This is a genomic window from Ensifer sp. ENS08 (assembly GCF_014852195.1).
GTDB classification, from domain to species: domain Bacteria; phylum Pseudomonadota; class Alphaproteobacteria; order Rhizobiales; family Rhizobiaceae; genus Ensifer; species Ensifer adhaerens.
This window is the reverse complement of record NZ_JACVBF010000005.1, coordinates 1-230,686: the sequence shown is the minus strand read 5'-3', so window position 1 is coordinate 230,686 and position 230,686 is coordinate 1. Positions and strand designations below refer to the sequence as shown.

190 protein-coding genes and 8 pseudogenes (1 of these 198 cut by a window edge) are annotated in these 230,686 nt (G+C 61.1%); 125 read left to right on the top strand and 73 right to left on the bottom strand.

Going from position 1 to position 230,686, the window contains the following annotated elements; genetic code table 11:
* Together IB272_RS14705 and IB272_RS14700 are read right to left on the bottom strand one after the other, a co-directional pair.
* A protein-coding gene (locus IB272_RS14705) for an isochorismatase family cysteine hydrolase (protein WP_082566430.1) crosses the window boundary here: on the bottom strand, positions 1-61 show its 5' end (the start). Its footprint begins 602 nt before the window's first position; only the first 61 of its 663 coding nucleotides appear in the window; it begins with the start codon at positions 59-61; its stop codon lies off the left edge, out of view.
* Positions 62-108: 47 nt separating this feature from the next.
* A complete protein-coding gene (locus IB272_RS14700; protein WP_034798710.1) occupies positions 109-990 on the bottom strand; it encodes a MurR/RpiR family transcriptional regulator in 882 nt (293 codons plus the stop codon).
* A 180-nt stretch (positions 991-1,170) separates the two neighbouring features.
* Here IB272_RS14700 and IB272_RS14695 point away from each other — a divergent pair, with 180 nt between their 5' ends.
* The 5 genes from IB272_RS14695 to IB272_RS14675 all read left to right on the top strand — a co-directional run bounded on the left by IB272_RS14695 (position 1,171) and on the right by IB272_RS14675 (position 6,392).
* Complete coding sequence (locus tag IB272_RS14695; protein WP_063894975.1) at positions 1,171-3,051, top strand: branched-chain amino acid ABC transporter ATP-binding protein/permease; 1,881 nt, start codon at positions 1,171-1,173, stop codon at positions 3,049-3,051.
* Positions 3,052-3,073: 22 nt separating this feature from the next.
* Positions 3,074-4,333, top strand: a complete 1,260-nt coding sequence (locus IB272_RS14690) for an ABC transporter substrate-binding protein (RefSeq protein WP_192444516.1) — start codon at positions 3,074-3,076, stop codon at positions 4,331-4,333.
* Complete coding sequence (locus IB272_RS14685; RefSeq protein ID WP_210339455.1) at positions 4,323-5,057, top strand: ABC transporter ATP-binding protein; 735 nt, start codon at positions 4,323-4,325, stop codon at positions 5,055-5,057. Before IB272_RS14690 ends, IB272_RS14685 begins: the two co-directional genes overlap by 11 nt.
* Before the next feature lie 24 nt (positions 5,058-5,081).
* Positions 5,082-5,969, top strand: coding sequence for a branched-chain amino acid ABC transporter permease (locus IB272_RS14680; RefSeq protein ID WP_192444515.1), 888 nt, complete (start codon positions 5,082-5,084; stop codon positions 5,967-5,969).
* A 183-nt stretch (positions 5,970-6,152) separates the two neighbouring features.
* Positions 6,153-6,392, top strand: coding sequence for a tautomerase family protein (locus tag IB272_RS14675; RefSeq protein ID WP_060609394.1), 240 nt, complete (start codon positions 6,153-6,155; stop codon positions 6,390-6,392).
* Between the two features lie 240 nt (positions 6,393-6,632).
* On the opposite strand, the gene IB272_RS14670 is transcribed toward IB272_RS14675, so the two are convergent.
* From IB272_RS14670 to IB272_RS14635, 7 genes and pseudogenes are all read right to left on the bottom strand, one after another.
* Positions 6,633-7,034, bottom strand: a complete 402-nt coding sequence (locus tag IB272_RS14670; protein WP_060516733.1) for a hypothetical protein — start codon at positions 7,032-7,034, stop codon at positions 6,633-6,635.
* 318 nt (positions 7,035-7,352) lie between these two features.
* The gene (locus tag IB272_RS14665) at positions 7,353-8,414 is read right to left on the bottom strand and encodes an ABC transporter ATP-binding protein (protein ID WP_090301584.1); all 1,062 of its coding nucleotides are present in this window, start codon (positions 8,412-8,414) and stop codon (positions 7,353-7,355) included.
* A 17-nt stretch (positions 8,415-8,431) separates the two neighbouring features.
* Complete coding sequence (locus IB272_RS14660; protein ID WP_192444514.1) at positions 8,432-9,253, bottom strand: carbohydrate ABC transporter permease; 822 nt, start codon at positions 9,251-9,253, stop codon at positions 8,432-8,434.
* Entirely contained in the window at positions 9,250-10,137 is an 888-nt protein-coding gene (locus IB272_RS14655; RefSeq protein ID WP_051659465.1) for a sugar ABC transporter permease, read from the bottom strand. The genes IB272_RS14660 and IB272_RS14655 overlap by 4 nt, the downstream gene beginning before the upstream one ends.
* Positions 10,138-10,384: 247 nt before the next feature.
* On the bottom strand, positions 10,385-11,719 hold the full coding sequence (locus tag IB272_RS14650) for an extracellular solute-binding protein (RefSeq protein WP_192444513.1): 1,335 nt from the start codon (positions 11,717-11,719) through the stop codon (positions 10,385-10,387).
* A pseudogene (locus IB272_RS35585) lies at positions 11,716-13,277 on the bottom strand (putative N-acetylmannosamine-6-phosphate 2-epimerase). Before IB272_RS35585 ends, IB272_RS14650 begins: the two are co-directional and overlap by 4 nt.
* Before the next feature lie 69 nt (positions 13,278-13,346).
* Complete coding sequence (locus IB272_RS14635) at positions 13,347-14,093, bottom strand: GntR family transcriptional regulator (RefSeq protein ID WP_034798725.1); 747 nt, start codon at positions 14,091-14,093, stop codon at positions 13,347-13,349.
* 472 nt (positions 14,094-14,565) lie between these two features.
* Here IB272_RS14635 and IB272_RS14630 point away from each other — a divergent pair, with 472 nt between their 5' ends.
* A complete protein-coding gene (locus tag IB272_RS14630) occupies positions 14,566-14,712 on the top strand; it encodes a DUF1127 domain-containing protein (RefSeq protein WP_064817045.1) in 147 nt (48 codons plus the stop codon).
* 286 nt (positions 14,713-14,998) lie between these two features.
* Here IB272_RS14630 and IB272_RS14625 read toward each other — a convergent pair whose 3' ends face one another.
* Entirely contained in the window at positions 14,999-16,000 is a 1,002-nt protein-coding gene (locus tag IB272_RS14625) for a DUF4105 domain-containing protein (RefSeq protein WP_034798802.1), read from the bottom strand.
* 529 nt (positions 16,001-16,529) lie between these two features.
* Here IB272_RS14625 and IB272_RS14620 point away from each other — a divergent pair.
* Entirely contained in the window at positions 16,530-17,597 is a 1,068-nt protein-coding gene (locus IB272_RS14620; protein WP_192444512.1) for an ABC transporter substrate-binding protein, read from the top strand.
* A complete protein-coding gene (locus tag IB272_RS14615) occupies positions 17,578-17,781 on the top strand; it encodes a hypothetical protein (RefSeq protein ID WP_192444511.1) in 204 nt (67 codons plus the stop codon). Before IB272_RS14620 ends, IB272_RS14615 begins: the two co-directional genes overlap by 20 nt.
* A gap of 51 nt (positions 17,782-17,832) precedes the next feature.
* On the opposite strand, the gene IB272_RS14610 is transcribed toward IB272_RS14615, so the two are convergent.
* Entirely contained in the window at positions 17,833-18,024 is a 192-nt protein-coding gene (locus IB272_RS14610; RefSeq protein ID WP_192444510.1) for a hypothetical protein, read from the bottom strand.
* A 147-nt stretch (positions 18,025-18,171) separates the two neighbouring features.
* Between IB272_RS14610 and IB272_RS14605 the strand changes: the two genes are divergently transcribed.
* From IB272_RS14605 to IB272_RS14580, 6 genes are all read left to right on the top strand, one after another.
* The gene (locus IB272_RS14605; protein WP_034798730.1) at positions 18,172-18,624 is read left to right on the top strand and encodes a DUF2721 domain-containing protein; all 453 of its coding nucleotides are present in this window, start codon (positions 18,172-18,174) and stop codon (positions 18,622-18,624) included.
* Positions 18,625-19,014: 390 nt separating this feature from the next.
* The gene (gene aspT / locus IB272_RS14600) at positions 19,015-20,706 is read left to right on the top strand and encodes an aspartate-alanine antiporter (RefSeq protein WP_034798732.1); all 1,692 of its coding nucleotides are present in this window, start codon (positions 19,015-19,017) and stop codon (positions 20,704-20,706) included.
* 260 nt (positions 20,707-20,966) lie between these two features.
* Entirely contained in the window at positions 20,967-23,693 is a 2,727-nt protein-coding gene (locus tag IB272_RS14595; RefSeq protein ID WP_034798734.1) for a decarboxylase, read from the top strand.
* Positions 23,694-23,841: 148 nt separating this feature from the next.
* Positions 23,842-25,533, top strand: a complete 1,692-nt coding sequence (gene aspT, locus IB272_RS14590; RefSeq protein WP_090428436.1) for an aspartate-alanine antiporter — start codon at positions 23,842-23,844, stop codon at positions 25,531-25,533.
* Between the two features lie 133 nt (positions 25,534-25,666).
* Positions 25,667-26,836, top strand: a complete 1,170-nt coding sequence (locus IB272_RS14585; protein ID WP_192444509.1) for a porin — start codon at positions 25,667-25,669, stop codon at positions 26,834-26,836.
* Between the two features lie 257 nt (positions 26,837-27,093).
* Complete coding sequence (locus IB272_RS14580) at positions 27,094-27,813, top strand: hypothetical protein (protein WP_090302440.1); 720 nt, start codon at positions 27,094-27,096, stop codon at positions 27,811-27,813.
* 219 nt (positions 27,814-28,032) lie between these two features.
* Here the strand turns inward: IB272_RS14580 and IB272_RS14575 are convergent, their stop codons facing one another.
* From IB272_RS14575 to IB272_RS14565, 3 genes are all read right to left on the bottom strand, one after another.
* The gene (locus IB272_RS14575; RefSeq protein WP_090302442.1) at positions 28,033-29,829 is read right to left on the bottom strand and encodes an adenylate/guanylate cyclase domain-containing protein; all 1,797 of its coding nucleotides are present in this window, start codon (positions 29,827-29,829) and stop codon (positions 28,033-28,035) included.
* A gap of 389 nt (positions 29,830-30,218) precedes the next feature.
* Positions 30,219-30,479, bottom strand: a complete 261-nt coding sequence (locus IB272_RS14570; protein ID WP_082936617.1) for a DUF982 domain-containing protein — start codon at positions 30,477-30,479, stop codon at positions 30,219-30,221.
* 120 nt (positions 30,480-30,599) lie between these two features.
* Positions 30,600-32,546, bottom strand: a complete 1,947-nt coding sequence (locus IB272_RS14565) for an ATP-binding cassette domain-containing protein (protein WP_246810363.1) — start codon at positions 32,544-32,546, stop codon at positions 30,600-30,602.
* 490 nt (positions 32,547-33,036) lie between these two features.
* Between IB272_RS14565 and IB272_RS34925 the strand changes: the two are divergent.
* Positions 33,037-33,227 (top strand): annotated as a pseudogene (locus tag IB272_RS34925) (hypothetical protein).
* Between the two features lie 243 nt (positions 33,228-33,470).
* On the opposite strand, the gene IB272_RS14560 reads toward IB272_RS34925, so the two are convergent.
* Positions 33,471-33,644: a DUF1328 domain-containing protein gene (locus IB272_RS14560; RefSeq protein ID WP_034798746.1), complete on the bottom strand. Its 174-nt coding sequence runs from the start codon at positions 33,642-33,644 to the stop codon at positions 33,471-33,473.
* Positions 33,645-34,228: 584 nt separating this feature from the next.
* Here IB272_RS14560 and IB272_RS14555 point away from each other — a divergent pair.
* Positions 34,229-34,720 carry a ferritin-like domain-containing protein gene (locus IB272_RS14555; RefSeq protein WP_034798750.1) on the top strand — a complete coding sequence of 164 codons (492 nt, stop codon included), beginning with the start codon at positions 34,229-34,231 and terminating at the stop codon, positions 34,718-34,720.
* 242 nt (positions 34,721-34,962) lie between these two features.
* Here IB272_RS14555 and IB272_RS14550 read toward each other — a convergent pair whose 3' ends face one another.
* The 4 genes from IB272_RS14550 to IB272_RS14535 form a co-directional block, all read right to left on the bottom strand.
* Positions 34,963-35,175 carry a hypothetical protein gene (locus IB272_RS14550; RefSeq protein WP_146243022.1) on the bottom strand — a complete coding sequence of 71 codons (213 nt, stop codon included), beginning with the start codon at positions 35,173-35,175 and terminating at the stop codon, positions 34,963-34,965.
* Positions 35,176-36,070: 895 nt separating this feature from the next.
* Entirely contained in the window at positions 36,071-37,105 is a 1,035-nt protein-coding gene (locus IB272_RS14545) for a DNA topoisomerase IB (RefSeq protein ID WP_060609823.1), read from the bottom strand.
* Positions 37,106-37,261, bottom strand: coding sequence for a DUF3309 family protein (locus tag IB272_RS14540; RefSeq protein ID WP_034798754.1), 156 nt, complete (start codon positions 37,259-37,261; stop codon positions 37,106-37,108).
* Positions 37,262-37,401: 140 nt separating this feature from the next.
* On the bottom strand, positions 37,402-37,644 hold the full coding sequence (locus IB272_RS14535; RefSeq protein ID WP_246810362.1) for a DUF1236 domain-containing protein: 243 nt from the start codon (positions 37,642-37,644) through the stop codon (positions 37,402-37,404).
* 265 nt (positions 37,645-37,909) lie between these two features.
* Between IB272_RS14535 and IB272_RS14530 the strand changes: the two genes are divergently transcribed.
* Together IB272_RS14530 and IB272_RS14525 are read left to right on the top strand one after the other, a co-directional pair.
* Entirely contained in the window at positions 37,910-38,131 is a 222-nt protein-coding gene (locus IB272_RS14530) for a BON domain-containing protein (RefSeq protein ID WP_082566427.1), read from the top strand.
* 429 nt (positions 38,132-38,560) lie between these two features.
* Entirely contained in the window at positions 38,561-39,178 is a 618-nt protein-coding gene (locus tag IB272_RS14525) for a response regulator (protein ID WP_051659462.1), read from the top strand.
* A gap of 471 nt (positions 39,179-39,649) precedes the next feature.
* Here the strand turns inward: IB272_RS14525 and IB272_RS14520 are convergent, their stop codons facing one another.
* Positions 39,650-39,991, bottom strand: a complete 342-nt coding sequence (locus tag IB272_RS14520; RefSeq protein ID WP_192444508.1) for a hypothetical protein — start codon at positions 39,989-39,991, stop codon at positions 39,650-39,652.
* A 1,076-nt stretch (positions 39,992-41,067) separates the two neighbouring features.
* On the opposite strand from IB272_RS14520, the pseudogene IB272_RS34920 reads away from it, so the two are divergent.
* The 5 genes and pseudogenes from IB272_RS34920 to IB272_RS35575 form a co-directional block, all read left to right on the top strand.
* Positions 41,068-41,178, top strand: a pseudogene (locus IB272_RS34920) (DUF2934 domain-containing protein); the annotation flags it as partial.
* Positions 41,179-41,752: 574 nt separating this feature from the next.
* Positions 41,753-42,343 (top strand): DNA-3-methyladenine glycosylase, encoded by a 591-nt coding sequence (locus IB272_RS14510; protein ID WP_060609820.1) that lies wholly within the window; start codon positions 41,753-41,755, stop codon positions 42,341-42,343.
* Between the two features lie 1,298 nt (positions 42,344-43,641).
* Positions 43,642-43,774, top strand: a pseudogene (locus IB272_RS35580) (DUF2934 domain-containing protein); the annotation flags it as partial.
* 23 nt (positions 43,775-43,797) lie between these two features.
* Positions 43,798-44,223, top strand: a complete 426-nt coding sequence (locus IB272_RS14500) for a CBS domain-containing protein (protein WP_192444545.1) — start codon at positions 43,798-43,800, stop codon at positions 44,221-44,223.
* Positions 44,224-44,225: 2 nt separating this feature from the next.
* The gene (locus tag IB272_RS35575; RefSeq protein WP_063894978.1) at positions 44,226-44,864 is read left to right on the top strand and encodes an HD domain-containing protein; all 639 of its coding nucleotides are present in this window, start codon (positions 44,226-44,228) and stop codon (positions 44,862-44,864) included.
* Positions 44,865-44,895: 31 nt separating this feature from the next.
* Here IB272_RS35575 and IB272_RS34910 read toward each other — a convergent pair whose 3' ends face one another.
* The 4 genes and pseudogenes from IB272_RS34910 to IB272_RS14475 form a co-directional block, all read right to left on the bottom strand.
* A complete protein-coding gene (locus tag IB272_RS34910) occupies positions 44,896-45,735 on the bottom strand; it encodes a sigma-70 family RNA polymerase sigma factor (RefSeq protein ID WP_234824498.1) in 840 nt (279 codons plus the stop codon).
* Between the two features lie 596 nt (positions 45,736-46,331).
* The gene (locus IB272_RS14485; RefSeq protein ID WP_060609818.1) at positions 46,332-47,204 is read right to left on the bottom strand and encodes an alpha/beta hydrolase; all 873 of its coding nucleotides are present in this window, start codon (positions 47,202-47,204) and stop codon (positions 46,332-46,334) included.
* A gap of 297 nt (positions 47,205-47,501) precedes the next feature.
* The gene (locus IB272_RS14480) at positions 47,502-48,728 is read right to left on the bottom strand and encodes a low temperature requirement protein A (RefSeq protein WP_192444507.1); all 1,227 of its coding nucleotides are present in this window, start codon (positions 48,726-48,728) and stop codon (positions 47,502-47,504) included.
* 993 nt (positions 48,729-49,721) lie between these two features.
* Positions 49,722-50,269: pseudogene (locus tag IB272_RS14475) on the bottom strand (NADPH-dependent FMN reductase).
* A 153-nt stretch (positions 50,270-50,422) separates the two neighbouring features.
* Between IB272_RS14475 and IB272_RS14470 the strand changes: the two are divergent.
* The 6 genes from IB272_RS14470 to IB272_RS14450 all read left to right on the top strand — a co-directional run bounded on the left by IB272_RS14470 (position 50,423) and on the right by IB272_RS14450 (position 58,739).
* A complete protein-coding gene (locus IB272_RS14470; RefSeq protein ID WP_090299791.1) occupies positions 50,423-50,731 on the top strand; it encodes a hypothetical protein in 309 nt (102 codons plus the stop codon).
* Positions 50,732-51,096: 365 nt separating this feature from the next.
* Positions 51,097-51,651 (top strand): biliverdin-producing heme oxygenase, encoded by a 555-nt coding sequence (locus IB272_RS34905; RefSeq protein WP_244546832.1) that lies wholly within the window; start codon positions 51,097-51,099, stop codon positions 51,649-51,651.
* Positions 51,638-54,238 (top strand): HWE histidine kinase domain-containing protein, encoded by a 2,601-nt coding sequence (locus IB272_RS14465; protein ID WP_234824499.1) that lies wholly within the window; start codon positions 51,638-51,640, stop codon positions 54,236-54,238. Before IB272_RS34905 ends, IB272_RS14465 begins: the two co-directional genes overlap by 14 nt.
* Positions 54,231-56,375 (top strand): response regulator, encoded by a 2,145-nt coding sequence (locus IB272_RS14460; protein ID WP_192444506.1) that lies wholly within the window; start codon positions 54,231-54,233, stop codon positions 56,373-56,375. Before IB272_RS14465 ends, IB272_RS14460 begins: the two co-directional genes overlap by 8 nt.
* A 327-nt stretch (positions 56,376-56,702) precedes the next feature.
* Positions 56,703-57,338: a BA14K family protein gene (locus IB272_RS14455; protein ID WP_113554079.1), complete on the top strand. Its 636-nt coding sequence runs from the start codon at positions 56,703-56,705 to the stop codon at positions 57,336-57,338.
* A gap of 180 nt (positions 57,339-57,518) precedes the next feature.
* Positions 57,519-58,739, top strand: coding sequence for an FAD-binding oxidoreductase (locus IB272_RS14450; RefSeq protein WP_192444505.1), 1,221 nt, complete (start codon positions 57,519-57,521; stop codon positions 58,737-58,739).
* A gap of 77 nt (positions 58,740-58,816) precedes the next feature.
* Here the strand turns inward: IB272_RS14450 and IB272_RS14445 are convergent, their stop codons facing one another.
* The 7 genes from IB272_RS14445 to IB272_RS14415 form a co-directional block, all read right to left on the bottom strand.
* Positions 58,817-59,023: a CsbD family protein gene (locus tag IB272_RS14445; protein ID WP_034803410.1), complete on the bottom strand. Its 207-nt coding sequence runs from the start codon at positions 59,021-59,023 to the stop codon at positions 58,817-58,819.
* 246 nt (positions 59,024-59,269) lie between these two features.
* Entirely contained in the window at positions 59,270-59,869 is a 600-nt protein-coding gene (locus IB272_RS14440) for a general stress protein (RefSeq protein WP_060530547.1), read from the bottom strand.
* 21 nt (positions 59,870-59,890) lie between these two features.
* Positions 59,891-60,211 carry a PepSY domain-containing protein gene (locus IB272_RS14435; protein WP_060530546.1) on the bottom strand — a complete coding sequence of 107 codons (321 nt, stop codon included), beginning with the start codon at positions 60,209-60,211 and terminating at the stop codon, positions 59,891-59,893.
* A gap of 169 nt (positions 60,212-60,380) precedes the next feature.
* Positions 60,381-60,632, bottom strand: a complete 252-nt coding sequence (locus tag IB272_RS14430) for a hypothetical protein (protein ID WP_034794901.1) — start codon at positions 60,630-60,632, stop codon at positions 60,381-60,383.
* A 245-nt stretch (positions 60,633-60,877) separates the two neighbouring features.
* Entirely contained in the window at positions 60,878-61,330 is a 453-nt protein-coding gene (locus IB272_RS14425; RefSeq protein ID WP_034794899.1) for a pyridoxamine 5'-phosphate oxidase family protein, read from the bottom strand.
* An 81-nt stretch (positions 61,331-61,411) separates the two neighbouring features.
* Positions 61,412-61,819, bottom strand: a complete 408-nt coding sequence (locus tag IB272_RS14420) for a TIGR02588 family protein (protein ID WP_034794896.1) — start codon at positions 61,817-61,819, stop codon at positions 61,412-61,414.
* Positions 61,820-61,827: 8 nt separating this feature from the next.
* Positions 61,828-62,685, bottom strand: a complete 858-nt coding sequence (locus IB272_RS14415) for a TIGR02587 family membrane protein (protein ID WP_060608044.1) — start codon at positions 62,683-62,685, stop codon at positions 61,828-61,830.
* Between the two features lie 315 nt (positions 62,686-63,000).
* On the opposite strand from IB272_RS14415, the gene IB272_RS14410 reads away from it, so the two are divergent.
* From IB272_RS14410 to IB272_RS14380, 7 genes are all read left to right on the top strand, one after another.
* Entirely contained in the window at positions 63,001-64,026 is a 1,026-nt protein-coding gene (locus IB272_RS14410) for a PAS domain S-box protein (protein WP_082573053.1), read from the top strand.
* 377 nt (positions 64,027-64,403) lie between these two features.
* Entirely contained in the window at positions 64,404-67,850 is a 3,447-nt protein-coding gene (locus tag IB272_RS14405) for a response regulator (RefSeq protein ID WP_051659320.1), read from the top strand.
* A complete protein-coding gene (locus IB272_RS14400; RefSeq protein WP_034794888.1) occupies positions 67,847-68,686 on the top strand; it encodes a CheR family methyltransferase in 840 nt (279 codons plus the stop codon). Before IB272_RS14405 ends, IB272_RS14400 begins: the two co-directional genes overlap by 4 nt.
* The gene (locus IB272_RS14395; protein ID WP_034794885.1) at positions 68,683-69,249 is read left to right on the top strand and encodes a chemotaxis protein CheB; all 567 of its coding nucleotides are present in this window, start codon (positions 68,683-68,685) and stop codon (positions 69,247-69,249) included. The genes IB272_RS14400 and IB272_RS14395 overlap by 4 nt, the downstream gene beginning before the upstream one ends.
* Before the next feature lie 8 nt (positions 69,250-69,257).
* Positions 69,258-70,316 carry a response regulator gene (locus tag IB272_RS14390; RefSeq protein WP_192358061.1) on the top strand — a complete coding sequence of 353 codons (1,059 nt, stop codon included), beginning with the start codon at positions 69,258-69,260 and terminating at the stop codon, positions 70,314-70,316.
* 334 nt (positions 70,317-70,650) lie between these two features.
* The gene (locus IB272_RS14385; RefSeq protein WP_113135565.1) at positions 70,651-72,165 is read left to right on the top strand and encodes an HWE histidine kinase domain-containing protein; all 1,515 of its coding nucleotides are present in this window, start codon (positions 70,651-70,653) and stop codon (positions 72,163-72,165) included.
* Between the two features lie 2 nt (positions 72,166-72,167).
* Positions 72,168-72,569, top strand: coding sequence for a response regulator (locus tag IB272_RS14380; protein WP_200954142.1), 402 nt, complete (start codon positions 72,168-72,170; stop codon positions 72,567-72,569).
* A gap of 314 nt (positions 72,570-72,883) precedes the next feature.
* Here IB272_RS14380 and IB272_RS14375 read toward each other — a convergent pair whose 3' ends face one another.
* The 5 genes from IB272_RS14375 to IB272_RS14355 all read right to left on the bottom strand — a co-directional run bounded on the left by IB272_RS14375 (position 72,884) and on the right by IB272_RS14355 (position 77,852).
* Positions 72,884-73,456, bottom strand: a complete 573-nt coding sequence (locus tag IB272_RS14375; protein WP_063891210.1) for a hypothetical protein — start codon at positions 73,454-73,456, stop codon at positions 72,884-72,886.
* A 133-nt stretch (positions 73,457-73,589) separates the two neighbouring features.
* Positions 73,590-74,054, bottom strand: a complete 465-nt coding sequence (locus IB272_RS14370; RefSeq protein ID WP_060516660.1) for a transposase — start codon at positions 74,052-74,054, stop codon at positions 73,590-73,592.
* A 274-nt stretch (positions 74,055-74,328) separates the two neighbouring features.
* Positions 74,329-75,717, bottom strand: a complete 1,389-nt coding sequence (locus IB272_RS14365) for an aspartate aminotransferase family protein (protein ID WP_192358059.1) — start codon at positions 75,715-75,717, stop codon at positions 74,329-74,331.
* Positions 75,718-75,754: 37 nt separating this feature from the next.
* On the bottom strand, positions 75,755-77,251 hold the full coding sequence (locus tag IB272_RS14360; protein ID WP_089045758.1) for an NAD-dependent succinate-semialdehyde dehydrogenase: 1,497 nt from the start codon (positions 77,249-77,251) through the stop codon (positions 75,755-75,757).
* Between the two features lie 118 nt (positions 77,252-77,369).
* A complete protein-coding gene (locus IB272_RS14355; RefSeq protein ID WP_192444504.1) occupies positions 77,370-77,852 on the bottom strand; it encodes an Lrp/AsnC family transcriptional regulator in 483 nt (160 codons plus the stop codon).
* 67 nt (positions 77,853-77,919) lie between these two features.
* On the opposite strand from IB272_RS14355, the gene IB272_RS14350 reads away from it, so the two are divergent.
* From IB272_RS14350 to doeB, 10 genes are all read left to right on the top strand, one after another.
* The gene (locus IB272_RS14350) at positions 77,920-79,341 is read left to right on the top strand and encodes a PLP-dependent aminotransferase family protein (RefSeq protein ID WP_226020914.1); all 1,422 of its coding nucleotides are present in this window, start codon (positions 77,920-77,922) and stop codon (positions 79,339-79,341) included.
* A gap of 122 nt (positions 79,342-79,463) precedes the next feature.
* Entirely contained in the window at positions 79,464-80,249 is a 786-nt protein-coding gene (gene ehuA / locus IB272_RS14345; protein WP_034794806.1) for an ectoine/hydroxyectoine ABC transporter ATP-binding protein EhuA, read from the top strand.
* 66 nt (positions 80,250-80,315) lie between these two features.
* A complete protein-coding gene (gene ehuB, locus IB272_RS14340) occupies positions 80,316-81,164 on the top strand; it encodes an ectoine/hydroxyectoine ABC transporter substrate-binding protein EhuB (protein WP_089045759.1) in 849 nt (282 codons plus the stop codon).
* A gap of 68 nt (positions 81,165-81,232) precedes the next feature.
* Positions 81,233-81,892: an ectoine/hydroxyectoine ABC transporter permease subunit EhuC gene (gene ehuC, locus IB272_RS14335; protein WP_034794803.1), complete on the top strand. Its 660-nt coding sequence runs from the start codon at positions 81,233-81,235 to the stop codon at positions 81,890-81,892.
* A gap of 2 nt (positions 81,893-81,894) precedes the next feature.
* Complete coding sequence (gene ehuD, locus IB272_RS14330) at positions 81,895-82,557, top strand: ectoine/hydroxyectoine ABC transporter permease subunit EhuD (RefSeq protein WP_034794801.1); 663 nt, start codon at positions 81,895-81,897, stop codon at positions 82,555-82,557.
* Entirely contained in the window at positions 82,554-83,333 is a 780-nt protein-coding gene (gene eutA, locus IB272_RS14325) for an ectoine utilization protein EutA (RefSeq protein ID WP_089045782.1), read from the top strand. Before ehuD ends, eutA begins: the two co-directional genes overlap by 4 nt.
* 2 nt (positions 83,334-83,335) lie before the next feature.
* Positions 83,336-84,337: a hydroxyectoine utilization dehydratase EutB gene (eutB, locus tag IB272_RS14320; RefSeq protein WP_192444503.1), complete on the top strand. Its 1,002-nt coding sequence runs from the start codon at positions 83,336-83,338 to the stop codon at positions 84,335-84,337.
* A complete protein-coding gene (gene eutC, locus IB272_RS14315; RefSeq protein ID WP_192444502.1) occupies positions 84,334-85,326 on the top strand; it encodes an ectoine utilization protein EutC in 993 nt (330 codons plus the stop codon). Before eutB ends, eutC begins: the two co-directional genes overlap by 4 nt.
* Positions 85,327-85,360: 34 nt before the next feature.
* The gene (doeA, locus tag IB272_RS14310; protein WP_034794791.1) at positions 85,361-86,542 is read left to right on the top strand and encodes an ectoine hydrolase DoeA; all 1,182 of its coding nucleotides are present in this window, start codon (positions 85,361-85,363) and stop codon (positions 86,540-86,542) included.
* 3 nt (positions 86,543-86,545) lie between these two features.
* The gene (gene doeB, locus IB272_RS14305) at positions 86,546-87,556 is read left to right on the top strand and encodes a N(2)-acetyl-L-2,4-diaminobutanoate deacetylase DoeB (protein ID WP_192444501.1); all 1,011 of its coding nucleotides are present in this window, start codon (positions 86,546-86,548) and stop codon (positions 87,554-87,556) included.
* 643 nt (positions 87,557-88,199) lie between these two features.
* On the opposite strand, the gene IB272_RS14300 is transcribed toward doeB, so the two are convergent.
* Positions 88,200-89,264, bottom strand: a complete 1,065-nt coding sequence (locus IB272_RS14300) for a LacI family DNA-binding transcriptional regulator (protein ID WP_127890390.1) — start codon at positions 89,262-89,264, stop codon at positions 88,200-88,202.
* A gap of 68 nt (positions 89,265-89,332) precedes the next feature.
* Positions 89,333-90,523, bottom strand: a complete 1,191-nt coding sequence (locus IB272_RS14295; protein WP_060643679.1) for a glycoside hydrolase family 88 protein — start codon at positions 90,521-90,523, stop codon at positions 89,333-89,335.
* Between the two features lie 143 nt (positions 90,524-90,666).
* Here IB272_RS14295 and IB272_RS14290 point away from each other — a divergent pair, with 143 nt between their 5' ends.
* The 7 genes from IB272_RS14290 to kduD all read left to right on the top strand — a co-directional run bounded on the left by IB272_RS14290 (position 90,667) and on the right by kduD (position 98,500).
* Complete coding sequence (locus IB272_RS14290) at positions 90,667-91,593, top strand: sugar ABC transporter permease (RefSeq protein ID WP_034794779.1); 927 nt, start codon at positions 90,667-90,669, stop codon at positions 91,591-91,593.
* A 112-nt stretch (positions 91,594-91,705) separates the two neighbouring features.
* A complete protein-coding gene (locus IB272_RS14285; RefSeq protein ID WP_226020913.1) occupies positions 91,706-92,479 on the top strand; it encodes a carbohydrate ABC transporter permease in 774 nt (257 codons plus the stop codon).
* Between the two features lie 34 nt (positions 92,480-92,513).
* Positions 92,514-93,596, top strand: a complete 1,083-nt coding sequence (ugpC, locus tag IB272_RS14280) for a sn-glycerol-3-phosphate ABC transporter ATP-binding protein UgpC (protein WP_034794772.1) — start codon at positions 92,514-92,516, stop codon at positions 93,594-93,596.
* A gap of 44 nt (positions 93,597-93,640) precedes the next feature.
* Complete coding sequence (locus IB272_RS14275) at positions 93,641-94,924, top strand: ABC transporter substrate-binding protein (RefSeq protein ID WP_192444500.1); 1,284 nt, start codon at positions 93,641-93,643, stop codon at positions 94,922-94,924.
* Between the two features lie 75 nt (positions 94,925-94,999).
* Positions 95,000-96,865, top strand: a complete 1,866-nt coding sequence (locus tag IB272_RS14270; protein ID WP_192444499.1) for a DUF2264 domain-containing protein — start codon at positions 95,000-95,002, stop codon at positions 96,863-96,865.
* Between the two features lie 37 nt (positions 96,866-96,902).
* Positions 96,903-97,739 (top strand): 5-dehydro-4-deoxy-D-glucuronate isomerase, encoded by an 837-nt coding sequence (gene kduI / locus IB272_RS14265; RefSeq protein ID WP_060581367.1) that lies wholly within the window; start codon positions 96,903-96,905, stop codon positions 97,737-97,739.
* Entirely contained in the window at positions 97,736-98,500 is a 765-nt protein-coding gene (kduD, locus tag IB272_RS14260; RefSeq protein WP_034794766.1) for a 2-dehydro-3-deoxy-D-gluconate 5-dehydrogenase KduD, read from the top strand. Before kduI ends, kduD begins: the two co-directional genes overlap by 4 nt.
* Positions 98,501-98,527: 27 nt before the next feature.
* On the opposite strand, the gene IB272_RS14255 is transcribed toward kduD, so the two are convergent.
* Entirely contained in the window at positions 98,528-99,403 is an 876-nt protein-coding gene (locus tag IB272_RS14255; protein ID WP_034794762.1) for a LysR substrate-binding domain-containing protein, read from the bottom strand.
* Between the two features lie 117 nt (positions 99,404-99,520).
* Between IB272_RS14255 and IB272_RS14250 the strand changes: the two genes are divergently transcribed.
* From IB272_RS14250 to IB272_RS14220, 7 genes are all read left to right on the top strand, one after another.
* Positions 99,521-101,173, top strand: coding sequence for a Na/Pi cotransporter family protein (locus IB272_RS14250; RefSeq protein ID WP_192444498.1), 1,653 nt, complete (start codon positions 99,521-99,523; stop codon positions 101,171-101,173).
* 102 nt (positions 101,174-101,275) lie between these two features.
* On the top strand, positions 101,276-102,478 hold the full coding sequence (locus IB272_RS14245) for a 2-aminoethylphosphonate--pyruvate transaminase (protein ID WP_192444497.1): 1,203 nt from the start codon (positions 101,276-101,278) through the stop codon (positions 102,476-102,478).
* A 15-nt stretch (positions 102,479-102,493) separates the two neighbouring features.
* Positions 102,494-103,756 (top strand): phosphonoacetate hydrolase, encoded by a 1,263-nt coding sequence (gene phnA, locus IB272_RS14240; RefSeq protein WP_192444496.1) that lies wholly within the window; start codon positions 102,494-102,496, stop codon positions 103,754-103,756.
* A 10-nt stretch (positions 103,757-103,766) separates the two neighbouring features.
* Positions 103,767-105,221 carry a phosphonoacetaldehyde dehydrogenase gene (phnY, locus tag IB272_RS14235; protein WP_034794751.1) on the top strand — a complete coding sequence of 485 codons (1,455 nt, stop codon included), beginning with the start codon at positions 103,767-103,769 and terminating at the stop codon, positions 105,219-105,221.
* Between the two features lie 374 nt (positions 105,222-105,595).
* Complete coding sequence (locus IB272_RS14230; RefSeq protein ID WP_246810365.1) at positions 105,596-106,606, top strand: putative 2-aminoethylphosphonate ABC transporter substrate-binding protein; 1,011 nt, start codon at positions 105,596-105,598, stop codon at positions 106,604-106,606.
* A gap of 86 nt (positions 106,607-106,692) precedes the next feature.
* Complete coding sequence (locus IB272_RS14225) at positions 106,693-107,874, top strand: putative 2-aminoethylphosphonate ABC transporter ATP-binding protein (RefSeq protein ID WP_034794744.1); 1,182 nt, start codon at positions 106,693-106,695, stop codon at positions 107,872-107,874.
* Between the two features lie 2 nt (positions 107,875-107,876).
* Positions 107,877-109,886 carry a putative 2-aminoethylphosphonate ABC transporter permease subunit gene (locus IB272_RS14220; protein WP_192444543.1) on the top strand — a complete coding sequence of 670 codons (2,010 nt, stop codon included), beginning with the start codon at positions 107,877-107,879 and terminating at the stop codon, positions 109,884-109,886.
* A gap of 74 nt (positions 109,887-109,960) precedes the next feature.
* Here IB272_RS14220 and IB272_RS14215 read toward each other — a convergent pair whose 3' ends face one another.
* On the bottom strand, positions 109,961-110,998 hold the full coding sequence (locus IB272_RS14215) for a GlxA family transcriptional regulator (RefSeq protein WP_034794738.1): 1,038 nt from the start codon (positions 110,996-110,998) through the stop codon (positions 109,961-109,963).
* Between the two features lie 204 nt (positions 110,999-111,202).
* Here IB272_RS14215 and IB272_RS14210 point away from each other — a divergent pair, with 204 nt between their 5' ends.
* Both IB272_RS14210 and IB272_RS14205 read left to right on the top strand, forming a co-directional pair.
* Positions 111,203-111,994, top strand: a complete 792-nt coding sequence (locus IB272_RS14210; protein WP_034794735.1) for a DeoR/GlpR family DNA-binding transcription regulator — start codon at positions 111,203-111,205, stop codon at positions 111,992-111,994.
* Positions 111,995-112,072: 78 nt separating this feature from the next.
* Positions 112,073-114,523: an FAD-dependent oxidoreductase gene (locus IB272_RS14205; protein ID WP_034794731.1), complete on the top strand. Its 2,451-nt coding sequence runs from the start codon at positions 112,073-112,075 to the stop codon at positions 114,521-114,523.
* 54 nt (positions 114,524-114,577) lie between these two features.
* On the opposite strand, the gene IB272_RS14200 is transcribed toward IB272_RS14205, so the two are convergent.
* Entirely contained in the window at positions 114,578-115,519 is a 942-nt protein-coding gene (locus IB272_RS14200; protein ID WP_192444494.1) for a LysR family transcriptional regulator, read from the bottom strand.
* A 204-nt stretch (positions 115,520-115,723) separates the two neighbouring features.
* On the opposite strand from IB272_RS14200, the gene IB272_RS14195 reads away from it, so the two are divergent.
* From IB272_RS14195 to IB272_RS14160, 8 genes are all read left to right on the top strand, one after another.
* Positions 115,724-117,349 (top strand): amidohydrolase, encoded by a 1,626-nt coding sequence (locus IB272_RS14195; protein WP_192444493.1) that lies wholly within the window; start codon positions 115,724-115,726, stop codon positions 117,347-117,349.
* Positions 117,350-117,404: 55 nt separating this feature from the next.
* Positions 117,405-118,997: an ABC transporter substrate-binding protein gene (locus IB272_RS14190; protein ID WP_060516616.1), complete on the top strand. Its 1,593-nt coding sequence runs from the start codon at positions 117,405-117,407 to the stop codon at positions 118,995-118,997.
* An 81-nt stretch (positions 118,998-119,078) separates the two neighbouring features.
* On the top strand, positions 119,079-120,014 hold the full coding sequence (locus IB272_RS14185; protein ID WP_060517351.1) for an ABC transporter permease: 936 nt from the start codon (positions 119,079-119,081) through the stop codon (positions 120,012-120,014).
* 5 nt (positions 120,015-120,019) lie between these two features.
* Positions 120,020-120,841: an ABC transporter permease gene (locus IB272_RS14180; protein WP_034794912.1), complete on the top strand. Its 822-nt coding sequence runs from the start codon at positions 120,020-120,022 to the stop codon at positions 120,839-120,841.
* Positions 120,838-121,749, top strand: coding sequence for an ABC transporter ATP-binding protein (locus IB272_RS14175; RefSeq protein ID WP_034794704.1), 912 nt, complete (start codon positions 120,838-120,840; stop codon positions 121,747-121,749). The genes IB272_RS14180 and IB272_RS14175 overlap by 4 nt, the downstream gene beginning before the upstream one ends.
* The gene (locus IB272_RS14170) at positions 121,746-122,708 is read left to right on the top strand and encodes an ATP-binding cassette domain-containing protein (RefSeq protein WP_034794701.1); all 963 of its coding nucleotides are present in this window, start codon (positions 121,746-121,748) and stop codon (positions 122,706-122,708) included. Before IB272_RS14175 ends, IB272_RS14170 begins: the two co-directional genes overlap by 4 nt.
* A gap of 103 nt (positions 122,709-122,811) precedes the next feature.
* Positions 122,812-123,516 (top strand): gamma-glutamyl-gamma-aminobutyrate hydrolase family protein, encoded by a 705-nt coding sequence (locus IB272_RS14165; RefSeq protein ID WP_192373025.1) that lies wholly within the window; start codon positions 122,812-122,814, stop codon positions 123,514-123,516.
* A 130-nt stretch (positions 123,517-123,646) separates the two neighbouring features.
* On the top strand, positions 123,647-123,880 hold the full coding sequence (locus IB272_RS14160) for a hypothetical protein (RefSeq protein ID WP_034794697.1): 234 nt from the start codon (positions 123,647-123,649) through the stop codon (positions 123,878-123,880).
* Positions 123,881-124,108: 228 nt separating this feature from the next.
* Here IB272_RS14160 and IB272_RS14155 read toward each other — a convergent pair whose 3' ends face one another.
* From IB272_RS14155 to IB272_RS14135, 5 genes are all read right to left on the bottom strand, one after another.
* A complete protein-coding gene (locus tag IB272_RS14155) occupies positions 124,109-124,717 on the bottom strand; it encodes a DsbA family protein (protein WP_192444492.1) in 609 nt (202 codons plus the stop codon).
* 109 nt (positions 124,718-124,826) lie between these two features.
* A complete protein-coding gene (locus IB272_RS14150) occupies positions 124,827-125,651 on the bottom strand; it encodes a TlpA disulfide reductase family protein (RefSeq protein WP_060530530.1) in 825 nt (274 codons plus the stop codon).
* On the bottom strand, positions 125,648-127,456 hold the full coding sequence (gene dsbD, locus IB272_RS14145; RefSeq protein ID WP_192444491.1) for a protein-disulfide reductase DsbD: 1,809 nt from the start codon (positions 127,454-127,456) through the stop codon (positions 125,648-125,650). Before dsbD ends, IB272_RS14150 begins: the two co-directional genes overlap by 4 nt.
* 252 nt (positions 127,457-127,708) lie before the next feature.
* Positions 127,709-128,941 carry a zinc metallochaperone AztD gene (aztD, locus tag IB272_RS14140; RefSeq protein ID WP_060516603.1) on the bottom strand — a complete coding sequence of 411 codons (1,233 nt, stop codon included), beginning with the start codon at positions 128,939-128,941 and terminating at the stop codon, positions 127,709-127,711.
* 378 nt (positions 128,942-129,319) lie between these two features.
* On the bottom strand, positions 129,320-130,552 hold the full coding sequence (locus IB272_RS14135) for a benzoate/H(+) symporter BenE family transporter (RefSeq protein ID WP_192444490.1): 1,233 nt from the start codon (positions 130,550-130,552) through the stop codon (positions 129,320-129,322).
* Positions 130,553-130,661: 109 nt separating this feature from the next.
* Here IB272_RS14135 and IB272_RS14130 point away from each other — a divergent pair, with 109 nt between their 5' ends.
* The 6 genes from IB272_RS14130 (at position 130,662) to IB272_RS14105 (ending at position 139,171) form a co-directional block, all read left to right on the top strand.
* Positions 130,662-132,152: a PLP-dependent aminotransferase family protein gene (locus tag IB272_RS14130; RefSeq protein WP_192444489.1), complete on the top strand. Its 1,491-nt coding sequence runs from the start codon at positions 130,662-130,664 to the stop codon at positions 132,150-132,152.
* Between the two features lie 281 nt (positions 132,153-132,433).
* A complete protein-coding gene (locus IB272_RS14125; protein WP_034794682.1) occupies positions 132,434-133,195 on the top strand; it encodes a GGDEF domain-containing protein in 762 nt (253 codons plus the stop codon).
* A 448-nt stretch (positions 133,196-133,643) separates the two neighbouring features.
* Positions 133,644-135,005, top strand: coding sequence for a TolC family outer membrane protein (locus IB272_RS14120; protein ID WP_082566420.1), 1,362 nt, complete (start codon positions 133,644-133,646; stop codon positions 135,003-135,005).
* A gap of 34 nt (positions 135,006-135,039) precedes the next feature.
* Positions 135,040-137,217, top strand: coding sequence for a type I secretion system permease/ATPase (locus tag IB272_RS14115; protein WP_051659312.1), 2,178 nt, complete (start codon positions 135,040-135,042; stop codon positions 137,215-137,217).
* 61 nt (positions 137,218-137,278) lie between these two features.
* Entirely contained in the window at positions 137,279-138,559 is a 1,281-nt protein-coding gene (locus IB272_RS14110) for an HlyD family type I secretion periplasmic adaptor subunit (RefSeq protein WP_192444488.1), read from the top strand.
* Positions 138,560-138,562: 3 nt separating this feature from the next.
* A complete protein-coding gene (locus IB272_RS14105) occupies positions 138,563-139,171 on the top strand; it encodes a ribbon-helix-helix domain-containing protein (RefSeq protein WP_034794673.1) in 609 nt (202 codons plus the stop codon).
* A 60-nt stretch (positions 139,172-139,231) separates the two neighbouring features.
* On the opposite strand, the gene IB272_RS14100 is transcribed toward IB272_RS14105, so the two are convergent.
* Positions 139,232-140,158, bottom strand: coding sequence for a transglutaminase-like cysteine peptidase (locus tag IB272_RS14100; protein WP_234798822.1), 927 nt, complete (start codon positions 140,156-140,158; stop codon positions 139,232-139,234).
* Between the two features lie 489 nt (positions 140,159-140,647).
* On the opposite strand from IB272_RS14100, the gene IB272_RS14095 reads away from it, so the two are divergent.
* The 3 genes from IB272_RS14095 (at position 140,648) to IB272_RS14085 (ending at position 150,529) form a co-directional block, all read left to right on the top strand.
* The gene (locus tag IB272_RS14095) at positions 140,648-148,864 is read left to right on the top strand and encodes a VCBS domain-containing protein (RefSeq protein ID WP_192444487.1); all 8,217 of its coding nucleotides are present in this window, start codon (positions 140,648-140,650) and stop codon (positions 148,862-148,864) included.
* A gap of 71 nt (positions 148,865-148,935) precedes the next feature.
* Entirely contained in the window at positions 148,936-149,301 is a 366-nt protein-coding gene (locus IB272_RS14090; protein WP_060607741.1) for a hypothetical protein, read from the top strand.
* A gap of 10 nt (positions 149,302-149,311) precedes the next feature.
* A complete protein-coding gene (locus IB272_RS14085) occupies positions 149,312-150,529 on the top strand; it encodes an ABC transporter substrate-binding protein (RefSeq protein WP_192444486.1) in 1,218 nt (405 codons plus the stop codon).
* Between the two features lie 87 nt (positions 150,530-150,616).
* Here the strand turns inward: IB272_RS14085 and IB272_RS34900 are convergent, their stop codons facing one another.
* Positions 150,617-151,024 carry a GNAT family N-acetyltransferase gene (locus IB272_RS34900; protein ID WP_234798823.1) on the bottom strand — a complete coding sequence of 136 codons (408 nt, stop codon included), beginning with the start codon at positions 151,022-151,024 and terminating at the stop codon, positions 150,617-150,619.
* Here IB272_RS34900 and IB272_RS34895 point away from each other — a divergent pair.
* From IB272_RS34895 to IB272_RS14030, 11 genes are all read left to right on the top strand, one after another.
* Positions 151,005-151,319, top strand: a complete 315-nt coding sequence (locus IB272_RS34895) for a hypothetical protein (RefSeq protein ID WP_234798824.1) — start codon at positions 151,005-151,007, stop codon at positions 151,317-151,319. The two genes, IB272_RS34900 and IB272_RS34895, sit on opposite strands and share 20 nt — an antisense overlap.
* 202 nt (positions 151,320-151,521) lie before the next feature.
* Complete coding sequence (locus IB272_RS14075; protein WP_192444485.1) at positions 151,522-152,571, top strand: LacI family DNA-binding transcriptional regulator; 1,050 nt, start codon at positions 151,522-151,524, stop codon at positions 152,569-152,571.
* A gap of 38 nt (positions 152,572-152,609) precedes the next feature.
* On the top strand, positions 152,610-153,539 hold the full coding sequence (locus IB272_RS14070; protein ID WP_051659403.1) for an ABC transporter permease subunit: 930 nt from the start codon (positions 152,610-152,612) through the stop codon (positions 153,537-153,539).
* The gene (locus IB272_RS14065) at positions 153,539-154,441 is read left to right on the top strand and encodes a carbohydrate ABC transporter permease (protein WP_034798191.1); all 903 of its coding nucleotides are present in this window, start codon (positions 153,539-153,541) and stop codon (positions 154,439-154,441) included. The genes IB272_RS14070 and IB272_RS14065 overlap by 1 nt, the downstream gene beginning before the upstream one ends.
* A 49-nt stretch (positions 154,442-154,490) precedes the next feature.
* Positions 154,491-155,912: an extracellular solute-binding protein gene (locus IB272_RS14060; RefSeq protein ID WP_113554204.1), complete on the top strand. Its 1,422-nt coding sequence runs from the start codon at positions 154,491-154,493 to the stop codon at positions 155,910-155,912.
* On the top strand, positions 155,902-157,107 hold the full coding sequence (locus IB272_RS14055; RefSeq protein WP_060520311.1) for an ADP-ribosylglycohydrolase family protein: 1,206 nt from the start codon (positions 155,902-155,904) through the stop codon (positions 157,105-157,107). Before IB272_RS14060 ends, IB272_RS14055 begins: the two co-directional genes overlap by 11 nt.
* A gap of 16 nt (positions 157,108-157,123) precedes the next feature.
* Positions 157,124-159,223 carry an ADP-ribosylglycohydrolase family protein gene (locus IB272_RS14050; RefSeq protein ID WP_060530524.1) on the top strand — a complete coding sequence of 700 codons (2,100 nt, stop codon included), beginning with the start codon at positions 157,124-157,126 and terminating at the stop codon, positions 159,221-159,223.
* A 30-nt stretch (positions 159,224-159,253) separates the two neighbouring features.
* Positions 159,254-160,303, top strand: a complete 1,050-nt coding sequence (gene ugpC, locus IB272_RS14045; protein ID WP_034798094.1) for a sn-glycerol-3-phosphate ABC transporter ATP-binding protein UgpC — start codon at positions 159,254-159,256, stop codon at positions 160,301-160,303.
* Entirely contained in the window at positions 160,300-161,517 is a 1,218-nt protein-coding gene (locus tag IB272_RS14040) for a CoA transferase (protein ID WP_113189166.1), read from the top strand. The genes ugpC (IB272_RS14045) and IB272_RS14040 overlap by 4 nt, the downstream gene beginning before the upstream one ends.
* The gene (locus tag IB272_RS14035) at positions 161,514-162,365 is read left to right on the top strand and encodes a CoA ester lyase (RefSeq protein ID WP_192444484.1); all 852 of its coding nucleotides are present in this window, start codon (positions 161,514-161,516) and stop codon (positions 162,363-162,365) included. Before IB272_RS14040 ends, IB272_RS14035 begins: the two co-directional genes overlap by 4 nt.
* Before the next feature lie 235 nt (positions 162,366-162,600).
* Positions 162,601-165,171: an SH3 domain-containing protein gene (locus IB272_RS14030; RefSeq protein WP_034798195.1), complete on the top strand. Its 2,571-nt coding sequence runs from the start codon at positions 162,601-162,603 to the stop codon at positions 165,169-165,171.
* Positions 165,172-165,369: 198 nt separating this feature from the next.
* Here the strand turns inward: IB272_RS14030 and IB272_RS14025 are convergent, their stop codons facing one another.
* Positions 165,370-166,560 (bottom strand): DUF882 domain-containing protein, encoded by a 1,191-nt coding sequence (locus tag IB272_RS14025; RefSeq protein WP_060520306.1) that lies wholly within the window; start codon positions 166,558-166,560, stop codon positions 165,370-165,372.
* 397 nt (positions 166,561-166,957) lie between these two features.
* Here IB272_RS14025 and IB272_RS14020 point away from each other — a divergent pair, with 397 nt between their 5' ends.
* Positions 166,958-167,290, top strand: a complete 333-nt coding sequence (locus IB272_RS14020) for a hypothetical protein (RefSeq protein ID WP_034798100.1) — start codon at positions 166,958-166,960, stop codon at positions 167,288-167,290.
* 110 nt (positions 167,291-167,400) lie between these two features.
* Here the strand turns inward: IB272_RS14020 and IB272_RS35380 are convergent, their stop codons facing one another.
* Positions 167,401-167,523 (bottom strand): hypothetical protein, encoded by a 123-nt coding sequence (locus IB272_RS35380; protein ID WP_255382254.1) that lies wholly within the window; start codon positions 167,521-167,523, stop codon positions 167,401-167,403.
* 262 nt (positions 167,524-167,785) lie between these two features.
* Between IB272_RS35380 and IB272_RS14015 the strand changes: the two genes are divergently transcribed.
* Positions 167,786-168,457, top strand: coding sequence for a response regulator transcription factor (locus IB272_RS14015; RefSeq protein ID WP_034798107.1), 672 nt, complete (start codon positions 167,786-167,788; stop codon positions 168,455-168,457).
* A 4-nt stretch (positions 168,458-168,461) separates the two neighbouring features.
* Here the strand turns inward: IB272_RS14015 and IB272_RS34890 are convergent, their stop codons facing one another.
* Positions 168,462-168,599, bottom strand: coding sequence for a hypothetical protein (locus tag IB272_RS34890; RefSeq protein ID WP_244496901.1), 138 nt, complete (start codon positions 168,597-168,599; stop codon positions 168,462-168,464).
* Between IB272_RS34890 and IB272_RS14010 the strand changes: the two genes are divergently transcribed.
* Positions 168,598-169,794 carry a HAMP domain-containing sensor histidine kinase gene (locus IB272_RS14010; RefSeq protein WP_246810360.1) on the top strand — a complete coding sequence of 399 codons (1,197 nt, stop codon included), beginning with the start codon at positions 168,598-168,600 and terminating at the stop codon, positions 169,792-169,794. The genes IB272_RS34890 and IB272_RS14010 overlap by 2 nt on opposite strands.
* Positions 169,795-170,019: 225 nt before the next feature.
* Positions 170,020-170,859 carry a DUF3313 domain-containing protein gene (locus tag IB272_RS14005; protein ID WP_348646788.1) on the top strand — a complete coding sequence of 280 codons (840 nt, stop codon included), beginning with the start codon at positions 170,020-170,022 and terminating at the stop codon, positions 170,857-170,859.
* Between the two features lie 17 nt (positions 170,860-170,876).
* On the opposite strand, the gene IB272_RS14000 is transcribed toward IB272_RS14005, so the two are convergent.
* The 5 genes from IB272_RS14000 to IB272_RS13980 all read right to left on the bottom strand — a co-directional run bounded on the left by IB272_RS14000 (position 170,877) and on the right by IB272_RS13980 (position 176,568).
* Positions 170,877-171,692, bottom strand: coding sequence for a carbohydrate ABC transporter permease (locus IB272_RS14000; protein ID WP_192444482.1), 816 nt, complete (start codon positions 171,690-171,692; stop codon positions 170,877-170,879).
* Complete coding sequence (locus IB272_RS13995; protein WP_192444481.1) at positions 171,689-172,633, bottom strand: sugar ABC transporter permease; 945 nt, start codon at positions 172,631-172,633, stop codon at positions 171,689-171,691. Before IB272_RS13995 ends, IB272_RS14000 begins: the two co-directional genes overlap by 4 nt.
* Positions 172,630-173,661, bottom strand: coding sequence for an aldo/keto reductase (locus IB272_RS13990; protein ID WP_060643668.1), 1,032 nt, complete (start codon positions 173,659-173,661; stop codon positions 172,630-172,632). Before IB272_RS13990 ends, IB272_RS13995 begins: the two co-directional genes overlap by 4 nt.
* 67 nt (positions 173,662-173,728) lie before the next feature.
* Positions 173,729-175,069 carry a sugar ABC transporter substrate-binding protein gene (locus IB272_RS13985; RefSeq protein ID WP_192444480.1) on the bottom strand — a complete coding sequence of 447 codons (1,341 nt, stop codon included), beginning with the start codon at positions 175,067-175,069 and terminating at the stop codon, positions 173,729-173,731.
* Between the two features lie 293 nt (positions 175,070-175,362).
* Entirely contained in the window at positions 175,363-176,568 is a 1,206-nt protein-coding gene (locus tag IB272_RS13980) for an MFS transporter (RefSeq protein ID WP_112975607.1), read from the bottom strand.
* 166 nt (positions 176,569-176,734) lie between these two features.
* Between IB272_RS13980 and IB272_RS13975 the strand changes: the two genes are divergently transcribed.
* Positions 176,735-177,637, top strand: coding sequence for a LysR family transcriptional regulator (locus IB272_RS13975; RefSeq protein ID WP_060520301.1), 903 nt, complete (start codon positions 176,735-176,737; stop codon positions 177,635-177,637).
* 116 nt (positions 177,638-177,753) lie between these two features.
* Positions 177,754-178,188, top strand: coding sequence for a helix-turn-helix domain-containing protein (locus tag IB272_RS13970; RefSeq protein ID WP_051659405.1), 435 nt, complete (start codon positions 177,754-177,756; stop codon positions 178,186-178,188).
* A 30-nt stretch (positions 178,189-178,218) separates the two neighbouring features.
* Here the strand turns inward: IB272_RS13970 and IB272_RS13965 are convergent, their stop codons facing one another.
* Entirely contained in the window at positions 178,219-178,848 is a 630-nt protein-coding gene (locus tag IB272_RS13965) for a flavodoxin family protein (protein WP_060643666.1), read from the bottom strand.
* Between the two features lie 665 nt (positions 178,849-179,513).
* On the opposite strand from IB272_RS13965, the gene IB272_RS13960 reads away from it, so the two are divergent.
* The gene (locus IB272_RS13960) at positions 179,514-180,014 is read left to right on the top strand and encodes a DUF1801 domain-containing protein (protein ID WP_060643687.1); all 501 of its coding nucleotides are present in this window, start codon (positions 179,514-179,516) and stop codon (positions 180,012-180,014) included.
* Positions 180,015-180,116: 102 nt separating this feature from the next.
* Here IB272_RS13960 and IB272_RS13955 read toward each other — a convergent pair whose 3' ends face one another.
* Positions 180,117-180,950 (bottom strand): S41 family peptidase, encoded by an 834-nt coding sequence (locus IB272_RS13955; protein ID WP_192444479.1) that lies wholly within the window; start codon positions 180,948-180,950, stop codon positions 180,117-180,119.
* 833 nt (positions 180,951-181,783) lie between these two features.
* Entirely contained in the window at positions 181,784-182,485 is a 702-nt protein-coding gene (locus tag IB272_RS13950; protein ID WP_060520299.1) for a DUF899 domain-containing protein, read from the bottom strand.
* Positions 182,486-182,661: 176 nt separating this feature from the next.
* On the opposite strand from IB272_RS13950, the pseudogene IB272_RS34885 reads away from it, so the two are divergent.
* The 6 genes and pseudogenes from IB272_RS34885 to IB272_RS13925 form a co-directional block, all read left to right on the top strand.
* Positions 182,662-182,965: pseudogene (locus tag IB272_RS34885) on the top strand (helix-turn-helix domain-containing protein); the annotation flags it as partial.
* Positions 182,957-183,325, top strand: a pseudogene (locus IB272_RS13945) (helix-turn-helix transcriptional regulator); the annotation flags it as partial. The pseudogenes IB272_RS34885 and IB272_RS13945, both read left to right, overlap by 9 nt.
* A gap of 129 nt (positions 183,326-183,454) precedes the next feature.
* Positions 183,455-185,572, top strand: a complete 2,118-nt coding sequence (locus tag IB272_RS13940) for a carboxy terminal-processing peptidase (RefSeq protein WP_192444477.1) — start codon at positions 183,455-183,457, stop codon at positions 185,570-185,572.
* A gap of 476 nt (positions 185,573-186,048) precedes the next feature.
* Positions 186,049-186,894, top strand: coding sequence for a DUF3313 domain-containing protein (locus IB272_RS13935; RefSeq protein ID WP_246810364.1), 846 nt, complete (start codon positions 186,049-186,051; stop codon positions 186,892-186,894).
* Between the two features lie 436 nt (positions 186,895-187,330).
* Entirely contained in the window at positions 187,331-188,002 is a 672-nt protein-coding gene (locus IB272_RS13930) for a response regulator transcription factor (RefSeq protein WP_060530510.1), read from the top strand.
* Positions 188,002-189,387 carry a HAMP domain-containing sensor histidine kinase gene (locus IB272_RS13925; RefSeq protein WP_192444475.1) on the top strand — a complete coding sequence of 462 codons (1,386 nt, stop codon included), beginning with the start codon at positions 188,002-188,004 and terminating at the stop codon, positions 189,385-189,387. The genes IB272_RS13930 and IB272_RS13925 overlap by 1 nt, the downstream gene beginning before the upstream one ends.
* 52 nt (positions 189,388-189,439) lie before the next feature.
* Here IB272_RS13925 and IB272_RS13920 read toward each other — a convergent pair whose 3' ends face one another.
* Together IB272_RS13920 and IB272_RS13915 are read right to left on the bottom strand one after the other, a co-directional pair.
* Complete coding sequence (locus tag IB272_RS13920; RefSeq protein ID WP_192444474.1) at positions 189,440-189,958, bottom strand: sigma-70 family RNA polymerase sigma factor; 519 nt, start codon at positions 189,956-189,958, stop codon at positions 189,440-189,442.
* On the bottom strand, positions 189,955-190,164 hold the full coding sequence (locus tag IB272_RS13915) for a DUF2892 domain-containing protein (protein WP_060520293.1): 210 nt from the start codon (positions 190,162-190,164) through the stop codon (positions 189,955-189,957). The genes IB272_RS13920 and IB272_RS13915 overlap by 4 nt, the downstream gene beginning before the upstream one ends.
* 227 nt (positions 190,165-190,391) lie before the next feature.
* Here IB272_RS13915 and IB272_RS13910 point away from each other — a divergent pair, with 227 nt between their 5' ends.
* A complete protein-coding gene (locus IB272_RS13910; protein ID WP_192444473.1) occupies positions 190,392-191,729 on the top strand; it encodes a TolC family outer membrane protein in 1,338 nt (445 codons plus the stop codon).
* A gap of 79 nt (positions 191,730-191,808) precedes the next feature.
* On the opposite strand, the gene IB272_RS13905 is transcribed toward IB272_RS13910, so the two are convergent.
* Positions 191,809-192,159 carry a GFA family protein gene (locus IB272_RS13905; protein WP_034798240.1) on the bottom strand — a complete coding sequence of 117 codons (351 nt, stop codon included), beginning with the start codon at positions 192,157-192,159 and terminating at the stop codon, positions 191,809-191,811.
* Between the two features lie 337 nt (positions 192,160-192,496).
* Here IB272_RS13905 and IB272_RS13900 point away from each other — a divergent pair, with 337 nt between their 5' ends.
* Complete coding sequence (locus tag IB272_RS13900) at positions 192,497-192,859, top strand: helix-turn-helix domain-containing protein (protein WP_192444472.1); 363 nt, start codon at positions 192,497-192,499, stop codon at positions 192,857-192,859.
* A gap of 167 nt (positions 192,860-193,026) precedes the next feature.
* On the opposite strand, the gene IB272_RS13895 is transcribed toward IB272_RS13900, so the two are convergent.
* A complete protein-coding gene (locus tag IB272_RS13895) occupies positions 193,027-193,326 on the bottom strand; it encodes a PRC-barrel domain-containing protein (protein WP_034798138.1) in 300 nt (99 codons plus the stop codon).
* 116 nt (positions 193,327-193,442) lie between these two features.
* Positions 193,443-194,465 carry a LacI family DNA-binding transcriptional regulator gene (locus tag IB272_RS13890; RefSeq protein WP_060530505.1) on the bottom strand — a complete coding sequence of 341 codons (1,023 nt, stop codon included), beginning with the start codon at positions 194,463-194,465 and terminating at the stop codon, positions 193,443-193,445.
* A gap of 162 nt (positions 194,466-194,627) precedes the next feature.
* Here IB272_RS13890 and IB272_RS13885 point away from each other — a divergent pair, with 162 nt between their 5' ends.
* The 4 genes from IB272_RS13885 to IB272_RS13870 all read left to right on the top strand — a co-directional run bounded on the left by IB272_RS13885 (position 194,628) and on the right by IB272_RS13870 (position 198,958).
* Positions 194,628-196,154 carry a sugar ABC transporter ATP-binding protein gene (locus IB272_RS13885; protein WP_034798142.1) on the top strand — a complete coding sequence of 509 codons (1,527 nt, stop codon included), beginning with the start codon at positions 194,628-194,630 and terminating at the stop codon, positions 196,152-196,154.
* 70 nt (positions 196,155-196,224) lie between these two features.
* Complete coding sequence (locus IB272_RS13880; protein ID WP_034798144.1) at positions 196,225-197,235, top strand: ABC transporter permease; 1,011 nt, start codon at positions 196,225-196,227, stop codon at positions 197,233-197,235.
* Positions 197,236-197,298: 63 nt separating this feature from the next.
* Entirely contained in the window at positions 197,299-198,252 is a 954-nt protein-coding gene (locus IB272_RS13875) for a substrate-binding domain-containing protein (RefSeq protein ID WP_034798145.1), read from the top strand.
* 205 nt (positions 198,253-198,457) lie between these two features.
* Positions 198,458-198,958 (top strand): NUDIX hydrolase, encoded by a 501-nt coding sequence (locus IB272_RS13870; protein WP_060530503.1) that lies wholly within the window; start codon positions 198,458-198,460, stop codon positions 198,956-198,958.
* Positions 198,959-198,966: 8 nt separating this feature from the next.
* Here the strand turns inward: IB272_RS13870 and IB272_RS13865 are convergent, their stop codons facing one another.
* Positions 198,967-202,980, bottom strand: coding sequence for an adenylate/guanylate cyclase domain-containing protein (locus tag IB272_RS13865; RefSeq protein ID WP_192444471.1), 4,014 nt, complete (start codon positions 202,978-202,980; stop codon positions 198,967-198,969).
* Between the two features lie 346 nt (positions 202,981-203,326).
* Here IB272_RS13865 and IB272_RS13860 point away from each other — a divergent pair, with 346 nt between their 5' ends.
* The 4 genes from IB272_RS13860 (at position 203,327) to IB272_RS13845 (ending at position 212,414) form a co-directional block, all read left to right on the top strand.
* On the top strand, positions 203,327-209,029 hold the full coding sequence (locus IB272_RS13860; protein WP_192444470.1) for an alpha/beta fold hydrolase: 5,703 nt from the start codon (positions 203,327-203,329) through the stop codon (positions 209,027-209,029).
* 299 nt (positions 209,030-209,328) lie between these two features.
* Positions 209,329-210,384 (top strand): TRAP transporter substrate-binding protein, encoded by a 1,056-nt coding sequence (locus IB272_RS13855; RefSeq protein WP_060530500.1) that lies wholly within the window; start codon positions 209,329-209,331, stop codon positions 210,382-210,384.
* Positions 210,385-210,462: 78 nt separating this feature from the next.
* On the top strand, positions 210,463-210,975 hold the full coding sequence (locus tag IB272_RS13850; protein WP_162253370.1) for a TRAP transporter small permease: 513 nt from the start codon (positions 210,463-210,465) through the stop codon (positions 210,973-210,975).
* Positions 210,972-212,414, top strand: a complete 1,443-nt coding sequence (locus IB272_RS13845; protein WP_060581410.1) for a TRAP transporter large permease — start codon at positions 210,972-210,974, stop codon at positions 212,412-212,414. Before IB272_RS13850 ends, IB272_RS13845 begins: the two co-directional genes overlap by 4 nt.
* A 43-nt stretch (positions 212,415-212,457) precedes the next feature.
* On the opposite strand, the gene IB272_RS13840 is transcribed toward IB272_RS13845, so the two are convergent.
* Both IB272_RS13840 and IB272_RS13835 read right to left on the bottom strand, forming a co-directional pair.
* Positions 212,458-212,904, bottom strand: coding sequence for an MEKHLA domain-containing protein (locus tag IB272_RS13840; RefSeq protein ID WP_192444469.1), 447 nt, complete (start codon positions 212,902-212,904; stop codon positions 212,458-212,460).
* A gap of 33 nt (positions 212,905-212,937) precedes the next feature.
* Positions 212,938-213,390, bottom strand: coding sequence for a hypothetical protein (locus IB272_RS13835; RefSeq protein ID WP_034798155.1), 453 nt, complete (start codon positions 213,388-213,390; stop codon positions 212,938-212,940).
* A 135-nt stretch (positions 213,391-213,525) separates the two neighbouring features.
* Here IB272_RS13835 and IB272_RS13830 point away from each other — a divergent pair, with 135 nt between their 5' ends.
* The 6 genes and pseudogenes from IB272_RS13830 to IB272_RS13805 all read left to right on the top strand — a co-directional run bounded on the left by IB272_RS13830 (position 213,526) and on the right by IB272_RS13805 (position 218,042).
* Positions 213,526-213,801 (top strand): type II toxin-antitoxin system ParD family antitoxin, encoded by a 276-nt coding sequence (locus tag IB272_RS13830; protein ID WP_192444468.1) that lies wholly within the window; start codon positions 213,526-213,528, stop codon positions 213,799-213,801.
* A pseudogene (locus IB272_RS34880) lies at positions 213,798-214,088 on the top strand (type II toxin-antitoxin system RelE/ParE family toxin). The gene IB272_RS13830 and the pseudogene IB272_RS34880 overlap by 4 nt, the downstream one beginning before the upstream one ends.
* A 165-nt stretch (positions 214,089-214,253) precedes the next feature.
* Positions 214,254-215,240: a thiosulfate ABC transporter substrate-binding protein CysP gene (gene cysP / locus IB272_RS13820; RefSeq protein ID WP_060530496.1), complete on the top strand. Its 987-nt coding sequence runs from the start codon at positions 214,254-214,256 to the stop codon at positions 215,238-215,240.
* Between the two features lie 83 nt (positions 215,241-215,323).
* Entirely contained in the window at positions 215,324-216,145 is an 822-nt protein-coding gene (gene cysT / locus IB272_RS13815) for a sulfate ABC transporter permease subunit CysT (protein ID WP_060607811.1), read from the top strand.
* Positions 216,146-216,147: 2 nt separating this feature from the next.
* Positions 216,148-217,026, top strand: a complete 879-nt coding sequence (cysW, locus tag IB272_RS13810; RefSeq protein ID WP_060607813.1) for a sulfate ABC transporter permease subunit CysW — start codon at positions 216,148-216,150, stop codon at positions 217,024-217,026.
* The gene (locus IB272_RS13805; protein ID WP_192444467.1) at positions 217,023-218,042 is read left to right on the top strand and encodes a sulfate/molybdate ABC transporter ATP-binding protein; all 1,020 of its coding nucleotides are present in this window, start codon (positions 217,023-217,025) and stop codon (positions 218,040-218,042) included. Before cysW ends, IB272_RS13805 begins: the two co-directional genes overlap by 4 nt.
* Before the next feature lie 30 nt (positions 218,043-218,072).
* Here the strand turns inward: IB272_RS13805 and IB272_RS13800 are convergent, their stop codons facing one another.
* The 4 genes from IB272_RS13800 to IB272_RS13785 form a co-directional block, all read right to left on the bottom strand.
* Positions 218,073-218,339 (bottom strand): DUF2277 domain-containing protein, encoded by a 267-nt coding sequence (locus tag IB272_RS13800; protein ID WP_090300725.1) that lies wholly within the window; start codon positions 218,337-218,339, stop codon positions 218,073-218,075.
* Positions 218,340-218,460: 121 nt separating this feature from the next.
* Positions 218,461-219,813, bottom strand: coding sequence for a DUF2778 domain-containing protein (locus tag IB272_RS13795; RefSeq protein ID WP_234824504.1), 1,353 nt, complete (start codon positions 219,811-219,813; stop codon positions 218,461-218,463).
* Between the two features lie 260 nt (positions 219,814-220,073).
* On the bottom strand, positions 220,074-221,372 hold the full coding sequence (locus tag IB272_RS13790) for a HAMP domain-containing sensor histidine kinase (protein WP_246810359.1): 1,299 nt from the start codon (positions 221,370-221,372) through the stop codon (positions 220,074-220,076).
* 226 nt (positions 221,373-221,598) lie between these two features.
* Entirely contained in the window at positions 221,599-222,501 is a 903-nt protein-coding gene (locus tag IB272_RS13785) for a LysR family transcriptional regulator (RefSeq protein ID WP_192444465.1), read from the bottom strand.
* A 116-nt stretch (positions 222,502-222,617) separates the two neighbouring features.
* On the opposite strand from IB272_RS13785, the gene IB272_RS13780 reads away from it, so the two are divergent.
* The 4 genes from IB272_RS13780 (at position 222,618) to IB272_RS13765 (ending at position 228,047) form a co-directional block, all read left to right on the top strand.
* Positions 222,618-223,454: an oxidoreductase gene (locus IB272_RS13780; protein WP_192444464.1), complete on the top strand. Its 837-nt coding sequence runs from the start codon at positions 222,618-222,620 to the stop codon at positions 223,452-223,454.
* A 265-nt stretch (positions 223,455-223,719) separates the two neighbouring features.
* Positions 223,720-224,232, top strand: a complete 513-nt coding sequence (locus tag IB272_RS13775; protein ID WP_060530493.1) for a sigma-70 family RNA polymerase sigma factor — start codon at positions 223,720-223,722, stop codon at positions 224,230-224,232.
* Between the two features lie 12 nt (positions 224,233-224,244).
* The gene (locus tag IB272_RS13770) at positions 224,245-225,228 is read left to right on the top strand and encodes a FecR domain-containing protein (protein WP_192444463.1); all 984 of its coding nucleotides are present in this window, start codon (positions 224,245-224,247) and stop codon (positions 225,226-225,228) included.
* Positions 225,229-225,353: 125 nt separating this feature from the next.
* On the top strand, positions 225,354-228,047 hold the full coding sequence (locus IB272_RS13765; RefSeq protein ID WP_192444462.1) for a TonB-dependent receptor: 2,694 nt from the start codon (positions 225,354-225,356) through the stop codon (positions 228,045-228,047).
* 50 nt (positions 228,048-228,097) lie between these two features.
* On the opposite strand, the gene IB272_RS13760 is transcribed toward IB272_RS13765, so the two are convergent.
* Entirely contained in the window at positions 228,098-229,555 is a 1,458-nt protein-coding gene (locus IB272_RS13760; RefSeq protein ID WP_246810358.1) for an MDR family MFS transporter, read from the bottom strand.
* Positions 229,556-229,825: 270 nt separating this feature from the next.
* On the opposite strand from IB272_RS13760, the gene IB272_RS13755 reads away from it, so the two are divergent.
* Together IB272_RS13755 and IB272_RS13750 are read left to right on the top strand one after the other, a co-directional pair.
* On the top strand, positions 229,826-230,074 hold the full coding sequence (locus IB272_RS13755; protein WP_034798187.1) for a type II toxin-antitoxin system ParD family antitoxin: 249 nt from the start codon (positions 229,826-229,828) through the stop codon (positions 230,072-230,074).
* Complete coding sequence (locus tag IB272_RS13750; RefSeq protein ID WP_034798189.1) at positions 230,074-230,367, top strand: type II toxin-antitoxin system RelE/ParE family toxin; 294 nt, start codon at positions 230,074-230,076, stop codon at positions 230,365-230,367. Before IB272_RS13755 ends, IB272_RS13750 begins: the two co-directional genes overlap by 1 nt.
* 71 nt (positions 230,368-230,438) lie before the next feature.
* On the opposite strand, the gene IB272_RS13745 is transcribed toward IB272_RS13750, so the two are convergent.
* Positions 230,439-230,686 (bottom strand): aldehyde dehydrogenase family protein (locus tag IB272_RS13745; RefSeq protein ID WP_192444460.1); only part of this gene is annotated, 248 nt, incomplete at its 5' end.

The window sequence follows — 230,686 nt, the reverse complement described above, 5'->3', positions numbered from 1 at the left end:
CCTCATAGGCGCTGTCGCGCCTCAAGCGATCGTCGCCAACCTTGACAGTGACTGCACTCATTCGAATTCTCCTCGGTTTATTTTGGTTCGCCGGGACGGCGGAAAGGGTCAGCGGTCGTCTTCAACGGCTGGATTGAAGGCGTCCTCCGTGATGGCGTATCCGCGGCGCAGGTCCTCCATGCGCTCGATGCGACCACGTGACTGCGTGGCAAGGCGGGCGGTAAGTGCCGCAATCACCGCCTCCGTCTGGGCAATCGCCGGCACCATCGTGTCGTAGGGCGAGACCGTGTCGACGGGTGCCGTCAGCGTCACTGTCGCGAAATCGGCGATCGGCGAGAGCCAGCGGTCAGTAAAGAGCACGATGCGCGATCCTTGCTCGGCCGCCTGACGAGCAAAGCGGATCGTGTCGTTCTGGTAGCGGCGATAGTCATAGACGAAAAGCACGTCGCGCTTGCCGAGGTCGACAAGCTGATCGACCTGGTCGGCCTGACTGCCGTTGATCCAGCGCGTGTCGCCCCTGAGCTGCTTCATGTGCGACCAGAGGAGGCCCGCGAGAAAGCCGCTGAAGCGGCCGCCGAGGCAATGGATGCGAGCGCTCATGTCGGCCGCCGCATCCACGGCTGCCTCGAAGTCTTCCGAAGGCAGCATTTGCATCGAAGACTCCAGCGCATGGATGCTGGCGCGAAGGAAGTACTGGTAGAAGTTCTCTTGTTCCAGCGACGGGCGGCGCGCGTCGAGCATGGAGAGCGGCGAGCTCATGCGCTCTTGGACTTCACTGAGCAGCGCCTTCTGGAACTCCGGATAACCCTCAAAGCCCAGTGTGTTGGCAAAGCGCACGACGGTCGGATTGCTGACGCCCGCAGCGGCCGCGAGATGCGCGACCGTGTTCAGCCCTGCTGCCGGATAATTCGACAGAAGCTGCCTGACGATCTTCAGTTCCGAGCGCGTGAAGGTAATTGCGCCGTCTGTCAGTCGGTCCCGGATTGCCACGATTTCTGCCTCCCAAAAACGATGGCGTGAATTCCGATTTCTAATTTTTGTTACATAATTGCTAGCAGATAATGTTTTTTGAAACAAGATTGACATTTGGCCGATCTGCGATAACGTTCATGTCGGGAACGGGCCCGAGCCAAAAAATACGCGGCCGGGCCAAAATCTGGGGGAATGCGGATGGTGCGCGTCAGGCGAGAAACCGTCGTTGGTATCCTTGTAGCGTCGCTGCCGCTTTTGGCCGCTGCCGCCATCGCCTCGTTGTTCTTTCCGGGCAGCGGCGAGCGCCTGGTGACGCTTTACATGATCAACGTCATCGCCGTGCTCGGCATCGGCATCTATGCCGGCAATTCCGGTATCGTTTCCTTCGGCCATGTCGGCTTCATGGCGATCGGTGCCTATGCGTCGGGTCTGTTGACGCTAAATCCGATCATCCAAAAGACAGCGTTGCCACATCTGCCGGAATGGCTGGCCGGGATGGGCATGCCCTTCCTTCCGGCACTTGCGATTGCGCTTGTCGTGGTTGCGCTCGTCGCGGTGCTGATCGGCATTCCCGTGGCGCGCCTTGGCGGCTCATCGGCTTCGATCGCGACCCTTGGTTTCCTCGTCATCGTGCATGTTGTGCTCGTCGCCTCGACCGATTTCACCCGCGGCAGCCAGACCTTTTTTGGTATTCCCCGCGCGGTCAATCTCTGGGTGGCGGTGCCCTTTGCTATCGCTGCCGTGGTGGTTGCGCGTCTCTATCGGGATTCGAGTGCTGGCTTGAAGCTTCGGGCGTCGCGCGAAGACGAGATCGCCTCGAGCGCCGTCGGCGTCAATGTCAAACTGCAGCGCTTCTTCGCCTGGGTTCTCGGTGCGGTGCTTGCAGGCGCTGCTGGCGCCTTGCTGGCCCATTTCCTCGGCGCGTTTTCGCCGAAAGACTTCTACTTCAACCTCACCTTCATGCTTTTGGCGATGCTGATCCTCGGCGGTATCACCACCGTCTCGGGTGCCGTCGGCGGCGCTGCCGTAATCATGCTGATTGTCGAACTCCTGCGCAAGCTCGAGGGTGGCGTCGATCTCGGCTTCCTCAAGCTGCCGACCGTCTTCGGCCTCACCGACATCGGGATCGGCGTGGCAATCCTCGTCGTGATGTACCGCCTGCAGGATGGCCTCTTCGGTGTGCGCGAACTTGACGAGCGCTTCGGCTGGTTCAAGCGCTCCACAGAGAAGGACGTTGTGTCGGTGAAAAGCGTGCCAGCGTCCGAGGCCGCTTCAGCCGGTCACGGCTCTCTCCGGGTCGAAAATCTCGGCAAGAAATTTGCCGGCCTCGTGGCGCTCGAGAACGCCAATTTCGAGATCAAGCCCGGTATCGTCACTGGCCTTATCGGCCCGAACGGTGCGGGCAAGTCCACGCTGATCAACAGTGTGTCCGGCGTCGTGCCGCCGTCGACGGGCCGCGTACTGATCGATGGCCAGGATGTGGCGTCGCTTGCCGTTCACGCGGTTCCCGGCGCGGGCCTTGCCCGCACCTTCCAGAACATCCGTCTCTTCAAGAACCTAACGGTCATCGAGAACGTCACGGTCGCGGCGAGCGCCTTGAAGGCGGGCGGTGAGGATCCCGCTGCCCGTGCCTTGACGGTGCTTTCGGAAGTGGGCCTCGCGGAATTTGCCGACCGGCTGGCCGGCACGCTTTCCTACGGTGCGCAGAGGCGGCTAGAAATCGCCCGCGCGCTGGCGCTGAAACCGCGTTACCTGCTGCTCGACGAGCCGGCGGCCGGCATGAACCCGGCCGAGACCGAGGAATTGATGCATGTGCTCGACCGCATCCGCACGAAATACCGCCTCGGCCTGCTCGTCGTCGAGCATGACCTGAAGCTGATCATGCGGCTCTGCGATGTTGTCGTCGTGCTCAACAAGGGCCAGCAGATCGCCATCGGCACACCGGCGGAAATCCAGGCTAACCCTGATGTCATCGAGGCCTACATCGGCCGCCGCCGCTCAACGGCGCAGGCGCGCAACGCGCCCGTCGGGACCCCCGTTCTGCCGTCCGGCGCGCCGGGCCTGCATAAACCAGCATAAAACAAAAGAGGGAGCTTTTCGGATGAAGAAGAACGTCACGGCCCTGTGCCTCACAACCATGCTTGGCGGTATCGCGTTGTCGCCGCTACCCGCATTTGCAGACGATCTGGTTATCGGTCTTGCGACCGCACAGACCGGCGGTCTTGCACCCTATGACCAGCCGTCGCTGAAGGGTCTGGAAATGGCGGTCGAGGAGATCAATGCGGCCGGTGGTGCTGCCGGCAAATTCCCGATCAAGCTCGTCGCCAAGGATACGCGCTCGGATGCGGCGCAGACGGCGCTGGTGGCGCAGGAGCTGGTTGACGAAGGCGTCAAGATCGTGATCACGCCTTGCGATGCCGATCCGTCGATTGCTGCCGGCCAGGTGACGCAGGCAGCCCAGATCCCCGCCTTCTCCTTCTGCGCCACGACGCCGACCATGCCGCTTGCGGTGGGCGACTACATGTTTGGCAATTATCCGGCCGACAACGTCCAGGCCTCTGTTCTTGCGACCTACGCGTTCGAGAAGGGTTACAAGAAGGCCTACATCCTGAAGTCGCCGGATAGCGCCTATACTCTGAAGCTGCCGGAGTATTTCGCCGTTGCGTTCAAAGCCAAGGGCGGCGAACTGCTCGGTGAGGGCACCTACAGCATGGGCCAGCAGGACTTCGGCGCCGAGGTCACCAAGATCAAGGCGATGAACCCGGCGCCCGACGTCATCATGACGGCGGCCTACGAGCCGGATTTCCCAGCCTTCATCCGTCAGCTGCGCGGTGCAGGGGTGGCCACGCCGATCCTCGGCAGCGACGGCATCGATTCGCCCACGACCTTCGGCCTTGGTGCCACCGTCGACGGGGTTGTCTTTACAACCGCAGGCTTTGCCAGCGAAGGCAGCCCGCTTGCTGACTTCAATGTGAAGTACAAGGAAAAATACGGTCAGGTGCCGGATACGGTCTACATCGCCAACGGCTACGACCTTGGCAAGGTGATCGACGCGGCGGTGACGGAGGCAAACAGTATCGATCCGGTTGCCATACGCAACGCGATCGCCTCGCTCGAAAACGTCCAGGGTGTGACCGGCCCGATCAGCTATGCCGGCACGCAAGGGATGCCGATGCGCTCGGTATCGCTGGTGCAGATCGAAAGCGGCAATCGCCAGCTGATCAGTCAGGGCGTTCCGGCGGCCGCCGACGTTCCAGCCCCCACCTGTGGTGGTCCCCGGATTTCCCCGGGGATCGTGCCTGTCTGCGCCGGCGGCGCTTTGCAATCCACGGCAAGGACTTTGCCCGATGATGATGAGTGAAATTCCCGTTCTGAAGCCGCTTCTGGAAGTGAGCGGCCTTAAGGTCGCCTATGGTGCGGTCGAAGCCCTGAAGGGTGTTGATCTCGCCGTCGGCAAAGGGCAGATCGTGACGTTGCTCGGCGGCAACGGCGCTGGCAAGAGCTCGACGCTGAACGCGCTTGTCGGTCTGGCGGGAAAGAAGGCCGGACGTGTGTCTTTCAACGGCCGGGATGTTTCCGGCCTCGCGCCGGAACAGATTGTCCGGCTCGGAATGACCTTGACGCCCGAGGGACGGCGCATCTTCCCGAGCCTCACCGTCGACGAACACCTGCTGCTCGGCGGTGCCATGCACAAGGCGCGCGGCGCGATATCAGAGGTGCGCGAAGACATGCTCTCGCGATTCCCGATCCTGAAAGAACGCCTCACCCAGAAGGCCGGCTCGCTCTCAGGGGGAGAACAGCAGATGCTCGCGATCGCCCGCTCGATGATGTCGTCGCCTGACTTGTTGCTGCTCGACGAGCCCTCGCTCGGCCTGGCGCCGCAGGTGGTGGATCTGATCTTCGACCTGATCGCCGGGCTGAGACAAAAGGGCCTGACGATCCTCCTGGTCGAGCAGAACGTCTCTCTGTCGCTCGAGATTGCTGACGCGGGCTACGTCATGGCCAATGGCCGGGTCGTGCTTTCGGGCACGGCCGCCGAACTGCGCAATTCAACCGAAATCCAGGGCGCCTATCTCGGCGCCTGAGCCGAGCGCGTGGAGGGTCAATTCATGGATATGTTCCTGCAGCAACTCGTCAATGCGCTCAGCCTCGGCGGCACTTATGCGCTTCTGGCGCTTGGCCTTGCGGTCGTCTTTTCGATCATGGGGCTCATCAATTTCGCCCATGGCGAACTGATGACGGCTGCCGGCTACGGCCTCTGCTTTGCCCTGTTGCTGGACCTGCCGTTTCCGCTCGCTGTCTGTGCGGCTCTTTTGATCGCCATCGTGCTTGCCATGCTGATGGAGCGCATCGCCTTTCGGCCGGTGCGCGGCGCCAGTGGCACGACGCTGCTTCTAACGAGCTTTGCCGTTAGCGCGATCCTGCGCGTGATCTTCCAGAATTTCATTTCCGCCCGTCCGAAGCCGGTGCCGATGCCCGAGAGCTTTTCTGGCACGATCGAGATCGGCGGCCTGCATCTGGGCCTCATTCAGGGAACCTCGATCCTCGTCACGATCATCATGCTGGTCGGCCTGAACCTCTTCCTTCGCACGACCGTGCTCGGTCGTGCTATGCGTGCTGCATCCGAAGATTTCGCTATCGTTCGGCTGATGGGTATCCGCGCCAATGCGGTGGTCGCTACCGCCTTTGCGATCTCCGGCCTGCTTGCCGGCGTCGCCGGCATCCTCTGGGTGGCCCAGCGCGGCAGTGTCGATCCGTTGATGGGCTTCCTGCCAGTGCTCAAAGCCTTTATCGCCGCAATTATCGGTGGGCTCGGCAGCCTCTCCGGCGCTGTCGCCGGCGGCTTTCTGCTCGGCTTCATCGAAGTGTTCTTGCAAGCCTATCTGCCGGAAAGCCTGCTCAGCTACCGCGACGCCTTCACCATCCTGCTCGTCATCGGGGTTCTGCTCTTTGCTCCGCAGGGGTTGCTTGCAAAGAAGACCGTCATCAAGCTTTGATGTTCGCGAAAGCACCTGGTATCGGGATGATAGGGTCAGTGCAGACGCAAGCAATGGCAATGAGTTGGCATTGATCGTCCGCAATCACCTTGTGGACTCGTCGAGGTCGGCAGGATTTGCGGCTTGCCCTTGGGCCCTGTCGTCTTCCCGTCATGGCACTTGGTATCAACGAATGGAATGGAAATGCCGCACATAGTCGTAAAGATGTTCCCTGGCCGCACCGAGGAGCAGAAACAGGAATTCGCCGCGAAAGTGGTCGAAGCTGCGAAAACCATCCTAGGCTCAAGCGACGCTTCGCTTTCCGTTTCCATCTTAGAAGTGGATCCGGCGGAGTGGGATGCGAGTGTCTACGACCCGGAAATAGTGGCGAACGAAAGCACGCTCTATAAACGGCCGGGTTACGGGGCTCTCTCACAGTCGTAGGGGGTGATCGCCGAGGGCGTTTTTGAATGAAGCGGGGGTGCCATGCAAACCCCGCTCGCCTCGGCCACACGGCCACTTTGCCCGGCATGCTGACAGGATTGGAGTGTCCAATGTTCATTCATCTGCTGGCGCTGCCAGCGGAAGAGCGCGCTATTCAGGATGGGGTGGCGCACCAGGCACCTGCGCTAGCTCCGTAGGCGCCAACCCCGCGACCCGGATCTACGTCTGCACTTGTGATCGTCAGGCTGAGCTCGGATCCCACGTCGGTTTGTCAACCGTGGTGCAAGGTACAGCCCGCCAATTGGAATGACGAGCATTGAGCAGCGTTGAATTCCCGTCCACCACGAGCCACAGCCCGTTGCCAAGGGCGTGTACAGTGAGGGGTTTTCGCTTCTCCTGCTTGCCGCGCGCCGACGCAAGCATATAGCGGTTCGCGCTGATGATGCCTCGTTCGCGCATTCGCGCGTTAACAAGCTGCTCGAGCGGAATAAGCAGATGTGCTTCTCCAAGATCGAAGTAGAGCGAAGGATCATCCGGCAACCTTTCGAGCGCGGCCGCGATCTCTTGGTTCAACTCCATCTTTCCAACGGCGCCGTCGGCCTGGAGTGCTAGATACTTTCGCGACATTTCATCGGCTTTCATTCAGCGCTACAGCGACGAGCACTTCGCTGGGCCATCCCGGCCAGGACGACCCTGTTGCTCGTCGGCATTCGGTACCATTATCGCTCATGATTGCTGGGTATCTATGTGAAATCGCACTGTCGGCTGTCCGACCGACAAATTTCAACTGTTCCCCAATGTGCATGCTTGCTGTTGGGTCAATCGAAGGCTTTTCTTTCGTCTGCCAGGGTCCGCAGCGTTTGATGTGAAATCGGCCAATGAACCGATTTTTGCCATCTGAACGCTGCCGATCGCTTGAGCGCCTGCCTAGCTCAAAGGCCTTCGAGGGATCCCCCAGTGTCAGGCACCAATTGCTGCGCCCGTACCATCGAACAGCGAGGACCGGCTCTCGTCGATCCGGATCCCGACGGCTTCGCCAACGCGAAAAGGTGTGTCGGCCGGTGCGCTGACATTGATCAGGCCGAGCCGGCCGGCGCGAACGAAGACGCTCATATTGCCGCCGAGATACTCGCTCGCCTCGATGACGCCGCGGCAATGCCCAGTTTCCGGAGCAACCAGCGCCAAGTGCTCGGGCCTTGCGCCCAGTTTCTCGGGTTCGACCGTCCCTGGCATGGGAAGCGCTAGATCGCCTTCGCCGCTCAGGTCGAGGCGGCCGCCCTGGTCGCGCCGGCATGGCAGGAGGTTCATCTTTGGGCTGCCGATGAACTGCGCGACGAAAAGGTTCGCCGGCTTTTCGTAGAGGTCTCTCGGGCTACCCTGCTGCATGATCCGCCCGTCCTTCATCACGACGATCCGGTCGGCCAGCGTCATCGCCTCCACCTGGTCATGGGTCACATAGATCATGGTGGCGCCAAGCGTGCGATGCAGCTTGGCGATCTCAAGTCGCATATCGACGCGCAGCGCCGCATCGAGGTTTGAAAGCGGCTCGTCAAAGAGAAAGCCGACCGGCTCGCGCACAATTGCCCGCCCGATTGCGACTCGCTGGCGCTGGCCGCCCGAGAGCTCCTTCGGATAGCGGTCCAGAAGGGGCGTGAGCTTCAGCGTTTCCGCCGCTGCCTCGATCTTGGCCCTTGCGGTCTCCGACGGCACCTTGGCGAGCCTCAGGCCGAAGCCCATGTTCTGCCGCACCGTCATGTGCGGATAGAGCGCATAGGACTGGAAGACCATGGCGAGCTGACGATCGACCGGCGAAGCGGACGTCGCATCCCGCCCATTGATCAAAATCTGGCCGTCGGTCGTTGCCTCGAGACCCGCGATCATGCGCAACAGCGTTGACTTGCCGCAGCCGGAGGGCCCGACGATGACGACGAATTCACCGTCGGCGATCTCAAGGTCGAGCTCCCGGATGATCTCAACTGCGCCGTAGCGCTTTCCGGCTTTCCTGAGCGAAATCGTTCCCATGCGTGTCTCCTGGAATATCAACCCTTGACCGCGCCGGCGGTCATCGATCCACTGATCTGGCGGTACATCACGAGGCCGAGCAGCATTGGCGGCAAAGCGCCGACGACCATCACTGCCGATGCTACGCCCCACTGCACACCGCCGCCGCTTGCGGCAAAAAAGAAGGATGCGCCGACCGTGACCGGAACTGCCTTGGAGGTCGTCAGCATCAGGCCGAAGAGGAATTCGTTCCACGCGGTGATGAAGCCGAAGATCAGGCTGGTGACGATCGCCGGCCGGCAGAGCGGCATCACGACCTTGATGAGGATCTGCGTGCGGTTTGCACCATCCATGAGGGCAGCCTCGTCGAGTTCCGCGGGCAGGTCACGGATGGCGTTGACGAGGATGACGAGCGCAAGCGGCAGGTTGACGATCGTCAGGATCAGCCCCAGCCCCAGGCGCGTATCAAGCAGCGCAAGCCACTGGAACATCATGTAGAGCGGGATCGCGAAGATGATCAGCGGCACGGCGCGCAGGTTGACAATAAGGGGCAGGAGTGTGCGTTCGCCAATCTTGCCGCGGGCAATCGCGTAGGCTGCGGGGAGCGCCAGCGCCACGGCAAGTACCGTTCCCATCAGCGCCACAGCAAGGCTGTTGAACAGATAGAGGAAGATGTTCAGCCGATCGGAGACCTCGAACACGGCGCGGTAGTTCTCAAATGTCGGGGCCTGGACCCAGAGACCGGGGTTGCCGGAAAGCTCGCGCGCACTCTTGAACGAGGTGGAAAGCGTCACCAGCACCGGAAAGTTCAAGCCGATGGCGGCAACAGCGAAAACGAACCAACGGAGTGCTGACATCATCGCTTGGCTCCTTTCCGCCGGCTGGCGAGAGCATTGAGGCCATAAAGCACGGCGAAGGAGGCGACGAACAGGACGACTGAGGCGGCAACCGCCTTGCCGATGGCGCCCTGCTTGAAGAAGGCCTCATAGATGTAGATCGACAGCGATGCCGTCGATCCGCCGGGACCGCTCCCGGTCAACACATAGACGTTGTCAAAGACCCGGAAGCCGTCGATGAAGCGGATAAGCAACGCGGCCGCGATCGTAGGGCCCATCATCGGCAGTTCGATGAACCACAGGCGCTGCAGGCTTCGCGCCCCGTCCATTGCGGATGCTTCGGCAATCTCGGAAGGGATCGCCTGATAGGCCATGTAGAAAAGCAGCAGCGTGAATGGTGTCCACTGCAACGTCTCAACGACGACCAGGGTCCAGAAGGCGGAGCCGGGCCCAAGGAACGAGATGCTGGCGCCGAAATAGGTCCAGAGATAATAAGGTACCGGCCCGACGAATTCGTGCAAGACAAGGCGGTACATCAGGCCGACCAGTGCCGGCGCGACCATGAGCGGCAGCATCAGGATCGCCATCAGCCAGCTCCGTTTTTCGATGAGCGGCGACAGGAAGATCGCCAGCGACAGCCCGAGCAGGCATTCGAGAATAGCGGTCAAGAGGCCGAAGCGCAGCGAGAACCAGCTCGCCTGCCAGAAAGCCGCATCGCTCCAGACCGAGAGAAAGTTCTTGAGCCCGGTAAACGTCGGCTGGCGCAGCGTCTCGAAGGAGACCTCGGAGACCGAATAGATCAGATTGACGAGGGCCGGGAAGCCCAGGAAAACGAGCAGGAAGAGGACGAGCGGCGTGGCGAGCAGCCGGAACTCAGGGGCATTGGATTGCGGTCTGGCTATCGTCATGGCACCGATCTGTGTCTGTTGTCGGTCGGGCAAGGGGACGCAAGGCGTTTCCTCGGTCCACTTCCCAGTGCCTGTTACAGGAGATCTAGCCAGCCCAAATCCTTGAGCTGGATGGCTCTTTGGCACCGCGGACGCGGCGCACCTGGATCCCGTGTGGAGCACTGGCAAGTGGGGTGGAGAAAGATTCCCCGGTACCCGCTTGTCGTTGAGGGCTGCGGCCTCCTGGAGGACGCCGCAACCCTTTCACTTACTTCAGCAGGTCTGCCATGCCCTTTTCGGTGTTAGCGAGCGCATCCTCGATCGATTGCTGGCCGGACCAGTAGCCGGTGAACTCCTTGGCCTGCAGTTCGTAGACCGACAGCGCCTTGGCTGACGTAGCACCGTTCATGACGTAACCGTACTTGCCGGCGAATTCGCCGAGCTTGACGAGATCAGGCCGGGAATCGGCGACCTCAACGACCACTTCCGGCGTCAGGGCTGGTGCGCCGTTGTTTTTGGCGTAGATCAGCGCGGCTTCCTTGGAAGACAGCCACTTCGCGAACTTGGCCGCACCCTCCTTGTTTTCGGCATTCTTGTTGAGGCCGAAACCGAGGCCGTGGATATGGGTGAAGCGCCCTTGAGGACCTGCAGGTGGTGCGACCGTTTCGGTCACGTCTGCCACAGCAGGGGATTTCTCCTTGCTCGTCAGGTCGCCGGCTGCCGCATTCCATTGCAGCATTGCGGCCACTTGGCCAGACGCAAAGGCGGCATTCGCCTCGGCAAATTCGTAAGACAGTGAGTCCTTCGGTGATGCGCCATTGTCGTAGAGCAGCTTGTAGATCTCGAGGCCCTTTCGATAGGCATCGGAGTTCACGGTGATCTTGCCGCTGTCGTCCATCCAGTTCGCACCATAGGCGCGTGGTACCGACTGCCAGACCATGATGTTGAAGAGAAGGTTCTTGAGCTGCAGCACCGTGCCGTAGCGGGTCGGGCTGTCCGGGTTGACCGCCTGAGTGAAGTAGAGCGCGGTGGCGGCGTAATCGTCCCAGATCCACTCGTCCGGGATCTTGGGCTCCAGCTTCTTGCCGAGATACTTCTCCGAGATCTCGGCATATTTCGCCTTGCCGGCGTCATCTTTCAGCAGGGCCTCGATCAGGTCCTTGCGGAAATACATGAAGTGAAGCGAGAGATCGGTTGGCACGCCATATTGCTTGCCCTGGTACTGCATGGTCGACAGTACGGAATCGCCATAGACCGCCTTGGCTTCGCCCGAAAGTTCGACCGGCTCCATGAACGGCGCGTAACGGCCGATCGAATAGGTAGCGAGCAGGTTGAGGTCGAAGGCCTTCGAGCCAGCGGCGAGATCGGCCTGCAGCTTGTCCCAGAAGCCGTCTCGGTTGAAGAACAGAAGTTCGACCTTGTCGTTCTCGGCAACGTCTGACTTGGCGTTGTAGGCGTCGGCGGCAGCCCGCAGTGCCGTTTCTTCCGGGCCGCCCGGCCAGCCGAGCACCGTTACTTCCGCAAGGGCCGGCGTGGCCGCCAGCAGGCTCGCAATACCCGCTGCGGCGAGCAGCGCACGTCTTTTCGTTGTCGCAAATGTCATTTTTGGTTCTCCCTCAAGTTTTGTTGACACTCTGCAAGATTAGCAACGCCGATCACCCCTGCATTCTCCCCAAGGGCGGCGGCGTGTAGCGATGGTCGAAGGCGTGGCGGCACCGGTTCCAGTGCGCGTTCGACGGCGGCGAGATAGCCTTCGGCCAGGCCGATGCTGCCGCCGATGACGATGCGTTTCGGGTCCAACGTGAGCTGGATGTTGCGGCAGAGCAGCGCGGTTCGCCCCGCGGATGTTTCGATGATGCGCCTGGCCCAGTCATCGGCATTTCGGGCCGCGGCAAAGACGTCGCGCGCGGTGGCGCCGGATTGGTGGGGGGATGCCTCCCTGGCGATCCAGTGGCCGGACACGCGATCTTCGAGCACATCATCAGCCCATTCGGCACTACGCGATTGGCCGAAGTGTCCGGCGAGGCCCTCGAGCAGACGCCCGTTCAGGACGATGCCGCCGCCGATGCCGGTGGAGATCGTCAGGAAGACCATGTCTTCGCGGTTGCCTGCGCCAAAGGCGTATTCACCCCAGGCGGCCGCATGGGCGTCGTTTGCAGCCAGTACCGGCACGTCAGCCAGTCTTTCGATCGTCGCTGTCAGCGGAAACCGATCAGGTATGGCGAGTGTGTTGCGGTTGAGCGCTGACCATTGGCCGTTATCGACAATGCCAGTGACCGCGGCGCCGACCGAGCCGTACGCACCGCGCCAGGACGCGATCGCACCGAAGAGTGCGGCGAGCCACTGGGTCGGGTCGCCTTGGCGGGGCGTCGGCATCCGGTGCGTGTCGACGATCTCTGTTCCCCGGATAAGGGCAGCCAGCATCTTCGTGCCGCCGACATCGATCGAAAGAACGGTCCGGGGCTCAGTCATGATCAAGCCTCGCTTCCGGCAAGCGTTTGATCGAGCGCCTGCCGGAACCACGCCGTCACATGTTCGGGACGCGTGATCGCGGAACCGACGACGACAGTGAAGGCCCCCGCCTGCAGCGCCTGAGCGGCCTGTTCGGGCGTGCGCACACAGCCTTCGGCAACCACGTGAGGGGTGAGGCCGCGCATGGCGGCGATGAGCGCGAAGTCCGGCTCCGTCGGCTCGACCGGTCCGGTGTAGCCAGCAAGGGTTGAGCCGACGATCTCGGCACCTTCGGCAAGCGCGCGCTCGGCGTCGGCGAAAACAGAGCAATCCGCCATGGCGATCTTGCCGCCGGCGTGAATGCGCTCGATCAGCGTCCTGGTCGCAACCGGCCGTTCGCGAGCAGTGGCATCATAGGCGATGATATCGGCGCCGGCTGCCGCCAGAGCATCGACGTCCTCGACAAAGGGGGTGATGCGGATCGGCGATGTCTCCAGGTCGCGTTTGACGAGGCCGATAATTGGCCGATCGGTCGCCTGGCGCACGGCGCGAACATAGTCTGCAGATTCGATGCGAAGGGCGGTTGCGCCGCCGTCGAGCGCGGCCAAGGCGAAACCGACAACCATGGCGGCATTGTCCATGACGCCGCCTTTCACCGGTTGGCAAGAAACGATCAGACCGTGCTTGAGGCTATGGATGTCGAAGGTCACGCAGGCTCTCCCAATGGAGGCCTCACGGTAACAGTGTAAGACCAGATTGCAACAGGAATTATACTGGTATTACCTCATCAGCTCGATAACGAAGTCGTAGACGTCACCCCGGTACTTGGTCTGGGTGAATTCGACAATTTGCCCATCGGCCAGGAAACAGCGCCGCTCCATGACGAGCAGGCTCGTGTCTTCGGGCGTTGCGAGCAGGCGTCGCTCTTCATCGCTTGCAGGCTTTGCCTGCATGCGCTGCAGTGCCCGGACAGGCAAAGCGCCGTGGGCTGCGAGATATTCGTACAAGGACGCGCCGATGGCGTCCGGATCCGGCACAAAGCGGGCGGGAAGCGATGCCGTTTCGATCGCGATCGGCGTGTCGTTGGCCGTCCTCAATCGTCTAAGGCGTACGATTTTTTCTCCCGCCGGAATGCCAAGCGCCATCATTTCAGCGGGTGACGGGCGGCTGATTTCACGTGAGATCCAGGTGCAACCGGGTTCCAGCCCGCGCGAGCGCATATCTTCGGAGAAGCTCGTCATCGTGGCCAGGGATTTCTCGACACGTGATGAAACAACGGTCTTTGCCCCCTGGCGGCGGTCAAGCAGGCCATCAGCGACGAGCCCTTCGATCGCCTTGCGCACCGTCACGCGCGAAATCGAAAGGCCCTCGCTCAAGTCCCGCTCGCTGGGGATGACCGAACCGCGGCGGAGTGTCGAGGCGCTGATGGCCTGTTTGATCGCCTCTTCAAGGCGGCGATAGAGCGGCTCGCCGCTGTCGCCCGACATTTGGCTGGCAAGAAACTCGAGCGTTGTCTGATCGTTCATGGGGATCACCTTTCCGGATGACCCCTTATGCAAAATTTTTGATAGGTTTTAAACTGGTATTGTCGTAATCGGCCTCAGCGACACATGCCGGGCCAATGTGTGGCGCCGATCCGTGGCGGCAAATGGCGTCCTGCACGAGCCTAAAGCAGTGCCACTATCGCTGCGATGAACAGCATTGCGAGCACCGCGAGTGCAAGATGGAGTAGGTTCGCCCGGTGGCTTTGGCTTCTAAAAGTTCGCGCCATGTTCTTTACCTCACGATCTGACATGTAACGCACAGCTCTCATGATGGTTCATGGCCATCGCAGCTGAACCGTCGGCTGGCGACCGCCTATGCATTTCCCACATGGGAGCGCTGAGTTTTGAGCGCTGCAACTTAGGGAAAGCCTGAGCTATAAGGTGTTCATCGAAGCGAAACGAGGCGCCACGGACTGGCAGCCAGGCTTCGAAAGCCCATTGAAAGGGGGATCAAATGAACATCGCACGCTCCATCAACAACTGGCGCAAGTACCGTCAGACGGTCACCGAGCTGGGCCGCATGTCGAACCGCGAACTTCGCGACCTCGGCATCGAACGCGCCGACATCGACCGCGTCGCACGTACGGCCTTCGCCCGCTAAGGCGATCTTAAAGACTGAAGAATTGCCAAGCGCCTGCATCTCCTGCGGGCGCTTTTGCTTTTGAGGTCATGGAGTTTGTTGGGGCGTAGGGAACACCATATGTTCCAGGCTGGCGCGCCGCGCAAAATCGTCCAAAAGAAAACCCCGCCGGGGAAGGCGGGGCAAGGCTCACGCCCAGTTGGCTCGGGGAAGAAACTCCATCAGAAGACTGACATGCGCACGTAGCGAAGAATGAAACAGGCTGTTGCGGATTGCTGATGAGCTCCCTGATGACCGTTCGCCGTCTTCAAGGCGAGCCCTGCGGCACTGGCGAAGGCACGCCGAGTCTTATTGCCTTTGAGAAATTTGGCGACAACCCGTCGTCCCGAGCACGTTGGCCGATATGACTGGCATTTCTGAGTTCTGCGAGCGACACTGACGTATCGACCGCCCCCCGATCATAAGCGTAGTCGGGAAGATACCCGTTGACGATGAGACGCCAGTCGAACGGGATCGAGTCTCCTACAACGCGCATCATCTTGACAACCGTCGTCGTGCAGTTGGTCGTAAGCGAGTTGTAGAAGAGCGGCGTTGTGGCAAGAGCGTTGGCGTCTGTAACATACTCGCGCAGAAGCGCACGCGCCTGGTCAGGTGACGCCTTCAGGCGATAGATTTGAACATCCTCGCTGCGGAAATTTGACCGGACGCCCACCACGTCCCGTTCGTCGGCTGCGATGATCACCAAAGGATTGCTCTTGAACAAATCTGCGAGCGGCGAGAACGCGCCGCCAACCCGCCGACGGACTTCGACCGACCACGGGAGCTGCTCGCCGCCTTCAAATCCAAAGCTGAATATTACATGGGCAATCTCTGGCCCCGCCCAATAGGACATGAACAGGTCGACTGTTCGGAGCTTCCTCATATCGTAGGTCCGCGTGGTCCACCGTTCGACGAATTCCGTGCTGCTGTGCCATTCGAAGTTGCGAACATTGGTTAGTGTCAGCAGGTCGCCGTGAAATTCGCCTGTAACCTGTCGTGCAACATCAGGTGCCCACGAACCGTCTTCGACGGGTTTGATCGTCCTCCACCAAATCAAGACAACTGCGAACGCAACTGCAAATACCAGGAGAGCTTTGAGACGCCAGCGGCCAAACAGCGCGGCGACCGTCAAAAGCCCGACAAGTGCAAAGAGTCCGGCGATAAAACCTCTTGTGAATTCGGAAACGGGAAGACGATACCACAATGCAAGCGAGGCCCATGCGGCTGCCACGGCTAGCAGAATCGCCGGCGGAACAGTCAGAACAACCAGAGCCCACCGACTCCAGCCACTCCTTTGCTTGTTCCAACCTGGATTCCTCAACACTTCAGGTCCCGCGTAGTTTGCCAGCCGCTTTGTTTGGGCTGCCGCTTGCTCATGTTTGACTCCTCTCGTCACATTCTCGATTGGCCCATTTCACGAGCCGCTTAAACCACACAGTATTTCCCCAGGTTCGCTCTTCGTCAGCATTATGTCGAATATATCGTACTACTGAAGAACTTAACGGTTACATTCCGCACGAGCGCGTTGCAGCCGCGGTGAGGAGGGAACCGTCAATTGTTGACGGGGAAGACCTCCGGAAATCGTCAACTGCCGCCAACCGTAGACTGGCTCGGCATCTTCGCGCGACCGATGCGGTTTACTAAACTGCCTTGGTGCCTGGAGGCAGACCGCGCTATTCGTCCGGTGCAGCAGCATCTTCTGGCGAATCTCCCTAAAAATTTACGGAGCGCTGGACACGGCGCGATAACTTGACTGGCAGAACTTGGTCCGAACCTACCGACCTTGCGATGGAGCGTACATGTCAAGCCGCCTCAAGACATTCACTGCACTGGTACTGTCCCTATCGGCGTTTCTGCCGGCCGCGGCGTCGACCGAAACGGCCTTCCTCGACCACCGCGGCAAGAAGGTCATGTTTGCAAAACCGCCGGAACGCGTCGTGACGACAGTTCGCTCGGCGCCCATCATCTATCGTGCCGTGGACGAAAAGGCCGATCGCATCGTCGGCATGAACAAGGATTCGCTGGTGAGGTACTTTACCAGCGACATCTATGCCGAGATGCTCCCGGAAATGGCCAAAATCAATGCCAGTGCCGCCCAGGATGGCTTCGTACCGAATGTCGAGGCGATCCTTGCGGAAAAACCCGACGCGGTGATCCAGTGGACCCATGACGAGAAGCTTATCGAACCGCTGGAGCGGGTGGGGCTCACTGTCGTCGGCTGGCAATGCTGCTCCGAGCAGGACCGGCTCGACTATGTCACGCTCAGTGGCTACATGACCGGCCGCAACGACCGCGCCCAGGCAATCCTGAAAGCACAGTCCGAAACGTTGAAGGCCCTCAATGAAAAGGTTGCCAAGCTCGACAAGTCGGCGCTTCCGTCTGTCCTTCACATCGACAAGGTCGCCGACCAGATCCAGGTCATCGCCAATGGCTCGCAGGATCTTTCCCTCAGCGGCGTCACCAACCCGGCGGCGGATAAAACCGGTGAATGGTGGCGAACCGTCGATTTTGAACAGTTGCTCGTCTGGAACCCGGACATCATCATCATTCCCGCCTATGCGACCGACCTCAACCCCAAGGATTTCTTCAACAACCCGGTCCTTGCCAGCCTGAAGGCCGTGAAGGAGAAGCGCGTATACAAGCAGCCGATCTTTGCCCGCACCCCCGATGCGCCGGAAATCTTCCTGACATCGGAATGGCTGGCGGCGGTCGCCCATGGGGCCGATTTTGCTCCCACCTTCAAGAAGCAGATCCTCGACAACTACAAGCTCATTTACGGCGCCGAACTGAAAGACGACCAGGTCGCTGCGATCCTTGAAACTGAAAGCAATGCGCCTGCGAGCAGATATGCCGAGCTCTTCCAGTAAGGGCGACCTGAAGCCTGCGGACTGGATCTGGCAGTACCCGACGACGACGGCGCGCGGCGGCTACGTCTTCATGCACAAGGACAACATGACCCGCTACCCAGACCGTGGCCCCAAAAAGGAGGCGCTTGTCGCCAATGTCTGCCTCGCGTTTCGCAGGCTCTCCATGGGTGAACAGCTGACTTAAAGGACCAAGACGCGGTCCCTATTGGCGCACGTACCCAAAAGTGCAGGTGGCTCACGGCCAGGCCGCGTGGTTCGTGTTGACGTCGTTCCTCTTCAGGGCGCCGCCGGCGCTGGCAACGAGCTTCTCAGCTGGTGCAAGATTTTCTGTCAAATGTTCTGGCAGGCCGTGCTTGCCTTTGGCCTTCTCCGCTTCTTTTGACGTAACAAAGGTCGTGCTTCCTGTTCTTTTCACGAGCACACGCAAGGGTGAATTTGCCCTGGAGTGGCTGCGGCTATTTTGGCCTTCAATCGTAAGTGACCGCCCCCCGAGCCCGCTTATAGTGATTTGCCTTTTGGGGAGGCCGCTACAGATTGCTAATGTTCTATTGCGCGAAAGTTGTTGAGAGCCCACATGCAAACACCAGCAATCGTCACGGATCTTGCCTCTATTGTCCAAACTGCTCTGGCGCCGGTATTTCTCCTCGCTGGTACGGCAGGTTTCGTCGGTGTCTACGAGATGCGTCTTGGCAGGGTTTCCGATCGGCTCAATGCGATACAGGAAAAAGGTGAGCGAGGGGGCGGGCGACGCACGCAGTTGGACTATCTGCGCCGCCGTACGCTTGCCCTGGAAATAGCTGTCGCACTCGGGACGTTTGCCGCGATCTGCACTGGATGGGCAATCCTCAATCTACTCGCCGGTGCGCTTCAGTTCGGGTTTCGTGAAGAAAATCTCTTCTGGTTCTTCGGCGGTGCGATCCTGTCGCTTATCGGATCGCTTGTCGCATTCCTTGTCGAGATGCTTATTGCTGGGCGCAGCATGTTGCGCCAGATACGGATGGACGAAACCACCCCGGAACGCGATTGATCTGACAGTCCAAAGGTTCAAAGACAGGAAGCCTTCGCAGCCAGATCTCGGGGACGCGCAGGCGACCGTTGGACCGACCTGCGGCTTCTAACCGGAGCATTTAAGGTTTCGATCGCCTCTGGTTTCTTCCGCAGAGTCGCAGACTGCTAATAGAGCGACAGGGCCGCCCCCGGATAAAGGCCATCTAACAGTTTCCTCCAGGAATGCATGAACGGGCACAAAGAGCGTAAGATGTCCTTCGTTCTGGCGGTTACCGCGGCGTTTTTCATACTAGTATTACTATAAACAAATAATGTCTTGTAACGGGTGGGCATGGGTGTATTCTCGCGTAAATAGCGATGAGCGCTTAGTCTGATTTTGTCCCGATTACCACGTTTTGGGGATGTTATTATGATCGACTGGTTCGTAAGCACGCTTCGCACATATCCTGAAATTGCAATCTTTCTCTCATTGGCGCTGGGATACTACTTCGGTTCATTCACCTACAAAGGCCTTGGCCTCGGTGCGGTGACTGCGACGCTGATCGCTGCCGTCATCATCGGTCAACTCGGGATCACCATTTCGCCGCCGCTCAAGGCCACGTTCTTTCTGATGTTCCTGTTTGCGATCGGCTACGGCGTCGGGCCGCAATTCGTTCGGGGCATCGCGAAGGATGGCCTCCCGCAAGCGTTGTTCGCGGCGGTTGTGTGTGTCTTTTGCCTGGGAGCGCCATATATCGCTGCCAAGATAGCCGGTTATGATGTGGGTTCCGCGCTGGGGCTCTATGCAGGCTCGCAGACCATCTCGGCGTCGATGGGATTGGGAACGGATGCCATCAATCGCCTTGGTTTGGCGCCGGAAGAAACCAAACGTCTTCTGGACGCCATGCCGGTCGCCTATGCCGTCACCTATATTTTCGGAACGATCGGATCGGCCATCGTGCTGGCGTTGATCGGTCCTGCGCTCATGGGTATCGACCTGGAGGCGGAATGCAAACGCTACGAGGCCGAGCAGGGTGGCAAGAAGGAAGCGGGGGGCGCTGGAACCGCTTGGCACCACTACGAGTTGCGCGCCTATCGGGTCCGCGAGGGCGGGCCGGTCGTCGGCAAGACGGCACGTGAAGCCGAATCGATGATCCCTGAGCAGCGGATTTTCATTGAACGTATTCGTCGCGGGGGAAAGATCGAGGATGCTACGGCAGACACGGTGATCCAGGCAGGCGACGTCGTTGCCGTGGCCGGGCGGCGCGAAGTGCTGGTAAGCGTGATCGGTCAAACGGCAGAGGAAGTCGACGACCGCGAGTTGCTGGCCGTGCCGGTCGAAGGGGTCGATGTTCTTGTCACAACCAAGGAGGCGAACGGCAAGACGCTGGCGGAACTGGCACAATGGCCAACGTCCCGTGGCGTGTTCCTGCGCCGGATCGCCCGTGGCGCTACGGCGACGGAAATTCCGATCCTTCCGAACACGCAAGTCCACCGCGGCGATATCCTGACGATCGTCGGGCGAACGCAGGACACCGCGGCTGCCGCCAAAGCACTGGGTGTGGCCGACCGGCCGAGTGACATTGCCGATGTCGCCTTCATCGGCGCCGCAATTGCCATCGGTGGCTTGCTCGGTGCGCTCGTCTACAAGGTCGGCGATGTGCCGTTTACCCTGTCCACGTCTGGAGGCGCATTGATATCCGGGCTTTTCTTCGGCTGGCTCCGCTCCGTGCGGCCGAAATTCGGACGAATACCGACATCGACGGTCTGGTTCATGAACTCCGTCGGTCTCAACGTTTTCATCGCGGTGGTCGGTATTTCCTCGGGTCCAGGATTTGTAGCTGGCTTGCAGCAGCTTGGCTTCAGCCTGTTCCTTTGGGGCATATTCGCAACGACCGTCCCGCTCGTGCTGGCAATGTATGTCGGAAAATATGTGTTCCGGTTCCACCCTGCTATTCTGTTGGGATGCTGTTCCGGCGCGCGCACCACGACTGCCTCGCTCGGGATGATCAACGATCGCGCCAAGAGCCAGATACCAGGCCTCGGCTATACTGTGACCTATGCCGTCGGCAACACCCTGTTGACGATCTGGGGCATGGTGCTCGTGATGATGATGACCTAGCGCATCTCCGGGTTAAATGGGGATGCGGAGGTGCCGCGTCCCTTCGACTACAGGCATGTATCTCGCATCTTTTCCAGTAGGCGGCTTCTTATCGGACCGGGATGGTTCGTCTTTCGAAGCCCTGGCCAGCGGGATCAGAGACCCTTTCTTGAGACTGCTTCGTCCCATTTATTGCGTCGATAATAATAGCCGCGACCACTGACGAAAACCGCAGATCGGTGGCCGCGGGTAGCCCATACGAGCCGAGTTGGGAGCGCGCTATGCCGAACAAGACCGCACAAGTAGATCAGTTTCTGCTCATCCATTCGGCACGCGCCGACAATTGGCGTGAGATCACGACGCTGGCAGACGCCTGGGCCGCCAATCGCGGCGCGCGGGCTGCCCTGGAAGCGGCGATTTCTGCTGTGGCACCGGCGGAGGAATACTACGCCTATCCGGGCAGACGGCTGCTTTCGGTTCTGGCAGAGCGTATTGCCACCGACGATGCCGGTGGAGCGGCAAGGCTTGCACGACGCATCTCCAATGGGCTGCTCAGCCATTCCTATCGCGGCCGCCAAAGTGAATGGGACGTGCATGACGAAATGTCAGGAGCCGAAGTGACCGATATCATGCCGCCGGGAACCGGAGAGGCTCGCGGGCGCCGGCCCTATTTCGAAGTTCTGTTCGTCAACAGTCAGCCGGCCACGCGTTGGGAGGCATTCGCCGCAGAGATTAGGAGGCTGCGCCGGCCAGAGGACGGTTTCATTTACGAGCCGGTGCTGGTCGGGTCCTTCGAGGATGCGTTCTGCGCGGCCGCCCTGAACCCCGATATTATCGCTATCGTGCTCGCTGAAGGTTTTCCTTACCGCTCACGGCACGACGCGCCTGTGCTTCGATCGGTGCTTGATCCGCTGGGAGAAACCGAGGGACCAGACATGTCGGCGCTTCGCCTGGCGCGCGGCTTGAAGCGCATCCGGCCCGAACTCGACGTCTATCTGCTTTCCGACCGGCAAGTCGAAAAGATCGCCGGAGATCCGACGGCGGATGCGGTGCGGCGCGTGTTTTACGCGGTGGAGGAGCCGCTGGAGATGCATCTCGCGATCCTCGAAGGGGTGCAGGCACGCTATGAAACGCCCTTCTTCGACAATCTTAAGAAATATGCGCGACGGCCCATCGGTACATTTCATGCGCTCCCCATCGCGCGCGGCAAATCCGTCTTCAAGTCTGACTGGATCCGCGACATGGGCGAATTCTATGGGCTCAATCTGTTCCTTGCGGAAAGCAGTGCGACGACGGGTGGTCTCGATAGCCTTTTGGAGCCCACAGGTACGATCAAACGCTCTCAGGAGCTGGCGGCACGTGCCTTTGGCGCTGACCACGTCTTCTTTGTGACGAACGGCACCTCCACCTCCAACAAGATGGCCGTGCAGGCCCTTCTGGCGCCCGGCGACATTGCGGTAGTCGATCGCAACTGCCACAAGTCGCATCACTACGGCATGGTGCTGACCGGCGCGCAGCCCTACTATGTCGAAGCGTTCCCGATGACCGAGTACTCGATGTACGGCGCCGTGCCGCTTGCGACGATCAAGCGAGCGCTTTTGACGTTAAGGGCGGAAGGGCGTCTGGACCGGCTGAAACTGCTCGACCTCACCAACTGCACCTTCGACGGGCACATGTATAACGTCAGGCGCGTGATGGAGGAGTGTCTCGCCATCAAGCCGGACCTCATCTTCCTCTGGGATGAAGCGTGGTCCGGATTTGCCCGATTTTCACCCTTCCTGCGGCCACGCACGGCCATGGGGGCAGCAGCGGATATCGAAAGCTGGTTGCAGGATCCGGCGTCGGTCAGTGCCTACGAAAAGCAGCGTGCGGACCTTGGCGATGAGCCGTCCGACGAAGCGCTGCTCGCCGCACGCCTACTTCCCGATCCGCGTCTTGTTCGCCTTCGGGTCTATCAGACCAATTCGACGCACAAATCGATGTCAGCGATCCGGCAAGGCTCAATGTTGCTCGTCAAGGATGTCGATTTTCATACCGTCGAAGCCCAGTTCCACGAGGCGGTGTTCACCCATGCCTCGACAAGTCCGAACCAGCAGCTGATCGCCAGTCTCGACGTTGCACGCCGGCAGATGGAGCTCGATGGGTATGGGTTGGTGATGAACGCGATCGAGATCGCTCTCAAGATCCGTCGGGCGATCAACGAACATCCGCTGATTTCGAAGTATTTCCGCGTTCTCGGTGCGGATGAGATGATCCCTGCGCAGTATCGCCAGTCAGGGTTCAAGGACTACCTGGCACCGGGTGCGACCTGGGCCACGGCGGTGAAAGCCATGAACGAAGACGAATTCTACCTCGATCCCACGCGTATGACGCTGGTATGTGGAACGGCTGGCTTTGACGGAACCCAATTCAAGGGGCTGCTGGCCAACGAGTACGATATCCAGCTGAACAAGACGTCGCGAAACAGCGTGCTTTTGCAGTCCAACATCAACAATACCCGCAGTGATATCGCGCATCTCGTTCGCGTCCTGGTCGAGATCTGCCGTGGTATCGAAAAACGGCTTGCCGATGGCGGCGAGGGCGAGCGGGCTGCCTTCGCTGCACGGGTAAAGTCGCTGATGACGGATGTGCCGGACCTTCCAAATTTCAGTCACTTCCACGCGTTGTATCGCGGTGACGCGGGACGCACGTCGCCCGAAGGCGACATGCGAGCCGCCTTCTTCCACGCCTATGATGCTTCGGTCTGCGAATACGTACCGCTGATCGGAGCCGAGTGCGACAAGCGGCTGAAGGAAGGTCCGGAAATGGTCTCGGCCAACTTCGTCATCCCCTATCCCCCGGGGTTCCCTATCATGGTGCCGGGTCAGGTCCTGACGCAGGAGACGATCGACTTCATGCGGAAGCTGGATGTGAAGGAGATCCATGGCTACGAGAAGGCAAGGGGTCTGAAGCTGGTCAAACCTGATGCAGTTGCGGCCAAGGCGAAACGATCGGCGAAAGCACGGTAGTGCCGGAGCTTCCACGGGTCCGCGGGCTGCTATCCGGACGAACTCGACCCCCAATGCTTTGCATGGATTGCCGGTTTGCATGAACGTTTGGGGTCGGCGGTAAAGGTGCCTTGGCCCTTGATTGAGGTGGGAGGGACTTCGTCTGGTCATGATTTGGATCGAGCAATTCCTGGTCAAGTATCCTGAGCTTGCCGTATTCCTTGCAATCAGCATCGGGTACCTGATCGGAGGCCTCAAGTTCGGAGGTTTCAGTCTGGGTCCGGTCACCGGCTCGTTGTTCGCCGGTATCCTCATCGGTCAGTTCGCCGATGTTCCGATTGCCGGGATGGCGAAGTCGCTGCTTTTTCTCCTGTTTCTTTTCGGTATCGGCTACTCGGTCGGGCCGCAGTTCTTGCAGGCCTTGAAACGGGACGGCATGAAGCCTGTCCTGCTTGCGGTGGTCGTCTGTGTGACCGGGCTGGTCACAGCCGTCGTGGTCGCGAAAATCCTTGGCTTGGACCCTGGTTTTGGAGCCGGGCTTTTGTCGGGCGCGCTCACTGAAAGTCCGGCAATGGGCACTGCCACCGAAGCGATCAACGCCTTGCCGCTGCCCGAGGCGGATCGCGCACGGTTTGTCGCCCACATCGCCGTGGCCGACGCTGTTTGCTACGTTTTCGGCGCTGTTGGCGTCATCCTGTTTTGCAGCGTTGTCGGTCCAAAATTGCTTGGCATCGACCTCGTCGCCGAGGCGCTAAAACTTGAGAAAGAATACGGGATAACCCGAAAGGCCACCGGGGTCGCGTCCGCCTGGCACAGGTTCGAAATTCGCGCCTACCGGATAGCGGAGGGCGCGCCGATCGCCGGTCGATCGGTCGTTGATGCCGAGGCAACATTTCCGGAGCATCGACTATTCATTCAACGCCTGCGACGCGGGGGCTTAATCCTTGAGGCCGCTCCCGAGCTTGTGATTGAACCTGGCGATATCGTTGCGGTGTCCGGAACACGAGAGGTGCTGGTCACCGTCCTTGGTCAGCGCTCCGAGGAAGTCGAGGATCGTGAGCTGTTGGACGTGCCGATATCGGTGACCGACGTGTTGCTGACGAGCCCTGAACTTAATGGCCGAAGCATTGCGGATGTGGCGACAGAAGGCTGGACAAGAAGCCTCTATCTGCGAACGATCAGTCGTGGCGGCCAGGACATTCCTCTTGCGCCAGGGATCACAATGCAGCGCGGGGATATCCTTCGCCTCGTCGGCCCGGAACCGGTCGTGGTGAGCGCCGCCAAGCGCATTGGTGTCGTGGTCGCGCCGGCCACTGCAACGGACTTCCTGGTCCTCGGCCTTGCGATCTTCCTGGGCGGACTTGTCGGCGTTCTCGTCACGTTTCCCATCGGAGACATGAGGATTTCGCTGAGCACCAGTGTGGGCACACTCCTCGCCGGATTGGTGGTGGGGCACCTGCGCACGCGCTTTCCACTTTTTGGTCGCATACCGGATGCTGCGGTGTCACTCATGACCGCGCTTGGTCTTGCCGCCTTCGTCGCGATGACTGGCCTTCATGCAGGTCCGGTATTTGGCCCCGCTATCGCGGAAGCGGGTGTCGGGCTCCTGGTCGGCGGCATCATCGTCACAATGGTTCCATTGATCGTAGGCCTTTACTTTGGACGCTACGTGCTTGGCATGAACCCCATACTGTTGTTGGGTGGACTAGCCGGCGCGCAGACCATGACGGCCGGCATGGCCGCCGTCCAGGACAGGTCGGGGAGCTCGGTAGCAGTCCTTGGTTACACGCCTGCAGTGCCTATCGGCCATATACTGCTCACCACATGGGGGACGGTGATCGTGGGTATCATCGCCGGATAAGAAGCCAATAATCTAATCGATCAGCGGCAAAACAAGTGCACGACGAGAATTTGCAACAGACTTCTAAAGTAAAGTGGCGAATACTGACTGCGGACCGACAAGGCGAATCGCCCGTGACTGAAAGGTGCTTTTGATGCGGCATGTATTACACGTAGTCTCACCCGCACTTTTCAGCGTGGCACTGGGGGTTGCGGCACCTGCTTCGGCCCAGGAGCCAGCAAAGCCGGCGCAGGCCAGCAAGGAAGCCGAGCATTGGATACCGAAGCTGCGGCTCGGCGACGACAATGCTTATTTCGAATTCTACGGTCAGATCAACAAGGGCCTGCTGAGCTACGATGACGGCGGGCAAACGGATAACTATTTTCCGGCCGACAATGGGAACTCGTCGTCACGCGCGGGCTTTCGCATCTACAGCCTCATGGAAAACGACTGGTCTTTCGGGGCCAATCTCGAATGGGAGTGGAACCCTTACTCGACAACCAATGTGAACCAGTTGAACGAGGATCACTTCGACTGGGGGACCGATCTGCTGCGCAAGGCGGAAATCTATCTAAATTCGAAGGACTACGGCAAATTCTGGTTCGGCCAGGGCAGCATGGCGTCGGATACGACCGCCGAGGTGGATTTGTCCGGCACGGACGTTGTTGGTTACTCGCTGGTGTCGGATATGGCCGGCGGACCGTTTTTCCGAAACTCCGACGGTACGCTGTCGACGGTCCGCGTAAAGGACGCGTTCACCAACTATGACGGCCTTAGCCGCAAGCTGCGCGTCCGCTACGACACCCCGGCCTTTGGCGGCTTCAGCTTTGCGACGTCGGTCGGAACACAAGTCGTTCCGGAGGAAACCGACGTCACCGTCTGGGACGCGGCGGTTCGATACAATGAGACCTACGACGCCTTGAAGGTCGCAGCTGCACTTGCCTTTTCAAGGCCCGGCGATGGCAACTCGATATACGATGCGTCCGTTTCGGTCCTGCATCTCGATACCGGACTCAGCCTCACCCTTGCAGCGGGCTACTCGGACAAGGAGACGGTTGATGGACGCTACGGCTACGTAAAGATCGGCTATCAGGCGGATATCTTCGATGTCGGCAAAACCGCGTTTTCGGTCGACGCCTATTTTGGCAAGGACATCGCGGGCAGGGGCAGCAAGAGCGATTCCTTCGGCGCGCAGATTGTCCAGAACCTCGACTATCTACAGACGGAACTCTACCTTGGAGCCCGGACCTATTCGCTCGACCAGGAGACCGCCGATCTTCAAGATAGCTTCGCTGTGTTGGGTGGCGCCAGAATAAAGTTTTAAGGAACAAACCGGCGAAGCAAGATCGGTCCATGATCTTTCGCGCCGCTTCCTTCTTCCGCCGCTTATTTCCAGGATCTCGTTATCTGAGCAAATGGGTGATGAATTGACCACTGCAGGGACTGGTGTCTGCACAGCATTGATTGCTGCCGCGTTCCTCGTTCCAAAAACGGTTTCGGCCGCAACCGCAGAGGCAGATATCGTCGCTCAGCTTGCGTCTTGCGCGGCTCGATTGGAAGCAGGCAGGAGCTACGAGAGCTATGTCGACGGATTTGCCGACGCGCGGGACGCTGAGTGGCGCGCTCGCGTTCATGCGCAGCAGGGTTGAAACGTCCGAAGCCGAGGAAAATGCCGAAACCCTGAAGAAGGAGTTTTCTGCCGATCTTGTGAATAGCCCGATGCAGGCCCGGTCCCGTGTCTCCGCGCTTGTCGATGAGTGTTTGGCGCAAACGGCTGCGGTTGAAGCGATATTCAATGGCGTTGAGACAAGCCGTGTCAACGAACTCGAGGCCGCAACAAATGCGCAGCGTGAAGCAACTGAACGCGCTGAAAGCGAAGCCGAAAGGGCGGAGCAGGCGGAGCGGCGGGCGATCGCTGCGGAAGCCGCGGCAGAGCGAGCCAAGGCCGAGATCGCAATCCTCAAGGAACAGCAACGCGAACGGCAGGAGGCAAAGGCACCCACGACCGAAAGGAGCGATCCGCGCGAGGAGAATGAGAACTCCGTCTCACTAAACGTGCGGGAGAACGTCCAGCGTGCACTTCAGGCAAATGGTTACACCATTTTTGAAAGCGCCGAAGAGATGGAGTGCATGTGGACCGGTTCAGCGCACCAGTGCAGGCGGCCAACGGGTGGAACCATGATCAGCGTCATGTCCAGTCCATACAGAGTCCGCATCCTGAATGCAGGCAGCTCGATCGACTGTTTGAGGTTTCGCGAAGGTGAATTGGTCGCGCAAGGCAATGGTGACGATTGCCGGTAGAGGGCCTTCGCAGCCCGGTTTCAGGCAACGCGCCCGGCTTCGCTGGCGTGTCGAATAAGGCACAGCCCGGGAGCGAGTTTCGATCGCTCGGACTGTCCGACCCAAGTGACGAGCGGAAGCTCTCGAATGGCATTGCCGCGGCCACTGAATTGCGAAGTGCTCCTTGACAGGGCGATTAGGCTCTCCTTTGGTCGGGCCAGCCATCGCCAGACTTGATACTCAAGCCGGTAAGCCGGCGAGGCGCAGGCCCTCACGCAGTCGATCTGCATCCTCGGCCCTTTGGAGATACAAAGCGTCCACGAGCCAATCTACATGTTCGCTTGGGCCGGCAGCCGGATCGCCTTGCCACAACGCGCTGACTGCTGCGATGCAAGCCTTGCCACACTGCTGCGCCTCTTCGAGACGCCCCAAGTGACCGAAGGCAGCCGCGCGCAAAGCCATGTACCGCGGGTGTCGCCGGCCTGGTGCGTCCAGTATTAGTTGTTCCAATAGACTGGCCGCCTCTTGGTAGCGCCTGAGCCGAAACATGATGTGCGAAAGATAATAATTATACCAGGGCGGGTGGCATGGGTTGAGTCGAAAAGCAATCTCGGCTGCGTGCAGAGCCAGTTCGGGCTTTCCGATGCACGATTGGACCCAGGCCCAGAAAATCTGGATCAGCGGATCGTTAGGGTTTAGGGTCCGGGCAAGGCCCAAATGCCGCTCGGCCCGCTCGAAGTCGCGCCACATCAAGCACATGTATCCGAAGGTGGAGTGCACCCGGGCATCGTTGGGGTCTTTCGCCAGTGCTTCTTTGGCCTGGTGAAACGCCTCGATCCGGTTCTCGTCCTTCTCTCGTGGTACTCCGACGCTCATCTCGACCGAACGATTGAGATAAATCCAGGCGAGGCCCGCATGGGCGCGGGCAAAGCCTGGATCGATCTGGAGTGCCTCTTCGAATTGTGCTTGCGCACGTGCTTGGGCCTCAGGCGTGAATACGTCGGAAAATCTATTCCCCTGGAGGAAGAGGTCATAGGCCCGAATGTCTTCCGGCTGACGTCGCCGGGCTGTCACCTCGCTATCTTGGATAATTCGTTGGGCCACCATTGCGACAATGCTCTGGGAGATTTCTTCCTGAAGGGCGAAGACGTCCTCCAGTGCGCGATCGTATCGTTCCGCCCAGAAATGGGCACCGCTTCCAGCATCAATGAGCTGGGCCGTGATGCGAACGCGCTCGCCTGCGCGACGGACACTGCCCTCGACGAGGTATCGAACCCCGAGCGAACGCCCTATCTCGCGAGCGTCCACATTTTTCCCCCGAAACGAGAAGGAAGAGTTTCGCGCGATGACCATGAGCTCGCGAAAGCGCGACAGCTCCGTAATTATGTCTTCGCTGATACCGTCGCTGAAATAGACCTGTTCGGGATCGCCGCTCATGTTTTCGAACGGCAAGACCGCCACCGTAGGTCTATCGCTCGACGCCCAGGCGACTTTCGCACCCTCAAGGACGTTGTCGAATACCAAGCTGTAAGTCCGCACCGGCCGTGAAATATTCTTCAGACGCTGCTCGCCCGCGAACTCGAACCGACAGTCGAGTTTCCCAGAGAGCTGGTCGTAGACTGTCCCGGAGATAAGGAGACCGCCTGGCGGGCAACACTGTTCCAATCGGGCCGCCACGTTGACACCGTCTCCCAAAAGGTCCTGATCATCCACCAGTACGTCGCCAAGATTGATGCCGATACGCAAGACAATCCGGCGCTCAGCCGGTATTCGCGCCTGCCAATCAGGCAATTGCTTTTGAACCGCAGCGGCGCAGGCTACAGCCTCGACGACGGAACCGAATTCGGCGATCAGGCCATCGCCCGTCAGCTTGAAGAGACGCCCATGATGCTGCGCCAAGAGAGGCTCGAACAGTCTCCGGCGCAGGTCCGTGACTGCCACGAGAGTTGACGCCTCGTCCAATTCGACGAGACGTGAATAGCTGACAATATCGGCAACGAAGATTGCCGCCAGTCTGCGTTCTCCGAGGATGCTCATCTCCTCGCCCCTTGCTGCCAATTGCTCTTGGCTACACAAACCGAACCCAACAACAATAGCCCAGCGACGCCTCTGCGGCCATCTCCTGATTTGGAGACTGTGCTGGTCGAAGAGATCTGGAAGCGTGTAGGACTCGAATTCGGAACGGGCGCCGTGATCGATTTTGATTCACCCTGGGTCGAATGCCCCTATCTGGCCCACCTTTGGATCTGAACGCGATTAAATCGATCAGGAAATGCAAGCCCCCTTTGCCGCCAGGCAAAGCCCATGCAATTGCTCATCGGTCTGTTCGCCGATATTCAGGTGGTCAATGATCTCAGGTCAATTTCGCGCGAGCGATGGGAAGAGCTAGCGTCGACGGCGAGGGGCAAAATCGCCGTCACTCGTGATCAGGGTTCCCGAATAGCAGGAACGTCGTCATCGAGGATCGGGAATGAACCTTCAATCGCTGCGCCAATGAAGGCTTTCCGTGACAGATCCAGCGCTTCGCCGCGCTCTAATGCGCCATGGCAGCGATTCCTTGCGCGTTCATAGAACCATCCGCCCTGGGGCAACTCACTCAGATATTGCAGGGCATCCTGTGGTCCGTGGATACACCGCTCGCCATTCACGCCAATCCTGACAGGATTATCCCAAATGATGGTTTGCATTTGCGTTGACTCCGGTTCGGCACAGAACGTCTAGCGGGAAGCATTGTTCCAAGCATCGCTTTGGTAGTTGAGAGACACGGGTTCGCCACGATGGTCACGTGCCGCCGACGCCTTGCCGCATCACCGAAGTGGGGCGTTCGTCTGCGCAGAACGCCACGCCGAAATAGACATCTTTTCAGCAATGCCTCCTTCAATCACCAGCACGCTATCGAAGAAATCAATTCCGCCCTCCGATTGGATCGAGGAGGTATCGTGCATAATGGCAATAACCGTCGCCTCCGGGCAATTCTCTTTGATCGCTTGATAAAACGCTTGCACCGCCTGCCCATCAAGAGCGCTTGTTGCCTCGTCAAGGAAGAGCAAACCCGGCTTCAGCAACAGGACTTTCGCAAGAACGAGCTTCTGCTTTTCACCCCCGGACAACAGCTTGTCCCACTGCTGCCCCTCGCGTCCCTCATCAAAGAGCTCCCCAGAAATTTCATGGAGCCCCGCTTCTTCAAGCGCCGTGGAAACCGCAGCGTCCTTATGCTCACGGGCGTCATCCGGAAGACAGACGAGATCCTTCAGGCAAACGCCCTGTAGTTTGACCTCCTGGGCCGCAAAGAGAGTTCGCAAACCGTCCGGCAACGTGATCTTGCCCCGACCGTGCGGCCAAAGACCGTTTATCGCCTTGAGAAGTGAGGTCTTTCCACTCCCCGATTCACCCATCACCAAAGTCCACTCGCCCGGAGCGAAATTGAGTTCAATGGCGGTCAAAAAGGGCTCGTCCTCACCAGTATGGAGGAGCTCGACCGAATGGATGGTCAAGCCGCCTTCTACGGCTTCCGCTATGGTATATTCAAACGCGGCGGGTCCACTTTGAGCATAGTAGTCTTGTGGTCGCTGCACCGTTTCTATCGCTTCCGCAAGCTCTGTTATGCGCCGCGCGTCCGCCCGCAGTGTCGCGATGTCAGGCATCGCATGAATAAACCATGAGCATTCGTTGATGAGGGCCGTCGCTAGTTCGGCACCGGTGACATAGTCTTGTAGGCTGATGGTCTTGTCGACATAGGGAAGCAGGCCCGGCGCGTAAGCCACGATGCGTGAGCCGATGAAATTATGCACCAGCTCAAAGCCCATATAGCCGGCGGTAATCCGATTGAGCCTCGCCCATGTGTAGTCAATATCTTGATACCGGCGCACATTGAGCGCCTTTTGCGCTGGCTCCCCTCTGATAACCGCAACGTGAAAACTGCGGCGCAAGAACTGGTTGAGTTCGCTGCGATAACTGCCTTCCGCCGATTGAATGCGGATAGACAGCCCCTGAAGGATACCTCCCAGCTTGGCCGCAATGAATGTGTTGAGGGGCACGTAGATCGCAATCGCCAGCAGCGTCAGGAAGGCGCTGCCGTAGCCCCCAAGAACGTCAAGCCCTCGGATCGGGCTCGACGTTTCGATCAGCTTACCGCCAACGAACGCGAGCGATAGCACCACCCCGGCGATGCCGATGCCCAGACCGATTGCACCGCCGGTCATGCCCTTTATTGCTTCCTGCACCCGCTGATCGATGTTGTCCGGCGATGACGTGTTCCCTTCACCCGCTCCACCAAAGCCATTTTGTTGCAAGTGGAAGTGGGTGTGACTGGAATCGAGAAGTGCCTGATTGAAGCGTTCATCCAACCACTGGCGCCATTTTCGGTGTAGGCTGGTCGAAAGGAAGTGACGGACCGCAGTAAACCCCGCGTCCCTTGTGATCGCGATCGCAGCAAGCGTCGCTGCGGTCTTTAGAAGCGACGCAGGCGTTGTCGGTACCGTAGGGTGGTGGAAATTCGCGATCCGATTGACCAATTCGCCTGAGGTCAGCGCGAACCATACGCTTGCCTGAGCCGACAATCCGGTAAGCAGCAGGATGAGAATGGTCAGGCCCCAAGCGTCTCTCCAACGATTAGAGAGCCAGTAAGCGAGCAACAGCCCCCAGAAGCTACGCATCGAGGATACGGGGCTGCTTGGGCGCCGCCGTTTCTCGCCGAAGAACCGTTTAACCCGTGCTGTTGCCCGATGCGCCTTGCCGCGCACGACTTCACTCAAGCTCATCTTCCTGAATTGGAGTAAGGATCGGACTTGTCAAATGCTGATGATCTGATGGCCGACGAAAAGCAGGGTCCTTGCAAGCGATTTGGTCGCGACAGGTGATCAGGAGGATCTTAAGGCCGGCAGCCTACTCGCCGTAGGGCCGATAGCTAAGCGGCGACGCCGGAACGTGAGTTCAACATCGGAGGCCAGACATCAAGTATCGCTACGTCGTAGTCGGCAACCGCGCGGTGCTGGACACTGGCACTCGTAGTGTCGTTCAGATTATCAACTGAGGCTGCTGGACGAGTTACACAGGCTTCCCTGCGGGAATCGGTCCTCCACTTCAGCGCAGCGGTTTTTTCGAAAGTGTCCGGCAAGCGGGCGCAGTTTCTGTTGAGGCGGGGAGACCGCGCTTCTCGTCGTGAAACCTGATTTGTCCCACGGGAGGCCGCGGCACGGAACCTGTGCGCCGCTTTCTGGTTGGGTGGGAGGAGAGGAGTTGCATATGGGCATTGACAAACCGAAAAACGGTGCACCGGGCACCACCGACCAGTCTCCTCGTTGGGAGGCCCGGAGGAGAGCAGACCTCGGGGGTATCTCCCAGCGAAAGACGGACCAGATTCCGATCGCGACGCCGTGGGCGAAAACAACCGCGAACCGGAGCGTCCATCCGATGCGTTGAAGACAAAAAAATGAAGCGAAGGGCAATGCGTTCCTTCGCGGGCGGACGGAAAAGCAGCGGCGTTGCAAGCGCAAAACCAACTGCGTGACCGGGTCTAAGGATAGGCCATCGTCAGGCGCCGGGCCATAATACTCCGAAAAATAATGGGATGTGGGCTTTGACGAAAAATAGCCGGATCGCGCCGAGTAACAGCCAAATTCACAATCTTCAGGTCTCAGGACAAGGTTCTGCGCCGTCCTCGGCGCAGAACCTTCGCGCTAGAAGGCAATGCTTCCTGCCATGAAGGCAAGGACGAGAAACAGCACGAATATCGCCAGAGCGACGTAAAAGAGGATCTTCGCTATACCAGCACTTGCTGCAGAAACACCCGAGAAGCCAAGCAAGCCTGCTACGACCGAGATTACAAAAAATATAATAGCCCACTTTAGCATATGTTTCTCCCCGACGGCCGAAACGGATCATCTGGGCATTGAACCCGCAGCCGTGAGTATTGTTCCAGGCGCCTTTAAGTTGTGACGTCACGCCGGATCGGTGCAAACTCCTGGTCCAATCCATGCCGCAAGGCCGCGGCATCCCTGCTCTCTCTTCCGCCCGCCGATTTACTGGCTCTCGCGGCGGCAGTACGGTCACTGCCGCGCGCATCGTCAGCCATTTTTCGCGGAGTGTTATGCGCTCCTCTATCGCGCGAAGAGCCATGCGAACTGCCGCGACGACTTCTCCTTCGGCTTGGTCCGTTCCGGCGGGCAGGCGTCCAAGCGGGCAAACCAAGGCGGCAGTGAATTCCGCGAGACCAAAGGATTATGATCTTGGCACGTCCGCTGAAACCGGCTCGCCACTGCCCGAGATCGATTGGTTCTTTCCCGTGATTGCCGACGTATCCTTTGTTTGGCGGATCACCCGGCTTTGAGGTTTGCGTAAACCCCTCAAAGAGCGACTCGTGCTTTTTGTTCCACTGCGGAACCTTTGAAGCCGGACGGTGTTAGAACCGCTCCCCACCAAGGCGAAGGAGGTTGCCATGCCGGAGAAGACTTTAGACATGCTGTTTCACGAAACGTTGAAGGACATTTACTACGCCGAACGGCAGATACTAAAGGCACTGCCTAAAATGGCGCGGGCTGCGCAATCCCCTGATAGCAAGGCCGCTTTCGAAAAGCATCGCGATGAAACGGAAGGCCACGTGGAGCGTTTGCAACAGGTCTTCGAGATTATCGGCAAGCGCGCACAGGGTAAAACCTGTGAAGCTATTCAAGGCCTGATTGCCGAAGGCGAAGAAATCATCGAGGAGTTCAAGGGAAGTCCGGCCCTTGACGCCGGGCTGATATCTGCGGCCCAGGCGGTCGAACACTATGAGATTGCGCGATATGGCACCCTGAAGACCTGGGCCAAGCAGCTTGGGTTGGACGCCGCCGTCGCCTTGCTCGATCAGACCCTTCAGGAAGAGGGTGCGACTGACAAGGCTTTGAGCAAGTTGGCTTTGTCCGCTGCAAATATTAAGGCTGCAGCTTAACTTACGATATTCTAGGCGGAGGGCCGATGCGCCCTTCGCCCCCAGACCCCGTAACAGCTAGTCTTTTGTGATCTGATGGTTTGCCGCGTCGACCTTCTTTGATTTGGGCGAGCCGCGATAGCGCAAGAATATCCACTGCAACACAAGCATCAGCGTCGAAACTACAATCGCCGGTTCGGAAAATACTCGAACCAGGACTGGGCGTCGCTAAGCGCGACGATACTCGGCTCGGCGCCACGAAATCAATCGATCTTTCCCGTGAGCGCGGTGCCGAGGCTGCCGAGAGCAAACGACGCCCCGAAGGCATATATCTGAAGGAAAAGAGCAACGGGCTCGATCGCACGATCATGACCGAGCGCGTGCGGGAAGCTAACGGCGATTACCAGTGCGGTGAGGGCTCCCAGTGCAAATCCAGACGACAAATGCCAGATGAGAAAACGTAATAGCATGGGCATTTTTCAACCTCCTTTATCGAAGAGGTGCCGGCGAGCCGAGCTCCCGTCTACCTTCCGTCGGCGCGGTCCGTGCATTCGGTGAACCTTGCCAGATGAGATTGTAGACGGACAAGCTTCTTGCGTTTTCCGGTTACAAGCGCTGAGCATTCGTTGGCCGACTGTGATGCCGTCGATCTAAAGCCCGAGCTCACTCAGTCATCAGCTTTGACCGAGCCAAACGGTTTCTCCGGCCAGACGACGCCGTCTGCATCGGAATCCGGTGTGTTGTGCGGGCTGACATCTCGCGCCGACGTGTCCATGCGCATCTCCGTGCACTCCTCGGCCAGCCAAACATACAAACCACAGTTTCGTTCCAGCGATTTGCGCCGCGGCTTCCCCGAATGAGGAACCATCTACGAAAGGGCGATTGGGAGCGAAGTTTCGTCGCCTCGTCGTCGTCGACGTTAGCACGCACGCAGTCCGGATATTGTCGTTGAGCGATATTGATCGAGAGCATCCTCACTGGCCTCGAAGGTCGCGACTGGGGTAGAGGAGCCTAGCCGACAAACCGGCATTGGCTGACGGCGGTCCGAAGGTGCAGCAGAAAAGGGGGAGGTACTGCCGCGGCTTGCGATATTGCTTTCCCCCGCGCGAGCCAAGAAGATGCACTCACCGGGATCGCGAACAGAGCAATCCAAAACTTGAACCACCGCGCATTGAGAGTAGGCCTGGTCATTTCAGGCTATGCGGCCCGGACTGAAACAACTCGATAAGCGGCGCCGCAGGAGTTTCGGCACGCGAGTCTTACCGCAAAATGGGCTTTCTGGTGCAGAAGCTGATCGACCAGACTCTGCGGCAAGCTTTGGAAATCTGATGAGGCTGCCATTATCCGCAGACTTAGGCACAATGGACAGCCCTAACCCTGTGCGTGCCGGGCGAGCCAATTAAGAAAGCGCAGGAACTGCATTTCGTCGGCGCGAAGTCCGGGTACGGCTTTTGCGTTTGGCCTTACCCGCGGGATTTTCTGCTCGGCTTGCGCCAGAGCGAGGACTGCCGGATGCACGTAGCTCTTACGGCAAACGGCCGGCGTGTTGTGCAGCGCCTCTGCCGCCGCGTTGCACATTTCTTTGATCGTCGGGCGTCGACCCTGAGCGAATGCTTGGCGAGCGGCAGAATATGCGGCAACGCTCCCAGCCCAAGTTCTGAACGTTTTGGCCGAAATTGGCGCCCCGCTGATCTCTGCGAGATAGCGGTTAAAGCGCCCCGACTCGATTGGCTCGGGTTTTCCGTCTTGCCCCACGGATACGAAGAGCTGGCGACCCGGGAGTTCGGCGATTCCCTCAAGTAAGCGTTGCAGTCGCGGATTTCTCAGCCGTCTTCGGATACGTTGCCCGCCCTTGCCCTTGAAGTTGAGCTCGATGCTATCGTCGGTAATCTTGAGGTGGCGCTTAAGAAGGGTTGAGGCGCCATAGCTCCCGTTCTCCTTCACGTATGTCGAGTTTCCAATGCGAAGGGGCGCGTGGTCGAGCAGCGCCGCAAGGGCAGCAAGTACGGTGAAAGGGTCGTCCACAGGCCCCTCCATATGCTTGCGGATCCGGCGTCGCAGGCGGGGGAGCGTTTTAGCAAAAGCTGGAAGCTGGCTGTATTTGGCGTTGCTTCGCATCTCCTGCCATGCTTGGTGATATCGATATTGCTTTCGACCACGCGCATCATAACCTGTCGCCTGCAGATGACCGTTTGGCTGCATGCAGATCCAGACGTTCTCGTAAGCTGGGGGCAAGCCAAGCGCTTGGATACGGGCAAGAACGCGGGAATCTTTTAGCTGTTCACCGTTCGGACGCCGATAGACAAAGCCGCTTGAGGAACGAAACCGGGTGTAACCCGGTTCAGTGTCGGAGACGTAGATGAGGTCGGCGCCATCGCCTACCTGCGGACTTTCCCGCCGGCTCAATCAGATCCGTCCCATCAGAAGGAGGATCACGAGAACGACCACCACCACACCCAGAACGCCAGACGGACCGTAACCCCAGCCGGATGAATGGGGCCAGGCCGGAAAAGCGCCGATGAGCAGCAGGATGAGAATGACTAAAAGTACGGTTCCAAGCATTTTGCGGTCTCCTTACACAGCGATAAAGTCGTTTTCGTCGGTTTGCCCCCGTACTTGCCGAGCGGGGGGCTCTAGCATCGAAACTCGGGAGGAGGGTCATTTAAGGATCGCGATCACCGCGCGTCGTTGCCGATTGATCATCACCCCTTGGTCGTTTGAACGACATATCCATAGTCCGGCTGATCAGGAAACGTTTGGATTTCGACGGTATCAGGCAGACGGGTGCCTACAGCGATGTCGCCTTGATACACGTCCGAAGGGCTGCTCTGGTCAAGTAGGTAGGTTTGAGCTTCGCCCGGTACGATGACTGTTGCAGTTTGCGCAACGGCGCCGCCGCCGAAAGACAGGCTCGCCAGCACGCTCGCCATGACGGTTCTCTTCATGATCAGCTCTCCTAGTTGTTCCCTCAAACCCGTTTTAGAGCATTTGGTTCCAATGCGCTCCCGGAGCGGCTGCATACCGCCTGACGCCAAAGGTCGGTGACGATGTCTCTTCGACGCGAGAGGTCACAGCAGCGGCTTTAAAGTCCTGGCGTCATGAGCACCTGCTTCAGCGTCTTGAAGGTGGGAGCTCTCGGAAGAGCTGCTAGACAAGGAGGATGAACGCGAGGAAGCAATTGGATGCCGCTACCGCGACCGTCGGGACTCGATGTCTTCCGACGTAGCGGTTGCTAGCGGCGAGGTGACGCTTGCGTGGGAAGTATCGAGCAGGCAGGCCAAACACCGGGCTGAAGATTGTGCCGAATTGTTCTCCGGAGTTCCCCACGTTCAGAACAACTTACGGGTCCGCTCAACGACAAAGACGGTGACCGTGCCCCTGGGCAACCCACCTGATAAGGTCGCACAGCCGCATTCGTTCGAGCGCCCCTGACCACAGCGGCGAGCGGCGTTCGGATTCATCGGATGCCCGGTACGCTCGCTGACTTTTCGTGACCCATTTGCCAGCGCAGGATGTCCTGGGGCTTGGAAGCTTGGCTTCTCGCTGTCGACAGCGTATCCTTCTTAAGCGCCGCCATAGGCGGCGAGGACGACCGAAAGAGCGGCGTTCGGATAACCAAGGTTTGAGACGATGGCACCGGGAAAAAAAGCCGAGGATGAAAACGAGGAGTTGCTGGTAGGCGGTGTGGCGTCCCGACCGGTCGAGAGCGATGCGGTGCCAGTTGATGACGTACCGGATCGATTGCTGATCCTTGCCATTAGGCTGCAACGAGCCCTGGACAAACGGCAGGCGACGAAATCGATCAGCAGGCCCTCGCGCCGGAAACACTGAGGTGGTCAGAATGCAAAAGGATGGCTTGTGATGCCGGACCTGCAGCAATTGCGGGTGCTAGTTGCTGAGGACGAATTTTTTGTCGCAAATGATATCGCACTTTGGCTCGAAAAGGCCGGTGCGACAATAATTGGCCCAACGCCCACAGTAAAAGAAACGTTGAAGAGCCTTGCTCAGGCTTTCGACGTTCAAGTTGCTGTTCTGGATATTAACCTCAATGGCGAGCTGATCTTTCCCGTGGCGGACGAACTCGCGCTCAGATCGGTACCCGTGGTCTTTTTTAGTGGTTACGACGACATGAGCGTGCCCGAACGGTTCCGGTCGGCCGCACGGTTAAGCAAGTGTGCAGGCGCGTCGGATCTCGTAAATGCTGTCTTTGAGCAACACCTCCAAAATCTGTCAAACTTGGCGCCACTATATGTCGGACTAACCGATCAATCGGTCTGTGAACTTATACCGGAGCTGCGCTACAGGGCGCGGCTCCTGATGGCCGGAGCGCCTCCCGAGGCCGCCGACCTGCTCGTTGAGCGTACGCTTGAGCGCGCTATCGCGCTAGCCGGGACAAGGCGCAGGTCTCAGGGCCTCGATGCCTGGTTGCACGATTTATTGGCGGCCATCCATGACGAGAGCCCGTATGGACTGAATTAAGACATTTGACGCGGTGCGAAAGCCGTGATGGGTGTGAATGGGCGGCCGGATTTGGCGTTCTCTTCTCATCCGGCATGTCTTCGGGGTCGAGCTCCCTGATCGGGCGCGGCCCCTCGTTCGGCGGTGGTACAGGCGGCAAACGCTCGCCCGGATCGCGGGGTTGAGGGTTCACGTCCTTGCTCCTCGTTTCATGAGGAGAACAAGGTGCACTGTGCTTGGTTCCGAGAAGTTGCGCGTTCGATCGAGCTTGACGGCGAATACCGCGTCATAGCTTCGAAGGACTTCGACCGCATCCAACGACGCGATGACCTTATCCGGCACAACGTCCGCAAGTCCTCCGCCGCAACCGCAAGATTTGCCTGGCCCCTCCCTGGCCGGGGCGCAGACCCTTCAAGGCTATGTCGGGGTCAATTCGACTATGAGCGGAACCGCGCGGCCTCGTACCCATTTACCTGTTGGTATCGTTTGGGGTTAATTCTCCCTCGGTGCGCCCGAGCCTGACTGCTGGGTGGGGGTGCGGTCTGTCGGAACCGTGCCTTGCGGGCTCTCGGTGCTCGGAAGCTGTTCAGTGCTCCGCGGCTTTTCCATCGGAGCCTGTTGCGAGGGCTGTACCGATCCTGTTTGACTGGCGTCGGGCTGGCTCCATTCTACAAATCCCCATGCGAGCAGCGCCAGGAAAAGACTTGCGGCAAGCACCAGGAAAACACGGACACCCATTCCCGCCTGACGGGTTTCCCGCGCCGAGAACCTCGTCCGGTTAGCGCCGTGGGTCGTTCTCTCGGGTTCGCCTCGTTCATCAAGCTGCTCGGCCATCGCGTTTCTCCATTGCCATTTCCGTCAATGCCGTCCTCGGCTCGAAGGTCATCATCCCTTCGACCCGCCAGGCCGGGACAACGAATATCCAATCGCTGCCGTCGCCAAAGGTTCCCAATGGCGGCAGAAACGAGCGGCCGGTTCGCTGTATGCTGGGAGCGATATGGTGCTGCGGAGGTTTGAGCGAGCAGAGCTTCATTCGGGTAATCGTGTCCTGTCCCATCGCCCGCTGCACGAGAGTGCCTGCGACGAAAAACAAGATGCAAGAGGTGCATTTCGAGCCACCAGATTCCCTTCTTTAGCGCGGGATATGGATGCTGGTTTTCCAGCCCGCTGTCCTTAACCGCCCTCGGCATAAGCACGAGATCGTCGATGAGGCGGGCACGTTCGTGCTCCGCCATCTCCGACCGCGGATCCTCAGAAGAGACGGGTGTATCGTAACCAGGACCCGGAAATGCGCGAAAAATGCCAGAGGGCGGTCAGTTTGCGCGACGGCGCCTCAGCATCGGGCCGGTAGTGACCGCCGGTTTCGCCGGTTGCGATCTTATGGATGGCGTAAGGAAAATCGTCGTTCCAACTGAATGAAAACCTGGTCGGCCTGTGCGGCAGTCGATAAGGGATCACATCACGCCTGCGCTCCTCGTCTCCAACGACGAGAGGTGTCAAGCGAAATGAAGATTTGACCCCGCCTATTGCCTCACCCGGGGATGTTACTGACGTTGGGGGCACTGCGCCGTGGTGGGAGGATACGGGCGCGCGCTTCGTCCAGTCGCCATCGAGTATGATCTCCCCGGCTACGTCCACGCCCCAAGCCTGGACGGCATCGAGCCGCAGCCATCGAAGCCGAACTCGCTCAGCCAGTATACCGCATTCTCGAAAAATTACGGCCTAGGAACTCTGGCTCTGTCAAGGTCATCGAAACCCCCTTCAGCCCCCCGATTACATATTGGATAAGGATGCCCGGGTGCCTCGTCTGAGGCGATGCCCGATGAATTCCTAGCAACCTTGTGCCTGCGCTGGAACAAACGCGACGGTATTCGGTTCAGTGATCAACGGCTGCAGGGAGGTACTTGAACATGAACGATAAAGACGAACTCATCCGGCGACGCGCTTACGAGATTTGGGAGCGAGAGGGGCGCCCCGAGGGCCAGGAGCGCCGGCATTGGGAGCAAGCAAGTAGGGAGATTGCGGAACATGAGCGTCTGCCTCCCAACAGTCAAACCGGGGATGATCAAACTGGCACCATTGTTGCTCCATCCACCGCGCCGCGCGGGGAAGCCGGGCGGCCGTCGGAGGACGCGGAGTAGTGTTCTTCCTACGACCTGACTGGGAAAGGACCTGGTATCGAAGCGGTGTCGGCGCATTGGGAAGAGCGATCGAAAGAGCAGGCGCTTGTTTCCTAGGACCCCTAGGCAATGCAGGTCTTCGTGCAGATCATTAGCATCGAAGTTTCCTGTGCGTGAGGTACACACGGGAAAGAGGCGGTGATTCCATCACCCGACGTGGCCAAATCGAATGGGCCTGGATGACGAAGCCGCTTATCGCCCATGCCAAGGCGCTGCTGTCCAAACCGCCTCTTTCGCTACGGCGCTGAATGAATCCGATGCCCGAAGCAATGGGTGCAGTCGCTCCTGCCGCTGTGGCCGGCAATGAGGGCCCCACGGCCTACGTATTCGAGTATCGAGACGGTTCTGGCACCAGCCGAACGCCGCCTTCGACAATGCCACGCCTTGAAGCAGTCCAAAAGATTAGCGAGTAAACATGCGACACGACCCCAACCAACTGGAAAGGATCACTCCAGCATTTTTTGGGCGCGATGCCGTTTCCGTCGCGGAGGCTTTGATTGGCGTCATTCTGGAAGTAAATGGGATCGGCGGCAAGATCGTGGAAACGGAAGCTTACGGGCGGGAGGATCCCGCCTCTCATAGTTACGTTGGAAAAACTGCCCGGAACAACGCGATGTTCGGCCCCGCCGGCACCGCTTACGTCTACCGGTCCTACGGTTTGCATTGGTGCCTCAACTTCGTCTGCGAGAACGCAAGCGCGGTATTGCTCCGAGCGATCGAGCCGCAAACGGGCCTTGGAACGATGCGGATCAGGCGCGGGACAGCCAGGGAAACCGTCTTGTGCGCGGGGCCGGGACGCCTTTGCCAAGCTCTCGGAGTGACCCGCCATCTTGACGGACGATCGCTCTTTGCGGCCCCTTTTTATCTCACTGTTGGGGAGGGCGAAACGGATGTCTGCCGAGGCCCTCGTATTGGGGTCACGAGGGCTGCCGACGTGCGGTGGCGGTTCGGAGCGCAAGGCTCTGCCTTTTTGAGCCACCCGTTTCCCGATCCCGTTCCAGTTTAGAACTGGCCGGGATTTTGCGGGGGCGTAGAGCTTCTCGTCATAAATGCTGGAAGATTTGTTCGATGTCTCCTTTCCAGATTTAGCCATCCCGATGATCCTCGAGAACGACTGAAGCGATTTGATATGCGCCCCAACCTGCAAATCCTGATTCCGCCCGCTCGCATTCTCGACAAGTGCACCTATTCGCCCGGGATCACGGGGAGGTTGGAAAGAACACTCGGGCTTGGAAGTGTCGGAACGGTTGTTGTTACAGGAGGCGAGCCGGACGTTTTCGTAATGGCGACGATGCTCGGCGCAATCGATCTTGGATACTAGGTGACCGTCTCGAAGGACGGCGTTTAAAGCTCGACCAAACAAACGACGCCTCTCTTCAGCTGCTTGGCAACGCTTCTGGGTCCAACTTGAGCTTGCGACCCTTAGGAGTGGCTCGGTCAATTAGGCGATATGAGAGCCGGCACGTGGGAAATGTCGGAACCATCAGACCCCCGGCCGGTTTGATCTTGATAAACGCCGCGCAGGTCGCCCCGGCAGATCGTTTTAGGCGGGTCGAAAGAGGATTTTACCAGTGATTATCGATCTCCAATCCGCACGTGCCACACGAGATGCTCCTGACCCGGACTGTGCCTCACATGATAGCCTTGGCCGGCCGATGTATCTTTACGGAGTGGAGTACTGGATGGACGACCGACTTTGGGCGTTGACGCTCGAGGCCTATTCGCTCGAGGACGCTGAAAGAAGAATGGGGGCAATCCATCAGGGGCTGATCTATGGGCAGATATACCGCAGTACCTGCTGAGCATTGCGTTCTACATAGCAATGAGCGCCTCCCGGCCGTCCCGACACCTCGCGGACGTGCCGGGTGATGCGCCGATCGTTCTGAACCAAAGTTACGCCGGACACGCTGCCGATCTCAGAGGCGTCGATCTAGGTGGCATCGGTGAGGCGGTCGCTGACAGCGTCCTGGATCTGGATGCCTCGGCGAACGAAGTCTCGCGGCCCGTTTCCTCGACTCCGGCCCCCCGCTTACCTTGGCGATGGCGTTTCCGGGAGCGAATATTTGTAATTGTCGCGTAGATCGACCTGCCGCTGGCGCAGATTGACCTCGCAGCGTCCGGATGCAATTCCAATCTTATGACTAGCAATAGCAACAGTCATCAAAACCTCCGCTCTCTTTCTTAACTGCCCAACGGGTTGCACAGCGAAACGTCGCGGCTCTGATTGTTCCGGTAACGGTCCGATAGTCCCCACCTGGAACAAATACGCGGTTGACCGGTTGGCCGTGGGTCAAAGCCTGAAGAACTCATTCGCCGGCGTGCCTATGAAATCTGGGCGAACGAGGGACGGCCGGAGGGTGATGTACCGACGAGAGAGCGCTCGCACGACCGAGCGGCGGAACAGACGGAACCAGAGGGCCGGACGGCCTATCAATGACCGTCATCGAGCGGAGTAGACCCATGCGAGTAGCTGACATTATGACCAAGGATGTGTGCGTTGCGAGCCCCGAGGATACCACCCTCGCACTGGAAGGGGCCGAGAGCGGTATCGGCCTTCTTCCCGTTGGCGACAACGATCGGTTGGTTGGGATGATAACCTATCGGGCTTTCGCAGAGCGTTGTGTGGGTGACGGGCGTGACGATCGTGCGCGCGTGGCCGAGATCATGACGGCCGGCGTCAAATACTGCTTCGATGACCAGGAGGTGTCCGATGTTGCGCCCAACATGGGCGACGCGCAGAACCGGCACCTGCCGTTCGTTGACCGCAACAAGCGGCTTGTCGGCATCGTTTCGCTGGCTGACGCAGCGCGACGGGACCCTTCCCTTGCCGGGATAGGCTTGCGGAGCGTGACGAGCCCCGATGGGCTACATAACCGGACTCAGTAGCGATGGCCGGCGTCCGCGAACAGCGCCCCTCGTGGCGCCCTCCCGTTCTCTCTGCATCCGAGGAGCGTGTGTGGGCGAGAGAAGTCGCCCTTCACGCGCACGCGGGCCAATTAGACAAGGCTGGAGAACCCTATATCCGCCACTGCCAACGGGTGGCCGAGGCCGTTGACGGCGACAAAGCCAAGAGTGTTGCCTTTCTTCATGACGTTGTCGAAAAGGCGCCTGGCTGGACATCGGAGCGACTGCTTGATTCTGGCTTTTCCCCGGAGGTGGTGGCCGCCGTTGAAAGCCTGACGCACCGCACCGGGGAAACTAAGGATGCCTTAACGATCCGCGCTGCGTCAAACGCGCTTGCAGCTGTCGTAAAACGCGCCGACCTTTTGGACAATCTCTCCCAAGTGGAAAGGCAAGGCAAGGATGGGACGCAGTATAGGCGAAGACTGGTTCTGCTCGACGCTGCGGCAGCGTACGACGGTCATCGGGCGGAAAGTGAGTCCGCCGACCGAAAGATCGCCGCGTCATCAGCTCGGGGTGAGGCTGGCGAGATCCGCCGCGAAGCCGCCGATCGCGTTGCAAAACGACTTGCTTTGCTTTTGGGAATGGCAGCGGCCGCTTTGATCTATCTTGTTCTCCGGTTCTGAAAGATGGTCGTCAGCGGGGCGCAAGGCTCGATCACTCGAGGGGAACACCATTCATGCGATAGGCAAGTTCGTCGCGCGCACGGCTGAGCCTGCTCTTGATGGTGCCGATCGCACAATCGCACATATCAGCTGCCTCCTTGTAGCTGAGGCCGTATCCGGCAACGAGTACCAGTACTTCCCTGTGGTCGGGTGCTAGCCCCTCGAGGGCGGTACGCAACTCGCCATTCAACACGCACCAATCCTGCGGGGCCGGAATGGGAATTGGAAGGTCGGCGCAGTTGACGGCACCCGGCGCCTCGCGCTTACGCAGCTTGTACTGCGTGCGAAACGCGTTGTGCATGATTGTGAAAAGCCAGGATTTGAGATTTGTTCCAGGTTGAAAACCATCGATACCGCGCAACGCGCGAAACAGCGTTTCCTGCAGGAGATCGTCAGCCTCGAAGCTTGAACTGACAAAGGTTCGCGCAAATGCGCGCAAGGCCGGGATCAGATCGACCACCTGCGTCTCAAGCGGCCGCGTCTGATCGTCGAGAACTGGAATAGAAGGCATTGTAGCTGCCTTTCGGGGTTGCCGGATTTCAATGTTAGTCAATGCGTGGCCGACAATTAAGTTCCCTTGGGTTTTAAGGCAGCGCCGGCCGGGAACCAACGCCCCCTGCGCTTGTTTTTGTTTCGTGTCGTGGATGTGCCTGCACGAAGATCTTGAAGGTTGCTCGAACGGAAAGCGAGGTTCCCGATGGAAGCGCTTGAACTGCAACTGATGGCCCACCGCAAGATCCTGACCGCGCTTATGACGATCGCGGCAGGCGATCCGGATTACTGGCACAAATTGATGGAACACCTTCGCGATGACCTTGTCATCCAAGGCCACGAGGAAGATCCAGGTGTCGTGCCGGGAATGGCGTTCGCCTCCCAAAATGCTCTTAGCGAGGCGCTGAGGACCATTGTCAGCCGTGCCGAACTACGCGCCGGCGATCGGACTAGCTCGGAATAGCCAAGCTTCATTTCTTCAACCTGTTCGCGGTCGTCGGTCCCAGAGCAGTCTGATGCGCCGGCGACCACCAAGGAGGCATTCGGAATGATGGATTTGGAGGTTGACCGGCTTTGGAACGAGCCGGTGATACTGGATCGCGAGGGGCATTTGCTCCGGGTGCAAAGCACGCGGAGCTTATCTGTGTTGGAAAACCATTGGTCCCTGCACGAAGGGCCGGCATACGATGGCTATTGCCACCTGCTAGACGGGCTTTCTAGTGTCCAGGATGCCGGACGCAGCGCGTCGGGCATTCGTCGATGCAGCTGCATCACTAACCTTAAGATTGTAGATCGATGTGGCTCCAAGGCGTTTAACTGCCAGATGACAGCTTGTTCCAGCCGACATCTGCGCAGTCGCGCAGCCTCGCATCCTTTGAGCGTTAGTTGGAACGCACGGCGCCGTAAAAAGCGCGATTGTCGAAGCTGGCCGGCAGGTTACCGCCGATTGTGAATCCGCGCGAGAAAATCACGGATAAGCAGCGCTACCTGATCGAGGTGGGTCTCTAGGAGCCAATGCCCGCCATCGATGAAATGAAGTTCGGCGTCCGGCAAGTCGCGGAGATATGCTCGGGCAGATTTCTCCGGCATGTAGTGGTCGTTGTGTCCCCAGACGATGAGGGCAGGGGGCTTATGGTCCGCCAAATATCCGCGGTGTTGCGGAAACCATGACCGGTTCTCCTTCAAACCTGCGATCAGGTTGACGGCGATTTCCTTCCGCTTTGGTGTCATGAGGGACCAATGCAGTTTCCATAGGTCGGGAGGAATGGCCTCTGCGAGACTAGGCTCCAGGTCGTTCAGGAACTCTTCCCGGAAAATCTCCTCGGTCACCGCCTCGGCCAATGCGCGTTTCATTTCCGGCAACGGAAGCGCCCAGGTCTTTTCAATGTCTGCATATTTGGGGCCCAAGGCATCTTCATAGGGGATGTCGCCGTTCTGAATGATGAGCCCGACGACGGATGCCGGCCGTAGAATGGCCATGCGAATTCCGATCGGCGATCCGAAATCATGCAGATACAGAACGAAGCGATCGATCTTAAGTGCGTCGATGAAGCTGCTCAGAAAGGCTGCGTATCCGTCGAAGCTGTAGTCGAAATCCTCCGGCGTCCCGCTGTAGCCCGCACCGGGGAAATCCGGAGCGATCAGGTGCCAGCGGTCGGAAAGCCGCGGCATTAGATTTCGAAACTCGTAGGATGAACACGGATATCCGTGTGGTAGCAAGACAACCGGAGCATCTTGTCGTCCAGCTTCCCGATAGAAGACCTCAATGCCGGCAACCATGATCCGCCGATGCCGTACCAGCGTGTCCATAGCTAATCCTCCACACGATGAGCTGACTGCTTTCGAAGGGCATCGACCGATCACCAACAAGCGCAGCCGCTCGTGACCGGGAGATAACTGGTACCATCGCCGGTTGTTCCCTTTCGGGGAACCGGCGAGCGAATATGCTGGATACCCGAAGGTTGCCGCAAGGGCGACAGCGCATTCAATTTCAATATCTTGCGCATATATCTTGAAGCGACAGATGATCCGCGCCCTAATGTTGCTGACGCCGGCGCGCCTTCCCAGTCTCGATTATCGGCTATGCCGGCCGTCTTCGCGCTCCGGTTATGCCGTCGAAGCCGAAGCACGACGCAATGCCAGATACTCCCAAATGGCAACGCCAAAGAGGGTCGCTGTCGCCAGAAACTGGAGATGATAATTGGCGGCAAGCGCAGAAAGCACTCCTGCAAGGGCAAGGATCGCGAACCCGACAATGTGCGAAATCGGGAACTGGTGCGCCGCGGCCAACTTTATCCAGATGTTGCCAGCCAAAAAAAGCGCCGGGCCTCCGAGTATCGCCAGAGCGGTTTGCATCGTGCTTTCATCTTTGGCATGGGACAGGCTGAAGTCCTCTCCGACTGCCGTCAGGATGACGCCAGAAACGATTGGCAGATGGCCGTATGTGAAGAGATTGAGCGCCAATGTCTCGGGTTTCGACGTAGCCTCCGCTTTGTTGGCGGCTTTTTCCTGGCCGTGATGGAAGTAGATCCACCACATGAAACCGGTGCTTAAAAACGCGCTGCAGAAGACAGCGAAGGTCATGTCGTCCGCCATGTGCTCTGCGGCGTTGCGGCCGGTCGTCAGGATCGTTTCACCGAGGCAGATGATTACGAACAGCGCACAACGTTCTGCCATATGCTTGCCAGAAACGTCCAACGTCTCGGGCGCTGATTTCCCCAGGCCAGGAAGATAGTACCGCAGGGCCGGAGCCAGATATTCGACGAGAAGAGCGGTACTCCAAAATGCAATTCGCGGAGTCGTCTCCATTTGAGAACCCACAAGCCAGAAGGCGCTTGCAAGGACTAGCCAGAGGGTAATCCGCAGGAACGTCAGGAAAGAGGCCGGATCGACGCGATGATAGGCGTAGAGCATGAAAAAGGAACGCCCTATCTGAATGGCGCAGTAGATCACCGCAAATGCAAATCCATGGTCTCCAAACGCGTCCGGCAAGGCGATAGCCAGCAGGATACCCCCAAACATCAGGAGAAAGAGCATCAGCCGTACTGGATCTTGCTCGGTATCGAGAAGGTTTGTAACCCAGGTCGAGTGAATCCAGATCCACCAGATCGCAAGAATGAGCAGCGCCGCCTCGACAAGGGCTGTGGGGCCGAAGTCGCTAGCAAGTGTCTTTGCGAGCTGGACCAAAGCGAACACAAAAACGAGATCGAAGAACAGTTCGGGAAAGCTTGCTCTGGTCTGGTCGGCGTCGGCCTTCCTTATCCATTGCTTTCCAGTTGCCGCCCCCTTGGCCTCTGTCGGTTCTGCCGCTCGATGTCGCGACGCTGGGTGCATTATTGTTCCTCCGCCCGAGATGGAGAAAGAGGTAGAGCGGGACGGAGTTCCAGCAATATCCCACTCGATGAGGAGAAGGCCTCTGAAGGGATTGGAGAGGAGCACGATTGCTTACAACTATTCCCCCTGTTCGAAGGGGCCGCTCGCTTGCAAAGCGGGGCGTTGATGATGCCCACTTCGACAGAAACCGCCCCTCGAGAGCCGTCCACACACTCCATTTCATGCGGGATCCGAACTAGAAGGCGCAAAGCGGTACTCTGGGTTGTCTAAGCGCTGAGCAGGGTCAACGATCTTCACGCGCCCACATTACAGTCACCGCGATACAACGCATATGCACGGAAGGCCTCGGTCTGCAGGTTAGAGCGCGTTGGATACAACCTGAGTTGCTACCGATATCAACACAGCCGCCAACGCGACCACGGTCCCAAGTCGCAAAGCCTTCATCCAACGTACCCGCGTGCCGTTCCAATCATAGCCCATTTTGCTCCCCTGTCGGGATCATGCCGCTTGGGAATGGTCGTCTCTTTTCCTGTCGAGGACGTAAAACGTTTGCGTCCTCGTGGAAACTAGCCAAAGGATCCCCAGGCGAGGCCTGTCGCTATGATTGGAGCGCCAGGCCTCTGGCCGTCTCCTCCCCGTCCGAAGACGACTGGTGCTCGCTATCACACCGCTTGCCGGAACTCTATTTGCCCATCCGGGCTAAACCCTGTGGCTAATGAGGATATCGCGATGAAATCCCTTGAGTGCAGATGAGTAGCTTGACAGGCATTAACCTGTGGGCTGAGAAATCGGCTCATCTGAATTGGTGCTTGATCGGGAAGTGGCCGCTACTGGTATGGGAGGCGGGAAGGGCGCGTTTTGCCACGTTCAGCTGCGCCGGGGAAGTGTTTGGGGCAGGATATTTCGCAGGAACAATAGCCTTTATGCGACTTTCGAAATACGGAGCCACAGCGCTCTGGGTTGTGGTCCGTCTCGCCGCTGGTCAAATAGCGATCACGTCAGGGACGTCCCGTTCTGGCTTCGGCAAAACGATGCAAAATCCTTGAGGAATTTCTCCCCCGCCGGACGATGAGCGGGGTCCATGAGCTTTTCCATGATTGCGTCTGGCGTCTCCTTCATACGGGAAGCCGGAAGAAAATCGTCTCGGAGAAATTTGAGCTTAATGTCAAAAGGACGGTGCGCAGCGCTGCGAGCATGTCGTCGCCTCGGTGCGAAGCGTGGATGAGGGCTATCGGTTTTGCGATTACGGCCTCCCCCGAGACAAGCCAGTCGATGGCGTTCTTGAGGCCTCCGGGAATGGTGCGAACATACTCGGGGCTGGAGATGATTAGCCCATCACTTGCCGAAATTTTCTCGACGAAGCGGATGACGCTTTCTGGGGCGTTTGCGCCCTCCAGATCGGGAGAAAAGATCGGCAGCTCACCAATATTATCAAAGACTTCAATGGTGATATCGGCTGGAGCGAGGGATTGGAAAGCCCTCAACAAGGCCGAATTGGTGGAAAGCCGACGCGTACTTCCTGAAATTCCTAGGATCCTCATTCCTCAAGGATAGTGAAAATTCCGCAGCCAGCAAGCCATCGTGGACGCGGCGCCGCTTTCAAAAGCACATTGTCAACGGTGAGGAAGGTAAAACGAGGGAACAACGGGCGGCCTTTCCTCGTTGAGAAAAACCGGGCGTAGGAGGACCAAACAATGAGTGACGAGCCGCGCGAACGCGATATTTTGTCGTTGAGTGACGACCCGCTGCCAAAGGCCGAGTTTGTTCTCAAGACACCACGCCTGGCGACGCAAAGAGAGCAGCTTGATGTGTTGCGGGCCGACGTGGCCCGGCTTGGCGAGCGCCTCATCGCCATAGCGGAGGGGACTTCCAGACTGGCGGCGCTCGAGGCGACCGTTGTTTTAGAAACGGTAGAAAGCGGTATCAGACGTCATCTCACGCCGGTTCTGATCACCGCGGGTGTTGCAGGTTATATCTGGAGCGCGTTCTTGAGGCGACGATAACTGTGCCCACCTGCTTTCTGCGACGGTGCAGCGCACTCGAAAAGACGTGGCTGAAAAAAGACGGTCCCCAAGGAGGGAGCCATCTTACACACGATCCGGAGAGATCCTGGATCGCTTGCGGGGTGCATCAATAGAACCGCTCGATCATAGGATTTTCCCATGCCTGCGCGGCCGTTTCGTTGAAAGCCGTTTTTCAGCCTTGGATGTTCGAGCGCCGTGCCCTTCACTCTCATCTCCAAAAACAGAACGCGATTGCCTTGTCGCAATCGTGGCCATGCCCTAGTTCTTGAAGCGATTTTAGTCTGGGGCCTGCCTCGGCCACGTGCCACAGAACGGGTCGTATTTTATGATTAGGCGGAAAATGCATGCGCGGAAGTGAACGCGTTGAATTGAGGAATAGGACGCGGGATGCACATCAGCGGGTAGACGCGGCGGTCGGCGAGCTCAGCACTATCGAGGACTATCGCCGGTACGTAGCGCGCGTGTTGCCGTTTCGTGCGACAATGGACGAAGCGCTGAGGAACGTCTCTTGGCCTGAAGGCTGGAATTGGCGACCATCAGGGGTTGCAGAGCTGCTTGCTCAGGACGCGTGCGATCTCGGCTTGGCACCGGCGCGCCGCATTCGGCCTGATTTCGATCTTTCCGACCCAAGCGCGCTGCTCGGTGCCCTCTACGTGGTGGAAGGGTCGTCTCTCGGTGCGCGGGTCTTGCGTCAGAGGGCGTTGAAGCTTGGTTTCGATGAAACCTTCGGCGCGAAGCACCTTGCTTCGATGGCGAACGACACGACCCGATGGCCGTCCTTCCTGTCGCTCCTCGAACGAACCCGCGATTTTGACGTCGTTCGGTCTGCCGTCACGGCGAACGCCGTGTTTGCTCTCGCCCAAACTTGCTTTGAAAGTACATATCTTGTCGCCAGTTGAACCCGTCACCCTCGAGACTTGCGACAGGGAGCCCATTCATATCCCCGGGAGCATCCAACCGCACGGTTGTCTTCTGGCGTGCAATGTCGGGTTCACGACGATCGAACGCATATCGGCAAACGCTGCGAAGATGCTCGCCTGGGAGGGCAGCCTCCTTGGGCGGCCTCTTGTCGACGTGCTCGGCCCAAAGTTGTTGCATGATCTGCGCAATGCGCTTGCGGCCGCGGGAGCGGCCTCACGACCGGCCCTTTTGCTCGATGTCGCTTTTGGCGACCGCGTGTTCGACATTGCCGTCCACCTTCACAAGTCGGCCGTCATCATTGAGTTCGAGCCGGCGCCGTCGATCGGTCAGCCCTTGCATATCGCGCGCGAGATGATTGGCCGTATCAAGGACATCACCGACGTCGACCGTCTCGTGCAGCGCGCGTGCCGGATCGTTGCCGGTACCATCGGCTATGACCGCGTGATGATCTACCGCTTTGAGCAGGACGGATCAGGCAAGGTCGTCAGCGAAGCGAAACGCGCCGATCTTGAGAGTTTTCTGGGCCAGTATTTTCCAGCAAGCGATATCCCCCAGCAGGCCCGCGCACTTTATCTCAAGAACACCATTCGCGTCATTTCGGACGCGAGCGGTGCGCGCGTCCCGGTCGAGCCGGTTCTGGACGGATCCGGCGAACCATTGGACCTCAGTTTCGCGCACTTGCGCAGCGTTTCGCCCATCCATTGCGAATACTTGCGCAACATGGGCGTCGCCGCGTCGATGTCGATTTCGGTTGTTCTGGACGGCCAGCTCTGGGGGTTGATCGCCTGCCACCATTATTCGCCGCGCGCCCTGCCGATGGCTCAACGCGTTGCGCTTGAAGTGTTCGGCGAATTTTTCTCGCTGCACCTGAAATCTCTGAAGGAACGTCGCCGGGTTGCGGCCGTCGCCGGCACACGCGAAGCGCTCGACCGTTTTCTCATTTTGTCCTCCCATCACGAGGATGTGGGTGAGCTGTTGCGCCAAAGCCTGCGTGAATTCTCGCAGTTGCTGGCAAACGACGGCATCGGCGTCATGGTCGATGGCAAATGGGCGGGGATCGGCACCGCTCCGCCGGACGAAGAAAGAGCCGCTCTTCTGGACTTCATCCGCACCGTCAGCGAAGGGCGCGTTTGGGCGACACATGCCCTGTCACAGAAGTTCCCGGAGGCATCGGCCTACAGCGAGCGGCTTTCGGGCGTTCTCGCCATTCCCCTTTCGCAAACCGGCTCGGATTGCCTGGTGTTTTTTCGCAAAGAACTGGTCCAGACCCTCAACTGGGCCGGCAATCCTGAAAAGACCTATGAGGCAGGTCCACTCGGCGACCGTCTCACACCACGCAAGAGCTTTGCGATCTGGAAGGAGACAGTCCAGGCGCAGGCGCAGCCCTGGTCGGAGGCCGAGCGGGAAATCGCCGAGATCGTCCGGGTCGCGATCGTCGAGGTGGTGCTGCGACACAACGAGCTGATGGCGGGCGAGCGCCGCAAGTCCGAGGTTCGGCAGCGGATGCTGAACCAGGAGCTTAGCCACCGCGTCAAGAACATCCTCGCCGTCATCAAATCTCTGGTGACAAGCCCCCAACAGCACAAGAAATCGCTCGAAGAATATGTTTCGACGCTGCAGGGTCGCATCGAGGCGCTCGCAATCGCGCATGACCAGGTCGTGCGCGGAGATGGCGGCGGGATCCTGGCGGATCTCCTGGAGGCCGAACTCCAGCCTTACCGGACAAATCTGTCGACAATTACGCTCGAAGGTCCTGCCGTCTGGCTCGACAGCCGCGCTTTTTCGGTAATGGCGCTGGTGTTTCACGAGCTCGCGACCAACGCCGCCAAATACGGAGCGCTTTCGGTGACGGCTGGCGAAGTAGAGGTGCGCTGGACGATGACCGGCTCCGATTGCGACGTCTCCTGGCGCGAGCGAAACGGTCCACTCGTCACTCTGCCGTTACGCAGGGGATTCGGTAGTGCCCTCATCGAGCGCAGCGTCCCCTACGATCTTCATGGGCGCAGCTCCGTCCGCTTCGAACCATCGGGGCTTGAGGCAGAGTTCAGCATCCCCTCCCCACACGTCAAACTCACCGCGTTAGGTCCGACAATGGAAACATATACGGTCGGTACCGCCGCTCCCGAACAAAGCGGCCTTGGCCGTGCAAACCCCAGGGTTCTGATCGTTGAGGATCAGATGCTCATAGCGCTTGATCTCGAAGCGATGCTGTCGGACGAAGGGTTCTCGGAGGTTTCGACGGCGAGCTCCGTGCAGCAGGCCATGGCACATATCGAGAGGACTGCTCCGGAACTGGCGATTCTCGATATCAATCTCGGGCAGACCAATTCGTTCGGGATCGCCGGCGAACTCATGCGCAGAGGCACTCCATTCGTTTTTGCTACAGGCTATGGCGAGGGAGCAGAACTGCCGCCGGACCTTATCGGCGTGCCGATCGTGCGCAAACCCTACAGCAGAAATGCCATCGTCGGAGCGCTTTCACTGCTGTGGGACGAGACCCTGTCCAGAGACGCGCAAAGGGCAGTGACAGGAACGACGAAGGGAAAGACCGAAATCGATGTCTGACATCAAGTCGCTGTCTCGCGAGCAACTCGAAGACGAGATCCTGAGGCTGAGGGCCCTGTCGCAGGGAGGCGCCGCGCTGAAGGTCCATAACGCCAGCGACGACGACGCGCGAGAGGCACGCTATCGAGCCCTTTTCGAGGCGATCGACGATGGTTTCTGCATTATTGGCTTCATCGACGGACCACATGGTCCGCTCAGCGATTACGTACACCTTGAAGCAAATTCCGGCTATGGCCGGCATACAGGCATCTCGGACATCGTCGGCAAACGGCTTCGGGAGATTGAACCCGGCAACGCGGATGTCTGGTTGGACGTCTATGGCAGCGTGTTGCGCACCGGCAAACCAGTGCGCTTCGAGCAGGAGTTCAAATCAGTCGCCAGGCATATCGAAGTTTCGGCCACCCGCATCGAGCCGGCAGGCCTGCGCCAGGTGGCGGTCCTATTTCGCGACGTAACCGAGAGGAAGAAGGCCGAAGCGGCGCTACGCGAGAGCGAAAGCCACGCGCGCGATAACATACAGCGTGTGCAAATGGCGATGGCCGCAGGGGCGATCATCGGCACGTGGCTGTGGGACGTGCCTACCGATCGCTTTACGGTCGACGAAGCTTTTGCGACCGCGTTTGGGTTCGATCCGCAGCAAGGGCGCTCAGGCCTGCGCCTTGCCGATATCGTCGGCGCCGTTCATCCCGACGATCAGGAACGAGTGACGGCCTCGGTCCGAGAGGCCCTGGCAAAAGGCGGAGCCTATGCCCACCAATACAGGACGCGTCGCGAGGACGGGAGGTATCGCTGGCTCGAGGCGAACGGTCGCGTGGAATGCAGCAGTGACGGTGTTGCGCTTAAATTTCCGGGTGTCCTGATCGATATCGAGGAGCGGCGCGCGGTCGAAGCCGAACGTGACCATGCCCTTGCGGCCCTCCGCACGCTCAACGAAACGCTAGAGCAACGGGTAGAGGAACGCACCGCAGCCCTTGTCCAGGCGGAAGACGCCCTGCGGCAGGCGCAGAAGATGGAGGCTGTCGGGCAACTAACCGGGGGCCTGGCGCACGACTTCAACAACATCCTCGCCGGCATCAGCGGCAGCCTTGATCTGATGAAAACTCGGCTCGCCCAGGGCCGTGTGGGTGAGATCGACCGTTATATGACGGGAGCACAAGGGGCGGTGAAGCGGGCCGCGGGCCTAACTCAGCGCCTCCTTGCCTTTTCCCGCAGGCAGACGCTCGATCCGAAGCCGTCGGACATCAATCGCATCGTCGCGGGTATGCAAGATCTGATCAGCCGAAGCGTCGGTCCTGGGGTGGCGGTCGAGACTGTCGGAGCAGGAGGGCTGTGGACGGCCTTCGTCGATGTTGGCCAGCTCGAGAACGCTCTGCTCAATCTTTGCATCAACGCTCGCGACGCGATGCCGGATGGTGGACGCTTGACGATCGAGACCGGCAATCGGTGGCTCGACGAACGCGCTGCGGCCCAACGTGGATTGCCGCCGGGGCAATATGTCTCCTTGTGCGTCAGCGACACCGGTACGGGCATGTCGCCGGATGTGGTCGCCCGCGCCTTTGATCCGTTTTTCACGACGAAGCCGATCGGACAGGGGACGGGGCTTGGCCTTTCCATGGTCTACGGTTTTGCCGGCCAATCCGGTGGTGCCGTGCGCATATACTCCGAAGTGGGCAAGGGCACGATGATCTGCATTTATTTGCCCCGCCACGCGGCCGAAGATCATAGCTCCGACATACCAGCCGACGCGGGGCCCGCGCCTGCAGCGACCGGAGTTCACACCATCCTAGTCGTGGACGACGAACCCCTGGTCAGGATGGTCGCGGTCGAAATTCTCGAAGAGCTGGGCTACGAAGTGCTGGAGGCGAGCGACGGCCCTTCCGCCCTTAAAATGCTTGATGCACGCCCCACAATCGATCTTCTGGTTACCGACGTCGGGCTGCCGAACGGCATGAACGGACGGCAGCTTGCGGATGCGGTGCGCGTCCAGCGTCCCGGTCTTAACGTACTCTTCGTCACAGGGTATGCGGAGAACGCAGTACTCAACCACGGGCACCTCGACCATGGCATGGAAGTGGTCACCAAACCCTTCACAGCTGACGTGCTGGCGCGGCGGGTCGAAAGCTTGATCCGCCAATGACAACTGGGTCTGGCGCGCCAGGCTTGCTGCATTTCGCCGATGGACAGCCAACTGCGCTCAGCTGACGGGACCACCGGGCAATCTGCAAGTCCGCGCTCTTTTCAGGAGTTTCGAAGTGCTCGATAACCCTCGTTCTGGTCAAGCTACGCCCTTGGTCTGAATTTCCGTCCGACCAAAGCCCGTAAGGGGAACAAAAAATCAACCTCCGCATTTAGCTGTCGGCGACGACGGTCGTCGCGGCAAGGCGTTTTCGTTGGAAATTCAATCGCTTTCGATTTCGCGCTGATACCAAAAGGCATTCCCAGTGACGGGCAGAGGAGCAAAACCATGAAAGCGATCGGATCGCTGGCATTTGGCATCGCATTGTCCGTTTGCGCCAGCGCCGCGGCTGCGTCCGTCGCCTCACTCGTGCTGGCCAAGCCCACCGAACCTCCTCTGCTGAAGTCGGCTTCGGCTCCAGATCTTTGGACCGCAACACCGGTCCGGATCGACCGGAGCCAGCAGAACTACCAGCGTTTGCCGCCCGTCTATTCCACTTACGTCACGAACCCGGTTTCGGCGAAGCGAACATCGGGGCGTCTGGCACTCACCGCTCCAACCTTGGTGACCTCCCATACCGGCCTCTCGACAGCCCACCGCGATTGGTGCTCAAGCCGCTACCGGTCCTATAACCCCGAAACCAACGCGTACCGCTCATACGGTGGACAAATACGAACGTGCCAGTCGCCTTACGCGGTCATGTACCCGATCCACAAAGACCGGACGGCGCAAATCGATCGGCGGTTCGTGGGCTACGCGACGGCCGAATCGCGTACCGTCTCGTGTACCGTCCGCTATCAGTCGTATCGAGCCGATGACAACACCTACCAGCCCTACAACGGCCCTCGAAGGCACTGCCTTTATCCATCCCAAGATGCGCGCCTCGAAGCGAGCAACAGCGTGCGGCCCGTGTCGGGGCGATGAGCAGCCCGCAAGTCAACTGCGGCACGAACATTCTTCGGCGGCACCGGCCTCTCCCGGGCGTGCGTTGCGACGGCTGAGGCATTCAAGGGATCGCGATCCCGATGGATAGCGAGAGTAAAGCGGAAGAATGAGCGTTCGTCCGGCTATCCAACCTCTACCGGAACATGGAGATGCAAAGAGTTGGAGAAAATCACGCGAAAGCGCAAATTGCGGTCCAATCGGCCACTGTGGTCCAACACGCGTCATATCAAGGTTGTCGCGCAAAGTCGCATCTCCGTTGACAAAGTCGATGTGTTGATCGTCGGCGCCGGCATCGGAGGGGCGCTGATGGCGTGGTCCCTTGCCAAGCGAGACATGAAAATTCTCGTCGTCGACCGACGCTGGCCGGTACAAGGCAGCACTTTGGCGAGCACTGCGATGATCCAGCACGAGATCGATGTGCCGCTCCACCAGCTCACCACGATGATTGGGCAGGACAAGGCGCGGCGCGCATGGCAACGCTCCGCAAGAGCAGTGGAAACACTGATCACGCTCATCGACAGTCTTGGAATCGACTGTGGCTTTGAACAAAAGAAGTCTCTTTATCTGTCCGGCAATGCCTATGGTGCCCGCGCGCTTCGCTTGGAAATCGACGCGCGGCAGGCCGCTGGCATTTCAGCAAGGTTTCTCAAGTCTGCTTGCTTGCGCGAAGAGTTCGGTCTCAATCGGACTGCGGCAATCGAGTCCGATATTTCTGCAGCCGCAAATCCGGCGCAATTGACAGCCGGCTTGTGGCGCAAAGCCCAGAGGGACGGTGTTTCGCTCATAGGCGACACGGAGATTACCGACGTACGCAGCGTTGAAGGATGGAACGCCGCTGCGACCTCGACAGGCGAAATCATACTGGCCAAGCACGTTGTGTTTTGCACGGGCTACGAGTTTCTCGACGTCGTGGCCCACCAAGGCCATCGGATGGTATCCACCTGGGCGCTTGCGACTAAGCCGCACCATCCACGGCCTGACTGGCTAAAGAACTATGTTCTTTGGGAGGCATCCGATCCATACCTCTATTTTCGCTCGACCAAGGATGGTCGCCTGATTGTTGGAGGGGAGGACGAAGAAAGCGCCACCGCATTTGCGGACCCTATCAAGCTTAGAGCCAAATCCCAGATCTTGCGCGCAAAGCTGTCGGCGCTCCTGGAAATACCAATCGGCGAACCGGATTATCTTTGGGCCGCGCCTTTTGGCATTACCTGTGACGGATTGCCGCTTATCGGAAACGTTCCGGGGCTGGAGAATGTCTATGCTGTGATGGGTTATGGGGGCAATGGCATTACCTACAGCCAGATCGCTGCGGAGATCGTGTCGTCAGAGATTTTGGGCTACCGCGACCCAGATAGCGAATTGTTTGCCTTTCGCTGAGCTTTGAAGCCAGGCAGCAAGCAGAAAGGCCGCCGGAACGGCGGCCTTTGAAGATAAAGAGTGGAGGTAGCTTTGGATCAATGGAAACGCTGGTTTGAATACCAGTCGTCGATATCTTTCCTCGCCTGATCCTTGGCATATCCATAACGCTCCTGGATCTTGCCTTCGAGTTGCTCGCGTTTACCGTTGATCTGGTCGAGGTCATCGTCGGTGAGTTTGCCCCACTGCTCCTTGACCTTACCCTTAATCTGCTTCCAGTTGCCTTCAACACGGTTCCAATCCATTTTGGGGACGCTCCATTGCTATTTCAGGTACATTTCTTGAACGAGTGAGCTACGCACTTGTTCCGTTATTTGTTGAGACGAATGATGGTGCTGTTTGTCGGGCCCGGCTCTATGAACCTCGAGACAGTTTAGCCGACTGCAGGCCCTGCCTCGTTGGTTTAGGCAATGCTTATCCGTTGCCAGCGGCATTATGCCGGTATGCCGGCAACGGATGAATTTAGGACCCGAGAAGACGCCTTGGGGACATCAGCGCCTGTAGCGCCGCCGCTCCTGTTCAACCTCATCGGGAGTATAGGGAGCGAGCGTCGGATCAAAGCGCCGCCAGCCCTGCTCGGAATAAGAAGCTCGACGCTGCACCGGGTCGACCCAGCTACCGCGGCGTAGGATCGCTTCGGCATCCGCCTGGAGCGCGTCGTCGACCCGTGCCGTGACGACCGCGCCACCGCGCCGTACGCCTTCCGCATAGACATGGGCATGTTCTTCCGGAACGCCCGAATCCGTCATCGCTCCGATAATCCCGCCGGCGGCACCACCTGCTACCGCGCCGGCGGCAGCACCCGCCGCGGTCGCGGCAAGCCAACCGGCTGCGACCACCGGACCGACACCCGGGATGGCCATGACCCCAAGGCCAGTCAAAAGGCCGCCAATGCCACCGACCGCAGCGCCGACACCGGCGCCTGTCCCAGCGCCTTCAGCCGCGTTGCTTTCGTTTGCAGTGCCGTACCGATCCCCAACATTGTTGGAAACGATGCTGATGTCGTCCGACGGCACGCCGCGATCTTCAAGGGCTGACACAGCGGCGCGGGCGTCCGAATAGTCGTCAAAAAGTCCACTAACGGTTTTCATGGGGATTTCCTCGTTCTGGAGTTAGTTGGCAACAATGTTGCCCTGGTAGTCGAGCGCGACCTGCATGGATTTGCCGTCCTTCGAGGCAGTTGCGCGCCAGACGCCCTTGTCGTCGAGCTTTAGACCGGTCACATCGGTGTAGCCGGCGTCAGTAAGGCGATCCTTGGCCTGTTCTTCAGTGAAACTGTTGGCGCCGGCGACGGGCGCTGTTGGATTGGTGGTGTCTGGTGTTGCCACGGCAGGCGTATCACCATCTGCCGTAGCGGGAGGTGTGGCGGTCTGCGCGAGCGCGCCCAAACTCGATACGCCGAGGAAGACCGCGGCGAGCAGGATATTTTTCATGATTTTGTTCCTCGTTTCGATCCTCGAGATGCGGGCATCCGGAGGAAAAATTTGAGATCATAAGAGCCACATCTCCGTTCGTTTCGACCCGGTGAGCAGCATGATGGATTATATGCAGCAGACTGAGGGAACACTGCGCTTCAGCATCAATGCTCCCTTCAGACGGACTCTACATGGCGTCCATGCCCTTGATGGCATTGTCGAGATGCGACGTGCATTTCTCCATGTCGTTCGCCATCATGGCATCTCTCGCCATGGTGAGTTCCTTGGTGGACTCGATCTTTTTTGCGCCGTCGGAGATTTGCGCGACTTGCTGTTCGGCCTTAGCGATTGAAGCTTCATCGCAAACGACCTTTTGCTGTGCCAGAGCGGGGCTGGCAAATGCCGCGATGAGGGCGAAAGTAGCAATCCGTTTCAGCATTTGTATGTTCTCCATTGGGCCGATACGACACCGGCGTTCACCGCGATTGAACGGCAAAACGGGTCGTTCTGTTCCGTTGATAGCGGGCCGAAAAGCGAAGTTTTTTCAAGGAACATCCAAGCGTTTGGTGCGTTAGGAGCGCGTGCAGCTGTGGGTCTAGATGTGCGCTTTTTATGGGCTTTTGGCCGCCTTGGGAGTGAACAGCGAGCGCGGGTGCCGGTGCATAGGACGGAGGGCTTTGCGCGCTAGTCTTGTGGGTGGTCGTCAGGGGCGAAGATGCTCCCCGTCTCATCGCCATCCCAGTAGGTGACTTTCGACGCGTGAACCTTGATCATTAAAAGACCGGGGGTGTCCACGCCTTGGGGAAACCATCTTTCAAGCTCGCTCATCCAATGCTCGGCAAACGTCTGCTTGTCACCCACGAGCGAAGCATTCCCTTGGATTGCAATGAAAATACCGGGTTTGCCGAGAAGGCTCGGACGAGCGGTGTAAGTCAGGGCTACCTTCGGATCTGCCTTGATCTCGGTGATTTTTTGTGACTGCTCAAAGCAAAAGAACCAGGTGTCCCCCCTATAGTCCACGTCGCCATTGTTGCTCATTGGTCGACTGGAGATGGTTCCGTCTGCCTTCTTTGTCGAAAGCATGCCGAAGTCGATATTCTTCAGTTCGTTGGAGATGTCGTTGAGCGTCAAAGTCATCGTGCACTCCCGTTGGCGTTCAGGTCCTAACCGCGAGAGCACAAACAGGTTCCTTGACACCGCCCTGGCGCACGTCGTCGGTCACGGTTCGCTGAAACCGGTCGCGGAAACACGGGAGCGACCTGCAGGATCGTTGCGAAAGATCAGTCCACCCCGCGCCTTCGATCGCGCAGGCACGTAGTCAAGCGTGATCTCCGCGGTCTCTATGACATTATCGTTGTCGGTGATTTCGCCACGTACGACGACGGCGGCCGCCGTTCGGTCGGCTGCATTGTTAACATCGAACATGACCAGATATCCGCCAGCACTCCCCGCGCTGCTGACGATCGTCACCGAGAGGTCCGGAGGCCCATCGGCCTGGGTTGCAGCCTGATAGCTGATCCAGCCAATAAGCGCCGTGATCAGGATCGTGGAAACCGCACCGGTCGTCCATTCGATCCAATGCGCTCGACGATTTTCAACGGAGCCTGGTTTCGGGGTCTTTGCCATCACGTTACCTACAGAATGAGGCGCGCTGCGGCTGCGCCGATTGCGCTCGGGAAGGCGAGGACAGCCGTGGCGACAATCGCTTGTGTTGGATCGAGGCCGTCCAGCCGATGAAACGTCCATAGGCAATAGAGGCTGATCGCGAATGCGATGACGTAACCCGGCGTTGTGAAGCGGATAAGGGCATGCCAGCCAGGTGTGTTCTCATCGAGTTCATGGCCGCCTATGAAAGACAGGGCGTAGACGAAGCCATGCATCAGCAGGATCGACGCCAAGATTGCGGCAATGGCGTGCCACAGCGACATCTTAAAGGATATCAGGATCATTTCTTCGGTTGGGGCGACGTTGAGACCGAGAAACAGAGCCCCAACGACCATCATAAAAAGTTCGCCACCGTAACCATCGCCCCGCGTCTCGCCGATCGGATCCTTCTCGTCCTCGCCGCTTTCGGTTCGTGTCCCCAGTTCGCTGCGGCCGAGCAAGGCGCCAATGCTGGCTGGGACCGCCTGAATGGCGATCATTCCAAGCACTTCCGGCAGGGCCTGGCCAATTTTTAGGACGCCAATCATGAAAAGAACAAAGACACTCGCCGCGATACCCAGGCAGTATGCAATGCTTGCGTCTCGCAGCGCTTCGCGCCACGTCGATACATTTTCAAAGCCGATCCGACGCGCAAGGAGGACAAGCAGCGGAATGTTGACCACAAGCAAAATAAGCAGCCGGTCGCGGTCGATGTAGAGGCCGAGTTCCCACATTTCCATCGTGAGGAACATAGGCAGCGCAAAAAGCAACGCGCCGGCGAAGCCGCGTGCGAGGCCCTTCGCGAAGCGGCCATGGTCAAAATCGGCCCGCGTCCCGCCCTTGGTCATCTTTCCCTCTCAAGGTTGCTGTCGGCCTCGCAAGGACGCGGCAGCATTTCTCTGACAGAGGTAACGTCGAGAGACAGCGCAAGTTCCTGATGTCCAGCCGGCCGGTCCAGCCCCTCAATGTCGGCGTTTCCTTGCTTGCATCGATCAAGTGCACATCGAACCCGTTCAGCCGTCCGCACTCCGGTGATCGCGACCGGCGCGTAGCGCTCATGCTTTCGTTGCTCAGGGCATTGGAACAATAACAACGTCCACGTCTTTCCACGGGGTTGGTAGCCCTTGGGAAAGGGAATGTTCGTGAAGTTGGAGCAGTAAGCTATGCCCTTGGGTTCTTTCGACAAGGCGGGGAGTGAAGATATCTTGCGAGCGAGGCTTGCGGCCATTGTGGAGTCGTCCTTCGACGCCATCGTCAGCAAGGATCTCGATGGTACCGTGCGAACCTGGAACGGCGCAGCCGAACGCATGTTCGGCTACTCAGCCGAGGAGATGGTCGGGCGATCAATCCTGACGATCATACCCACTCATCTTCACGACGAAGAGCGAGATCTGCTGCAGCGCCTGCGCAAAGGTGAAAGGATTGAACCGTTCGAAACCGTCAGGCAGCGCAAGGACGGCAGCTTTGTAACCGTTTCGCTGACGATCTCCCCGATCCGCAACTCCAAGGGCCGCATCATCGGAGCATCCAAGGTTGCGCGCGACATCACATCCGCAAAGGACCGTGAAAGGCGAATTCGCCTGCTGCTGCGGGAGGTCAACCACCGGGTCAAGAACCACTATGCCATCATTCTTTCGATGATCCGGCAGAGCAGGAGCGAAGAAACGGAACCTGCGGTTTTCCAGAAGGACCTTGAAAACCGCATATGGGCCCTTTCGGCATCCCACGACCTGATTGCGTCGGCAGATTGGCAAGCAACAGATCTAAGAGGCCTGGTCGAAAAGCAGATCGCAGCGTTTCATGCTGAAGCGTTCTGTCAGATTTCTGGCCCGGGCATCGCGCTTGCCCCAGCTGCAATCGAAAATCTTGGGATGGCGATCCACGAGTTAGCCCTTCATTCGTCAAAGGGCGGCGTATTGCGGTCGCGTGCCGGCACGATTTCAATTACCTGGGCGCTGGCCACTTCCCCGGCAGGCCTTGCCTTTTCGATGTCTTGGGATGAGCACCCTGGCCCTGAAGGTCGCGACTATCAGTTGCCGCGCTCGGGTTTTGGCGCGGTCGTGCTAAAGAGGACAGTGCCGCAGGCCCTAAACGCCAAGGTGGAATCCGCCCACGGAGACGGATTTGCCCGGTGGCGGTTGGTCGGGCCCGCGGACCGCTTCCTGGAGTGGCCGCGCTTCTCTCTGTGAAATCACTGCAGTGACCACTGTGCACTGTCACCAAAATGTGACAGGCGGTGCCTGGCGAGAATGAGGTGGCGGCAGGGAGATGGAAAAAGAACGAGGGAGCCATAGTTAGAGCTCGCAAATTCAGCATTCCGCGGTTTAGCGGGAAAGGTTTTGGGGGCAGACGGGTGAACAAACGGCCTGTTATTTCAAAAGTTTGTACGCTTCGGCGGGCAGGTTTGATAATGCAACATAGAATCAGCGCGAATCCGTCAGGGCTGGTCGAATTCCGACTTCGGCAGGAACCGCCGCTGAACCAGAACGTCTTCGCAATCCAGCCACGCACCGTCAGCACACGGTCGCTGTTTCCACTCAATGCTTGCTCTTTCCTCGGAGTCTGAATGTCCGCCACCGCAACCAGAAGATCGAGCTTGAGTTCGCGCTCGTTCCGCGCGCTTTTGGGCCTAGAAGCGGGCGTGGCCCTCGGCCTGGCAGGCACCCTCTTCTTTTTTGTCGCAAGCAGCGTCGTTGCCTATCTCAACCTGGAGGCCCTGCAACGGGGCAACGAGAGGATTGTACAAACCCACGTTGCCATTGTTTCTCTCGACGAACTGCTGTCGCTTGTTCAGGATGCCGAGACCGGTCAGCGTGGGTTTTTGTTGACCAATAGTGGGGGCTACCTTGCCCCCTACAACGCGGCAGTTCGCGCCATTCGGCCAAAACTCGATCAGATCGGTCAACTGACTGCGAGCAATCCGGGCCAAAGTCAGCGGCTGGTGGCTCTCAGGCAACATGTGGACGCCAAGCTCGCGGAACTCGGGGCGACCATCGATCGGAGACGGGCCGACGGTCTTGAGGCGGCGATTGCGATGGTAAACTCCGATCGCGGCAAGATCGAAATGGATGCCGTCCGCGCGCAGATTGCGGCCATGTCGGGCGCTGAGCTGGAAGTGCGCCTTGATCGATTGGCCGAAATGGAGAATGCGCAGAAGACTGCGCGGCTCAGCACTCTGCTTTCTGGTCTTCTCGGAATTGCTTTGACCGCAGCAATCGCCCTCCTCATTCGCAAGGCCACGATCGTCCGCCGAAGGGATGAATGGCTTCAGGCTGGTCAGGTCGGGTTGGCGTCGGCGATGATGGGCGATCAGTCGATCGAGCAGCTGAGCAAAAGTATTCTCGACTTCCTGGCGCCTTACGCAGGCGCCATTGCCGGTGCGATCTTCATTCGCGGTGATGGTTCGTTCCAGCGGGCTTGTAGTCGTGGCGTTCCGCCCGAGGCGAACTTGCCAATGACGGTTCGACCCCGCGAAGGCCTCTTGGGTCAAGCGGTTGCGGAAGGGGGTTCAATCGTCGTCGACGATGTCCCGGATGGTTACCTGGCCTTCGGTTCCGGGCTTGGAATGGACAAACCACGCCATCTCGCGATCCAGACCGGAAAGGTCGATGGTTCAGTGAATTCGGTGATCGAGCTCGGCTTTCTTGGGCCAATCGACGAGACGATCGTCACCTTTCTTGACCGCGCATCGGAGGCTATCGCGATTGCCGTGAAGGCAGCGACCTATCGCGGCCAGCTTCACGACCTGCTGGAGGAAACGCAACGGCAGTCCGAAGAGTTGCAAACGCAAAGCGAGGAGCTGCGCGTTTCAAACGAAGAGCTTGAAGAGCAGGGGCGGGCGCTGAAGGAATCTCAGGCGCACCTCGAGCAGCAGCAAATTGAACTTGAGCAGACCAATGCTCAGCTGGAAACACAAGCCCAGCGGCTTGAGGCTCAGCGCGACGAGCTGGAGCGCGCGAACGTATCGATATCGGCCAAGGCGAAGGAACTAGAGCAGGCAAGCCAATACAAATCCGACTTCCTTGCCAATATGTCCCACGAGTTGCGCACGCCGCTGAACTCTTCCTTGATTTTGGCCAAGCTGCTTGCGGACAATCCCGACGAAAACCTGACTGAGGAGCAGGTGAAGTTTGCCAAGACGATCCAATCCTCGGGCAATGATCTCTTGAACCTGATCAACGATATTCTCGATCTCTCCAAGATCGAGGCCGGGCATGTCGAAATCCGGCCGGAAACCGTTTCGCTCGAGCGACTGGCCGGCAACCTTCGTCAGGTGTTTCTGCCGCTGGCGACCGAGAAGAAACTCGGGTTTTCCGTTGAACTTGCTGAGGAATGTCCGCTCACTATCGAGACCGATCCGTTGCGGCTTGAACAAATTCTCAAGAACTTGCTTTCAAATGCGATCAAGTTCACCGAGACCGGCAAGGTCACCTTGGTGATTGGTTCGGTTGGCGAGGGCAAGGTTAGCTTCTCCGTCAGCGACACCGGAATCGGAATTGCACAGGAACATCAGCGGGCGATCTTCGATGCCTTCCACCAGGCCGATGGCACAATCAGCCGTAAGTATGGCGGCACCGGGCTCGGCCTTTCCATCTCTCGGCAACTGGCGCGGCTTTTGGGCGGAACGATCGTGCTTCAAAGCCAGGCGGGACGGGGTAGTACGTTTACCGTTACCATCGGGGAACGGTTCGATGTGGCCAAGCCGACAGCTCTTGCGCCAAGTCCAGGAACGCTCGCAACGACGGTCACGGCGCAAAAGGCAGGTACGGTTACGCCCAGGCCGATCCGCCGGATCGACGACGACCGAGATGTTCTGACAAATACAAAACGCGTGCTGCTGGTAATCGAAGATGATGACACTTTTGCCGGCATCGTGCGTGATCTGTCGCGGGAAATGGGCTTCCAGGCAATTGTCGCGGCAACCGCCGAAGAGGCGCTTTTGCTTGCGAAGGAATTCATGCCAAGCGCCGTCGTGCTCGATATAGGGTTGCCGGACCAATCGGGCCTCGCCGTCCTCGACCGGCTGAAGCATGATGTCTTGACCCGTCATATCCCGATCCATGTCGTGTCGGGGAGCGATCACGCCGAGAGTGCCTACTCTCTCGGGGCTGCCGGTTATGCCATCAAGCCCGTCAATCGAGAAGAACTGTTGAAGGTTCTGCAAAAGCTCGAGGCGCGGTTTACGAAACAAATGCATCGCGTCCTGGTCGTCGAGGACGATCCGGTGCAGCGCGAAGCGGTGGCAAAACTGATCGGCACGCAGGACGTCGAGACGGTGACCGCCAGCACCGCCGCCGAATGCCTTGACCTCCTGAAGCACCAGACTTTCGACTGCATGGTGCTTGACCTGTCGTTGCCTGACGCGTCGGGATATTCGTTGCTGGAGACGTTGAGCTCACAGAGCGCTTATGCCTTCCCGCCTGTCATCGTCTATACTGGACGCGAACTCTCGGCGGATGACGAGCAGAAGTTGAGGCGCTTCTCGAAGTCGATCATCATCAAGGGGGCAAAATCCCCCGAGCGACTGCTCGATGAAGTGAGCCTGTTCCTGCATCAGGTGATATCGGAACTGCCGGACGAACAGCAAAAGATGATCCGCAAGGCGCGCAACCGCGATGCGCTGTTGGAGGGGCGTCGCATTCTCGTGGTGGAAGATGATATCCGAAACGTCTACGCGCTAACCAACATTCTTGAACCGCGCGGTGCGATCGTCGAGATCGCGCGCAACGGCCGCGAGGCACTGGAGGTTCTCGAAAAAGCTTCATCTGGCCCCGGGCGCCCGATTGAGCTCGTGCTGATGGACGTCATGATGCCTGTGATGGATGGTTTGGTCGCGACCGCTGAAATCCGAAGGAACCCGACTTGGAAGAAGTTGCCGATCATTGCGCTGACCGCCAAGGCAATGCCGGACGATCAGGAGCGCTGCATTGAGGCTGGGGCGAATGATTACATGGCCAAGCCGCTGGACGTCGACAGGCTGCTGTCGCTGGTGCGTGTATGGATGCCCAAATGAGCGAAGCCACCGCCGTTGAAAAGGTAGAAGACATCGAAATCCGGTTGCTGCTGGAAGCACTGTTTCTCAAATACCACTATGACTTTCGCAACTATGCGATGGCCTCGATCAAGCGCCGCCTGAAAAAGGCGCGCGAACAACTGGGGTTCGATACTTTCTCGGCGATGCAGGAGGGACTTCTGCACGATCAGGCAATGCTGCCGCAATTGCTGCGTTTTCTGACCGTCCAAGTGAGCGAGATGTTTCGCGATCCGAGTTACTTCCAGGCGATCCGGGAAAAGGTCGTTCCCCACTTGAGGACCTACCCTTCCTTGAAGGTGTGGATTGCTGGCTGCAGCAGCGGCGAGGAGCTTTATTCGCTGGTTATCCTGTTTCGCGAAGAAGGCCTCGAAGATCGAACGATCTTCTATGCCACTGACATCAGTCATGAAGCGCTGGAGGCGGCCGAGGCCGGCGTCTATGCACTCGACAGGATACAGCTTTTCACCGAGAACCATCGCAAATCGGGTGGAAAATCATCGTTGTCGGACTACTATCAGGCGGCATACGGCAAGGCGCTGTTCGATAAGACCTTGCGCCGCCATGTCGTGTTTTCGGATCACAGCCTGGTGACCGACGCCGTTTTTGCAGAAATGCACCTCATATCGTGCCGAAACGTCATGATTTACTTCGACCGCGCGCTTCAGGACCGCGCGGTGGGTCTTTTCAAGGACTCGCTCGCTCGCAAAGGTTTCCTCGGGCTCGGCGCCAAGGAGAATTTGCGCTTTTCCCTTCATGCCGATGCGTTCACGGATTTCGTGCGTGAGGAGAAGATCTACCAAAGGCGTGTCGAATGACGCCAGCAAAAGCTCAAGCGGTGATCATTGGCGCTTCGGCGGGGGCTGTCGAAGCACTTTCGGCAATCCTGCCGGCGTTGCCGCGAAGCTTCCCGTTGCCCGTGATCGTGGTCGTTCACGTTCCATCCGACAGGCCGAGCCTTATGGTCGACCTGTTTCGTGCAAAGTGCCGGTTGCCTGTCGAGGAGGCCGAGGACAAACAGTCGCTCGAGGCCGGCACGATCTATTTTGCACCGCCGGACTATCATCTGCTCGTTGAAACGGACAGGAACCTGTCCCTTTCCTCTGATGAGCCTGTCCTCTTCTCCCGCCCGTCAATCGACATACTTTTCGAAAGTGCTGCCGATGCCTTCGGGCCGGATCTTATCGCGATTGTCCTGACCGGCGCCAACCGAGATGGGGCAGACGGCCTGGCGGCTGTCCACAATGCAGGCGGAACGGTGATCGTGCAAAACCCCGAAGGCGCTCACGCTCGCGCCATGCCGGAAGCTGCAATCCAATCATGCCCGAGCGCCCTCGTCCTGTCGCTCGATGCCATTGCCGAATACTTGAAAGAGGTCTGAGAACAACTATGGAGCCCGTCCCGTTTCTACTGGTCGATGACCTCGAGGAAAATCTCATATCGCTGGAGGCACTGCTCCGCCGAGACGATCGCCTTCTCATGAAGGCGCGGTCCGGCGATCAGGCGCTTGAGATCCTGCTTCGACAAGACGTGGCGCTCGCGCTTGTCGACGTTCAGATGCCGGGTCTGGACGGTTTCGAACTTGCCGAGTTGATGCGCGGCAACGAACGCACGCGACACATTCCCATCATCTTTGTGACGGCGGGTATTGCAGACGGCCGACGCCGTTTTCGCGGCTACGAGGCTGGCGCGGTGGACTTCATCCAAAAGCCGATTGAACCGGACGTTCTGTCAAGCAAAGTCGACGTGTTCTTCGAACTGTACCGGCAAAGGCAGCAACTCGCCGCTCAACGAGATGAACTCGCTGCCCAGGCGCAGGCGCTTAAGCAGGCAGCAGAGCACAAGGATATTCTGCTGCGGGAAATCAATCACCGCATCAAGAACCTGTTCAGCCTCACCGCCGGGTTGATCTCGGTGAGCGCCAGGCAAGCCACAACCGTTTCCGATCTAGAGGCTGATCTACGGTCGCGGCTACACGCACTGTCTCGCGCCCACGAACTTACGCTGCCCGACCTTGTCGGGGAGGACGATCGCGGAGATATTGCGACGACGGTTGTGGCTCTGTTGAAGGCGATCGTTGCGCCACACGACCACGCTCACGGCTCTCGAATCCTGATCTCCGGAACGGACGCTCCCCTCGGCGACAAGGCACTGACGTCAATGGCGCTCCTTCTGCACGAACTGACCACCAACGCTGTCAAGTATGGTGCCCTTTCCGGCCCTGCGGGGCAATTGAGCATCGACCTTTCGACTTTCGACGAAGAACTTCACGTCAAGTGGAGTGAACACGGATCACATCCGTTGTCCCAGAGCTCCGAAAGGACGGGATTTGGAACAACGTTGGAGAAAGCGGCAATCTTGGGATTGAACGGATCGCTGGCGCGAAATTGGCGGACAGATGGGCTTCGTCTGGCGCTCCGCATCCCGCTAGCTAGTTTAAAAAACTGATCGGTCCCCGCAAGGACGCTTGACGCACTTTTGTTTGTGGTGTGCTGGCATAAAGCTGCTAATCGAGCAGTTTACCGGGGTTAGTGCCCATTCCCGGTTGCTCCTAAAATCGGTACTCGCCGACGTCCCATTTAATAGGTTAATCGCTCATTCTATAAGGGCGCGCGACCAGAGATATTCATTCGCCCTGCGGACGGGACTCGACGCTGCTCGGGCTTGAATTCCGGTCTGCCTGCCACACCTAAACTTTACCCGGGCCTGCGGAAATATAAACGCTCGTTGTCGCAGTCCCTATCGAAACCGAGCCCGTACGGGCTCGTCCCAGCGGGCGCATATGAGCCAACGTGAACCTGCCGACGACACGCCCTGGATTAAGAAGGCCGACGAGTTGGAGGCGCTGTTCCAATTGACGGACGGACTATACCGCGCAGAGTCCGAGACCGATGCTTTCGATGCGACATTCGATGCGATCGAGCGGGCGCTGGGGTGTTCGCGGGCTTCGATCCTGCTTTTTGACCGCCACGGAGTGATGCGATTCGTCGCTTCCCGCGGGCTCTCGGAGGACTATCGTCGGGCAGTTGATGGACACTCGCCGTGGAAGCCGGGAGATCGAGATCCTATTCCCATTTTCGTAAGCGACATAGAGCTTTCTGACGAGCCTCAGGCGCTCAAGAACGCCATACGAGGGGAGGGTATCCGCTCCCTCGCATTCATTCCTGTGACCGTCGATGGCATCGTCGTTGGCAAATTCATGACCTACCGCGACGTCGCTCACGTCTATTCCGCTGACGAAGCCACCCTGTGCCTCACTATCGCCCGGCAACTCGGGTTCAGCATCGAGCGGAAGCAATCGGAAGAGGCGCATCAACGTGCCGAAGAGGGACTTCGCCGCACCAATGAACGGTTGCGTGTCATCCTCGACAGCGCGAGCGAATATGCCATCATAACGCTCGACGCCGACGGACGGATCGCAAGCTGGAACAGTGGCGCTGAACGCCTTTTGGGCTATCTCGACAGCGAGGTCCTTGGTCTCTCCGGCAGTATTTTCTTCAGTCCTGAGGATCGAGCCTTGGAAATCCCACAACAGGAAATGCGAACCGCGGCCGAAACGGGACGTGCCGCGAACGAGCGTTGGCACTATCGCAAGGATGGGTCACGGTTTTGGGGCTCAGGTGTCATGCTTCGTGTCGAGGAGAGCGGGCCTGATCGCTACCTCAAGATCTTCCGGGATCGAACAGAGGAAAGAAGGGCGGAGAAGAGGCAGAAGCTCTTGGTGGGAGAGCTCAATCATCGGGTGAAGAACACCCTGGCTACCGTGAATTCCCTCGCGGAGCAAACATTGAAAAGCTCCGAAACGCCCGAGGCGTTCGCCCAGGCTTTTAACACTCGTCTGCTCGTTCTTGCCAAGGCGCACGACTTGCTTACGCGGGAGGCTTGGCAGGCCGTAAACCTGAGCGATATCGCTCAAACGGTTCTTACCGCTTGGATTGAGGACGGGCGCGTCTCGATCCAAGGCGCTGCGATCCGCATCGATCCGAAAAAAGCTCTGGCGCTTTCCATGGCGTTCAACGAGTTGCTGACCAATGCGATCAAACACGGTTCACTTTCGAACCAGGTTGGTCGGGTCGCATTATCATGGCAATGCCAGGAGGTATGCAGCATTCTTTGGGAGGAGCGCGGCGGACCTCCGACGTCTGAACCGGACCGCCAAGGGTTCGGTCTACGGGTTCTAAACCGAGGTCTAGCCCACGAACTCGGATATCCGGTCGAACTGCGGTTCGAACCGGATGGCCTCAGATGCACAATGAGCATGGATTTCAGTAGCAAACAGCCCTCGGGAGCGCAGTAAAGTTGACAATTTCAACAACATTAGCGGGACGTCGAGTGCTCGTCGTTGAAGACGAAATGCTGGTGGCAATGTCAATCGAGGACACTCTGCTTGCGGCTGGAATGCAGATTGTGGGCCTTGCTCCGACTGTGGATCGGGCGCTGCAATTACTTAACGACGCGACGAAAATCGACGTCGTCGTGCTCGACATGAACCTCCAGGGACACAGCGGGCTTCCCGTGGCTGACGCGTGTTATCAGCAATCGATTCCGTTTCTTGTCCTAAGCGGATATGGGACGTCGGCCTTGCTTGGGACCAGCCACACAGCTCCAGTTCTCTCCAAGCCGTTTTCGAACTCTGTCCTGGTGGAAGCGCTGGACGCGGTACTTGAGCAGAAGAACGGGGAGGCATCTTCATCCGTGTGATCAGAATGAATGCCCTGCCCCGAGGTAGCCTGCCCGTCCTTTCGGCCTCCTCTGGTGCGATTGCCTAACGTCATTTGGCGCGATGGTGGCTCTTGGCCTGCACCGGCTTACAGATCGGCAATGTCGCCCTGCTCGCTGACGGGGGGGCGTCTGTTTCCATGACCGTCGCAGGCCACTCCAAAAGAAGGCCAGCGCAGCTCCGAGCTCCGTCGACGTCATCGAGGAAGGATCTACAATCTGTGTGCCATCGACACGAATGATCGTCACTTGGACGCGGGCCGTCGCGGAACTCAGCGTCAACGAAGGAGCGGAAACTAAAACCGTTCCAGCATCTTCTTGAGAGTTACGTTCTGCGCACGGAGTTGTTCCCCCAGCAGTTTTCGGAGGCGGCTGTTTTCCGCATCAAGTGAAACCAACTCTTCCAAGAGCATCGTTGGCGCCGATCTCGACTCCAGATCCGACTGTTGCTCTGTAGGTTGCGAAGCGGTCCTCGGGGAGGGGCGGGGAGGATGCTTCCCGCTGGCGCGTTTCGGTAAACCGCGGGTCCTGGCGACAGTGAGCGGGCCGATTGCGGTCTCGCGAGCTTCATCAGCGACATTGGAAATTAAATGCGCCGCAGCGACCTGGTCAGCCACCTCATTCGCCGGCTCGGGCGCCGTGATCACGGCCGGTTCGTCAACAAAACTCGGGACATGAGCATCAGAGGCGGGATCAATGCCGCCGTCGGCATTCAATTCTTGACGGCCGAACAGATGAGCCGCTTCGTTTTCAACCTCGCGCGCAAGGGTCTTGAGATCTGTGTTGCCCCAGATCGAACCCGCTTGCACTTTTGGCTGACGGCGGCCGGACTTGAACTCAACAACGAACCTGCGTTGTGGCGTTTTCATATAGTTTGAACCCAATGTAGATCGACGTGCTGCGGCATGATCGGCTGCACAACGTCGGGTGCAACCTCGCAAATCAGCCGCCCGCCAAAGGAGCGGTGGAGCCACAGCGCTCAGCGCGTGGCTTCTCCGGGCCTCAATCTATGCCAAGCCTCTTGCGCAGGTCGGCATTCTCAGTGCGCAGTTTTTCCGCCAGGAGTTTTCGCAGCTTCTGGTTCTCGGCGTCGAGCTTCACCAGTTCGGCGAACTCGTCGCTGGCCGACGCGGGCTTTTTGCTCGTCTTATCATCCGCCTTTAAGCTACCCTTCCAGTTATAGTAGGTCTGCTCGGATATTCCTGCGCTTTTAATCGCATCTTTGATCGTGCTCGTGCCGTCTGCGACCTGGGCCCCGATCTGCCTCAGCTTCTCGAGTTTATCTTGTTCGCTGAACTTACGGGACTTGGTGGGTTGCGTTGATGCTGTTGCCTTCGAAGTCGCCCGTGTGGTTTCCCCAGCCGCTTTCTGACGCTTCGTCGCGCTTCGCTTTGCTCGCTCGGGTGTGTGCACAGTCGTTGCGTCCTCCGCAACCAGGGTGGTTGGCGTCGTGTTTTCGTCAGGCATGAGTGATCCCTTTTTTATGGTCGCCCTTTTTTCAACCGAGTGAAGACCAGAGTCAACATTACTTGCCGGTCGATTTTTGGTGCCGATCCAATAGGGTATACGGATTGGCTAGATGTTTTCCATGCCGGAACAGCTCGACGTTAGACCCGAGGGTCGAGATCGGCGTTCGCCAATAGGGCTTCCATTGCACTGCTGGCTCAACGGTTGTCGATGGGGCGGCGTAGCACTTCCCCATCGACAACAAGGTTCAAATTGCGTGTATTGGCATCTGCACTCATCTTGCCTTTGCTTTGCCAAGGACAGATGTGACGGCCTCGACCGCCGCTTTCACCACAACATTGGCCTCATCCTTTGTGAGGCAAAGCGGTGGCGCAAAGCCGAGGATATCACCTTGCGGCATGGCCCGCCCGATGACGCCGCGCTCAAGCAGGGCAGCCGCAACTTGCGGGCCGATCTTCTTTGCCGGATCGAAAAATACCCGGTCGTCCTTATCCTCGACGAACTCAATTGCGGCCATCAGGCCATCGCCACGTATTTCGCCCACATGTCTGTGGTCAGCGAGTGCCTTCGTCAGTTCAAAGCGGAAATAAGCGCCCGTGCTGTCGGCATTTTCAACCAGGCCCAACTCGTCGATCAGTTCGAGGTTGGCGACCCCCGCGGCCGCACAGATCGGATGGGCGGAATAGGTCCAGCCATGGCCGATCGCGCCCAGTTCGTCAGATCCTTGCACCAGCACCCGCCACATCTTATCCGATACGATCGTGCCGGAAAGCGGCGCGTAGGCCGAGGTCAGACCCTTGGCAATGGTGATGAGGTCGGGCTTCATGCCGTAGTGGTCCGATCCGAACATGGTGCCGAGGCGGCCGAAGCCGGTCACCACCTCGTCTGCGACGAGCAGGATGTCGTATTTTTCGAGCACAGCCTGGACCTTCTGCCAGTAGCCCTTCGGCGGCGGCACGATGCCGCCAGTACCGAGGATCGGCTCGCCGATGAGGGCGGCGATCGTCTCCGGTCCTTCCGCAAGGATCATCTCCTCGAGCTTGTCGGCGCAATATTGCGAGAACTGCTCTTCATCCATCGAGCGATCGGGGCGTCGGAAGAAGTAGGGTGCTTCGGTGTGCAGGATCGGCGCGCGCGGCAGGTCAAAGGCGTTGTGGAATAGATGCAAGCCGGTCAGGGAGCCCGTCATGACGCCGGAGCCGTGATAGCCGCGCCAGCGGGAGATGATCTTCTTCTTTTCCGGCCGGCCAAGGATGTTGTTGTAGTACCAGATCAGCTTGATGTTGGTCTCGTTGGCATCGGAGCCTGAAAGACCGAAATAGACGCGGCTCATGCCCGCCGGCGCACGATCGATGATCATCTTGGAAAGCGTGATCGACGCTTCCGTACCGTGGCCGACATAGGCATGATAATAAGCAAGGTTCTTCGCCTGCTCGGCGATCGCGTCTGCGATCTTCTGCCGGCCGTAGCCCACATTGACGCAATAAAGGCCAGCAAAGGCATCGAGGCTCGTCCTGCCGCTGGTGTCGGTAATATACACACCTTCGCCGCCGCCGATCACCCGGGTCGGTGTTTCACCACGCGCATGCATGCCCATATGCGTGGAGGGGTGGAAGAAGTGATCACGGTCCCAGGCGCTGAGTTCGTTGCTTTTTTCGAGCATGGTCTTTCCTTTCGCGTATGAAATGTGGCGCCTGCGCTCAGGCGGCCGTGTCGATGCAGAGATATTTGAGTTCGGTGAAGGCCTCGATGCCGTGGCGGGAGCCTTCGCGGCCAAGGCCCGACTGTTTCCAGCCGCCGAAGGGGATCGGTCCACCGGTGATTTTCACCCGATTGATCGCGACCATCCCGTACTCCAAAGCCCGTGCAAGACGCATCTGGCGCGCTCCGTTTTCGGTGACGACATAGGCGACGAGGCCGTACTCGGTGTCGTTTGCCCGGGCGACTACTTCGGTCTCGCTGTCGAAGGCGGTGACCGCGGCAACCGGGCCGAAGGTCTCCTCACGCATGATCAGCGCATCGTCCGGTACATCCGTCAAAAGGGTCGGCTCGAAGAACAGAGCGCCTGTCTTGTGGCGCTTGCCGCCCGCCAGCAGCTTTGCGCCGCGCTTCAGCGCATCGGCGACCTGTTCTTCCACCTTGGCGATGGCACGCTCGTGCATCAGGGGGCCGATCTCGGCGTCTGGTTCGAGGCCCGAGGCAACCTTCAGCGCTTCGATGCGAGCCTTGAACGCCCGCGTGAAGTCCGCAAGTGCAGGGCGCTCGACATAAATGCGGTTGGCGGCGAGGCAATCCTGCCCGGATGTGGCGAACTTCGCCGCCATTGCGATGTCGGCAGCCTTCTCGATGTCGGCATCGGCAAAGACGATCAATGGTGCATGGCCACCGAGCTCCATCACCATCCGCTTCATGGTGTCAGCGCACTGGCCCGCAATCAGCTTGCCGATCTGCGTCGAGCCGGTGAAGCTCATGGCGCGAATACGCGGATCGGCATTCATGCGGCCGACGATCGTGGCGGCATCGCCGGTCACCACATTGAAGACGCCTGCGGGAAGCCCAGCCCGCTCGCCAAGTTCGGCAAGGGCGAGCGCTGAAAGCGGCGTTTCGCTGGAGGGATGCGCAACGACCGTGCAGCCGGCGGCAAGGGCAGCTGCGGCCTTCCGGGTGATCATGGCTGAGGGGAAGTTCCACGGCGTCACGATCCCGACGACACCCAGCGCCTCGCGCCGCACGATCATTTCGGCTCCGGGCAGATGGCTGGTGACGCTTTCCGCATTCAGCCGCTTTCCTTCCTCCGCGTACCATTCGACGAAGGAGGCCGCGTAGTCGATTTCACCGCGCGATTCGGCGAGTGGTTTGCCCTGTTCCAGCGTCATCAAGAGCGCAAGGTCCTCGCGCGCCTCCAGTATCAGGTCGTGCCACTTGCGAAGAATAGCGGAACGCTGCTGCGGCAGCATGCTGCGCCAGGCGGGCAGTGCGTCACTCGCCGCCGAGATGGCTTCTGCGGCCTCATCGGCACCAAGGGCTGCGACCCAGGCAAGCGTCGCCGACGAGGCAGGGTCCGTCACCTTGAAGCTTGCGCCGTCGCGGCTAGCAATCCAGCGCCCCCCGACATAGGAGAGCTCCCTTAAGAGGTGCGGATCGGCAAGGCGGGCAAGCGCGTCGTGAAAGGTCGTGCGGGCAAATACGGCGGTCATGGCAGCCTCCTCTTGGTGTCTGGAGGGAGTCTGCCAGAGGGCGAGGGACAGATTGTCCATTGCCGGGGTGGGCGTCAGAGACTTTGGCTAAAGATTGGCCCGGCCGTAGACAATCTCTCTATTCGGAAGGGGGAAGCAACGTCTCGAGTGGAAGCACGGTCTCCTCCTTCACCGTCTTGGTGACGATGTAGGTGAAGTAGCGGTCGATGCCGAGCTCACGGTCAAGCAGGCTGTCGACAAGGCGCTGGTACGCATCGATATCACGCGCCACGATCTTCAGGATGTAATCGACGCCACCGCCGACCGACCAGCAGGCCACGATTTCGGGCGTTGTCGCGACAGCCCGTTCGAAGCGTTCGAAATCCACTTGCCGATGATTGGCGAGCGTCACCTCCATCATCACGCTGGCAACAGGCGCAACGCGTCGCACCGCAACACGCGCGTGATATCCCGTGACGATGCCGGCCCTTTCCAGCTTGCGCAGGCGCAGCCAGCAGGGCGTTGGTGAGAGACCCGCCCGTTGCGCCAGCGCCAGCTTGGTGATGCGTCCGTTCTGCTGGATCGCCTCCAGGATACGCAGGTCGATGGCGTCGAGTTTCATTCGGGGCGCCCTCCGGGCGGGGATCGCGTCAAAGCGGAGGAAAAGACAATGGGAAACCATTTTGGCATTGTCAATTGAACTGATTTTGAGCACTGTCGAAATCATGACAAATTGGCGACCCGACATATCCCAGTTGCGCCGGCCGGCCTATCTCTCCCTCGCCGAGCAGATCGCCCGCGCCATCCAGGAAGGGCATCTGCCGAACGGGACGCGCCTGCTGCCACATCGCAAGCTCGCCGACGACCTGAAACTTTCCGTGCAAACCGTCAGCCGCGCCTATGACGAACTGATCCGACGAGGGCTCATTTCCGGAGAAATTGGTCGCGGTTCCTTCGTGCAGACAAGGCCGAAGGAGCCTGAGCCACCCTACCTGCCGGAGCGTCTTGGCGAGCTGGTGGATCTCTCGATCCTGAAACCTGTTTGCGAGCAACTCCATCTGGAGCGCATGCGCGCAGCCTTCGGGTGGCTGGCGGAGAACCTGCCGTCAAGTTCGGCGCTTTCCTTCCGGCCGAATATGGTTTTCCCGCGCCATCGCACCGTCGCGGCCGAGTGGCTGTCGCGGTGCGGTCTCGATGTATCGCCCCTCAATATCAGTCTGACGAATGGCGCAACCTCAGGCATGACAGTGGCGCTGATGAGCGTCGCTCCGCCGGGCTCGACCGTTGCGACCGAGGCGATCAGCCACCACACGCTCGTGCCGCTTTCCAGCTACCTTGGCCTTCATCTCGAGGGCTTGCCGATCGATCGCGAAGGCATGATCCCCGAGGCGTTGGATGAAGCTTGCCGCACCGGCGTCATCCGCGCCGTCTTTCTCCAGCCCTCGGTGATCAATCCGACCGCGGCGTTGATGGGGCCTGAGCGCCGGCAGGCGCTTGCTGAGGTCGCACGACGCCACGATATCGCGATCATCGAGAACGACATCCTGGGGCCGCTTGTGGAAGGTCGGGCGCCGCCGATTGCGGCCTATGCGCCGGAGCGCACCCTCTACGTCACCAGCTTCACAAAGATCACGGTACCGGGCCTGCGCATCGGCTATCTTGCCGCTCCGGATCGCTATGTCGCAGCGGTTGCCAACCGCCATCTCGTCTCCAACTGGATGGCGACGCCTTCAATCGCCGAGATCGCAACACTTTGGGTCAGCGACGGCACGGCGATGGAACTCGTCAATTGGCAGCGCCGGGCACTTGGCGTTCGTCACGCGATCGCCGAGGATGCGCTTGCGGGCTTGCCCTATTATAGCCATCCGCAGAGCCTGCATGTGTGGCTACCCTTACCGGAAGGGCATGCGGAGGAAGGTTTCGTATCCCAGGCGCGTCTGCGCGGTGTCGCTATTGCGCCCGGCTCTTCGTTCCGCACGGCCGACCAGGGTTGGCAGCCGGCGGTGCGCATTTCGCTCGGCTCGACCACCGAGCAGGAATTGCGCACCGGACTTGGCATTCTCGCCTCACTCGCCAGCGGAAATCCAGAAGCGCTGTTGCTCGCGATTTGAGTGAACTGCCTTGCAAATGGGCGATGTCAGAATAATTGTACTGATATTATTATTGACATTGACATGATTTTGTTTGCCGCGCATCGTTGCTCCATCACTTGTCTCAATAGGGAGAGACATGCATGGCAGCGCCGATCATCCGCATCGACAACATCACCAAACGCTACGGTCCCTTGACCGTACTCGACGGTTTGTCGATGGACGTGCTGCCGGGTGAAAAGTTGGCGCTTATCGGTCCCTCCGGATCGGGCAAGACAACGATCCTGCGCATTCTCATGACATTGGAGGCGATCAGCGGTGGCCATATCGAGGTCGACGGCGACCAGCTCTATCATATGCCGAAGAACGGCAGCCTCGCGCCGGCCGACGACCGCCATCTGCACAAGATGCGCGAGAAGATCGGCATGGTCTTCCAGCACTTCAATCTCTTCCCGCACAAATGCGTGCTCGACAATGTCACGCTCGCGCCGATGCTGACGAAAGGCATGGCGAAGGCCGCGGCGGAGAAGCGGGCGATGGAGCTTCTCGACATGGTGGGCATGGCCGACAAGGCAAAGAGCATGCCCGCGCAATTGTCCGGCGGACAGAAGCAGCGCGTTGCGATCGCCCGGGCGCTGGCTCTTTCGCCAAAGATCATGCTGTTTGACGAGGTGACCTCGGCACTCGACCCGGAACTGGTCGAAGAAGTGCTGAATGTCATGCGCAAGCTTGCGGTCGAAACAGACATGACCATGCTGCTCGTCACGCATGAGATGGGTTTCGCCCATGATTTTGCCGATCGCATTCTCTTTTTCGACCGCGGCAAGATCGTCGAGGAGGGCAAGCCGGACGAGATTTTCCGCACTCCCAAGCAGGAACGCACGCAGACCTTCCTGCGCAAGATCATCGCGGCAGGGCACCGCGTCTGAGCGGCTTTGCCGCCCGGAAACAAGGCTCCAAACAAAAACCCGGGACAGCCAGAGGAGTTCGCAACTATGAGCATGAGAACCTATTTGACCATAACCGCCAGCGCGGGCGCCCTCACGGCAATGGTTGCCGCAGCGCCAGCCTGGGCCGACGGCAAGCTTGAGGAACTGAAGGAACAGGGTTTCGCCCGTGTCGCCATCGCCAACGAACCGCCCTTCACGGCAGTTGCCGCCGACGGCAAAGTTTCTGGCGCAGCTCCGGACGTCGCGCGTGAGGTCTTCAAGCGCCTCGGTGTCGAAGACATCGTCGCCTCGATCTCGGAATATGGCGCGATGATCCCGGGTCTTCAGGCCGGCCGTCATGATGTCATCACTGCCGGCCTCTTCATGAAGCCGGAACGTTGCAACGCGGTTGCCTATTCAGAACCGATCCTTTGTGACGCCGAAGCCTTCGCGCTGAAAAAGGGCAACCCGCTGAAGCTCAAGAGCTACAAGGATATCGCCGACAACCCGGACGCCAAGATCGGCGCGCCAGGTGGCGGTACGGAAGAAAAGCTCGCGCTCGAAGCCGGCGTCCCGCGCGATCGTGTCATTGTCGTTCCGGATGGCCAGAGCGGCCTGAAGATGCTGCAGGACGGCCGTATCGACGTCTATTCGCTGCCGGTGCTTTCCATCAACGCTCTTGTCGCCAAGGCGAACGACCCCAGTGTCGAAGTCGTGGCGCCGGTTGAAGGCGCGCCGGTCTATTGCGACGGCGCGGCCTTCAAGAAGGGCGAGGAAGCCTTGCGCGATGCCTTCGACGTGGAACTCGCAAAGCTCAAGCAGTCGGGCGAGTTTGCCAAGATCATCGAACCCTATGGCTTCTCTGCCGCGGCCGCGATGTCGACGACCCGCGAAAAGCTCTGCGCCGCCAAGTAAGGCCGCAGCAATCGGGCCTCTTCCCAAACCGGGGAGAGGCAGTCCGCTCCCTCGTATATGGAAGAACGATGACCGACTGGTCCGGCTACATAGGGCTGATCCTTGAAGGCGCGCTCGTGACGCTTGAGCTTACCGTGCTCGGCTCCTTGCTCGCGCTCGTCATGGCATTCGTCGCGGGTCTTGGACGCGTCAGCCGCATTTTCGTGGTTCGCGCGCTTGCCACCACCTATATCGAGTTTTTCCGCGGCACGTCGATCTTCGTCCAGCTGTTCTGGGTCTACTTCGTGCTGCCATTCGCCGGCGTCACCTTGTCGCCGCTTCAGGCCGGCGTACTGGCGCTGGGACTGAACGTGGGAGCCTATGGGGCGGAGGTCGTGCGCGGCGCGGTCAAAGCGATCGGCCGCGAGCAACGCGAGGCCTGCATAGCGCTCAATCTCTCGCGCTATCAGTCGATGCGTTACGTTGTCCTTCCGCAGGCCCTGCCGCTGATGCTTCCGACCTTCTGCAACAACGCGATCGAGCTCTTGAAGGGTACGGCCGTCGTGTCGCTGATCTCGCTCACCGACATGACCTTTCAGGCCCAGGTGGTCCGCGCCCAGACCGGCAGCACGCTCGTTCCTTTCGCAACGATTCTCGTGCTCTACTTCCTGATGGCACTCGCCATCTCCAACGGCATGCGCTGGCTGGAACGCCGGGTAACACGTGGCCTTGATGGCGTGAGGACCTGACGATGGAATGGGACTGGAATTTCGTTTGGGAAATCATGCCGACCCTGCTTGAGGGTCTGAAGATCACCATATTGGCAACCGTTTTCGGCGCGGCACTCGCTGCCATCATCGGCCTCGTCTTTGCCATCCTGCGCATGACCGCGCCTAAGCCGATTGCGAAGGTCACGGGCTTCATCGTGGAGTTCATTCGCGGCACGCCGCTCCTGGTCCAGCTCTACTTCATCTTCTTCGTGTTGCCGGATATTGGCGTTCGCCTGCCGGCAATGCTCGCCGGCATCATCGGCCTTGGGCTCCACTATGGCACCTATGCGGCGGAGGTCTACCGCGCCGGTATCGAGAACGTGCCGCGCGGCCAATGGGAGGCGGCCAAGGCGACGAACCTCACCGGCCGCCAGACCTGGGTCCACGTCATCCTGCCACAGGCGATCCCGCCGATGATCCCGGCGCTGGCCAACTATCTGATCGCCATGTTCAAGGAGACACCGCTCCTTTCCGCCATCACAGTGCTCGAACTGATGAACCAGGCGAAAAGCGTGGCCAACAGCAGCTATCGCTACATCGAGCCGATGACGCTGGTCGGGGTCTTCTTCCTGATCATGAGCCTGATCTCCGTCGTCTTCCTGCGCTGGCTGGAAGAACGATACGCCCAAGTGGAGGAGCGCTGATGCGAGCGGTCGATCTTACACTTTCCTCGCGCATGCCGAAGCTGGATGAGCGTCCGCTCGACAAGCGCATCGGCCTGATCATCCTTGCGACCGACCACACCACGGAAGTGGACTTCCATCGCATGGTGGCAAGCGAGCAGATTGGCGTCTATGCGACGCGCATTCCCTACGCGAACCCGGTGACGCCGGAGAACTTGCGCGCCATGCAGCCCTCGCTGACATCGGCGGCCGCACTGATCCTGCCGGACGAACCTCTAGACATCGTCATGTATTCCTGCACCTCCGCGTCCGTCGTCATCGGCGACGCGCAAGTCAAGGCGGCGGTCCATGCGGCCAAGCCAAGTGCTTCCGTCGTCACGCCGACTGCGGCGGCGGCCTCTGGCCTCAAGGCGTTCGGTGCCAAGCGGATTTCCGTACTGACGCCCTACACGATCGAGACCAGCGAGCCGATGGCTAACTATTTCGTGTCGCTTGGCTTCGACATCGCCCGTTTCACTTGCCTCGGTCTTGATGACGACCGGGAGATGGCGCGCATTTCTCCGGACGAAATCGTCGCCTTTGCGAAGCAAGCGACGGCGCCAGACAGCGACGCGCTTTTCATATCGTGTACGGCGGTGCGCGCGGCAGGCGTCGCGGCCGAGATCGAGGCCGTCATCGGCAAGCCGGTCGTTACCAGCAATCTCGCCACCGCCTGGGCCTGCCTGCGCCTCTGCGGCAATGAGACGGCACGGCCGGATCTCGGGCAACTCATGACACTTGCCTATTTGGACCGCTAGCGATGTCGAACCTTCCCGTGACAGTGGCGGATATCGAACAGGCGGCGCGGCGCATAAAGGGCCGGGTCTTGAATACGCCATTCGTGCTTTCCGCTTCGCTCTGCGAACGCTTCGGTGTGCCCGTCGGCCTGAAGCTTGAGCACCACCAGACGACAGGCAGCTTCAAGCTCCGCGGCGCCACGAATGCCGTGCTCTCGCTGACGTCGGAAGAGCGGGCGAGGGGTGTCGTCGCCGCCTCGACCGGCAATCACGGCCGGGCGCTCGCCCATGCCGCCAAGGCCGAAGGATCAGTCGCGACAATCTGCGTGTCCAGGCTCGTGCCCAACAACAAGGTGTCGGACATCCGAAGGCTTGGGGCCAATGTCCTGATCGTCGGCAAATCGCAGGACGAAGCCCAGCTTGAGGTGGATCGGCTGGTGGCTGAAGAGGGTCTCGTCATGGTGCCACCCTTCGATAATCGAACGGTCGTTGCCGGGCAGGGCACACTCGGTCTGGAGATCGTCGAGGCAATGCCGGATGTGGCGACGGTTTTTGTGCCGCTTTCCGGCGGTGGGCTTGCGGCCGGTGTCGCGGCGGCCGTGAAAGGGCGGTCACCGAAGACCCGCGTCATCGGCCTTACGATGGAACGTGGCGCGGCGATGAAGGCGAGCCTTAACGCAGGGCGGCCGGTGCAAGTCGAGGAGGTGGCAAGTCTTGCCGATTCCCTCGGTGGCGGCATCGGCCTTGATAACACCGTGACCTTCGAAATGTGCCGCGCGCTGCTCGACGACGTGATCTTGTTGTCTGAAGCCGAGATCGCGGCTGGTATGCGGCATGCGTATTCCCAGGAGCGCGAGGTGATCGAGGGGGCAGGGGCCGTTGGCATCGCGGCCTTGCTTTCCCGCCGGTTTGGCCGGCTGGAGGGGCCGGTGGCGGTCATCCTCTCCGGCCGCAATGTCGACATGGACCTGCATCGACGGGTCATCAATGGCGGGGTCGATCCGCTAGCGGAGGCCGCGGCATGACGACGATGAGAATTCTTACCGAGGCGGAACTCAGGCGTATCGTTCCGCTCGATCTCGATGCCATTGCCTGCGTCGAAGGAGCGTTTCACGCGCTTGCCACCAAAGCGGTGGCGATGCCGCCGATCCTGAGGCTCGACATCCCTGAAGAGCGCGGTGAGGTCGATGTTAAGACGGCTTACGTGCCCGGTCTCGACGGTTTCGCCATCAAGATCAGCCCCGGCTTCTTCAATAATCCGAAGATCGGCCTGCAGAGCACCAGCGGCCTGATGGTGCTGCTTTCGGCGAAGACCGGCCTGGTAGAGGCCGTCCTGCTCGACAACGGTTACCTGACGGATGTGCGCACAGCGGCGGCCGGCGCGGTCGCGGCTCGACAACTTTCGCGCCCGGATGCCGCGGTTGTCGCCATCTTCGGCGCCGGCATGCAGGCAAGGTTGCAGCTTGAGGCCTTAAGTCTGGTGCGGCCGATCCGCGAAGCGCGCATCTGGGCGAGAGATGCTGCTAAAGCCGAGGCCGTCGCTGCGGACTTGACGGTGAAGCTCGGCTTTCCGGTTCGGGCGGAGGCCGACGGCCGGGCGGCTGTCGATGGTGCGGAGATCATCGTCACCACCACGCCTTCCGAAACACCGGTGCTTCGGGCCGAATGGCTCCAGCCTGGCCAGCATGTCACGGCCATGGGGTCGGACGCCGAGCACAAAAACGAGATCGAGCCCGCCATTGTCGCCACCGCCGACCTCTATGTCGCCGATAGCCTGAAGCAGACGCGCAGGCTCGGCGAATTGCATCATGCCATCGAAGCGGGCCTCGTGACGGAGGATACGATCTTCCCCGAACTCGGCGAGATCGTCGCCGGGCGCAAACCGGGCCGCAGCGGCCCCGAGCAGATCACCGTGGCGGACCTTACCGGCACGGGCATTCAGGACACCGCCATAGCTACGCTTGCCGGCGCCCGCGCGGCAATGGCGGGCGCCGGCACGATCTTCGAGAGTTGAGACCGGCTTTTCGCCGGGTATAGAGGAAAAACCGATGAAACAAGCGAACCTGAAGTTCTCGCTTCCGGAGTATGAAACGCGTCTTCAAAAAACGCGAAAAGCGATGGAAGCCAAGGGCATCGACGTGCTGATCGTCAGCGATCCGTCGAACATGAACTGGCTGACCGGCTATGACGGCTGGTCTTTCTACGTGCACCAATGCGTCGTCGTGCCGCCGACGGGCGAGCCCATCTGGTATGGCCGCGGCCAGGATGCCAACGGCGCCAAATTCACCGCCTACCTCAAACACGAGAACATCGTCGGCTATCCGGACCACTATGTGCAGTCCACCGAGCGCCACCCGATGGATTACCTCTCGGCCAAGCTCGCCGAACGGGGCCTCGACAAACTGACGATCGGCGTGGAGATGGACAATTACTGGTTCTCCGCCGCCGCCTTCGCTTCACTTGTGAAGCACCTGCCGAATGCGCGTTTCATCGATGCGACCGCACTCGTCAACTGGCAGCGCGCGGTCAAGAGCGAGGCCGAAATCCGCTACATGCGCAACGCCGCAAGGATCGTCGAAAAGATGCATGAACGCATCTTCGACAAGATCGCGGTCGGCATGCGCAAATGCGATCTGGTCGCGGAGATTTACGATGCCGGTACCCGAGGGGTCGATGGCATCGGCGGCGATTATCCAGCAATCGTCCCGCTGTTACCTTCGGGCGTGGAGGCTTCCGCGCCGCACCTGACCTGGGACGACCGGCCGATGAAGAGAGGCGAAGGTACGTTCTTCGAGATTGCCGGCTGCTACCACCGTTATCACGTGCCGCTGTCGCGCACCGTCTTTCTCGGCAAGCCGACACAGGCGTTCCTCGATGCCGAGAAGGCGACGCTGGAAGGCATGGAGGCAGGCCTCGAAAAGGCACGGCCCGGCAATACCTGCGAGGATATCGCAAACGCTTTCTTCGCCGTGCTGAAGAAGTACGGCATCGTGAAGGACAATCGCACAGGCTACGGCATCGGCGTTTCCTATCCGCCGGACTGGGGCGAGCGCACGATGAGCCTGCGTCCAGGTGACCGCAGCGAACTCAAACCCGGCATGACTTTCCACTTCATGACGGGCCTCTGGCTCGAGGACATGGGCTTTGAGACCACGGAAAGCATCCTGATCACCGAGAGCGGTGTCGAGTGCCTCGCCAACGTGCCGCGCAAACTGCTCGTGAAGGATTGAGCCATGCGGGAAATCAACCTTCGTCCTTCGCCGATCAGTTCTACGGTCGATTTTTCGGCCGAGGGCGTTCAGCATGGTTTCCTGCGTCTGCCTCACAGCCGCGACGATTCCGCCTGGGGCTCGGTGATGATCCCGGTGACAGTCGTGAAGAACGGGGAGGGCCCGACGGCCCTTCTCACCGGCGGCAACCACGGCGATGAGTATGAGGGCCCGATTGCGCTCTTCGATCTCGCCCGCACGCTGAAGGCCGATGACGTCACGGGCCGCGTCATCATCGTGCCGGCGATGAACTATCCGGCCTTTTTGGCCGGCACCCGCACCTCGCCGATCGACAAGGGCAACATGAACCGAAGCTTTCCAGGCACGCCGGACGGCACGGTCACCCAGAAGATCGCGGACTATTTCCAGCGCACGCTGTTACCGCTTGCCGAGATCGTGCTCGACTTTCATTCAGGCGGAAAGACGCTCGACTTTCTGCCTTTCTGCGCCGCCCATGTGCTGCCAGACAAGGCACAGGAGGAAAAATCCTTCGAACTCGTCAGGGCCTTCGGCGCCCCATGGTCGATGAAGATGCTGGAGATCGATGCCGTCGGCATGTACGACACGGCGGCGGAGGAGATGGGCAAGGTCTTCATCACCACCGAGCTCGGCGGTGGCGGCACGGCGACGGCCAGGAGCGCGCGTATCGCCAAGGCGGGCGTTTCCAACGTGCTGAAGGCGGCAGGTATCTTGAAAGGGGCAGTCGAAAGCGGTGAAACCACGTGGCTCGACATGCCCGACGGCAACTGCTTTTGCTTTGCCGAGGACGGCGGCCTTGTCGAACCGTTCGTCGATCTCGGCGACCAGGTGAGGAGCGGGGAAATCGTCGCCCGCATCTATCCGATCGGCCGTACAGGCGACGAACCGCTGAACATACGGGCAAAGATGGACGGCATCCTCGTCGCTCGCCATTTCCCCGGCCTCGTCAAATCCGGTGATTGCGTCAGCGTGCTCGCAACTATTGTCGCGGCATAGGGCTTAAGGACCACCGGCGACCGTCGCGTGCGAGCCATCCCCTAACCGAAAGGAGACGCCTCGCTGACGTCAATAAAACAAGGCCAGGATTTCTAACGCGCCCTGCGGAATTGGCTAACGTCAAGGTCGGACAGTTCGCTCCAAGCGTGTTCGAATTTCGAACTCGCAGATTGCCAGGGTGGCATTGCTCTCCTGGCAGTCACGCGGGCCAGAACGACGCCGCCGGCTCGTTCGACAGTCACGATGACGCTACGGTGCCTGTCGTCTTCAGCGATCTTGTCGGCGATCGACCTGCCATTGGTCACCGCCTGACTGTCATTGGCGTGAAACGCTCCATGGTCATCGCGACTGATCCTGCCGGACAGGTGAATATGAAAGAGGTATCGGGGCATGTTGCCGCTCGAGCAATGATAACTTTTCTACTTCTTAGCAGTCTCGTTGATCTATTGCGCGTGACAGTTGCGTGACATGGCTTGTGGGGCGTGACGCAGCCATCCATCGATGGCAGGTGAGGTGCGGCCACGCTTGAGAGTGGCCGTGTGGTTGACCTCATCATTTTACGGCTCCGCGCTCCCGACACACGGGTCTCGTCCGTCGAACGTGGTGCGCGCCAGGCAGAGGCGCTTTCGTATCCTGCTACCTCTTACGCTCTTTTCGCGTGAGGGCTGCTCCTTGGTACGGCGACTGTGGAGCGTTCAACCAAGCGGACGCCGAGATTGACCCGGCGCACATTGATTTCGGGGTCGTTGATCCGTTCCAGCAGGAGTTGGATGCCGGCACGGCCAAGCTCACCCCGGTCGATCCGCATCGTCGTCAGCGGCGGGCGGCTGTGCCGGGCGATCGCGATATCGTCGACCCCGATGATCGAGAAGTCTTCCGGAACCGAGTGACTACTCGCTTCGAGAGCTTGCATGACGTTGATCGCGATTAGATCGGTGCTGCAGAAGAACGCGGTTGTGTCGGTGAAACGCCCCTGCTTTATGGCCTGCCGTATCGCCGGCGTGGTGTCGGGCTCTTGCAGGCCCATGCGACCGAGATCAAAGATGTGTCTATTTTCGTCGAAGGCAATTCCGGCCTCCTCCAGCGCGATCCGGAAGCCTTCAAGGCGCCGGCGTAGCGACAGGCGGTGGGGGATTGTCACGTGCACGATCTCGCGGTGGCCGGCCGCAAGTAATCTTTGTGCAGCGAGCCAGCCGGCAGACCAGTTGTCGGGCAGCACGCATGAGAGCCGCATCGTCCGGTCCATGCCGTTGATGATGACGGCCGGGATGCCGCTATCGACGATCCTGTCGATCATGACGGGATGGTCCATGCCGAGCACGACAAGGGCGCCCGGGCGAATGTCGCGCAGAATGTCAGAGATTTCGCTGATCGCGATCTCCGCATCCAGCGAGACAAGCCTGACGTCGATCCTGAGCGAGCTTGTGCTGGCCTCTGCAAGCACGCCCTGGATCACGTCCTCGTAGAAAGCCGAACTGGCATAAAACTGTGCCGGCATCACCAGCACAGTGCTCTCGACGCCGGCGCGGATCAGCGAGCGGGCCGCCCGGACCTGGTAGCCCAGGCGCTCCGCATGATCGAGGATCTTGCGCCGGCTTTCGTCGCCGACGCCACCGCGATTGTTGAGCACCTTCGATACGGACGCGACCGAAACGCCCGCGGCGTCGGCGATGTCCTTAAGTGTCGGGGCGTTCGATTCGTCATCCATTTCGACGAAGGTTCCTATCTGGCCGGAGTGGGCGAGATTGATCGCGGCTGCATGGTCATGATCGTCCACTACCAGAAGAAGCGCGTGTGCCCAAGCGAACGCATCAGCGCCTCCATGAAATAATAGTCGCCGTAGGGCAGCATCGCATCGGAATAGCCGGCGCTGGCATGGGCTGCGCCATGGGCGAGCAGCCCTTCGGCCTTGGGATCGCCCGTCAGATCGCAAGTGTCGAGCAGGCCGCCGATCAGGCGATCGCCAAATGCGTACCAGCGTTGTGCCTCCTCCGGTTCACAAAGCCCCGCGAGGATGAAGATGCCGGCCGCCATGATCGCGCCGGCGGAACTGTCGCGGGGCGCTGACTTGGCATCGGGAACCGAATAGTCCCAGACGGGGACGCCGTCGTCGCCCATCAGAGCTTCGGCCTTGGCAGCCAGACGTCTCGCGGCGTCGGCGAAGTGAGGGTTGCCGGTGGTTGCCGCGCACTGCGCATAGCCATGGATCAGCCAGGCCTGGCCGCGTGACCAGCAGGAATCGTCCGCATATCCTTGATGGGTCTCCCCGCGCAGGGGCTTACCGCTTGAAGGGTCGAACAGGAAGGTGTGGAAGCTTGTGTCGTCAGCGCGAACCAGGTGCTTCAGGGTTGTTTCGGCGTGGCCATCGGCGGCTTCGGCAAAATCGCCGCGGCCGGTCTCGCGGTGGGCCCAGTGTAGCAGCGCGAGGTTTTGCATCGTATCGACGATGACGCGCCCATTGACGAATTCGGAGCGAATGCCACCGTGGATCGAGCGAGCATTCCAGGCCTGGATATATCGTGCATCCGGGCGATAGCGCTCAAGCAGCCTCGCCGCAGCTTCAAGAGCGAGATCGCGAGCCTCCCGATCGCCTGTCAGCAGCCACTCCGCAACGCAGCTCAAAGAAAACTGGAAGCCGAGATCGTGGTCTTGCGCATCGCGATGGCGCAAGATGTCGCGAAAAATGGCGCGGCGGGCCCGGGCGGCGTTCAGGAAGCTGGGATCGCCCGTGAGTTCCAGCGCAAGCCAGAGCTGGCCGGCGTGAAAGCTCACGACCCAGTCAAAGGGCCCGCAATAGCTCCACGTCTGATCCGGCAGGCCAATCTTCGGATTGCGCAGACCGATTGTCGGCATGGTCTGGCGCAATTTGGCAATGCAGCGTTCCAAAGCCTGCTGGTGACGTTCGCGATTGGGGCGATTGCCAACCATTTCGACCGCGTTGAAGTAGCTGTTTCGTTCGATGCGCATGATAAGCCTCACGTTGGTTTCGTGAAGTTTTCGCACAAATACGATAATTTCGTCAACTACGAAACTTTCTGTTGACGGGAAAATTTCTAACCGCTAGGAGTCGGATGCTCGGGAGGAGCCGGGCATCGCTGGAGAGAGATACAATGTCCACATTAGGGACAACTGAAAGGCCGGCTGCCGGCAGCGGGTTCAGGCTCGCAGAGAGCCTGGCCGGGTACGGCTTTATCACGCCGTGGCTTATCGGCTTTTTTCTGCTGACGCTCGGGCCTGCTGTCGCCTCGTTCTATTTGTCTCTGACCGACTACAGCGGCCTTGGCGCAGCAAACTGGGTTGGCGCGGAGAACTACGTGCGCATCGCGACCGATGATCCGCGCTTCTGGACGGCGATGAACGTGACCTTCACCTTCGTGCTGCTGTCGGTTCCCTTGAAGTTGCTTTTTGCGCTTGCCGTGGCAGTGGCGCTGAACCGGGGGCTTGAAGGCCTGTCGCTCTTTCGTGCGATCTTCTATCTGCCGTCACTGGTCGGCGGCAGCGTCGCCGTGGCGGTCCTGTGGCGACAGGTGTTTGCCGGCGACGGATTACTCAATCAGGCGCTTAACGCGTTGTTCGGTTTCGAAGGGCCAAGCTGGATCTCGAACCCTTCGACGTCGCTTTATACGCTCGTTCTCCTGGCGGTTTGGCAGTTTGGATCCTCGATGATCATCTTTCTTGCCGGTCTGCGTCAGATCCCGCAGGACATGTACGAGGCGGCAAGCATAGATGGCGCCAGCAAGGCCCGGCAGTTCTTCAAGATCACCTTGCCGCTTTTGACGCCGGTGATCTTCTTTAATGCCGTGATCCTGACGATCGATGCCTTCAAGGCCTTCACCTCGGCCTTTGTCATCAGCGACGGAACCGGCGGTCCGATCGACTCCACGCTGTTTTACACGCTCTACCTCTACCAGGAGGCCTTCACCAATTTCCGCTTCGGCTATGCCTCGGCGCTGGCCTGGGTCCTGGTGCTCATCATCGCCTTCTTCACCGCCATGTCATTCCTGACAGCCAGGTACTGGGTTCACTACGATGACTGATGCCGCTCTTTCGACGACCACCATCGCTTCGCGCGCCGACGCCGGCGTATCTGGCACATCCCCGTGGAAACGTGCTCTGCTTTATGCGCTGCTCGTCGCGGTCAGCTTTCTCATGCTCTATCCGCTGCTCTGGATGGTCGCGAGCTCGTTCAAGCCGGACAGCGAGATCTTCACCTCGACGGGGCTGATCCCGACTGACCCGACAGTCGATGCCTATCGCCGCGGCTGGACCGGCTTGAGTATCGGCTTTGGCTGGATGTTCTTCAATTCGCTGGTGATTTCGCTGCTCGTCGTCATCGGCAACCTCATTTCCTGCTCGATGGCGGCCTATGCCTTCACGCGCCTACGTTTCAAGGGGCGCGGTTTCTGGTTCACACTGATGCTCGGCACCTTGATGATGCCGCAGCATGCGGTGCTGATCCCGCAATATGTGATGTTCCTGAAGCTTGGCTGGGTGAACTCCATCCTGCCACTGGTGGTGCCGAAATTCCTGGCGATCGACGCCTTCTTCATCTTCCTGATGGTGCAGTTTTTCCGGGGCATCCCGCGCGAGCTCGACGAGGCGGCCATCATGGATGGTTGCGGCCCGCTGCGCATCTTCCTGAAGGTGATCCTGCCGCTCTCAACGCCGGTGTTGGCGACGGCAGCCGTCTTCTCGTTCATCTGGACCTGGGACGATTTCTTTGCGCCGCTCATCTACCTGAATGACATCGAAAAATACACCGCCCAGCTCGGTCTGCGCACCTTCGTCGACTCCACCGGGACGTCGGACTGGGGTTCGCTCTTTGCCATGTCGACGCTGACGGTGCTGCCAATCTTCATCCTCTTCATGCTGTTCCAGCGACTGCTGATCGAAGGCATCGCGACAACCGGCATGAAGCGCTGACACCAACTGGAATTGAGAGATAGGGACGGAAACGATGACGACGCTGGCTTTGAGCAAGATCAAGAAGAGCTTTGGCAATCTCGACATCATCCGCGGCGTCGATCTGGCGATCGGCTCCGGAGAGTTCGTGGTTTTCGTCGGCCCATCGGGGTGCGGCAAGTCGACCCTTTTGCGCATGATTGCGGGGCTCGAGCCGATCAGCGGCGGCGAACTTTCCATCGGCGGCGAGCGCATGAACGAGAAGGAGGCGAGCCAGCGCGGCATCGCCATGGTCTTCCAGTCCTATGCGCTCTACCCGCATATGAGCGTCTACAAGAACATGTCCTTCGGTCTCGAAACGGCAAAGATGCCGAAGCCGGAGATCGACAAGCGGGTCCGCAAGGCCGCCGACATCCTGCAGATTACCCATCTGCTCGACCGCAAGCCGAAGCAACTCTCTGGCGGCCAGCGGCAGCGCGTAGCGATCGGCAGGGCAATCGTGCGCGACCCGAAGATCTTCCTGTTCGACGAGCCGCTGTCCAATCTCGATGCGGAGCTTCGCGTCCAGACGCGCGTCGAGATAGCCAAGCTGCACAAGGATATCGGCGCGACGATGATCTACGTCACCCATGACCAGGTGGAGGCAATGACGCTTGCAGACCGCATCGTCGTCTTGCGCGCCGGGGTCATCGAACAGCACGGCACGCCGCTCGAGATCTATAACCGGCCCGCCAACCGCTTCGTCGCCGGCTTCATCGGCTCGCCCAAGATGAATTTCCTCGATGCCGTCGCACGCGACATCCGCGACGGCGGTATCTCGATCGATGTTGCCGGCAGAATTGCGCGGCTCCCGATCGAGGAGCGCATCGCGGTTGGCACAAAGGTCAGCCTCGGCCTGCGGCCCGAACATATCGGTATCGACGCGACCGGCGGGCTCGAACTTGGCGCGCTGACGGTCGTCCATGTCGAGCATCTCGGCGGTCAGACCATCGTTTACGGGCGGCTCACCGACGGGCAGTCGCTGACGGTTGCTCTCGATGGCCAACGCCCGATCACTGCCGGCTCAACGCTGGACGTCCGGATTGCCGCGGAAAACTGCCACCTGTTCGACGGGGCCGGCGACCGCATCGGCCATTGATCGCAAAGAGAGATCTCAACGAACAAATCATGGAGGAGGAGAACATGATCAACAGACGCCATTTTTTGCGTAACGCCGCGCTTTTCGGGGCCGGCGCCACGCTCGCGACGATGCCCGCGTTCCGCGCCTTTGCGGAGGATTCCATGCGCCTTTATTGGTGGGGTACACCCAGCCGCGCCGAGCGCACGCTTGGCGTTGCCAAGCTCTTCGAGGCGGCGCATTCCGGCGCCAAGATCGTCGGCGAAGTGGGCGGGAGCGATTACTGGGCCAAACTGACGACGATGATCGCCGGTGGGAACGCCCCGGACATTTTCCAGCTCGAGCCCAGCCGCTTTGCCGATTATAGCCGCCGGTCCACCAACCTGCCGCTCAACGACTATCTCGGCAAGGTCATCCGCACGGACAAGCTGGTGCCAGGTGTGCTCGATCTTGGAACGGTCGACGGCAAGGTGACCGGTATGCCGTTGTCGCTGAACGCCTTTGCCATGATCTACGACGCTGAAGCGGTCACGAAAGCCGGGCTTATCCCGCCTTCGGCCAAAACCACCTGGGACGACTTCGCCAAGTTCTCGATCGACCTTACCAAGGCAATAGGCAAGAAGAACGTCTGGGCGGTTGGAAACGCGTCGCGCTACACATACGCCTTCGAGGCGTTTTTGCATCAGCGCGGCAAGAAGCTCTACACGGAAGCCGGAAAGCTCGGCTATGAGGCCAGCGATGCGGCCGATTGGTTCGGCTATTGGGAGAGCCTCACCAAGAACGGCGGCTGCGTCTCCGCCGAGATACAAGCGCTCGACAAGGTGCTGGTCGACAGCAACCCGCTGGCGACCGGCAACGCGGCCATCGCGATTGCCTTCTCAAACCAGCTCCCTGCCTTCCAGAAGATCTCCAAGAGCACGCTCGATATCACGTCGCTGCCGGTCAGCAGTGCGGATGGTCCCTCCGGGCTTTTCTATCGCCCCGGCTTGCACTGGTCGATCGCAAGCACCGCGAAGAACCCGGAACTCGCAGCGCAATTCATCGACTTTTTCGTCAACGACCTGGAGGCCGGCAAGATCCTTCAGGTCGAGCGCGGCGTGCCTGTAAACACCGACGTGCAGACCGCCGTTCTTCCCTCGATCGACGCCACGGCGAAAAAGACGGTCGACTATGTCAACGGCATTGCGGATCGCGTCGGCACCTACCCGCCGGCCGTGCCGCTCGGTGCTGGTGAACTTGACGAGCGCGTCTTCCGGCCGCTCGCCGACAAGGTCGCCTTCGGCCAGCTGACGCCGGCGGAAGCAGGCAACGAACTCGTCTCATCGGCCGACCGCATTCTCAAGGCCTGAGCATCCGCTCCACTTTGCCGGGCCGCGCGGGAAGTCATCCCCCCGCGCGGCAATGTTCGAACGGAAACCTTTGGCATGACCGACATGATCTTCCCCGAAACCCTGTTTAAACCGTGGGCGGGCAATCCGCTCAAAAGCCGCGCCGATGTCGAGGCCGCGCTCAAGGCGCTGGTGGAGCCGGTTGAACAATATCGGTCTGCCGGCGGCGCTCGCATCCGGCTGGATGCGCATGCGGCACATTTCGACCAGGCGTCCGCCGACTTGGAGGGCTATTCCCGTCTGCTCTGGGGCCTGGCACCGGCCGAGGTCGGCGGCGCAACGTGGATCGATTGGACGCCGATCGCGCGCGGTCTTGCCAATGGCTGTGATCCGGCCCATCCGGAATACTGGGGCGACCCGTTCGACCGCAGCCAGCGCCTCGTGGAACTCGCAGCGATCGGATTTGCACTGAGGCTCGTTCCAGACAAGCTCTGGGCGCCCCTGTCTACGGCCGAACGGCGAAACGTTGTTGCCTATCTGCTCAAAGGCCATGCCTGCGAATATGGCGACAACAATTGGAAGTTCTTCCGGTTGCTCGTCAGCATGGGTTTGAGACATGTCGGGGTCGATTGTGATCGAGAACTCGACAACCAGTACCGGCAGGAACTCGACGCGTTCTACCTCGGCGATGGCTGGTATCACGATGGGGATACGCGCCGCGCCGACCACTACATTCCCTTCGCCTTTCACTTCTATGGCCTGATCCTGGCGGCCCTCGATGGCGGCGACTGGACGAAAAGGTATCGGGAGCGGGCCCGACTGATCGCCGGAGACATGGCGAGATGGTTTGCCGATGACGGACCGGCGCTCTGCTTCGGTCGCTCGATGACCTATCGTTTTGCCATTGCCGGCCTCTTCGGCGCCATGGCGCTCGCAGGCGACGAGGAGATCCCCTTCGGACAACAGAAGGGTTACTTCCTGCGTCATCTGCGCTGGTGGGCGAAGCGCCCCTTCGCCGCGCGCGATGGCGTGATGCCCGTCGGCTACGCCTATCCCAACCTCATCATGTCGGAACCGTACAATTCCGCGCAATCGCCCTATTGGGCGCTGAAGGCCTTCCTTCCGCTGATGCTGCCGGCGGACCATCCGTTCTGGGCGAGCGATGAGGACGCCTGCCCACAGCGATCCGCCGTCTCCACGCAGCGCCATATCGGTTTCCTGATCGCCAATCCGGCAGGGGATGCCATTGCGCTCTCCTGTGGCCAGCACACGAGCGCCGAGAACACCTTCATCCGCTTCGCGCCTGAGAAATACGCGAAGTTCGCCTATTCGGGGCGATACGGCTTCAGCATCGAGAACGATCTCTGGCGGTTCGACAATTCCGTGCTCGAATCCATGATCGGCTTCAGCGATGACGGCGTGCATTTCCGCGTGCGCGAAACCAACGAAGAGGCGCTCGTCGCCAACAACCTTCTCTATGCGCGTTGGCGGCCCTTCGCCGATGTCTTGGTCGAGACCTGGCTTTACTGGGACGGCGATTTCCAGGTTCGGCTTCACCGCATCGACACGCCGCGGACGCTCGCCACGATCGAAGGCGGCTTTGCAGTCGGGCGAGACGCCGGCGAAGTTTGCAAACAGGGTGCCGGCCGCGCTGTCGTTGCCACGGCGACGGACCTGTCAGCCATCCTCGACATCGGTTCGACGAACCCTCGGGAGGGCCGCTGCCATATCGCTGCCCCAAACACCAACCTGGTTTCCGCAAAAACCTTGGTTCCGCAATTGCGCGGTACTGTTCCAGTCGGCGTCAGCACGCTCGCCGTCGCCGTGCTTGCGCAGGCCGATGCGACAGAGGGGACAAGGAAACTATCCCGCTTGCCTGCAGCACCCGACGTCGGAGCGCTGCGACGGCGCGTGTCCGAGACGGGGACAACCGTAACGCTGATGCGCGGCGTACCGCTCTGACATCCTCGATCCTGCCACAACGACCGAAAGACTTGATATGACGATCCCCGATTTTACATCCCGCCACGCCATCGATCCGCTTGCTGCCGCAGCGATGGGAACCGACGAGCTGCGTCACAATTTCCACATTGGCGGTTTGTTTGCGAGCGATCGCGTCAACCTCACCTATACCCATTACGACCGCATGGTGATCGGTGGGGCGATGCCGGTCGAGGCGGAGCTGACGCTCGAAGCCATCAAGCCGATGGGAACGAAGACGTTTCTCGAGCGCCGCGAGCTGATTGCCGTCAACATCGGCGGGCCGGGGCGGGCCGTCGTTTCCGGAAAGAGCCATGTGCTCGGTCCCCGTGACATGATCTATGTCGGCATGGGGTCGGACGTGGTGTTCTCGTCGGACGACCGGTCGAAGCCGGCAAAGTTCTATCTGTTGTCAGCCCCCGCGCACCGTACTTACCCGACAGCGCTTTTGACGATCGCGGGCGCGAAACGTCTCGATCTCGGCAGCCTGGAAACATCGAACGAACGATCGATCTTTCAGTTCACCAATGGGATCGAGACCTGCCAGCTGGTCGTCGGAATGACGGAACTGAAGGAAGGGTCGGTGTGGAACACGATGCCGGCGCACATCCATGATCGACGCATGGAGGTCTATCTTTATTTTGACCTTCCGGAGCCGGCGCGGGTTTTCCATTTTCTCGGAGAGCCTTCCGAAACCCGCCATATCGTGATGGCGAACGAAGAGGCGGTGCTGTCGCCGGTGTGGTCTATACATTCCGGTTGCGGCACCTCCAGCTATGCCTTCATCTGGGCGATGGCGGGGGACAATGTCGACTACACCGACGCCGACCCGGTCCCGATGGAGACGTTGCGATGAGCGATCTCTCGGCCTTCAGCCTCGACGGCAAGCGCGTGCTGGTTACGGGTGCCAACACCGGGATCGGCCAAGGCATCGCGGTATCGGTCGCCCGGGCTGGCGGCGAAGTGGTCGCGGTCGGACGCTCGTCCATGGCCGAAACAGTCGAAAAGGTCGAAGCGGCGGGCGGCCGGATCCAGCCGTTTGCCTGCGATCTTAGCGATGGAGAGGCGGTCAAAACGTTGCTTGACCGCGTCTGGGGACAGTGCGGCCCATTGGATGGACTGGTCAACAATGCCGGCATCATTCGTCGGTCGGCCTCCACCGAGCTCTCGGAGGCCGACTGGGATGACGTGATCGACCTCAATCTCAAGGCGGCCTTTCTTCTTTGCCAGGCCTATGGCCGAAAACTCCTGGACGAAAAGCGAGCCGGGCGCATCGTCAATATCGCCTCGTTGTTATCCTTCCAGGGCGGCATTCGTGTCGCATCCTATACGGCCTCAAAACATGGAGTGCTGGGCATTACCCGCATCCTTGCCAACGAATGGGCAAGCAAGGGCATCAACGTCAATGCGATCGCGCCTGGCTACATCGTCTCCAACAACACCGAGGCGCTGCGCGCGGATGCGAACCGCTCAGCGGCAATCCTTGACCGCATCCCGGCCGGTCGCTGGGGCACGCCCGATGATATCGGCGAGGCTGCCGTTTTTCTCTTGGCGCCGGCATCCCGCTACATGCATGGCGCGGTCGTCCCGGTTGATGGCGGCTGGTTGGCGCGATAAATTGCGTTGCTGCCGTCCGGGTAGCGATCAGGCCGGCGCAGAGGTTAGCCTGCGGGCAATGTCGAAAAAGGCGCTGACCAGTTTCCCGTTGCTGCGCTCGCGCAAACAGATGAGTGCTTCGTCCATCAGCATCTCGGGCGCTTCGATCTCGATGGGAATGAGGCGGCTGTCTTGCCCGAACTCCGCCGACGAAACGAAGCCGACCCCGCCGCCGGCGGCGACGATCTCGCGCACCGCCTCACGACCTTCGGCTTCGATGAGCGGCGTCAGTTGCACGCCACATTGCTGCGACATCGTTTCGAGCTTTTGGCGGGTCTTGGAGCCTTGCTCGCGCATGACCAAGGGGTGCTTCACGAGTTCAGCGAAAGTCACCTTTTTCTTGCCTTGCAGCGGATAGTCACGGCTCGCAAAGGCTATGATCGGCGTGGAGTTGAGTTTCAGGATGTCGAAGTCGCTCGATTGCGGGATCTCGCCGAGAACGCCGATGTCTGCCTCATAGGCGTGCAGGCTGGTGATGACGGTTTCGGTGTTGCCGGAATCGATCGACACCTGGACGGTCGGATAGGTGCGCCGGAAAGCGGCAAGGATATGCAGCAGGTGATGGGCGGCATCGGCAACGATCCGAAGTTTTCCCGCTCTCAGCGCCCGTGATTCCGACAAAAGATCCAGGGCCTGCTGCTCGACGTCGAACATGCGGCGGGTGACTTCCAGGAGCTGTTGGCCCGCCTGGGTCAGCGTCACCTGCTTCTTGTTCCGGTTGAAGAGGAGGACATCATATTCCTCCTCGAGCTTGCGCACCTGATCCGAGACTGCCGGCTGAGTAAGGAAGAGCGCTTCGGCGGCACGCGAGAAACCGCCGTGGATGGCCACGTTATGAAAGGCGCGGAGCTGGACATAGCGCATGCGTACGACGCCTTCTTGAATAGATTTGAACGATAGTTTGATTAAAACGAACGATTTGATTTATGTAAAGCGGGCGCGGATAGTTTTCGGATTCCACCTCTATCCGGAGCGCGCCTCATGAACCTCCCGGCCGTCGTCCTCGAGCTTGCCGCCGCCACCGTCCTCTTGCTCTACGCCGTCAGCCTCGTGAAGAAAGGTGTTGAGGCGGCGGCAGGCGACATCGTCGCGCGTACCGTCGGTGGCGCCGGTGGACGACCGCGTGCGGCCATCTGCGGCTGCGCGGTTGCCATTGCGCTGCAAAGCTCGACGGCGGTCGCCATGCTTGCCGCCGGTTTTGCCGTCAGCGGCGCGCTGGCGCTTGATACCGGCCTGGCGGTGCTGCTTGGTGCCGATCTCGGCTCGGCGCTTGTCGTCAAGATCCTGTCCTTCGACTTGCATTGGCTGGCGCCGCTTCTGATCGCCGCTGGCGGTCTTGCGCATCTGAAGGCATCGACCCGCAAGTCCGTCGAGACCGGGCGTGCAGTGCTCGGCATCGGTCTGCTGCTGCTCTCGCTGCAGATGATCGGCCATGCGACGCAGCCGCTCTCTCAGAGCCCGATGCTGCCTTCCGTCGTCGCTTTCGTCGGCAAGGATGCCTTGAGCGTGATGATCCTTGCCGCCTTCTTCACTTGGGCGCTGCACTCCAGCGTGGCAGCGATCCTGCTGATCCTGACCTTTGCCGTGAAGGGCATCGTGCCCCTGGACGTCGGCATTCCCCTGGTGCTCGGCGTCAACATCGGCGGCGGGCTCATCGCGCTGTGGCTGACCCGCGGTCTGCCGGTCGAAGGCCGACGCCTGCCGCTTGGTAATCTCCTCTTCCGCGCCCTGTTCGCCGCAGCGATCTTCGGACTCTTTTCGATGCATTCCCCGTTCGACTGGCTTCCTGGGGAGACTGTGGCCGGCAAGCTGGTCAATCTGCATGTGCTCTTCAACGCTGCCCTGGTTCTCGTCGGGGTGATTTTCTGCGGCCCGATGGCGCGCCTCGTTCGGTTGCTCATGCCGGAGGCCGCCGGTGCCAATGATCGTGCGGCTCATGTCAGCGCGCTTGACCCGGCGCTGATCGACAAACCGGCGCAGGCGCTGGCGGCCGCGGCACGCGAGGTGTTGCACATGGGCAATCTTATCGCCCGGATGCTGGAGCCCGTCATGACCGTCATTCACGCGCCGACACCGCAGGCGGTCAAGGCGCTCAGAAGCATCGATGGCGACATCCACGTGGCCCATAGCGCAATCAAGCTCTACATCGCCGCCGTCAACCGCGGCATCCTGACCGAAGAGCAATCGCGGCGCGGCATCGAACTCACCGAGGCGGCGATCCATCTCGAATATGCCGGAGACGTCGTCGCAAAGAGCCTCCTGCAAATGGCCGAGGAGCGGCTTGCGGGCGCAGGGACCTTCTCGCAGGAGGGATGGCGTGAACTCACCTTGCTGCATGCGGCCGTGTCTTCCAACGTCAGGCTGGCGGCCAATCTTCTCGTCTCCCCGGACCCGGTGATCGCGCGCGAAATGGTTCGGCAGAAGGAACATGTGCGTCGCCTGGTCGAAGAAAGCAGCAAGTGCCATCTGGAGCGGCTTCGGCAGGGCATCGCGACCAGCATCCTGTCGAGCGACATGCATCTCGAGATCGTTCGGGCGCTGAAGGAGGTCAATTCGCTGGTGACGACGATGGCCTATCCGCGCCTGCGCGAGAGCGGGGACCTCCTGGAAAGCCGGCTCGTGCCTGCTGCTTAGATATATAAATTGAAACGATAGATTGATACAAAAGAACGATTTTACAGATAGATGTTTCCGCCCCATTGTCGTTCTCGAACACGCCAACCGCGAGGACGGACAATGCCAAACACCGCTTCTGAAAGAACCATCGCGCCCCTGGAAACACCGAGGCTGGGCGAGCCCTATCTCTTGACGCCCGGCCCGCTAACCACGGCCTATCGGGTTAAGGAAGCCATGCTGCGGGACTGGGGTTCCTGGGATGGCGATTTCCGGGCAATGACCGCCAAGCTTCGCCAGGAACTGCTCGAGATTGCCGGCGATGCCAAGGGCGAGTTCGATTGCGTGCCGATGCAGGGCAGCGGTTCGTTTTCGGTCGAGGCGATGCTCGGCAGCTTCGTCCCGAAGGACGGCCGTGTGCTGGTGCTGATGAACGGCGCCTATGGCAAGCGCATCGCCCAGACGCTTTCCTATCTCGGTCGTGACTATATGACGATCGACAAGGGCGACTACATGCCGCCACGCGGTCCGGAGGTTGCAGCAGCGCTCGATGCCGACCCTGGAATCACCCATGTCGTGATCGTCCATTGCGAAACGAGCTCCGGCATCCTCAACCCGTTGAAGGAGATTTCCGACACAGTCTATTCCCGCGGTCGCAAGTTGCTCGTCGACTCCATGAGCGCCTTCGGCGCAGTGCCGGCCGGTATCGGCGATTTCCGCTACGAGGCGATCGTTTCTTCCGCCAACAAGTGCATCGAGGGTGTGCCGGGCTTCGGCTTCGTTATCGCCCGCAAGAGCGAACTGGAGGCAGCCAAGGGGCGCAGCCATTCACTCAGCCTCGATGTGCATGCCCAGTGGGACTACATGAACAAGACCGGCCAGTGGCGCTTCACGCCGCCGACCCACGTTGTCGCGGCGTTCCTGGAGGCCTTGCGTCTGCATCGGGAAGAGGGCGGTGTCGCCGGTCGCGGAGCCCGTTATGCCCGCAACCGCGACGTCATGGTCGCGGGCATGCGCGAGGCCGGTTTCGAGACGTTGCTTGCCGACCAGTGGCTGTCGCCGATCATCGTCACCTTCTTCAGCCCGGCCCACCCGGCCTTCGCCTTCGACCGCTTCTACGACCTGATGAAGGACAAAGGCTTCATAATCTACCCGGGTAAGCTGACGGTGGTCGACAGTTTCCGCGTCGGCTGCATCGGTCGCATGGACGAGCATGTCATGCGCCGCGTGGTCGAGGCCGCCCGCAACTCACTCTCCGAAATGGGCGTCGACAGCGCCGCTCCCCCGGCCGTCGCCCTTGAAGAACGTCGCCGTCTCGCTGCCTGAACTGAGGAAATTACGATGAACAAGATGTCCAAGATCACCGTTACCGCCAACCGTCGCACCTATCCCTGGCCGAATGTCCCGGCCATCGCCATCTGCCTCGACGGCTGCGAGCCGGCCTATCTCGACGAAGCCATCAAGGCCGGGCTGATGCCGACGCTCGAGCGCATCCGCAAGACCGGGACGGAGCGCACCGCGCTCAGCGTTATCCCGAGCTTCACCAATCCGAACAACCTTTCCATCGCTACCGGCCGGCCGCCGGCGATCCACGGCATCTGCGGCAACTATCTCTACGAACCGCAGACGGGTAACGAAGTGATGATGAACGATCCACGCTTCCTGCGCGCCCCGACCATCTTCAAGGCTTTCTACGATGCGGGTGCGAAGGTCGCCGTGGTGACGGCGAAGGACAAGCTCAGGGCGCTGCTCGGCCACGGGCTGAAGTATGACGAGGGCAGGGCCATCTGCTTCTCGTCTGAAAAGGCGGACAAGACGACCGAGGCGGAAAACGGCCTCGACAATGCCTCGGCCTGGCTCGGTCGCGCTGTACCGGAAGTCTATTCGGCCGATCTCTCCGAATTCGTCTTTGCCGCCGGCGTCAAGCTGCTCAAGGAATTTCGGCCGGATGTCATGTACCTGACGACCACCGACTATGTGCAGCACAAATATGCGCCGGGCGTACCCCAGGCGAACGCCTTCTATGAGATGTTCGACAAGTATCTGACCGACCTCGACGCGCTCGGCGCGGCCATCATCGTCACGGCCGACCACGGTATGAAGCCGAAGCACAAGGCGGACGGTTCGCCGGATGTCATCTACGTGCAGGACCTGCTCGACCAATGGCTCGGCAAGGACGCCGCGCGCGTCATCCTGCCGATCACCGACCCCTATGTCGTGCATCACGGCGCGCTCGGCTCGTTTGCCACGGCCTATCTGCCCGAAAGTGCGGACAAGGAGGAGATCATCGAGCGGCTGCAGGCGATCGAAGGCATCGACGTCGTGCTCTCCCGCCCGGAAGCCTGCGTACGCTTCGAGCTGCCCGACGATCGGATCGGCGATCTCGTGCTGATCTCCTCGGAAAACAAGACGCTCGGCACCAGCGAACATCGCCATGATCTGGCGGCGCTGAACGAACCGCTGCGCTCGCATGGCGGCCTGACCGAACAGGCGGTGCCTTTCATCGCCAACCGCAAACTGCCCGAATTGCTGACATCCGCGTCGTTGCGCAATTTCGATGCGTTCTACTACGCGCTCGTCGCAGCCGCCCAGACAACGCACTAGGGAGGGAGCGATGACCAAGGTGGAAACAGCATTTGCAATTCGCCACGAGCCCATGCGGATCGCCGGCAAGACAGTCGATACCGAAGGGCGCATCGAGGTGCGCTACCCTTTCAACGATGCGGTGATCGGCACGGTGCCTGCGGGCAGCGCCGAGCATGCGCGCAAGGCCTTCGAGATCGCGGCCGCCTACCAGCCGAAGCTGACGCGTTACGAGCGTCAGCGCATCCTGCTCAAGGCTGCGGACCTGCTCGTTGCCCGCAAGGAGGAGATCTCTGATCTGATCACGCTGGAGCTCGGGATCTCCAAGCAGGACTCGCTCTACGAGGTCGGCCGCGCCTTCGACGTGCTGACGCTCTCGGGCCAGATGTGCATTCATGACGACGGCGAGATCTTCTCCTGCGACCTCACACCACACGGCAAGGCGCGCAAGATCTTCACCACGCGCGAACCGCTCAACGCCATTTCGGCGATCACGCCGTTCAACCATCCGCTCAACATGGTGGCACACAAGGTCGCGCCGGCGGTTGCGACGAACAATTGCGTTGTGCTCAAGCCGACAGAACTGACGCCGATGACGGCGCTTATCTTCGCCGACATTCTCTATGAGGCCGGCCTGCCGCCGGAAATGCTCTCGGTCGTGACCGGCTGGCCCGCCGATATTGGCATGGAGATGATCACCAATCCGAACTTCGACCTCATCACCTTTACCGGCAGCGTTCCAGTCGGCAAGCTGATCGCGGCCCACGCCCACTACAAGCGGCAGATCCTGGAGCTCGGCGGCAACGACCCGCTGATCATCCTCAACGATCTGTCGGACGACGATCTCGCAAGAGCCGCGGATCTGGCCGTTGCCGGCGCGACGAAGAACTCCGGCCAGCGTTGCACCGCTGTGAAACGCATCCTCTGCCAGGAGAGCGTTGCCGACCGCTTCGTGCCGCTGGTGCTCGAGCGAGCGAAAAAGCTGAGGTTCGGCGATCCGATGGACCGGGCGACGGACCTTGGCACGGTCGTCCATGCCAAGGCGGCGGAAGTCTTCGAGCGGCGGGTGCACCGGGCAGCGGAAGAAGGGGCGGAGATCCTCTACGATCCCGGCCGTAAAGGCGCCCTCTTGCCGCCAATCGTTGTCGACCGCGTTAAGCATTCGAGCGAACTGGTGATGGAAGAAACCTTCGCGCCGATCATACCGATCGTGCGCGCGCCCGATGATGACGACGCGCTGATCGCGCTCTCGAACTCAACCGCCTTCGGCCTTTCTTCCGGCGTCTGCACCAATGACTTCCGGCGAATGCAGAAATACATCGCCGGGCTGAAGGTCGGCACGGTCAACATCTGGGAAGTGCCGGGTTACCGGATCGAGATGAGCCCCTTCGGCGGCATCAAGGATTCCGGCAACGGCTACAAGGAAGGCGTCATCGAGGCGATGAAGAGCTTTACCAACGTCAAGACATTCTCCTTGCCATGGTGATTTCAAGCGTTTCCCCCGCTGATTCACCCCTCTGGGAGCCGCCATGGCGGCTCCCTTTCTATTTGCTCCCGCAGCGTCGCGGGGCTCTGCGCGACGCGCAATCTTAGATCTGCTCCTTCATCCGGCAGATTGTGCGAAATCGTATCGAAACCTGCCGCCGCCTTGGTCAAGCGCGGTTTCCATGCCCAGTTCTGCGGCAGAACATCCATAGTTTTTTTCTTCTAATCGATAAGAATAATAAATTTTACTTACAGGAAACCGCTGCGCAGAATGTTTCCCGAAGCCGATCACAACAGGGCAACGACAAGATTGTCCGCCGCGCTTCCCCGGTTTTACCAGGACCTCAGAGGAGAACTTCAATCATGAACAGACGCATGCTCTTTGTGCTTGCCGGCGCCGTTTCCGCTGTGCTTCCTGCCATCGCTGCCGCTGAAACACAGCTCACCGTCTACACCGCCGTCGAAGCCGTCGACCTCGACCGCTACAAGGCGACCTTCGAAAAGGCCCACCCGGACATCAAGATCAACTGGGTGCGCGATTCCACGGGCGTCATGACCGCCAAGCTGCTTGCAGAAAAAGACAATCCGCAGGCCGATGTCGTCTGGGGGCTCGCTGCAACCTCGCTGCTTCTCTTGAAGACCGAAGGCATGCTGGAACCTTACAAGCCCAAGGGCGTCGAGACGCTCGACCCGAAATTCGTCGACAAGGACACGCCGCCGAGCTGGGTTGGCATGGACGCCTATGTCGCGGCTCTTTGCTACAACACGGTCGAGGGCGAAAAGCTCGGCCTCAAGCCGCCGACGAGTTGGAAAGACCTGACGAACCCCGAATACAAGGGCCACGTGGTGATGCCGAACCCGGCATCCTCGGGCACCGGTTTCCTCGACGTCTCCGGCTGGATGCAGATGTGGGGCGAGGAGAAGGCCTGGGACTACATGGACAAGCTCCACGAGAACATCTCCGCCTACACCCATTCCGGCTCCAAGCCGTGCAAGATGGCAGGCGCCGGTGAAGCCGTCATCGGCGTGTCCTTCGAGTTTCCGGGCGCCAAGGCCAAGAGTGCCGGTGCACCGATCGACATCATCTTCCCCGCCGAGGGTTCGGGCTGGGAGGCCGAGGCAACCGCAATCATCGCTGGCACGGCAAACCTCGAAGCCGCAAAGACGCTCGTCGACTGGTCGGTCACCAAGGAAGCGAACGAAATGTACAATGCCGGCTATGCCGTCGTTGCCTATCCGGGCGTCGCCAAGCAGGTCGAGCACCTGCCCGACGACATCGCTTCCCGGATGATCGTCAACGACTTCGAGTGGGCCGCAAACAACCGCTCTGACATCCTCAAGGAATGGCAGAAGCGTTACGACGCCAAGTCTGAACCGAAGAGCTGAGCCTGATCGGCCGGGCGCAGCGCCTTTGCGCTGCGCCCGATCGCATTTCTCGGAAAGAAAATCCCTCAAGCCAGCGGAGCTTGCAGATGAGGCATGCCCTGTCGATCGAACCGACGCCCACCAGCCGTCAGCACTTCGCCGATGACGCGGCCGCGGAGCCGGCCCCCTACTTGCAGATCTCGGATCTCTGGAAGACCTATGGCGATTTCGTCGCGCTTCGCGACATTTCGCTGTCGATTGCCAGGGGCGAGTTCGTCTGTTTTCTCGGCCCGTCCGGCTGCGGCAAGACGACGTTGCTGCGAGCCATCGCCGGTCTCGACCTGCAGACGCAAGGCACCATCCTGCAAGACGGCCGCAATATCTCGACGCTGCCGGCTTCCCGCCGCGACTATGGCATCGTCTTCCAGTCTTATGCGCTCTTTCCCAATCTGACGATCGAGCAGAACATCGCCTTTGGCCTGGAAAACACCGGCCGATCGAAGGCGGGGGTCGCATCCCGGGTCGCCGAACTCTTGGAAACGGTCGGCCTTTCGGCGCACGGCAAGAAGTATCCGGCCCAGCTTTCCGGTGGCCAGCAACAGCGCATCGCGCTTGCCCGCGCCATCGCCATCTCGCCGGGGCTATTGTTGCTCGACGAGCCGCTGTCGGCACTCGACGCCAAGGTTCGCGTGCACCTTCGCCATGAGATCAAGGCGCTGCAGAGAAAGCTCGGTGTGACGACCATCATGGTGACGCACGACCAGGAGGAGGCCCTCGCCATGGCCGACCGGATCGTCGTCATGAACCACGGCGTCATCGAGCAGGTCGGCTCGCCGACCGAAATCTACCGTCATCCCGAAACGCTGTTCGTCGCCGACTTCATCGGCGAGACCAATCAGTTCGAAGCCCGGGTTCTTGGAGATGACGAAGTCGAGATCGGCCACTCCGCCTTTTGCTGTTCGACGGAGGATTTTTCCGCCGGCCACGCGGCAACGGCGGTCGTCCGCCCGGTCGACATCATTCCCCACGGAGCCGATGCCCATGCCGTCAACGCCAGCGACCGGCCGGCCACACCGCAGAACCTGATCGATGCCGAGGTGCGCGAGATGGAGTTCCTCGGCATGTTCTGGCGCACGCGCCTGACGGCCCCGCGTCTCGGCGAGCGCACGCTGGTTGCCGACTTCTCCGTCAACGCGGTGAGACGCCTCCGGATCGAAACCGGCGGCGCCATCCAGGTGGAGATCCCGCGCGAACGCCTGCTGCTCTATCCGAGGGGGGCTGGACGATGAACATGGTTCTGGAAGCACCCCACCTTCCCCTGATCGGCAAGCGGCTGCGCCAGGAATCCTCCAAAGACGACCGCATCAAGCTCGGCTTCATGGCAGTCATCGGGCTATATCTGGTCGTCGCGCTTGGCGCGCCGCTCTTCGTCATGCTGTCGAAGTCGCTGTCGACCTACCGGTTCGAGCTTTCGGCTTTCGAGTTCCAGGTGAGCGACGAGACGGGGGCGAACTGGGGGCCGGTCGTCACCGCCGAAGACCTGAACCGGGAACTCGGGGCGGTGACGGAAGCCGAGCTTTCCAGCAGTTCCGACGGACGGCTCGCGGCCACAAAATTATTCCCGGATTTCAAGTTCCGCAGCCCCGTTCACTACCGTATTCGCGGCACGAACGACGATGCCGCCTTCCTGGTCGGCTCCACCCTCGAAAAGGGGACTGAGTGGCGGGACTATGATTCCGGTACCTTCCGGCGCGTCGTGCTGCGACCCGCGCGCGCTCTGGGTTTTACGAACTTCACGACCTATTTCTCGACGCCGGCGCTTGCGCAGTCGATCTACAATTCCGTGCTGATGGCGGTGATCAGCACGGTGTTCACGATCTCGGTCGCCTTTGCGCTTGCCTACGGCCTGACGCGCAGCTGCATGCCGCTCAAAGGGCTTTTCCGCGGCATCCTGACGATCCCGATCCTGGTGCCGTCACTCTTGCCGGGCATTGCACTCGTCTATCTCTTCGGCAATCAGGGCATCTTCAGGGATTGGCTTTTTGGCTATTCGATCTACGGGCCGATCGGCATCGTCATAGGCTCTGTTTTCTTCACCCTGCCGCATGCCTTCCTGATCATCCTGACGGCGCTCTCGATTGCCGATGCTCGCCACTATGAGGCGGCCGCATCGCTCAAAGCCAGCAAATGGCGGACCTTCACGACCGTCACGGTGCCCGGCGCGCGCTTCGGCATCGTCTCTGCGGCCTTCGTCGTCTTCACGCTTGTCATCACCGATTTTGGCCTGCCCAAGGTGATCGGCGGACAATACGGCATGCTCGCCGTCGACATTTACAAGCAGGTGATCGGCCAGCAGAACTTCGAGATGGGCGCGGTCGTTTCCGTCATCCTGCTGGTGCCGGCGGTGCTTGCCTTTTACGTCGACCGGCACATGCAGAAGCGGCAGGTAGCGCTTCTGTCGGCGCGCGCCGTGCCCTATCAGCCGAAGCTCAATGCCCGCATGGACGGTCTGTGCTTCACCTTTGCCTGCTTCGTCAGCCTCTTCATCCTCGGCATGATCGCCATGTGCCAGATCGCAGCGGTGGTGAAGTTCTGGCCCTATGACCTGACGCTGACAGCCAAGAATTTTGCCTTCGACCTGATGGACGGTGGCGGCTGGGCCGCCTATGGCAACTCGATCCGGCTCGCGCTTTTGACGGCACTCTTCGGTTCGATCGTCGTCTTTGCCGGCGCCTACATGGTGGAGAAGGCCGATGGCTTCCGCTTCGGCCGTGGCCTCTTTCACTTCCTGGCGATGATGCCGATGGCGGTGCCCGGCATGGTGCTCGGCCTTGCCTATATCTTCTTCTTCAACAACCCGGCCAATCCGCTGCACCCGATCTACGGCACGATGACGATCCTCGTCGTCTCGACCGTGACGCACTTTTATACCGTCGCGCACCTGACCGCGCTGACGGCGCTGAAGCAGATGGACCCGGAGTTCGAATCCGTCGCCGCGTCGCTGAAACAGCCCTTCCACCGGCTGTTCTTTCGGGTCACGGTGCCGGTCTGCCTGCCGGCGATCCTCAACATCGCTATCTATCTCTTCGTCAATGCGATGACGACCGTCTCGGCGGTGGTGTTTCTCTACTCGACCGACACCAAGCTCGCGTCAGTCGCCGTGCTAAACATGGACGACGCCGGCGATATAGCGCCGGCCGCGGCCATGGGCATGATGATCTTTTACACTAATGTTGCGGCCAAACTTGTCCACGCGCTGATCGCGCGCGGTCTGCTCGCGCGCACCCAGGCTTGGCGCTAACCCGCAACCAGCCCTTCGCAAAGCGCCGCCCTTCCTTCGCTCTGAAGGACGGCGGCGCTTTTGTCCGCGTCACTCTACGCCACCCGGAGCTCCGCCATCACCACTTTGCGGTCGTTTCCTGCGCGCAGGCGCTCCATCTCGTTGAGACGCGAACGCTGCGGCGTAAGGCCGTAGCGTTCGCGGTAGGTGCGGGAAAAGTGCGAGGCGGTGGAAAAGCCGCAGGCGACCGCGATTTCGATGACCTGAAGCGACGAGGTTATGAGCAGCAGGTGAGCGCGCTCGAGCCTGAGGTCGAGATAGTAGCGCGCCGGCGTGCGCCCCATTTCTCTTCGAAACAGGCGCTCGATCTGGCGCCGGGAAAGTCCGGTCGAGGGCCACATGTCGGCGAGCTTCAATGGCTCGGCAAGATTTGCCTCCATCTTTTCGATGACACGGATCAATAGAGGGTTGTCGATGCCGAGACGTGCCTGCAACGGTAATCGCTGGCGCTCGCCGGTCTCACGCAGCCGCTCGCAGAGTGCCGCCTCGCAGATACGGGTGGCCACGTCCCGACCAAGGTCCTCTTCGATGATGTGCAGGAACATGTCGAAGGGCGCGTTGCCGCCGGCGCAGGTATAGATCCCGCCGTCGATCTCAAAGGCGGTCTGGCGCGGGTCCGCGATGAAGAACCGCTCGGAGAAGTCTGGAAAGTGTTCCCAGTGAACGGCGCAGCGACGCTCATCGAGCAGCCCCGCGCGCGCTAGGCAGTAGACGCCGCCGCCAAGCCCGGCGAGGCGCGCGTTGCTGCGAGCGCCTGATCGCAGCCAGGCCTCCAGGGCCCTGTCGGCCGATGGCTTCTTGCGGCCGCCACAGATGACGATGAAGCCCGGATCTGCATCGCGGCCAAACCGGTTGCGTTCGGCCGAGAGCGGCGCCGCTACCGGAATGCCCGTGCCGCAGGATGAAACGGCGGGTGCTCCATCCGCCGCTACAAGGTGCCACCCGTATACCGGGCGGCCGGCCACGTCATTGGCGAGGCGTAGCGCTTCGATCGCCGCGGAGAAGCCATGGAGGGTAAATCCATCGAGCAGGTAGAAGGTGAAGTGGCGAGCCTGCGTACATGGCTGTTGCATTGTCTCTTCCTGAGGGCGTCGAAGTGGTGCGCGGAAAGAATAGTTACATTATGCAACATATTGGACCGTTGCCAATCCCGTTAAAACGAGGATCCGAAGAAATCCGCTCGAAATCCGTGCGGGTGAGGGGCTACTGCGCGTGCGCTGCGGCGTGGACAGCCGTTGCAGCTTGTCAAATGGACAAAAATGGACACAGATAGTCACATGTCAGAACAACAAAACGCCCGCGCTCTTGCTCCACGCCGTCACGGCGAGATCCTCAGGCGGCTTGCAGCCGACGGTACCGTTGGTATCACCGAGCTTGCGGATTTCTTCGATGTTTCGCGTCAGACCATCAGGCGCGATCTGAAGCTTCTTGCCGATCGCGGCCAGCTCGATCTTGTCCATGGCGGCGCCACCCTGTTCGAACCGACGGAAGCGGCCTTCGTCGAGCGGCGGGAGGAGAATGCCGGGCCAAAAGCGCTGATCGGTCGTGCAGCAGCAGGTCTCGTGCGCGACGGCATGGTGATCTTCCTTGATTCCGGCACGACGACGCTTGCTGTGGCCCATGCCCTGACTGGGCGAAAAAACTTAACGATTTGCACGACTTCGCTATCGATCGCCTTGCTGATGTGCCGACAGCCCCAGGTGCGCGTTCATATGCTCGGCGGCGAAATCGATCCGGATGAAGAAGCGGCCATCGGTATCGATGCGCTCGAGGCGATCAGCCATTTCCGCGTCGACGTCGCGTTCTTAGGCGGCGGGGGCCTGTCGCCCGATGGAGAGGTGACCGACTTTACCCGCAGCGGCGCCGAGCAGCGCTCGCGCATGGTGGCAACGGCGGCCAAAGCCTATTTCGTACTCGACAGTTCCAAGTTCGGACGGCTGACGCCGCTTCGCATTCCCCGCTTCGAAGCCGCCGCCGGAGTGATTGTTGATCGACATCCGCCGGAGGCGATCCGCGAGGCGCTCGAGCGCAAAGGTCCAGCCCTGGTCGTTGCAGAACAACAAATGTAATCTTTTGTAACTTTTTGTCTTGTTCTTTGTCCGCGTTTTGTTACCGTGCGGCCTTCCATGGGTTCGGGAGGTCGTTTCATGGCGCAGGAATTTCCAACACAGGCACAGGTCGTCATCGTCGGCGGCGGTATTATAGGCTGCTCGGTCGCGTATCACTTAACCAAGCTCGGCTGGAACGACGTCGTTTTGCTGGAGCAGGGGCAGTTAAGCGGCGGCACCACCTGGCATGCGGCCGGTCTCGTCGGTCAGTTGCGCAGCCACGCCAACATGACGGGCCTCATCAAATATTCGACCAAGCTTTATAGCGAGCTTGAGTCCGAGACCGGCCTTGCCACGGGCTGGAAGAATTGCGGCTCGCTCTCGGTTGCCCGCACGCAAGACCGCATGACCGTGTTGAAGCGCACGGCGGCCTCTGCTCGCGCCCAAGGCGTCGCGATCGAGGTGATCTCGCCGAAGCAAGCGCAGGAGCTCTGGCCGGTCATGGCGATCGACGATCTCGTCGGCGCCGTCTGGCTGCCGGGCGACGGCAAGGCCAATCCAACAGACCTCACGCAGTCGCTCGCCAAAGGCGCCCGCAATCGCGGCGCCCGCGTGATCGAGCGCGTCCGGGTCACAGGCATTTCGACCAAAAACGGCGTCGTCACCGGCGTCGAAACCGATCGGGGGGCCATTGCCGCGGAGATCGTCGTCAACTGTGCCGGTCAATGGGCACGCAAGGTCGGCCAGATGTGCGGCGTCACCGTGCCGCTGCACTCGGCCGAGCACATGTATATCGTCACCGGCCGCATCGAGGGCGTACATCCTGACCTGCCGGTCATGCGCGATCCGGACGGCTACATCTATTTCAAGGAGGAAGTCGGCGGGCTCGTCATGGGTGGCTTCGAGCCGGAAGCCAAGCCCTGGGGCATGGCAGGCATTCCCGACGATTTCGAGTTCGCCCTCTTACCTGACGATTGGGATCAGTTCGAAATCCTGATGCACAATGCGCTGCAGCGCGTGCCGCAGCTTGAAACATCCGAGGTGAAGAAGTTTTACAACGGCCCGGAGAGTTTTACCCCGGACAACAATTTCATTCTCGGCGAGGCGCCCGAACTGAAGAACTTCTTTGTCGGCGCAGGCTTCAACTCCATGGGGATTGCCAGCGCCGGCGGGGCAGGTCGAGCCCTTGCCGAGTGGATCGTAAACCGCGCGCCGACCATGGATCTTTGGCCGGTCGATATCCGTCGCTTCGCGGGCTTCAACAACAATCCGCGCTGGCTTCACGATCGCGTCAAGGAAACGCTCGGTCTGCACTATGCGATGCCTTGGCCGAACCGGGAGCTGGATACGGCACGCCCCTTCCGCCGTTCGCCTCTCTACGATCGGCTTGCCGCCAAGGGCGCGTGCTTCGGTTCGAAAATGGGATGGGAACGGGCCAATTGGTTTGCTGCGGAAGGCGAGCGCCCCGTCACCGAGTATTCCTTCGGTCGGCAGAACTGGCATGAAGCGGTCAAGCGCGAGATGAAGGCAACGCGCGAGGCCGCCGGCATTTTCGACCAGACCTCCTTCGCCAAGCTGCTTGTGCAGGGGCGGGATGCGGCAGCAGCGCTTAACCGCATCTGCGCTGCCGACATCGACGGCGAGATCGGCCGTTCTGTCTATACCGGACTCTTGAACGCGCGGGGCGGCTACGAGAGCGACCTGACCGTCATGCGACTTGCGGCCGATCGCTTCATGCTGATCACAGGTTCGGCCCAAGCGGTGCATGATGCGGACTGGATCCGCAAGAACCTTGCCGCGGACGCCCACGTGACTTTGACCGACGTGACGTCGTCCTATGCAGTCCTGGCGCTGATGGGACCGAAATCGCGCGACATCCTCTCGAAGCTTACCTCGGCGGATATCTCGAACGAGGGCTTTCCCTTCGCGACTATCCGCGAGATCGATATCGGTTACGCCACGGCCTTTGCCAACCGCATGACCTATGTCGGCGAACTCGGCTGGGAACTGATCGTGCCGACAGAATTCGCTGTCGGTGTTTACGAGGCGCTGCACGAGGTCGGTCGCGCCTTCGGCCTGACGGATTGCGGCTACTATGCGCTTGAGGCTTTGCGGCTGGAGAAGGGCTACCGCGCCTGGAGCCGGGAACTGACGCCCGACATCAACCCCTACGAGGCTGGTCTTGGCTTTGCGGTTGCTCTGGGAAAACCCGGCGGCTTTGTCGGCCACGATGCGCTCGTGGCCGCAAAGACCAAGGGCCTGCCCTCGCGCCGCATCGTTCAGTTTACCCTGGACGATCCCTTGCCCATGCTTTGGGGCGGCGAACTGATCCTGCGTGCGGGAAAACCGGTCGGCGAGGTCCGCTCCGCCGCCTACGGTCACACGCTTGGGCGTTCGGTCGCACTCGGCCTGCTTGAAAACCCTGAAGGCGTGGACAAAACGTTCCTCGAGGGGGAGCGCTTCGAGATCGATCTTGCAGGCATTCGCTATGCCGCGACGGTGCATCTGGCACCGGCATATGATCCGCGTGCGCTGAGGGTCAAGATTTAGACCATCTTTTCGCGATGCGACGAATTGCGCGTGTTGATCTTCCCGCGAGCCCGTCTAGGCGGGCTCGCGTTCCAGCAAGAGCTTTGCCGTTTGCCAGAGGTCCTCGACCCTGCGCCTGCGCGTCGCGGCGTGACGGTAAAGCCGAATTTCGAGGTCGAGATTCCAGCCCTTATCCGTAGAGGCGGGTACGAGGCCACCGGCATCGATCGCGTCACGGGCAAGGCTTTCGGGCAACCAGCAGACGCCGGCACCCGACATCGCCATGTTCATCAGCCCGGCACTGATCGTGTTTTCATGCGTCGTGCGGCGCCGGAAGGGCGGGCGCCGCAGCATGAGACGCGAAAGGGCGACCCCGAAGAACGAATTGAACCCGTAGCTCAGATAGGGAATAGCGAGCCGCGGCTGCGCCACAGCCCGGTCGAGAATATTCAGCCCCGGTAGCGTACCATCGGGGATAGAGACGTTTGCGGCGGCGAGCGGGATCAGCCGATCATGGGCGATCGTCAGCGACGAGAATTGTGCGCGGTCGAGATGGAATGGCACCTCCGAATGCGCATAAGTCAGGAAGAAATCCGCCTCGTCACCGATGAGGGCGTCAAGATTGGCCTCGATGCCGCCGCGGTCGGGCATCAGCGAGGTGCTGAAAGCGCCACCTGCGTTTTCGAGCAGTTTGAGCCAGCCAGGGAAGATCGTTACCGTCAGCGTATGGAGCGCGGCAAAGCGGATGAGGCCTTCTTCGTGAGACGGGCGTAGCGATTCGCGCGCTGCATAGAAGGTTCGGATTGCCTCCTGCGCTATGGGCAGGAAATTGCGACCTGCCGGCGTCAGTTCCGCCGGCATGGTGGCGCGGTTGATCAGCGTCGCCCCGAGCCAACGCTCCAACTGTTTGATGCGGCGGCTGAACGCCGGCTGAGTCACGTTGCGCAACTCGGCAGCGCGCGAAAAACTCCACGTGTCGGCGAGGGTCACGAAGTCCTCCAGCCACTTGATCTCCATGCCCAGATCTCCCCTGCGTTGCAGCTGAGGGGATCATAAGTCGTTGGAAAGAAATCGCTATGCCGATATTGCATCAGCCTTTGCTAAAAGCGAATTAGCCAAACCCCGACAAACCTTCCACGTTGCGCCCAAGGCAAACAGTTCTGATTTCGAGGCAGCGAGGAGGCTCACGAAATCAGGCTGATAACAAAAGGGGGATTGTTAATGGCCTTCCAGCTTCACGCTGATCTTATTCTGCACAACGGCCGAATCTGGCGAGGCAGGGAGGAGGGGATCAGCGAGGCCGTTGCCATTTGGCAGGGCAAGGTTCTGGCCACCGGCAGCGATGCCGAGATGGCGAGCCTCAAGGGGCCCCATACCAAGGTGATCGATCTCGAAGGCCGTTTTGCTAGCCCCGGTCTTATCGACAATCACCTTCACCTGATCTCCACCGGCATCACCATGGGCTGGGTCGACGCGACCCCTGCCGCTGCGCCGACGCTTGCCGCCCTTATGGAGAAACTTGCCGAACGCGCGGCCGTCACGCCGAAGGGCGCATGGGTGCGGGCACGGGGCTATGACCAGGTCAAGCTCGATGTCGGCCGGCATCCGACCCGCGAGGAACTCGACCGCGCCGTACCGGATCATCCCGTGCTGCTGACGCGCGCCTGCGGCCATGTGGCCATCGCGAATTCGCTGGCGCTGAGCCTGGCGGATGTCACCGAGGCGACGCCGGTGCCGGACGGCGGCGTGATCGGCACCACGGACGGGCGCCTCAACGGGTTCCTGGCGGAAAACGCGCAGAACCTCATCAAGACGGCTATTCCCGAGGTGACGACGGAGGAGTTGATCGACGGCATCGAGCGGGCAGGGCGCTATCTTCTGTCGCTCGGCATTACGAGCTGCATGGATGCGGCGGTCGGCCAACTTGCCGGCTTTGCGGAAATCCAGGCTTATGAGATGGCCAAGCTTTCCGGCCGCCTGCCGGTGCGCGTCTGGCTGACACTGCTCGGCGATCCCGGCGTCTCGATCGTAGAGGATTCCTGGCGTGCCGGGCTCATTTCCGGTGCGGGCGACGACATGTTGCGCGTCGGGGCCGTGAAGATCTTCCTCGACGGCTCGGCCGGCGGGCGCACCGCATGGATGTCGAAGCCCTATCTTGGTGAGCCCGACAATATCGGCGTACAGATGCTGCCGGATGCCGACGTCGAGGCGATCGTCAAATCCTGCCACGACCGGGGCTATCAGATGGCTTGCCACGCCATCGGCGACAGTGCGATCGAGCAGCTGATCACGGCCTACGAAAAGGCGCTGGCCGGTAATCCCGATCCGGATCGGCGCCATCGCATCGAGCATTGCGGCTTCTCGAGCCCGGAGCAAGATCGGCGCATGAAGGCGGCAGGCATCCTGCCGGCGCCGCAGATGGCCTTCATCCACGATTTCGGCGACAGCTACGTTTCCGTGCTTGGTGAGGAACGGGGCAAGGCCTCCTACCAGATCGGCACCTGGATGCGCATGGGTCTCAAGCCCTCGACCGGCTCGGATTCGCCCGTCTGCTCGCCCGATCCCTTCCCGAACCTTCACGCCATGATCACGCGCAAGACCGGCAAGGGTACCGTGATGGTGGAGGCGGAAAAGCTGAGCCGCGAGGAAGCGTTGCAGGCCTACACGGAATACGGCGCCTATTCTCAGAAGGCCGAAGACGTGAAGGGCAGGCTTGTGCCGGGACAATGGGCCGACATCGCCGTCTTCGACAACGACCTCTTGGAGGCACCGGCCGATACCATTCTCTCAGGCACACGCTGCCTGATGACCCTGCTTGCAGGCCGCGTCGTGCACGACGCACGCTGACGACCTGAAAGACCAATCAACACAAAGCCGAAAACGGCACGAGAGGGAAAACAGCATGCTGAAAAGATTGACATTGGCCGCAATGCTCGGCCTCGGGGTGGCAACCGGAGCGCTGGCTGCCGGCGAACGCCACGGCGGAACGCTCGTCTTTACCGCACCCTATGGCTCGAGCTTCGCCACGCTCGACGTTCAGGCAAGCCCGAACACCCAGGAGGAATTCATCACCCAGGCGATCCACCGCGCGCTCTACAGCTGGGATTCGATCCAGAACAAGCCGGTCCTGGAACTCGCTAGCTCGGAAGAGGTGTCCGAGGATGGTACGGTGCACACCTATCGCCTGCGCGAAAATGCCGTCTTCCACAACGGCAAGCCACTGACGGCCGACGACATCATCTACAGCTACAAGCGCATCGCCAACCCGAAGAACGCCTTCCCGGGCGCAAGCTACATTGCCGTCATCAAGGGTGCGGATGCGTTCATCGCCGGCAAGGCTGAGGAGATTTCCGGTCTCAAGAAAATCGACGACCACACGCTGGAGATCACCTATACCGGACCGATCAACCCCGGCTTCCCGCTGATGCAGAACACGACGGTGATTTATCCGTCTGATGTCAAGGATGAATCGAGCTTCGCCAAGACCCCCGTTGGCCTCGGCGCCTTCGTCTTCAAGGAGCACGTGCCGGGATCGCAGGTCGTTGTCGAAAAGTTCGACAAGTACTACGAAGAGGGCAAGCCCTATCTCGACCGCATCAACATCGTGCTGATGGCCGAGGACGCCGCGCGCGACGTCGCGTTCCGAAACAAGGAAATCGATGTCTCGATCCTTGGCCCGACCCAATACCAGGCCTATCAGGGTGAAGACGCCTTGAAGGATCACCTGCTCGAAGTTGCCGAGGTCTATACGCGCAACATCGGCTTCAACCCGGCCTTCGAACCCTTCAAGGACAAGCGGGTCCGCCAGGCGATCAACCATGCGATCAATGCGCCGCTGATCATTGAACGGCTCGTCAAGAACAAGGCCTACCCCGCCTCCGGCTGGCTGCCGCTGTCTTCGCCGGCCTTCGACAAGGACAAGGTGCCCTACGCCTTCGATCCAGAGAAAGCGAAAGCACTCCTGGCGGAAGCAGGCTATGCCGATGGCTTCGAGTTCGAAGTCACGGCGAGCCCGAACGAAAGCTGGGGCGTGCCGATCGTTGAAGCCATCCTGCCGATGCTGAAGAAGGTCGGCGTCACCGTGAAGCCGAAGCCGGTCGAAAGCTCGGCGCTTGGCGATGCCGTGACGTCGAACAACTTCCAGGCCTTCATCTGGTCGAACCTGTCCGGTCCCGACCCGCTCAATGCACTGCGTTGCTTCTATTCCAAGACGGCGCAGTCCGCCTGCAACTACGCGAGCTATGCGAGCCCGGATTTCGACAAACTCTATGAGGCGGCCCAGCAGGAACGCGACCCTGCCAAGCAGAGCGATCTGCTGCGCCAGGCCAACAACATCGTGCAGGACGATGCGCCGGTCTGGTTCTTCAACTACAACAAGGCGGTCATGGCCTACCAGCCCTGGATCCACGGCCTTGTCCCGAACGCCACGGAACTGGCGGTCCAGCCCTATGACGAGATCTGGATCGACGACACGGCGCCGGACGCACGCAAGTAAGCCCTGAGAGGTTCGGGGCGGTTTCGGCCGCCCCACACATCAGTTGTCCCACCCATCCGGGTGGCCAAAATGGAACCGCTCATGCTTCGTTTTACCCTGCGCCGCATTCTGCAGGTCGTCCCGACGATCGTCGTGGTGGCGCTGCTGATCTTCGTTATCTTCTCCGTCGTCCCCGGTACCTTCGCGGCCAGCCTCTTTGCCGACGGAAAGCGTGCCGCCGATCCGCAAATGATCGCTCGCCTCAATGAGGAGTTCGGTCTGAACAAGCCGCTGATGGAGCGCTTCGTGACCTATGTTACGGATCTCGCCCAGTTCGATCTCGGCACCAGTTTCCGCACCCGCCAGCCGGTCATTGACCTCATCAACGACCGCATGGGCGCCTCGCTTCAGCTGGCCGTCGCCGCCATGGTCTTCGCCATCGTTGTCGGCGTGCCGCTCGGCTTTCTTGCAGCACTCAGGCCCGGTTCGATCCTCGATACGGTGACGATGATCGGGGCGGTTTCGGGCCTCTCCATGCCGCAATTCTGGCTCGGCCTTCTGATGATGTATCTCTTCGCCCTGCAACTGAACTGGCTGCCCAGTTTCGGTTACGGCGACGGCTCGTTTCGAAACCTCATCCTGCCGGCCGTGACCCTCGGCGTCACGCCGCTCGCGCTGCTGGCGCGCACCACCCGGGCCGGCGTGCTCGACGTTTTGAACGCCGACTTCATTCGCACCGCCCATTCCAAAGGCATGAGCGAGGCGAAGGTGGTGCGCTGGCACGTGGCGCGCAATGCGCTGGTGCTGATCGTCACCACGGTCGGCCTGCAGTTCGGCTCGCTGATCGGCCAGGCCGTCGTCATCGAAAAGCTGTTCGCCTGGCCGGGCATCGGCTCGCTGCTGGTCGATAGTGTGGCGATCCGCGACATTCCCGTGGTGCAGGGCACGATCCTCGTCATCGTGCTGTGGTTCCTGATCATCAACACCGCCGTCGATCTGGTCTATGCCGCGATCGATCCGCGCATCAAGCAGGAGTGACGACCGTGCGCCTCGGCTTCAACTTCTGGCTCGGTGCGACGCTGACTGCGCTCGTCATCTTCGCCGGTGTCCTTGCCCATTGGATCGCGCCCTTTGACCCCGTGCTCGATGCCGACTTGATGAACTCCGAACTGCCGCCGGACGCCACCTTCTGGTTCGGCACGGACGGGCAGGGACGGGACGTCTATACCCGCATTCTTTACGGCGCGCAGATCTCGCTGACTGTTGGCATCGTGTCGCAGGTGATCAACTCGATCATCGGCGTCACGCTCGGCATGACGGCCGGCTATTGGGGCGGCTGGTGGGACGATCTGGTCAACGGCCTGACCAACGTCATGCTCGCCATCCCCTCGTTGATCTTCGCGCTTGCCGTCATGGCGGTGCTTGGCCCCGGCCTGCCGTCGCTCTTGATCGCGCTTGGCCTCACCAACTGGAGCTGGACCTGCCGCATCGCTCGCTCCTCGACTCTCTCCTTGAAATCGCAAGGCTACGTGCAGGCGGCCCAGACGCTGGGCTATGGCGACCTGCGCATCATGTTCACGCAGATCCTGCCCAATATGATGGGGCCGATCCTCGTCATGGCAACGCTCGGCATGGGGTCGGCGGTGCTGTCTGAAGCGGCGCTCTCCTTCCTCGGCCTCGGCATCCAGCCGCCATTCCCGAGCTGGGGTTCGATGTTGACCGATGCACGCCAGCTGATCCAGCTCGCCCCCTGGGCGGCGCTCTTCCCTGGCCTTGCCATCTTCCTTTCGGTGCTTGGCTTCAACCTTCTCGGCGATGGTCTGCGTGACAGCCTCGATCCGCATATGAGGACGCGCAAGCCATGACCGCGCCGCTTCTCGACATCAAGAACCTGCAGCTTGGCGTTTCGCTCGGCCGTTCCAGCTACCATCCACTGCTCAAGGGCGTCTCGTTCCAGATCATGCCCGGCGAGGCCTATGGCCTCGTCGGCGAATCCGGGTCCGGAAAATCGGTCACATCGCTTGCCGTCATGGGCCTTTTGAAACGGCCGCTTGCCGTTACCAGTGGCGAGATATTGTTCAAGGGGCAGAACCTGCTGGCGTTGCCGAAACGCGAGATGCGGCGCCTGCGCGGCAATCGCATCGCCATGATCTTCCAGGAGCCGATGACGGCGCTGAACCCGCTTTCAACGGTCGGGCGACAGATCGCCGAGATGTTCGTGCTACATCAGGGAAAAAGCTGGGCGGAAGCCGAAAAGCTCGCCGTCGAAGCGCTCGGGAATGTGCGCGTGCCCAACCCTGATCGCCGTGCCAGGAACTATCCGCACCAGATGTCCGGCGGGCTGCGCCAGCGGGTGATGATCGCGATGGCGCTTGCCTGCAGCCCGGACCTGTTGATCGCCGATGAGCCGACGACGGCACTCGACGTAACCGTGCAGGCCGAGGTGCTGCGCCTCATCAAGGAACTCTGCGCGGCGCGCGGGACGGCCGTCCTCTTCATCAGCCACGACCTTGGCGTCATCGCCAGCATCTGCCAGCGCGTCGGCGTGATGTATTCGGGCTGCCTCGTCGAGGAGAACGAGACGCGGGCGCTCTTTGAAAGCCCGCGGCACGAATACACCCGCGGCCTGCTCGGCGCCCTGCCGCGCCTTGGCAGCCGCAGCGAACATGGGCGGCAGCGGCTCGTCGACATCGACAGCATCATCGCCGACCGCTCGAAGCTGACGGAAAGCCGCTTCATCGCGCCACGCGAACGGGAAGGGAGCCAGCCATGACCGCGCCGCTGCTTCAGGTGGACGATCTCCATGTCCGTTTCCCCATTTCCGGCGGTGGCCTGCTCGGCAAAGGACGGCGTACGCTTCACGCCGTCAACGGCATCAGCTTCGAGCTTGCCAAGGGCGAGTGCCTGTCGATCGTCGGCGAATCCGGTTGCGGGAAATCGACGACGGCGCTTTCCATTCTCGGCCTGCAGGAACCGACTGAGGGCATGATCCGCTATCGCGGTCAGCCGCTCGCGGGGCCCGGCGCGCCGCAACGGATGGACCGGGCGAAAGCGGTGCAGATGGTGTTCCAGGATCCTTATGCCTCGCTCAACCCCCGCCAGTCCGTGCGCACCTCGCTCGCAGCACCGCTGCGGCTGCACGGCATTACCGCCGCCTCGGAAATCGAAGGCCGCATCGAGGCGATGCTCAAGAATGTCGGCCTGACGCCCGAACAGGCCAAACGCTATCCGCATGAGTTCTCCGGCGGCCAGCGCCAGCGCATCGGCATCGCCCGCGCGCTGATCCTCGAGCCTGAGATCGTCGTGCTCGACGAGCCGGTCTCGGCCCTCGACGTGTCGATCCGCGCGCAGATCATCAATCTGCTGCTCGACCTTCAGGAAAAACTCGGCCTCTCCTATCTGATGATCAGCCACGATCTGAGCGTGGTGGAACATATGAGCGACCGGGTGCTGGTGATGTATTTCGGCGAAGTCGTGGAAGAGGGCGGCTGGCGCGAGATTTTCGAAGTCCCCACCCATCCCTACACGCGCCGCCTGATCGCCGCCATTCCCGATCCGGATGCTGCGCTGAATCCGGCGGAAAGGCAGGCGAGCGACGCCACCGTGCCGCAACTTGCCGGCCGCAGCTTCGTTTCCGATGGCAGCACCGCGCCGGATGTTTTTACCGCGCCTGTTCGATCCGAACTGATCGAGATCGGCGGGAACCATAGGGTTCGGATGGCTTTGGCCTAACCGATGGAATGCGCTGAGCGAAGCCCCGTTCCGCCCCGCGGCAAAGATAGGCTAGGTTGCTCAACGTCCGAACTTGGAATCATTGAAATCTAGGATGAACCCGATGAAACGCATGCCGAAGATCGCCGTGATCATGGATGAAAACACCAGTGCGGGCGGTGGACGCTATGACGTCTCGAGAAATTACTTTTCCGCCCTGCGCCGCGCCGGCGCCTTTGCCTTCGGCATCCCCTATGTTCCCGATCTCGTCGACCAGGTCGTCGAAGATTTTGATGGGTTCTTAAGCGTCGGCGGCCGCATCAACTTCCCGAAAAGCTGGTATGTCGAAGGAGACCAATCCCAGTATCCGCCCTCGGATCGGCTAGCCGTCGACATGGCATTGATGGAAAGTTTCCTTGCGCGCGACAAGCCTGTGCTCGGCATCTGCAACGGCATGCAGATGCTCGGCTGCCTCAACGCTTGCCGGATGGTTTCCGATGTCCATTCGTCGTGGCCCGACGCGCTCAATCACGACCAGGCCAATTTCTCGCATGACGTCAGCGTTGTCCCCGGCACCAGAATGGCCGACATCCTCGGCATCGAAACATTCACCGTGAACACGTTTCACCGCGAGGCGATCGTGGAGGTATCGGGCGCGGTGACCGTTACGGCCCGAGCCCCGGATGGTGTCGTTGAAGCGATCGAGATCGGCTCGCAGACCTTTGCCATGGGCCTTCAATGGCACCCCGAAATGCTGGATGCCGACAGCCATCCGGGCGCTCGCGTCTTCGACGCCTTCGTCGAGGCGTCAAGCCGACACCTTCGATAACCTGTTCCAAGGCCCTGCTGCGTTCTGTCGGAAGCACATTCTGCCCTCTCCCGATTGACGTTGGCGGCTCCAGCAAATAGGGCCAAGCCGACAAGCGTGCCAAACGCCAGCAAGACAGCAACAGGAGTGTATAGTGAGCGAACCGACCGTAGCAGAGGCAACAGATCGCATTTACGCATCGCTGCAGGCAGACAATGCCGACATCGATCTTCATATCGCGACCCTCAAGGCAGCATTGATGCGGGCAGGTTTGAAAGAGGCCGTATTCGACCCGACCAGGCTCGTGCAAAACAACCGTTCCGGACGGAAGCTGATGCAGGCGTACTTTCGGCAGCGCGGCGTAACGGTGAAATTCTCGGCCTAACAAGGTCGTTCAATGATGCCAGAAAGGCCGCAGTCGGGTGGCCGAATGGGTGCCTGCCTGGTCGGACTGCGGTGGCTCACCAGGCTGAGCGATCCCGGTTTCCGCTCGTCGGCTGGCTGCCAAGGTGAACCTCTCGGCGCGCGACCCTTTCAACCGGTCAGGTCGCGCGCAAATGGGCTCTGGCCGCCTTTCGAAGCGGCAGTCCGGTAAGCTCACCAAGTTCGTGCTTCAATTCCGCGCTTTGGCGATGGCGTCCTTCAGTCCTTTTTCATCCAGAACGCCGGGAATGATCGCCGAACCGATGACGAAGGATGGCGTGCCGGCGAAATTGAAGGCGAGTGCCTGACTGTAGTTGCGGTCGAGCAGCCCGGAAATCTTGGCATTGTGCGTGTTCACGGCTGCGGTCAGCTCCTTCATCGAAAGACCCGCCGCGGTCAGCGCCTTCTCGATGTCGTCCTGCGACAGCCTCGCCTTGGTTTTCATCAGCGCCTCCATCGCCGGCTGGTATTTGCCGATCTGGGCGGCTCCAAGCACTGCCTGTGCGGCGAAGACGGAGGCTTCGCCCAAGATCGGCCAGTCCTTCAGCACGAGCCGCACGTTGCCGTCGGCCTTGACCACCTTCTCGACCGTCGGATGCACTTTCTTGCAGTAAGGGCACTGATAGTCGAAGAACTCGACGATGGTGACATCGCCCTTCGGATTGCCAAGGACGGGCGCGTCCTTGTCGAAAAACACCTCCTCCTTGGTCAATTGCTGGGCGAAGGATGATCGGCCTCCGACAAGCACGGCGGCGGCGGTCGCGACCGTGGCCGTCAGAACGGTTCTGCGGGTGAACATCAGATTTCTCCTTGTGCGAATGGATTGGGGCCGAGAGCGACGGCGCGTGCGGCGATTTCGAGGATCATGCCGCGCAGGCAAACGACGAAAGTCGGAAAGGCCGGGGCTGTCATTCTGCCTGCTTCCTGTCCTCAGATGCAAAGGCGGCGAGCCGTTCGGCGATTGCCTCGCGGGAGATTTCGCCGAGATGGGTGGCGGCGAGCGTACCGTCCGGGTTGATGAAAAGTGTGGCAGGAAGGCCGATCGCGCCGTAGTGCCGGGATAGGCCCGAGAAAGGGTCGAGAAGGATGGTTTCCAGGTCGACGCCTGTTTGGCGCAGATAGGATTCTATCGCCGCGCGGCTTTCGCCCTGGTTGGCGAAGAGAAAGTCGACCTCAGGATTCCTTTCGGTCATCTCCGCCATCATCGGCATTTCCCGCCGGCAGGGCGGACACCAGCTTGCCCAGAGATTGAGAACCGCCGGGCGGCCCTTGCGCTCGGCGATGGCGAGGCTCTCGTTACGTGCGAGAACGGCATAGGACGTTTCCGGGGCACGGGGTGCAGCGCCGCTATCGGTGAGGGTTGTGGCGACGACCCAGACGAAGAGGCCGGCCGCAAGCGGGAGGATCGCCCAAGGAGCGGCTTTCGGTGCGTTTCGCCAGAGCATCACTGCGGCGAGGAAAACACCGAGGAATCCGCCCGTCGGGGAAAAGCCGCCCTGCCAGATGGCGAGAACTCGCAACGGCTCCTGCAGGAAGCTCTCGGCATGGATGAGCACATGCCCGGCGCGCGCGCCGACAACGCCGAAAAGTGTGGCAGCCGTCGTAAAGGTGCCAAGCCGGTTGTGGATGCGGGCGGCAAGGAGCGAGCCGACAAGCATGAAGACGATCAACCCGGCGATGACCGAAAAGCGATCGGCGGAAAAAGCGAAGGGACCTATTGCGACGGCGTTCATTGCGCGCTGCCCTTGGCCATCCGTGCCGCCTCCGCAAGCGAGCCGGCCGTGATTTCTCCGACGAGGCGCGTACCGGGGGCCTCCTCTTTGCTGCGGTTGAAGAAGATCATAGTCGGCGGGCCAACGACGGCAAGTGATCGCATCAGTGCGCCATTCTCCGCATCGAGGGTGCTGACGTCGAGGCTGACCAAGCGGATCCCGTCAAGGCTCGCCGCGACATCAGGCTTTGTCAGAACGGACCGCTCGATCGTGCGGCAGGTGACGCACCAGCCAGCGGTGACATAGACGAGGGTGGGTTGCCTCCCGGAGGCTGCGGTGTCGAGAAGGCGGGAGAGTGCGCCGGCCGAGCCGACCTTGGTAAAATCCGACATCTGGATGGCGGCTGTTTGGTCAACACTCGCCGCCCTCTTGAGCGGGCCGAGCGGAGTGAGCGGATCGCTGGCTCCAAGGCCGAAGCCCACCAGCAGCAGACTACCCCAAATGAGCGAGACGACGGCGGTCAAGCGCGTCAGTACGCCGTAGCCGCCTGTGGACCGCAGCCCGTCGGGAGCGACCGCGTAGATGCCGAAGGCAAGGGAAAACACGGCCCAGGGCAGGAGGACGAAGCGCTCCGGCACAAGCGGCGTCGCAAGCCAAATCGCCGTTCCCAGGAATGCGAAGCCGAAGACGTGCCGGACACGTTCCATCCACGCGCCGGCGCGTGGAAGCGCCTTGCCGCCGATTGTCGCCATGATGATGAGCGGGATGCCCTTGCCAAGGCCAAGGGCGAAAAGGGCGAGTGCGCCGACCGCAATGTCACCGGTCCGGGCGATGTAGAGGAGGGCGCCGGCAAGCGGCGCGGTTACGCAGGGGCCGATGAGGAAGGCGGAGGAAAGACCGAGCAGGGCGGCGGCGGCGACCGAGCCGCCCTTCTGCCGGCCGCCGCTCAGGCGGTTGCCGATCACTGCCGGCAGCTTGATGTGGAAGAGCCCGAAGCTGGAGAGCGCCAGCAGGACGAACAGTGCCGCGACCACGCCGACAGCGACGGGCGATTGCATCACGATCTGCAGGTTTTGCCCCGACCAAGCGGCCACGATGCCAAGGAGACCGAAGGCGGACGCAAGGGCCAGCACATAAGCGGAGGCGAGCATGAAACCGCGTCGTGCCGTCAGCCCCTCTCCCTCGCGCGTGAGCATGGCCGCGACGATCGGATACATCGGGAAAACGCAGGGCGTGAAGGCGAGCAGCAGTCCGAAGCCGAGGAAGCCTGCAAGAAGCAGCGCAAACCCGCCACCGGTCATGAGCCGGTCGACCGCCGTTTCTCCGCCGTCAGCTGCGATGGAAAAACCTGTGTCCGGCGCTTCCACGGGCCGTGCGTCCTTGGCAGGCGCAAAGGCAAAACCACCGACCGGTTTGCTGATGGTCATCGCGGCGGTATCGATCGTCCGCGTTGTCGGCGGATAACAAAGCCCGTCATCCTGGCAGCCCTGATAGGTGAGGCGAATGAGCGGAGGCGCATTCGCGATCCGGGCCGAAGCCTTTTGGTAATAGACCTCGGTTGTGCCGAAGCCCGGATCGTCCTTGACTGTCCCCGGTTCGGTTTGCAGGGTGATCGGCCGGTTACCCTCATCTTCTGCTGCCAGGAAGTCCCTGTAGAGATAGTAGCCGTCAGCAATCGTCCATGTGATCGCCAGCCGGCCGTCGTCTTGCCTGGCGATCCCAGGTACGAAGGCCTCGTCCATCGGCAGGGGCGCCTCGAGCGCCCGGGCTGGCAGGATGGCCGCAATCAAAACCCAAACCAGCGCCAGCAGACTTGCTTTCCGCATCGTTCTTGCGTCCTCGTCTTCAATCGAGGGCGGAGCGATCAGGCCGCTACCTTAAGGCAGCCTTAAAATGATTGTCCAAGGCGAAGGATAGAAACGGGCCGCGCAAGTTAATCCGCTAAGACCTTGGCGCTGGCTCTCGGTGTAATTCCGGAAGTAAAGGCCGAACGATGGTGGGGCAACCGGCGCTGCCGGTTCACCTGCTTATGGACACCGGCCCTTTGGCCGGCGTCCAGACTTCATTGCCTGTGTTGCCTAGTGGGTTGCGCCCGACCCACCGGCTGCGACGATTGCGAAGGGTTGTCCCTCGACCGCGATCGTGCGGGTCTCCTTCAGTGTTTCCGTGTCGATCACGCGTACCAGGCTTTGGCGCGGATCAGTGATGGCGAGGTGATTGCCGGCGACGGCGAGGCGGGGCCTTGCGTCGCGCCAGTGGCCATCTTTGCTGTAGGGCTCCGTGACGATTTCCGATTTGGTGATCACGCCATCCACGACGTCAAGGAGGTGAAGCTTGCCGTCCTCCGTCAGGATATAGGCGTTGCGTGACTTTGCTGGATCGAGGATGAAGTCCACCCGCCGCAGCGGCAGTTCGACGAGGCGGTAGGGTTCCTTCGCGTCGGCGTCGATCAGTACGACCTTGTCTTCTCCGTAGTTCCCAAGGAAGAACTGCATAGAAGTGCCGCCGAGCAGTGTGGATACCTTGCCCTCCGGCAGCTTGTCGCCATAGGCGAGCATCTCGAGCTTGGGGCCATCGAGCCCACCTGGGCGTGCGACCAGGACGCCCTCGGCGCAACCGAAGGCGGCCAGGCGGGCGGACGTCGCTTCACCGTGGAGCCCCGTGCAGGTTGCGACATCGCCGACCTGCTTGCCCTCCTTGTCGAGAACACGCAGGCCCAGGCGGGGAGGAAGCTCACCTTCCTTTACCGTCGCTTCGAGGTTCGGGACCGAAACGAGAAGATGGTTGCCGGTCGAAACCGCGACGCCATGGTGTGCGGCGGTAGTATCGTAAGCCTTGAGCTCCGCCTTGCCGTCCAGAAGCGCGCTTTCGCCAAGCAGATCGAACTTGCCACCGCGATCGTAGAAGATGGCGAGATCGTCACCATGGGCAACCACGTGGCCGGGCTTTTGTCCGCGAATGGTTGTCTCAAGCAGCCTCGGCTCCTTGACCTCGATGTCCCGGTGCTCGCCGTGATCGGAAAGCGCTATGCCGGTGTCGATGGCATGGATCAGGTTCTGTTCGCCCTGGACGGCAAAGACGGTTCGTCCGGTGTCGCTCAGGGAAAGGGCGGCGTAGCCTTCAAGGTCAAAACGGCCGATTTCCTTGTCCGTTTCCAAATCGATGGCGCGGACCACGGGCTGGGTGTGGTCGGCAATGAACAAACGCCAGGTCTCGCGCTGCTGTTCTTCCTCGGCATGAGAGGTCAACGGAAAGGCGAGGGTCGCGAGAATGGTGGTGGCGAAAAGCGCGGGCAAACCGGAGCGGGACATGAAATCTCCTATAATGTAATAACGTAACATGTGTTGTGTTATAGCGTTACATTCGCCTTGTCCAGCGGCAACAAGCTGACGTTTGCACATGCGTCAACGAAGCCGTCACAGGCGGCCCGCGACGGCGGCCTACGTGGGTCGCTGGCGTTAAGGAGTGTGAAGCTCGGTCCTGACGGACCGATTGGCATTCCGCGACTTCGCCTGGAGCGGCGGATGGCGGCATGTGTTGCCGCCACCCTTTGAAATGCTCGGTTTCTCCGTTGGTGGGCTTCGCCGATTTTCAGGGCTGGGGGGCTTTGGGCGAGATGGACCAAAACCCGCCATAGGGCCTTCATCAGCGACGAAGGCCGTCAAACGCGGCGGGACCCGGTCATCCTGCTACTTCGCTGTGCCTTCGTTCAGGGGCAGCTTGCTCCCGCGACGCTGCGGTAGGCGGCCGTTCAGAACGATGTAGGCGAGAAGGCCGATCACCAGGCCCCAGAAGGCCCCGCCGATCCCGAGCAGCTTGATGTTGGCGGCGGAGGCCAGGAACGTGATGAGCGCCGCTTCGCGGCAGGCCGGGTCGGCTGTTGCTGCAGCAAGGCTGCCACCAATGGTACCGAGAAGGGCGAGGCCGGCTAGCGTGGTGATGAAGGTCGCAGGAAACGCCATGAACACGGCCGCAAGCGTAACGCCGAACACGCCGACGAGCACGTAGAAAAAGCCCGCGGCGATACCCGCGATCCAGCGCCTGGACGGGTCTTCGTGGGCCTCCTTGCCGGTTGCGATCGCCGCCGTGATTGCCGCGATATTGAAGGCGTGCGAGCCGAAAGGCGCCATGATCAGCGAACCGAGGCCAGTCGTCGTCACGATCGGGTTGGCGCTGGTCTTGAAGCCGTCATTCCGCAGCACCAGCATTCCCGGCATGTATTGGCCGGTCAGCGTGATGAGAAACAGCGGCAGTGCGACCGAAAGCAGCGCGTTCAGCGAGAATAACGGCATGGTGAAAATGGGCGCCGCGAACTCCAACCTCAGACCCGATAGGTCGACCCGGCCCTCCGCGAGCAGGAACAGGAGCCCGAGAACGAGGATGCCGACCACGGCATAGCGGGCGGAGAAGCGCTTCAGGACGACGTAGGCGACAATCAGCAGGCCGACGAGCAACGGATCGACGCTTGCGCCGCCGAACGCGCCGATGCCGAACTGCAGCAGGATACCGGCGAGCAGGCCCGCGGCGATGCCTGGCGGGATCAGCCGGATGACCTTCTCGAAATAGCCCGAAAGCCCGAGTGCGACGAAGGCTAGAGCCGAGATCATGTAGGCGCCGATGGCCTCGGCATAGGGCGTGGTCGCAAGCGCAGTGACGAGAAAGGCTGCGGCCGGCGTCGACCAGGCGGTGATGATAGGCTCGCGATAGCGCCAGCTCAGCCAAAGCCCCGTCATTCCCACGCCGATCGAGACCGACCAGACCCAGGAAGCCGTCAACTCGGGGCTGAGCCCAGCCACTTTCGCAGCTTGAAAGACCAGGATGAAGGTGCCGCCATAGTTGACGATGACGGAGATCAGACCCGCGACAATGGGATGGGCAAGGTCGTTGAAGCGAAGGGATGACGGGAAAACATGTGATGACATGATCTATCGGGGCTCCTGAAATTTCGGGGAGGACTGGCAAGCCGCGTTGACAAATAGCCAGTCATTGGCCCGATATGCCCATCCATTTTTCTGAAGATGATCAGACCATTTGTTCAAGCATTCCCAACTCGAGTCCGTGAAGGCATGGATTGCCCAGCCCGCCCAGGCTGGGATGCCGCTTCATGCGCGCATCCAGCGGGCGATCCGGCAGTTGATCCTCGACGGTGCGCTTGGGCCGGGAAAGCCGCTTCCAGCTTCGCGCGTGCTCGCCAAATCCCTCGGCGTATCGCGCGATACGATCGAAGCGGCCTATGGCCAGCTTCATGCCGAAGGCTTCATCGACCGTCGCGTCGGGAGCGGCAGTTTCGTGGCCGAGGTGAAGGAGTTTGCACCCGGCAGGCGCCTGTCTCCAAGGCGCGCGCAGTCGCCCAACCAGGCAGCGGCTTTGAGCAGGCGGGGCAATGCCATGTTCGGCAGCGGCGGCGTCAGTGAACAGCTGTTGCCCCGCCCATTCGCCCATGGCGTGCCGGAGACGCGCACTTTTCCGCTCGCGCTGTGGGAGCGCCTCGGACGGCAGGTCTTGCGCGAAACCGGCAGAAGGGCGCTGCTTCACGGCGACCCGCAAGGGATCGAGGAGCTGCGCCGTGCCATTGCCGACTATGTGAACCTAGAACGCGGCGCCCGTACCACGGCCGAACGGGTGCTGATCCTCACCAGCTCGCAGCAGGCGCTGACATTGTGCGCAAACATGCTGCTCGATCCCGGTGACCGCATCTTCATCGAGGATCCGGCCTATTACGGCGCGCGCAAGGCGTTCGATGCGGCGGGGCTCGAATGCGTCCCCATCCGCGTCGACCGCCATGGCATCGCCGTCAACCAGATCAAGGCGGAGACGCGCAAGGTCAAGGCCGTATTCCTGACGCCCTCGCATCAGTTCCCGGCCGGCGCCACGCTGACGCTCGATCGCCGCCTTGCGCTGATCGAATGGGCGAGCCGCCATCAGGCCTGGATCCTCGAGGACGACTACGACAGCGAATTCCACTATGCCGGCAAACCAACGGCCTGCCTTCAGGGCCTCGATCCGCACGACCGGACGATCTACATCGGCACCTTCACCAAATCGCTCTTTCCAGGGCTTCGGATCGGCTATGCAGTTCTGCCGCCTGAGCTGGTCAAGCCGATGACCGTCGCGCGTACTCTGCTTGACGGGCACTCCGCTCCGATGGCGCAAATGACACTCGCGCGCTTCATGGAAGGCGGGCATTTCGGCGCCCATGTGCGCACAATGCGCAGCATCTACGCCGACCGGCTCAACCTTTTGGCGATGCTTGTCATAAAACATCTGCCGCATTTCCTTGAAGCGCGGGTGCCCGATGGCGGCCTGCAGATGCCGTGCGCGCTGACAGGTGCGATCTCGGAGGCCGCGGCCGTCGATGCGGCACGACGTGTCGGGATCGAGATCATGGGATTGTCCGCGCTTCACGCCGGCGGCAAGCCCGAGCCCGGGTTCCTCATGGGGTTTGCCGCTTATACGCCAAGCGAGATCGAGGGGGCGGTGCGGAAGCTGGCTGGTGCCTTCCGGGCCGCGGCGACGTCATAGGTCGTCCAAGCGTCGCCCGCAACGGCTCGCCATTCAGTCCTGGATGACGAGCTGGAACCAGGTGTCGAGAGATCTGCTGCGCTTGACGGCGTCGAGATAGGCGAGCAGCGATAAGCAACCGAACGTCGCACCTCGCCGGGCAGACGCCGGAAAAACGATTCCCGTTTTGGTGCATTTTTTGCGGAGAACCGGCGCACTGCATAAAGTTGTAGGTACCATCGAAATGGAAAATCCATAAACTCGCGCTAGACCGATCGTCATTCGTGAATCGGGAGCGAGGCATGCAAAGAGACGTGCAGTTCAACGGGCAGAAAGATTGGCGGATCGCGCGATATGCCATCGGCGGCATTGTTGGATTCGCCGTGCTCGCCCAGCTCCTGGTCTATCTCAGCCTGGTCGCCCTGGTCGACCAGCCTTATGCGGCTGCCATGGTCGGTGCCGCGCTAATCTCCCTGCTGATGGGCGTGCCACTGATCGTCGTGGCAGCGACGCAGTTTCGCCGGGCGCAGCGCCTGCGCAACCAGATCAATCATGTTGTCGCCCATGATGCCACGACGGGCTGCGTGACCGGTCGCGGGCTCGTACAGCAGGTCAATGGCCTCGAACGCCGCCGCCAAAGCGCCGGCGAGGAGCTGCATGGCGCGCTCATTCATCTGCGTATCAACAATCTCGATGACGTCGGCGCTGCTTTCGGCCCGGCCTGGAGCGAGGAGCTGCTGCAATTCGTCGCTTCGACGATCAGCACGTCCGTGCGTCGCGACGATATCGTCGCCCGGACGGGCCCAGCCAGTTTCGACGTCCTGCTCGTCGGCGCAACGGAGACGGATGCGGAACATGTCTCAAACCGCCTGACGACGGCGCTGTCGTCCGCCCATTTCTCTGCCGATGGCAGCAAGGTCGACCTCGAACTCAGCGTCGGCGGAGCTTTGTTCGATGGCAGTGTCGATCTGGAACGCTTGCGCCGGGCAGCTGCCTCCGAGACGGTCATAGTTGCCAGCGAGGGCACCCGGCCTGTCGATTTCGTCCGCCTGCCTTCGGCGTGAATGACTGGCGATAACGTTGCTTGTGCCGGAGTCGTATGCAACGATCGCTCGCGGCGGCTGAGGGCCAGTTCGTTTGTCGCTTTAGGGTTGTGTTGCGCTGGGCCCCACTGTTGCAAAGGGTTGCCTGTCATCTGCAGTACTGTCGTGGAGCTTATTTCAATTCAATAGGTTACTGGAATCTTTTGGCGCAACACCGTTGTTCCATTTTTGCAACATAGCCGTGCGAAAGCTTGGGCCTATCAGGGACCACCCCAAAATTGGTCCCTGCTTTATATTACCTCTGTATTATCTGTCGATAAATAAGGCAGTTGCGACGTACGTTTGGATTAACCAGCATGTCGTACTGATTGCGAGGGGGATAGAGTTGAAAGTGGGGAAATTTATTGGAGGCGGGCTGCTTTCTATTCTGCTCGCGTCGACGGTGTTTGCGGGTGGTGCTGCGGAAGCGATGACGCTGAGGGAAGCGCTTCAGATTGCGATGGAATCGAATCCGGAAATCGGTCAGTCGATCGAAAACCGTGAGGCAATCGAATTCGAACTGCGGCAGGCGCGCGGTCTCTATCTGCCGAGCGTCGACGTCGAAGCATCGACTGGTGTGCGCCACCTCGAAGACAGCAGCCGTCGCCTTGCCTCGATCGAGAACGATCCGCTCTATCCTTCCGACGTCGGGCTGACCATCACGCAGAAGCTCTTTGATGGTGGTGGCCGTCGCGCCGAACTCGAGCGTCAAGCAGCGCGCGTCGATAGCGCCTCCTTCCGGGTGCTGGAGCGTTCCGAGACGATCGGCTTGCAGATCGTTCGCGAGTATTTCGAATATATTCTCCAGCAGCAGATCGTTGCGGAAGCGCGCAAGAACGTCGGCGTGCACCAGTCGATCTTGTCGGATATCAGTTCGTTGATTTCGGGCGGCGCTCTCACCGAGGCAGACCGTCAGCAGGCAAGCGAACGGCTGCTGGCGGCCAAGGCCCGCCTGCAGGAAGCGGAAGAGGCCTTCGATACGGTCAAGATCAGCTTCAACCGCCTGGTCGGACAGCCCCTCACCAATCCATCCATGCCGAAGTCGGTCGCCGGCGCGCTGCCGAAGACACTGGAGACGGCGATCGGCATTGCGCGCACCAACAATCCGCGGATCAAGGCTGCCGACTCCGACATCAATGTCGCGGACTCGCAGGTCAAGGCGGCACGCTCGAACATGCTGCCCGAAGTCTTCGCCGAGGGCCGCGTGCGCTCAGGCAACGATATCGACGGCTCGACCGGCAACACCTGGGACGCACAGGGCCGGATCGTCGCGAAGTGGAATCTCTATCGTGGCGGCATCGATGTCGCCAACGAGCAGGAGCAGATGCGCCGCGCAAGCGAACAGCGCCTGGTCTTCCATCAGGCGCACCGCGAGGTCGAGGAAGCCGTGCGCATCTCCTGGGAGCGCCGCGGCAGCCAGTACGACATCGCCCGCACGCTGAACCAGCAGGCGCAGATGAACGTGCAACTCGTCGAATCCTATCGCGAGCAGCTCAAGGTCGGCCAGCGTTCGCTGCTCGACGTGCTCGGCGCGCAGAATTCGCGTTTCAACGTCAGCGTTCTCGCAAAGACCGCGCAGTATGCCGCGCTTTTTGCCGAGTACCGGCTGCTGGCAGCAACAGGCCAGCTGCTGCCGACCATGAAGATCAAGGCGCCGGCGCAGGCGGAAGCCTATGCGCGCAATGAGTTCAATGTCCCGGATGCGCCGGCCACGGAAACCTATCGTCGTGTGCCGTCGCGCCAGACGAACGACTTGCCGCTCGACCTGTTGGCGCCGATCCGGCAGAAATGAATAGTCCTCGTCAGGGTGGACACAACCGGTGGTAATGCAAGGCATTGACAGGCATGTGCAGATTGGCCCGTCTCTGACCGGCTTTTCCGAGGCGTTCAAGGAGATTTGCATCTTCTTGAACCGCCCCTCGTCAGATAGTGTGCTCTATTCGGACGTGCCCTTCGACCCTCGGTTGCCGAGCGCCGAGGACGTCTCCCGTATTGCCGAGCGGGTCGGCCTGGAAACGGAGCTCGTTTCCGCGCGCGCGATCGGCAATCGTGATTTCGTCTACCCTCTGCTGCTGGTCTTTCGCGATGGCAGTGCCATGGCGCTTCTGGAAGAGGCGCCCGACGGCACGCTAAGCCTCTCCAACAGACTGGCGGCGCCCCGCGAGATGCCGATCACCCTGTCCGACCTTGAGGTCGGCGGGCTCGCCTACGCCTTGTCTTTCTCGGCCACCTACCTCAACACCGCGACTGGCCGCGGCGTCGGCGAGGCGCGCAACATCGACCGCCGCCATTGGCTGACCGCCACGGTCAAGCCGTTCTGGCAGGCCTATGTGCAGGTCGCGGTCGCCGCGTTCTTCATCAACGTGCTGGCGCTTGCAGCCCCGCTCTTCACGATGAACGTTTATGATCGCATCCTGCCGAACAAGGCTATCGCGACCCTCTGGGTGCTGGCGCTCGGGATCAGCACCGCCATTCTCTTCGACTTCCTTTTGAAGACTGTGCGTGCGGCGCTGATCGACTATGCCGGCCGCAAGGCGGACCTGAAACTCTCCTACATGCTGTTCGAGAAGATCCTGCATGCGACCATGGCGTCGCGACCGCCTTCGACCGGCGAATACGCCAACCGGGCGATGCAGTACGAATTCGTTCGGGAATTCTTCACGTCGAACACGCTCAGCACGATCATCGACAGTCTTTTCGTCTTCGTCTTCATCGCAGCCGTCTATGCGGTGGCGGGCTGGATCGCCATTATCCCGGCGGTCGCCTTCATCTTCAGTCTCCTGATCGGTTATGTCGCGCAATACAAGATCGGCAACCGCGTCGCCGCCGCGTCGAATGAATCAGCCCAGCGTCAGGCGCTGCTGGTCGAAACGATCAGTGCGATCGAGACGGTGAAGACGCTGCACTCGGAAAAGCAGTTGCTTCGCCGCTGGAACGAGCTCGCCAAGCATTCCTCGAACACGTCCGAGCAGATCAAGGAGATTTCCTCCTGGGCCTCGCATGCGACGCAGTTCGTGCAGCAGCTGGTCACGGTCTGCATCGTCGTTGCCGGCGCCTATGAATTTACCGAGGGCAAGATTTCATCCGGCGCGATCATTGCTGCCAGCATGCTTTCCGGCCGCGCCGTCGCGCCGCTCGGGCAGATCGCCATGACGCTGGCGCGACTGCGCCAGGCCATTCTGTCGCTGCGGATCCTCAATGCCGTGATGGAGCAGCCGGAGGACCGACCGGACACGATCGGCTTCGTCAACCGCGAGATCCGCAACGGCAGCATCACCTTTACGAATCTCGACTTTGCTTACCCGCAAACGGACCACAAGGTGGTCAGCGGTATGAACGTCACGATCAAAGCGGGCGAGCGCGTCGGCATCATCGGCCGCATCGGTTCGGGCAAGACGACAATCGGCCGCCTTCTGGCGGGTCTCTACGCGCCGAGCGCCGGACGCATCCTGCTCGATGGTGTCGATATTCGGCAGCTACACCCCTCCGTCGTCCGTTCGGCCGTCTCGTTCGTGTCGCAGAATTCCGACCTCTTTTCCGGGACCATCAAGGAAAACCTGCTGATGGCGAACCCGACCGCCAGCGACGAAGAGGTGGTTGCGGCAGCGAGACTGGCCGGCGTCGATGAGTTCGTCTCGCATCATCCGCGTGGTTATGACATGCCGGTCGGCGAACGCGGTTCCCAGCTTTCGGGTGGACAGCGCCAGGCGGTCGCCATTGCCCGGCTGCTACTGCGCAAGCCGAAGGTGGTGTTTCTGGACGAGCCATCCGGTGCGATGGACCTCGCCAGCGAGCGCGAGTTGATCAACAAGCTTTCCAATGTCTTCAGCGGCGACGTCACGCTTTTGATCTCAACGCACCGCCATAGCATGCTGAGCCTTGTCGACCGGCTGCTGGTTCTCGACCGAGGGCGCATCGTCGCCGACGGACCGAAGGCTGCCGTTATCGAGCAGTTGCAGCGACGTTCCGGTCCCGCCGGGCCGGCAGAAGGGGCGGGGCTATGATCCACCCTTATCTAAATGACGATGAAGCAATGCCGGTCCCCGCGTTTCGGAGGGCGCCGAGATGACTGAGAAACCGCCGCTGGCCGCGCGCGCTGGAGTGTTGGTGATCGGCCTTTTGATCAGTTCCTTCGTCGCCTGGGCGGCGATCGCCGAGGTCGACGAGATCGCCCGCGGCGAAGGCAAGGTCATTCCCGTCTCGAAAACGCAGATCATTCAATCGAGCGAGCCCGGTATCGTGCGCGAGATCGCCGTGCAGCCCGGCCAGGTCGTGCGCCGCGGCGACCTGATCCTGCGCCTCGATGATACGGCAAGCGGCTCGTCGCTCGGCGAGCTCGAAGCCAAGGCCCGCTCGCTGCGGGCGCAGATCGCACGGCTGGAACTCGAGGAGACCGGGGCCTACGACAGCAAGTACATCTGCCCCGAGGATATCGCCAAGGTTGCCCCGGCAATCTGCGCCAACGAGGAACAGTTGCTTCAGGCCAAGGCCGGAAACTTCAACAACAAGCTGTCGGTGATGCAGGCCCGTGAGGGACAGCGCCAGCAGGAATTGGCGGAAGCGGAGGCCAACATCACCCGGCTGAGCGAGAGCATGCAGGTGACCGAGCGCGAGCAGGAGCTGCTCGCGCCGATGGGCAAGCGCAAGCTCGTCGCGCAAACCGAACTGCTTCGGGTCGAGAAGGAACTGACCGACACCAGAGGACAGCTCGCACTCTGGAAAGAATCGGTCGGCAAACTCGAGGCGGCGCTCAGGGAGGCGTCGCTGCAGGTGACGGAGCTCTCGCTGCAACTGAAGCAGGAGGCGCTGGCCGAAAAAACCGAGGCGCTTTCGCAGCTTTCGGTGATTGATGAGACCATTCGCGGCGCCACAAGCCGGGTTGCCAATACCGACATTCGCTCGCCGGTCGATGGCATCATCAATACGCTCGATGTCAACACCGTCGGCGCCTATGTGACGCCCGGAGCGGTGATCGGCGGCGTCGTTCCGACGTCGGAGACGCTGCTTGTCGAGGCGCGGCTTTCTCCGCGGGATGTCGCCTTCGTTCGCACCGGACAGGCGGCGCTGATCAAGATTTCTGCCTATGATTTCTCGATCTATGGGGGGCTCGGCGGAATTGTCGAGACCGTCAGCGCTGACAGCCTCGTCGACCAGAACAGCGGTGAGACCTACTATCTCGTGCGCGTCAAAACCGACATGGCCGCCCTCGTGAAGGACGGGCGCGAATACGCGATCATGCCGGGCATGATTGCCTCGGTCGACATCATGACCGGCAAGAAGACGATTCTTGCCTACCTGATGAAGCCGATCAACAAGGCCCGCGAGGAAGCGCTGCGGGAGCGCTGACCGATGAACGAGACGCCGCCTCTGGCAGATGAAGAGGACATGAGTGCGCTTCGGTTCCGCGTCGTTACCGTCGGCGGTCAACGCCGCGGCATCAAGCTCGAGGAAATCTACTGGCACTGTCTGGGCGAGCTTGCCGCACGGAATGGCTGTCGGCTTGCCGATATCGTTGCGTCCTGCGAAAGGGAACTCGAAGGCGACGGCAATCTGACCGCACGTCTGCGCTATGTCGCGACCCGCCACCTTCGTGATCAGCTTGAGACGGCCAGAAAGCGCGGCAGCCTGGCGGCCGTCGCCAGCCAGGTACGCGCCAGCCCGTCGCCAGCTTTTGCGCTCACGGGCAGCAAGCACATCGTCGCCTACAACGCGGCCTTCCTCTCCTTCGTTCAGACGCGCGTATTGCGCTCCCAGCAGCCGCAGGCGGCGCGTGGCTTGAGGCTTTCGTTCGACGTTCAGTTCGTCGATCTGGTCCAGCGCTTGAAAGCGGCTCCGGGCGAGCCGCAGCCGGCGGGCTTCACCATCGGGGTGCAGGGGCAGGTTACGCGCGGCAAGCTCAATGCTGCACTCGCCCCGCTCGTGGATCAGGACGTGATCATCGGCTTCATTCTCGGTTGACTGAGTAGTGGTCGCTGCTAACCACAAGGCCGTCAGCCAAGTCGAGCCTGGCGGGCACAGTCAGCGAACGGCGATGCCTTCTCCGGGCATGACGTCGGCAAGCGGTGCGGCGGAGGCGACCTTGTCGCCGGTGCTCTTGATGCCGTGGATCCAGGAACGCTCGGCGCTGACCGAAAACAGCGGCTGATAGCTCGGCAAGGCGGTATCGAGCTTCACCTCGTCGCTGAGGTTATCGAGGATGAAGTGGCCCTGGCTCGTCGTGATCGCGAGGACCGCGTGATATAGGTTGCGCCTGACGTCACGCAGAACCACGATCGACATCGCCTCCGACGGCAGTCCCGCCGCCTTCAACGCGGCCATCTTCAAAATGGCATAGTCTTCGCAGTCGCCCTTGCCTCGGGCAAGAATTTCGTCCGGCGTCGCCCAATAATCCTTGGCCCCGTAGTTTTCCGCGTCCGGCTGGTAGCGAACGATCCGGTTCACAGTCCGGTTGATGCCGCTGATCTTCTGGCGAAAGGCAAGACCATCAGCGTTTTCGATCGCCTGGCCGAGAATGTCGCGGGCGGCGCAACCGCTCTTTTGTGCGCAATCGTTGAAGTCCGCAGCCACCACTGCCGGGTAGACGGTCTTCCACTTGCGGGCGACCGGGATCGCTGACACCCGGAACGCAACCGAGTGGAAAACGGCGGATGGTTCCGACTGTGCGGACGACTGGGGCCGGAGATCAGGGCGGGTCGCCAGCGCCACTTGCTGCACGTTCTGGCGCCGGAGGGCTTCGGAAGCCTGCTTTGACCAGGTGTCGATGGTCTGCGTTGCGATGGCGGCGAGCGGGCTTGCCAGGCTCACCATCTGATGCAACAGGCCGGGGCCGAGCACGGCCGGTTGGCCAGCCTGCGTAGGTGTCGTTGCGAAAAGCGACGCAAGGCCGATCGCGAAGACCGAAGTCTTCAGGTATTTCCTGCCGTGCTTCCAATGCGTCTTATTCATCGCCGTGTCTCTCGGTTTCTTGAGGACACTGTACGAACGAAAAGAAAAATGCCGGTAAAGCGGTATGTATTATTTAGAGTGTTTCGAAGAGATACGTTTTATCTAAAATTTTATTCAAATTTTATACTTGTGTATTCTTTCGGCTCAAGCCACTTCTATATCGGGGACGCCGTGGACTTGCTGACCTTGCTGATGAGGACGGTGGCCGATCACATTCGCCTGTCTCGGAAAAGGCTTGCGCTGGCACCTGGCGATATAGACGTCCACGTCATTGAATGACGCACGTTTTGCCGTGGCAGCATCGCGGCGCTGATCCAAAAGCAGGGTTGGTTTCCGAACGATGACCAGAAATACTAAATTTGTACTAACGTCACCAATTTTGGGTATTAGCATAATATAGTATGCTGTTTTAGGTGAGGCTCTTCAGTGCCGATTGCGCTCTCGCAGGGTTGATGTTTTCGTCGCCCGCAAAGGTCGAGGGGTATTTCCATGGCAACCGAAGGCACCGCAATTTCCAACGACGCCGCAGCTCTGTCGGCAGAGGCAATCGAATTCCGCAACGCGCCCGACGGCAAGGCTGACCGCCTGGTTGCGCAGGCCGCTCCCGCAGGCGAGCCGGAACTCATCGACCCCGCGACGGGCGCTCCCGTGAAAGGCGCCGAAACCGTGCCCCAGACAGCGCCCATGCCTGCGGAAATCAGCGCCGATGCTTCGAATATCGTGCATTTGCCTGTGGGCGCGTCGATCGAAAAGATCAAGGTCGTTGGCAGCGATATCGTTTTGGAACAGCCTGACGGCTCCACGATCACCATTCACAACGCGGCATTGAAGGTCCCGACCTTCCTGATCGGTGACGCCGAAATCCCGCGCGAAACCCTCGTGGCGGTGCTCGGAGAAAACGGCATCAACGTCGCGGCCGGCCCGGACGGCAGCATCAGCGTCGTTTCGAACCAGAGCAGCGGCGGCGACTTCGCAGGGGCTAATGGCGATATCGGCGAGGCCGGACCGGTCATCAACTTGCTGGCGCCGACCGCGCTGCAGTTTCCGACGCTTGAGACGACCGAGCTTCTGCCGCCGACCCTCGATCCCAACGACGCACCGTCGATCATTCCCGACGGCAGCAGCGGCCCCGGCGGCATCTTTGTCAGCGACCGGCAGGTCGATGAAGCGGGCCTCGCCAGCGGTTCGCGCGCCGGTGACGGCAGCGCGTCGGTCAAGGGCATCTTCACCATTTCCGATCCGGATGGTGCCGGCGATATCGCCAGCCTGACGATCAACGGCCGGACCTTTCCCATCGGCGGCCTGGTCGGCCAGCCGGTTGCGGGCCAGTTCGGCGTGCTCACCATCACGGCCTACGATCCCGCGACCGGTGTCGCGCAGTATACCTATGAACTGACGAGCGCCATCACCAGTTCGGGCGTCAACCCTGGTGCCAATGTCGAGCAGGACCGGGATATCTTCACCCTTACGGTCACCGACGGTGACGGCGCGACCGGCACGGCCACGCTGCGCGTGGATGTCGTTGACGACATTCCTGTAATCGGCATCACGAATCCCGAGACGGCTCAAGTTGCCGAAGGGCAGACACTTTCCGGCAACTGGACGCTGACGGGAGGTGCCGACGGCGTCGGCACGGTGGACGTGACGGTTGGCGACACCACGCAGACGCTGACGTTGACCGCAGGCCAGAAGGTGGACTTCACGCTCGCCGAGGGTACGCTGACGGTCAATGCGGACAAGACCTGGTCGTTCACGGCAGCAAGCAATCTTAACAATGCCGGCGGTCTCGACGTGACGTTCTCGCTGTCGGCCAGGGACGGCGACAACGATGCAACGAGCGACATCCAGACGATCAAGGTGGTGGACGGCGCAGGTCCGTCGGTTGATCCGCTTGCCGCGTCCGCAGCGCTGACGCTCGATGACCAGAACCTTGCCAATGGCTCGACGCCGGTCGGTGGCGCCGAGACGAGCAGCGGCACGATTGGCTTTGTCGCGGGTTCGGATGCGATCGCGACGATTGCGTTCGGTGACACCAGCGGGCTGACTGGCGTGCTGGTCTGGGACCGTGTTTCCGATACGCAGATCGTTGGCCGGGCCGGCGGTGCGACGCTTGTCACGCTCGACCTGGTTCGCGCAGGCGACAGCGCCACGGTAACGGCGACTTTGAACGGCAACTACGCCAGCCATCCCGGCATCAATTCCGACGACCTTGCGAATCTTGGCCAGGTCAAGGTGGTTGCGACCGATATCGACGGCGACAGGGCCGAAGGCACGGTGACGGTCGCGGTCTCTGACGACATGCCGGTCGCTGCCGCCGACACGGACAGCGTGTCCGAAGATGGCGCCGTCTTTGCAGATGGCAACGTGCTGACCGGTTCGGGAGGTGCGGATGAGAACGGCACGGACGGTGTCAAGGATATCGCAGGGGCAGACGGCGTATCGGTGACGTCCGTTTCATTCGGGAGCACAACAGGTCTGGTCGGCGGTTCGACGGCAGGTCAGTTCGGCACGTTGGTGCTGAATTCCGATGGCAGCTATACCTACACGCTCAACAACACGACGGCCGGTGTGCAAAGTCTCGCCGCGGGCCAGATGGTGACGGATACGTTCACCTACGAGATCACTGACGGAGATGGTGATAGGTCGTCGACGACCGTCACAATCACAATCACCGGCACGAACGATGCCCCGGTCATCACGACGGGCCCGCAGAGCGGCAAGGTCGCGGAGATTGGCGACAATGCCGCTGGCGAGAACACGGTTACGCACACGCAGGGCGGCGCGGTCGGCTTTTCCGACGTCGATACGCTGGATCAGCACAGCGCCAGCTTCACGGCAGGTGGCGACGGCTATCTCGGCACCTTCTCGCTCGGGACGGTCGATCAGGCCGGTGACAAGGTTGGCTGGAATTTCGAGATTGCCGACAGCGTTCTCGACTCGCTTCAGGCCGGCCAGATCCTGACGCAGACCTATGATGTGACCATCAGTGACGGTCATGGCGGCACGGCGATCCAGACCGTGACGATCGTGATCACCGGCACCAACGACGCACCGGTCATCACCTCGGGCGTGCAGAGCGGTGCGGTCACGGAGATCACCGACAAGGCGACGGGTGAGAACACGGTCACACACACGCAGGGCGGTGCGGTTGGCTTTAGCGATGTCGATACGCTCGACACGCACACCGCCAGCTTCAAGGCGAACGGCAACGGCTATCTCGGCACCTTCGCGCTCGACCCGCTGAACCAGGCAACCGATCAGGTCGGCTGGAGCTTCAAGGTTGCCGACAGCGTGCTCGACTCGCTGCAGGCTGGCCAAAAGCTGACGCAGACCTATGACGTCACCGTCGACGACGGCAAGGGCGGTACGGCGACGCAGACCGTGACGATCACGATCACCGGCACCAACGATGCTCCGGTGATCACGTCCGGTTGGCAGCTCGGCGGCGTGGTGGAGCGCTTTGACGGCTTTCCGGGCGAGAACACGGTCACGCACACGCAGGACGGCACGATCGGCTTTCGCGACGTCGATACGCTCGACACGCACACGGCGAGCTTCACGGCGGGCGGTAACGGCTATCTCGGTACCTTCTCGCTCGATCCTCTGAACCAGGCAACCGACAAGCTTGGCTGGAACTTCCAGGTTGCCGACAGCGTGCTCGACTCGCTGCAGGCCGGCCAGATCCTGGTGCAGACCTACGACGTCACCGCCGATGACGGCCACGGCGGCACGGCGACGCAGACGGTCACGATCGTGATCGCCGGCACCAACGACGCCCCGGTGATCACCTCGGGTGTGCAGAGCGGTGCGGTGACGGAGATCGCCGACAAGGCGACGGGCGAGAATACGGTGACGCACACGCAGGACGGCGCGGTGACGTTTACCGACGTCGATACGCTCGACACCCACAGCGCCAGCTTCTTGCCGCAGGGCCGTGGTTATCTCGGTACCTTCTCGCTGGATGCGGTCGATCAGGCAGCTGACAGGATCGGCTGGAACTTCAAGGTCGCCGACGGCGTGCTGGACTCGCTGCAGGCCGGCCAGACGCTGACGCAGAAGTACACCGTGTTCGTCAATGACGGCCATGGCGGGATCGTGGCGCAGACCGTTACGATCGCGATCACCGGGACGAACGATGCACCGGTGATCACCTCGGGTGCGCAGAGCGCCACGGTCACGGAGCGCGGCGACGGTGCGGCCGGCGAGAACTCAGTGGTGCACGTCAACGCCGGCAAGGTGGCTTTTGCCGATGTCGACACGCTGGACACCCACAGCGCCAGCTTCAAGGCGAACGGCGAAGGCTATCTCGGCAAGTTCGCGCTCGACCCGGTCAGCCAGTCGGGCAACTCGGTCGGCTGGACATTCAAGGTTGCTGACGGTGTCATCGACTCGCTGCAGGCCGGCCAGTCGCTGACGCAGACCTATGATGTGACCATCAGTGACGGTCATGGCGGCACGGCGATCCAGACCGTGACGATCGTGATCACCGGCACCAACGACGCACCGGTCATCACCTCGGGCGTGCAGAGCGGTGCGGTCACGGAGATCACCGACAAGGCGACGGGTGAGAACACGGTCACACACACGCAGGGCGGTGCGGTTGGCTTTAGCGATGTCGATACGCTCGACACGCACACCGCCAGCTTCAAGGCGAACGGCAACGGCTATCTCGGCACCTTCGCGCTCGACCCGCTGAACCAGGCAACCGATCAGGTCGGCTGGAGCTTCAAGGTTGCCGACAGCGTGCTCGACTCGCTGCAGGCTGGCCAAAAGCTGACGCAGACCTATGACGTCACCGTCGATGACGGCCACGGCGGCACGGCGACCCAGACGGTGACGATCACGATCACCGGTACCAACGATGCCCCGGTCATCACCTCGGACGCCCAAGGCGGTGTGGTAACGGAGATCGCCGACAAGGCGACGGGCGAGAACACGGCCACGCACACGCAGGGCGGCACGATCGGCTTTTCCGACGTCGATACGCTGGATGAGCACAGCGCTAGCTTCACGGCGAACGGCAACGGCTATCTCGGTACCTTTGCGCTCGATCCGCTGAACCAGGCAACCGACAAGGTCGGCTGGAGCTTCAACGTCGCCGACAGCGTGCTCGACTCGCTGCAGGCTGGTCAGACCCTGACGCAGGCCTATGACGTCACCGTCGATGACGGCAAGGGCGGCACGGCAACCCAGACGGTCACGATCACGATCACCGGTACCAACGATGCGCCCATCATTACCTCGGGTACTCAGAGCGGCTCTGTGACGGAGATCGCCGACAAGGCGACGGGCGAGACCACGGCCACGCACACCCAGGGCGGCACGATCGGCTTTTCCGACGTCGATACGCTGGATGAGCACAACGTTAGCTTCACGGCGAACGGCAACGGCTATCTCGGTACCTTCGCGCTCGATCCCGTCGATCAGGCGGGCGACAAGGTCGGCTGGACCTTCAAGGTTGCTGACGGTGTCATCGACTCGTTGCAGGCCGGCCAGTCGCTGACGCAGACCTATGATGTGACCATCGACGACGGTCATGGCGGCACGGCGACGCAAACTGTGACGATTACGATCACCGGTACCAACGATGCGCCCATCATTACCTCGGGTACCCAGAGCGGTTCTGTGACGGAGATCGCCGACAAGGCGACGGGCGAGAACACGGCCATGCACACACAGGGCGGCACGATCGGCTTTTCCGACGTCGACACGCTGGATACCCACAGCGCCAGTTTCACGGCGAACGGCAACGGCTACCTCGGGACCTTTGCGCTCGATCCGCTGAACCAGACAACCGACAAGGTCGGCTGGAGCTTCAACGTCGCCGACAGCGTGCTCGACTCGCTGCAGGCTGGTCAGACCCTGACGCAGGCCTATGACGTCACCGTCGATGACGGCAAGGGCGGCACGGCAACCCAGACCGTGACGATCACAATCACCGGTACCAACGACGTCCCGATCATCACCTCGGGCACCCAGAGCGGTTCTGTGACGGAGATCGCCGACAAGGCGACGGGCGAGAACACGGCCACGCACACGCACGGCGGCACGATCGGCTTTTCCGACGTCGACACGCTGGATGAGCACGGCGCCAGCTTCACGGCGAACGGCAACGGCTACCTCGGTACCTTTGCACTCGGGACGCTCGATCAGGCCGGCAACGCGGTTGGCTGGAGCTTCAACGTCGTCGACAGCGTGCTCGACTCGCTGCAGTCCGGCCAGAAGCTGACCCAGACCTATGACGTCACCGTCGATGACGGCAAGGGCGGCAAGGCGACCCAGACGGTGACCATCACGATCACCGGCACGAACGATGCTCCGGTAATCACCTCGGTCTCACAAGGCGGTGCGGTGACGGAGATCGCCGACGGAGCGACCGGTGAGAATACGGCCACGCACACGCACGGCGGCACGATCGGCTTTTCCGACGTCGACACGCTGGATACCCACAGCGCCAGTTTCACGGCGCAGGGCGGTGGCTATCTCGGCACTTTCTCGCTCGGCTCGCTGAACCAGTCGACCGACTCGGTTGGCTGGAGCTTCCAGGTGGCCGACAACGTGCTGGATTCGCTGAATGCTGGTGAGACGCTGACGCAGAAGTACGATGTGACGATCGATGACGGCCATGGCGGCACGGCGGTACAGACGGTAACGATCACGATCACTGGCACTGATGATGGCGTGAGCGTCAACGGGCTGTCGTCCAGCGCCGAAGAGACGGTTTACGAGAAAAATCTCTCGGATGGTTCTTCGCCGAATGTGGCTGCACTTACGCAGACCGGCAGCTTCTCCGTGACGACGCCGGACGGACTCGCCGGCCTGAAGATTAATGGTACTTCGGTCGTGACGGGGGGCGCCTACGCCGTAGGAACCACGGTGGACACGGCACTTGGACTTCTGACGATCACCGGCTACACGCCAACGACGGTCAACGGTACGGTGACGGGCGCAACCTTCACCTACAGCTATCTGCTGCAGGACAACAGCTTGGCGCATACTGCGGCTGGAGCCGATAGCGGGGTCTTCGATAACTTCGTCGTCGCCGTGACAGATGAAGATGGTTCGACGAGCAATGCCACGCTCAACATCCGGATCGTCGACGATGTCCCGACCGTCCAATCCATCAGCAGCGCCTACATGGGCAACGGTACCGGTGCGCTGGAAGGTGTCATCAATGCGACGCCAGGCGCCGACGGCATCAAAGTTTACAAGATCGACAGCGTGGGCGGGCTGCCTACTGGCTGGACCACAACGGGAACGGGCACCGGGCAGGTGCTCGTGAAGGACAACTTCGGTACCGACATCTATCGCCTGACAACGAACGCGGACGGGACCTATCAACTGGAACAGTTGAAGGAACGTCCTGGAACGCAGGTAACCATTGATGCGGCGAACGATTTCCCCAATAGCCCAACGAAGACCTACGATTTCGGCTTCGCCAAGTTTACAGCACTTGCATCCTCCTCGGGGCAAGTGACCTTCAATGCCAACACGGCGTCAGGCGGTGGAAACGAGTTCGGGATCGGCAATCCGGCCTTCTCTACTGGGGAGAAGTTCAAGATTGAATTCGATAAGGATGTATCGTCGGTTACCTTGCGTTTCGGGACGGTTAAAGATCCAGGATCGATTGAGTTCACGGTAAGGGATGGCAATTCCACGCCATACACCTTTTCCAAGACTGTCGTCGCGGGGCAGACGAGTGTTACAATTCTTCCGAGCGATGTCGGATTCAAGTTCGATTACATCGAAGTTCTTGGCAAGAACGGCATCAATGTCTCCTTCACGACGGTAGGTTACACCGAAACCGTCGCCGCTTCGGATTTGACGCTGACTTTTGGCGTCACCGGAGAAGACAGGGATGGCGATTTGTCGAATTCCTCGACGCTCACCTTCGTGTCCGACGGATCCACAACCACGGCAAATGAAATCAGCGGCAGTGCGGGGCATGATGTCATCCATGGCGGAGCTGGCGACGACACGCTCAACGGAGGTGACGGCAACGACATCATCTATGCGAGCGCGGGCGACGACGACATTAATGGCGGAGCAGGCGTGGACCTGCTCAACTTTTCAGATGCGACCGGTCCCGTCACGTTTACGCTGGTACAGAGCAGTTGGGAGGATGATGTAGATCTTTCCAGCGTCGGCCTGGGAGAGGAAGACTACAGGAATATAGAAGGTGTCATTGGCTCCGACTTCAATGACAAGCTTTACGGTAGCAGTTATGGCGACATTCTGGCCGGGGGCGAGGGCAACGATACGCTTTCGGGCAATGGCGGAGCCGACAAGCTCTACGGCGATGCCGGCAATGATACGCTGGTTGGCGGTTCCGGCAACGACACGCTGTATGGCGGGACGGGCGTCGACAAGCTGACTGGTGGCTCAGGCGACGACACCTTCGTTCTCGATGCGAAAGACCTGCAACTCGACATCGCCGACGTCATCACCGACTACGACGGCGACGACGACTCTGTCGACTTGTCGGCTTTGCTCGGTAACCTGCCTTCGGGAACGACGCTTGATGGCGACTATCTCCAGGTGGTTCAGGATGGGCAGAACGCCAACCTGCAAGTGGACACCGAAGGTAACGCCGGTAGTGGTGGCTGGCATACGGTTGCCGTGTTGGAGAACTTCAATGTCTCGACGGAAGTGGTGAAGGTGCTGTTCAACGAAAACGGGACGAAAACATCGCAGGACGTGCACTAACGCCGGGTTGATCTCGACAGTTCAGCGGTTCTCGGCAATCATCCGGGAACCGCATATTGAGGGGAACTTTCATGAACAGAAGCATGCTGGCGGGGGTGATGCTCGCACTGATGCCCATATCCAGTTTCGCGGCCGACCTTATCGGCGACTATGCGCCGGCGGCCCGGCAATGCACCGAGATCAGCCAGTCCGCGCTGACGGTCGATCAGGACGTGGCGACGCTGACCAAGGAAGTCGTGGCGCGCATGGACGAGGCGATTGCCGTTGCCGACGATCCGCGCTGGATCGCTTCGACGCGGCCGGCCTTCGTCTGGGCGTCCGAGACCAAGGTCGCCTGCGGCAAGGCCTATGGTTACCTGCAATCGAGCTGGCGTGACGAGGACTACATTGCCAAGTGCGATTGCTTCTACGCCAAAATGCGGCACTTCATGAATTGAGACAGCCGGTATGATCGACATGCCCCACGTTGTGGTTTCCCCGGCACGGCGCGTGTCGTCGTGCCGACAATGGCTGGCACTCGGCGTGCTCGCGCTTGGCGTTCTCGCCGGTTGTCAGGGCGCTCCCACCGCCCCTGAGGTGCTCGACGTCGAATCGCCGCAGGCAAGGCATGCCCGGCGCGCATCCGAGCATGCGGTGAAGTCGCAGGAGGCCTTCGGAACCGGCGCAACGCGTGTCGGGCTTATCACTGCACTGATGGCGCCGTCGGGCGAAACGGTGCGCGAACGCGACATCCGCGACGGGGCGTCGCTCGCCGTGGACGAGGTGGGTGGTGGCCAGCTTTCGCTTTTGGTCGAAAATACCGACGGTTCGCCGCAGCAAGTCCAGGACGCCGCCAAGCGTCTCGCGGGCCAGAACGCGGCGTTGATTGCGCTGTCGGTTGCGGACGTGCCTGTCAGCACCGTCCGCCAGGGACTTGGCTCTGCCCGCGCGCCACTTCTCGCGTTGCGCGGCAACGGCGCCGAGCGGCCGGCCGGCACCTTCGCCTTCGTTTCTGACCGCATCGATAGCGCTGTCGAGGGCGCTTCCTATGCTTTTGCCTCCGGCCGCAAGCGGCTGATCGTGCTTTTGCCCAGCGATGTCTCTGCCGCCGAACGGCAAAGGCTGGATCGCGGTCTTGCGGGCTATGGCATCAAGCCGGCGCTTGTCGCCGTGACCGGCATCACGACATTTTCCGGTGACGCGGCCGCCAAGGCAAAGCTAAAGGATATTGATGCGGTTCTCCTCATCGGATCGGAAGGGGGGGAGGTCGGTTCTCTGTCGCAACTCAAGGCCAACGGCTATCTGAAACCGAATGCAATGGTCGTCGGAACTTCCGGTTGGACGAATGCCGCCTACAAGCGACCCGAATTTTTCGGAAGCCACCTCTGTCTCTTCGGCCCGGAAAACGGCTCGCGGATGACGTCGCGCTTCCTCGATCGCTACGAGCGTGCGGCAAGTGCGGACGCGGCTTATGGGTTCGACGTCATCGCCCTTGCGGCTGGTCTCGTGCGGTCCCAGGGGGAAGGCGCCATCAATCAGGAAAGCATCCGCGCGCCAAACGGTTTCGTCGGTGCGGCGGCCACCTTCCGGTTCACAAAGGACGGCTCGGTAGAGCGAACCTGCGCCATCTATCAGGTGACCGCCGGCAGCGTGAAGCTTCTGGATCCCGCGCCCCGCTCGTTCTGACCGAAGCGTTATTGACCAAAAACCGATGCGGCGAGCGACCGCGCTGCATTCGGTGTAGAGAAGCGGGCGAGGGCACGGCAGCTAAGCTCACGTTATCCGCAAGCTCGCGCCGTGATGCCGGAGGCCAAGGCGGGAGGCGACACGCTTCGACGAGGCGTTGTCTCGATCGGTACTGTAAAACAAGGTGCGAGAGCGAAGCGTCGGCAGCCGCGACCAACCAGCCGTCGCAGCAGCGCCGAAACCGCGTCCTCGAAACGCCTTGGCGGTCACAAGCCCGAGTTCGGCGCCGGAATCGGTGAGCCGCGCCGCACATGCCAGGGAGGCGACTTCACCGTCGACAATGGCAGCGCACCAGGGCGACCAGAAGTCGGCAACGCCGTGGAAGCCAAGATCGAACCAGGACTCCGGAACCCCATCCGTCGCCTTCTTCGGGGTCGTTGCGAACGAGCCGCGCATCGCCTTGGTGAGGAGTGTCGTGCTGCAACTCAAAGACAAGGCCGCAATCGTATTCGGCAGGCCCATCATCACCAAGCAGCGACAGATAGCACTCAAGGTTCACAGGCGTGCTGGGATGAACGAAGGGCGGTTCGGTTGCGGCAAGTCCTTCCAGCTCCGCGACCAGACCGCCCGGCAGGTCCGCGCGTGCTTCGCACAGGTTTCCCTCCGCGCATCCGGCGAGCCAGAAGCGCGGGCCCGGTGCCTGATCCGGATCGGCGCGTGTTCGAAACAATGTGTGGAAGTCTATTTTCAGCCAATGGCTTGCTGGTATCATGAGGCGATCGCTCAATAATATCCCCGCATCCGTCGAGTACGTTCCTGGCGTGAGGGGGCAAGATGCCCACGGCGAGATCGGTCGCGCGCAATCGGCGACAAAGGAGCCTTGCGTTAAGGCGGGATTTTCATGTCTTGCCAATGCGTGAACTCTCATGGTAACGTTCCCACGAGCTTGAGGCCTGTCACCTTTGATGATGGCTTCCGGCCCGGGAGGAAACATGAAGAACGGACCCCGGCAACGGGCCACCATTATCGACGTCGCGGAGCGGGCAGGGGTCTCGAAGAGCACGGTTGCACGTGTTCTGGCGGGTTCTGCCAGCATTTCCGACGAAGCCCGCGACCGCGTGCTGAAGGCCGTTGCAGCCACCGGCTACGAGCGCAATCATCTGGCCGTCGGCATGCGTTCGGGGCGCAGCGGCATGCTCGGCCTGGTCATTCCCGATATCACCAACCCCTTCTGGGCCGAAGTCGCCCGCGGCGCCCAGGATCGCGCCGCCAAGGACGACATTTCGCTTCTCGTCTTCTCGTCGGACTGGGATGCCGGCACGGAGGCGACGCATCTTCGCGCCCTGCGGCGCGCCCGTGTCGATGGCGCGATCATCAATCCGGTCGCCGACAATTTCGATGATCTCGATCGCTTCGGCTTACCCTTCGTTTTCATCGGATCGAGCGCCGAGCGTTTTCCGGATACCTTGAGCGTCGGATCGGATATCGCCCAGGCTGTCCGTCTCGGCATGGATATCCTCGTTGAGCGCGGACACCCGGCGCCGGCCCTGATGCTCGGCCCGCGGTCGCGTCTTGCGCGCGCCCGGTTCCTGCGCGCCGTGCACGAGCATTGCATCGCGCGCGACATCGACCCCGACATCTTGCGGGTGGAAGAATCCGACTACACGGTCGAGGGTGGCCGAAAGGCCATGGGGCGTTTGCTCGCCGGGCCGTGGAGAGGCAGTCGCGCCGTCTTCGTCGCCAACGACCTGATGGCACTCGGTGCCATGATCGCCGTGCGCGAGGCGGGGCTCCGGTGCCCGGAGGATATTTCCATTCTTGGCTTCGACGGCATTCCGGCGGGTGCTTTCTCCTGGCCCGGTCTGACGACGATCGAAAAGCCTGGCCGGCAGATCGGCATTCGCGCGGTCGAATGCCTGCTCGATCAGATTGCCGGCCGCCCGGAGCACGGCCGGATATTTCTGCCGTGCCGACTGGTCGAGCGCGGTTCGCTTGCCGATGTCTCGGCCTCGGTAGCTGTGCGCACGGCGGCAGGGAGGTAACAATGAGCGTAAGCAACGATCTTGTAGCGGATGCAGCCATGCCTAGAAGTGGGAACGTTCCCAACGTCCATCGGCGAAGCGTCACGAAAAACGTGCGGCAATGGTGGCCCTACTACCTGATGATGGCGCCTGGGCTGATCTTCTTCGTGATCTTTCACTATTTTCCGATCTGGGAAGCCAAGATCGCCTTCGAGCAGTTGCGCATCATCCCGCCGAACATCTGGGTCGGGATCAAGCATTTCCAGACGCTCTTCTCCTCGCCGATCTTCTGGCAGGTGCTGATAAACACGCTGATCATCTCGACAATGAAGATCGTCTTCGTCTTCCCGGTCCCGATTATCGTTGCGCTGCTGCTCAACGAGATCCGGGGCGGCGCTTTCCGCAAGTTCATCCAGTCGGCGATCTACCTGCCGCATTTCCTTTCCTGGGTGGTCATCGCCGGCGTGTTCATCGCGGTGCTTTCGCCGAGCGACGGCGCGGTCAACGACATCATCGGTTTCTTCGGATTGCAGCCGGTCTCCTTCATGACCGACACGGGCTCGATCCGCTGGGTGCTGGTCTTCTCCGAGATCTGGCGATCGGCCGGCTGGGACAGCCTGCTTTACCTTGCCGCCATCATCGCCATCGACCAGGAACTCTATGATGCGGCCGAGATCGACGGAGCCAATCGCTGGCAGAAGATCCGCTACGTCACCATTCCCGGCATCGTGCCGACGATCGCGACGCTGTTCATCCTCAACGCCGGCATGTTCCTGAACGCCGACCTCAACCAGGTGATCAACTTCTCCAACGACGTGGTGCGCAGCAAGATCGATATCATCGACACCTATGTCTACCGCATCGGCCTGCAGACCGGCGAGTATTCGCTGGCAACGGCCGCCGGCCTCTTCAAGGCGGTTCTCGGCATGCTGATGATCGTCGCCGCCCACCTTCTTTCCAAACGCCTTACCGGCAAGGGGGTATGGTGATGGCCGCCCACAACGTTCGCAGAACGCCGCTCGAGCGGCTCGAATATGCGATCATCGTCTCGACGCTGATGTTCCTCGTCGTACTGACGGTCCAGCCGCTGCTCAACCTGCTCGCCATCTCCTTTTCGGATCCGGGCAAGGTTGCCGGCATGAGCGGCCTGACGGTGGTCCCCAACGGGTTTTCGACCGACGTCTGGAGCCTCCTGGTCAACAACCCGGCCGTCCAGCGCGGCCTCCTGAACTCGATCTTCATCACGCTGGTCAGCACCGTCCTTGGTGTCGTGCTGACGGCGCTGATGGCCTGGGCACTTTCCCGCCCGGGTTTGCCGGGGCGGCGCGCGATTTTCGTCTTCGTGCTGGTGACGATCGTCTTTGAGCCCGGCATCATTCCCGATTATTTCATCAACAAGCGCCTCGGCCTTCTCGACAGCTACTGGTCTCTGATCCTCTTCAAGGTTGTGAACGCCTGGTATCTGATCATTCTCGTCCGCTTCTTCGAGGAAGTGCCGAAGGAACTGATCGAGGCCTCGGAGCTCGACGGCGCCAACCCTTTCCAGATCTTCTGGTACGTGGCGCTACCACTCGCCAAGTCGGCGCTTGCGACCATCGCTCTCTTCTACTTCGTCTTCCACTGGAACGAGTTCTTCCGGGCGATGATCTATCTCAACGACCAGTCAAAATGGCCGCTGCAGGTCGTGCTGCGCCAGTTCGTGGTCGAGGGCGACAAGCTCGCCATGGTCGGGGTCGTCGACAGCAACAACTACACCGGTGCGAGCCAGATCAACATTCGCGCGCTGAAGGCAGGCATGATCCTGCTTACGATCGCGCCGATCCTCGCAATCTACCCACTCATTCTGAAGTTCTTCACCAAGGGCACCATGAGCGGTGCGCTGAAGGGCTGACGATGCAGAACCGAACCATAAAAGCCATAGCATATTGGGAGGAACAAACATGCTTGGAAAACTGATCCTTGGCGCAACCACCGCCATGGCATTGATGGCGAGCGTCGCCATGCCCGCCTTCGCCGATCCGGTGACGATCCGCGTCGTCTCGAAGGATCTCACGACGAGCAATCCTGACGACGTAAAGCTGATGAAGGCCTATGAGGAGGCGCTGAAGGCCAAGGGCACCGACATCCATATCCAGGTCGTCGACCTGCCGTCCTCTGGCTATGCCGACAAGCTCAGCGCCATGCTTCTGTCCGGTGATATCCCCGATCTCATCTATTTCCAGGGCGGCGACGCCAAGATGGCCGAACAGGGCGTGCTGGAGGACTGGAACACCTGGCTGCCGAAGACGACCTATCTCAAGGACGCGCTCTTCCCGCACAATGTCGAGCGGCTGAAGAACTATCCCTACCTGCTCTATGTCTACCCGCCGCGCATACCGCAGCCGGTGATCCGCGCGGATTGGCTCGAGAAAGCGGGCGTCGAAGCACCGAAGACTACGGACGACTACGTCACCCTCTTCAAGGCGATCAAGGACGGCGATTTCGACGGCAACGGCAAGGCCGACAGCTACGGCGTTACCACCGCCGACAACACTCAAGAGCTCGACGCCGTCTTCAATCAGGCATTTGGCGTCACCGGAACCTGGCTGAAGAACGATGCTGGCGAGTGGATCCATGCCCGCGTTTCGGCCGCGGAAAAGGCAAAGATCGCTTTCTACGCATCGCTCCGCGAGCAGGGTCTCTATGATCCGGAATTCATCACCACCAAGTGGGACGTGAAGGAAGACAAGTTCTATTCCGGCCGTGCCGGGGTGATCTTCGGTTCCTCCGCAGAGGTCATCGACATCTATGGCGGCAAGATGCGCCAGGCCCATCCCGGCGTGACCCTCAGCCTGCTTTCGCCGCCGAAGGGTCCGGGCGGCCAGGGCCTGATGGCGCTGGACGTCTCCAAGGAAGCGCGCGGTCTCGCGATCGCAACGACCTCGGAGCACAAGGAGGAGGTGGTCAAGTTGCTCGACTTCATCGCCAGCCCCGAGGGCCAGGCGATTGAACGGCTCGGCTTTGAGGGCGAGCAGTACACCAAGGACGGCGAAACCATCAAGCCGACCGACAAGCTCGCTACCTGGTATGCCCGCTTCCTCGTTGCCGCCAACTGGCAGCCGCCGGTTCAGTGGCTGAGCGATGCCGCGCAGCAATCGCTGAAGACGATCTCCGCCGACTTCAAGCCGGACAACGCCTTCGTCTGGCCTGCGGAATACGCCACAGACATCGACGCCACGGAGAACGTCTACCGGGCCTGGGTTTACAAGTTCGTCTCCGGCGAAGCCAAGATGGACCAGTGGGACCAGTTCGTTTCCGAGTGGAACGCTGCCGGCGGCGAGAAAATGACCGAATATGCAAGGACGGTTCTCAATGACAAATGATGCTCAAGGGCTTTCCCTTAAGGGACGGGTTCGGGCGCTTCTTTTTGGCGTCGCCTACGGCGACGCCATCGGGGCGCCGGTCGAAAAGCTCTCCGCTGCGGAAATCCGCCAGCGCTATGGCCGGGTGACATCGCTCGACACAGAGTGGCACCGCATGAAGCAGAGTGAGGCGGCCCGCAACGGCCGTGTCCGCGGCAGCGGCATCGTCACCGACGACACGCTGATGACGCTCTGCGTGATGTCGATCTACGACGACGTGAAGCGCCATCTCGATGCCTGGGATATGGCCTCGGGCATGGTGCGGGAAATTGCCTGGACGCCGCGCTGGGTGCCGGAGCTGCAGCGCGAGACGATGCTGATCGAGCGGCTGTTCTATCCTGAGAAGTGGATCTTCCAGCGCCATCAACTTTCCGGCTGCGACCCGCGCCAGGGCGGCGTCGGCAACATGGTGAACTGTGGCGCGGCGATGTACATCGCGCCGATCGGCGTCGCCAACGCCTGTGATCCGAAGGCAGCCTATGATGAGGCGATCGCCTTTGCCTCCGGCCACCAGCAGAGCTTCGGCCTGGAAGCTGCCGGCGTACTCGCCGCCGCGGTCGCCGCCGCTTTCGTGCCGGGCACCACCCTCGACACCGTCATCAAAGAAACGCTGGCCGTTGCCAAGGACGGAACGCGTGATGCGATCGCCGATATCGTCGAGGCTGCGGGCTCATTGAAGGGCGCGGATCATGCGACAGTCGTCGCCGAATTCCACCGCATCATCGCGCGCTATTCTCCAATGGGCGACGACGTGCAGCACACGCCGCAGAAGGCCGGCATTGCGACCGACGCCTACCAGCCGTCGCGTCTGCACGCGATCGAGGAACTGCCGCTGGCGCTCGGCTTTGCGGTCGTCAATGACGGTGATTTCTACAAGTCGATCATCGACGGCATCAACTCCGGCCGCGATACGGACTCGATCGGCGTCATGGCCGGCGCAATCCTCGGCGCCATGCAGGGCGAGAGCATCATCGACCGGGCGATGGTCTCCCAGCTCGACCGCGTCAACAAGCTCGATCTCTACCGATCGGCCGATGCTTTTACCGCAACCGTGACCGCAATCCGGGCGGCCGACCACAAACGCGAAATGGCGCGGGCCACGGCGCGCGCAGGCCTCTTTGCCGCTCCCGAGCTCACCCAGGTTTCCAGTCTCTAGAATTCGAAAGTATCCGATGCTCAGCACCACAGAAATCTTCGAGCGTATCTATTCCGGTTTTATCGGCAAGGCGATCGGCGTGCGCTTGGGCGCACCTGTCGAACCGACGATCTGGAGCTATGAACGCGTCCGGGACACCTATGGCGAGGTGACGGAATATCTGCGCGATTTCAAGAATTTCGCTGCCGATGACGACACCAACGGTCCGGTCTATTTCATCCGGGCGCTGCGCGACTACGGTCTCGGCGCCACCGCCGAAGAGGTCGGCAAGACCTGGCTGAACTATGCGGCCGAGGAACACGGCATGTATTGGTGGGGCGGCTTCGGCAATTCGACCGAGCATACCGCCTACCAGAACCTGCGCGCTGGCATTCCCGCGCCGCAATCCGGCTCGATCGCCCAGAACGGCACGACGGTTGCCGAGCAGATCGGCGGGCAGATTTTCATCGACAGCTGGGGCTGGGTGCATCCGGCCGACCCGAAGAAGGCAGCCGAAGCCTCAGCCCGTGCGGCAAGTGTCGCCCATGACGGCGAGGGCCTGCATGGCGCCCGCTTCTGCGCCGCGGCCATCGCCCAGGCTTTTGTTGCCAAGAACATCGAGGACGTGATCGAGACGGGTCTCGCGACAATCCCGGCCGACTCCCTCTATGCCAAGGTTTCGCGCGCGGTACTCCGCTTCCACGACAGCAACCGGAACGACTGGCGTGCCTGCCGCGACATGTTGACAGCGGATTGGGGCTATGACCGCTATCCCGGCGTCTGCCACATCATTCCGAACGCCGGCGTCTTGATCATGAGCCTGATCTACGGTCAGGGTGATCTGCCGCGCACGGTCGAGATCGCCACCATGGCTGGCTGGGACACGGACTGCAACGCCGGCAATGCCGGTGCGATCGTCGGCACGCTGCAAAAGGTGCAGCCGGGCTGGGACAAGTACCGCAAACCGATCAACGATTTCGTCGTCGCTTCCGGCGTAACCGGTACGGTCAACGTCGTCGACATCCCCTCCTTTGCCCGTGAACTGACGGTGCTGGCGCTCCGCCTGCAGGGACGGGAGGCTCCGGCGCTCTGGGTCGAGGATTTCGAGCGCCGCGGCGTTCGCTTCGATTTCGACGCACCCGGCGCCACCCATGGCTTCCGCACCGAGCCGTTCAACCAGATCGCCGTCAAGGCATCGGCGGAGCGTCATACGGATAACGCCAAGGGATCGCTGGAAATCCTGCTCGACCGTCTCGAGCGCGGGCATGGTGGACGCATTTTCTGGAAGCCCTTCTATCGCCGCTCCGACTTCGACGACGAGCGCTACCGCCCGATGTTCACTCCGCTTGCCGATGACGGCCAAAGGGTGTCGTTCAAGCTCTGGCTCGACCCTTGGAACGGTGACGGCAACCTGCGTGTGGCGCCCTATGTTCGCCGCGCCATGACAGGCGCCATCCAGGAAACAGGCGCCTGGCACGTGCCGTCTGCGAGCGGCTGGCAGGACTACGCGTTCACCATCCCCGACGGCGATGGCGAAGCGGTCGACGAGATCGGCATCCTGGTCGAATATTTCGGACGCCTGAAATTCCTCGGCCGGCTGTTCCTTGCGGACTTCTCCGTATCCGGCAAGGGTCGCGCCGTCATCGACCCGTCGAAGGAAGCGCATGAATGGGGCGGCATCACCCGCTTCACCTGGAACCGCGGCCATTGGAGCCTGCAGCAAGGCCGCATCCATGCCCATACCGCAACCGACGCGGACGCCTGGACGGGCAACGCCTATCTCCGCGACGTCAGTGTCAAGGCCGAGCTTCAGCCGCACTCGGGTGCCTCGCACCTGGTGGTGGCCCGGGCTCAGGGTACGAGCCGCTTTTATGCCGCCGGTTTCGAGAACGGCGAAGCCGTGATCCTTCTTGAAGACCACGGCACGAAGATCCTCGCGCGCAGCCCGTTCCGTATCGAATACGGCCGGAGCTACGCGGTCGATCTCACTGTCGAAGGTGGCAAGCTGACGCTTTCCGTCGATGGCGAGCGGCTGCTTCAGGCGGACGATGGGACGCTGCGCTACGGCATGGCTGGCCTTCGCATGGCGTCCGCCGGGCGCATGTCGATCGGCCGGCTTGAGGTCGCCGAGCGCTAACTGCGCGAGGCGGAAAGAAAGGGAGGAAACATGTCCGAGATAGAGCTTAGAAGCGTCGGCAAGAGCTATGGCAGTGTCGCCGTGCTCAACGACATCTCGCTGGAAATGGGCGACGGCGAATTCGTCGTGCTCGTCGGCCCTTCGGGCTGCGGCAAGTCTACGCTGTTGCGCATGATCGCCGGGCTGGAGGATATTTCAGCTGGCGAGATCACCATCGGTGGCAAGGTCGTCAACGATATGCCGGCCAAGGAGCGCGACATCGCCATGGTCTTCCAGTCCTACGCGCTCTATCCGCACATGAAGGTCGCGGAAAACATGAGCTTCGCCTTGAAGCTCGCCGGTGCGCCGAAGGCGGAGATCGAAAAGCGCGTTACCCAGGCGGCCGAAATCCTCGGCCTCGAAAAGCTGCTCGACCGCCTGCCGCGGGAACTTTCCGGGGGCCAGCGCCAGCGTGTCGCCATGGGTCGCGCCATCGTGCGCGACCCGCGTGCCTTCCTCTTCGACGAACCTCTGTCGAACCTCGATGCCAAGCTGCGCGTGAAGATGCGCAGCGAAATCAAGAAGCTGCATCAACGGCTTCGCCGCACGATGGTCTATGTCACCCACGACCAGACCGAGGCCATGACCATGGCCGACAAGATTGTGGTGATGAACGGCGGAAAGATCGAGCAGGCGGGCGCACCGCTCGATCTTTACAACGATCCTGCCAATCTCTTCGTCGCCGGCTTCATTGGCTCGCCGGAGATCAACCTGATCGAGGCGGTCACAGAGGGAGCGACGGCCTTGACCCGGGGCGGCGTATCCCTGCCGCTCGGGCGACAGGTGCAGGCTGGCAAGCGGGTCGTCTGCGGCATCCGCCCGCAGCACATCACGCTCGGAACAACGGGCGTGCCGGGGCGCATCAGCCTCGTCGAGCCGACCGGCGAGGACCAGGAAATCGTCGTCGACATGGGCGGCCAGGATATCTCGGTCGTCGTCCACGGCGGCAAGCTACTTTCGGCCGGGCAGGATGTGACGCTGACGATCGATGCCGACAAGGTTCTGCTCTTCGACAAGGATACCGGGGAGCGCCTTCGATGAGTGGATTTGCGAAGCGACAGTTCGATCCCGACGCCAAGGGACCGCTGGTCGGCACGAGGGTTCTGGATCTTTCCCGGCTCGTTGCCGGCAACATGTTGTCGCTGCAGCTGGCCGATGCCGGCGCCGATGTCATCAAGATCGAGCCGCCGGCGGGCGATCCGCTCAGAGACTGGAAGGATGATGGCCACTCGCTCTATTGGAAGACCTATAGCCGCAACAAGCGCTCCGTCGTTCTGAACCTCAGGCAAGAGGCGGCGATGACGGCGCTCTGGGCACTGATCGCTACGGCCGATGTCTTCATCGAGAATTTCCGGCCGGGAACGCTGGAGCGCATGGGGCTTTCGCCGGAAACGCTGCACGCCCGCAATCCCAACCTGATCATCGTGCGCATTTCCGGTTTCGGCCAGACGGGGCCTTACGCGCAGTTCCCGGGCTTTGGCACCATCATCGAAGGCATGAGCGGTTTTGCCTACAGAACCGGCTTTCCCGATCGCGAGCCCGTGCTGCCGCCGCTGGCGCTTGCCGACATGATCGCCGGTGTCTATGGCAGCTCGGCCACCGTGACAGCGTTGCTTGCGCGCGATCGCGGCTACGCAAAAGGACAGGTCATCGACCTGTCGCTGCTGGAACCGATGTTCTCGGTGCTCGGGCCAGAAGCGGCGATCTATCAGACGACCGGCAAGATCAAGGAGCGCGTGGGCAGCGCCTCCAATACGGCCGCCCCGCGCAATGTCTACCGCTGCCGCGACGGAAAGTACGTGGCGCTGTCGGGATCGACGCCGCAGGTCGCACGGAGGATCTTCGAGATCATCGGCCGTGCCGACATGAACCAGGACCCGCGCTTTGCCACCAATTCTGAACGCGTCAAAAATCGCGATCTGGTCGACGAGGCCGTTGGCGGCTGGTTTGCCCGGCACGACCATGACGAGGCGCTGAAGATCATGCGTGACGCCGGCGCGACGGTCGGGCCGATCTACAACATCGCAGATGCCGCGTCGGACCCGCATTTCGCCGAGCGCGAAATCATCGTCGATGTGGAGGATGACGAGTTCGGCAGCCTGCCGATGCACAACATCGTGCCGCGGCTTTCCCAGACGCCGGGCGTCTGGCGGCGGCCGGCACCAGCGCTTGGGGAACACACGGCGGAAGTTCTGGCCGAAGCGGGACTGGATCGCGGCGCGATCGAGACGATACTCCAGGGTAAAGCCGCATGAGGCTTCGCTCCCTACTCTACGTCCCGGCCTCGTCCGCAAAATTCATCGCCAAGGCGCACGAACGCGGAGCGGATGCGATCATCCTCGACCTGGAAGATTCAGTCGCCCCGGATCAGAAACAGGCCGCAAGGGATGGGTTGAAGGACGCCGTGGCGCAGGTGGCACGCGGTGGTGCGACCGTCTTTGTCCGCGTCAATTCGGCGCCGGATCTGCGGATGGCGGATGCAGAGGCCGCCTGCCGTGCCGGCGCGTTCGGTCTCTATGTCGCGAAAACCCGGTCGCCGCAGGAGCTAGTGGATATTGCAGCGCATCTCGCACCAGTTGAGCGGCAGATCGGCAGGCCGCCGGTCGCCTTCGTGCCACTCCTCGAAGATGCCGGGGCAGTTCTCGATGCGCGCGCGATTGCCCGCGTCAGCCGCGTGGTCGGCCTTGCCGCTGGCGGCGAAGACATCGCGACCAGCATGGGCGCAGAACCGCTGCCAGACGTATTGCGACTTCCGAAACTGATGGTCCACCTTGCCGCCAAGGCGGAAGGCAAGCTGTCCTTCGGCATGCTTTTGACGGTTGCGGACTATAGGCGACTGGATGCCTTGAAGGCAGCCGCTCGTGAGGCGAAGGCCCACGGGTTTGATGGCGCGAGCTGTGTCCACCCGTCCGTGGTCCCGGTGCTGAATGCGTCTTACTCCCCGAGCCCAGAACGGATCGCCTGGGCAAAGTCCGTGATCGACGCAGCGAAGACGGCGCAGGCAGACGGCCGTGGCGCCTTCGTGCTGAACGGGACCATGGTGGATGCGCCGATCATCGAGCGCGCGCATGATGTTCTCGAACAGGCAGGCGACCTCGGCTGACGCTCAGCGCAGCTTGGCGGAAGAGTCCTCACGATCGCGAGGCGCGCCGGTGCGCGCCAGGATTTCGTGCTGCGCAGTTGCACCTATCACCGAATGTGCAATGATCCTGAAATTGAACAACTTTAACCGGCTGCGAACGCGGGCGACTTTGTCGTGGCGGTCCGTTTTTTTTCAGTCGCACTCCAGCATGCAGGGACTTCGAACAGCTTAGACACCCCAGGAAGGGAATGTGATCATGCGTAGACTTCTTGCGTACCTGACGATCGCTTCGTTCTTCTCAACTTCAGCCTTTGCAGATCCCGCCATCTTGACTGCAAATGTGAACTTCAGGGTGGGCCCGGGAACCGGATTTGACGCCATGCGCGTGATCCCCCAGGGCGAGGAAGTCGACATCAAGGAATGCGACGCAGAAGCCTCCTGGTGTGCCGTGAGTTATGCCGGGGCAAATGGCTTTGTTGCCGGCAAGTATCTCAACCAGTCCGATGCCACCGCGCCGGCCTGGCCAAGGATGTTCAACACCGAAAAAGGCGCGACGATCACGCTCTTCCAGCCGCAGATCACGTCCTGGAAGGATTTCAAGGAGCTCGAAGCCCTTGTCGCGACCGAGCTCAAACCGTCCGCCGACGCCAAGCCGATCTATGGGATCATCGGGCTTTCGGCCAAGACTGTGGCCGACGAGGCGACGGAGAATGTTACGCTGACGGATGTTCGCACCACGCAGCTCGATTTCTCCGCACTGGACCGACAGCAGCTCGCTGACCTCGCGCTCGACATCGGCAAGCTTGTCCCGACCGATCCGATCGTCGTGTCGCAGCAACGCCTGGCGGCAAGCCTTGCGGACTTCCAACGCCTCGCCGATATCCCCGATATCAAGGCCGATCCGCCGCCGATCTTTGTCAGTGAGACGCCGGCCATCCTGGTGCAGACGGACGGCAAGCCGGTGACGGCTCCGGTCAAGGGCGTTGAGGGCCTCTCCTTCGTGGTCAATACGAATTGGGACCTCTTCAAGGTGGATCAGGCGGCAGACTACTATCTGCGGAGCGAAAAGAACTGGCTGACAACAAAGACCTTGGAGAGCGGTTGGGTTGAAGCGGCATCGGTGCCGGACGTCTTTTCCAAGCTACCGGAAATCGACAACTGGAAAGGGGTAAAGGCCTCTCTTCCGCCCACGCCCTTCAGCGATAACCAGGTTCCGAAAGTTTTCTATTCGGAGAAGCCGGCGGAGCTTCTGATCTTTGAAGGAAAACCGGCCCTCGAACCGATCGCGGGCACCGGGCTGGATTGGATTTCCAATACGAGCAGTTCGGTGTTTTTCCATCGGGCCAGCAAGACGTGGTACACACTTGTTTCCGGACGGTGGTTTTCTTCAACGTCACTCGAAGGTCCCTGGACCTTTGCCACGCCTGACCTGCCCGATGATTTCGTAAACCTGCCCGACGACGCCTCCTACTCGGCTGTGCGCGCGTCGATCCCCGGCACGTCCGAAAGCGCAATGGCGCGTCTGCGGGCGAGCATTCCGAAGCTCGCGCGGGTTTCGACGGATGGATCGCTGAAGGTGGACGTCCACTACAATGGCGAGCCGAAGTTCGAGCCGATCGAAGGCACGTCCATGTTCTATGCCGTCAATGCCAACGAGCAGGTCATCAAGGTCGCGGACAAGTATTTCGTCTTGAAGGACGGCATCTGGTTCGTCGGCGATACGCCGACCGGGCCCTTCGCCGTTGCGCGCGCCGTTGCCGATGAGATCTACACGATCCCATCGTCGTCTCCGGTCTATAACGCGACCTATGTCCGCATCTACGATACGGAACCGGATGCCATCTGGTACGGCTATACGCTCGGCTATCTCTATACCTACCTTGCCTGGGATACAGTCGTCTGGGGCTCGGGATGGTATTATCCGCCCTATTGGGACTATTACGACGACGATTGGCCCTATTATCCGCCGCCGATCAGCTACGGGTTCGGCGCCTCGTACAACCCGGCCTATGGCACTTTCGGGCGCTATGGCTACGCCTATGGCCCGGAAAGGGGCCTGGTCTTCGGCGCAGCCTATAACCCCGTCACGGGGACACGGTTCCGCGGCGGCGCGGTGGCGGGTCCCGGTGGCGAGCGCGGTTTCATTTCTGCCTACAATCCACGCACGGGCAACGCGATGGTCGCGCGGGGCGGGCAGAATGTTTACGGCTCCTGGGGCAGTGTAGCCGTCAAGCACGGCGGAGAGTTCGCGCGCATCAGCGGCGGATCAACCGGGAGTGCCGGCGGCCTGCGCTGGCGCAACTCGGAAGGCGACAAGGGCTTTATCGCCGGCAGCAAGGGCGGTGACGTTTATGCCGGCCGCGATGGCAGCGTCTATCGCCGTCAGGACGGCCAATGGCAGAAGCATACGCCGGATGGCTGGCAACCGGTTCAGAGGCCGGACGGGGAGAACCTGCGCAATGCCGCCCAAGGCGCGGCATCCAACCGGCCCCAAGCCACGCAGCGTATCCAGAACCGTGCTGAAACGAGGCCCGCACCGCGCCGCAACCAGCAGGTTCGCCAACGGGCGCCGGATCATCTGTCCTTCGACCGTGCCGGACGGCAATTCGGCAACCAGAACGAACTGAGCCGCAATTATGGGCGGCTTTACCAAGAGTCCGGCCGGAACTTCCAGAGCTTTGACCGTGGTCGCGGCGGCTACAGCGGCGGCGGCTTCCAGGGTGGCAACCGCGGCGGCTTCCACGGAGGTGGTGGTCGCGGCGGTGGAGCTGCTTTCCGCGGCGGCGGTGGCGGACGTGGTGGTGGTGGCGGCGGCCGCGGTCGCTGAGAAAACCGGGCCGCTCGGGCGAACTTTCCCGAGCGGCCGCGTTACAAGGCGTGGCAAAAGGTGTGCGGGGTCGCCGCTCCTTCGGCCGAAAAGCTTGGCGTGATCATCGGGCCGTCTGCCGCTGTGACGCCGGCCTTGGTGGCACGCCGGACCGGCCGGTCGAACCTTAAGCCGAGATGCTGACAGGTGCTTGCCGCATCAACCGTCCGACCAGAAGCGCTCTTTGTTGAAGCTTTTGTTTTCCTTACCGGCCTGGGACGCCCGCTTTAGAACGCGCGGTGTATCGTCGGCGCTTGCCACCGAGAGCTCCAGGTTCGCCGGAAGTGCCAGACGCTCAAGCTCCTTGGCCGGCGCAAGCGCCCACTTGAAGAGTGCGGCGTCGCGAATTGTCCACTCGGCATTTGTAGGCGACGGGCCGGTGAGGCTGCTTTCGCCTGCAGCTGGATGGCGCATCATGCCCACGCCAAGCGCAACCTTGAACGACGAGGAGGGAATGAAAGCCGAGACGTTTGTGGGTAGCGCCCGCTCGGGCGTGGGGACGGGCGTCACGGTCGCGGCGGTAGCCGTGGCGCGCAGCGTCGGCAGCGGCACGGTGATCGCCGCAAGGTCGAAGAACGGCGACTTTTCGGCTGCTTCCTTCCGCATGGTCTGAAGCTCGAGGGCTTCTTCACCGCGGCTCTTGCGCGTGGGAAGCATCGCGGTCAACAGCGTGTTGCCGGCCGGTTCTCCGCCCTTCAGTTTGGCTGGGCCGGCGCTGTTTGCAGCGACGATCGAGGTGGCCTTGACCCGTCGCTTGTAGTCGGCCATCGCCTGGTCATACCCCGGCAAAGCCCCGCCGCTTGCCGGAAGGTGGAGTGTCTGCCCCTTGGGGAATATACGCGCGAGTTCCTGGCGCGACATGCGCGGCCACGCCCGTACGTTTCCGACGTCGAGATGTACGAAGGGAGATCCTGACGTCGGGTAGTATCCCACGCCGCCGACCTGCATCTGCATGGCGACTTCCCGCAGCCGGGTGAGCTTCACGCCCGGAATATAGAAGTCCATCGCCTTTCCCAGCATGTGCTGGCTGTTCTTGGCGACCCCGGTGCTGCGGGAGCGGCCGCGCAGCATGCTGTTGGTGGCGGGTGAGCGGTAAGCCGAGACGACGTTGATATAGTCCTTCCCACCGGCGCGCTGATAGACCTCCCAGACAAGATCGAGAAGACGCGGGTCCATACGGGCGGGCTCGTTCCTGCGCCAGTCGCGCAGGAAACGGTTGATCTGCGCGAGCCCCTTCTGGTCGTATTTGCCGTCCCGCTTGAAGGTGATCGTCGCGCGTTCACCGGTGTGCGTGAAGAACAGTTTCAGCGACCGGACTTCCGCCGACGACGCCGTGCTGGTGAAAGTCATGGCGGATGCTGCAAGGGCGGTGATGGCGGCCGCTCGAGCGGCCCACCGGGCAATACGCTTCACGCCTCTGACGATGGCAGGCGAGGCAGGCTCTGGATACGCAGTTACAGGATACTCAGACACAGCGGCTTCCGATTCAATCGAGGTACAATCCACCGGCGGCAACGGCCGGCGGCTCGGCTCTTCGACGGAGATTATGGTCAACAAAGGATTAAGAAGCGGTTGATGCCATCCGACGTGCGTCCTCGGTGGTGAATTTCCGCGAGGTGCATGGATTTCAGGGCCTCGGCTTGCCCTTACGTGAAGGTGTTGGCTCTTGTTTTCCTCAATCTATACATTAGTTACCATGAATGGATTGGTCGGTTGCACCGCGGTACTTGCATAGCCAAGGTGTCCCATGAAAAGCACGAAAGACGTCATCGCCGAACTGACCCGCGCCGCGCGCGACGTTCACATGCTGACGGAGGGCGAAAAGCTCCGTCTTGTCTCCCGGGCCTATGTCGCGATCAAGGAAGGTTGGGAGCTGCTCGGGCAGCCCAATCGCCTCAGCGAGTCTGCCGAAACGATGGACATCATCCGCGCCGGCGGCATGCCGGTATATCTCTATGACGATGAGATGCGGGCAATCCTCCAGGAGGCCGTCAAGGTCATCAGGCAGATCGAAGCGGCGATGGAAGCGAAGAACACCCCGGCACCCACATCCGGCGAAGATGGCAACCAAGGGTCGTGAATGGGCCCGAAGCAGTTCGAACATTGTTGTCCGCCGTCAATCCGCGCGGCGACGTTTTGACTGGCTGGATCGACCAGATCGCCACGTCGGGGATCTGATCCGTTGGCGCGCTACATCGCAATTCGATCGGACGTCAGGATCAGAATGATCGCCGGGCCAGCCAGGAAGGCTGCGAGGAAAAGTGCCGACAGGATCGAGCGTATGAGGAAGCGCAGCAGGGGCCCGCGGGTCATCGAGCGGCCCTATGCTCATGGCGCGAACTAACAGTTTTCAATCCCGACCCGGGAGGGCACTCCACTTGTGACGTCGTCATGCTCCCTGCCTTTCCGATTCGTTGAAGGCCGCGCCTATCACTGCTGATACGAGCGAGGTCGGCTCGATGCGTGTGCTAGCTCTGAACGATTGCAGCAGTGTTACGTTCGACTGCCCCGTGGTTTCCGTAATGCTGCTGTAATTCTTGCGGCAGATTCGAAAGGTCGAAGCCATGGGGTGCCGATGCGGATACTACTGATCGAAGATGAGAGGGAGCTGGCGGCGGCACTGGCTGTGGCGCTCAGCAAATATGGCATCGTCATCGACCATACGACCCATCTCGCCGATGCAGCCGAACTTGCGCGTCAGAATGACTACGGCGCTATTCTTCTCGACCGCCGCCTGCCCGACGGTGAAGGGCTGAGCTTCATCCCGCAATTGCGCCGCATTGGCCAAGACGCGCCGATCATCGTCCTGACGGCACGCAACGAGCCGATGGAACGGGTTGAAGGTCTCGACACCGGGGCGGACGACTATCTCGGCAAACCCTTTCTCGTCGAAGAACTGATGGCGCGCCTGCGCGCCGTGTTGCGCCGTCCGGCTGCGCTTGCTGAGCTTCAGATCAAGGTGGGACGAATGGCGCTCGATCCGCTGAACCTCACCGTGACCGTCGATGACGTGAAGCTTGACGTCCCAAGGCGCGAACTCTTTGTGCTCCAGGCCCTTGCGAGGCGCCGGGACAAAACCGTTCTCCGCTCGACCCTCGAAGCAGCGGTCTACAACTACGAAGAAGAGATCCAGTCGAACGCGATCGACGCCCACATTTCAAGGCTGCGCAAGCGCCTGGCGGATGCTGGGGCCGGAGTTTCGATTCACAACATCCGTGGGGTCGGTTACCTCCTGAAGGAAGAGTGATGGGTCAGACGACAGGACGCAATCCGTCGCTCTGGTGGCGGCTCAGCTGGCAATTGAGCCTCGTCATCATCGCCGTCGTTGCCTCGGTGATCATCGGGCTCTGCATCTGGGCAACCACGATCATGTCGCCGAACACGGCCATGGAGGGGACGGTCGTCTCGGTCGTGTCCCGTGCCGTAGGCCGCGGAAGCGATGGTCAACTGCAGCTTTCCGAGACCCATGACCTGACGACGCTCAAGGCGCAAAACAGCGCATTGTGGTTCGTAGTCGCCACCACCAGCGGTGCCTTCGCGTCCTATGGATCCGTTCCGCCCGCCTATGCCGCGCTGCCCTCGGTAATCCACCTGTTCGACGAAGCGGATATCAGGGGGGCCGCAACCACTGGCGAGATTGCGACGATCGAAAACGCGAAGACGCCGGCTGGCGAAGTCCGGATTCTGTTTGGCGGCGTGGCGGACAAGGGTTGGGGTGCCCTGGCTCTCTTGGCGAAGGCCTATCCAATCTACCTGTCTTTGATCGCCAGTGCCCTCCCGGCGATTTTTCTTGCCGTTCCTCACATCGTCGGGCGTGCTCTCGCGACGGTGAGCGAGGTTGCCGACGAAGCATCGCGGATCGATCCGCGCCGCCACGGGACGCGCCTTCCGCTCGCAGGAATCCCGAACGAAGTCGCCCCGGTTCTGATCGCATTCAACGGCGCACTTGAGCGCCTCGAGGACGAGTCCAGAAAGCGGCGGCGCTTCCTGATCGATGCGGCCCACGAACTGCGAACCCCCATTGCGATCATGCAGACGCGCATCGATGGCATGCCTGATGGCCGGGAGAGAACGCGCCTGATGGATGATGTCGCCCGGCTCGCAGAAGCGGCAGAGCAGCTTCTGGACTTCGAGCGCAACGACCAGGCGCTCGTTCTGGACGAGCCGATGGATCTGGTTGACATCGCGCGATCGGCGGTTGCCGATCTCGCTCCGTTGGCGATAGGGGCTGGCTATCAGGTGTCTTTCCACAGTGACGTGGAGACGCTTGCGCGAAAGGGCAACCCACCTGCCGTGTTGCGCGCGGTCACAAACCTCGTCCGAAATGCGATCGATCACGGTGGCAATTCGGGCATGATTGCCGTCTTGGTCTCAAGCGATGGGCGCGTGGAAGTTTCCGACGAAGGACCGGGCATACCTGCCGAGCATCAGGAACTCGTCTTTGAACCCTTTTACAGGGTTTCTCCCAAGGACACGGGCGCGGGTCTTGGTTTGAGCCTTGTAAAACAGGTGGCTTCAAACCACGGGGGGCGTGTCAGTCTCACGAGTTCAGCGAGCGGAACCAAGGTGGTCGTCCACCTCTGACCGCGAGAGGCGTGGATTTAGGTCGCGGTCACCGCCGCGCCCATGCTTGAAGGGTTTTCGAGACACCATCCCTTCGGTGTCAGCTCTAACCTGCTTGTAATTCTGTAGCAATTGTCCATCCCCAAGGTCGCCGTTGCATGTCAACGGAGATCATTAAACGTGCTAAAAGAATATTTTATTCAATCGCTTGCCTGGGTTTCTTCATCGCTCGTCCCGGCCGGCGCGGTGGCGCTGGCAGGGCTACTCTCGGCAACCCTGGTCGGATGCCAATCGGTTCCATTGAAGGAGGCGGGGACTTTGACCTCCTATGGCAAGCTCGGTCCGTCGAAAGGCATGGTGGCCAAGAAACGCCTCTACGTTGATGGACAACGTCTGGTCGACGTAAAAACCGTCCGCATCGCACCAACGACGTTTTCCTTTGCAGCCGCCTCCAAGATCAAGTCCGATGCCGATCGCGATTTGGTTTCGAACGCTCTCGATCGGGCGCTCTGCGTCGCGCTCAGCGACAGGTACCAGATGGTTCCTGCCAATCAGCCTGCTGATCTGACGGTTCGCTCCGTGATCGCCGATATTGTCCCGACAGACAAGGCGCTCGCAGGGGTTTCCACGGCCATCACCATTGGTACGGGGTTCGTCCTGCCCGTCAGCGTGCCGCGATTGCCTGTCGGCCTGGGAGGCTTGGCTGTAGAGGCCGAAGCGGTCGATGCCAGCGGTCTGCAAAGTGCCGCCATGCTTTGGGCGAGTGGTGCAAATTCGATCCTCGACAAGCCCCGTGTTTCGGAAGTTGGCGACGCCTATAGCTTTTCGACGAAATTCGCCGACGCGTTTTCGCAGGTGCTGATTTCCGGCAAGGAGCCGAAGGCATTGAATATCTCGCTGCCGACCCGGCAACGCACGCAGTCCTGGTTGGGTGGCAAACCCAAATATGCCGCATGCGATACCTTCGGTCGAGCACCGGGCCTCGTCGGCGCGATAGCAGCCAAATACGGCGCGCCGCCTCAATGGACCGACAAGAAACCAAAAGCTGCGGCGCAACAAGCGTTCAACTCTCCTATTGCGCGATAGCTTGCGGTTGGCGATCCTTATTTCACCCCGCCTTGGGCAAGCCCGCTCACGAGGTAGCGTTGCATGAACAGCGCGACCAGATAGACGGGCGCGATGCCTGCCAGGGAGGCGGCTGCCATCTGGCCGAAATTCACCAGACGGTCGCCCTGGAAGAGCGAGATGCCCACCGGCAAGGTCCGCGTGGCGTCGGAGAAGGTGAAGGCGGAAGCAAACAGGAACTCGTTGTAGGACAAGACCGTGACGATGATGAAGGTCGCGACGATGCCGGGCGCGATGATCGGCACGACGATCTGCAGCAGCGTGCGAAATGGACCGGCGCCGTCCATCGCCGCTGCCTGTTCGATCTCGATCGGCATCCGGCGCAGGAACGGCATCAGCAGCCAGAAGGCGACCGGCACGTTGGCGAAACCATAAACGAGAATCAGGCCGGCGCGCGTATCGAGCAGTCCGGTTGTCTTCAGCAGAAAAAACAGCGGGATCAGCGCTACGATCGGCGGCGCCATGTAGCTCGACAGCGTTACGTCCGACAGCCATTTGCCACCGATCTTCAGCCGCAGGACGGCATAGGCCGACGGCAGCGCCAGCGCGATGGTGACGAGGCCCGAAACCAGCGACACGATCACGGAATTCAGGATGAAACCGAGGATGTTGGCCGCGTCGAAGGCCGCCGGCCAGTTGGCGAGCGTCGGTATCGTCGGCCAGAAGCGTCCGTTGAGCACGTCGTCCTTCGTCTTGAAGGAAACCGCGATGAGATAGAGGAAAGGCAAGGCAAAGTAGCTGACGACCGGCGCTGTCGCAAGGCCGAGCCACAGATGTCGCGCGGCAGGTCTCACAGCTCTCGCCTTTCGAAGTGCTGGTGCAGCCGTACGACGGGCAAGGTCACAAGCCCGATGACAAGCGCATAGATCATCGTTTCGGCCGCGGCGCGGCCGACGTCGAACTGTTCGATCGCCCGCCGATAGATGGCAAAGCCGGCCGATGTCGTCGCAAAGCCCGGTCCGCCGAAGGTCAGGATGTAGATGAGGTCGAAGAGCTTGAACGACAAAATGAGCTTCAGCAGATAGATCGACGAAAGCGGTGCTGCGACCAGCGGAAGTGTGATGTGCCAGAAGCGCTGCCAGCCATTGGCCCCGTCCACCAGCGCTGCCTCGTGAACGCTGTCGGGTACCGTGGAAAGAGCCGCAAAGCAGAGAATGACGATGAATGGCGTCCATTGCCAGAGGTCGGCGGCGCCGATCGCCAGCCAGGCGAGCGTCGGGTGACCAAGAAAGGAAATCGGCTCGGAGATAAAGCCATAGGTGATCAGGGTACCGTTCAGGAGCCCGCCTGCCGGCGCGAAGATCAGCTTCCAAGCGATGCCGACCATGACCGGCGGGGTCATCAGTGGCAGCAGAACGAGGCTCATCAAAAAGCGGCCGGCCTTCAACAGGGAAGTGAAAAGCAGCGCGATCAGGAAGCCGAGCGCAAGCTGCACCAGCGAGGTGGCAAGTGCATAGGCGACGCTTCTGCCGATGGCCGCGAGGAAGATCGGATCCTGAAGCGCCGTTGCGAAGTGCTTGATGCCGACGAAGCCGCCGAACGGCTTTCCAAGCGTGCTCTTGCTGAAGGCAAGCGCCAGCAGAAAGACAGTCGGGTAGAGCGTCGTGACGATCAGCGCGACGAGGACCGGTGCGATCCAGGCCAACCGTGCGAGACGCGCCCAAAAGGCGTGGCCGCGCCCGGCAACACCCGCCGCGCCGGCGGGTTCCAGCACCTCGACGGCAAAGGTGGTCATGCGGCCTCGGCCAGATCCGGGCGTGTCGGCCCGCTGCCGGCCCGGGTGGCCAGCAACATGTCCTCGATATCGTCGAGGTCGCTGGGCGTGAGCGCAAGGGTTGCGGCATCGATCCAACCGTCGATCTGCAGCGGTTCGCGCGCGCCGATGATGGCACCGGTGACGCCGGGCCAGGAAATCGCCCAGGCCGCAGCGATCGCAGCGACGGTCGTTTCGTGTCGCGCGGCAATCGGCCTCAAGCCTTCGGCAAAGGCCAGGTTGCGGTGAAGCGCTTCGCCCGAAAATTCCTCGTCGCGCGATCGCCAATCGTCGTGCGGAAGGGCCCGGGCGCGCGCCGGCGTAAAGGCGCCGGTGAGCAGGCCTGATTGCAGTGGGCTGTAGGCGATGACGCCGCTGCCATGCGCCTGCACCCACGGCAGGTCTGCTCTGGCGAACTGGCGCTTGATTGCCGAAAAGGGCGGTTGCACCACATCGACGGGCGCCACCGTTGCCGCGCGCTCCAGAAGCGCCCGATCGTGGTTCGAAAGCCCGATGGCCCGTACCTTACCCTCTTTCTTCAACTCCGCAAAAGTCGCCCAGTATTCCTCGACCGGCGTGCCGTCATTGGCAGGCCAGTGCACCTGGTAGACGTCGATGACATCAACGCCGAGCCGCTTCAGGGAAGCCTCCAGCTCGCGGCGAATGGATTGGGCATTGCCGATGCGGGCGGGAAGGGCGTTGCGGTTGTCCGGGTCCCAGATCAGCCCGGCCTTGGTGAAGATCAACGGACGTTGGGAGCGTGGGATGGTCGAAAGCGCCTCGCGCACGATCTGTTCGGAATGGCCGAGGCCATAGACGGGCGCCGTGTCGATCCAGTTGATGCCGCGCTCGACCGCATGACGGATGGCGGCGATCGACCGGGTATCGTCCTGACTTCCCCATCCCCAGCCCCAATCGGGGCCACCGATGGCCCAGGCGCCGAAGCCAACGGGCGTGATGTCGAAATCGGTTCGGCCGAGCCTGCGTTTCGGCAAGGATCTTGCGCTCATGGTCTTTTGCCTCGTTTCAAAAAAAGTGGCGGGGCGGCGCCGGGAGGAAGCGCCACCCCGCAAGCAATCAGCCGTTGGTCTCGATGATTTCGGTCCAGGCCTGGTGGGCATCGGCGATCGCCTGTTCCGCGCTTTTGGTGCCGGCGAGCGCCAGGGCCAGTTCGTCGGTCAGCGCATTTTCGAGTTTTGGCGCATAGACGGCGGTCGGCCAGGCAAGGCTGTTTTCCAATGCGCCATCATCGAGCAGCGGTTGCACCAACGGCTGGAAGTCTCTGAAAATCTTAGATTTCAAGCCAGACTGGCGGTCCGGGTCGATGCCCGAGCCGGTGAGCGCCAGAAGCTCCTGGTGGTAGTCCTTGCCGGTCGCAAGCTTGATCAGGTCCCAGGCGACGTCCTTGTTTTTCGATCCGCTGGTGATCGCAAAACCGAAGCCGGCATTGAAGGCGAGGCGGGGTGTTTTGTTGCTGCCGCCGACGGGAATGCGCGTCACCCCCCACTTGTCGACGATCTTCGAGCCCTTGGGGTCCTGTGCATAGCCGCCGAGATCGGTCCAGAAGTCGATCTGTGCAGCCTTGCCGTTGAGAAACGCGGGCAGCCCTTCTTCGAAGCGGGTTTCAAGTGGGGTCGGCAGCGCATGGGGAGCCGACGCAAGCAGCGACTTCAGGGCTTCGACGGCCTCGGTGCTGTCGAGCGCCGAGGTGCCGTCCGCCTTCAAGAAGTTGCCGCCGAAGCCGGTGAGCCGGTTGGCATAGGTGGAAAGAATGATGACCGGGATCTTCGCGCCCAGAACCGCAGCACCATAGATGCCGTTCTTCTTTTCCGCCTCGGTGATCACCCTGGCGTTCTCGTTGTATTCGTCCCAGGTTGCCGGCGCCTTCAGGCCGTAGCGATCAAACAGCTCGCGGTTATAGAACAACAGATGGCTGTCGCCGTCATAGGGCAGGCCATAGCGACGGCCGTCATGCAGCGTGTACTGGTCGTAGATCGTCTGGATGAAGTCTTCCGGCTGGATCTCGGCCTTGTCACGCTCGATGAGATCGGTCACGTCCTCGATCACGCCATCTTCGGCGAGCTGACCCTTGTAGGTATAGAAATAGTCGATGACGTCGAACTGGTTGGCGCCCGACTGCACGTCCAGCGTCGCCTTGACGCTGACCTGGTCGTAGGGCACCGCCGTGACGTTGACCTTGGCTCCGGTCAGTCTTTCGAAATCTTCGGCAATTTTCTTGCCCGTGACGACATGCGGCTGGATGATCAGGAGATTGACCGTGCGGCCGGCATATTTGTTGCCGGACGCAAGGGCCGTCGAGGAGGCAAGTGGCGCGATGAAGGGCAGGGCGCCGGCAGCCGCGAGCGATTTCAGCACGCTGCGGCGGCGATAGGCCTGGCCGAAAATGGAACTGGACATGAGATCCTCCGTCGAAATCTGGGCTGGCCAGCGTTGTCATTCGTTGTGGGCGGAACGGGTCCGGCGCACGTGTTGTTGCCAGCATCATGCGTGAGAATCCTGGGCTCATACACATATAGTCTATGTATTTTATGTAGTATTGCGGAATGATTTTGCTTCTCTCTCCCCCCGGCCGGAGTAGGAATTTCCTCAAGCGATTGTTTCTGATCCGCCGGAGCCGGGACGAAAGCCGTCCCGGTCCATCCGGTTGTGCACAGATGGTGAGTGCGATCCGCTCGATATATGTCCGATGATCAGTCAGCCTTGCCAGTGGCCGCACGTTGGGCTTTCAATCCGAGCAGAATTCCGAGGGACGGCAGGATGCCCGCTACGAGCAGGTTGGTGCCGAGATCGAACTGATCGACAATGCGACCGCCGGCAAAGGATCCGGCGGCAATGGCGATATTGAAGATTGCGACGAACAGCGCCGTTGCGACTTCGATGTCGGAGGGTGCCGACTTCATCATCCAGGTTTGCAATGAGACCGAGACGCCGCCATAGGCGATGCCCCACAAGATGAGGACGACCGCACCGCCAAGAGCGGAGTTTCCGAAGAGAGCAAAGCCGAAGAGGACAGCAGCAAGGGCACCGGCAATGCACAGCAAGGTCGCGCCGGTACGCCTGGCGGCGACAGGGCCAGCAACAAAGTTTCCGCCAATACCAGCGGCTCCATAGGCAAACAGCATGAGCCCGACCCATTGTGTGCCGATGCCCGAAACAAATTCCAGAAGCGGACGTATGAAGGTGTAGGCCATGAAATGCCCCGCAACGAACAGGAACGTGATCGCCAAACCAAGCTGGATCCGGCGGTTCAAGAGCTGATGGCCAAACTGGCTGAGCCGGACGGACTGGTGGACGGGCAGCGCAGGCAACGCACAGAGATTGACCACAAGCACGATCGCACAAAAGACCGCCATCGCGGCAAACGCGAAGCGCCAGCCCGCCGCGTCACCGATCATGGCTCCGACCGGAACGCCAAGAACCGACGCTGCTGCAACGCCGCCGAAAATGATCGCCGTTGCGACACCGATCGATCGGCCCGGAACCAGCCGTAGCGCAAGGCCTCCGGCAACGGCCCAGATGCCGCCCATGCAAAGGCCGACAATGATACGCGCCGCCAGGAGCAAACCGATCGTACTGGCCAGCGCCGAAATGATGTTTGCAACAACCAGCAGCAAGAGAAGGGTGGTCAGGATGCGCCTTCTGTCGATCCTGCCGGCCAAGAGTACCACGGTGGGCGCAAAGAGCGCGGCAAGCAACGCCGGCAGCGAGAGCGTCAAACCGGCGGTCCCCATCGACGTTTGAAGGTCGTCTGCGATCGGCGTCATTAACCCAACGGGCAGCATCTCCGTCGTCACGACGCAAAAGGTCGACAGGCCGGCGGCATAGACCGGTAGCCAATTCTCCCGGTCAGGGCCTCCCTTCCTTTGGAGTCCGTCGGTTTCTTCCTGGAGTTTCATCTAATTGCCTCTTTCATTCTGGGGCGAGGCACGTTGTGGCGCCCAGCCAATCCTTCATGTCCCGTTGCCGGGACGTTGCGAGGCATTCTTTACTGTTTCCGATATTCAGATAAACTTCGGCCTTATGGAAACAAAAGGGACGAATCGTCCCCAATAGGATCTTGCGATGCTGGACCATCTCGGCGATGTGCGCGCCTTTGTTCGTGTCGCCGATGACCAGAGCTTCACCCTGGCGGCGGAACGGCTCGGCCTCTCCCGTTCCGCGGTCGGGAAATGTGTCGCACGTCTTGAAGACAATATGGCAACGCGGCTGATCCATAGAACAACGCGTAGCGTCAGCCTCACCGAGGAGGGCCAGCTCTTCTACGAGCATGCGATCAGGATCCTGTCAGAAGTGGACGACGCGGAGTTCGCCTTGGCACAACGGCACCAGGCCCCAAGAGGGCGCCTTCGCATCGATGTGCCGATCGCCCTCGGTAGGCTGCACATTCTGCCCGTTCTCCAGCGCTTCCTGAACCGTTGGCCCGAGGTGGAAGCGGAGGTTTCGTTTTCGGATGAGTATCGCGACATCGTCGGCGACGGAATCGACGTTGCCGTTCGTATCGGCGGGCCCACCGACAGTCGCCTCGTGCGGCGGGTCCTGGCCTCTCATCGGCTCATAACCTGCGCTGCGCCGGAGTATTTAAAGCGGCGCGGAACGCCGCGCACCATCGACGAACTGACGCGCCACGACAGGATCGGGTTCAAGCACGCAGGCGGACCGGTACCGTGGCATTACAGGGTCGGCGGCGGAGACCGGGACGTCGGTGTTCAGGGAAACTTGCGTCTCGGAAACACCGAGGCCATTCGCGACGCTTGCCTCGCCGGAACGGGCCTTGCGCAACTCGGCGCCTTCCTGGTGGGCCGCGACATCAGGGAAGGCAGGCTTGTCCCCCTGCTCGAAGAATTCGAACGCGACGAGCCGCCTGTTTGCGTCGTCTATCCGACACGAAAGCACGTTTCTCCAAAGGTCCGCCTTTTTATTGAGGCCATCCGAGCGGAATGGGCGGCCGGTGCGCCCTGGGCGTAGCCCGGCGCGCCCTCATGCCTTCGGCTGTGCTACTCGCAACTTGTGGGGCGCGATCACGCGCACTACCTGTGAGGCGTGAAGAGCGGCGGCCGCAACGGCATGTCCTTGAGGTGATGATGAAACTGCCCCCGCAAGCTGGAGCCCCGCCTGCGAGCAATCCCGACGTGTTCGACGCATCCTGCTCGGCTCGGCATGCGCTCGAACTGATATCGACGAAATGGGCGATCCTCATCATGTCGGCGCTCGCGGCGGGCCCGATGCGCAATGGCGCGTTGCTGCGCAAGATCGAGGGCATTTCGCAAAAGATGCTGACCCAGACGTTGAAGGACCTCGAGCGCAACGGGTTGGTGCAGCGTCACGATCACCAGACGAACCCGCCCCATGTCGAGTACAGTCTGAGCTCAGTCGGCCTGTCTCTCAGCGAAACGCTCATCAGCCTCGACCGATGGGCGGAGCGGAACTTTCCGGAGCTTGATTACTTCAGGGAGCAATACGATGCGGCCGCGAGCGAGGCAAAGGCGGCCAGGCGGCGGAAGGTCCGCCTGGCCTAGCCGAAAGATATTGCGCGCACGCAAGACGGCTCACGCCCAGACGCGACCTGATCGCGGCGTGTCGATCTGGTAGTCGGAGGTGTGAGCGCTGAAGAAGTTCCGACCGAACACGCGTGCCCGTCCGATCGGGTCACTCGGATCGCGGCAAATATCTGTGCGTGCGTTGCCATGGCCATGAACGACGCCGACGAAGGTCGAACGCGTATAGCGGCTGAATTCCTGGAACTGATGCTGCGGGCTGGACGAAACGGTGGGGTAGGTCTCTTCTGAGCTGAGGACGAGGCCGATCCGTTTTCCAGTCATCTGCGCGACAACGGACGCCGATTGTGGATGCGACGCGGCCACGTAGCAGAACATTCGATCGAAGAACGCCTTCAACTGCGCAGAGACGCCATACCAATAGATCGGGCTTGCGGCGACAAAACCGTCAGCGGGAAGGTAGGAGCCAAAGAACGCCCGCCGGAAACCGTCGTCGATCGCGCATTCGCCATCGGGCATACGACATTGGCGACAGTCTCTAAGCAGCGCCGACAGGACGTCGTCGACGTGAACGGTCTCGACCTCGTGGCCCGCCTCAAGCAGGCCATCGGCCACCGCTTTCGCCATCGTCGTGGAGTTTCCATCGCGCCGCGGGCTGGAGCAGAGAACCATTGCCTTCATCGATATCTTCCTCAAGCAGCGGACAACCTGGAAAGGGAAACTCCAGGGCTTGGCTGCAGGCCTATCGGGCGCAGAGGCCACCTACAAGTACGCACCTTGGGGTGCCTATGTTGCGGGTGCTTTCGCTCTTTCGCTATTCGGTTCGGGCCGCGACGGCCAGTTCGGCACATGCCGGGTAGAGGCGCTTGCTGGTGACAAGGGATCGCGGCCGTGGCCTTGGGCCCACGTGGCAAATCGACCGGAGCAGGCTGCAACAGCGCGCGCAGTCGTGTCGGCAGAGCGTCTTTTCAGTTCAGCAGGTCTACAGCCGTTTGGGCATGGGTGTTGTCCGGCGGTCAAGGTGTTGGTGGAGAGCACGCTCGAGATCCCGAATGATGGCTCGTCACGAGAGCCGCTGCTGCACAGGTCGGGATCGCAAGGGGATCCGGACCGTTTGCATGCCATGACCCTACGGCTGTGGAGGGATGCCGTGCCGATGGCCAATACTTGGCGAAGCGGCTTTCTGATCGAGTTGCGGCCCGCAATGCAGCTGACACCGGAGGTTTATTCTTGACCGATGCATAGCTGGATGGCTATGTATCGTGCTTAGCCATTTGGTATGGGGCTCCGCGCCCATCACGGTGGATCCGACCCTGAACGAACTGACGGAACAGTCGAGGTCCGGGATGTCTGAGAAGAAAGTCGGAAAGAACGCACCGAAAGCCGCTTCCCTTGCGCCACGCTCAAAGATCGGACGCAAGACGCCGCCGACAAAATCGGCCGATGGCGTCGTCCTTCTAACCGGCGGCAATCCGCAGATCGCAAAGGGCTACGGAAATGCGCCGGTGCAGCAGTACATCGCTGCGATGCCGGGGTGGAAAAGCGATCTAGGCAAGCGGCTGGACCGGCTGGTCGTCAAGACCGTTCCCGGCGTCGAAAAAGCGGTCAAGTGGAACTCTCCCTTTTATGGCGTGGAAAAGGATGTCTGGTTCCTCAGTTTTCATTGCATGACGAAATACGTGAAGGTCGCTTTCTTCCGCGGGGCGCAATTCAGCCCCTTACCTCCCGGCACGTCAAAACAGCCGGATGTTCGTTATCTCGACATCTATGAGACGGACGAACTCGACGAGGCGCAGTTCATGGATTGGGTCAAGCAGGCCAGCGAACTGCCGGGCGAGAAGATGTAAAGCGTCGCCGCAGATCCTTCGCCGCCGGGAATGGCCGGGCCAACGGATGTCAGCGGCCACGGCGGCGTACGGCCGCGGCCCTGCCTCCCCACAAGCTGCTTCTCAATCGGCATTGCCCACCATGAGTATCTTCATGACGGCGGCCATTGCCGGGTCGGTGCCATCGGCATAGTCGGCAAAGCTAGTGGAGCGCGCGACGTCTGGCTGAAGGGGACCTGCCGGGACGTCGTAGACGTAATTCAGCAGGAAACAGGTCCTGATCTCCGACAGGCTGCAACCGTGTTCCCAGTCGTGATAGGCCGTCGAGTAACGGATGGTGATCTTCGAGTTCGGCAGAACCGTGCGGCCGCCTTCGCCCCAAAACTGCAGCCGGTCTCCTATCGGCTCGCCGACAAGTACCGTGCGCGGGCCGCCGAAGTACTTCAGTCGCGCCGCCGTGCTGATCGCGGCCGAAAACGTGTTCGCGCTGGTCAGCACAAACAGCCGTCCCTCCGGCGGCAGGATGGCCGGGAGCCTTCGCGAGAAATCGGCGGTCAGTTCGTAATTGCCGCCATTGTTGAACCGCAGGTCGACGACTGCATTGCGTATCGGTTTTTTCTCAGCTTCGTCCAGCACCTTGGCGAGCCCCTGCGACAGGCCCTCCGGCGTCGCATCTCTGATGCGGTTGATCTGGATGTAGAGAAGATCGGGCAAGGGATAGTGGTGCCAGACATTGGCGTCGGGGCGCGTGAGATAGGCCGGTAGCGTGACATCGTCGAGCACGTGCCGCCACCCGGCGCCGCGACCGGTCTGTGACAAGGGACTGAAATCGCGTCGTGGCCAGACATGGGCGTTCAAGGGTTCCGGCGCACCGGACGTGGCGACAAGAGCGATCTGCGCAGCGCTTCCATCCGCGCGACGGATGAAATAGGCGGTTTCTGGCAAGGCCGGCGGCATGGAGCAATTCCGGCGAAATCGCGACATTCGGGACGAATTCCTTGGCGAGATTGGCGGGGCCGCCGAAATAGGGCCGAAGCGCATCGACAAAGGCCTCCGTCGCTCTTCCATTTACCTCAAGGATCTCTCCGCCCAAAAGGTGCGATTGCTCGCCTGTCGTGGCGATCACAAACAGGCCGTCGGCAAACCAGCCAAGCCGGATGGGAACCGCATTGAAGCTGTGGCCGCCGACGAGGCCGACCACGCTGGTGTGCCCATTGTCGGCGAGCGCGACCGCTTTTGCAGCCGCGATCGCCAGACCGGCGCGGTCGAGATCACCAGCCCGTTGTTCGATCACTTCGAGGGCATCGGCAAACGCGACCTGGGCGGTCGGCGAGAAGCTGCGGTCGACCTCGATCAGGCGCCGCAGATGGGCAAGGTCCTGCCTGTTGCGCTCCAGTTGCAAGGTCGCGGCCGGAAAGTCGCTTCGGGGATAGCTCTTCAGCGTCGGATAGAGAATAGCCGCAAGCGGCGCGACCAGCAGGAAAAGCAAGGCAGCAAGCGCGATCGATGCAATCCGAACGCCGCGCCGCCGCCAAAACCTGTTGCCCCTCGGCGCCGGACCTTCCTTGCCGATTTGTGTCTCGTTTCCCATCGATTGCGGCCCCCAACAGCGCCCCTCTTCAAGGCGCGATCCATCCCCACATTCAGCGCTCCAGCCAGGGCCGGCGATATTCCTTCAGCATCGCGCCCGAGCCCTGTTCGGGCCCGCAGCAATGACGGAGGTCGGACGATCGGCAAGACAAGACGTAGGAACGGCAGCACGACAATTCCATGCTCGCCGCCGGGGAAAATCAGAAGGCCGGTTCGGTCCCGTATTCGTCGTGGCGCCGGTTCCAAACGTAGGGTTCGGTCTGTGGCCATCCCGCGGGAGACACTTCCCATGTTTCCTGGCGACCGTAGGGCGTCAGGTCCAGATACGTCCACATGCTGCCGAGATACTCGACGCCACGCGCACCGTTGAAATAGGTGCGGTAGATATCGTCGCCGTCCCTGAGGAAAACGCTGACGCCATGACGCTCGCTGGTCCTGGTCGGGTCATCCGGGTCGGCGACCGTGGCCCCCATGTCGTGGTTGAAGTCGCTCGCCATGGACGAGTACCAGACCGGGTGCTGCCACTGCATCCGGGCCTGATATTTCTGCAGCTTCTCGAGCGGCGCGCGCGAGATCAGCACGATGGACGTATCGCGTGCGTTGAGATGCGCCGGGTGGGTCATCGCGTCCACGACCCAGGAACAGCCGTCGCAGCCCGCCTTCCATCCGGGCGCGAACATGAAGTGATAGACGATCAGTTGCCGCCGACCATCGAAGAGGTCGGCAAGGCTTAACGTGCCCGTGGGGCCTTCGAACGAATAGTCCTTGTCGATCCTGACCATCGGCAAGCGCCGTCGCTCGGCGCTCAAGTCATCGCGTGCGCGGGTGAGGGCTTTCTCCCTGGCAATCTGTTGTTCGATTGCGGCTTGCCACTCATCAATTGAAACTATCTTAGGCAACATTCTCAATGATCTCCCTTTTTTGGGCAACTTGCGTGGGGGCATCGTTGCAACGCTGAACTCCGATCGGCGACGTCCAGCCAACCGGCTCGGTTCGATTGCTCCCGAAAAGCTCTCAATCCGATCTTACCTGCGCGGTCTCCGTCCCATCTGGCGTCAATATGTTGTAAAACAATAACATGTCAAGCGAGCGGGAAGAAGTCTTGGTTTTCTCGGCATTGGCCCATCCACGCCGGCGGGCCATGCTCGATCGCCTCAAGGGCGAGGCGCAGACCACCGGCATGCTCTGCGCCGCCCTTTTCAGACATGGATCGCTGTACCATCATGCAGCATCTGAAGGTGCTGGAAGAGGCCGACCTGATCATCGTCAGCCGGGCAGGAGAGCGCTGGAACTATCTCAATGCGCTGCCGATCAAGCGCATTCACGGCCGCTGGATCAGTGAACATGCCGCCCACCCGGTGACCATTCTCGACAGACTGAAACCCGGTATGCCCGAGGTGCGTGCGGCCCTTCGTTCGGGCCTGCGCTATGCCGCCGAAGAGATCATGGCGCGCGACAAAAACCAGCAGAAACTGACGCCGGCAAAGGTCGCGCTCGAGCTCGGTATTTCCGTGCGCCAGCTGCATGTCCTGGTCGAACACGCGGAATTGACCTTCGCTCGCACGCTGGCATCGATGCGGATTTCGCAGGCACGGCGGCTTCGCGTCGAGCGGCCCGCCTTGCCCGTCACCGAGGTTGCCTATGCCTGCGGATTCGATAGTCTTGCAACGTTTTACCGACTTTTCACGGGCGCTTACGGGATGGCGCCGGGTGAATTCCGGGCGGCAGGCTCGCTCCATTAGTCCCGGGCGGAAGCCTGCCTTGACGTAAGGCCGGCCTCGGCGTCGGATCAATCCGGTTGCCAAAAAGCCATAATTGCTTCACCTAGATCCCTCTTCGACACTCGGCATTAAGAATTGGGTCAACGCTGAATGCGCATTTCATACGTCTTCCTTGGTGCATTTCTTGCAATCGCGCCGTCCGCCTATGCAGACGTTGCCTCGCCTCCTGTTCTGGAGCCGCTGAAGCAGCAGGCACAGGCCGCACAGTTGAGCGCAAAATTTCTGACGCGCTACAGCTACAAGCCCGTTCCGCTAGACGACGCCCTGTCGGCCAAGATCATGGACAGCTTCATCGAGTCCCTCGATCCGGATCGTGGGCTCTTCCTGCAGGCCGACATCGACAGTTTCAAACCTGACCGCAACGAGATCGACGACGCCATCAAGAAGAAGGACCTGAAGATCCCGTTTGCGATCTTCAACGTCTATGGAAAGCGTGTCGTCGACCGCATGAACTACGCGCGCGAACTGCTGAAGCAGGACTTCGATTTCACGAAGCAGGAGGATTATTCCCTGTCGCGCGAGAAGGCGCCCTGGCCGCAGTCGGAAGCCGAGAGCAACGAGCTGTGGCGCAAGCGCGTGAAAAGCGACTGGCTGCGCTTGAAGCTCAGTGGCAAGACTGATGCGGCCATTCGCGAAACGCTCGACAAGCGCTATGCAAACGCGCTCGAGCGTGCCTCCAAGTACAAGAGTGACGACGTCTTCCAGTCGTTCATGAACGCCTACACGACGTCGGTCGATCCGCACACGGATTACTTTGGCGCCCGCGCTTCGGCCGATTTCGATATCGCCATGAAGCTCTCGCTGGTTGGAATCGGCGCGGTACTGCAGGAACGCGACGACTACACGACGATCCGCGAGCTCGTGCCTGGTGGGCCGGCGCAGCTGTCCGGCAAGCTTGCGGTCGGAGACCGCATCACCGGCGTTGGGCAGGGTCACGACGGCCCGATAAAGGAAGTGGTCGGCACGCGCATCGATGAAGTCGTGCAGTTGATCCGCGGGAAGAAGGGGTCGGTCGTGCGCCTCGACGTTCTGCCGGCCGATGCGGGAGCAGACGCCGCCCATCGCATCGTCACCCTCGTGCGCGACAAGATCAGCCTCGAAAAGCAGGCGGCGCAGAAGAGCGTTCTGTCTGTGAAGGCGGGCGATACCACCCGCAAGATCGGGGTGATCACTCTTCCGGCCTTCTATGAGGATTTCGAAGCCCGGCGCAAAAGAGAGCAGGATTATCGCAGCGCGAGCCGCGACGTCGCAAAGCTTCTCGAAGAGCTGAAGCAGGAACAGGTCGACAGCGTTCTGATCGACGTTCGCAACAATGGCGGCGGTTCGCTGGACCAGGCGATTGCCCTGACCGGCCTGTTCATCGGCTCTGGACCGGTCGTTCAGCAACGCAGTGGCGACGGCAAGGTCGTGGTGACAAGCTCGGAGTTTCCTGAGCCTCTCTGGTCAGGGCCTGTCGGTGTTTTGATCAATCGCGGGTCGGCTTCGGCCTCTGAGATTTTTGCTGCGGCCATCCAGGACTACGGCCGCGGTGTCGTCATCGGCGAGCCCAGCTTCGGTAAGGGCACGGTTCAAACCGTCGTCGACCTCGACCAGATGGTCCGCAACAGCAAGCCTGCGTTTGGAGAACTCAAGGTGACGATCGCCCAGTTCTTCCGGGTCAATGGCGGCACTACGCAGCTGCACGGCGTAACGCCCGATATCAGTCTGCCGGGGCTTTCCGACCCGACGCGCTTTGGCGAGACGAGCTATGATAACGCCCTGCCGTGGTCAGAGATCAAGCCTGCGGATTATACGCCGGCCGATACCGTCACGGCGCTGCTGCCGGCACTGCAGGACCGCCATAATGCGCGCATTGCAAGCGACCCCGATTTCCAGCGCCTCCTCGAAGACATCGCCGACATCAAGGCGCAACGCGAAAAAGGCGTTGTCTCCCTCAACGAAGCCGAACGTCGCAAGGAAATGAAGGATCGCGAAAATCGTCTTAAGGCTCGAGCCCAGGGAAGCGATGGCGAGGATACCGGTGAGGACGATGGATTGAATGCGGATGAACGCAGCCTGAGTGCCGATATCGCAATGGAAAACGCCCGCAAGAACGCAAAGGACGTTCTGCTTGCTGAGGCGACCGCCATTCTGGCCGATGAGGCGGATTTGCAGGAAGGTGGATTGAAGGCAGCCACGCAGCCACCGGCAAGCGCCACCGGAAACTAGTCTGCTCGGCCGATGCGCGGGTACTTGAGGAAAGGTCGACAAAGCACTCCTTTGTCGACCTTTTTTGTTTCCCGCGCTCAGCGCAGACGTACAAGCCTATAAAATATCGTTGGCGTCGCTGAGCTGCGAGTAAATGGAGTATGCGCTCAGGAACAGAATGCTGAATAGGATTATCGCGCTAAAAAACATAAAAAGGTACTTCAATGTACTCAGCGTAAAATCACCGTACATCCTTGTCCTATTGTTCTTTTGCAGGAACATTACGCTGTCAGAGACCTGATTTTTCCCGGATATTGAATTCAAATGGTAGTCAGCGCGTTTGAGCTGAATTCGTAATGTTTTCACAAGGTGCAGGACCCCAATCGGCGCTCGTCTTTGACAACGAGGGTTCTGGGCGAATGACATGCAATGAGAAGACAAACAGCCATAGAAGGGGCGTGGCAGGGGGGCGGGGAATCGCAAGAATAGTGTCGATCATGCTCACTCTTGGGGGATGTACGACCGTTCCCTTGAAGGAAGCAGGAACGCTTACCTCCTACAGCAACCTCAGTGCTCCGAAGGGGAAGTTCGAGAAGAAGAGAGTCTATTTCCGCAAGGATGGCCTGAAGGAAGTCAAAACGGTGAGCATCGCGCCGACGTCTCTGGCCCCGCCTGCGCTGCAGCGTGTCGAGAAGCAGAAGGACCGCCTGCTGGTAACGAACGCGATTGACCGCGCGATCTGCATCACCATGAGCGAAAAATATCGGATCGTCCCGTTCGGTACGCCCGCAGATCTGACGGTCCGAACGGTTGTTACGGACATTGTCCCGACCGAGCCGTCCGTCGCTGGTGCCGCCAAGGCGATTTCCATCGGCAGTTCGCTTGCCTTGCCGGTCGGCATACCACGACTGCCCTTCGGGCTCGGCGGGCTGGCCGTCGAAGCGGAGGCCGTCGATCGAACCGGCAAACAAACGGCGGCGATCGTTTGGTCGAAGGGCGCGAACTCGTTTACGAGTGAAGCGCGCGTTTCGCAGGTTGGTGACACCTATGACCTGGCCGCGGCTTTCGGCAAGGATTTCTCAAGAATGGTCGTCGCCGGCAAAGAACCTGGAGATTTCGATCTGTACTTGCCGTCCGTTTATGACATTCGCACGTCGCTTGGTGGGAAACCCGGTTCTGCGACCTGTGAGGACTTCGTGCGTGCGCCGGGTGTGGTCGGCATGATCGGCGCCTCCATCGGAGCGCCGCCGTCCTGGACGGACAGGGGAGGCAAGCTCGCCCTCGCGGCAACCGGAACAGCCGTTTCTGCCGAAAAAACAACCCCTTCCATTGGCAGCCGCTGAGGCGGACTACGCTTGTGTCTCGTAACATTGTCGCAAGGTGGCAATGGGATCCAGGCATCGACAAAACGAGAAATAAACCGAGGTCATTTTATGCGTCTTTTCATTGCAGCGGGCCTGCTGATCGTGCTGGCGGGATGCGAAACCGTAGAATACAGAAACCGTTGTGCCGAGTACGGATTCGTGCCGGGAACCGATGCTCATGCTAATTGCGTGCAACGTCTTGATATGTCCGATGAACGCCGTAGAGGACGCGATTACGATCCTCCCATGTATTCTTACGAGTAATTCCGCAGGGATGCCGGATGTTTTAGAGAGGGCTGTTTCGATTGGGATGATTGCGACCTGACTTACGTCGTGTTGTTTAGAGTCCTTTTTTGTTTCCTTCATGAATATTCGCATCTTCAAAACTCAATTCTAGTCGACACTGGCAGGCAACATGCGAATTCTGATCGTAGAAGATGATCGTGAGCTGGCGTCTTCGCTCAAGACCATGCTGGAAGCCGCGATCGGCGTTGCGGATGTATTCGAAACGCTTGCGGATGCCGAGGCGGCACTGCTTGCCTTCAAGTTCGATCTCGTCGTCATCGACCGCAACCTACCTGATGGTGACGGCCTGTCGCTGCTGCCGACGCTGCGGCAACTCCGCCCGAGGCCGGCGACGCTCGTTCTGACGGCATTGGACGATCCGACCGATATCGTGTCTGCGCTCGACAAGGGCGCAGACGAATATGTAGGCAAACCATTCGAGCCCATGGAGCTTATTGCACGGGCGCGCGCGGTTCTTCGTCGCTACAGCCTGGACGAGACCGGCTGCACGCAATTCGGCAATCTATCGTTTGATCTCATCAATCGATCCGCCATGATCGGTGAGAACGCGCTGAGCGTTCCGAGACGCGAACTCGCCGTTCTGGAAGCGTTGATCCGGCGGGCAGGGCGCGTCGTGCAGCGCGACAATCTTGAAGCTGCCGTCTACAATATCGACGAGGAGATCGAGTCCAACGTGCTCGATTCCCATGTCTCGCGGCTACGCAAGCGTCTGCGCGAGGGCAATTGCAGCGCAACGATCCGGACCATTCGCGGCATCGGCTACATGCTGGTGCAAGAGTAATGAGGCGTCCGAATTCAATCGCCTTTCCGGTGGCCATCGTGCTCATCTTGGGCATGGCGCTGATGATGGTGATCAGCACCGTCCTCACCGTCGCGGTGTTCCTGTTGACGGACGGGCAGAGCAGGAAAAAAATCGCAGTCGAAAGTGTCGTCGAACTTCTCCAGGATGGTGTGAGCTACGATCACACCGGCAAGTTTGTGCTCGAGGTCGAAGGCGTAATTGCGGAAAAGATTATCAGGCTTTCCGAAGAGCAGTCCGAATTCTGGTACTTTGTCAGTGACGGAACCCAAACCATCATACACGGCGCCGTGCCGGCATCGGTTCAAGACATCATCGATACGACCTCTCCCCAGGTATTTTCCTCTGAGTTTTCTTACATGGCGGGCCAGCAGCAATTTCTCGGGCTCCGAAAACTGAACGCGGAGGATCCACCCAAACTCGTTGTGGTCGGCGGAGTGACATTTTCGAATGCTGAAACGCTGCTCGTGGTCCTGCGCGAAATTTGGCCGCAGGGGCTTTACCATCTTCTGGGTATTGTTCTTGTTGCCACGGCCACGATCGCTGTCGTTGCTGTCAAGCGCACGATCGCAACCCCTGTAAGAAGGGTTGTCGATTCAGCCGAGCAGATCGACGGGCTTCCCAATGGTCGCCGGATATCGGATCGCAACACTCCGATAGAACTGAAGCCGATGGTTGCCGCGTTCAACACGGCGCTCGGTTGTATCGACAACGCGTTCGAAGCGCAGCGAAACTTTCTTGCCAACGCATCCCACGAATTGCGGACGCCGCTGACCAAATTGCGGTTGAAGCTCGACCTTGTTCAGGACCCGGACGTGCGGGAGGTCCTTGTTCGCGACACGGCGCGGCTTGCATCAATCGTCACGACATCGTTGCAGTTGGCGCGTTTGTCAGGCCAGGCGCTGACCTTCACCATGGTAGATCTCGCAGCCATCGCGCGCGCGGCCATTGCCGAGCATGTGCCATCCGTGATGAAGCAGGGCATGGACATCGAGTTCAAAGCAGAGAGGCGGGTCATTGTCCCCGTTTCCGAACCGGCCATTCGCCTGGTCTTGGACAACTTGATCATCAATGCGATGCGACACGCACGCGGAACGGAAGTGCTTGTAGTCGAGGTTCTGCAAGCCCGGATCGTGCGGGTCAGCGATGAGGGCCCAGGAATCCCGGCCGCGGAGCGCGAGAAAATGCTGAGGCCGTTTGTGCGGGGCAATACCAGCGCGAGTGAGGGAACAGGCATGGGACTGGCCATCGTTGCCCAGATTATGACGGCACACAACGGCTCCGTGGCGCTCGGAGAAGCAGCGAACGGCGGTTTGGTCGTCGATCTGGCGTTTCCGAAAACTGCGAAGGAATCCGCGTTTTCGTGATAGCCGCGCCATTGTTCCTTGAAGCCGCTCGCGCACAATCTCTTCGGCTCGCTCACTCCGCCAAATATTCGCGCAACAGCAGGCGTGCACGGTGCAGCCGCGCTTTCACTGCCTGTCGCGAAAGATCGAGAGCCGCGGCGATCTCGTCGATCGTCATCTCCTGGAGGTCGCGCATCAGAGCCACGTCGCGATAGTGCGGCGGCAGAGCCTCGAAGGCCGCTGCCAGATCAAGCCGCAACGCATGTTCGGGCCGCTGCACCAGACTTGTTTCAAGTGCGTCCTCGTCTACGGCGGCGATCATGCCGGTACGTCGGGCGAGCCTCAGGCACTCCCGCCGCACCACGCTGAACAACCAGTTCGACAGGGTCGCGAGTGCCCGGATCGCGCCGACATGGCGCGACAGAAGCCAAAGCGCTTCTTGTGTCGCATCGTCGACATCGGCGGTCCGGCAGGTTGCTCGGGCATATCGGCGAATATCCGGCTGCGTCCGCTCGAGCAGCCGGACGATCGCATTGCGATCGCCGTGGCGGGCGGCTTCGAAAGTTTCAGTCGTCACCGCCTTTGTGTTCATGGCTTGATCCGATCATGGATCCCGGCAACGGCGCAGGCCGGGCAATAGCCGATGAGGCCGGTGAGGACGAAGGTGAGGGCCGATACGCCCACCAAGAGGGCGATCCACCCGCTCAGGAAACTGTATGCCATCACAGCCGCGCCAACCCCAAGGCCAATCCGCACGATCTGCTGCCCCTTACCTATATTCTTGCGAAAAAATGTCATGCAACACCTCCGGTGCAAACCGAGACCCATCGTCTCAGTCACAAGAGGCGCGGAACCCGGAAAAGGATTCGCGACGGCACGACTTTTTTCGTGACGGCGGATCCATCGGTACCAAATTTGGGCCGCTGTACTTCTGCCATGGCGCCGGCCAAGTGCTGTTCGGCCGTTGGCCGTCCCTTGACGCCGTCCGCCGAGCGTCTCCGTGCCCTCGATCCGGATTATCTCGCTTGCGAGCCATCCGGGTTCCCAACGGAGATTCCTGTTCGATGAAACGAATACTGGTGACCCTGGTTGCAATGATTGCTCCGATTGCCATGGCTGAGGCTCATGCCGAGCCGCTTTCAAGTGCCTTGGCGAAGGCCTACCACAACAACCCGACGCTCAATGCAGCGCGGGCCGGAGTGCGCGCGAGCGCGTACGACATCGACATCGCACGGTCGGCGATGCATCCGAAAATCACCTGGCGCAGCGGGATCGGGTACAATTCCAGTGCGGCGACCAATCGCGGCACGTTTAGTATCGTTCTCGATCAGACCCTCTTCGACGGCCTGCAGACGACCAACAATGTCGAGGTCAATAAGGCGCGACAGCGCGCCGCCGAGGAAAACACCCGCAACACCGCGCAGAACATCCTGTTCGAGGCGACCGAGGCATATATGGACGTGGTGCTGACGCGCCGCATCGTCGCGCTACGCAAACAGGATCTGGATTTCCTCAAGGAGCTCACGCGATCCGAGATCGCCCGCCACCAAGCAGGCGAACGGACCCGAACAAACATCGCTCAGGCCGAGGCGCGCCGCGCTGCGGCGCAGGCGGAACTGAGCCTCGCCCATGCCGAAGCCAAGCGTGCCCAAGCGACCTACAGGCAGGTCATCGGCGACGAACCGGGCAATTTAACCGGTGGAAAAGTTCCCGTGAAAATGCTGCCCGCCAACATCGATAAGGCGCTGGCGATTGCCGCCAAGCAGCATCCCGCTCTTCTGGCGAAACGGCACCTCGCCGAAGGCGCCATGTTCAATGTTGCCGTCAGCGAGGGAAAGCTCCTGCCGACCGTGAAGGGGGCGATCGGGATTGGCAGAGGTGCGCGCGTGAGCGCGATCGACGCAATGGCGTTCGACGGATCGGCGACGGAGCAAAAGGCGGGCATCGAGCTCAAGGTACCCATCTATCCGGGAGGAAAGGCGGCGGCCGAGGTACGGCGCTCGAAGGAGGACCTCGGGAAATCGAACTTCACCGTCGACGTTCAGCACGCCGAAGTTCAGTCGAAGGCGGCCTCTGCCTGGGCGCAATACCAGGGAGCGCTCGCAACCGCGTCCGCCAACCGGGCCGCCGTCAAGGCGGCAAAAATGGCCAAGGACGGCATGATGGCAGAACAAGCGATCGGCCAGCGCACGCTACTCAACGTACTGGAAGCCCAGGCCGACGTGGTGAAGGCGCAGGTGAAGCTCGCCACCGCTGAGCGGGAGACCGTCGTCGGAGGCTACCGCATCCTGTCGGCCATCGGCAGGCTCGGGGCCAAGGACCTGGGCCTCGTGGCCCGACGGGCGGATACCGAGACACGATGAGCGGACAAGCTCCCTAATGTTGCGCCGTGGCCCTCGCCGCGGTGGATTGCGACATGTTGCGTCTGAGGGGAAATCGGCCCTATCCAAATGTCTCGATGCCTTCCGTCAGGTCGTACCAGGTGTGTCGGCGCGAGGCCCAGAACACGGCGGCGGGCGGCGGGAAGTCCGGGTCGGCAAAGCAGCCCGCGGAGATCATCACCGCGTCCGTCAGCGCCTCCGCCTCCATGTAGACCAGCGTTCCGCATTTCGGGCAGAAGGTCTGGTCCACCCAGCGGCCGGCGTCGCTGCCGCGTCGCCACACCCGGCGTTCCCCTTCGATGCCGATGACGGACGCTCTGGAAAATCGGGCGCGATAGCCGAAGCCCGATCCCGTTGCGCGTTGGCATTCCAGACAGGCGCAGGCGTAGACACGGGCAGGGGGTCCGTTCACGGTAATCTTCAGGCCACCGCAGGCACAGCTTGCCGTTCGCTTTCCGGCGCACTCTAGGGTCTGCGGCCGTCCATTGTCTTGCAGGCGATCGCTTGTGGTCATGGCACGGACCTGGCCAGGGCCGCGCGTTCACGCGACAGATATCTTGCCGCAAACGTGCCAGGCTTCAGAAATAGCCGGGCGCGCGCGGGGCCAATGCGCCCGCCGCCGGCAACACCTATATTGGTCATGAACGACAACTCCGATTGAAAGCTGCCGTCTAATAGGAGCGGTTTTCGGAGCCTGTAAATTACGCACTTTAAAGTAAGCGGTAACTCGAAAGTAGGGAGCGGGGCGCGTGAAACGGTTGCAGCAGGACGATTGTGGCTTCGCATCGGCGCTGAACGCGATCGGCGGCAAATGGAAGACCCTGATATTGTGGGAGGTCAACATCGAACCGCGTCGCTTCGGCGAATTGCGACGTCTTCTGCCGGGGATCAGCGAAAAGGTCCTGGCACAACAACTTCGCGAAATGGAAGCCGATCGTCTGGTTCGCCGCGAGGTTTTTCCGGCCGCCGTTCAAAGGGTCGAGTATTCGGTGACGGAGTTCGGCAAGACCCTGAACGAGGCGGTCACGGTCCTGTCGACTTGGGGCGAGGAACATCAGGCAAGGCTTGCCGCGAAGGGCGAAGGATGTGGCGCCGATCCCGGCCGAAACTGAAACTGCAGTCCTTGGGTGATGGGGAATGGCTGGCATTCGCTCCAGGAGTGATGGCGCAGCGAGACGGGGTGTTCAGCCGTATGCGGCGGCCGGATATGTTTTGGCCGCCGCCGCAATCCTAATGTGAGCCTGGGTGCTGGAAGCCTCAGGCCTTTATGTCGGACAAGCTACGAGTCGTAATGCTCGGGCATTTCCTTGAGTTGATCCTTGGTCCACGTCGTCACGGCGTGGACGTCGCCGTCTTCGTCACGCATGAAATCGAGATCGGCAAGCGGCACGGCAACGGGTTTTGCGCCGATGCCCAGAAACCCGCCGACGTCGATGACGACGGTGCTCGCTGTGCCGACGCCGTGGACGTGGTCGACCGTGCCGACCTTATCGTCGTCCGCTCCGTAAACCGTTGCCCCTTCCAAAATCGCCGGTGTCAGTTCCGTGGCTGCAAGGCGTACGTGACCAGTGTGATCCATCTTCGTTGCTCCTTTGACTTCACAGTGGGAGAACCGACTTGAGAGCAAACGGTTCCATCACCGTGTCACAGGTTCAAGCACGGGCAGGAGTTTCCAGAAGGGCTGCGAATGTCGCGTCATCGCCGTGCCGGCGGGGGGCCAACGGAGTTGCGGATGACGAGGTCCGGTCGCAGCAGGATTTCGGTTTCGGAGGGCGCGCGGTCTGAAAGCAACTCCAAAAGCAGCGCCATCGCGTGTTTGCCGATGGCGGTTCGAGGCTGGCGGATGGTCGTCAGCGAAGGCGTCATGAAACTCGCCTGCGGGACATCATCGAAGCCGGTGACGGAAAAATCGTCAGGGATGTCGTAGCCGCGGGCGCGCAGGCCAAGCGTCACGCCAAGTGCGGTCTGGTCGTTGACGCACATAAAGGCGGTCGGCAGGTCGTCACGCATGAAGAGTTGTTCGAGCGCCAGCCTGCCGCTTTCCACGGTGCCGTCGCCTTCCATGATCAGACGACGATTGATGGCAATATCGGCCGCTGCAAGCCCCGCTTCATATCCCTGCCGCCGGCGGCCATAGGCAAGGCGGGTGTTGGAATCGCCGATAAAGGCGATGCGCCGGTGCCCTTCGGAAATCAGGAGATCGACGACTTTGCGCGCTCCCTCGACGTCATCGACCCCGACATAGGGGATGCCGCCGTTAAAGACCGGCTCGAAGACGCCGACGGTCGGCGGCAGCCGCGCCGTTAGCGTCTGATGGCCGAAGGGAAGGATGCCCGTAAACAGGATCATGCCCGCCGCCTGGTTGGAATTGAAGAACTTCAAATATTCCAGGCCACGCTGGGCGTCGTTCTGCGTATGACCGATCAGGACGCCGTAACCATGCGCGCGCGCTTCGTTTTCGAGACCCACTAGAATGCTTGAAAAGTTCGGATCACCGATATCCGGTGCGACAACGAGGATCATGTTCGACCGCCCGAGCCGCAGGCTGCGCGCCATCGCATTGGGCGTGTAGCCGGTAATCGCGATCGCCTGGTTGACCTTGAGGCGCGTCGATTTGGCTACCTTTTCCGGCATGTGAATGGCCCGCGATACGGTCGCGATCGACACTTCGGCGATCCGTGCGACGTCTTCAATGGTTGCGGGCTGGGAATTGGACACACTTGGCCTCGGGATTTGCTGCGAGGACGTTACACAGGTTCGCCCGACGGTCAAACGAAGAAGCCAAAAAAATTGTCGAGCAATCACGATGTAAACCTTTACATCGGTGAGTGTAAAGGTTTACATCGTTGAAATAGCGGTGGAGGCCGCAGGGAGGGGATAATGACCACGGAGCATGTCGACGGGGCTCCCGTCGTGCTGTCGGCGCGCCGCATCAGCAAATCGTTCAGCGGCGTGCAGGTCCTGTTCAGCGTCGATTTCGAGCTTCGCCAGGGCGAAATCCATGCGCTCATGGGCGAGAACGGGGCTGGAAAATCCACGCTGGTGAAGATCCTGTCGGGCTTTGAGCAGCCGACATCGGGCGAGATCCTGCTTGACGGGAAGTCGACGAAGCTGCCGGCCAATGGCGCTGCGGAAGCGCTCGGCATCGTCATCATCCACCAGGAATTCAATCTTGCCGAACATCTGACCGTTACCGAGAGCCTGTTTCTCGGCCGCGAGGTAACCCGTTTCGGCGTGCTCGACCGCAAGTTCATGCGCGCCGAGACCCGTCGTGTGCTCGATCTCCTCGGTTCGCATGTCGATGAGAGCGCGATGATCGGATCGCTCTCGATTGCCGAAAAGCAGATGGTCGAGATCGCCAAGGCCATCAGCCGCGATGCGCGCGTCGTGTTCATGGACGAGCCGACGGCTGTGCTGTCGCGCGAGGAGACGAACTTCCTGTTCCGGCTGGTGCGCAAGCTGCGCGACAAGGGAACGAGCTTCGTCTTCGTGTCGCACAAGCTCGACGAGGTGATGGAACTGACCGACCGCGTGACGGTGCTGCGCGACGGCCAGTGGATCAAGACGTCGCCGACCTCCATTCTCGACGGCGAGGCGATCGCCCAGCTGATGGTCGGGCGCGAGCTGTCGAGCCTTTATCCCGCAAAGAACGAGCCGGATGTCGACGAAGACGTGGTTCTGCGCGTCGATGCGGTATCGACCGGCTATGTCCGCGACGCGAGCTTCGAGGTGCGCCGCGGCGAAGTCCTCGGCTTTTCCGGCATGATCGGCTCAGGCCGGACGGAGCTGATGGAGGCGATCGTCGGCTTGCGCGCGCGCACGGCCGGCGAGGTGCTGGTGCGTGGCGAGCCGGTGCCATCCGGCGACGTGCATGCGGCCAACAAGGCTGGCCTTGCCTATATGACCAAGGACCGCAAGGCCAAGGGGCTCCTGCTCAATGCCGGCATGATGGCGAACCTGACGCTGCAATCGCTCGGCCGCCACAGCCGCCTCGGCTATCTCGATCCCGGCAGCGAAGAGGCGGCCCTGGTCAAGGCGCGGCGTCGCTTCGACATTCGCGTGCGGGACGACAGGATCGTAGCCGGGCGCATGTCCGGCGGCAATCAGCAGAAGCTGCTTCTCGCCAAGGTCATGGAAACCGACCCCAGCATCATCATCATCGATGAGCCGACGCGGGGCATCGACGTCGGCACCAAGCAGCAGATCTATCACTTCATTTCGGCGCTCGCCCGGGATGGCCGCTCGATCATCGTCGTCTCCTCCGAGATGCCGGAGATCATTGGCCTTTGCAGTCGCGTCGCGGTCATGCGGGAAGGCCATATCGCCGGCATTCTCGAAGGCGACGAGATCTCCGAACAGGAGATCATGCGTTACGCCGCAGGCCTGAAGAAAAAGACGGCGGCTTGAGCCGCATCAGCGGCGCGGCCGACGGCAACAACAACAAGATTCCCGACAGATGGGGGAGGTTCGATTGGACATGAGCGTGAACCAGGAAGGCAGCCAGGAAGCCATCCGCCGCCGCAGCTGGCGTGACATTGATCTGAGGGCAGTGGCGCCATTCGTTGCGCTGGCGTTGCTTCTCTTGGTCGGCGCGCTGGTCAATCCCAATTTCATCAGCATCACCAACCTCGCCAATGTCGCCACCCGAAGCGCCTTCATTGCGATCATCGCGGTTGGCGCGACCTTCGTGATTTCGTCCGGAGATCTCGACCTCTCCGTGGGCGCCATGGTCGCGTTCATCGCCAGCCTGATGATCCTGTTCATGAACTCCGGCGTCATTGCCGATCCGGTTCTCATGCTCCTGGCGGCAATCCTCTTTGCCATCGTCGCCGGTGCGCTTTGCGGCCTCACCAACGGCCTCATCACCACCGTCGGCAAGATCGAGCCCTTCATCGCGACACTCGGCACCATGGGCATCTATCGCGGGCTGACGACCTGGCTCTCGCAGGGCGGAGCGATCACGCTCAAGGAGCCTGAGCTGCAGGAAATGTACCGGCCAGCCTATTTCGGCACGATCGCCGGCGTGCCGGTTCCGATCGTCGTCATCCTTGCGGTGACTGCTGTTGCTGCCTTTGTCCTCTACCGCACGCGCTACGGTCGCCACGTCGTTGCTGTCGGTTCCAACCGCGACGTTGCCCGCTATTCGGGCATCTCCGTCAATCGCGTGCGCACCATCGCCTTCGTCATTCAAGGGCTCTGCGTTGCGGTCGCTGTTCTCCTCTATGTGCCGCGCCTCGGCTCGACCTCGGCCACGACGGGCATTTTGTGGGAGCTGCAGGCGATCACCGCCGTCGTCGTCGGCGGCACGGCGCTGAAGGGCGGCGCAGGGCGCGTCTGGGGCACGATCTGCGGCGCGTTCATCCTCGAGTTGGTCGGCAACATCATGCTGCTCTCCAACTTCATCAGCGAATATCTGATCGGTGCCATCCAGGGCGCGATCATCATCATTGCGATGCTCGTCCAGCGTTCGCTGGTGCGGAAGTCGTGAGACGGCCGGGCCTACAGGTCTCCCGGCCTTGAACAGGCTGACCTGAAATTTGGGAGGAACTTAATGCACAAGAAGCTATTCGGCCTGACCCTTGCCGCGATGACCGCCTTTGCCGGCGTGTCTCACGCGCAAGAGGAAAAGAAAGTAACCATCGGCGTCTCGATCCCGGCGGCCGACCATGGCTGGACGGCCGGCGTGGTGTTCCATGCCGAACGGGTCGCCAAGATCCTGATGGAGCGTAATCCCGGCCTGAACGTCATCGTCAAGACCTCACCCGATCCGGCAAGCCAGGCCAACGCCGTGCAGGATCTTGAGACGCAAGGCATCGACGCGCTCGTCATCCTGCCAACCGATCCGGATCCACTGGTCAACGCCATCAAGGAAGTGAAGGGCAAGGGGACCTTCGTCGCTCTCGTCGACCGTGCCCCGAGTGTCAACGACAACTCGGTGCGTGACCTCTACGTTGCCGGCAACAATCCGGCGCTTGGCCAGGTCGCTGGCGAGTACATCAAGGCAACGACGCCGGAAGCTGAAGTCGTCGTCATCCGCGGCCTGCCGATCCCGATCGACCAGCAGCGCCAGGACGGCTTCGACAAGGGCATCGAAGGCTCGAAGGTCAAGGTTCTCGACCGCCAGTACGGCAACTGGAACCGCGACGATGCCTTCAAGGTCATGCAGGACTACCTGACCAAGTACCCGAAGATCGATGTTGTCTGGTGCCAGGACGACGACATGGCCGTCGGCGTGCTGCAGGCGATCGAGCAGGCCAAGCGCACCGACATCCAGTATGTCGTCGCCGGCGCAGGCTCGAAGGAAATGATCAAGAAGGTCATGGACGGCGACAAGATGATCCCGGTCGACGTGCTCTATCCTCCGGCAATGGTCGGCACGGCGCTCGAAATGACCGTCGCCAACTTCTACGGCCAGGTTCCGGTGCGCGGCGTCTACACGATCGATGCAACGCTCGTGACCAAGGACAATGCGAAGGACTTCTACTTCCCGGATTCGCCGTTCTGATTAAGCTTTGATGTGATGACGGCCCGCGATTTGTGGGCCGTCATCAGGCTCGGCGAGGCTGAGAATACTGCCCCGCGGCCGGCCATCTTGCCGGCCTTTCAATTGCATTAGCATGCTGTTGAATCTCACTATGAATCGTCATAAAACCGTCACATAGCCGCCTGACCTTCCCTTGGCTTCCAGTCAGTTCAACATGAGAGCGATGATGCAAACACCCGCTGTGTCACGTCTGTCATCTGACGCGATAGCCGCTTCCGACGCAGAGCCGGTCGTCGTCGACCAGGCTGGTGCGATCTGCATTCGCAAGGAAAGCGGCGGGGACCGGTTCGAGGTGCTGCTCATTTGCGGCCGCACCACCGGGCTCTGGGGCATTCCCAAGGGGCACCTGGAGTATGGTGAAGACACCCCTGGCGCTGCCGTCCGGGAAGCGTTCGAAGAGGCCGGTGTTATCGGAACGGCGTTAAACGACGAAATCGGCGGCTACACCTACAGCAAGGTCGGCAAGACCGCCGTCTATCACGTCCAGGTTCACCTGATCGCCGTTGTGTCCATGGCGCCCGACTTTCCGGAAAAGGGCGCGCGCGCGATGCGCTGGGTGCCGGCATCCCTCGCGGCGTCGCTTGTCGGGCAGCCTGGCCTTAAAACGCTTCTCACCGAACGGCTGGGCGGGCTTGGAAACGATAGTCTCGCGAGTTGCGCCGATTAGTCACGTCCCTAAAGCCGGTCCCGCCTGCGACGCAGCTCGGCGGCGATCATGGCCTCGTCGCGCCGAAGACTGAGCTGTTGCGCGGCCGCCATGCCATCCTTCCACACCGACATTGCGCCGGCCTCCTTGCCCTCCAGCCAGAGCGATACGCCCGACCACAGCGCGAGTTGAGGCACGCCGATCGGAAAGGCTCGGGCATAACGTTTGAGTTCGCGTAGCGCTTGGGCCTCCCAGCGCGGCCATTCGTCGTAAGCGTGTGCGAGGCCGGCCTCGCGGCCCCGCAGGAAAACCTCGGCGGCGCCGGAGATGCCGACCAAAGTGCTGTGGGACGAAGGCCGGCGCATCAATTTGACCAGTTGCAAGGTTTCGGCGGCCGCCTGGACACTCTCCGCATGCCGCCCCGTGCGCGCGAGCGCCAGCGCCAGCGCACCCTTCGCCGAGATCTGCGCGGCCAGATCGACCGACCCGAGCATCGCTGAGCCGATCAGCCGGAGAATGTCGACGGCCTCGCGCGGCTGATCCGTGTGAAGCACGCACAACGCCTTGCACCGCAACGCCCAGATTTCCTGCTGGATATTGCCGGCATTCTGCGCGCGCGAGAGCAGGGCGGTCGCCGTTGGTTCGAGCGCGGCCTGCTCGCCACGGTAATAGAGCGACCAGAAGCGCATGCCCTGGGCATTGCACCACCGCAATTGGTCGCCGGCTCGAAGGCAGAACTGCTGGCCCTGTTCCAGCCTTGCGTCCACCCCCGCCCATTCTCCGCGCCCGAGCTGCCAGAGCGCGTCGAGATTGCAGACATGCGCATGGATCGCGGTGTCTGAAAGCTCGGTCGCGATCCGCTCCGCCCTTTCCATGAAATAGCGGCACCCGGAGCGCCAGCCCATCATCCCGAAGCCGCAGCCGAGCTGCGAGGCGGCGACGGCCATTTCGATCGTCCGTCCGGTCCGTTCGGCGCGCGCCACCGCGCCAACGAGATTGCACATTCCACGGGTGAAGCGCAGCTCGAAGTAGTCAACCAGCGCTGCCTGGTTCAGGCACCGCGCCATTTCCCTCTCCCAGGACAGCCGGTCCTCGCGGCGGGCAAGCTTCGCTGTTTCCGGCAGCATCTGCTGCGCCGCAAGCCGCAAGCTGCGCGCGGCAAGCCGTACCAGCGTCGCAGACGAAGAGACGGGAACCGGTTGGCCGGCCGCTTTCAGCGCATTCCTGACGGCAATGCCCTGCGCGTGAATGTCGCCGCGACTGTAGTGCGCTTCGGCAAGTTTGCGCCGCCAGCGAACCGCCTGCAGTCGCTGTTCGGGCGTCCAGTCCTGCGGCTTCGGCTCGTGCGCCATGCAAATGCCGAGAAAGAACTCGACCTCGCGGAAGGCGCCGACCTGCAAAGCCCTCGCGGCCGCCAGGTCCGCGTATTTCACGACCTTCTCCTTGTTGTCCGCCGCCTCGAAATGCTGAACGAGAACCGCCAGATCTCCACCCATTGCTTCAATGCGGCTGCGCTCCAGCCAGTGGGCGAGCGATGCGTGGAGGCGGCTGCGCAGGTCGCCCGGCATCGATCCGTAGACCACATCGCGCGTCTGGTCGTGACGGAATTCGTAGCTTCCGGCTTGGCCGAGCCGGCGCACCAGATGGGCATCGACCAGCCTTTCGACGGCGGAGCCGAGCCCTTCCGCATTCAGCTCTTCTTTCAGCAATGCCTCCAGCTCGGCAAAGGTGAACGAGCGTCCGATGACGGCCGCGGCTTTGATCACGTCCTGCGATGTCGAATCGAGGCGATCCACTCGCTCTCGGATGACGCGCTCGACTCCCTCGAAATACTGGAGGTCCTCAAGGGGGCGGATCGAGCGCCAGAGGCCATCGCGCACGGCGATCAAGCCTTCGCTCTTCAGCGTCAGCGCGATCTCCTCGGCAAAGAAGGGATTGCCTCCGGCAAGGGCGGCGACCCTGCGCGCGAGTTCCTGTTGTGGCGGAACCTCGCCAAGAGTGCGCGAAACGAGTTCGCAAACAGTGCCGTCGTCGAGCTCTTCGAGTTCGAGGATGCGGTAGCGCCGTGCCGGCTCCTCTGTCTCGGTCCCGGCTTCGCCTGCCGCCTCGACCCGTCGTCGCAATTGCTTCAGATCCTCGGGCACCTCTTCGGAGCGCACGCAGAGCACGAGCAGCAGCGAAGGCACAGAACCGAGCACCCATTCGACCAGCCGCCAGGAGGCGGAATCCAGCCACTGGCTGTCTTCGAGTACGAGGGCGAACGGCCGTGGCGCCAAGACGCCGAGGATATCGCCGAGGAGGCGCATGGTCGCATCGGCGCGGTGGGCACCTTCCAGGTGGCGCGTTCCCTCGTTCTGCTCAATCTCGATCGCCAGCAGGTCGTTAAGAAGGGGCAGGCGGTCTGCGATCCACGGCGCCGTGCGGATGCGCGCGGTAATGCTTTCGAGCAGGACGAGGCCATCGCTTTCGGCGGGCAATCCCAAAAGCGTTTCAAGAACGCGTCGCCAGGCCAGAAGCGAGCTTCGCCGGTCGTCCCGTTCGGCGAGCGTCACGGCAATCGCCACTCCCGCGGCGTGAAGATTGTCGGTAAAGGTGGCAGCCAGCCTGCTCTTGCCGATGCCGGGTTCGCCCAGGATGACGACAAGACGGCTCGAACCGCCGCGCGTCTCCTCGAAAGCATGCTGCAGGAAAGCGAGTTCCCGCTCTCGGCCAATCAGCGTTGCCGCAGACAGGGCCCGCGACTTCGGCTCAAGAGGACGAAAGACCGGCGCCACGTCGCCAAGTCCCGCCAGCTGGACGGTTCCGCGTTGCTCGAAATCGAAGGACGCCCGGCTTGCCCTTTCGGTCGGCGCATCGCACAGCACATCATTGGAGACGGTCGTGACGAGGCGCGCGGCGCGATTGACCGGCGTGCCGAGAACCATCAGCTGTCGGCGGCGCGTGCTGCCGACGACTCGAAACAGGGCCTCGCCCGTCGCCACGCCGACCGAGACGGCAAGCCCCATCTCCGTGATATGGCGACCGATGGCGCGGGCGGCATCCACGGCGCGGGCCGGGTCGTCGCGGTGAAACGTCCCGCGTGTCCCGAAAGCGCAGAGATAAACGAGCCCCTTGTCGTCGAAGAGGAGTTCGCCCGGAGGGCCGCCGTAGCGGTGCGAAATCGCCTGAAGCGTTGCGCAGAGGTTCTGGTGTCGGACGAGCGCTTGGGCATCTTGGTGTTGCAGACCGACTATCCGGACGAAAATGACGGACACTGGTCTGATCTCCGCAAGCGTGTCCAGCCGTGCATCGCGATGGACATTGCCTTCGGCTAAGGCGTTGGGGGATGCGGGCTCGATGCCCATAATCGTCGGCGAGGGGCCAAGCAACTCTTGAAGCTGCATCGGCAGGAATGCGACGAGCCATTCGTGCGCGATGTGCGGATGCGCTGGAGCGGCGACGGGCGCGCGCGCATTTGCCTCGCCATCGGTCAGGGCATTTGCCGCCTCTGGTGACAGAACGACTTCCCAGCGATGGGCAAGTGTCTGCGCACTTGCGGCCTGAACGACGGCATCGCCCCCAGCCACAAGGTTCCAGACCGGCTGGCCGCCGATGGCGGCCGCCCAGAGCCGCCCGGCGCCGATGCCGATATGTAGGGTAGGTCCGATTTCGCCTGCACCCGGATTTCGCTGCTCGCGGCTCTCCTTGCAGATCGCTTCGGCGCACTCGGCCGCACTCTTGACCGCGCGCGCCAGACCCGTTTCGTCGGCGGGCCAATAGGCCAGAAGCGAGTCACCCGCAAAGAGGAGGACTTCGCCGCCCCGGTCGCAGACATGGTCGGCGCAGCGCGCGTAGGAAATACCGAGCAGCTTCGGGATCTGCACCAGCCCTTCCTTGCCGCGCCGCGCCAGTTGCTCGACGAGGGCCGTATAGCGCGAGACGTCGACAAAGATCACGGCGGCCGGAAACTCTACCGCCGACGGCCGCTCTCCGTGAGAGCCGTAAAGCCGGCCAAGCAAGTTCAGCGGCAAAAACCCTTCGAGCGATTTTGCGATCGTCTCCATGTTTCCTTCGCGCGGTGATTGATCACGAAATGCGCGAAACAGGGGCCATCTTCGCGCAGAAGTGCATTTATCCCTCGCCGATTTGCTGACTCTCGCATATTATTTAGCAATCGCTAAGAGGGCTGGCCGACTTCGTTCGATCGGCTTTGGCAGAAACCGCGCAGGTTTCGGATTTTTGCATTCTTCCCGGATGTCGATGCCCCCTGTTGGGGGTCACCGAAAGACATGAGCCATCGCGGCTCGCACACCGAGTTCAGGCGTCAGACGCATCTTATGGAGAGCGTTATGTCCGATTGGAGCTACGGATACCCGCACCGTGCCCGAGACCGGCGTCCCGGAGGCGACCATGGCCAGCATTGACTTCGACAACACCTCGCACGCCGCGTGGATTTCCCAGGGTTTCGAAAGGCTGGTCGACCGGGTTCGGAAGACGCCGGCGGCGCTCCACTTTGATGTTCTGGTCGTCGGCAGTGGCTATGGCGGCGCAATCACTGCCGCCACCATGGCCGGCCGCACGAAGGGAGGCGCTCCGATCAAGGTCGGGGTGCTCGAGCGGGGCAAGGAGTATCTGCCGGGCGCGTTTCCAACAGGTCTTGCCGAACTGCCTCGCCATATCCGCCGCGATCGCAACAAGGAAGGGCTGGTCGACGTGCGGATCGGCCCGGAGGTCGTCACGGTGGTCGCAAACGGTGTCGGCGGCGGTTCGCTGATCAATGCCGGCGTCATGGAAGTTCCCGACGAGAGCGTGTTTCACACGCGCTGGCCCGACGACCTCAAGGACCTGACGACCTGGCGGCAGTATTATGATCGTGCGGGCGAGCTTCTGGGCGGCACCGCAAACGGCGTCCCGAACAGCATCTCGAAACATCCTGACGGCATTCCCCAGAAACACAAGTCCTTCCGCAGCATCGCGTCGACGGGTTTTCGCGAGGCAGCGATTACGGTCGCGATGACCGACACGGTGAGCTCGGGAAATGTCAGGCTCAATAAATGCGTGCGCTGCGGCGACTGCGCGACGGGCTGTAATTTCGGCGCAAAGAACTCGCTCGACGTCAACCTGCTCGTGACGGCGCTGCGCAACGAGGCAGAGATCTTCAGCGGCGCGACCGTGCTCAGCGTCAAGCCGGACGGCGGCAACTGGATCGTCGATTGCGTCTACACCGACGCGGCCCTGCGCGCACGCGACGGCGACGTGCTGCAGGTGCGCGCAGGCAAGGTCGTGCTGGCGGCGGGCACGCTCGGCTCGTTCGAAATCCTGAAGCGCTCACAGGCCAAAGGCCTCAGCCTCTCGGTGCATTTTGGCAACCATTGCTCGACCAATGGCGACATGCTGGTGACCGATTATGCCACGTCAAATCCGGTCAATACCGTCTCGGACGAGGCCGTGCAGCCCTCCAAGCGTGCGATCGGTCCCACGATCACCGGCGTGCTCGATCTTCGAAAAACGGCAGGTGTTCTGATCGAGGAACTCTCCGTTCCAGCTGGCCTGCGCCTCGCCTTCACCGAGATCTTTGCAACGCTCAACACGCTTCACGGGCTCGACCGGTTCGACTGGTCGACGCATACGCGGGGCTTCCCGGACGATGACGCCTATGTGGCGCCGACCGCCAGGATCGAACATTCCGCCGTCTATGCCGTCATGGCCGATGACGGCGCCGCCGGTCGTATGGAACTGGATGAAACGGCTTCCGACAGCGATGATGGCGCTGCGCGGATGCGCTGGGACGATCTGCCGTCCCTGCCGGTCTTCGACACCGAGGTTGAGGCGCTGGCACGGCTGGCGAAGAATACGGGCGGGCGCGTCATCGCCAATCCCGTCTGGAAGCTCCTGCCGGCCAGCCTGAACTGGCTGCTGCAAAACAAGCGCGGTCCGCTCACGACCGTGCATCCGCTCGGTGGCTGCGTGATGGGCAACACCGGCGCGACGGGCGTCGTCGATCATTTGGGGCGTGTTTTCAAATCGGAGCTCCCGAACGACTTCCATAATGGCCTCGTGGTCCTCGACGGCTCGATTATCCCGACGGCGCTTGGCACCAATCCGGCGCTCACCATAGCGGCAGTGGCCCTGCGCGCCTCGGAGACACTCGCGGCCGCCTGGAATTATGTCGCCCCAGCCCCTGCTGCGCCCGGCCTAGCTTTGGCCCGCCCGGTGTTTCGTGAAACCGATGCCGCTGCATCTGCCCCTGATACCGATGCCGAGATCATCGAGCGCCTTGCCGGCCGGGTCAGGTTTTCAGCGCCCGGGACGGCCTCTGAAACGAGAGTTGTCGAGCTCACACTGCGTTTCGAGCCGAAGGCGCTGGCCGATTTGGCGCCAAGCAATGGTGGCGATGGAACCCTTGAGGTCGCGACCGACGCCTCCGTGCCGTTGGCCCGTAGCATGATCCGAATTTTTCCGGCGGATCAGTGGGACAATCTCCATCAGACATGGGCGCCCGCCGGTCTGATGGAGCAGAAGCTCCAGGCGATCGCCGTCTTTACGGCGCCCCTGACCGGCAGCCTGCGGGTCCTCGAGCGCCAGTCGACGTGGGTCGGCGGCAGGATCTGGCGTGCCGGCAAGGCATGGGTGCTCAACCGAGGCCTGCGCGACAGCTATCAGGCGATCGTCGACGGCGACGGTGGGCCCGGCTTCTTTGAGCGCGTCCGCTCAGGTCTTGCCATCGCCAGCCGGTCCGGCGAGATCCGCGCCTTCGTCTATGATCTGAAGGTCGGCGCGCCGGACCCGATCACCGGTGGCATCTCGCTTGCGGGCGATCGTATCGTCGGCACCAAGCGCTTCACCTATGATCGGCGTTCCAATCCCTGGCGTCAGCTCATGGAAGTCGCGCTGGAGCAATTTCCGGGGTTGGAGGCAGCGTCCGGCGGGCGCGTGCTGACGCTCGACCTCGACTATCTCGCCCGTATTGGCGTGCCGCTCGTGCGCATCACGGAACAGCGCGACGGCGTCGCCGCGATCGGAGCGCTCCTGACTTTCCTCGGGTATTTTCTCCGGCTGCTTTTGGGAATGCATATCTGGAGTTTCCGTGCACCCGATAAAGACAAGGACCCGGCAAACGACGCGGTGGATTTCCGCCCGCCGGCGCAGTTGAAGATCAAGGGCGGCGGCACGGTCGCGGCGCAACGACAGACGCTCGTCGTCGGAACGAGCAAGCCTCAACTCGGCGGCCCGCCGGTTGTCGGGAAAGTACTGCTAACCCGCTATCCCTATCCGGGCACGACGAAGCGGCCGCTGGTGATGATCCACGGATACAGCGCCGGCGGGACGACCTTTGCCCACCACGCCGTCAATCCCAACTTCGCCAGCCATTTCTGGAAGACGGGGCGTGATGTCTGGATCGCCGACCTGAGAACCAGCCCGGCGCACCCGACCGCAAGTGCGGCCTGGAGCTTCGACGAAATCGGCAAGGAAGACGTGCCCTTGGTGTTGCGGACGATCGCCACACAGACCGGTGTGCCGAAACTCGACGTCATCGCCCATTGCATGGGCACGATGGTTTTCAGCATCGCCACACTGGAGGGTAAGATCCAGGACCTCGTCGACCGGGTGGCCTTCACGCAGGTCGGTCCGCTGGTGGTCTTTACGCCTGCCAACATCTTCCGCGCCTATGCGGTGCGTTACCTTCTCGGCTTCCTGCCCGACAGCTACAGCTTCAATCCGGATAAGCCGACGCTCGCCGATGACCTTTGGGACCGCGTGCTTTCGACGCTTCCTTACCCGGTCGAGGAGTTCGACGTGGAAAATCCGATCTGGCCATGGAAGCGGACGCCGTGGACAAGAACCCGGCACCGGATGGACGCGCTCTACGGACGCGACTTCAACGTCGCCAACATGGAGCCTGAAATGCTGCGCTTCATCAACGAGCATTTCGGCGCGCTCAGCCTCAATACGGTCTCCACGACGGTGCATTTCGTCCGTAATGCCATGCTCACCGACTTCCGGGGGCAAAACCGACTGGTGTCACGAGAAGTCCTGCAGGATAAGTGGAAGTTCCCCACCTTCAGCGTCCATGGATCGGGCAACGGTCTCACGGATCCTGCCACCGTCGACCGCATGCGCCGCGTCTTCGACGATGCAGGTCGTGTCTACCTGGAACCCTATCTCAACCCTGGCGCCGGTCACCAGGACGCCCTTATCGGGACGACCCGGCATGCGACCTTGCAGAAGATCGAAGCTTTCCTCGACCAGAACATCCAACGCCAGCCTGTGGCCGCAGACACCGAGATGACGGCCTACCCGCCCTGGATCGGGCCGATCATTACCGAGGAGAACGGCGAGCTGACCATTCGCCTTGGCACGCTGCCGTCGATCCGCCAGACCGAGGGCGTGATCATGCTGCGCGTGCTGGTAAACGGCGACGACATCCAGCGCCCGGATGGCCAGCCCTGGGATCTGCCTTACATCGTCAGCCACATGATGGTCTACTGGTCCCCGGCGTTGCGCGACAACCACTGGGATGCGTTCAAGGCGCCGCTCCCGACATCGATGCCGGGGTATGATCCGAACTTCCCGGGAAACGCGTTGCTCGTCTTGCTTGCCTACGCGGAAGACAAGCTTCTGCCGCCGTTCATTGAGGAGACATACTACGCGCTCGCCAAGAATGGCGTCGTCTATCGGGCGCTGCTTCGCGAGTCGAACGAGAACCCGGAGAGGGTGCTGGAGATACTTCCCTATCAGCGTTTCGAGCGGATCTCGCAGGCCGCCTCGCGGATGATGGATGCGCCGCAGCCCGACATCAATCCGGGCAAGGCTGTGAAATTTTCGCCGAACCGCCTCGTCTACAAGGACACGACCCCGACGACCAACCTGACGGTCGGCGCCGCTCCGCAGACGGCGACGCCTGCAAGTTCCTCGATGAACCTCAACTTCCTTATGGGAGCGTCGGTTCTGGAAAATCTGGTCGAGCAGGACCGGGCAATGATGGACGGCGTTATACCCTACGATTCCCCGCTCGCTCCTCCTGTTCAGCCTTCGCCCGCCGGCACCAGCTTCATCCTGGCTTCGTGCCAGTACCCGGCCGGGTTCATCGACAGGAAGGTTGCCTATCGCTCCTATGCCGAGGTCGCTGACAGAATAGGGGCGGGGGTGGGTATCCAGCCGAAGTTCGCGCTCCTCGTCGGCGATCAGGTCTATGTGGATCCGACCGCAGGGCTCTACGATCCGGCCGCGAGCGATGACAGGTATCGCCTCCCTTACGAAGCTTGGTTGCAGGAACGCAGCGTGCGCGAGGTCCTGCGCCGCATACCATCGTTCATGCTGCTCGACGACCATGAGATCGACGACAACTGGGAGCCGCTCGCCTCTCCGAACGATATCGATACGAATGCCAAGCTGAAGAAGGAGGGTTTCGCGGCCTTCGAGAAATACCAGCGTGGAGTGGATCCCAAGCTGAAGACGTTCGACTACGAGGGCTTCCATTTCTTCCTGCTCGACACGCGCAGCGAAAGGACGCACCGCAAGATCGGCGCCGGGCTTGCCAATGCGACCCTGTTCAAGACGGGCGTCGGCGAGACGATGAGCGACCTGGAGACGTGGCTTTTAAAAAATGGCCCGAAGTTCATAGCGTCGCCATCGATGTTTCTCCCGCGTCATCGCCGGGCGATCCAGCGCGATGCCAGCCTCAGCCCGGACAACCTGAGTGCGCTGCGTTCCGATGGCTGGGATGGCTATCCGAACAGTCTGCGTGATGTTCTCGGCGCCATCGCCGCCGGAAAGATCAAGCATGTCGTGCTCCTCTCCGGTGATGAACACCGGGGCTGCATTGCAACGGCGCTTCTGACGGAAATGGACGGTACGCCGATCACGACCGTGCATTCGATCCACACCGCGGCAATGTATGCGCCTTATCCTTTTGCAAACGGGATCGACCAGGATATCGTCGAGCAGGAGACGTTCGAGTTCGACTACAAGGCCAAGCGCTATCACTGCATCGTCGACGCGACCCGGCCGGCTCCCGGCGACGGTGCGACTTTTCTCCACGTCCGGCAGGATGGCGCCGATTGGAAGCTCGACTGCGAATATGCGGGGACTGTGCAGACGCTCACGCTCTGATCCCATCTCCTGGCGCGTTACTGGTTCAAATCCTTACGGGAAGGCTCGAGCGGGCCCGTTCACGAGGACGTGTCCGGGTGATCCCCCATGCCGTTTTGTCGCCCGATGCCGTCGCTTGACAGTCGGTTCAAAATAAACTTAACATGTTAATGGATTGAAGCTTTCCGATGAGGAGCAAAGGAAAGTTTCAAGCGACCGGGGAGATCTGCCCGCCGGATAACCTTCATGGGCCGTGAAGGATCAGGTGCGTGCATGCGATGTTCGCCGCGCGTGAATGTGGGGTCGACAGGGAGGAACCTATGAAACTGAGCAGACGGAATTTGATGAAGACCGGCGGCGCTCTGCTTGCAGCGCCCTTCGTTCTGAAAATCGGTGCGGCGCGCGCCCAGGAAACAGTCACGCTGAAGCTGCACCATTTCCTGCCGCCGGCATCCAACGTTCATCAGCGGCTGTTGACGCCATGGGCGAAATTGCTGGCAGAACAAAGCGGCGGTGCGCTGAAGGTCGACATCTTCCCGGCCATGCAACTCGGCGGAAAGCCGCCGCAGCTCTACGATCAGGCGTCGAACGGCGTCGTCGATATCGTCTGGACCTTGCCCGGCAACACGCCCGGACGTTTCCCGTCCACGGAAGTGTTCGAACTGCCATTCGTCGCCGCCAAGGAGGCGACCGTCAACGCGCAAGCCTGCCAGGAATATGGCCAGACGCACGTACTGAAGGAAACTGGCGATACCCAGCTCTTGTGCTTCTGGGCGCATGATCAGGGCCTGATCCACACCAATAAGGAAGTGAAGACCGGAGCGGACCTCGCCGGGCTGAAGCTTCGCAATCCGACGCGCCTTGCCGGTGAGGCGCTGGCGGCACTGGGGGCGACGCCGGTCGGCATGCCCATTCCGCAGGTGCCCGAAGCACTGGCCCAGCGGTCGATCGACGGCTGCGTGCTCCCTTGGGAAGTGGTTCCCTCGATCAAGGTGAACGAGCTCACCAAGTTCCATACCGAAATCCCGGGCTCGCCGACGCTCTATACCGCAACCTTCTTCCTGGCGATGAACAAGGGCAAGTATGACGGGTTGCCGGCCGACCTCAAGGCCGTGCTGGACGCCAACAGCGGCATGGCCTTCGCCAAGAAGGCCGGCGAGATGTGGGACAGCGTCGGTGCCGAAGTGCGCGCGGCAATCGAGACATCCGGAGAAGGAACAATCAGCACGATCAGCGAGGACGAAAAGGCGAAGTGGGTGGAGGCAACCAGACCCGTCCACGACAAGTGGATCGAGGACATGAAGGCCAAGGACCTCGACGGCAAGGCGCTGATCGCCACGGCGCAGGCGCTTGTGCAGAAATATTCGGGCGCCTGAGCGCACTGCCGGCCGTACTCGCCTGAACGTGGCGCCTGAACGCGCCGCTGCATGAACCAACAGCTCGAGGCCTCAACAATGGAAGACGTAGGATACGAGGACGCGGTGAGAGTGCCGCGCCGCAGGGAAGTCGAACGCCTCGCGGCCGGTTTGGCACTGATCGGCGGCACGCTTCTTTGCCTTGCGGCGGGATTGGTCACCGTCAGCGTGCTGGGCCGATGGCTGTTCAATCGGCCGGTGCCGGCCGACTACGAGCTAGTGGAGGTGGCGGTCGGCGTCGCCGCCTTCTCCTTTCTCGCATACACACAGGCCCGCAACGGCCATATTGCCGTCGATACCTTCACGTTGGCTCTCCCCGCACGCGTCACGCGGGTCATCGACGGCCTTTGGGACCTGCTTTTGGCCGGCTGCCTGGCGTTTTTTGCCTGGGGTCTGTTTACCGGTGGCCTGGAGGCGAGGGGATACGGGACGACGCTGATCCAGCTGCCCTGGCCGATCTGGCCAGTCTATCTGACCTGTGCGGCGCTGGCGGCGCTCGCAGCCGTCATCGGAGTTTCCGTTTCCCTCTTGAAAATCGGAGGCGGCCGATGAGTGGTTTTGCCATTGCCTTCGTCGGATTCGCAGCCATGCTGCTCTTGATCGCCATCCGGATGCCGATCGCCCTTGCCATGCTTGCGGTGGGCGCTGCCGGTTATGCCTATCTCTCTGGCCCGCATGCGCTGGTCTACTATCTGCAGACCAACACCTACAGCCAGTTTGCCAGCTACACGCTTTCGGTCATACCGCTCTTCATCCTGATGGGCGCGCTTGCCGAGCAATCGGGCATCGCCGCAACGCTCTTTCGCGTCGCCGAGCGAGGCTTCGGACGGTTCAAGGGCGGAATGCCAATGGCGGTCATCGCCGCCTGCACCGGATTCGGCGCGATCTGCGGCTCGTCGGTCGCAACCACGGCGACCTTCGGGCGTGCGGCCCTGCCGGAACTGCGCCGGGCGCGCGTCGATGTCGGTCTTGGCACCGGGACGATTGCCGCTGGTGGCACGCTCGGCATCCTCATTCCCCCATCCGTCATCCTGGTGATCTATGCGATCACCGCCGAGCAGAACATCGCCAAGCTGTTTCAGGCCGCCCTGGTGCCGGGGCTGCTGGCGGCCGCCTTCTATCTGATCGCGATCGCCGTCGTCGTCCGGCGCAAACCCGATCTCGCGCCGCCGGTCACAGCGACCGAGGCGGTTCGAACCCCCCGTCCTTTCTGGGCGAGGCCCGTAGGGCTGATCATCTTTGCCGGTGGCGCGATCGGCTGGCTGCTCGGCTCGCTCGGGACGGTAGGGGGCGTATTGCTGGCGATATTCGGCCTGCTGCTGCTGGCTGCGGACTTTGCGATCGTGCCCGCGGCGGCGGTTGCCGTCACGGTGGTCGGCGGCATCTATGGCGAAGTGTTCACACCGACGGAAGGTGCCGCGGTGGGTGCCGCCGTAACGCTGCTGGTGGGGCTGCTGCAACGGACCCTGAGCCTTGGCGCCCTGAAAAACGCGCTGCTGCAGACGGCTGAAACGAGCGGGATGATCTTCCTGATCCTGCTCGGCGCCGAGGTCTTTGGCGCGTTTCTGGCGCTAACGCAGATGCCGGCGACGCTGGCCTCAATGGTCGGACAGTCGGGCCTGCCGCCCTATGTCGTCATCTGCGGCATGCTCGTCACCTATTTGGTGCTCGGCGCCGTCATGGATGAACTGGCGATGATCCTGCTGACATTGCCGGTCTTCATTCCGATCATCCTGACGCTGGACTTGGGCATGCCGACCGAGGACGTTGCCATCTGGTTCGGCATTCTCGTGCTCATCGTCGTCGGCATCGGTCTTTCCGCCCCGCCGATCGGCCTCAACGTCTTCATCATCAACAAGCTGGCGACCGACGTTCCGATCGTTGAGACCTATCGTGGCGTCATGCCCTTCGTCATTGCCGACCTCATCCGATTGGCGATCATCACGCTGTCGCCCGGCGTCGCTTTGGCACTGGTCCGGCTGTTGAATTGAGAGGAAGCAGACAGGAGCACACCCTCCGCCTTGGGCAGCGCGCTTACAAATCCTTCCAGCTGTGGAACATGGCGGCCTGGCCGGCATGTTCGCCGTTGGCGCGCACCAATTGCCAGACGATGGCGTTCTCGATCCAGAAGCGGCGTCCGGATTTGGCGATCCGAAGGCCGCGATAGCTGTCGATGAAGCCCTTGGTGGAGACGCTGTCTAAAAGACGCTGCCGTTCCTCGCGGTTCGGCGCCTCGGCCGAGAGGCGCGACGGCATGCCGATGAACTCCTGCCAACTGTAGCCGAAGCAGGCCTGGGCGGTTTTGTTCGCGTAGAAGAAACGCGGGTCCTCCGACCGGTCGTGCGCCAAAAGCGCAAAGGGTGCGCTCTCGTAGAGCCAGCGGCCGTCGATCGGATGGTCGACCAGCTCTTTGCCGGTCACCTGGCGGTAACTTGCAACGATCAGGGCGAAGGCGTCATCGGCATCATATTCGGTTGTCATCGCCCTTCGACTCCATGGCCCAGGGTAGGGGCGTCAGGCGTTCAAGGACGGAATGAACTTCCCGTCATAACGCACGCGGAAATTCCGGCGTTGCGCATCTTCCTGGAAGCAGACGAAGACCAGTTCGAGGTCATTCGCGCTGCTGCGCCTTCCAAGCAGGCTGAGCGTGATGACGACCACGCCGCCATAGGTGCGGGTCAGGGCGATCGCTGCCCTTCGAATTTCGTTGGTGCCGGCGTCGTCCCGCTCTTCGCGGCGCTCATAGACCTGCCAGAAGGGCGAAGCTTCCCAGGCCGCGCGCAGCGCCTCGGTGATCTGGTCCTTGAACTCCTCGACGGATCTGCCCTTGCTCCACGAGACGGTCTTTTCGGTGTAGTCGGCAAAAATGTCGAGATAGCCGTCATAGTCGTTCGCATCGGAGAAACAACGCTCGATCATCCCGAGCGCCATTTCATCGGAAATTCCTGCCTTGAAGTATATCGTCATCGAATCGCCAACCCTGCCTTGAACGCCTATCTAGTCAAAGCGCCAAGGATGTATCTAGTCCCCGATTGTCATATTGCTGCGGCCGAGAGGTTCCCCGCGTAAGGCGATCGGCTCTGGTGTTAAAGATCACCATTCATGCCAGTTTTTGCCGAATGCGCTATTCTGCCACCCATGAACACCATGAACATTTCCTTCCCGGACTCTCTCAAAAGCTTCGTCGACGAGCAGGTCGCCCGGCGAGGTTATGGTACGAGCAGCGAGTCTATCCGGGAGTTGATCCGCCGGGATCAGGACTGGCTCAATCTGCGTCGGCTATTGCTCGATGGTGCCTCTTCCGCACAAGCCGACCCGACCGACGCTGGCTACTTCGCCGATTTGCGTGACCGGGTTCGTGGTCGATCGGCCAAGTGAGCAACAAGCCGGTCATTTCGCGTCAACCGGCCAGCAGCGACGTCGAGGCGGCGATCGAGTGTTATGCAACGTAGGCTGGGGCTGACGTCGCTCACGCTTTTGGCGACGCGTTTCAGGCTGCCTATGCGTTGATTGTTGCGCGTCCGGAATCCGGTTCGTTGCGCTTTGCCTACGAACTGGCGCTCCCTCATTGGCGAAGTGTCGGTCTGAAGAGGTACCCATACCTCGTGTTCTATCGTCAACGGGCCGACCATATCGACGTGTGGCGCGTGCTGAATAAGCCCTGACTGTAAGCTATTGGTTGCCTTGGGAAAGCTGAGGCAAAAACTCCGCGAAACTGAGCGGAAACGAGACGAAATTTCTAAGGCTTGGCACAACCAGGGTCCGCGTTCCCTCGCGCTCCCACACGCCTGCCGATAGGTTCTGGGTCAGCATCAACACCGGAGAACCGCATGAAACGCCTCCTCATTCTCGGCGCCACCCTTGTCGCGCACTTTGTGACCCCTGCGCTGGCACAGGAGCCGACGAAGCTTCTCAACGCCTCCTACGACGTTTCCCGCGAGCTCTTCGTTGCCGAGAACGAGGCCTTCATCAAGCAGCATCCGGGCGTGACCATCGACCAGTCGCATGCCGGCACGTCGAAGCAGGCCCGCTCGATCCTCGAAGGCCTGGAAGCCGACGTCGTCACCTTCAACCAGACCACCGATATCGAGTTCCTAGCCAAGAACGGCTTTGTCTCCAAGGACTGGGCAAAGGCATTCCCGAACAATGCTTCGCCGTTCTATTCCTTCCCGTCCTTCCTGGTGCGCAAGGGCAATCCGAAGAACATCAAGGACTGGTCCGATCTCGCCCGTGACGATGTTCACGCTGTCTTCCCCAATCCGAAAACGTCGGGCAATGCGCGCTACACCTATCTGGCGGCCTATGCCTGGGCCAAGGAGGCCTATGAAGGCGACGAGGCGAAGATCGAAGCCTACATTACCAAGATCTTCGACAACGTTCCGGTGTTCGACACCGGCGGCCGCGCCTCGACGACCACCTTCGTCGAGCGCGAAACCGGCGACGTCCTGATCACCTTCGAGGCAGAGACCCGCAGCATCGCCAAACAGTATGGCGCCGACAAGGTCGAGGCCGTCATCCCGTCGGTCAGCCTGCTCGCCGAGTTCCCGGTCGCGGTCGTCGACAAGGTCGCCGAGAAGCACGGCACTCAGGCGCTCGCCAAGACCTATCTCGATTTCCTCTATACCGAGGAAGGCCAGCGCATCGCCGCCGAGTTCGGCCACCGCGTCCGCAACGAAAAGGTCGCCGGGGAATTCAAGGCGCAGTTCCCCGACATTCGCCTCGTCAATGTCGACGACGTCTTTGGCGGCTGGAGCAAGATCCAGGCAGAGCACTTCGCTTCCGACGGCATTCTGGACAAGCTCTACGGCAGCCGCTGATCGCTCTTTAAACTCGCATTCAGTCAACCCGGCAGACGAACCGTCTGCCGGGTTTCACCATGACATGACAAGGAAATGAACGCTTGAGACGCAATGTCCTGCCCGGGTTACGCCTGTCGCTGGGGGTGACGCTGCTCTATGTGAGCCTGATCGTCGTTCTGCCGCTGGCAGCCCTCGTGTTCAAGGCCGCAAGCCTCGGCCCTCTCGACTACTGGCAGATCGTCTCGTCGCCGCGGGCACTCGCAAGCTATCGCGTCACCGTGACGGCCGCCCTTGGCGCGACGCTCTTCAATCTCTTCTTCGGCCTGGCGCTCGCCTGGGTGCTGGTGCGCTACCGCTTTCCGGGGCGCCGCATCGTCGATGCCATGGTCGACCTGCCGTTTGCCTTGCCGACGGCCGTTGCCGGCATTTCGCTGACCGCACTTTTCACGACCAACGGCGTGTTTGGCTCAATCCTCGAAGACTACGGCATCAAGGTTGCCTATACGCCTATCGGCATCATGATCGCCATGTGCTTCACCTCGCTGCCCTTCATCGTGCGCACGGTGCAACCGGTACTGGAGGATCTCGATCCGGCGCTGGAGGAGGCAGCCCAGTCGCTTGGCGGCTCGGACCTCGCAATCTTCCGCAAGGTCATTCTGCCGCTACTGACACCGGCGCTTCTCGCCGGCGTCTCTTTGTCCTTCGCCCGCTCGCTCGGCGAATTCGGCGCGATCATCTTCATCGCCGGCAACCAGCCGATGTCGACCGAGATCACCGCGCTGCTGATCTTCATCCGGCTTGAGGAATACGACTATCAGGCAGCGGCGGCGATCGCGTCCGTCCTGCTGCTCACGGCCTTCCTCATGCTCGCGGTAACCAACTGGCTGCAGGCGCGGGCGCTGCGCTACACGCGGAGGTCTTGACCATGAGTTTCAAAAAGACCGTACGCACGCTGCCGCGGGTCGGTGACGGCCCCGTGTTCCGCCGCGCCCTTATCGGCGTCGTGCTGATCATCGGCGCGTTCCTCATTCTCGCGCCGCTGCTGATCATCGGTGTCGAAGCCTTTGCCAAAGGCTGGCAGGTCTATCGCGACACGATCCTGCATCCCGACACGCGCCATGCGATCATGCTGACCGTGCTTGCGGCGCTGATCGCCGTACCCATCAACACCGCCTTCGGCGTCGCCGCCGCCTGGGCGATCACCAAATTCGATTTCCGCGGCAAGGGCTTCCTGCTGGTGGTGATCGAGATCCCGTTCTCGGTTTCACCGATCGTCGCGGGTGTTGCCTATCTCTTCGTCTACGGGCTGCAGGGCCTGTTTGGTCCGACACTTGATGCCTATGGCACCAAGATCCTGTTTGCCATTCCAGGCATCGTGCTCGCCTCGATGTTCGTCACCGCGCCGTTTGTCGCCCGGGAGCTCATTCCGCTGATGCAGGCCCAGGGGCGCGATCTCGAAGAGGCGGCCGTTTCCCTCGGCGCTTCCGGCTTCCGCACCTTCTTTTCGGTGACGTTGCCCAACATCAAGTGGGCGCTGCTCTACGGCGTCGTCCTTTGTAATGCGCGCGTGATGGGCGAGTTCGGCGCGGTTTCGGTCGTCTCTGGTAACATCCGTGGCCAGACCAACACCCTGCCGCTCCATATCGAGCTGCTCTATCACGACTATCAGGCGGCGGGCGCTTTTGCGTCGGCGTCCATTCTGGCGCTCATCGCCGTCTTCACCATCATCGCCAAGGTCGCTCTGGAGCGCCAAGGGGCGGGCCGCGTCCGCCCAGTTGCCAATTCCGCGGAGAATGCATCATGAAGATCCGCCTTAACCACGTCGTCAAGACTTTCCAAACCTTCCGTGCCGTCAAGGACGTCTCCCTGGAGATCGAAAGCGGCGAGCTCGTCGCGCTGCTTGGGCCCTCCGGTTCTGGCAAGACGACGATATTGCGCATGGTTGCCGGCCTCGAATTCGCCGATGGCGGTCACATCTATTTCGGCGACCAGGATGCAACCGACATCCCTGTGCGCGATCGCGGCGTCGGCTTCGTGTTCCAGCACTACGCGCTTTTCCCGCATATGACCGTGGCGCAGAACATCGCCTTCGGCATGGAGGTCTCGAAGGTCAAGCGCGACAAGGCGGCCATCCATGCGCGGGTCGCGGAACTGTTGCGCCTGGTTCGCCTCGAAGGGCTCGGCGAACGGTTTCCGGCGCAGATCTCCGGCGGTCAGCGCCAGCGCGTCGCACTTGCCCGCGCGCTTGCCGTCGATCCAAAAGTGCTGCTGCTGGACGAGCCTTTCGGCGCGCTTGATGCCAATGTCCGGCGTGAGCTGCGACGCTGGCTGCGCGAAATCCATAGTGAGCTCGGCATCACCACGCTCTTCGTCACGCACGACCAGGAAGAGGCGCTCGATCTCGCCGACCGCGTGGTGATCCTGAAGGATGGCCATATCGTTCAACAGGGGACGCCGGAGGAGGTCTGCCGCGAGCCGAAATCGGCCTTCGTCATGAAGTTCCTCGGCGATGCCAACATGCTTCCCGCCGAGGTGCGCGATGGTCGGGCCTATGCCGATGGCGCGGTCATCGATGCCGCAGGGATCGCCGACGGCAAGGCCGAGCTTTACGCCCGGCCGGTCGATCTCGACTGGGCGGCGGGAGGCCCGGGTATCGCGGCCAATATCAGCCGGGTGATGGATCGCCCTGGCGGCCGCCGGGTGATCGCGACGACCGAGCGTGGCGTGCCGCTGGAGTTGGACCTGGAGCCGGAGCGTATCGTGAGGGCCGGCGACACCGGTTACGTGACGCTGCGGCGGGCAACGGTATTTGCGATTTAGGCTGAGCGCGCGGCCAGCCTCTTGCCGCCGTCAGGCGAAGCGGAGGGCGGACCGAGCGCGCGCCTTGGCTGCTTCTTCTTCCCGGTTGCGTGGGGGCTGTGACGTCTCGAGCGCATCGAGCAGTTCTTGCGCGCATGCCGCAATCGAATTGACCGCGTGCTCGAACGCCGCTTCGTTCCGCTTGGACGGCTTGTTCGTTCCGCTTAACTTGCGCACGAACTGCAGCGCAGCGTCATGGATCTCGGCGTTCGTCGCCGGCGGCTCGAAATTGAACAGGGGTTTGATGTTTCGGCACATGACGGGCTCCCGGTCCTCTTCGTTCTCGCTCCTGTCGAGGGCCGGATCTTAGTGCCCGTTCCTCGTCAGCGAAAGATCTTTACCGTCCGCTGCCTGCGATCCAACCGTTGGCCGGCTCCGCTCAGGAGTTCCGGCCGTTCTGTGCCAGGCGCATGCCGGCCGCGCGTCCGCCGCTCGGCACCACGACGATCTGCTTGACCTTGCCCTGCTTGAAGGCGGTCAGGAAACGCGGATAGTCGGCGAAGGCGACGCAGCCATGGGATTCCGCGCGCTTGCCGCGCAGCAGGTAGCTATGCGTCAGGAAACCGTCGCGGCCGTGCTTGTTCCTTCCGTCGACCGGCAGCATGCGGATCGCCTCGACCCCGTGGAAACGCGTTTCGCGCATCCTGAGGTTATAGGTGTGCGGCGGGGTCGGTCCGGTCATTTTGACGTCGACGTAGCGCGGGTTGTCGGCCATCTTGCCGATACCGGAATGGGCCTCGAGCACGCTGCCGTCAGGCATATAGACCTTGGCAGCGGTGATGTCGTAGACGGCGACGCCGTTGCCGGCCTTCGCTCCGCCGCCAAACATGTTACGCAACGCCTGGCCGAAACCGGTGCCGGCACTGTTCTCGGTCGGATCTTCCGGCCGTGCATAGGCAAGTTTCTGCTTCTTCGGCGCTTCGTCCGCGTCTGCCTTGGCTGTCTCTTCTTCCTTTTTCACCGCTGCGTCTTCCGCCTGCTTGGTCGCAGGTTTTTCGTCTTCGGCGGGCGGCTTTTCCGCTTGCGCGGTGCGGGGGCGGAATTGCGGCATGGGACCGACCGAGGGCGTGTCCTCATGGCTCGGCAGGGCGGCCGTGTCTTCAGCCTGGTCCTGGTCCGGTTGTTCCGCGAGATCGTCCTCGGACGGCGCCGTCAACAGAGCCGAAAAGGCGCTGCCTTCCACGTGGCTCTGTGAGGGGGTGGCGTAGGCGAGCTGGACCGGGTTCTTGGCAATGGCAACAGACGCCACCGGCGCGAAGCGTTCTGGCGCCGGGAGCTTTACCGTTGCGATCTGGTGGTGAACCTGGGTAGCGGGAACGGGGATGCTCGCGACTTTCTCGGACGAGAGAACAGCCTTTTTCACCGCGGCTGCAATCCGGGCGCTCTTGCCGATCGTTTCCGCATCTATCGGGAACAGGGCATCGTGCCCGAACCTCGCCTCGCTGGGAGCGAGGCTTGCGACCATGACGGGCTGCGCCGCGGCGGCGGCCACGAGCCGCGTCGCCTGGTTGGTTCTGGCGTGCTTGTCCCAGGCGCGCTCTTTGGTCGTCTCGGCCAAATGCAGCTGCGGCTTCGGCAGCAGGCGGCCGGAACCATGCGCGTAGGAACTGCCGATCGCGGCCATGCCGACAAGCGACCACGCAGCCGCGCCGACGAGAGCGGTGCCGCAGCAAGTGATCAGCAATGGGCGCAACAGACGGTGCAAAGACTGTGGGCGAATGATCTTACTCAACAACGCAAATCAAGCCAGAAAATCTCACAAAGGCTCTCAGCCCGGCGAGCGAACGCCGCTGCGCGATTTCTGGATTGTCCCCTTCTTGACGACTGATGGACAAAAGATGGAGAAGTATGGTTAAATTTTGCTTTCCAACCGCCGAAATAGATCCCGGATCGATTTTTTTCCGCCGAAAGGGCCCATTTCGGCCGCTTTCCGGGCGGCTGGTACTCGGACTACGCTCACACTTGCCTGTTGGGGGTACTACGGATTGCAGCTCAGATGCGTCCGTTCTGAAAGGCCAGCCGGAAGCAGGCACCGCCGCTCTGTGAGGTCAGGATGCTCACGCGGCCTTTGTGTCGCTGCGCGATCTGCAGAACGAGATTGAGGCCGAGACCAGCGCCACGTTCGCGCGGCTTGAGGCGGTAAAAAGCCTCGAAGACGCGCTCGCGTTCCCCCTCCGGGATGCCCGGGCCGTCGTCGCTGACTTCGATCACGCCGTCCGGTGCGACCCGTACGACGATCACGCCCTGGTTTCCGGCATGCTCGATCGCGTTCTGGACGAGATTGGTAACCGCCCGTTCAAGCGAGACTGCGTCGCCCTGTATCAGCGACTGCTCGGTGTTTTGTTCAAACGACAGGTCGTAGCCTTCGTCGATGGCGAGCGGAGCAAGGTCGGCAACGACGTTGCGGCAGAGCGCGACGAGGTCCACGGCGGTGAAGGGCCTGGCGTCGGCTTCCAGCCGTTGCAGATCGAGCAACTGCTCGGCAAGCGCTGAAATCCTCTCGCAGTCGGAGATCAACCGGTCGCGCTCCGGCCCTGACGCGAGCAAGTCGAGCCGCGCCTGAAGAATGGCCACAGGCGTCCGCAGCTCATGGGCGGCGTCGAGAATGAAGCGCTGATGTTGGCCATAGGATTGATCGAGCCGGTGAAGGGCGCTGTTGATGCCGCGCACGAGCGGGCGGACCTCGCTCGGAACCGCCGTTTCGGCCAGCCGGTGGCTCCGGTGCGTAATGTTGATCTCATCCGTTTCGCGGGCGAGATCGGAGATGCCCCGGATCGCCCGGTTGACGATGCGGGGCACCGCGAAGATCGTGACGAGCGCGAGCAGCACCAGCATCGGCGCGACGAACAGGCGTGAGAACGAGAGGATGAGCGACGGTTGGCTCAGAAGCGTTCCCTGTCCGAATACGGTGAAGCTGCCTTCCTCGTTTGTCATGCGCCGGATGACGGCGAGATAGTTCGATGGCGGGCCGTCGTCGCGGATGTCCGAATAGGTCATTCGGTCGAGGGCCACGGTCATGCCGCGGTAGATGTCCGGTACGTCGCCGGACTGAACGATCTCGCCCCCGTCGCTGCGCGCGATGAACCAGAAATGCGGTTGCTCGCGACGAACGCGTGCCAGTTCCGCGGTGTCAGCGAGTTCGAGCTTGCCGCTGGCACTCCGCTTGATCGCGCGGAACGCCGTCTCGACCGGGGCGGGACTGACGAGCGCGCCGCCTTCGTCAGCGACGACGAGTAGCGTGACGAAGGATAGGCCGAACGCAAGAAGCACCGCCAGCTGCAGAACCAGCAAGTGTGCAATGAGACGTTGCTTGAGAGACCGTGGCCAGAGCTTCCACACTATCCGCACCATGTTGTTGGACCGGCAACGCCGTTCGGCTGACGCTTTTATTGAGGCGGCATAGACCGATGTCAGTAAAACCTTGCCGAGACGATTGTAAACGCGAGGTTGCACGGACATTACGCGGAAAGGCGGGGGGGCAGCGAGCAGGCCCGACGATCGCTTGCGCTGTTCCGGCTCAAGGCGTTGACTTGTCCCAGACCCTGGCGAAATCGACGAATGCCCTGAGCGCCGCCGGCATCTGGCGTCGGCTCGGATAATAGAGATAGAAGCCACCATAATAGGGGCACCAGTCTTCAAGGACGCGGACCAGCTTGCCCTCGTCGATGAGCGCGCGCACCTGGTCCTCGAAGGCAAAGCCGATCCCCGCGCCGAGAAGGGCCGCGTCGACCATCATGTCCTGGTCATCGACGATCAGGGCACCGGTCACCTCGACCTGAACTTCGACACCGCCGCGCTCGAACTCCCAGGCATAGAGCCTTCCGCTGCCGAAGCGCAGTCCGATGCAGGACAGCGCCTTCAGATGCTCGGGAGCGGTCGGCCTTGCGTGGCGCTCGAAGAAGGAAGGTGTTGCCACGATCGCGGTACGCTGGCGCGGACCGATCGGGACGGCGATCATGTCCTGCGCGACGATCTCGCCAAAGCGAACACCCGCATCGAAACCCTCCGACACCATGTCGACAAGGTCGTTATCGACGACGATCTCGATGTTGACCTTCGGATGACTTTCGAGAAACCGCGCAACGATTGGCAGGAGAACCATTTTTGCCGAAGCGCGCGCCGTGTTGAGCCTCAACCGTCCGATCGGCGCTCCCCGGAAATTGTTGAGATCGTCAAGGGCGTCCTCGATGTCGCGGAAGGCGGGCGCCACGCGAGCGAGCAGAAGTTCTCCCGCCTCGGTCAGCGCAACGCTGCGGGTGGTCCGGTTGAAGAGCCTAAGGTCCAGGCGCTCCTCAAGCGCCTTCAAGGCGTGGCTGAGTGCGGACGGCGTGCAGCCGATCTCGTCGGCGGCACGGCGGAAGCTCTGGTGGCGGGCGAGCGCAAGGAAAGGCGACAGGTCGGACGGCGATATGGTTCGCATTGATGAATGCTATTCAACAACTCAACAAGAATCCAGTCGATTATCTCAGCAGACGTCTCGCAGTACAACCTTCCCAGCCGCCGACGATGGAGCGGCGAAACAAACCGGAGGTTCACATGCATACGTGGTTCATCACTGGCGCATCCCGTGGATTTGGTGCTCTTATCGTTGAAAAGGCCCTGGCGAAGGGTGATCAGGTGGTCGCGACGGCGCGCAATCCCAGGGCGATCGCGGACCGCTTCGGGGATCATCCCAATCTCCTGGCCGTCGCGCTCGACGTCACTGACGAGGCCCAGGCGCATCAGGCTGTGGGCCAGGCGATCGCGCGCTTCGGGCGCATCGACATCCTGGTCAACAACGCCGGCTACGGTCTCCTGGGCGCGGTCGAGGAAGCGACAGGTCCCGAGATTGAAGCGCTCTATCGGACCAACGTCTTCGGACTTCTGGCCGTGACCCGCGCGGTGCTGCCGCACATGCGCCGCCAACGCCATGGGCGGATCCTCAACTTCTCATCCGTCGGCGGCTACCGCAGCGGACCTGGTTTCGGCGTTTACTGCTCGACGAAGTTTGCCGTCGAGGGACTGACCGAGGCTTTGGCGGCGGAACTCGCGCCCCTCGGAATCTACGCAACGGCGATCGAGCCCGGTTATTTCCGCACGGATTTTCTCGACTCGACGTCACTGAGCATCAGCCCGATCGAGATCAGCGACTATGCGGAGACCGCAGGTGCCGTTCGCAGCAAGGCGAAGGAGATCAGCCACAACCAGCCGGGCAACCCCGACAGGCTTGCGAACGTACTGATTGCGTTCGTCGATGCGGAGCAGCCGCCGGTCCGGCTTCCGCTTGGCAGCGACACGGTGGCTGCGATCGAGGCCAAGCACGCTTCGGATCGCGATCTTCTTGCCCAGTGGCACACGGTTTCCGTTTCGACAGACTTCGAACAGGCCGTTTGAAACAGAGCCTGGATCGATTTTCTTCTGATCCGCAATAAATGCCGCCGGTACCGACTGCCCGGAACCATCCGGGGTTCGGTGCCGGCGATCCAATCCCCGCGTTTTCGCGCAAAGGCGCTTGTCGGGCTCTAAAACATGAGTATAAGAGACAAGTATTGGCGTGCGGCATCGGACGAGCCGCAGCTTTTCCCGCGAAGTTTGCATCATGCCTGAAGAAATCCACCCCCAAGACCGCCGTGGCGCGCTTCGCTAGGAAGGGTGGCTGATGGCAAGCTCTCTCAATCACTGGCTCGGTCTGCTCTTCAGGCGTCACCACAAGGAGGTGGTGCGCTACGCATCGCGCCTGATCGGCAATCGGGATGACGGTGAGGAAGTTGTGCAGAACGCCTATCTGCGCATGGTGAGGGTAGACCGCCGCAGCGTCGAGCACCCGCGTTCCTACCTGTTCAGGGCAGCGCGAAATGCGGCGATCGACTTTCGCATCAAGCTCGAGCGGGAGTGGTCGCGCCGGGTCGAATTGGACCAGGCAGACCGTCTGTCATCGTCGGACGATTTTGCGTTGCGGCTGGAATTTCGCGACAAGGTCGCAGCCCTTTCCGTTCTCTTGAACGAGTTGCCGGTGGCCTGCCGAACGGCCTTCATCATGAACAAGGTCGAGGGCCTTTCGCACCGCGAAATAGCCGAAACGCTGGGCATCTCGGTCAGCATGGTCGAAAAGCACATGCTGCGTGCCCTGAGCCATTGCCGCGACGTGCGGCGAGAGCTGGACCATGTCTGACAAGGGGCGGCGATGAAATCGGCATCAGCGACAACGCAATGTCCTGCAAGGGACATCTCAGACGCGGCGCTCGCCTGGGTCGTCCGGCTGCATTCCGGCGAGGCGACCAGCGAGGACCAACGCGCCTATGATGCGTGGCGCGGACAAAGTGCCGAGCACGAGGCGGCGGCGGTCGAAGCGGAAGCCTTGTGGGACGATGCGGCACATCTGCGCCGCGATCGCCGCACCGGTCTCGTCTATCCCGGCCGCGACACCGCACTCCTTTCGCGCCGCCGTCTTCTGACCGGTGCGGTCGGCATCGCTGTTCTGGGAGGCGGGCTTGCCGCTTCGCGCCCCTGGCTGCGCATCCTCGGCTCCGACTATGCGACCACCACGGCAGAGACACGTTCGATCGACCTGCCCGACGGGTCACGGGTGGTCCTCAACGCGCGCACTGCGATGGACGTGGATTTCGACGAACGGGCGCGCCGGGTGGTTCTGAAGGAAGGCCAGGCATTCTTCGACGTGACGGCGGACGCACGACCCTTTCAGGTTGCCTCAGGTGAAACCATCGTCAAGGCCCTTGGAACCGCCTTCGACGTGGACGCCAATGCCGCCGATGGTTCGCTCGGCATTGCTGTCACCCGCCATTCCGTTCGCGTATCGCCAATGGCAGGCGGGGACGTCATGGGCGTTACGATCGCCGAGGGAGAGCGCGTGTCGGTCGGGGGTGACGGCGCCATCGGTAACCCTGTCGTGCAGGATCCGGCAATCGCACTCGCATGGCAGTCCGGCATGTACGTCGCCGAAAACCGCAGGCTCGGCGACGTCATCGCTGCCCTTAGCCGCTATCACGGCGGCTGGATCGTCTTCAGCCACGACCGCTTGAAGTCGACATTGGTCAGCGCGGTGCTGGATCTCAGAACCCCTGACGCCTCGCTTTCAGCACTTGCGTCCGGCCTGCCGATCCGGGTCACGCGCATGACGCGCTTCGTGACATTGATCTCGGCGGTCTAGCCGGTTTCATTTTTTTTCGAACATCGTTGCGGGTTTTTGGGTGACGCCTCGTCTCGGCTTTTGAGGGGTGTGTCCTGCCAGCAGGAAGAACGATCCCTCGCTCACAGCATGGGAATAGGGATCAGATGTCCAGACAAACGGGGCGAAACAAACTTCTTGGCGCGGTCGTGGTCGCAACCACGGCGGTCGGTTCACTTCAAACGGCAATGCCGGCTCTGGCACAACAGGAACGGTCTGCCCGTTCCGGCGCCACCACCTTCGACATACCGGCGCAGTCCCTGACCGCGGCGCTTACGGCATTTGCGCGGCAGTCGGGGCTGAGACTTGCCTATTCGGCATCGCTGACCCAGGGGAAATCCGCGCCTGCCGTCAGCGGACCGATCCCCCCGGCAGAGGCGCTCTCCCAGCTTTTGTCCGGCAGCGGCCTCTCCTATAGCCTGAACGGCGGGACCGTCACGATCACCGAGCGCGTTTCCGGTGCGCACGCGGTCGGTGCGGCCAACGGCGAGACGATGCTTGCGCCGATCGTCGCCGGCGGCGGCATCATCAATCCGGTGGATGCGCCCTATGAAACGGCTGCGCCGACCGCCTACATCTCGCAAGAAAACATCGACCGCTTCCGCGGCTCGAGCCCGGCCGACATTTTCCGCGGCACGCCGGGCGTGCTTTCCGGCGAAGCGCGCAACGGCGCCGGCGCCGTCGACGTCAACATCCGCGGCATGCAGGGTATGGGCCGCGTTGCCGTCACCGTCGACGGAGCCAGCAATTCGGCCACGGTCTATCAGGGCTATCAGGGCATCTCCAACCGGACCTTCGTCGATCCGGATTTCCTGGGGGGCGTCGATATCACCAAGGGTTCGGACGTCGCATCGAGCGGTATCGCCGGCACGGTGGCGATGCGCACGCTGGACGCCGGCGACATCGTGAAGGAGGGGCACACATTCGGCCTTCGGGTCAAAGGCGGCTTTGGCACCAACACATCCACGCCGCCGCCGGCCGGCACCACGGCGGGCTATGCCTGGCCGGGGGGCACCTGGGCGCCTCCGGTCGCAACGGCAAAAAGCGACGGAATGGACCGCCCCTCGTTCTTCGATCCGACCAGCGGCTCGGGCAGCATCGTCGGTGCGATGCAGGAAGAAAACGTCGACCTCCTTGCCGGTTACGCCTATCGCCGGCAGGGCAACTATCACGCGGGCACCAACGGACCCTCGGCAGTACCGGTCAGCATGGGACCGCGACCCTTCTGCTATGAGAGCGGCGTATGCCTGCCGCCCGCCCGGGGCTGGAAAGACTATATCGACAATATTGGCATCGCCAACTACCGCGCCGGCGAGGAGGTGCTGAACACCCAGCTCCAGACAAAGTCCTATCTTGCCAAGGGCACAGTTCGCTTCGAGAACGGTCACAGCCTGCAGTTCGGCTACAATGGTTTTCGCAGCGAGGCCGGCGACCTCCTGGCGTCGCGCCTGACCTCGGATCGGGGCCAGGCGGTGCAGCAGGGCCAGACGGCGGGAACGAAGGTCGATGCCGGCACGCTCCGTTACGGCTGGAAGCCTGATGACAACGACCTCATCGATCTCAAGGCCAACCTCTGGGCCACGCGGCTGGAGCTGCGCAATCCCCGACGGAGCGGCGTGCTCTATCCGCAGCCCGGAGATTTCGGCCTGCCGGTCGATTTCCGCACCGGCTCCGACACCTTCATGTGGGGCGCCGATGTCGCAAACACGTCGGTTTTGACGACCGACTACGGCGGGCTCGACCTGACCTACGGCCTGTCGTTCCTGAGCGAGGATACGCGACCGAGCAAGTTCACACCGGAACTGGAGACCTGGCTCGACCTTCGCGATGGCACGCGGCAGGAGGCGGCGGCCTTCACTAAGGCTGCCTGGAAAGCCACCGATTGGCTGACGATCAATGGTGGCCTGCGCTACCAGCACTACTGGACCGAGGATCGAAATGCCCCCGAACAGGCCCGACCGGGCTACACCTACGACACGGCCCTCAGCGACGGCGGCTTCAGCCCCTCGGTGGGCGTGACGTTGGAGCCTTTCGACGGCACTCAATTTTATGTGAACTACTCGAACGCACTGCGCTCGCCGAGCATCTTCGAGGGCGTTTCGGCCTTCACCATGAACGTCAATTCCAACCTGCGGCCGGAACGGTCGAGCAATTGGGAGGTGGGCACCAACCTGAGGCGCGAAGGCGTATTTTCGGCCGACGACCAGGCGATGATGAAGCTAGGCTTCTTCGACTGGAATGTCGACAACTACATCTCGCGCGAATGGTATACCGATCCGCGCGGGATCTCCGGCATGCGCATTCACAACATTGCCGGCGCGCACTTCCAGGGCATAGAACTGTCCGGTCGTTATGAACGCGGCGGCTTTACCGCCGAGCTCGCCGCCAACTACTACACTGACGTCGAGTTTTGCCGAACAGCGACCACTTGCGGACACAAGTCGCTCTATGCCGACTACGCCACCAACCAGGTGCCGCCGGAATACACGGTCGCCCTGACGCTGTCGCAGACATTCCTCGACGACGCCTTGACGGTTGGCGGGCGGATTTCTCGTACAGGATCGCGCGCGATCGGTCATGGCGACGTGACCGCCCAGGGCGCTTCCCAGTTCATCTCGCTGATCGACTGGAAGCCCTATACGCTGGTGGACGCGTTCGCCGAGTACCGGATCAACGAGACCCTGACGGCGGCCTTCCGCATCGAGAACCTGACCGACGCCTATTATGTCGATCCCTTGAGCCTGGTGCAGCAGCCCGGCCCGGGACGTACCTTCTACGCGTCGTTGAAGGCGGAGTTCTGAGCCCGCGAACCGCATGCCGTTCATGACCGCGCCGGCGCCGGCGCGGCCAGCTAATCGACGACTGCGGCGACAGGATTTTCGTCACGGCCTCGCAGTGGTTTTTCCGGCATGAGATGAAAGAAGACGAGCGCCGCCGCCATCGCTGCGGCGCTCGCGATGAAGATATAGGTGAAGGGCACGGCCGACGTAACCGTCGTGCCGAGCGGTCCCACCCCTTCGCCAGCAAGCGGCAGTCCGTTGCCAAGAGCGATCGCGCCGAATGCCGCGACGCCGAGGGCGCCACCGAGCGATCGCAGGAACGTCAGAACACCGGTTGCGACGCCAAGATGCGCCTGGTCGACGGCGTTCTGGACCGAAATCGTCGCCACCGGAAAGGTCATGCCCGAGCCGAAACCGGCGGCGAATGTCAGCATTTCGAGGACGACGAGCGAGGTCCGGCCGGCGAGAGCAGCAAGGGCCGCCAGGCAAAGGAAGGCCAGCGCGCCGCCGACCAGCGCCATCCTCTTATAGTGAACGATGCGCGGTATCGTCCGCCCGCTGGTCGTCGCTCCACAGACGGTCCCAAGCAGCAGGCCGAGCATCACCACGCCCGAACTGCTGGCCGACAGGCCATGGAACGTTTGCGCATAGACGGGGATATAGACCGAGAGCCCGACATTGGCGCCCTGCGCCAGAAACATCGCGAGCGTTCCGTAGCGTACGATGGGATTGGCCAGCACTTCCAGCGAGATCAGCGGTTCGCTCGCCCTGCGCAGCCGCAAGGCAAAGGCGAACCAGAGCACGACGGAAGCGCCAAGCAAGCCGAGTATGACGGCGGAAAGCCATGGATAGCGGCTGCCGCCCCAGTTGAGCGCAAGCAGCAATAGCGAAGTCGCAGCGACGAGCAATAGGGCTCCGGCCCCGTCGATACGATGCGCGCGGGCGACGGTCGGCAGCTTCCTCAGCGGCTTGTTGATGATCGCCATCGCCGCAAGCCCCAGCGGGATATTGATCCAGAAGATCAGCGACCAGTGCAGATGCTCGGCGAAGGTGCCGCCGAGCAGCGGCCCGGCGATGCTCGCGACCGCCCAGGTTCCCGATATCCAGGCGGCGTAACGCGCCCGTTCCTTGGGCGGTACGAGATCGCCGATGACGGTCTGCGCCAGCGCAAACAGGCCGCCGCCACCAAGACCCTGCACCGCACGGCCTACGATCAGTGTCAGCATGTTGGGCGCCAGCGCGCTTATCAGCGATCCCGCAAGGAAAATGATGATGGCCGCAAAGATCGTCGGCCGCCGTCCGTAGATATCCGAGATCTTGCCGTAAAGCGGCGCCATTGCCGTCGCGGTCAGGAGGTAGCCGGTCACGACCCAGGGCAGGTAGTCGCTATGTCCCAGCGCCTTGCCGATGGTCGGCATCGCCGGCGCCACGATCGTCTGGTCGAGCGCGGCCAGAAGCATGGAGAGAAGAACGCCGCCGATGATGACGTTCTTTTCCGGCTCGGAAAGGGCGGACCCCGTTGCTGCCATTGCATTTCGATGAAGCGTCTCAGTCATTCTTGCGGCCTGATTGCAATCCGACGTTTAGTAGTGCCGACGGCATTCAGAAAGGCTGGCATGCCGATAGTCAACCGCCTTGGCGATCAGACCGGACCGGCGCCTCCGATGCACCGCACGATGGTCTGCACGAGCGTAGCAGGATGCGGGGCTGTGCGGGGCGAAAACCGGCAGCCTGGGCTTGCTGATTTGACAAACTTTGCCAAAGTATGCCATGCTTGCCCGCAGGAAATGGAGACCGACATGGCGACGATGAACGTATCCTTGCCCGACCCGATGAAGGATTGGGTGGAAGCGCAAACGCGCACGGGCCGTTATGCCAACGCCAGCGATTATGTGCGCGACCTCATCCGCAGGGATCAGGAGCGAAATGACAAGGTTGCGGTGATGCAACGCTTTGTCGACGACGGTCTGAAGAGCGGCGTCGGGTCCCGCTCCAAGGACGAGCTCTTTTCCGCGGCGCTTACGCGCGCTGAAGTGCCGCGCGGATAATGGCGTTTCGGCTTTCCGTCGCGGCAGAAGAAGACATCATCGCGATCGCCGCAGATGGGGTGCGCCTTTTCGGCTCCGCCCAGGCGCGGCGATATCACGATGAACTCTTCGCCGTATTCGCCTTGATTGCCGCCAACCCGCGCATGGCGCGCGAACGCACGGAGCTGTCGCCGCCGATGCGCATCCATCCGTTCAAGGCGCATCTGGTCGTCTACCGGGTCGAGGCGGACGGCGACATCCTCGTCGTTCGCGTCCGTCATGGGCATGAGGACTGGATCAGCAACGCATTTTAAGCAGGGGACGGCGCCATCGGGCGCCGTCCCCTGTTGCTTCTCGGTCGCGAGGCAGTTGCCTGCGGCCGGTGTCAGACGCTCTTTCGCGTGACGAAGCGTGTTTCCAGATAGGCCTCGATCGCTTCGGATCCGCCCTCGGTGCCGTAGCCGGAATCCTTGATGCCGCCGAAGGGGACTTCGGGGAGCGCCAGACCCAGATGGTTGATCGAAATCATTCCGCTTTCGACCTCGCTTGCCAGGCGGTGGGCGCTGCGCTCCGATCCGGTAAAGGCATAGGCCGCAAGACCGAAGGGCAGGCGATTGGCCTCGTTGATCGCCT

Bases quoted from the DNA above. Each gene is read 5' to 3' on its own strand.
- IB272_RS14695 (WP_063894975.1), top strand. From the start codon at position 1,171: ATGGTGCGCGTCAGGCGAGAAACCGTCGTTGGTATCCTTGTAGCGTCG.
- IB272_RS14690 (WP_192444516.1), top strand. From the start codon at position 3,074: ATGAAGAAGAACGTCACGGCCCTGTGCCTCACAACCATGCTTGGCGGT.
- IB272_RS14685 (WP_210339455.1), top strand. From the start codon at position 4,323: ATGATGAGTGAAATTCCCGTTCTGAAGCCGCTTCTGGAAGTGAGCGGC.
- IB272_RS14680 (WP_192444515.1), top strand. From the start codon at position 5,082: ATGGATATGTTCCTGCAGCAACTCGTCAATGCGCTCAGCCTCGGCGGC.
- IB272_RS14675 (WP_060609394.1), top strand. From the start codon at position 6,153: ATGCCGCACATAGTCGTAAAGATGTTCCCTGGCCGCACCGAGGAGCAG.
- IB272_RS14670 (WP_060516733.1), bottom strand. From the start codon at position 7,034: ATGAAAGCCGATGAAATGTCGCGAAAGTATCTAGCACTCCAGGCCGAC.
- IB272_RS14665 (WP_090301584.1), bottom strand. From the start codon at position 8,414: ATGGGAACGATTTCGCTCAGGAAAGCCGGAAAGCGCTACGGCGCAGTT.
- IB272_RS14660 (WP_192444514.1), bottom strand. From the start codon at position 9,253: ATGATGTCAGCACTCCGTTGGTTCGTTTTCGCTGTTGCCGCCATCGGC.
- IB272_RS14655 (WP_051659465.1), bottom strand. From the start codon at position 10,137: ATGACGATAGCCAGACCGCAATCCAATGCCCCTGAGTTCCGGCTGCTC.
- IB272_RS14650 (WP_192444513.1), bottom strand. From the start codon at position 11,719: ATGACATTTGCGACAACGAAAAGACGTGCGCTGCTCGCCGCAGCGGGT.
- IB272_RS14635 (WP_034798725.1), bottom strand. From the start codon at position 14,093: ATGAACGATCAGACAACGCTCGAGTTTCTTGCCAGCCAAATGTCGGGC.
- IB272_RS14630 (WP_064817045.1), top strand. From the start codon at position 14,566: ATGAACATCGCACGCTCCATCAACAACTGGCGCAAGTACCGTCAGACG.
- IB272_RS14620 (WP_192444512.1), top strand. From the start codon at position 16,530: ATGTCAAGCCGCCTCAAGACATTCACTGCACTGGTACTGTCCCTATCG.
- IB272_RS14615 (WP_192444511.1), top strand. From the start codon at position 17,578: ATGCCGAGCTCTTCCAGTAAGGGCGACCTGAAGCCTGCGGACTGGATC.
- IB272_RS14605 (WP_034798730.1), top strand. From the start codon at position 18,172: ATGCAAACACCAGCAATCGTCACGGATCTTGCCTCTATTGTCCAAACT.
- aspT (WP_034798732.1), top strand. From the start codon at position 19,015: ATGATCGACTGGTTCGTAAGCACGCTTCGCACATATCCTGAAATTGCA.
- IB272_RS14595 (WP_034798734.1), top strand. From the start codon at position 20,967: ATGCCGAACAAGACCGCACAAGTAGATCAGTTTCTGCTCATCCATTCG.
- aspT (WP_090428436.1), top strand. From the start codon at position 23,842: ATGATTTGGATCGAGCAATTCCTGGTCAAGTATCCTGAGCTTGCCGTA.
- IB272_RS14585 (WP_192444509.1), top strand. From the start codon at position 25,667: ATGCGGCATGTATTACACGTAGTCTCACCCGCACTTTTCAGCGTGGCA.
- IB272_RS14580 (WP_090302440.1), top strand. From the start codon at position 27,094: ATGTCGACGGATTTGCCGACGCGCGGGACGCTGAGTGGCGCGCTCGCG.
- IB272_RS14575 (WP_090302442.1), bottom strand. From the start codon at position 29,829: ATGAGCATCCTCGGAGAACGCAGACTGGCGGCAATCTTCGTTGCCGAT.
- IB272_RS14570 (WP_082936617.1), bottom strand. From the start codon at position 30,479: ATGCAAACCATCATTTGGGATAATCCTGTCAGGATTGGCGTGAATGGC.
- IB272_RS14560 (WP_034798746.1), bottom strand. From the start codon at position 33,644: ATGCTAAAGTGGGCTATTATATTTTTTGTAATCTCGGTCGTAGCAGGC.
- IB272_RS14555 (WP_034798750.1), top strand. From the start codon at position 34,229: ATGCCGGAGAAGACTTTAGACATGCTGTTTCACGAAACGTTGAAGGAC.
- IB272_RS14550 (WP_146243022.1), bottom strand. From the start codon at position 35,175: ATGCCCATGCTATTACGTTTTCTCATCTGGCATTTGTCGTCTGGATTT.
- IB272_RS14540 (WP_034798754.1), bottom strand. From the start codon at position 37,261: ATGCTTGGAACCGTACTTTTAGTCATTCTCATCCTGCTGCTCATCGGC.
- IB272_RS14535 (WP_246810362.1), bottom strand. From the start codon at position 37,644: ATGAAGAGAACCGTCATGGCGAGCGTGCTGGCGAGCCTGTCTTTCGGC.
- IB272_RS14530 (WP_082566427.1), top strand. From the start codon at position 37,910: ATGTCTTCCGACGTAGCGGTTGCTAGCGGCGAGGTGACGCTTGCGTGG.
- IB272_RS14525 (WP_051659462.1), top strand. From the start codon at position 38,561: ATGCCGGACCTGCAGCAATTGCGGGTGCTAGTTGCTGAGGACGAATTT.
- IB272_RS14520 (WP_192444508.1), bottom strand. From the start codon at position 39,991: ATGGCCGAGCAGCTTGATGAACGAGGCGAACCCGAGAGAACGACCCAC.
- IB272_RS14510 (WP_060609820.1), top strand. From the start codon at position 41,753: ATGCGACACGACCCCAACCAACTGGAAAGGATCACTCCAGCATTTTTT.
- IB272_RS14500 (WP_192444545.1), top strand. From the start codon at position 43,798: ATGCGAGTAGCTGACATTATGACCAAGGATGTGTGCGTTGCGAGCCCC.
- IB272_RS35575 (WP_063894978.1), top strand. From the start codon at position 44,226: ATGGCCGGCGTCCGCGAACAGCGCCCCTCGTGGCGCCCTCCCGTTCTC.
- IB272_RS14485 (WP_060609818.1), bottom strand. From the start codon at position 47,204: ATGGACACGCTGGTACGGCATCGGCGGATCATGGTTGCCGGCATTGAG.
- IB272_RS14480 (WP_192444507.1), bottom strand. From the start codon at position 48,728: ATGCACCCAGCGTCGCGACATCGAGCGGCAGAACCGACAGAGGCCAAG.
- IB272_RS14470 (WP_090299791.1), top strand. From the start codon at position 50,423: ATGAGTGACGAGCCGCGCGAACGCGATATTTTGTCGTTGAGTGACGAC.
- IB272_RS34905 (WP_244546832.1), top strand. From the start codon at position 51,097: ATGCGCGGAAGTGAACGCGTTGAATTGAGGAATAGGACGCGGGATGCA.
- IB272_RS14460 (WP_192444506.1), top strand. From the start codon at position 54,231: ATGTCTGACATCAAGTCGCTGTCTCGCGAGCAACTCGAAGACGAGATC.
- IB272_RS14455 (WP_113554079.1), top strand. From the start codon at position 56,703: ATGAAAGCGATCGGATCGCTGGCATTTGGCATCGCATTGTCCGTTTGC.
- IB272_RS14445 (WP_034803410.1), bottom strand. From the start codon at position 59,023: ATGGATTGGAACCGTGTTGAAGGCAACTGGAAGCAGATTAAGGGTAAG.
- IB272_RS14440 (WP_060530547.1), bottom strand. From the start codon at position 59,869: ATGAAAACCGTTAGTGGACTTTTTGACGACTATTCGGACGCCCGCGCC.
- IB272_RS14435 (WP_060530546.1), bottom strand. From the start codon at position 60,211: ATGAAAAATATCCTGCTCGCCGCGGTCTTCCTCGGCGTATCGAGTTTG.
- IB272_RS14430 (WP_034794901.1), bottom strand. From the start codon at position 60,632: ATGCTGAAACGGATTGCTACTTTCGCCCTCATCGCGGCATTTGCCAGC.
- IB272_RS14425 (WP_034794899.1), bottom strand. From the start codon at position 61,330: ATGACTTTGACGCTCAACGACATCTCCAACGAACTGAAGAATATCGAC.
- IB272_RS14420 (WP_034794896.1), bottom strand. From the start codon at position 61,819: ATGGCAAAGACCCCGAAACCAGGCTCCGTTGAAAATCGTCGAGCGCAT.
- IB272_RS14415 (WP_060608044.1), bottom strand. From the start codon at position 62,685: ATGACCAAGGGCGGGACGCGGGCCGATTTTGACCATGGCCGCTTCGCG.
- IB272_RS14410 (WP_082573053.1), top strand. From the start codon at position 63,001: ATGCCCTTGGGTTCTTTCGACAAGGCGGGGAGTGAAGATATCTTGCGA.
- IB272_RS14405 (WP_051659320.1), top strand. From the start codon at position 64,404: ATGTCCGCCACCGCAACCAGAAGATCGAGCTTGAGTTCGCGCTCGTTC.
- IB272_RS14400 (WP_034794888.1), top strand. From the start codon at position 67,847: ATGAGCGAAGCCACCGCCGTTGAAAAGGTAGAAGACATCGAAATCCGG.
- IB272_RS14395 (WP_034794885.1), top strand. From the start codon at position 68,683: ATGACGCCAGCAAAAGCTCAAGCGGTGATCATTGGCGCTTCGGCGGGG.
- IB272_RS14390 (WP_192358061.1), top strand. From the start codon at position 69,258: ATGGAGCCCGTCCCGTTTCTACTGGTCGATGACCTCGAGGAAAATCTC.
- IB272_RS14385 (WP_113135565.1), top strand. From the start codon at position 70,651: ATGAGCCAACGTGAACCTGCCGACGACACGCCCTGGATTAAGAAGGCC.
- IB272_RS14375 (WP_063891210.1), bottom strand. From the start codon at position 73,456: ATGAAAACGCCACAACGCAGGTTCGTTGTTGAGTTCAAGTCCGGCCGC.
- IB272_RS14370 (WP_060516660.1), bottom strand. From the start codon at position 74,054: ATGCCTGACGAAAACACGACGCCAACCACCCTGGTTGCGGAGGACGCA.
- IB272_RS14365 (WP_192358059.1), bottom strand. From the start codon at position 75,717: ATGCTCGAAAAAAGCAACGAACTCAGCGCCTGGGACCGTGATCACTTC.
- IB272_RS14360 (WP_089045758.1), bottom strand. From the start codon at position 77,251: ATGACCGCCGTATTTGCCCGCACGACCTTTCACGACGCGCTTGCCCGC.
- IB272_RS14355 (WP_192444504.1), bottom strand. From the start codon at position 77,852: ATGAAACTCGACGCCATCGACCTGCGTATCCTGGAGGCGATCCAGCAG.
- ehuA (WP_034794806.1), top strand. From the start codon at position 79,464: ATGGCAGCGCCGATCATCCGCATCGACAACATCACCAAACGCTACGGT.
- ehuB (WP_089045759.1), top strand. From the start codon at position 80,316: ATGAGCATGAGAACCTATTTGACCATAACCGCCAGCGCGGGCGCCCTC.
- ehuC (WP_034794803.1), top strand. From the start codon at position 81,233: ATGACCGACTGGTCCGGCTACATAGGGCTGATCCTTGAAGGCGCGCTC.
- ehuD (WP_034794801.1), top strand. From the start codon at position 81,895: ATGGAATGGGACTGGAATTTCGTTTGGGAAATCATGCCGACCCTGCTT.
- eutB (WP_192444503.1), top strand. From the start codon at position 83,336: ATGTCGAACCTTCCCGTGACAGTGGCGGATATCGAACAGGCGGCGCGG.
- eutC (WP_192444502.1), top strand. From the start codon at position 84,334: ATGACGACGATGAGAATTCTTACCGAGGCGGAACTCAGGCGTATCGTT.
- doeA (WP_034794791.1), top strand. From the start codon at position 85,361: ATGAAACAAGCGAACCTGAAGTTCTCGCTTCCGGAGTATGAAACGCGT.
- doeB (WP_192444501.1), top strand. From the start codon at position 86,546: ATGCGGGAAATCAACCTTCGTCCTTCGCCGATCAGTTCTACGGTCGAT.
- IB272_RS14300 (WP_127890390.1), bottom strand. From the start codon at position 89,264: ATGGATGACGAATCGAACGCCCCGACACTTAAGGACATCGCCGACGCC.
- IB272_RS14295 (WP_060643679.1), bottom strand. From the start codon at position 90,523: ATGCGCATCGAACGAAACAGCTACTTCAACGCGGTCGAAATGGTTGGC.
- IB272_RS14290 (WP_034794779.1), top strand. From the start codon at position 90,667: ATGTCCACATTAGGGACAACTGAAAGGCCGGCTGCCGGCAGCGGGTTC.
- IB272_RS14285 (WP_226020913.1), top strand. From the start codon at position 91,706: ATGCTCTATCCGCTGCTCTGGATGGTCGCGAGCTCGTTCAAGCCGGAC.
- ugpC (WP_034794772.1), top strand. From the start codon at position 92,514: ATGACGACGCTGGCTTTGAGCAAGATCAAGAAGAGCTTTGGCAATCTC.
- IB272_RS14275 (WP_192444500.1), top strand. From the start codon at position 93,641: ATGATCAACAGACGCCATTTTTTGCGTAACGCCGCGCTTTTCGGGGCC.
- IB272_RS14270 (WP_192444499.1), top strand. From the start codon at position 95,000: ATGACCGACATGATCTTCCCCGAAACCCTGTTTAAACCGTGGGCGGGC.
- kduI (WP_060581367.1), top strand. From the start codon at position 96,903: ATGACGATCCCCGATTTTACATCCCGCCACGCCATCGATCCGCTTGCT.
- kduD (WP_034794766.1), top strand. From the start codon at position 97,736: ATGAGCGATCTCTCGGCCTTCAGCCTCGACGGCAAGCGCGTGCTGGTT.
- IB272_RS14255 (WP_034794762.1), bottom strand. From the start codon at position 99,403: ATGCGCTATGTCCAGCTCCGCGCCTTTCATAACGTGGCCATCCACGGC.
- IB272_RS14250 (WP_192444498.1), top strand. From the start codon at position 99,521: ATGAACCTCCCGGCCGTCGTCCTCGAGCTTGCCGCCGCCACCGTCCTC.
- IB272_RS14245 (WP_192444497.1), top strand. From the start codon at position 101,276: ATGCCAAACACCGCTTCTGAAAGAACCATCGCGCCCCTGGAAACACCG.
- phnA (WP_192444496.1), top strand. From the start codon at position 102,494: ATGAACAAGATGTCCAAGATCACCGTTACCGCCAACCGTCGCACCTAT.
- phnY (WP_034794751.1), top strand. From the start codon at position 103,767: ATGACCAAGGTGGAAACAGCATTTGCAATTCGCCACGAGCCCATGCGG.
- IB272_RS14230 (WP_246810365.1), top strand. From the start codon at position 105,596: ATGCTCTTTGTGCTTGCCGGCGCCGTTTCCGCTGTGCTTCCTGCCATC.
- IB272_RS14225 (WP_034794744.1), top strand. From the start codon at position 106,693: ATGAGGCATGCCCTGTCGATCGAACCGACGCCCACCAGCCGTCAGCAC.
- IB272_RS14220 (WP_192444543.1), top strand. From the start codon at position 107,877: ATGGTTCTGGAAGCACCCCACCTTCCCCTGATCGGCAAGCGGCTGCGC.
- IB272_RS14215 (WP_034794738.1), bottom strand. From the start codon at position 110,998: ATGCAACAGCCATGTACGCAGGCTCGCCACTTCACCTTCTACCTGCTC.
- IB272_RS14210 (WP_034794735.1), top strand. From the start codon at position 111,203: ATGTCAGAACAACAAAACGCCCGCGCTCTTGCTCCACGCCGTCACGGC.
- IB272_RS14205 (WP_034794731.1), top strand. From the start codon at position 112,073: ATGGCGCAGGAATTTCCAACACAGGCACAGGTCGTCATCGTCGGCGGC.
- IB272_RS14200 (WP_192444494.1), bottom strand. From the start codon at position 115,519: ATGGAGATCAAGTGGCTGGAGGACTTCGTGACCCTCGCCGACACGTGG.
- IB272_RS14195 (WP_192444493.1), top strand. From the start codon at position 115,724: ATGGCCTTCCAGCTTCACGCTGATCTTATTCTGCACAACGGCCGAATC.
- IB272_RS14190 (WP_060516616.1), top strand. From the start codon at position 117,405: ATGCTGAAAAGATTGACATTGGCCGCAATGCTCGGCCTCGGGGTGGCA.
- IB272_RS14185 (WP_060517351.1), top strand. From the start codon at position 119,079: ATGCTTCGTTTTACCCTGCGCCGCATTCTGCAGGTCGTCCCGACGATC.
- IB272_RS14175 (WP_034794704.1), top strand. From the start codon at position 120,838: ATGACCGCGCCGCTTCTCGACATCAAGAACCTGCAGCTTGGCGTTTCG.
- IB272_RS14170 (WP_034794701.1), top strand. From the start codon at position 121,746: ATGACCGCGCCGCTGCTTCAGGTGGACGATCTCCATGTCCGTTTCCCC.
- IB272_RS14165 (WP_192373025.1), top strand. From the start codon at position 122,812: ATGAAACGCATGCCGAAGATCGCCGTGATCATGGATGAAAACACCAGT.
- IB272_RS14155 (WP_192444492.1), bottom strand. From the start codon at position 124,717: ATGTTCACCCGCAGAACCGTTCTGACGGCCACGGTCGCGACCGCCGCC.
- IB272_RS14150 (WP_060530530.1), bottom strand. From the start codon at position 125,651: ATGAACGCCGTCGCAATAGGTCCCTTCGCTTTTTCCGCCGATCGCTTT.
- dsbD (WP_192444491.1), bottom strand. From the start codon at position 127,456: ATGCGGAAAGCAAGTCTGCTGGCGCTGGTTTGGGTTTTGATTGCGGCC.
- aztD (WP_060516603.1), bottom strand. From the start codon at position 128,941: ATGTCCCGCTCCGGTTTGCCCGCGCTTTTCGCCACCACCATTCTCGCG.
- IB272_RS14135 (WP_192444490.1), bottom strand. From the start codon at position 130,552: ATGTCATCACATGTTTTCCCGTCATCCCTTCGCTTCAACGACCTTGCC.
- IB272_RS14125 (WP_034794682.1), top strand. From the start codon at position 132,434: ATGCAAAGAGACGTGCAGTTCAACGGGCAGAAAGATTGGCGGATCGCG.
- IB272_RS14120 (WP_082566420.1), top strand. From the start codon at position 133,644: ATGACGCTGAGGGAAGCGCTTCAGATTGCGATGGAATCGAATCCGGAA.
- IB272_RS14115 (WP_051659312.1), top strand. From the start codon at position 135,040: ATGCAAGGCATTGACAGGCATGTGCAGATTGGCCCGTCTCTGACCGGC.
- IB272_RS14110 (WP_192444488.1), top strand. From the start codon at position 137,279: ATGACTGAGAAACCGCCGCTGGCCGCGCGCGCTGGAGTGTTGGTGATC.
- IB272_RS14105 (WP_034794673.1), top strand. From the start codon at position 138,563: ATGAACGAGACGCCGCCTCTGGCAGATGAAGAGGACATGAGTGCGCTT.
- IB272_RS14100 (WP_234798822.1), bottom strand. From the start codon at position 140,158: ATGAATAAGACGCATTGGAAGCACGGCAGGAAATACCTGAAGACTTCG.
- IB272_RS14095 (WP_192444487.1), top strand. From the start codon at position 140,648: ATGGCAACCGAAGGCACCGCAATTTCCAACGACGCCGCAGCTCTGTCG.
- IB272_RS14090 (WP_060607741.1), top strand. From the start codon at position 148,936: ATGAACAGAAGCATGCTGGCGGGGGTGATGCTCGCACTGATGCCCATA.
- IB272_RS14085 (WP_192444486.1), top strand. From the start codon at position 149,312: ATGATCGACATGCCCCACGTTGTGGTTTCCCCGGCACGGCGCGTGTCG.
- IB272_RS14075 (WP_192444485.1), top strand. From the start codon at position 151,522: ATGAAGAACGGACCCCGGCAACGGGCCACCATTATCGACGTCGCGGAG.
- IB272_RS14070 (WP_051659403.1), top strand. From the start codon at position 152,610: ATGCCTAGAAGTGGGAACGTTCCCAACGTCCATCGGCGAAGCGTCACG.
- IB272_RS14065 (WP_034798191.1), top strand. From the start codon at position 153,539: ATGGCCGCCCACAACGTTCGCAGAACGCCGCTCGAGCGGCTCGAATAT.
- IB272_RS14060 (WP_113554204.1), top strand. From the start codon at position 154,491: ATGCTTGGAAAACTGATCCTTGGCGCAACCACCGCCATGGCATTGATG.
- IB272_RS14055 (WP_060520311.1), top strand. From the start codon at position 155,902: ATGACAAATGATGCTCAAGGGCTTTCCCTTAAGGGACGGGTTCGGGCG.
- IB272_RS14050 (WP_060530524.1), top strand. From the start codon at position 157,124: ATGCTCAGCACCACAGAAATCTTCGAGCGTATCTATTCCGGTTTTATC.
- ugpC (WP_034798094.1), top strand. From the start codon at position 159,254: ATGTCCGAGATAGAGCTTAGAAGCGTCGGCAAGAGCTATGGCAGTGTC.
- IB272_RS14040 (WP_113189166.1), top strand. From the start codon at position 160,300: ATGAGTGGATTTGCGAAGCGACAGTTCGATCCCGACGCCAAGGGACCG.
- IB272_RS14035 (WP_192444484.1), top strand. From the start codon at position 161,514: ATGAGGCTTCGCTCCCTACTCTACGTCCCGGCCTCGTCCGCAAAATTC.
- IB272_RS14030 (WP_034798195.1), top strand. From the start codon at position 162,601: ATGCGTAGACTTCTTGCGTACCTGACGATCGCTTCGTTCTTCTCAACT.
- IB272_RS14025 (WP_060520306.1), bottom strand. From the start codon at position 166,560: ATGACTTTCACCAGCACGGCGTCGTCGGCGGAAGTCCGGTCGCTGAAA.
- IB272_RS14020 (WP_034798100.1), top strand. From the start codon at position 166,958: ATGAAAAGCACGAAAGACGTCATCGCCGAACTGACCCGCGCCGCGCGC.
- IB272_RS35380 (WP_255382254.1), bottom strand. From the start codon at position 167,523: ATGACCCGCGGGCCCCTGCTGCGCTTCCTCATACGCTCGATCCTGTCG.
- IB272_RS14015 (WP_034798107.1), top strand. From the start codon at position 167,786: ATGCGGATACTACTGATCGAAGATGAGAGGGAGCTGGCGGCGGCACTG.
- IB272_RS14010 (WP_246810360.1), top strand. From the start codon at position 168,598: ATGGAGGGGACGGTCGTCTCGGTCGTGTCCCGTGCCGTAGGCCGCGGA.
- IB272_RS34890 (WP_244496901.1), bottom strand. From the start codon at position 168,599: ATGGCCGTGTTCGGCGACATGATCGTGGTTGCCCAGATGCAGAGCCCG.
- IB272_RS13995 (WP_192444481.1), bottom strand. From the start codon at position 172,633: ATGACCACCTTTGCCGTCGAGGTGCTGGAACCCGCCGGCGCGGCGGGT.
- IB272_RS13990 (WP_060643668.1), bottom strand. From the start codon at position 173,661: ATGAGCGCAAGATCCTTGCCGAAACGCAGGCTCGGCCGAACCGATTTC.
- IB272_RS13985 (WP_192444480.1), bottom strand. From the start codon at position 175,069: ATGTCCAGTTCCATTTTCGGCCAGGCCTATCGCCGCCGCAGCGTGCTG.
- IB272_RS13980 (WP_112975607.1), bottom strand. From the start codon at position 176,568: ATGAAACTCCAGGAAGAAACCGACGGACTCCAAAGGAAGGGAGGCCCT.
- IB272_RS13975 (WP_060520301.1), top strand. From the start codon at position 176,735: ATGCTGGACCATCTCGGCGATGTGCGCGCCTTTGTTCGTGTCGCCGAT.
- IB272_RS13970 (WP_051659405.1), top strand. From the start codon at position 177,754: ATGAAACTGCCCCCGCAAGCTGGAGCCCCGCCTGCGAGCAATCCCGAC.
- IB272_RS13965 (WP_060643666.1), bottom strand. From the start codon at position 178,848: ATGAAGGCAATGGTTCTCTGCTCCAGCCCGCGGCGCGATGGAAACTCC.
- IB272_RS13960 (WP_060643687.1), top strand. From the start codon at position 179,514: ATGTCTGAGAAGAAAGTCGGAAAGAACGCACCGAAAGCCGCTTCCCTT.
- IB272_RS13955 (WP_192444479.1), bottom strand. From the start codon at position 180,950: ATGCCGCCGGCCTTGCCAGAAACCGCCTATTTCATCCGTCGCGCGGAT.
- IB272_RS13950 (WP_060520299.1), bottom strand. From the start codon at position 182,485: ATGTTGCCTAAGATAGTTTCAATTGATGAGTGGCAAGCCGCAATCGAA.
- IB272_RS13940 (WP_192444477.1), top strand. From the start codon at position 183,455: ATGCGCATTTCATACGTCTTCCTTGGTGCATTTCTTGCAATCGCGCCG.
- IB272_RS13935 (WP_246810364.1), top strand. From the start codon at position 186,049: ATGCTCACTCTTGGGGGATGTACGACCGTTCCCTTGAAGGAAGCAGGA.
- IB272_RS13930 (WP_060530510.1), top strand. From the start codon at position 187,331: ATGCGAATTCTGATCGTAGAAGATGATCGTGAGCTGGCGTCTTCGCTC.
- IB272_RS13925 (WP_192444475.1), top strand. From the start codon at position 188,002: ATGAGGCGTCCGAATTCAATCGCCTTTCCGGTGGCCATCGTGCTCATC.
- IB272_RS13920 (WP_192444474.1), bottom strand. From the start codon at position 189,958: ATGAACACAAAGGCGGTGACGACTGAAACTTTCGAAGCCGCCCGCCAC.
- IB272_RS13915 (WP_060520293.1), bottom strand. From the start codon at position 190,164: ATGACATTTTTTCGCAAGAATATAGGTAAGGGGCAGCAGATCGTGCGG.
- IB272_RS13895 (WP_034798138.1), bottom strand. From the start codon at position 193,326: ATGGATCACACTGGTCACGTACGCCTTGCAGCCACGGAACTGACACCG.
- IB272_RS13885 (WP_034798142.1), top strand. From the start codon at position 194,628: ATGACCACGGAGCATGTCGACGGGGCTCCCGTCGTGCTGTCGGCGCGC.
- IB272_RS13880 (WP_034798144.1), top strand. From the start codon at position 196,225: ATGAGCGTGAACCAGGAAGGCAGCCAGGAAGCCATCCGCCGCCGCAGC.
- IB272_RS13875 (WP_034798145.1), top strand. From the start codon at position 197,299: ATGCACAAGAAGCTATTCGGCCTGACCCTTGCCGCGATGACCGCCTTT.
- IB272_RS13870 (WP_060530503.1), top strand. From the start codon at position 198,458: ATGCAAACACCCGCTGTGTCACGTCTGTCATCTGACGCGATAGCCGCT.
- IB272_RS13865 (WP_192444471.1), bottom strand. From the start codon at position 202,980: ATGGAGACGATCGCAAAATCGCTCGAAGGGTTTTTGCCGCTGAACTTG.
- IB272_RS13860 (WP_192444470.1), top strand. From the start codon at position 203,327: ATGGCCAGCATTGACTTCGACAACACCTCGCACGCCGCGTGGATTTCC.
- IB272_RS13855 (WP_060530500.1), top strand. From the start codon at position 209,329: ATGAAACTGAGCAGACGGAATTTGATGAAGACCGGCGGCGCTCTGCTT.
- IB272_RS13850 (WP_162253370.1), top strand. From the start codon at position 210,463: ATGGAAGACGTAGGATACGAGGACGCGGTGAGAGTGCCGCGCCGCAGG.
- IB272_RS13845 (WP_060581410.1), top strand. From the start codon at position 210,972: ATGAGTGGTTTTGCCATTGCCTTCGTCGGATTCGCAGCCATGCTGCTC.
- IB272_RS13840 (WP_192444469.1), bottom strand. From the start codon at position 212,904: ATGACAACCGAATATGATGCCGATGACGCCTTCGCCCTGATCGTTGCA.
- IB272_RS13835 (WP_034798155.1), bottom strand. From the start codon at position 213,390: ATGACGATATACTTCAAGGCAGGAATTTCCGATGAAATGGCGCTCGGG.
- IB272_RS13830 (WP_192444468.1), top strand. From the start codon at position 213,526: ATGCCAGTTTTTGCCGAATGCGCTATTCTGCCACCCATGAACACCATG.
- cysP (WP_060530496.1), top strand. From the start codon at position 214,254: ATGAAACGCCTCCTCATTCTCGGCGCCACCCTTGTCGCGCACTTTGTG.
- cysW (WP_060607813.1), top strand. From the start codon at position 216,148: ATGAGTTTCAAAAAGACCGTACGCACGCTGCCGCGGGTCGGTGACGGC.
- IB272_RS13805 (WP_192444467.1), top strand. From the start codon at position 217,023: ATGAAGATCCGCCTTAACCACGTCGTCAAGACTTTCCAAACCTTCCGT.
- IB272_RS13800 (WP_090300725.1), bottom strand. From the start codon at position 218,339: ATGTGCCGAAACATCAAACCCCTGTTCAATTTCGAGCCGCCGGCGACG.
- IB272_RS13785 (WP_192444465.1), bottom strand. From the start codon at position 222,501: ATGCGAACCATATCGCCGTCCGACCTGTCGCCTTTCCTTGCGCTCGCC.
- IB272_RS13780 (WP_192444464.1), top strand. From the start codon at position 222,618: ATGCATACGTGGTTCATCACTGGCGCATCCCGTGGATTTGGTGCTCTT.
- IB272_RS13775 (WP_060530493.1), top strand. From the start codon at position 223,720: ATGGCAAGCTCTCTCAATCACTGGCTCGGTCTGCTCTTCAGGCGTCAC.
- IB272_RS13770 (WP_192444463.1), top strand. From the start codon at position 224,245: ATGAAATCGGCATCAGCGACAACGCAATGTCCTGCAAGGGACATCTCA.
- IB272_RS13765 (WP_192444462.1), top strand. From the start codon at position 225,354: ATGTCCAGACAAACGGGGCGAAACAAACTTCTTGGCGCGGTCGTGGTC.
- IB272_RS13760 (WP_246810358.1), bottom strand. From the start codon at position 229,555: ATGGCAGCAACGGGGTCCGCCCTTTCCGAGCCGGAAAAGAACGTCATC.
- IB272_RS13755 (WP_034798187.1), top strand. From the start codon at position 229,826: ATGGCGACGATGAACGTATCCTTGCCCGACCCGATGAAGGATTGGGTG.
- IB272_RS13750 (WP_034798189.1), top strand. From the start codon at position 230,074: ATGGCGTTTCGGCTTTCCGTCGCGGCAGAAGAAGACATCATCGCGATC.